General features: G+C 59.0%; 181 protein-coding genes, 1 tRNA gene and 3 pseudogenes (2 of these 185 cut by a window edge). 80 read left to right on the top strand and 105 right to left on the bottom strand.

The genetic code is table 11. The annotated features are described in order from the left end of the window. The 9 genes and pseudogenes from malQ to C2E19_RS29415 all read right to left on the bottom strand — a co-directional run. Positions 1 to 1,247: the 5' portion of a 4-alpha-glucanotransferase gene (gene malQ, locus C2E19_RS14550; RefSeq protein ID WP_129393497.1), read on the bottom strand. The gene continues 832 nt to the left of window position 1, outside the view; the window shows 1,247 of its 2,079 coding nt (coding positions 1-1,247); it begins with the start codon at positions 1,245 to 1,247; its stop codon lies off the left edge, out of view. After that, on the bottom strand, positions 1,244 to 3,046 hold the full coding sequence (treZ, locus tag C2E19_RS14555) for a malto-oligosyltrehalose trehalohydrolase (protein ID WP_129393500.1): 1,803 nt from the start codon (positions 3,044 to 3,046) through the stop codon (positions 1,244 to 1,246). The genes malQ and treZ overlap by 4 nt, the downstream gene beginning before the upstream one ends. A 14-nt stretch (positions 3,047 to 3,060) precedes the next feature. After that, complete coding sequence (glgA, locus tag C2E19_RS14560) at positions 3,061 to 4,647, bottom strand: glycogen synthase GlgA (RefSeq protein WP_129393503.1); 1,587 nt, start codon at positions 4,645 to 4,647, stop codon at positions 3,061 to 3,063. 637 nt (positions 4,648 to 5,284) lie between these two features. Beyond that, positions 5,285 to 6,238, bottom strand: coding sequence for a D-2-hydroxyacid dehydrogenase family protein (locus C2E19_RS14565; protein ID WP_129393506.1), 954 nt, complete (start codon positions 6,236 to 6,238; stop codon positions 5,285 to 5,287). A gap of 14 nt (positions 6,239 to 6,252) precedes the next feature. Then, positions 6,253 to 7,299 carry an alpha/beta fold hydrolase gene (locus C2E19_RS14570; RefSeq protein ID WP_129393509.1) on the bottom strand — a complete coding sequence of 349 codons (1,047 nt, stop codon included), beginning with the start codon at positions 7,297 to 7,299 and terminating at the stop codon, positions 6,253 to 6,255. Positions 7,300 to 7,385: 86 nt separating this feature from the next. After that, positions 7,386 to 7,820 (bottom strand): YqaA family protein, encoded by a 435-nt coding sequence (locus C2E19_RS14575; protein ID WP_129393512.1) that lies wholly within the window; start codon positions 7,818 to 7,820, stop codon positions 7,386 to 7,388. Beyond that, the gene (locus C2E19_RS14580; protein ID WP_129393516.1) at positions 7,820 to 8,266 is read right to left on the bottom strand and encodes a DUF411 domain-containing protein; all 447 of its coding nucleotides are present in this window, start codon (positions 8,264 to 8,266) and stop codon (positions 7,820 to 7,822) included. The genes C2E19_RS14575 and C2E19_RS14580 overlap by 1 nt, the downstream gene beginning before the upstream one ends. A gap of 240 nt (positions 8,267 to 8,506) precedes the next feature. After that, a pseudogene (locus C2E19_RS29410) lies at positions 8,507 to 9,034 on the bottom strand (methyl-accepting chemotaxis protein); the annotation flags it as partial. Between the two features lie 333 nt (positions 9,035 to 9,367). Beyond that, positions 9,368 to 10,498: pseudogene (locus C2E19_RS29415) on the bottom strand (cache and HAMP domain-containing protein); the annotation flags it as partial. 382 nt (positions 10,499 to 10,880) lie between these two features. Between C2E19_RS29415 and C2E19_RS14590 the strand changes: the two are divergent. Then, positions 10,881 to 11,408: a hypothetical protein gene (locus C2E19_RS14590; RefSeq protein WP_129393522.1), complete on the top strand. Its 528-nt coding sequence runs from the start codon at positions 10,881 to 10,883 to the stop codon at positions 11,406 to 11,408. Positions 11,409 to 11,459: 51 nt separating this feature from the next. Here C2E19_RS14590 and C2E19_RS14595 read toward each other — a convergent pair whose 3' ends face one another. The 5 genes from C2E19_RS14595 to C2E19_RS14615 are packed head-to-tail and all read right to left on the bottom strand — an operon-like array spanning position 11,460 to position 18,534. Further along, on the bottom strand, positions 11,460 to 12,398 hold the full coding sequence (locus tag C2E19_RS14595; protein ID WP_129393525.1) for a GNAT family N-acetyltransferase: 939 nt from the start codon (positions 12,396 to 12,398) through the stop codon (positions 11,460 to 11,462). Further along, positions 12,395 to 13,687 (bottom strand): phenylacetate--CoA ligase family protein, encoded by a 1,293-nt coding sequence (locus C2E19_RS14600; protein ID WP_129393529.1) that lies wholly within the window; start codon positions 13,685 to 13,687, stop codon positions 12,395 to 12,397. Before C2E19_RS14600 ends, C2E19_RS14595 begins: the two co-directional genes overlap by 4 nt. A 48-nt stretch (positions 13,688 to 13,735) precedes the next feature. Continuing rightward, complete coding sequence (locus C2E19_RS14605) at positions 13,736 to 16,138, bottom strand: aldehyde dehydrogenase family protein (RefSeq protein ID WP_129393532.1); 2,403 nt, start codon at positions 16,136 to 16,138, stop codon at positions 13,736 to 13,738. Between the two features lies 1 nt (position 16,139). Continuing rightward, positions 16,140 to 17,270: an acyl-protein synthase gene (locus C2E19_RS14610; protein ID WP_129396124.1), complete on the bottom strand. Its 1,131-nt coding sequence runs from the start codon at positions 17,268 to 17,270 to the stop codon at positions 16,140 to 16,142. Between the two features lie 43 nt (positions 17,271 to 17,313). After that, positions 17,314 to 18,534, bottom strand: a complete 1,221-nt coding sequence (locus C2E19_RS14615; protein ID WP_129393535.1) for an MFS transporter — start codon at positions 18,532 to 18,534, stop codon at positions 17,314 to 17,316. A gap of 536 nt (positions 18,535 to 19,070) precedes the next feature. Between C2E19_RS14615 and C2E19_RS14620 the strand changes: the two genes are divergently transcribed. Further along, positions 19,071 to 19,259: a hypothetical protein gene (locus C2E19_RS14620; protein WP_129393538.1), complete on the top strand. Its 189-nt coding sequence runs from the start codon at positions 19,071 to 19,073 to the stop codon at positions 19,257 to 19,259. A gap of 18 nt (positions 19,260 to 19,277) precedes the next feature. Here C2E19_RS14620 and C2E19_RS14625 read toward each other — a convergent pair whose 3' ends face one another. Next, complete coding sequence (locus C2E19_RS14625) at positions 19,278 to 19,655, bottom strand: fe2+ zn2+ uptake regulation protein (RefSeq protein WP_129393542.1); 378 nt, start codon at positions 19,653 to 19,655, stop codon at positions 19,278 to 19,280. Positions 19,656 to 19,957: 302 nt separating this feature from the next. On the opposite strand from C2E19_RS14625, the gene C2E19_RS14630 reads away from it, so the two are divergent. Next, positions 19,958 to 22,303, top strand: coding sequence for an acylase (locus tag C2E19_RS14630; protein ID WP_129393546.1), 2,346 nt, complete (start codon positions 19,958 to 19,960; stop codon positions 22,301 to 22,303). A 199-nt stretch (positions 22,304 to 22,502) separates the two neighbouring features. Here C2E19_RS14630 and C2E19_RS14635 read toward each other — a convergent pair whose 3' ends face one another. Beyond that, positions 22,503 to 23,504 (bottom strand): FecR family protein, encoded by a 1,002-nt coding sequence (locus C2E19_RS14635; RefSeq protein WP_129393549.1) that lies wholly within the window; start codon positions 23,502 to 23,504, stop codon positions 22,503 to 22,505. 152 nt (positions 23,505 to 23,656) lie between these two features. Here C2E19_RS14635 and C2E19_RS14640 point away from each other — a divergent pair, with 152 nt between their 5' ends. Beyond that, a complete protein-coding gene (locus C2E19_RS14640; RefSeq protein ID WP_122855145.1) occupies positions 23,657 to 23,926 on the top strand; it encodes a PepSY domain-containing protein in 270 nt (89 codons plus the stop codon). A gap of 58 nt (positions 23,927 to 23,984) precedes the next feature. Here C2E19_RS14640 and C2E19_RS14645 read toward each other — a convergent pair whose 3' ends face one another. Next, a complete protein-coding gene (locus C2E19_RS14645; protein ID WP_129393552.1) occupies positions 23,985 to 28,802 on the bottom strand; it encodes a dermonecrotic toxin domain-containing protein in 4,818 nt (1,605 codons plus the stop codon). 222 nt (positions 28,803 to 29,024) lie between these two features. On the opposite strand from C2E19_RS14645, the gene C2E19_RS14650 reads away from it, so the two are divergent. After that, complete coding sequence (locus C2E19_RS14650) at positions 29,025 to 30,065, top strand: Ldh family oxidoreductase (protein WP_129393556.1); 1,041 nt, start codon at positions 29,025 to 29,027, stop codon at positions 30,063 to 30,065. A gap of 72 nt (positions 30,066 to 30,137) precedes the next feature. Here C2E19_RS14650 and C2E19_RS14655 read toward each other — a convergent pair whose 3' ends face one another. Next, positions 30,138 to 30,455: a YqjD family protein gene (locus C2E19_RS14655; RefSeq protein WP_016982860.1), complete on the bottom strand. Its 318-nt coding sequence runs from the start codon at positions 30,453 to 30,455 to the stop codon at positions 30,138 to 30,140. 154 nt (positions 30,456 to 30,609) lie between these two features. Between C2E19_RS14655 and C2E19_RS14660 the strand changes: the two genes are divergently transcribed. Beyond that, positions 30,610 to 30,864, top strand: a complete 255-nt coding sequence (locus C2E19_RS14660; protein ID WP_007917411.1) for a hypothetical protein — start codon at positions 30,610 to 30,612, stop codon at positions 30,862 to 30,864. A 6-nt stretch (positions 30,865 to 30,870) separates the two neighbouring features. On the opposite strand, the gene C2E19_RS14665 is transcribed toward C2E19_RS14660, so the two are convergent. Then, positions 30,871 to 31,779, bottom strand: a complete 909-nt coding sequence (locus C2E19_RS14665) for a LysR family transcriptional regulator (RefSeq protein ID WP_129393559.1) — start codon at positions 31,777 to 31,779, stop codon at positions 30,871 to 30,873. Positions 31,780 to 31,863: 84 nt separating this feature from the next. Here C2E19_RS14665 and C2E19_RS14670 point away from each other — a divergent pair, with 84 nt between their 5' ends. Beyond that, complete coding sequence (locus C2E19_RS14670) at positions 31,864 to 32,787, top strand: carbon-nitrogen hydrolase family protein (RefSeq protein ID WP_129393563.1); 924 nt, start codon at positions 31,864 to 31,866, stop codon at positions 32,785 to 32,787. Positions 32,788 to 32,941: 154 nt separating this feature from the next. Here C2E19_RS14670 and C2E19_RS14675 read toward each other — a convergent pair whose 3' ends face one another. The 3 genes from C2E19_RS14675 to C2E19_RS14685 all read right to left on the bottom strand — a co-directional run bounded on the left by C2E19_RS14675 (position 32,942) and on the right by C2E19_RS14685 (position 36,063). Then, positions 32,942 to 33,415, bottom strand: coding sequence for an LEA type 2 family protein (locus C2E19_RS14675; protein WP_129393566.1), 474 nt, complete (start codon positions 33,413 to 33,415; stop codon positions 32,942 to 32,944). 68 nt (positions 33,416 to 33,483) lie between these two features. Continuing rightward, complete coding sequence (locus C2E19_RS14680) at positions 33,484 to 34,950, bottom strand: nucleobase:cation symporter-2 family protein (RefSeq protein ID WP_129393569.1); 1,467 nt, start codon at positions 34,948 to 34,950, stop codon at positions 33,484 to 33,486. 213 nt (positions 34,951 to 35,163) lie between these two features. Further along, positions 35,164 to 36,063: a LysR family transcriptional regulator gene (locus C2E19_RS14685; RefSeq protein WP_129393572.1), complete on the bottom strand. Its 900-nt coding sequence runs from the start codon at positions 36,061 to 36,063 to the stop codon at positions 35,164 to 35,166. A 99-nt stretch (positions 36,064 to 36,162) separates the two neighbouring features. Here C2E19_RS14685 and C2E19_RS14690 point away from each other — a divergent pair, with 99 nt between their 5' ends. The 5 genes and pseudogenes from C2E19_RS14690 (at position 36,163) to C2E19_RS14710 (ending at position 40,268) form a co-directional block, all read left to right on the top strand. Further along, the gene (locus C2E19_RS14690) at positions 36,163 to 37,254 is read left to right on the top strand and encodes a polyamine ABC transporter substrate-binding protein (RefSeq protein WP_129393574.1); all 1,092 of its coding nucleotides are present in this window, start codon (positions 36,163 to 36,165) and stop codon (positions 37,252 to 37,254) included. An 18-nt stretch (positions 37,255 to 37,272) separates the two neighbouring features. Beyond that, positions 37,273 to 38,232 (top strand): agmatinase, encoded by a 960-nt coding sequence (gene speB / locus C2E19_RS14695; protein ID WP_129393576.1) that lies wholly within the window; start codon positions 37,273 to 37,275, stop codon positions 38,230 to 38,232. Between the two features lie 178 nt (positions 38,233 to 38,410). Beyond that, positions 38,411 to 39,529, top strand: a complete 1,119-nt coding sequence (zapE, locus tag C2E19_RS14700; RefSeq protein ID WP_129393578.1) for a cell division protein ZapE — start codon at positions 38,411 to 38,413, stop codon at positions 39,527 to 39,529. 12 nt (positions 39,530 to 39,541) lie between these two features. Then, positions 39,542 to 39,625 (top strand): annotated as a pseudogene (locus C2E19_RS14705) (damage-inducible protein DinB); the annotation flags it as partial. Between the two features lie 145 nt (positions 39,626 to 39,770). Continuing rightward, on the top strand, positions 39,771 to 40,268 hold the full coding sequence (locus C2E19_RS14710; RefSeq protein ID WP_129393580.1) for a GNAT family N-acetyltransferase: 498 nt from the start codon (positions 39,771 to 39,773) through the stop codon (positions 40,266 to 40,268). Between the two features lie 83 nt (positions 40,269 to 40,351). On the opposite strand, the gene C2E19_RS14715 is transcribed toward C2E19_RS14710, so the two are convergent. The 4 genes from C2E19_RS14715 to C2E19_RS14730 all read right to left on the bottom strand — a co-directional run bounded on the left by C2E19_RS14715 (position 40,352) and on the right by C2E19_RS14730 (position 45,334). Beyond that, a complete protein-coding gene (locus tag C2E19_RS14715) occupies positions 40,352 to 40,561 on the bottom strand; it encodes a hypothetical protein (protein ID WP_129393582.1) in 210 nt (69 codons plus the stop codon). Positions 40,562 to 40,710: 149 nt separating this feature from the next. Next, on the bottom strand, positions 40,711 to 42,957 hold the full coding sequence (locus C2E19_RS14720; protein ID WP_129393584.1) for a TonB-dependent siderophore receptor: 2,247 nt from the start codon (positions 42,955 to 42,957) through the stop codon (positions 40,711 to 40,713). Between the two features lie 246 nt (positions 42,958 to 43,203). Next, entirely contained in the window at positions 43,204 to 44,952 is a 1,749-nt protein-coding gene (locus C2E19_RS14725) for a phosphoethanolamine transferase CptA (RefSeq protein WP_129393586.1), read from the bottom strand. Positions 44,953 to 45,151: 199 nt separating this feature from the next. Continuing rightward, complete coding sequence (locus tag C2E19_RS14730; protein WP_129393588.1) at positions 45,152 to 45,334, bottom strand: DUF6026 family protein; 183 nt, start codon at positions 45,332 to 45,334, stop codon at positions 45,152 to 45,154. Between the two features lie 274 nt (positions 45,335 to 45,608). On the opposite strand from C2E19_RS14730, the gene gnd reads away from it, so the two are divergent. The 3 genes from gnd to C2E19_RS14745 are packed head-to-tail and all read left to right on the top strand — an operon-like array spanning position 45,609 to position 48,924. Further along, positions 45,609 to 46,589, top strand: coding sequence for a phosphogluconate dehydrogenase (NAD(+)-dependent, decarboxylating) (gene gnd / locus C2E19_RS14735; RefSeq protein ID WP_129393590.1), 981 nt, complete (start codon positions 45,609 to 45,611; stop codon positions 46,587 to 46,589). Further along, the gene (gene zwf / locus C2E19_RS14740) at positions 46,586 to 48,109 is read left to right on the top strand and encodes a glucose-6-phosphate dehydrogenase (RefSeq protein WP_129393592.1); all 1,524 of its coding nucleotides are present in this window, start codon (positions 46,586 to 46,588) and stop codon (positions 48,107 to 48,109) included. Before gnd ends, zwf begins: the two co-directional genes overlap by 4 nt. Further along, positions 48,106 to 48,924 carry an HAD family hydrolase gene (locus C2E19_RS14745; RefSeq protein WP_129393594.1) on the top strand — a complete coding sequence of 273 codons (819 nt, stop codon included), beginning with the start codon at positions 48,106 to 48,108 and terminating at the stop codon, positions 48,922 to 48,924. The genes zwf and C2E19_RS14745 overlap by 4 nt, the downstream gene beginning before the upstream one ends. A gap of 109 nt (positions 48,925 to 49,033) precedes the next feature. On the opposite strand, the gene nhaB is transcribed toward C2E19_RS14745, so the two are convergent. The 3 genes from nhaB to C2E19_RS14760 form a co-directional block, all read right to left on the bottom strand. Next, positions 49,034 to 50,536, bottom strand: coding sequence for a sodium/proton antiporter NhaB (gene nhaB / locus C2E19_RS14750; protein ID WP_129393596.1), 1,503 nt, complete (start codon positions 50,534 to 50,536; stop codon positions 49,034 to 49,036). 75 nt (positions 50,537 to 50,611) lie between these two features. Beyond that, on the bottom strand, positions 50,612 to 51,901 hold the full coding sequence (locus C2E19_RS14755; RefSeq protein WP_129393598.1) for a hypothetical protein: 1,290 nt from the start codon (positions 51,899 to 51,901) through the stop codon (positions 50,612 to 50,614). Positions 51,902 to 52,183: 282 nt separating this feature from the next. Next, the gene (locus tag C2E19_RS14760) at positions 52,184 to 52,450 is read right to left on the bottom strand and encodes a hypothetical protein (protein ID WP_129393600.1); all 267 of its coding nucleotides are present in this window, start codon (positions 52,448 to 52,450) and stop codon (positions 52,184 to 52,186) included. Positions 52,451 to 52,795: 345 nt separating this feature from the next. On the opposite strand from C2E19_RS14760, the gene C2E19_RS14765 reads away from it, so the two are divergent. After that, on the top strand, positions 52,796 to 54,121 hold the full coding sequence (locus tag C2E19_RS14765) for a sigma-54 dependent transcriptional regulator (RefSeq protein WP_016983762.1): 1,326 nt from the start codon (positions 52,796 to 52,798) through the stop codon (positions 54,119 to 54,121). 83 nt (positions 54,122 to 54,204) lie between these two features. Here the strand turns inward: C2E19_RS14765 and C2E19_RS14770 are convergent, their stop codons facing one another. From C2E19_RS14770 to C2E19_RS14810, 9 genes are all read right to left on the bottom strand, one after another. Further along, positions 54,205 to 55,512, bottom strand: coding sequence for a hypothetical protein (locus tag C2E19_RS14770; RefSeq protein WP_129393602.1), 1,308 nt, complete (start codon positions 55,510 to 55,512; stop codon positions 54,205 to 54,207). Between the two features lie 45 nt (positions 55,513 to 55,557). Next, entirely contained in the window at positions 55,558 to 56,304 is a 747-nt protein-coding gene (locus C2E19_RS14775) for a hypothetical protein (RefSeq protein WP_129393604.1), read from the bottom strand. A gap of 44 nt (positions 56,305 to 56,348) precedes the next feature. Further along, positions 56,349 to 57,029, bottom strand: coding sequence for a C39 family peptidase (locus C2E19_RS14780; protein ID WP_129393606.1), 681 nt, complete (start codon positions 57,027 to 57,029; stop codon positions 56,349 to 56,351). A 63-nt stretch (positions 57,030 to 57,092) separates the two neighbouring features. Further along, entirely contained in the window at positions 57,093 to 58,097 is a 1,005-nt protein-coding gene (locus tag C2E19_RS14785) for a heme utilization protein (protein WP_129393608.1), read from the bottom strand. A 73-nt stretch (positions 58,098 to 58,170) separates the two neighbouring features. Further along, positions 58,171 to 58,746: an adhesin gene (locus tag C2E19_RS14790; protein ID WP_129393610.1), complete on the bottom strand. Its 576-nt coding sequence runs from the start codon at positions 58,744 to 58,746 to the stop codon at positions 58,171 to 58,173. A gap of 1 nt (position 58,747) precedes the next feature. Beyond that, complete coding sequence (locus C2E19_RS14795; RefSeq protein ID WP_129393612.1) at positions 58,748 to 59,197, bottom strand: hypothetical protein; 450 nt, start codon at positions 59,195 to 59,197, stop codon at positions 58,748 to 58,750. A gap of 357 nt (positions 59,198 to 59,554) precedes the next feature. After that, on the bottom strand, positions 59,555 to 60,079 hold the full coding sequence (locus C2E19_RS14800) for an AAA family ATPase (protein ID WP_129393614.1): 525 nt from the start codon (positions 60,077 to 60,079) through the stop codon (positions 59,555 to 59,557). Then, on the bottom strand, positions 60,076 to 60,639 hold the full coding sequence (pnuC, locus tag C2E19_RS14805) for a nicotinamide riboside transporter PnuC (RefSeq protein WP_129393616.1): 564 nt from the start codon (positions 60,637 to 60,639) through the stop codon (positions 60,076 to 60,078). Before pnuC ends, C2E19_RS14800 begins: the two co-directional genes overlap by 4 nt. 145 nt (positions 60,640 to 60,784) lie before the next feature. Further along, positions 60,785 to 62,419, bottom strand: coding sequence for a methyl-accepting chemotaxis protein (locus C2E19_RS14810; RefSeq protein WP_129393618.1), 1,635 nt, complete (start codon positions 62,417 to 62,419; stop codon positions 60,785 to 60,787). A 305-nt stretch (positions 62,420 to 62,724) separates the two neighbouring features. Here C2E19_RS14810 and C2E19_RS14815 point away from each other — a divergent pair, with 305 nt between their 5' ends. Both C2E19_RS14815 and C2E19_RS14820 read left to right on the top strand, forming a co-directional pair. Continuing rightward, complete coding sequence (locus tag C2E19_RS14815; RefSeq protein WP_129393620.1) at positions 62,725 to 63,555, top strand: undecaprenyl-diphosphate phosphatase; 831 nt, start codon at positions 62,725 to 62,727, stop codon at positions 63,553 to 63,555. Then, positions 63,552 to 63,980 carry a DUF1294 domain-containing protein gene (locus tag C2E19_RS14820; RefSeq protein WP_129393622.1) on the top strand — a complete coding sequence of 143 codons (429 nt, stop codon included), beginning with the start codon at positions 63,552 to 63,554 and terminating at the stop codon, positions 63,978 to 63,980. Before C2E19_RS14815 ends, C2E19_RS14820 begins: the two co-directional genes overlap by 4 nt. A gap of 102 nt (positions 63,981 to 64,082) precedes the next feature. Here the strand turns inward: C2E19_RS14820 and C2E19_RS14825 are convergent, their stop codons facing one another. Next, on the bottom strand, positions 64,083 to 64,442 hold the full coding sequence (locus C2E19_RS14825) for an MmcQ/YjbR family DNA-binding protein (protein ID WP_129393624.1): 360 nt from the start codon (positions 64,440 to 64,442) through the stop codon (positions 64,083 to 64,085). Then, on the bottom strand, positions 64,439 to 65,347 hold the full coding sequence (locus C2E19_RS14830) for a LysR substrate-binding domain-containing protein (RefSeq protein ID WP_129393626.1): 909 nt from the start codon (positions 65,345 to 65,347) through the stop codon (positions 64,439 to 64,441). Before C2E19_RS14830 ends, C2E19_RS14825 begins: the two co-directional genes overlap by 4 nt. Positions 65,348 to 65,474: 127 nt before the next feature. Here C2E19_RS14830 and C2E19_RS14835 point away from each other — a divergent pair, with 127 nt between their 5' ends. Both C2E19_RS14835 and C2E19_RS14840 read left to right on the top strand, forming a co-directional pair. Next, positions 65,475 to 66,086: an FMN-dependent NADH-azoreductase gene (locus tag C2E19_RS14835; protein WP_129393628.1), complete on the top strand. Its 612-nt coding sequence runs from the start codon at positions 65,475 to 65,477 to the stop codon at positions 66,084 to 66,086. A gap of 236 nt (positions 66,087 to 66,322) precedes the next feature. Continuing rightward, positions 66,323 to 67,360: a dienelactone hydrolase gene (locus C2E19_RS14840; protein WP_129393630.1), complete on the top strand. Its 1,038-nt coding sequence runs from the start codon at positions 66,323 to 66,325 to the stop codon at positions 67,358 to 67,360. Positions 67,361 to 67,428: 68 nt separating this feature from the next. On the opposite strand, the gene C2E19_RS14845 is transcribed toward C2E19_RS14840, so the two are convergent. Continuing rightward, entirely contained in the window at positions 67,429 to 68,616 is a 1,188-nt protein-coding gene (locus tag C2E19_RS14845; protein ID WP_129393631.1) for an MFS transporter, read from the bottom strand. Positions 68,617 to 68,893: 277 nt separating this feature from the next. Next, on the bottom strand, positions 68,894 to 70,480 hold the full coding sequence (locus tag C2E19_RS14850; RefSeq protein WP_129393633.1) for an ABC-F family ATPase: 1,587 nt from the start codon (positions 70,478 to 70,480) through the stop codon (positions 68,894 to 68,896). Positions 70,481 to 70,859: 379 nt separating this feature from the next. Between C2E19_RS14850 and lpxO the strand changes: the two genes are divergently transcribed. Next, entirely contained in the window at positions 70,860 to 71,759 is a 900-nt protein-coding gene (lpxO, locus tag C2E19_RS14855; protein ID WP_129393635.1) for a lipid A hydroxylase LpxO, read from the top strand. A 159-nt stretch (positions 71,760 to 71,918) separates the two neighbouring features. Here lpxO and C2E19_RS14860 read toward each other — a convergent pair whose 3' ends face one another. Then, positions 71,919 to 72,773: a Ku protein gene (locus tag C2E19_RS14860; RefSeq protein ID WP_122855156.1), complete on the bottom strand. Its 855-nt coding sequence runs from the start codon at positions 72,771 to 72,773 to the stop codon at positions 71,919 to 71,921. Positions 72,774 to 72,962: 189 nt separating this feature from the next. Between C2E19_RS14860 and C2E19_RS14865 the strand changes: the two genes are divergently transcribed. Both C2E19_RS14865 and C2E19_RS14870 read left to right on the top strand, forming a co-directional pair. Further along, positions 72,963 to 73,298 carry a hypothetical protein gene (locus C2E19_RS14865; RefSeq protein ID WP_129393637.1) on the top strand — a complete coding sequence of 112 codons (336 nt, stop codon included), beginning with the start codon at positions 72,963 to 72,965 and terminating at the stop codon, positions 73,296 to 73,298. A gap of 50 nt (positions 73,299 to 73,348) precedes the next feature. Next, positions 73,349 to 74,503, top strand: coding sequence for a PQQ-dependent sugar dehydrogenase (locus C2E19_RS14870; protein ID WP_129393639.1), 1,155 nt, complete (start codon positions 73,349 to 73,351; stop codon positions 74,501 to 74,503). Between the two features lie 122 nt (positions 74,504 to 74,625). Here the strand turns inward: C2E19_RS14870 and rimI are convergent, their stop codons facing one another. After that, complete coding sequence (rimI, locus tag C2E19_RS14875; protein ID WP_129393641.1) at positions 74,626 to 75,726, bottom strand: ribosomal protein S18-alanine N-acetyltransferase; 1,101 nt, start codon at positions 75,724 to 75,726, stop codon at positions 74,626 to 74,628. Positions 75,727 to 75,818: 92 nt separating this feature from the next. Between rimI and C2E19_RS14880 the strand changes: the two genes are divergently transcribed. Further along, positions 75,819 to 77,393 carry a RimK family protein gene (locus tag C2E19_RS14880; protein ID WP_129393643.1) on the top strand — a complete coding sequence of 525 codons (1,575 nt, stop codon included), beginning with the start codon at positions 75,819 to 75,821 and terminating at the stop codon, positions 77,391 to 77,393. A 7-nt stretch (positions 77,394 to 77,400) separates the two neighbouring features. Continuing rightward, positions 77,401 to 78,324, top strand: a complete 924-nt coding sequence (locus tag C2E19_RS14885) for a magnesium transporter CorA family protein (RefSeq protein ID WP_129393645.1) — start codon at positions 77,401 to 77,403, stop codon at positions 78,322 to 78,324. A 143-nt stretch (positions 78,325 to 78,467) separates the two neighbouring features. On the opposite strand, the gene C2E19_RS14890 is transcribed toward C2E19_RS14885, so the two are convergent. Beyond that, entirely contained in the window at positions 78,468 to 78,803 is a 336-nt protein-coding gene (locus tag C2E19_RS14890; protein ID WP_129393647.1) for a DUF2834 domain-containing protein, read from the bottom strand. Positions 78,804 to 79,104: 301 nt separating this feature from the next. Here C2E19_RS14890 and ilvA point away from each other — a divergent pair, with 301 nt between their 5' ends. Beyond that, the gene (gene ilvA / locus C2E19_RS14895) at positions 79,105 to 80,118 is read left to right on the top strand and encodes a threonine ammonia-lyase, biosynthetic (RefSeq protein ID WP_129393649.1); all 1,014 of its coding nucleotides are present in this window, start codon (positions 79,105 to 79,107) and stop codon (positions 80,116 to 80,118) included. 6 nt (positions 80,119 to 80,124) lie between these two features. Here ilvA and C2E19_RS14900 read toward each other — a convergent pair whose 3' ends face one another. Next, positions 80,125 to 80,430 (bottom strand): NIPSNAP family protein, encoded by a 306-nt coding sequence (locus C2E19_RS14900; protein ID WP_129393651.1) that lies wholly within the window; start codon positions 80,428 to 80,430, stop codon positions 80,125 to 80,127. A 21-nt stretch (positions 80,431 to 80,451) separates the two neighbouring features. After that, positions 80,452 to 80,937: a serine protease inhibitor ecotin gene (gene eco, locus C2E19_RS14905; RefSeq protein ID WP_129393653.1), complete on the bottom strand. Its 486-nt coding sequence runs from the start codon at positions 80,935 to 80,937 to the stop codon at positions 80,452 to 80,454. A 370-nt stretch (positions 80,938 to 81,307) separates the two neighbouring features. On the opposite strand from eco, the gene C2E19_RS14910 reads away from it, so the two are divergent. Beyond that, on the top strand, positions 81,308 to 81,577 hold the full coding sequence (locus C2E19_RS14910) for a DUF1652 domain-containing protein (protein ID WP_129396125.1): 270 nt from the start codon (positions 81,308 to 81,310) through the stop codon (positions 81,575 to 81,577). Here C2E19_RS14910 and C2E19_RS14915 read toward each other — a convergent pair. Further along, positions 81,574 to 81,972 (bottom strand): hypothetical protein, encoded by a 399-nt coding sequence (locus C2E19_RS14915; protein WP_129393655.1) that lies wholly within the window; start codon positions 81,970 to 81,972, stop codon positions 81,574 to 81,576. The two genes, C2E19_RS14910 and C2E19_RS14915, sit on opposite strands and share 4 nt — an antisense overlap. 90 nt (positions 81,973 to 82,062) lie before the next feature. Further along, entirely contained in the window at positions 82,063 to 82,332 is a 270-nt protein-coding gene (locus C2E19_RS14920) for a DUF2790 domain-containing protein (RefSeq protein ID WP_129393657.1), read from the bottom strand. A 495-nt stretch (positions 82,333 to 82,827) separates the two neighbouring features. Here C2E19_RS14920 and C2E19_RS14930 point away from each other — a divergent pair, with 495 nt between their 5' ends. Beyond that, the gene (locus C2E19_RS14930; protein ID WP_129393659.1) at positions 82,828 to 83,124 is read left to right on the top strand and encodes a hypothetical protein; all 297 of its coding nucleotides are present in this window, start codon (positions 82,828 to 82,830) and stop codon (positions 83,122 to 83,124) included. 108 nt (positions 83,125 to 83,232) lie between these two features. Here C2E19_RS14930 and C2E19_RS14935 read toward each other — a convergent pair whose 3' ends face one another. The 9 genes from C2E19_RS14935 to C2E19_RS14970 form a co-directional block, all read right to left on the bottom strand. Next, positions 83,233 to 84,201, bottom strand: a complete 969-nt coding sequence (locus C2E19_RS14935) for a tetratricopeptide repeat protein (protein ID WP_129393661.1) — start codon at positions 84,199 to 84,201, stop codon at positions 83,233 to 83,235. A 5-nt stretch (positions 84,202 to 84,206) separates the two neighbouring features. Then, entirely contained in the window at positions 84,207 to 84,599 is a 393-nt protein-coding gene (locus C2E19_RS29195) for a sel1 repeat family protein (RefSeq protein ID WP_256661199.1), read from the bottom strand. A gap of 343 nt (positions 84,600 to 84,942) precedes the next feature. After that, positions 84,943 to 85,170 carry a hypothetical protein gene (locus tag C2E19_RS29070; protein ID WP_129393663.1) on the bottom strand — a complete coding sequence of 76 codons (228 nt, stop codon included), beginning with the start codon at positions 85,168 to 85,170 and terminating at the stop codon, positions 84,943 to 84,945. Positions 85,171 to 85,297: 127 nt separating this feature from the next. After that, positions 85,298 to 85,903, bottom strand: coding sequence for a sel1 repeat family protein (locus C2E19_RS14950; protein WP_256661200.1), 606 nt, complete (start codon positions 85,901 to 85,903; stop codon positions 85,298 to 85,300). 12 nt (positions 85,904 to 85,915) lie between these two features. Continuing rightward, complete coding sequence (locus C2E19_RS29200) at positions 85,916 to 86,266, bottom strand: hypothetical protein (protein WP_256661201.1); 351 nt, start codon at positions 86,264 to 86,266, stop codon at positions 85,916 to 85,918. A 5-nt stretch (positions 86,267 to 86,271) separates the two neighbouring features. Beyond that, positions 86,272 to 87,258: a tetratricopeptide repeat protein gene (locus C2E19_RS14955; RefSeq protein WP_256661202.1), complete on the bottom strand. Its 987-nt coding sequence runs from the start codon at positions 87,256 to 87,258 to the stop codon at positions 86,272 to 86,274. Beyond that, complete coding sequence (locus C2E19_RS14960; protein WP_129393665.1) at positions 87,255 to 90,818, bottom strand: LysM domain-containing protein; 3,564 nt, start codon at positions 90,816 to 90,818, stop codon at positions 87,255 to 87,257. The genes C2E19_RS14955 and C2E19_RS14960 overlap by 4 nt, the downstream gene beginning before the upstream one ends. Before the next feature lie 28 nt (positions 90,819 to 90,846). Then, positions 90,847 to 91,704 carry a DUF4123 domain-containing protein gene (locus C2E19_RS14965; RefSeq protein WP_129393668.1) on the bottom strand — a complete coding sequence of 286 codons (858 nt, stop codon included), beginning with the start codon at positions 91,702 to 91,704 and terminating at the stop codon, positions 90,847 to 90,849. Continuing rightward, the gene (locus C2E19_RS14970) at positions 91,695 to 93,743 is read right to left on the bottom strand and encodes a type VI secretion system tip protein VgrG (protein ID WP_129393670.1); all 2,049 of its coding nucleotides are present in this window, start codon (positions 93,741 to 93,743) and stop codon (positions 91,695 to 91,697) included. Before C2E19_RS14970 ends, C2E19_RS14965 begins: the two co-directional genes overlap by 10 nt. Before the next feature lie 376 nt (positions 93,744 to 94,119). Between C2E19_RS14970 and C2E19_RS14975 the strand changes: the two genes are divergently transcribed. After that, entirely contained in the window at positions 94,120 to 95,421 is a 1,302-nt protein-coding gene (locus C2E19_RS14975) for an OprD family porin (protein ID WP_129393672.1), read from the top strand. 104 nt (positions 95,422 to 95,525) lie between these two features. Here the strand turns inward: C2E19_RS14975 and C2E19_RS14985 are convergent, their stop codons facing one another. From C2E19_RS14985 to C2E19_RS15045, 13 genes are all read right to left on the bottom strand, one after another. Continuing rightward, positions 95,526 to 96,146, bottom strand: coding sequence for a hypothetical protein (locus tag C2E19_RS14985; protein ID WP_129393674.1), 621 nt, complete (start codon positions 96,144 to 96,146; stop codon positions 95,526 to 95,528). Positions 96,147 to 96,191: 45 nt separating this feature from the next. Further along, the gene (locus C2E19_RS14990; RefSeq protein WP_129393676.1) at positions 96,192 to 97,130 is read right to left on the bottom strand and encodes a carbohydrate kinase; all 939 of its coding nucleotides are present in this window, start codon (positions 97,128 to 97,130) and stop codon (positions 96,192 to 96,194) included. Positions 97,131 to 97,143: 13 nt separating this feature from the next. After that, entirely contained in the window at positions 97,144 to 98,640 is a 1,497-nt protein-coding gene (xylB, locus tag C2E19_RS14995) for a xylulokinase (protein WP_129393678.1), read from the bottom strand. Positions 98,641 to 98,930: 290 nt separating this feature from the next. Then, positions 98,931 to 100,403 carry a mannitol dehydrogenase family protein gene (locus tag C2E19_RS15000; RefSeq protein WP_129393680.1) on the bottom strand — a complete coding sequence of 491 codons (1,473 nt, stop codon included), beginning with the start codon at positions 100,401 to 100,403 and terminating at the stop codon, positions 98,931 to 98,933. Between the two features lie 18 nt (positions 100,404 to 100,421). Beyond that, complete coding sequence (locus tag C2E19_RS15005) at positions 100,422 to 101,525, bottom strand: ABC transporter ATP-binding protein (protein WP_129393682.1); 1,104 nt, start codon at positions 101,523 to 101,525, stop codon at positions 100,422 to 100,424. A gap of 126 nt (positions 101,526 to 101,651) precedes the next feature. Then, a complete protein-coding gene (locus C2E19_RS15010) occupies positions 101,652 to 102,482 on the bottom strand; it encodes a carbohydrate ABC transporter permease (RefSeq protein WP_003225143.1) in 831 nt (276 codons plus the stop codon). Between the two features lie 8 nt (positions 102,483 to 102,490). After that, positions 102,491 to 103,417, bottom strand: coding sequence for a carbohydrate ABC transporter permease (locus C2E19_RS15015; RefSeq protein WP_129393684.1), 927 nt, complete (start codon positions 103,415 to 103,417; stop codon positions 102,491 to 102,493). A gap of 155 nt (positions 103,418 to 103,572) precedes the next feature. Continuing rightward, positions 103,573 to 104,883: a sugar ABC transporter substrate-binding protein gene (locus tag C2E19_RS15020; RefSeq protein WP_129393686.1), complete on the bottom strand. Its 1,311-nt coding sequence runs from the start codon at positions 104,881 to 104,883 to the stop codon at positions 103,573 to 103,575. 339 nt (positions 104,884 to 105,222) lie between these two features. After that, the gene (locus tag C2E19_RS15025) at positions 105,223 to 106,128 is read right to left on the bottom strand and encodes an AraC family transcriptional regulator (RefSeq protein ID WP_129393688.1); all 906 of its coding nucleotides are present in this window, start codon (positions 106,126 to 106,128) and stop codon (positions 105,223 to 105,225) included. 78 nt (positions 106,129 to 106,206) lie between these two features. Beyond that, a complete protein-coding gene (locus C2E19_RS15030; protein ID WP_129393691.1) occupies positions 106,207 to 107,085 on the bottom strand; it encodes a phosphatidylinositol-specific phospholipase C domain-containing protein in 879 nt (292 codons plus the stop codon). Positions 107,086 to 107,280: 195 nt separating this feature from the next. Continuing rightward, entirely contained in the window at positions 107,281 to 108,147 is an 867-nt protein-coding gene (locus tag C2E19_RS15035) for a phospholipase (protein ID WP_129393693.1), read from the bottom strand. A gap of 139 nt (positions 108,148 to 108,286) precedes the next feature. Further along, positions 108,287 to 109,591, bottom strand: coding sequence for a glycosyltransferase family 4 protein (locus C2E19_RS15040; RefSeq protein ID WP_129393695.1), 1,305 nt, complete (start codon positions 109,589 to 109,591; stop codon positions 108,287 to 108,289). A 125-nt stretch (positions 109,592 to 109,716) separates the two neighbouring features. Next, positions 109,717 to 110,079, bottom strand: coding sequence for a response regulator (locus tag C2E19_RS15045; RefSeq protein ID WP_129396127.1), 363 nt, complete (start codon positions 110,077 to 110,079; stop codon positions 109,717 to 109,719). A gap of 264 nt (positions 110,080 to 110,343) precedes the next feature. Between C2E19_RS15045 and C2E19_RS15050 the strand changes: the two genes are divergently transcribed. Genes C2E19_RS15050 through C2E19_RS15070 form a run of 5 tightly spaced genes read left to right on the top strand, consistent with a single transcriptional unit; the run spans position 110,344 to position 116,888 of the window. After that, positions 110,344 to 113,835 (top strand): response regulator, encoded by a 3,492-nt coding sequence (locus C2E19_RS15050; RefSeq protein WP_129393697.1) that lies wholly within the window; start codon positions 110,344 to 110,346, stop codon positions 113,833 to 113,835. After that, positions 113,835 to 114,668, top strand: coding sequence for a protein-glutamate O-methyltransferase CheR (locus C2E19_RS15055; RefSeq protein ID WP_129393699.1), 834 nt, complete (start codon positions 113,835 to 113,837; stop codon positions 114,666 to 114,668). Before C2E19_RS15050 ends, C2E19_RS15055 begins: the two co-directional genes overlap by 1 nt. After that, positions 114,665 to 115,258: a chemotaxis protein CheB gene (locus C2E19_RS15060; protein WP_129393701.1), complete on the top strand. Its 594-nt coding sequence runs from the start codon at positions 114,665 to 114,667 to the stop codon at positions 115,256 to 115,258. Before C2E19_RS15055 ends, C2E19_RS15060 begins: the two co-directional genes overlap by 4 nt. Next, a complete protein-coding gene (locus C2E19_RS15065) occupies positions 115,252 to 116,466 on the top strand; it encodes a hybrid sensor histidine kinase/response regulator (protein WP_129393703.1) in 1,215 nt (404 codons plus the stop codon). Before C2E19_RS15060 ends, C2E19_RS15065 begins: the two co-directional genes overlap by 7 nt. Before the next feature lie 44 nt (positions 116,467 to 116,510). Continuing rightward, positions 116,511 to 116,888: a response regulator gene (locus tag C2E19_RS15070; protein ID WP_129393706.1), complete on the top strand. Its 378-nt coding sequence runs from the start codon at positions 116,511 to 116,513 to the stop codon at positions 116,886 to 116,888. Positions 116,889 to 116,994: 106 nt separating this feature from the next. Here the strand turns inward: C2E19_RS15070 and C2E19_RS15080 are convergent, their stop codons facing one another. From C2E19_RS15080 to C2E19_RS15090, 3 genes are all read right to left on the bottom strand, one after another. After that, a complete protein-coding gene (locus tag C2E19_RS15080; protein WP_129393708.1) occupies positions 116,995 to 118,665 on the bottom strand; it encodes an ATP-binding protein in 1,671 nt (556 codons plus the stop codon). Continuing rightward, positions 118,662 to 120,164: an ATPase domain-containing protein gene (locus C2E19_RS15085; protein WP_129393710.1), complete on the bottom strand. Its 1,503-nt coding sequence runs from the start codon at positions 120,162 to 120,164 to the stop codon at positions 118,662 to 118,664. Before C2E19_RS15085 ends, C2E19_RS15080 begins: the two co-directional genes overlap by 4 nt. Positions 120,165 to 120,297: 133 nt before the next feature. Further along, the gene (locus C2E19_RS15090; RefSeq protein ID WP_129393712.1) at positions 120,298 to 121,353 is read right to left on the bottom strand and encodes a tetratricopeptide repeat protein; all 1,056 of its coding nucleotides are present in this window, start codon (positions 121,351 to 121,353) and stop codon (positions 120,298 to 120,300) included. A 160-nt stretch (positions 121,354 to 121,513) separates the two neighbouring features. Between C2E19_RS15090 and C2E19_RS15095 the strand changes: the two genes are divergently transcribed. From C2E19_RS15095 to C2E19_RS15105, 3 genes are read left to right on the top strand one after another with little or no spacing between them, the layout of a single operon-like run. Beyond that, positions 121,514 to 123,661, top strand: coding sequence for an FUSC family protein (locus tag C2E19_RS15095; RefSeq protein WP_256661203.1), 2,148 nt, complete (start codon positions 121,514 to 121,516; stop codon positions 123,659 to 123,661). Beyond that, positions 123,651 to 123,851: a DUF1656 domain-containing protein gene (locus C2E19_RS15100; RefSeq protein WP_129393714.1), complete on the top strand. Its 201-nt coding sequence runs from the start codon at positions 123,651 to 123,653 to the stop codon at positions 123,849 to 123,851. Before C2E19_RS15095 ends, C2E19_RS15100 begins: the two co-directional genes overlap by 11 nt. 4 nt (positions 123,852 to 123,855) lie before the next feature. Then, on the top strand, positions 123,856 to 124,800 hold the full coding sequence (locus C2E19_RS15105; RefSeq protein WP_129393715.1) for an HlyD family secretion protein: 945 nt from the start codon (positions 123,856 to 123,858) through the stop codon (positions 124,798 to 124,800). A gap of 255 nt (positions 124,801 to 125,055) precedes the next feature. Here C2E19_RS15105 and C2E19_RS15110 read toward each other — a convergent pair whose 3' ends face one another. From C2E19_RS15110 to C2E19_RS15135, 6 genes are all read right to left on the bottom strand, one after another. Then, on the bottom strand, positions 125,056 to 126,477 hold the full coding sequence (locus C2E19_RS15110; RefSeq protein WP_129393717.1) for an efflux transporter outer membrane subunit: 1,422 nt from the start codon (positions 126,475 to 126,477) through the stop codon (positions 125,056 to 125,058). After that, positions 126,474 to 129,653 carry an efflux RND transporter permease subunit gene (locus C2E19_RS15115; RefSeq protein WP_129393719.1) on the bottom strand — a complete coding sequence of 1,060 codons (3,180 nt, stop codon included), beginning with the start codon at positions 129,651 to 129,653 and terminating at the stop codon, positions 126,474 to 126,476. Before C2E19_RS15115 ends, C2E19_RS15110 begins: the two co-directional genes overlap by 4 nt. Before the next feature lie 15 nt (positions 129,654 to 129,668). Further along, positions 129,669 to 130,922, bottom strand: coding sequence for a multidrug efflux RND transporter periplasmic adaptor subunit MexE (gene mexE, locus C2E19_RS15120; RefSeq protein WP_129393721.1), 1,254 nt, complete (start codon positions 130,920 to 130,922; stop codon positions 129,669 to 129,671). A 267-nt stretch (positions 130,923 to 131,189) separates the two neighbouring features. Continuing rightward, positions 131,190 to 131,642 (bottom strand): DUF805 domain-containing protein, encoded by a 453-nt coding sequence (locus C2E19_RS15125; RefSeq protein ID WP_129393723.1) that lies wholly within the window; start codon positions 131,640 to 131,642, stop codon positions 131,190 to 131,192. 15 nt (positions 131,643 to 131,657) lie between these two features. Next, a complete protein-coding gene (locus C2E19_RS15130) occupies positions 131,658 to 132,005 on the bottom strand; it encodes a DUF4190 domain-containing protein (protein WP_105706228.1) in 348 nt (115 codons plus the stop codon). Between the two features lie 158 nt (positions 132,006 to 132,163). Beyond that, entirely contained in the window at positions 132,164 to 132,817 is a 654-nt protein-coding gene (locus C2E19_RS15135) for a hypothetical protein (protein ID WP_129393726.1), read from the bottom strand. Positions 132,818 to 133,376: 559 nt separating this feature from the next. On the opposite strand from C2E19_RS15135, the gene C2E19_RS15145 reads away from it, so the two are divergent. Both C2E19_RS15145 and C2E19_RS15150 read left to right on the top strand, forming a co-directional pair. Continuing rightward, positions 133,377 to 135,398 (top strand): McrB family protein, encoded by a 2,022-nt coding sequence (locus tag C2E19_RS15145; RefSeq protein ID WP_129393728.1) that lies wholly within the window; start codon positions 133,377 to 133,379, stop codon positions 135,396 to 135,398. Beyond that, positions 135,398 to 136,726, top strand: coding sequence for an McrC family protein (locus C2E19_RS15150; protein WP_129393730.1), 1,329 nt, complete (start codon positions 135,398 to 135,400; stop codon positions 136,724 to 136,726). The genes C2E19_RS15145 and C2E19_RS15150 overlap by 1 nt, the downstream gene beginning before the upstream one ends. A 718-nt stretch (positions 136,727 to 137,444) precedes the next feature. Here C2E19_RS15150 and C2E19_RS15160 read toward each other — a convergent pair. Further along, positions 137,445 to 138,359, bottom strand: a complete 915-nt coding sequence (locus tag C2E19_RS15160) for a LysR family transcriptional regulator (RefSeq protein WP_129393734.1) — start codon at positions 138,357 to 138,359, stop codon at positions 137,445 to 137,447. A 270-nt stretch (positions 138,360 to 138,629) separates the two neighbouring features. On the opposite strand from C2E19_RS15160, the gene C2E19_RS15165 reads away from it, so the two are divergent. The 4 genes from C2E19_RS15165 (at position 138,630) to pgm (ending at position 144,872) form a co-directional block, all read left to right on the top strand. Beyond that, a complete protein-coding gene (locus C2E19_RS15165; protein ID WP_129393736.1) occupies positions 138,630 to 139,652 on the top strand; it encodes a zinc-dependent alcohol dehydrogenase family protein in 1,023 nt (340 codons plus the stop codon). Positions 139,653 to 140,205: 553 nt separating this feature from the next. Next, complete coding sequence (locus tag C2E19_RS15170) at positions 140,206 to 141,669, top strand: hypothetical protein (RefSeq protein ID WP_129393738.1); 1,464 nt, start codon at positions 140,206 to 140,208, stop codon at positions 141,667 to 141,669. 28 nt (positions 141,670 to 141,697) lie between these two features. Continuing rightward, positions 141,698 to 143,119, top strand: a complete 1,422-nt coding sequence (locus tag C2E19_RS15175; RefSeq protein WP_129393740.1) for a PLP-dependent aminotransferase family protein — start codon at positions 141,698 to 141,700, stop codon at positions 143,117 to 143,119. Between the two features lie 106 nt (positions 143,120 to 143,225). Continuing rightward, positions 143,226 to 144,872 carry a phosphoglucomutase (alpha-D-glucose-1,6-bisphosphate-dependent) gene (gene pgm / locus C2E19_RS15180; protein ID WP_129393742.1) on the top strand — a complete coding sequence of 549 codons (1,647 nt, stop codon included), beginning with the start codon at positions 143,226 to 143,228 and terminating at the stop codon, positions 144,870 to 144,872. Positions 144,873 to 144,997: 125 nt separating this feature from the next. On the opposite strand, the gene C2E19_RS15185 is transcribed toward pgm, so the two are convergent. Next, on the bottom strand, positions 144,998 to 145,693 hold the full coding sequence (locus C2E19_RS15185) for a pirin family protein (protein ID WP_129393744.1): 696 nt from the start codon (positions 145,691 to 145,693) through the stop codon (positions 144,998 to 145,000). Between the two features lie 277 nt (positions 145,694 to 145,970). Between C2E19_RS15185 and C2E19_RS15190 the strand changes: the two genes are divergently transcribed. Further along, positions 145,971 to 148,445, top strand: coding sequence for a UvrD-helicase domain-containing protein (locus tag C2E19_RS15190; RefSeq protein WP_129393746.1), 2,475 nt, complete (start codon positions 145,971 to 145,973; stop codon positions 148,443 to 148,445). Between the two features lie 50 nt (positions 148,446 to 148,495). Here the strand turns inward: C2E19_RS15190 and C2E19_RS15195 are convergent, their stop codons facing one another. Next, the gene (locus C2E19_RS15195) at positions 148,496 to 148,768 is read right to left on the bottom strand and encodes a DUF1652 domain-containing protein (protein ID WP_129393749.1); all 273 of its coding nucleotides are present in this window, start codon (positions 148,766 to 148,768) and stop codon (positions 148,496 to 148,498) included. Between the two features lie 263 nt (positions 148,769 to 149,031). Between C2E19_RS15195 and C2E19_RS15200 the strand changes: the two genes are divergently transcribed. From C2E19_RS15200 to C2E19_RS15265, 14 genes are all read left to right on the top strand, one after another. Then, positions 149,032 to 149,847 (top strand): AraC family transcriptional regulator, encoded by an 816-nt coding sequence (locus C2E19_RS15200; RefSeq protein WP_129393751.1) that lies wholly within the window; start codon positions 149,032 to 149,034, stop codon positions 149,845 to 149,847. A gap of 52 nt (positions 149,848 to 149,899) precedes the next feature. Then, a complete protein-coding gene (locus tag C2E19_RS15205) occupies positions 149,900 to 151,306 on the top strand; it encodes an FAD-binding oxidoreductase (protein ID WP_129393753.1) in 1,407 nt (468 codons plus the stop codon). Between the two features lie 30 nt (positions 151,307 to 151,336). Then, entirely contained in the window at positions 151,337 to 151,681 is a 345-nt protein-coding gene (locus tag C2E19_RS15210; protein ID WP_129393755.1) for a cupin domain-containing protein, read from the top strand. 55 nt (positions 151,682 to 151,736) lie between these two features. After that, positions 151,737 to 152,822, top strand: coding sequence for a polyamine ABC transporter substrate-binding protein (locus C2E19_RS15215; protein ID WP_129393757.1), 1,086 nt, complete (start codon positions 151,737 to 151,739; stop codon positions 152,820 to 152,822). Between the two features lie 447 nt (positions 152,823 to 153,269). Further along, positions 153,270 to 154,736, top strand: a complete 1,467-nt coding sequence (locus C2E19_RS15220; protein WP_129393759.1) for a serralysin family metalloprotease — start codon at positions 153,270 to 153,272, stop codon at positions 154,734 to 154,736. A gap of 93 nt (positions 154,737 to 154,829) precedes the next feature. Beyond that, positions 154,830 to 155,252, top strand: coding sequence for an AprI/Inh family metalloprotease inhibitor (locus tag C2E19_RS15225; protein ID WP_164979431.1), 423 nt, complete (start codon positions 154,830 to 154,832; stop codon positions 155,250 to 155,252). A gap of 210 nt (positions 155,253 to 155,462) precedes the next feature. Beyond that, positions 155,463 to 157,238 carry a type I secretion system permease/ATPase gene (locus tag C2E19_RS15230; protein ID WP_129393763.1) on the top strand — a complete coding sequence of 592 codons (1,776 nt, stop codon included), beginning with the start codon at positions 155,463 to 155,465 and terminating at the stop codon, positions 157,236 to 157,238. Continuing rightward, positions 157,235 to 158,584: an HlyD family type I secretion periplasmic adaptor subunit gene (locus C2E19_RS15235; RefSeq protein WP_129393765.1), complete on the top strand. Its 1,350-nt coding sequence runs from the start codon at positions 157,235 to 157,237 to the stop codon at positions 158,582 to 158,584. Before C2E19_RS15230 ends, C2E19_RS15235 begins: the two co-directional genes overlap by 4 nt. Positions 158,585 to 158,586: 2 nt before the next feature. Continuing rightward, positions 158,587 to 159,954 carry a TolC family outer membrane protein gene (locus C2E19_RS15240; protein WP_129393767.1) on the top strand — a complete coding sequence of 456 codons (1,368 nt, stop codon included), beginning with the start codon at positions 158,587 to 158,589 and terminating at the stop codon, positions 159,952 to 159,954. Between the two features lie 305 nt (positions 159,955 to 160,259). Continuing rightward, the gene (locus tag C2E19_RS15245) at positions 160,260 to 163,214 is read left to right on the top strand and encodes an autotransporter serine protease (RefSeq protein WP_129393769.1); all 2,955 of its coding nucleotides are present in this window, start codon (positions 160,260 to 160,262) and stop codon (positions 163,212 to 163,214) included. 164 nt (positions 163,215 to 163,378) lie between these two features. Then, on the top strand, positions 163,379 to 166,456 hold the full coding sequence (locus C2E19_RS15250) for an autotransporter serine protease (protein WP_129393771.1): 3,078 nt from the start codon (positions 163,379 to 163,381) through the stop codon (positions 166,454 to 166,456). Between the two features lie 58 nt (positions 166,457 to 166,514). After that, on the top strand, positions 166,515 to 168,203 hold the full coding sequence (locus tag C2E19_RS15255; protein ID WP_129393773.1) for a polyurethanase: 1,689 nt from the start codon (positions 166,515 to 166,517) through the stop codon (positions 168,201 to 168,203). A gap of 335 nt (positions 168,204 to 168,538) precedes the next feature. Next, positions 168,539 to 170,392, top strand: coding sequence for a polyurethanase (locus tag C2E19_RS15260; protein ID WP_129393775.1), 1,854 nt, complete (start codon positions 168,539 to 168,541; stop codon positions 170,390 to 170,392). Between the two features lie 248 nt (positions 170,393 to 170,640). After that, positions 170,641 to 171,015, top strand: a complete 375-nt coding sequence (locus C2E19_RS15265; protein WP_129393777.1) for a hypothetical protein — start codon at positions 170,641 to 170,643, stop codon at positions 171,013 to 171,015. 90 nt (positions 171,016 to 171,105) lie between these two features. Here C2E19_RS15265 and C2E19_RS15270 read toward each other — a convergent pair whose 3' ends face one another. Further along, positions 171,106 to 171,330, bottom strand: a complete 225-nt coding sequence (locus tag C2E19_RS15270) for a YgdI/YgdR family lipoprotein (RefSeq protein WP_129393779.1) — start codon at positions 171,328 to 171,330, stop codon at positions 171,106 to 171,108. Between the two features lie 194 nt (positions 171,331 to 171,524). Between C2E19_RS15270 and C2E19_RS15275 the strand changes: the two genes are divergently transcribed. From C2E19_RS15275 to C2E19_RS15290, 4 genes are all read left to right on the top strand, one after another. Continuing rightward, on the top strand, positions 171,525 to 173,177 hold the full coding sequence (locus tag C2E19_RS15275) for a VRR-NUC domain-containing protein (protein WP_129393781.1): 1,653 nt from the start codon (positions 171,525 to 171,527) through the stop codon (positions 173,175 to 173,177). Then, a complete protein-coding gene (locus C2E19_RS15280; RefSeq protein WP_129393783.1) occupies positions 173,174 to 175,492 on the top strand; it encodes an ATP-dependent DNA helicase in 2,319 nt (772 codons plus the stop codon). Before C2E19_RS15275 ends, C2E19_RS15280 begins: the two co-directional genes overlap by 4 nt. Before the next feature lie 5 nt (positions 175,493 to 175,497). Further along, entirely contained in the window at positions 175,498 to 177,417 is a 1,920-nt protein-coding gene (locus C2E19_RS15285; RefSeq protein ID WP_129393785.1) for a PAS domain-containing sensor histidine kinase, read from the top strand. A 79-nt stretch (positions 177,418 to 177,496) separates the two neighbouring features. After that, entirely contained in the window at positions 177,497 to 178,033 is a 537-nt protein-coding gene (locus C2E19_RS15290; protein ID WP_129393787.1) for a hypothetical protein, read from the top strand. Positions 178,034 to 178,093: 60 nt separating this feature from the next. Here the strand turns inward: C2E19_RS15290 and C2E19_RS15295 are convergent, their stop codons facing one another. The 4 genes from C2E19_RS15295 to C2E19_RS15310 form a co-directional block, all read right to left on the bottom strand. Beyond that, positions 178,094 to 178,390 carry a hypothetical protein gene (locus tag C2E19_RS15295; protein ID WP_129393789.1) on the bottom strand — a complete coding sequence of 99 codons (297 nt, stop codon included), beginning with the start codon at positions 178,388 to 178,390 and terminating at the stop codon, positions 178,094 to 178,096. A gap of 185 nt (positions 178,391 to 178,575) precedes the next feature. Further along, entirely contained in the window at positions 178,576 to 179,919 is a 1,344-nt protein-coding gene (locus C2E19_RS15300; RefSeq protein WP_129393791.1) for a sodium:proton antiporter, read from the bottom strand. 160 nt (positions 179,920 to 180,079) lie between these two features. After that, a complete protein-coding gene (locus tag C2E19_RS15305) occupies positions 180,080 to 180,937 on the bottom strand; it encodes a glucose 1-dehydrogenase (protein ID WP_129393793.1) in 858 nt (285 codons plus the stop codon). A 216-nt stretch (positions 180,938 to 181,153) separates the two neighbouring features. Next, positions 181,154 to 182,308: a MalY/PatB family protein gene (locus C2E19_RS15310; RefSeq protein WP_129393794.1), complete on the bottom strand. Its 1,155-nt coding sequence runs from the start codon at positions 182,306 to 182,308 to the stop codon at positions 181,154 to 181,156. Between the two features lie 300 nt (positions 182,309 to 182,608). On the opposite strand from C2E19_RS15310, the gene fdnG reads away from it, so the two are divergent. From fdnG to C2E19_RS15350, 7 genes are all read left to right on the top strand, one after another. Further along, the gene (gene fdnG / locus C2E19_RS15320; protein ID WP_164979432.1) at positions 182,609 to 185,674 is read left to right on the top strand and encodes a formate dehydrogenase-N subunit alpha; all 3,066 of its coding nucleotides are present in this window, start codon (positions 182,609 to 182,611) and stop codon (positions 185,672 to 185,674) included. Then, positions 185,675 to 186,610, top strand: a complete 936-nt coding sequence (gene fdxH, locus C2E19_RS15325) for a formate dehydrogenase subunit beta (RefSeq protein WP_129393800.1) — start codon at positions 185,675 to 185,677, stop codon at positions 186,608 to 186,610. Further along, on the top strand, positions 186,607 to 187,272 hold the full coding sequence (locus tag C2E19_RS15330) for a formate dehydrogenase subunit gamma (RefSeq protein ID WP_129393802.1): 666 nt from the start codon (positions 186,607 to 186,609) through the stop codon (positions 187,270 to 187,272). The genes fdxH and C2E19_RS15330 overlap by 4 nt, the downstream gene beginning before the upstream one ends. 3 nt (positions 187,273 to 187,275) lie before the next feature. Continuing rightward, positions 187,276 to 188,202, top strand: coding sequence for a formate dehydrogenase accessory protein FdhE (gene fdhE / locus C2E19_RS15335; protein ID WP_129393804.1), 927 nt, complete (start codon positions 187,276 to 187,278; stop codon positions 188,200 to 188,202). Positions 188,203 to 188,500: 298 nt separating this feature from the next. Continuing rightward, positions 188,501 to 189,913, top strand: coding sequence for an L-seryl-tRNA(Sec) selenium transferase (gene selA, locus C2E19_RS15340; RefSeq protein WP_129393806.1), 1,413 nt, complete (start codon positions 188,501 to 188,503; stop codon positions 189,911 to 189,913). Then, positions 189,910 to 191,826, top strand: coding sequence for a selenocysteine-specific translation elongation factor (selB, locus tag C2E19_RS15345; RefSeq protein WP_129396129.1), 1,917 nt, complete (start codon positions 189,910 to 189,912; stop codon positions 191,824 to 191,826). The genes selA and selB overlap by 4 nt, the downstream gene beginning before the upstream one ends. 6 nt (positions 191,827 to 191,832) lie before the next feature. Beyond that, positions 191,833 to 191,928: transfer RNA gene (locus C2E19_RS15350), tRNA-Sec, on the top strand. 249 nt (positions 191,929 to 192,177) lie between these two features. Here the strand turns inward: C2E19_RS15350 and C2E19_RS29420 are convergent. The 6 genes from C2E19_RS29420 to C2E19_RS15375 form a co-directional block, all read right to left on the bottom strand. Continuing rightward, entirely contained in the window at positions 192,178 to 192,261 is an 84-nt protein-coding gene (locus tag C2E19_RS29420) for a hypothetical protein (protein WP_372238483.1), read from the bottom strand. Positions 192,262 to 192,290: 29 nt separating this feature from the next. After that, positions 192,291 to 192,467 (bottom strand): type II toxin-antitoxin system RelE/ParE family toxin, encoded by a 177-nt coding sequence (locus C2E19_RS29305; protein ID WP_305955833.1) that lies wholly within the window; start codon positions 192,465 to 192,467, stop codon positions 192,291 to 192,293. Next, positions 192,460 to 192,705 carry a type II toxin-antitoxin system ParD family antitoxin gene (locus C2E19_RS15360; protein WP_129393808.1) on the bottom strand — a complete coding sequence of 82 codons (246 nt, stop codon included), beginning with the start codon at positions 192,703 to 192,705 and terminating at the stop codon, positions 192,460 to 192,462. Before C2E19_RS15360 ends, C2E19_RS29305 begins: the two co-directional genes overlap by 8 nt. Before the next feature lie 122 nt (positions 192,706 to 192,827). After that, complete coding sequence (locus C2E19_RS15365; protein ID WP_129393810.1) at positions 192,828 to 193,187, bottom strand: DUF6124 family protein; 360 nt, start codon at positions 193,185 to 193,187, stop codon at positions 192,828 to 192,830. 402 nt (positions 193,188 to 193,589) lie between these two features. Beyond that, positions 193,590 to 194,885, bottom strand: coding sequence for an OprD family porin (locus tag C2E19_RS15370; RefSeq protein ID WP_129393812.1), 1,296 nt, complete (start codon positions 194,883 to 194,885; stop codon positions 193,590 to 193,592). Positions 194,886 to 195,259: 374 nt separating this feature from the next. Then, positions 195,260 to 196,642: an aspartate aminotransferase family protein gene (locus C2E19_RS15375; protein WP_129393814.1), complete on the bottom strand. Its 1,383-nt coding sequence runs from the start codon at positions 196,640 to 196,642 to the stop codon at positions 195,260 to 195,262. Positions 196,643 to 196,798: 156 nt separating this feature from the next. Here C2E19_RS15375 and C2E19_RS15380 point away from each other — a divergent pair, with 156 nt between their 5' ends. Continuing rightward, positions 196,799 to 197,428, top strand: coding sequence for a TetR/AcrR family transcriptional regulator (locus tag C2E19_RS15380; RefSeq protein ID WP_129393816.1), 630 nt, complete (start codon positions 196,799 to 196,801; stop codon positions 197,426 to 197,428). An 88-nt stretch (positions 197,429 to 197,516) separates the two neighbouring features. On the opposite strand, the gene C2E19_RS15385 is transcribed toward C2E19_RS15380, so the two are convergent. Both C2E19_RS15385 and C2E19_RS15390 read right to left on the bottom strand, forming a co-directional pair. Further along, positions 197,517 to 197,777 carry a hypothetical protein gene (locus C2E19_RS15385; protein ID WP_256661204.1) on the bottom strand — a complete coding sequence of 87 codons (261 nt, stop codon included), beginning with the start codon at positions 197,775 to 197,777 and terminating at the stop codon, positions 197,517 to 197,519. A gap of 37 nt (positions 197,778 to 197,814) precedes the next feature. Continuing rightward, positions 197,815 to 199,092, bottom strand: a complete 1,278-nt coding sequence (locus tag C2E19_RS15390; RefSeq protein ID WP_129393818.1) for an OmpP1/FadL family transporter — start codon at positions 199,090 to 199,092, stop codon at positions 197,815 to 197,817. Positions 199,093 to 199,301: 209 nt separating this feature from the next. On the opposite strand from C2E19_RS15390, the gene C2E19_RS15395 reads away from it, so the two are divergent. From C2E19_RS15395 to aspT, 3 genes are all read left to right on the top strand, one after another. After that, positions 199,302 to 200,417: an AI-2E family transporter gene (locus C2E19_RS15395; RefSeq protein ID WP_129393820.1), complete on the top strand. Its 1,116-nt coding sequence runs from the start codon at positions 199,302 to 199,304 to the stop codon at positions 200,415 to 200,417. A 76-nt stretch (positions 200,418 to 200,493) separates the two neighbouring features. Next, a complete protein-coding gene (locus C2E19_RS15400) occupies positions 200,494 to 202,107 on the top strand; it encodes a mechanosensitive ion channel family protein (protein WP_129393822.1) in 1,614 nt (537 codons plus the stop codon). 24 nt (positions 202,108 to 202,131) lie between these two features. Next, positions 202,132 to 203,823: an aspartate-alanine antiporter gene (aspT, locus tag C2E19_RS15405; RefSeq protein WP_129393824.1), complete on the top strand. Its 1,692-nt coding sequence runs from the start codon at positions 202,132 to 202,134 to the stop codon at positions 203,821 to 203,823. A gap of 82 nt (positions 203,824 to 203,905) precedes the next feature. On the opposite strand, the gene C2E19_RS15410 is transcribed toward aspT, so the two are convergent. The 5 genes from C2E19_RS15410 to C2E19_RS15430 are packed head-to-tail and all read right to left on the bottom strand — an operon-like array spanning position 203,906 to position 220,996. Beyond that, positions 203,906 to 206,002, bottom strand: coding sequence for an HlyD family efflux transporter periplasmic adaptor subunit (locus tag C2E19_RS15410; protein ID WP_129393826.1), 2,097 nt, complete (start codon positions 206,000 to 206,002; stop codon positions 203,906 to 203,908). After that, complete coding sequence (locus tag C2E19_RS15415; RefSeq protein WP_174823935.1) at positions 206,002 to 207,348, bottom strand: efflux RND transporter periplasmic adaptor subunit; 1,347 nt, start codon at positions 207,346 to 207,348, stop codon at positions 206,002 to 206,004. Before C2E19_RS15415 ends, C2E19_RS15410 begins: the two co-directional genes overlap by 1 nt. After that, positions 207,345 to 208,118 carry an efflux RND transporter periplasmic adaptor subunit gene (locus C2E19_RS15420; RefSeq protein WP_129393828.1) on the bottom strand — a complete coding sequence of 258 codons (774 nt, stop codon included), beginning with the start codon at positions 208,116 to 208,118 and terminating at the stop codon, positions 207,345 to 207,347. The genes C2E19_RS15415 and C2E19_RS15420 overlap by 4 nt, the downstream gene beginning before the upstream one ends. Then, positions 208,099 to 209,637 (bottom strand): TolC family protein, encoded by a 1,539-nt coding sequence (locus C2E19_RS15425; protein ID WP_129393830.1) that lies wholly within the window; start codon positions 209,635 to 209,637, stop codon positions 208,099 to 208,101. The genes C2E19_RS15420 and C2E19_RS15425 overlap by 20 nt, the downstream gene beginning before the upstream one ends. A 43-nt stretch (positions 209,638 to 209,680) precedes the next feature. Beyond that, on the bottom strand, positions 209,681 to 220,996 hold the full coding sequence (locus tag C2E19_RS15430) for a VCBS domain-containing protein (protein WP_129393832.1): 11,316 nt from the start codon (positions 220,994 to 220,996) through the stop codon (positions 209,681 to 209,683). A gap of 263 nt (positions 220,997 to 221,259) precedes the next feature. Between C2E19_RS15430 and C2E19_RS15435 the strand changes: the two genes are divergently transcribed. Both C2E19_RS15435 and C2E19_RS15440 read left to right on the top strand, forming a co-directional pair. Next, a complete protein-coding gene (locus C2E19_RS15435; RefSeq protein WP_129393834.1) occupies positions 221,260 to 222,057 on the top strand; it encodes a DUF2092 domain-containing protein in 798 nt (265 codons plus the stop codon). A gap of 1 nt (position 222,058) precedes the next feature. Beyond that, the gene (locus tag C2E19_RS15440) at positions 222,059 to 222,673 is read left to right on the top strand and encodes a hypothetical protein (protein WP_129393836.1); all 615 of its coding nucleotides are present in this window, start codon (positions 222,059 to 222,061) and stop codon (positions 222,671 to 222,673) included. Here the strand turns inward: C2E19_RS15440 and C2E19_RS15445 are convergent, their stop codons facing one another. The 3 genes from C2E19_RS15445 to C2E19_RS15455 form a co-directional block, all read right to left on the bottom strand. Further along, positions 222,674 to 223,267 (bottom strand): hypothetical protein, encoded by a 594-nt coding sequence (locus C2E19_RS15445; RefSeq protein ID WP_129393838.1) that lies wholly within the window; start codon positions 223,265 to 223,267, stop codon positions 222,674 to 222,676. It lies immediately after the preceding gene. 110 nt (positions 223,268 to 223,377) lie between these two features. Next, positions 223,378 to 224,880 (bottom strand): glycine betaine/L-proline transporter ProP, encoded by a 1,503-nt coding sequence (gene proP / locus C2E19_RS15450; RefSeq protein ID WP_129393840.1) that lies wholly within the window; start codon positions 224,878 to 224,880, stop codon positions 223,378 to 223,380. Between the two features lie 269 nt (positions 224,881 to 225,149). Next, positions 225,150 to 226,286 carry a GlxA family transcriptional regulator gene (locus C2E19_RS15455; RefSeq protein ID WP_256661205.1) on the bottom strand — a complete coding sequence of 379 codons (1,137 nt, stop codon included), beginning with the start codon at positions 226,284 to 226,286 and terminating at the stop codon, positions 225,150 to 225,152. A 33-nt stretch (positions 226,287 to 226,319) separates the two neighbouring features. Here C2E19_RS15455 and C2E19_RS29005 point away from each other — a divergent pair, with 33 nt between their 5' ends. Together C2E19_RS29005 and C2E19_RS15460 are read left to right on the top strand one after the other, a co-directional pair. Next, a complete protein-coding gene (locus tag C2E19_RS29005) occupies positions 226,320 to 226,475 on the top strand; it encodes a hypothetical protein (protein WP_164979433.1) in 156 nt (51 codons plus the stop codon). A 61-nt stretch (positions 226,476 to 226,536) separates the two neighbouring features. Continuing rightward, entirely contained in the window at positions 226,537 to 227,655 is a 1,119-nt protein-coding gene (locus C2E19_RS15460; RefSeq protein WP_129393842.1) for an aryl-sulfate sulfotransferase, read from the top strand. A 54-nt stretch (positions 227,656 to 227,709) separates the two neighbouring features. On the opposite strand, the gene C2E19_RS15465 is transcribed toward C2E19_RS15460, so the two are convergent. Then, positions 227,710 to 228,459 carry an SDR family oxidoreductase gene (locus C2E19_RS15465; protein WP_129393844.1) on the bottom strand — a complete coding sequence of 250 codons (750 nt, stop codon included), beginning with the start codon at positions 228,457 to 228,459 and terminating at the stop codon, positions 227,710 to 227,712. Positions 228,460 to 228,560: 101 nt separating this feature from the next. Between C2E19_RS15465 and C2E19_RS15470 the strand changes: the two genes are divergently transcribed. The 3 genes from C2E19_RS15470 to C2E19_RS15480 form a co-directional block, all read left to right on the top strand. After that, positions 228,561 to 228,926, top strand: a complete 366-nt coding sequence (locus tag C2E19_RS15470; protein WP_129393846.1) for a helix-turn-helix domain-containing protein — start codon at positions 228,561 to 228,563, stop codon at positions 228,924 to 228,926. Positions 228,927 to 229,022: 96 nt separating this feature from the next. Further along, positions 229,023 to 230,312: an FAD-binding oxidoreductase gene (locus tag C2E19_RS15475; protein WP_129393849.1), complete on the top strand. Its 1,290-nt coding sequence runs from the start codon at positions 229,023 to 229,025 to the stop codon at positions 230,310 to 230,312. A gap of 37 nt (positions 230,313 to 230,349) precedes the next feature. Next, positions 230,350 to 230,686, top strand: partial view of a helix-turn-helix domain-containing protein gene (locus tag C2E19_RS15480; RefSeq protein WP_129393851.1) — the 5' portion only. Its footprint extends 221 nt past the window's final position; 337 of the gene's 558 nt are visible here — the first part of the coding sequence; it begins with the start codon at positions 230,350 to 230,352; its stop codon lies beyond the right edge, outside the window.

Raw genomic sequence — 230,686 nt, forward strand, 5'->3', positions numbered from 1 at the left:
TGACCGGAACGGTTGAGGATATCCGGCGGAGCACCGACCGTGAGCGAGGCGAGCAACTCGTCCTGAAAACTCCAGGCCTGACTGCCGGCGCCATCGGCCCCGACCGCCAGATCCGCGATCAGGCCAATGCCCATGCCAGCGCTGCGGGCGGCGGTTTGCGCACGCTCCAGGCAGCGATGGATCAGCCATTGGCAAAAGGCAAAGTAGCCGATGCGTTCGGCATATTCTTCGGCGAAGGCTTCCAGCGCGGCGCCGCGCGGGTCATGCCAGTTTTCCGGCCATTGGCGCCAGTCGAGACTTTCGCCACGGGCGGCGCGCATTTCCTGAATCGCTTCGAAGCGGCAGTGGTTTTCCAGGGCTTCGCCACCGCTATGACGGAAACTGGCGAAGTCCGGATGCAAGGGGTGATCACCGGCAATAAAACCTTCATACAAGGCGTGCAGAAGTTGCTGTTTGGCCTCGGCAGCGCTGGGCCAGTCGATCAGTTTCAAATCTTCCAGTTGCGCGAGTGTTTCGGCCAAGCCGCTGGCGTCGATGGCATCGCGCAGGGCTCGCTCGCCAAGAATCGCCCCCGGGGCGGCGTAAAGTGAGTTGAGGAACAGGCGGCTGGACGGCGAGTAAGGGCTGTAACGGCCGGTGTCGGCGCTGAACATCGCATGCAACGGGCTGATCGCCAACGCTTCGGCACCGCGCTCACCGGCAACGCGGACGAGTTCTTCCAGCGTCTGGGTGTCACCGAAACCGCCGTCGCCGGGGCGGCGCAACGAATACAGTTGCACGCTCAGGCCCCAGGCGCGCGGGATCGGATTGTCGACCGCATCACCGACGCTGAAGCAGCGTTCCGGGGCCACAGCCAGCGTGAAATATTGATCGGCAATGTGCACTTGCTGATATCCGACCGGGATCAGGCCGGGCAAGACCGCTTCGCTGTCGAGTTTGAGGTTCAGCCGCGAACCGTCTTCGAGGTGGATTTCACAAGGTGTTTGCGGTGCGAAGTAACGCGCCAGATCAAGGCCGACGCCGACATCGCTGGTGAGCAGCGGCGGCAGATGGCGGTCTTGCTGCACGGCTTGCAGTTCGAGCAGGCTGGCGTCGATTTCCTGCGCCGTGCTGGCTGGGTGGCCGAGTCCGATAAGGACGTTGCGCAGTACCGCCGGGGCGACTTTTTGCGGGCGACCATTGGCGTCGATCCAGTCGACGGCAAGGCCGGCTCGGCTGGCGAGAATTTCCAGTTGCGCATCGCTCATAGGCGCTCTCCATCCAGAGGTTGCAAAGGGGTTGCGGCCGTGAGGCTGACAAGCGCGCAATACGCCGGCAGTTGGCCCGGCTCCGACAGCGCCGCAACGGGCGGCTGTTGAAACAGCCACACGGCGTCGGTCTGTGGAGGGTTGACCACTGGCGTGTCGCTGAGGTTCAGGTCAATTCGCAGCTCGCTGCCGTCGCCCAGGCGCCAGCGCGCACTGACCGCGCCATAACCGAGCATATGCGCGCCGAGCGCTTGCGTGCCGGACAGATGCGCAATGATGTATTGATGGCGAAATTGCAGGAGTTTTTGGTACAGCGCGAAGGTTTCCTGCTGTTTTGCGCTGCCAGTGCCGATCAACCTGGGCTGCGAGGCGTGGAAGGTCTGTTCGGCATTCGGGTCGGGAATCTGCTCGCGCTTGTGCGGATCGGTGAAGGCGCTGAACGCGGCGAATTCATTGCGTCGCCCCTCGCGCACCAGTTCGGCCAGTTCACCGTGGTGACTGGTGAAAAACAGGAACGGTTGCTCGGCGGCAAATTCATCGCCCATGAACATCAGCGGAATCATCGGTGACAGCAGCAACAGCACCGTCGCGGCCTGCACTGCGCGTGGGTCGGCCAATTGATGCAGGCGCTCGCCGAACGCGCGGTTGCCGATCTGATCGTGGTTTTGCAGGAACAGCACGAACGCCGTCGACGGCAGGTGCTCGCTCGGCTCGCCGCGCGGTTCGCCGTGGCGGGTGATGTGACCCTGGAATACAAATCCCTGGCTCAGGCAGCGCACCAGTTGTTCGGTCGGCTGCGCGGCGTAGTCGGCGTAATAGGCATCGGTTTCGCCGGTGAGCAAGACGTGCAGGGCGTTATGGCCGTCGTCGTTCCACTGCGCGTCGTAGTCGTATTCGAGCAGGCTCGACTGGTTCAGTTCGTTTTCCACGGTCAGCCAGACATGCCGGCTCGGGTCGATCTGCGCGCGGATACGCTGGGCCATCTCCGTGAGGAAATCCGGGTCTTCGATGGCATGCACGGCATCCAGACGCAGGCCGTCGAAGCGGTATTCGAGCAACCACATCAGGGCGTTTTCGATAAAGAATTCGCGCACTTCGTCGCGGCGAAAATCGATCGCTGCGCCCCACGGCGTATGTTTGTCCTCGCGAAAAAAGCCTTTGGCGTATCGGTGCAGGTAATTGCCGTCAGGGCCGAAGTGGTTGTAAACCACATCGAGAATGACCGCCAAGCCGTGGCCGTGAGCGCTGTCGATCAGGTGTTTGAGTTGTTCCGGGGTGCCGTAGGAGGCTTGCGGTGCGTAGGGCAGGACACCGTCGTAACCCCAGTTGCGCTCGCCGGGGAACTGCGCCAGCGGCATCAGTTCGATGGCGGTGATGCCAAGTCCCGCGAGGCGCGCCAGATGTTGTTCGACTTCGGCAAAACCGCCGAGCGCACCAACGTGCAACTCGTAGATCACCGCTTCGCTCCACGGCCGACCGTGCCAGGCACTGTGTCGCCATGCGTAGGCCAGCGGATCGACCACCACGCTGTGGCGGTCGAGGTCGCCGTCCTGCGCTCTGGAGGCCGGGTCGGGCACCTCCAGTTCGCCGTCGATGTTGTAGCGATAACGCGTACCCGCCGGACAGCGGGTCTTGATCACGAACCAGCCGTCTGCCTGCGGCAGCATCGGCAGCGACTGGCCATTGTCCAGCTCGACACTGACGTAAAACGCATCCGGCGCCCACAGCGCAAATTGCGTGTGTTCGGCGTCCAGCATGATCGCGCCGTGGGGCCAGTTTTCAGTAGACCGTAACGGCATCGTTGACCTCCCTGTTACTTGTGAATCGCTTTGCCCAAGGCCTTGGCCACCAGTTGTTCGTAGAGTTCGGCGTACGGTTCAACCGCTTTGCACCAGTTGAACGGCGCCGCCATCGCGCGGCAACGCATGGCATTGAGCAGCTCTGGGAAGGCGAAAACCTTGAACGCACGGCTCAGGGCTTCTTGGTAACTTTCAGCGGTGGATTCGTCGAAAAGGAACCCGGTGACACCGTTTTCGATGGTGTCGGCCAGCCCGCCGGTATTGCGCGCCACCGGCAACGAGCCGAAGCGCTGGGCGTACATCTGGCTCAGGCCACAAGGTTCATAACGCGATGGCATCAGCAGGAAATCGCTGCCGGCGAACATGCGTCGGGCGTCGGTTTCATTGAAGCCGATGCGCACACCGATCTGCCCGGGAAAGCGCAGTGCCAGTTCACGCATGGCCTGTTCTTCTTCCGGCTCGCCGCGACCGATGATCGCGATCTGGCCGCCGTTTTGTACGATGTACTCGGAAACGGCCTGGGTCAGGTCGAGGCCTTTCTGGTAGACCAAGCGTGACACCACAGCGAACAACGGGCCTTCGGAGTCATTCAGTTCAAACAGGTCGCGGACGTGGGCGGCGTTGACGGCTTTTCCTTCCCAGTCACCAATGGCGAACGGTGCGAACAGGTGTGGATCGGTGGCCGCGTCCCAGCTCTCATCGATGCCGTTGGGAATGCCGCTGAGCAAGCCTTGCTGGGTCTTGGCGGCCAGAAAGCCGTCGAGGCCACAGCCGAAATCCGGGGTGGTGATTTCCTGCGCATAAGTCGCGCTGACGGTGGTGATGTGGCTCGAATAGGCCATGCCGGCCTTGAGGAACGACATCTTGCCGTAGAACTCCATGCCTTCCTGTTGCAGGGCATGCGCGGGAATACCCAGCTCAGGGCACGAACCGAGGCTGGTCACACCTTGATAGGCGAGGTTGTGAATAGTGAACAGTGTTGGCGTGCGCTGCCCGCGCCAGTGCATATACGCCGGGGCCAGGCCGGCCGGCCAGTCATGGGCGTGCACCAGATCCGGGCACCAGTGGATTTGCGCAAGGTTGGCGGCGATGTCGGCGGCGGCCAGACCGAGGCGGGCGAAACGAATGTGGTTGTCCGGCCAGTCGCGACCGTTGTTGGCGCCGTAGGGCGAACCTTCACGCTCGTAGAGTTCCGGGCAGATCAGCACGTAGATCACCAGGCCGTCCGGCATGTCCATGCGGCCGATCTGGCACGGTGGCAGCGCGGCATGGCCGCCGAGTTCGCCGATGATGTGGATCGGGTTCTCGCTGTGCATCACTTGCGGGTAACCGGGGATCAACACGCGCACGTCATGCAGGTGGGCCATGGCGCGGGGCAGGGCGGCGGACACGTCACCCAGGCCGCCGGTCTTGACCAGATCGGCGATTTCCGAGGTCACGAACAACACTTTCTTCTTGTTGGGATTCTGACTCGCAACCGGAGTCAGCGTCTTGGTGCCGGGGACGTTGATCTGTCGGCTGCCGGGAACGCTGACGGTGCTCGCTTCGCCAACCGACTGTTGAGCACGCTCTCCCTGAATATCCAATGCCGCACTGATCATATGAATCTCCCGTGTTATTGATCTGATTCTTCTCTTTTCCCTGTAAGAGCTGCCGAAGGCTGCGATCTTTGGCTTTTTAAAGGATCAAAAGATCGCAGCCTGCGGCAGCTCCTACGTACCGCGAGCGCAATCACGCCCGGCATCGGTGAGCAAACGCTACCCAACACGCGCAAGCAGAATGGGTGATCGGGCCGTTGCAAGGATTGCACCAGTCGCTTTGGCCCTGCCTTTCAGATGACCTGCCGCTTCGTGCAAAAGTTTCGAGTTTTTTTCGGCAATGTGACCGGCAGGTCGAACCCCGAAAAAACCAGTCTAGGCCAGATCCTAGAGCGGGCCAGAGCAAATGGGTAAATTGTTCGACAATCGGTTTGCCGTTAACGGCAACTGTGCTCGGGAGGGGCAAACGCACCGACGAAGTGCAGGTTTTTTTAGCGGGAGGGGCCAAAACGGTGACTGAGCGGTCACGATTTTGTGCTAGCGGGAAGTGCGGTCGCACTGTTGTGGTGCGAACAGTTTGTTGATCGGCTGACCCCTGTAGGAGCTGCCGAAGGCTGCGATCTTTTGATCTTGATCTTAAAAACAACATCAAAAGATCGCAGCCTTCGGCAGCTCCTACACAGGGGTGAGGTCAGGCAAATTAATTCAACAGGCGCGTTGGTTTGTTGGCCGCCCAGGCTTGAATATCCTCGATCATCTGCGAAAAGAACTGTTGATAGTTCTGTCGGCTGACATACCCCACGTGCGGTGTCGCCAGTACGTTATCCAGTGTGCGAAAAGGGTGCAGCGCTGGCAGCGGCTCTTCAGCGAAAACATCCAGCGCCGCGCCGGCGATCTGCCGCTTCTGCAACGCCTTGATCAGCGCCGGTTCATCGACAATCGGCCCGCGCGCTGTGTTCACCAGCAATGCTGTGGCTTTCATCGAGGCCAGTGCCTGTGCATCGACCAGCCCGCGACTGCGCTCGCTGAGCACCAGATGCACCGAAAGCACATCAGCCTGTTCGAACAGTTGCTGCTTGCTGACATAGGTCACGCCAACCTGCTGCGCGCGTTCGGCGGTGAGGTTTTCGCTCCAGGCAATCACGCGCATGCCAAACACTTGGCCGAACTGCGCGACACGCTGGCCGATACTGCCCAAACCGAGAATGGCCAAAGTCTTGCCATGCAGGTCACCGCCCAGCCCTTGTTGCCATTGCCCGGCGCGCAGAGCGTTGGCTTCAGCGACCAGATTGCGCGTGGCCGCCATGATCAACGCCCAGGTCAGTTCCGGCGCCGCATGCTTGTAACTGTCGGTGCCGCAAACCTGGATGCCGAGTTTTGCTGCCGCCGGCATATCCAGTGCAGCATTGCGCATGCCACCGGTCACCAACAGCTTCAGATTAGGCAAACGCGCCAACAGATCGGCATCGAAGCGCGTGCGTTCGCGCATCACACAGATGACCTGGTATTTGCCCAGGCGCGTGGCCAGGGTGGCGTTGTCCGCCGGGTAGTCATGCTCGAACGTCACTTCACCGATGCTGTCGAGTAGCGACCAGTCGACCACGTCGCGGGCCACGTCCTGCCAGTCATCGATTACCGCAATCTGCACCGCCATTCAGCTTTACCTCATCAACGAACGGGATTGGTTGTGTTCAGCCAGCCAAGCAGCGCCTTGTGGAACTGCGCCGGTTCTTCCATTTGTGGCGCGTGGCCCATGCCGGGAAACTCCACCAGCGTCGACTGCGGGATCAGCTTGGCCACTTGTTTGCCGAGCACCTCGTAGTGACCGATTCTGGCTTTCACTTCAGGTGGCGCGAGATCCTTGCCGATGGCCGTGGTGTCGGAAGTGCCGATCAGCAACAGCGTCGGCATCTTCAGGTCCTTGAACTCGTAGTACACCGGCTGGGTGAAAATCATGTCGTAGATCAGCGCCGAGTTCCACGCGACCTGGGTCTTGCCCGGCCCCTTGCTGAGGCCGGCGAGCATGTCGACCCAGCGATCGAATTCGGGCTTCCAGCGACCATCGTAATAGGTGCTGCGCTCGTAATCACGGATGCCTTGAGCGCTGACTTTCAACTCGCGCTGATACCACTGATCGACGGTGCGATAAGGCACGCCGAGGGCTTTCCAGTCTTCCAGGCCAATAGGGTTGACCAGCGCCAGTTGATCGACTTGCTCGGGAAACAGCAACGCATAACGGGTGGCGAGCATGCCGCCGGTGGAATGGCCGAGCAGGGTAGCCTTCTGAATACCCAGCGCCTTGAGCAATTGCTGGGTGTTGGTCGCCAGTTGCTGAAAGCTGTATTGATAGCTGTCAGGTTTGCTGGAGGTGCAGAAACCGACCTGGTCCGGGGCAATCACCCGAAAACCGGCTTCACTCAAGGCCTTGATCGAACTGTCCCAGGTCGCCGCGCAAAAATTCTTGCCGTGCAGCAGCACCACGGTGCGACCGTTGGCCTTACCGTGGGCGGCGACATCCATGTAACCCATCTGCAACGATTTGCCCTGGGACTGGAAGGCGAAGTGTTTCAGCGTGTAGGGGTATTCAAAGCCTTGCAGCTCCGGCCCATAAGCCGGGCCTTCGGCAGGCGTTACCTCAGTGGCAGCATGGGCAAACAGCGGCAGCGCGGCACTGAGCAACAGACCGGGCAGCCAGCGGAAACGCGTGACGGACATAAGGGCAAACTCCATTGAAATCGGCCGATCCTGGAACGGCGGGATTAGGGCGACGTTAAACACAGGCAATCAGCACGTCTGATCGTTCAACCGAGCCAGCCGAGTGTCAGCATCGCCACCACGGCATAACGCGCGCCTTTGGCGAGGCTGACGATCAACAGGAACCGCCCGAGCGGCTCGCGCATCACCCCGGCGATCAATGTCAGCGGGTCGCCGATCACCGGCAGCCAGCTGAGCAGCAATGACCAATGGCCGTAGCGTTCATAGTGTTTGCGCGCCCGCGCCATGTGCCTGGGGCTGACCGGAAACCAGCGCCGCTGTTGAAACCGTTCGATGCCCCGGCCCAGCCACCAGTTGACCAGCGAGCCGAGCACGTTGCCCAGCGTCGCCACGGCAAGCAGACCCCACAGCCAATATCGCTCACTGGCAAGCAAGCCGACCAGCACCGCCTCGGACTGCAACGGCAACAATGTCGCCGCGCCGAATGCGGCAAAGAACAGCCCGGTATAGGCAGCTGCCATCAGTGCGCCGGGTAGTCCGCCACCACCACGTCAGCGCCGTTCTTCTTCAAGCCGATCACTTGATAGGCATCGCTCATGCCGTCCATTTCCATCCCAGGCGAGCCCATCGGCATGCCTGGTGCGGCGACACCGAGCAGGTCGTCGCGCTTGCTCAGGGCCAGCACTTGATCAGCCGGCACGTGGCCTTCGACGAATTTGCCGTTGATGAGTGCGGTGTGACACGACGCCAGGCGCGGTGGCACGCCGTGTTGTTGCTTGAAGCTGCTCATGTCGCTTTCGACGTGGTCTTCGACTTTGAAACCGTTGGCTTCGAGATGGCTGATCCATTTTTTGCAGCAACCGCAATTGGCGTCGCGATGCACTTCGATCGGGATCAGGTCGGCCGCCTGGGCCAGGGAAGAGAGAAACAGGGCGCTCAGGGCGACCAGACGCAGGTGGCTTCGCATGATGAGATCTCGACTCGGATGGCGGTCAAAAAAGAACGCATTTTGACCGGTTTTTTCTGCCTGGCATCAACGGAGTGTTTCCAGTTGCTACAAGACAAACCGGCAGAATCATCCTGGATCAAAAACTGCACCCCCTGTAGGAGCTGCCGCAGGCTGCGATCTTTTGACTTTGTCTATCTCCAGATCAAGATCAAAAGATCGCAGCTGCGGCAGCTCTTACAGAGATGTCATTGTGGCGGGTCAGCGGACCTTGAAGCGGCCCATGATCGCGCTCACGCGGCTGTTGGCTTCCAGCAGTTGCCGGGTGTTGAGTTCGCTGGCCTGGCCGCTCTGCACCAGTTCGTCGACCATATGGCGAATCTGCACCATGCTGCGGTTGATCTCTTCGGTCACCGCGCTTTGCTGTTCGGCGGCGGTGGCGATCTGGGTGCTGAGGCTGTTGATGTGGCTGACCGAACCGGCCATTTCATCCAGACCCGAGTTGACGCGCGCGGTGGCATCCGCTGCCGACTGGCAACTGGCCTGGGTGTTTTCCATGGCGCTGACCGAAGAACTGACGCCTTGGGTCAGACGGGTCAACATCTCGTTGATTTCCGACGTGCTGGCCTGGGTGCGGGCGGCGAGGGCGCGTACTTCGTCGGCCACCACCGCAAAGCCGCGACCTTGTTCACCGGCACGCGCCGCTTCAATCGCCGCGTTGAGTGCCAGCAGGTTGGTCTGGCCGGCAATCGCGCCGATCACCCCGAGAATCTCGGTGATGCGCTGGGCGTCCTGCTGCATGTTTTCAACTTTGTGTGTAGCGCTGGCTACTTCGTCGATCAGCGCGACCACGCTGCTGGTCGCTTCACCGACCACCACGCGCGAACGGTCGGCGTTTTCGTTGGCGCGCTGGGTGAATGCAGCGGTCTCGGCGGCGTTTTGTGCAACGCTTTCCGCCGTCGAACTCATTTCGGTGATGGCGGTGACGGTCTGATCGGTTTCCGAGGCGTGACGCAACAGGATCTGGCTGGTGTGCGCCGAGGTGCGTTGCAGGTTGTCGAGGCCCGACGCCATGGCGCCGGTGGCCTGGGTGACTTCGCCTATCATGCTTTGCAGGTAAGCAATAAACGTGTTGACCGAATGGCCGATCGCGCCCAGTTCATCCTCGGCGCGAATGGTGATCCGTCGCGTCAGGTCGGCGTCGCCGCTGGACAGCGAATCAATGTTGGCTTTCAAGGCTTTCAGGCGCGAGACCAACTGGCGGATCGCATAGACCTGCAACAGCACGAGCAGGATCACCAGCGGAATCTGCAGCAGGCTCAGGGTGCTGAGTACATCGTCACGCTGCGCGGTGAGCATTTTGGTCGGCAGGGCCGTGGCGAGGAACCACGGCGTGCCCTCGATCGGACGCATGAAGAAGGTGCTGGCTTCGCCGTTGTTGTCGAACTCGACGCGTTGCGCCTGATCGCGGTTTTGCAGGCCGGCCTTGACCTGGCTGGCGAAAGTCGAGGCGCCGGCCAGTTCGCTGATGTTCTTCAGCACGATCGGGCCGCTGATGCGCGAGCTGTTGCTGATGATCTTGCCGTCCGCTTCGACGATCAGCATTTGCGCGTTGAGGTCTTTCTCCTTGCTTGCGACCAGGTCGTTGAAGAAACCGAGGGTGACGTCGATGGTCGACACGCCGTAAGCGGCTCCATTCTTCTGAATGGCCATCGCGCAGTTGGTACGTGGCTCGGCGCTGGCGTCGTCTTTATAGGCTGCGGCCCAGGCGCACTGGCCGCGCGGCGTCGCCATGCCGCCCTTGTACCAGCTCTGGTCGTAATAGTTGGGTGCCGCGTCGCTGTTCCAGAAGGTGTTCACCGCCAATTTGCCCGAAGCATCGCGGTGCCAGAAGGTGCTGAACTTGTTGCGCCCGGCTTCACGCTGCCCCGGCAACGGCCAGATGCCGCCGCCAAAAACCTTCAGTTCGCCGTATTGATCCACCAACCCCGGCAACACCGTGTCGATCGCGGCACTGTCGAGCAGCGGGATGGTCTGGGTGATGCTGCGTTGCTGCGCCTGGACTTTGTTCAGTTCGCCCTGAATCTGCTCGGCGACTTCAGCGATGCGGTTGAGCACCACCTGTTCTTCGGTGTGACGCAACTTGGGCGCGACCAGTTGGCTGATGCCAACCACCGTGAGCACCGACAACAGCAGGATAAACAGAACCAGAAACAGCGTGTAGCGAGCCTGAATGGTACGGAATGCGGGCATGGGGATCCGGTCCTTGAACTGCGATTCTTGTTAGGGGGGTGGGAGTGAAACAGTGCGGGTATCCCAGCGTATCGTCGCGTTGGCAAGAAGCTTGAGGTACTGGCGTACTAAAAAAATTGCCGCCGATAACTGGTCAGTATCAGCTTTGATACATTCACGCGCACTGGCCTGCTTCTCAGCGCAAAGCGCCGATTTTTTGCCGACAGTCGCAGCCGCTCTGGCTCAATGTTTTTCGGCCTTCTGGGTGTTTGTATCGAGAATGTACAAGAATTGTAAAAAAGTGCAGAAAGAGGTTGGTGCCATCAGTTCGCCCGCTGATACTCGCGGCCATTAGAGGCGTTCAACACGGACATTTCATGGTCATTTCACAGGGAGTCTTCACATGACGATCGGTATTGTCGGCGGCTGGCAGGCCAAGGCAGGGGTTCTGGTACGCGACACCGGCGCTAAAAAACAAGTATCCCAGAGCGTCAAGGTGCAGCAGATGCTCACCATGGTCGGCAACAATCCTACGGCGCTGAATACTGCCGAAATGGATAAGCAGGGTTTGCGCAAGGCAATCAAGGGTTTCGATCCGGCGAATGTGTCGGTAAAACAATTGGGCAATCTGAGCGAACTGTTGCGCAGCCGCGGGCTGATCTCCGAGATCACTTCCTTTACGCTGAAGAACGCCGGCGACAAATTCGATCGTTTTGGCGTGACGAAAGATATCGATGCGAAATTCAACGCGCTGGAGTACTTCGCCACCCAACTCGATGCCATCCAGAGCAACGGCCTCAATGGCAACGCTTACGGCAAGAGTCTGATCCCCGAATTCAAAAAAGCGATTTACGTCCTGCAGAACCTGAAAACCTACGGTGAAGGCAACATGCCGAAACCTGTGGACAGCGGCGTCAAAGCCAAAGCGTAAGCCATGGAAAAAGGCCCGCACAATCTCTCGGCGGGCCTGTCAGTTCTTCGTTCAGCCAGCTTGCCGCGCGGTATTGCAGTTCTCACCGAAACCTTGTTGGATCTGATCCTGCAACTGTTGCATGCGCGCGCAGTGCAATTGCAACTGGCGCGGCAAGTAGTTGCGGTGAAACAGTGCCAGCCAGCCGTCGCTGCGATCATCGGGGACAATCCCGGTGAACGTGAACCCCGCCATCGACAGACTGTGCAACGCGCCGGCAAAGCCTTCTGCCAACCTGAGCCTGATCGAAACCATCCAGTGTGCCGGCAATTGCCGCAGTTGCTGGAGCACGGCACTGCTCAGTTGTTTGAGCAGCATGTCATAACGCCCTGAATGTTGGTCGAAATGCATCGCTGGCCCGACCCAGGGTGATGGGTTTTTGCGCGTGCCAAACTGGTTGCACATCTGCTGCATGAAGTCGGCGCAGCTGGCCGGCCAGTCGAGTGATGGCAGCGGCCGCTCGTAGTCGTCGATGGCTCTGAAACCCATGACGATCGACTCTGGCAATATCTCGCCAAATGGCGAAGGCGCGTAGTCGGGTAACAGTCCGGTGCTGTGAAACCCGAGCCTGTCGGCCATTTTTTGCGAGTAGGTGTGATGGGTCACTTGTTTGATCGTCACACCACGGCAGCCCAGCGCTTGCGCATGGATCAGCAACTGTTGCCCTAGCCGCGTGGCAATGTTTTGCCCGCGTATCGCCGGATGAACCACACTCAGCGCCAGTTCGGCGATCGGCGAGCCGGCATTTCTGAACAGCGTAGTGTGGCCGAGGATTTTTTTGCCGCTCACGGCCACCAGCGAATGCCATCGACCATCGTCGTGGTTCTGGCTGATCATGTAGGGCAGATAGACGTGGGGCTGAACGTAGTGGTCGCCATAGACTTCACGGAACAGGCGGCTGACGGCCACAGCATCGGTGCTGCGGTAGTTTCTCAGGGTCACGATGTTCATGTGTGCGGCTCCGGATAAGCATTGCCATAGAGGCGCAGGTCGACAACTTTCTGGTGTTTTCCCGAACGGGGATGACAGGCGAAATCCTCCCCGGCGCAGCTCGCCACTTGCAGGTTGAGTAATCCATCGGCAATCAGTTGCTCGATCAAAGGGTACTGATCGATCAGCGCCGCGCGCAGTTCTGCACTGACTTGCGTCGTGTCGAGGCGCTGCGCCGCGTGCCGCCACTTCAGGAGCAGGTCATCGCGGTTGTGCGAATGATCGAGCACCAGTTGCCATTCACCTCCGGCAGCGATGCATTGCACGATCTCGCCGATTTCGGCGGTCAGCAGGGTCATACTGCCGACCCGCACACGCTGGCTGTCCATGCTGCGCCCCATCAAGGCGAATTTACGCATGGGTGTGCCACAAGGTTCTTTCCAGCAGGCGAGGTCGCCCACCGGGTAGCGAATCAGCGGCATCAGGCGACGGGTGAAATTGGTGAGGACCAGGCGTCCCGTGCGCCCGCAATCCTCGATAACCTCACCGGTCTGTTCATCGAGGATTTCCACCACACTGTGGCGCTCGAGCATGCGGTGTTCGTCCAGGGCGCAGTCACGGCTACTGAAACCGATAAAACCGGCGTCGACACTGGCGTAACCGATCGAGGCGATCCGGGCGTTGGGAAAGACCCGGCGCAACAGCAGCAATTGCCCGCCGAACAGGCTTTCGCCGCCGTAGAGCAGGGTGTCGATACCTTCAAGCGTGCGCGACTGACGCGCAAGCCATGCAGCAAACGTCAACAACTGCGCCGGTACACCGGCTAAAACGTTGATCCGGTATTGAACAATCGAATCGGCCAACACTGCAGAATCGACGTTTCCGGTAAACGGAAATTCGGTGACGGCGCTTCCCGTATGCGCGAGGGCATCGTGGACGAACACGAAACTGGCATACAGGTCGCCGACGAAAAACAGATTGGCAATGCGGTCGCCGTCATTCAGTTGCGCGGTGAGCTGGACGCCAAAGTCGCTGACCAGTTTCTGCCATTCGTCACGGGTGAATACCGACAGTTTGCCGTTGCTGGTGGTGCCACCGGTCTTGAACACCAGCGCCTTGGCGAGGCTGCCTGTCAGTACTGACCAATGATCGAGATCGTGGCTCGATTGCCAGTAGGTGTGCGGATCAATCAGCGGCAATTCATCGAGGCTCGCTACACAGGGCGAGACGTTGCGCAAATGTTCGCGATAGTAATTCGAATGCGTTCGGGCAAAGCCGACCAACTGGTTCAGTTCGATTGCAGCTGTCATGGTGTTCTCTTTAACTAATGGCGCCAGGCCGGGTACGGTTACTGCACTTCAACGGCGCGCATCGATCAATAAAGGGGTTTTGCCGCTGTGCTTGTTGCGGTGGAATAACGCCGGTGGGCAAACCTCGACCTCCAGTTTCAGCAGTCCGCTGCGCACCAGGGTTGCCAGAATGGAATAGCCTTGCAGGCGTTCGAGCACATCTGCCGGTTCGCGGGGACTGCGAAACAGCAGGCTTTCAACGCCATCAGGCGCGTGCGCCATCAGCAATTGAAATTCGGTCTGCAGATGCTCGGCCAACGTGGTCAGGCAAATGAAATCGGTGCCGATACGCACCAGCCGACCGTGTCGCTGCAACAGCTCGAAACGCGGCGATGTCAGGCCGCAAGCACATTCGCCGGACAGCCAGCGGCCGCTGTCACCCACGTCATATCGCTGGATCGGCTGGCCTTCACGCGCCTTCGAGGTGAATAACAGTCGGCCAACTTCGTCGCCGGCAACCGGCACATCGTCATCGAACGCGACAATTTCCAGCGACTGGATATCGCTCAGCAGATGGAAAATGCCATCGCCCGTCGCGGCGCAGGCATGGCCAAGCGGGCCGGCATCGACGCTGCCATACACCGCCGAACGAATGCTTTTGACGCCGCAACTTTGCAGCAGCTCACGGCATGATTGACTGAGGTGTTCACCGCCAAGGAAGACTTTTTCGATCCCGTTGTAATCGCGCAACGTCTGCTGCTCGTTGAGGAACAAGCGGTGCAGGGTGCTCGGCATGCCAATCAACACGCTCACGCGTTGTTCGACGATCAGTTGCGCGATTTCGTTGTAATCGTCATCGGCCGGTGCACCCATTGGCAGGTGCGTGGCGCCGAGCAATTCCAGCACTTTGGCGAAACTGAAAAAACCGCCGTACAGCCCACCGCTGAAAAACAGGTTCATCACCCGGTCGCGGCGCGGATCAAGGCCTGCGGCAAACATGCCGTCGGCGGTCGCGCGCATTTGGCGCTGGAAGTCGCGATGGCTGAAGCCGGACAAGGTCGGCGTGCCGCTGCTGCCTCCCGAGCGGAAAAACAACTGCGCAGCCGCGTTGGCAGGCCGTTCGACAAAGGCTTGTTTATCCATGATCGGCAGGTCACTGACGTCTATCGCCTGAGGCTGCGGATCGAGCGTCGCGTGAGTCGGCAGCAGCGTTGCCGGCAAGCTGACCGAGACGCGGCGGCTCAAGCGTTGCAGCGCATAGACGCCGTCATGGGGCTCGCCGTCGTAACCGTCATGAATCAAATTGATCGGTGCGATGCGCGTAACGCCAGCCGCAATCAAGGTGCGCGACAGTTCGCCGGTCTGTGCCGCAGGACACACCAGCGCGCAACTCTGCAGCACGTTGCGCCAATCGAGCAGAACGTGTGCGAGGCGAGAGCGCGGCAGCGATTTGAGCAGCAGCGTGCGAAACAGTGGAGAGGGTGTCAGCACCTGATCGTGAGTCCAGATCACGCGCCAGCCGGGGGCACTCCAGACCTCGGCGGTCAATCCGGAAAAACTCTGCCCGAGTCGCGTCATCGCCACCCGGCTAGTAATTTCCGAGGCTTCCTGCAGCGTCGGCAGCAACGGCGGCCAGCGTTCGGCTCGACGACTGAATGCATCTGCCAGCGCCGCACCGATTTGCTTGAGAACGCCCGGCTCGTCACTGTCGACCAATAACCACTGGGGGCTCGAACACGCCTGCTGATCGAGGCGGCAGACTTCGTCGACGATGGCGTCCAGCGCCGCTTCGGTTGCCGAGTCGGGCGTCATGTAGACGAAACTTATGCGATGTCCCCAGTCGATCCAGCGGCACCCGGAAGGCAGGTGTTGGCGAATCGCCTGCAGCGCCGCAGCGCCACCCCACGCGGCAACACCGTTGGCCCGTTTGCACAGTTGCGCGATTTGCGTGGTAGCTACCGGCAACACGGCGAGGTAGTGACTGAGCTGACCGCTTGGATCGCATTGCACCAGAGCGTTGAGCAAGCGGGCAGTCAGGCCTTGATCGCTGCTGCTGGGCCGTAGCCAGTTGACGTTGCCGGCCAGCAGGCTCTCCACAACTGCACAGAACGCCAGCATGGGTGCATTCGCCGGGGTGATGTGCACAACCAGCCCGAGCGGGCTCCAGTTCTCGAAGCGTGACTGCGTGTAATCGAGGCGCCGCAGAGAGCCGGGTTGATCGCCGAGCTCGCGTTCAAGTTTGCTTTGCAGCGCCTGCGGCTGGCAAAACCCGATCAAAGCCTGGCGCTGTTCTTCATCCAGCACTACGTTGCTATCGCCGCTGCGCAATTGTTCGGCAAAACGCGCCGCCGCGTGAATCACCGTGCGGCTGTGCAGCGGGTTCGCCAGATGCTGCGGCAGCGCCTGATGCAATTGCTCCAGGGCGCTGTCGAAATCGTAATCGGCGTGCAGTTGTCCGTTGATCAAATACATATCAATGCTCTCCGAGCAATTCGGCCGCAGCCATTGCGCAACTTCTGCCGGCAGTGGTGCCGGCACGGCCATGCAGTTCGAACCAGTCGGCGCTCAATCCACACCCGCAACTGGCGCCGGCATGCAGGGTGGCAAGATCACTCATGACCACCGCATGGGCGGGGCTTGACGATATGTAGGGCGAGACGAATCCAAGCAGGCCGCGTCGGCCAAAGGGCAGGACGCTGAAGTCCACCGGATCGCGCACATAGGCCTTGGCATACACCGGCACATGGAAGTGGTGGTGACTGCATTCGATATACGGCACCGCATGTTCGACAGCGCCGTAGCCATCACGGCAATCCGTGGTGTCGATGCCCAATTGCTGGTGGATGCGTGCATACAACTGTGCCTTGGGGACTTCCTCGCAGGCACGGGTTTTCCAGCCGCCACCAAAAAATGCCAGTGAACCCGATGGCAATTGCAGGTCTTTCACGGTGGTTGCCTGCATGTGCTCGAGCGTCTGCCAGAGAAACGCGGGGAAACCGAAAATGCGTACCGGCAAACCCTCTTCGGCGAACGACTGCAAAGCGGCGATCACCCCGAACACGTCGAACTGATGACCATCGCCAGTGTTGCGCAAGGCATAGGCGACACGGTTGGCCTTGGCAAAGCGACACAGGAACTGGTCGGTGTACGAAGTTCCCAGGCTGATTTGCCCCTGCGGTTCATAGCTCAACAGCAGGTAGTTGCACAGCGTGTCCGGTGTGTTCCAGCCGTAATGCTGAAAAATTCGCTCAACCATGTATTGCGCACCGGCAATGCTCCTTTCGTCATAGCGCATGCGACTTTTCTGGCCGCTGGTGCCGGAGGACGTCAACTCCAGGGCGTTGTCTCCCGTTGAGCTGAGCAGCATTTGTTGCTTGAAGAAGTTGGCGAAGATCGCTGGTAAGCGCGACCAGTCTTCAAGACTGTCGAGGTCGCTTTCCTGTAAACCATTGGCCTTCAGCCAATGCCGATAGCCGGGGGTCTGCTGACAATGAAAGTGACTGATTTCGGCCATCGCCCGGTCAAACAGACCGGCCGGCACGGAATCGGCGCAATAGGGCTGCGGCAACGCACAAAGCGCATCGCCCAGGGGAAAGTGATTAATCATCAATATCCATCATCGAGAGGGGCAGAGGGAACGCACCCGGTCAGGTGCGCAGAACACGCTGCAACAGGGGCAGGCACAACAGGCCGCCAGAAGCGGCCCACAAGGCAAAGAGTTCGAGGCGGGTGCCACCTCCAAGCGTCGCAATCAGCCAGCCGCCAGCGCCCATGACGGCAATCGAGAGCATGCCGATCATGGCGGACACCAGACCTTTGCTGTCCTCGCTGGCAAACAGGGCGATTCGATACAGCACCGCATTGCTCATGCCCAGGCCGACCGCATATACCGCCAGCGCTGCGACCAGCACCGGCACCGATTCATCGGTCAGCATCGAGCCGAACAGGGCCAGGAGTCCCAGGCAGTAAGGCCAGAGCGCCAGACCAATCAAGCGCGGCAGTGCGTGGGTAGGCAGCAGTCGATCAAGGAGAAGGTTGCCGACAATTACGGCGGCAAATACCGGTATCTGCCACAGGCCATATTCCACGGCAGACAAGCCTTGCCATTGCATCAACAACAAGGGGGCAAGGCCGATCCAGGCGATCAGCGGCAAACTCATGAACCCCAGCGCAAGGCTTGCGCAAAGGAAGGTGCGGTTGCCCAGCAGCGCTGCGTAGCGTCGCAAGATCTGCCTGAAACACAGCGGCGTCGGCGGCAGATGTTTGCCGTCATTGCTCAGCACACCGATGGTTTCCGGCATGCACAGCAGCAATAGCAGCCAGGCCAGCGCTGCGGCAAACCCGAGGCCGAGAAACAGCTGTCGCCAACTCAGCCATTCCAGCAACAGGCTGCCCAACAGTGGCGCAAGCAACGGAGACAGCAATGCAACGTTGCCGAGCAGCGCCATGAGGCGCACGGCATCGGCCTCGCGGAAAACTTCCTGCAATGCCGGATAGCTGACGGCGACGACAAAGCCCAGGCCCATGCCTTGTATCAGGCGCAATACATTGAATGCTTCGATCGAGCGTGTCGCGATGGCTGACGAAATGGCGACCGCAAACAATGCGCAGCCGATCAACAACAAACGTCGTCGTCCATAGCGATCGGATAACGGCCCGATCAGCCATTGCAGACAGACCCCGCCGATCAGATAAAGATTGAATGCATTTGGCACATGACGTGCGTCTGCTTCGAACTCCTCAACCACGCTGAGCATCGCCGGCATGATCATGTCGCTGGCCATGTAGGTCAGAAGTTCGAAGAGGGTTATGGCCAGGCAAAATCCAATGATTTTTACCGGCTCAAGGGCGATGAGTGTTCTCTGCATGACATCCTGTCTCTTTTGTCAAAAACCTGTTGCATAGCCTATGGGGGCTTGGCTGGGCGTGCTAACGGTCTGCGGAGACAGGAAATTTCAAAAAGTAGCGGGTTGTTTCGGTGCACCCTGAGCGCTTGCTGGCGGGGCTTTGAGATATCTTGAGGCAAAAAAATACCCGCCAGAAGGCGGGCATTTTTTGCTGTTGAATCAACGGGATCAGCCATCATCCAGCGGGGCGAACAATCCTGTTCTATCGATGGTAGTAGCCGGGGCCACCGCCATAGTAGCGATGGTGGTCATCGTGCCACCCGCCGTGGGGAAATATGATGCAACCACTCAAGGTCAGCACGGCAAGCAGGGGAATCAGCCAGGCGATTCGACGGAACATTTCTACAATCCTCATGGTTACGCCGCCATGAAGCCAAAACTCTTCAGCGGCTGTAACATGAGACTCCGGCAATCGCCGCGCATCCCCGAAACAAGGTATGCGCCTGGCATGCAAACGGATACAAACCGGATACATTTCAACGCTTCAGGAACCTGCAATGACTCAGTCGCAACGCTTGAAATACTCGATTCTGATCGCCCTCATGGTGCTGGCAATCATGCTCGGCCTGTCCTGGCTGCAAAACACCGGGGCGATCAGTGAGAAAATGTTCCAGTACATCGCCATCAGTGTGGCGGTGGTCGTGGTAGTGATCAACGCTGTGATGCGCCGCAAGGTCAAACCCTGACGGCGACTGCTTGATGCATCACTCGTTGTCGAGAATTGCAGCAGCCTGCGGGTGCAGGCTGTAGCTCTTGTCGGCGTTGATGGTGATCACGCCTTCGGCGCACAAACGCTTCAATACTTCGCGCACGCTGAGAAACGACAGCGGAATGTCCAGATCGAGCAATTGGCTGTGCACGCCACGCACGCCAAGGCGACGATTGCCATGCGCAGCGCTCAACAGCGCGTCGATGACCTTCAGACGAATCAGGCTGGTGCGCAGGCCGAAACTCTTCAGCAGCAGGCGGATTCGTTCATTGCCGTGGCGCTCGATCCTTTGTCCGAAATCGCTGGCGCTCGGCCCCATGGAAGCTCCTTGTGGCGCCTGGCTACCTTCCGTTGGTAGTTGCGAGTTGTACATGCGGTGACTCCTTTTCAGGACCTGATCAGGAAAGGGTTTTTTGTGCTCTCTCTAAACAAGACGTTTCAGCACGACAAATCATGAAGGGCAATATGTAGAAAATTTGTCGCTGATTTGTCGTTTCCCCGTAATCACAGCTCCAGATAGCTGTCGACCTGGCTAAATTTTTTTTCGCCGATTCGTTTCCTGAACAGCTGCATTGCGCCCAGGCGCGTGCATGGATTTCAGATCGGACCCGGCGAAATGCGTGCTTTCCTACGTCTTGCGCGGGCCGATCCTTGCCTTATCGATCAGGAGCGAGTGTGATTATTTCCAGGCAGTTAACCGGGTTGGCCCTTGCCGGCATGTTTCTCGGGCTGAGTCTGTCAGCCCATGCGCTCAGTCCCGCCACCCAGGCCAGTGCCGATATTCGTCGCACCGCTTTTGGTGTGCCGCACATTCGCGCCGAAAACGAGCGCGGCCTGGGTTTCGGCATTGGCTACGCCTATGCGCAGGACAACCTGTGTTTGCTGGCCAACGAGATCGTTACGGTCAACGGCCAACGCTCGCGTTATTTCGGTCCGGATCAGTTCACCGTCGAGGAGCGTGAAAATCGTGTCAGCGATGTGTTCTTCACCTGGCTGAACACGCCCGAGGCAGTGCAGGCGTTCTGGCAGGCGCAGCCGACCGAGGTGCGCGACCTGATGCAGGGTTATGTCGCCGGCTATAACCGCTATCTTGGCGAGCGCCGTCAGCAAGGGCTGCCGCAGCAATGCCAAGGCGAGTGGGTACGCGATATCGCCGCCGAAGACCTGGTCAAACTGACCCGTCGGCTATTGGTTGAAGGCGGTGTCGGGCAGTTTGCCGAAGCCTTGGCCGGGGCCACTCCGCCGCAAGCCACCGCGCAAATCGAGCAGCCATCACACGCTTGGCAGCTGGCCGACACGCGTCAGCAACGCTTTGCCCTGGATCGCGGCAGCAACGCTGTGGCGGTGGGCAGTGAGCGGTCGTTCAATGGTCGTGGGATGTTGCTGGCCAACCCGCATTTTCCTTGGGTCGGCGGCATGCGTTTCTATCAGATGCACCTGACCATACCTGGCAAACTCGATGTCATGGGTGCGGCGTTGCCGGGGTTGCCGATGATCAATATCGGTTTCAACCAGCATCTGGCCTGGACCCACACGGTCGACTCTTCGAAGCACTTCACCCTGTATCGCCTGCAACTCGATCCAAAGGATTCGACGCGCTACTTGCTCGACGGCAAATCCCTGCCGCTGAGCAAGCAGACGGTGACCGTGCAGGTGAAACAGGCGGATGGTCAGGTCGTGCCGGTGTCGCGTGATATCTACAGCTCGCAGTTCGGGCCGATCGTGCAGTGGCCGGGCAAGCTCGACTGGGATCACCAATATGCGTTCAGCCTGCGCGATGCCAACCTCGAAAATGATCGCGTGCTCAAACAGTGGTACGCGATGAACCAGGCCACCAGTCTCAAGGATCTGCAGGATTCGGTGCACAAGATTCAGGGCATTCCGTGGGTCAATACTCTGGCCGTAGATGACAAGGGCCAGACGCTGTACATGAACCTGTCAGTGGTGCCGAACGTCAGCGCTGACAAGCTCGCCAAGTGCAGTGATCCGCGCGCCGGTTTGCAGATGATCGTCCTCGACGGTACCCGCAGTGGCTGCGCCTGGGATATCGATCCGCAAGCCGCGCAGCCGGGTATTTATGCCTCCAGCCAGTTACCGCAACTGCTGCGTAAAGACTTCGTCCAGCACTCTAACGATTCCGCGTGGCTGGCCAACCCGGCGCAACCGCTGACCGGTTTCTCGCCGCTGATCAGTCAGGACGGTCAACCGCTGGGTATGCGCTCGCGCTTCGCCCTGGATCGTCTCGCGTCGCTGGACAAGCAAGGCCCGTTGGCGGTGCAGGATCTGCAACAGATGGTGATGGACGACAACGTCTATCTGGCGAGCCAGGTATTACCGGACCTGCTGAAATTCTGCGCGAAGGATCTTGGCGCGGTCGCGAGCAAACTGAAACCGGTCTGCGCCAGCCTCAAGGCCTGGGATGGCCGTGCGAATCTGGATTCCGGCAGCGGTCTGGTGCATTTCCAGAACATCATGCAAACCCTGCAGGAATCGCCGCAGGTCTGGCGTGTCGCGTTCGACCCGAAGGCCGCGCAAAGCACGCCGCGCGGCCTCGCCATCGAACAGCCTGACGTCAGCAAAGCTGTGCGCGAAGCGATGCTCGCCTCGCTGGAACTGAGCAGCAAAATGGGCATCAAGCCTGATACCCGCTGGGGCGATATCCAAGTGGTCAGCAGTGGCGGTCAGCAAACCGCGATTCATGGCGGGCCAGGTACTCTCGGCATCTACAACGCCATTCAGAGCGTTCCGCGTGAAGACGGCAAACTCGAAGTGGTCAGCGGCACCAGCTATCTGCAAGTGGTGACCTTTGACGATAAAGGACCGCACGCTCAGGGGCTGCTGGCGTTCTCGCTGTCCAGCGATCCGGCGTCGAAATACTCGCGCGACCAGACCGAAGCGTTTTCGAAGAAGCAGTGGAGCGTCTTGCCCTTCACCGAGCAGCAGATCAAGGCTGATCCGCAGTATCAGGTGCAGAGCATCAGCGAAGCGGCGGATAAGGCGGCGAAGGTGGCTGCGCAATAGACGTCTGCGTCGCAATGAGAAAGCCGCTGTCCTCTGATTGAGGGCGGCGGTTTTTTTTCACCTGCAATCGCCTGTGGCGCCGGGACTTTTTGGCGTGCGGCACATTGTGTCGAGTTGGCGGAGGATATAGGGGGCAAGTCAGATGGAGAAGGGGCTACTGCGCAACCCAACGGGGATAAATCCCCTTGCCACTGGGTTGTCAGGACTTCGGTGCGTGCTTGGGGATCGAGTTGATCACTGGATTGCCTTCGGCATTGCGGGTCAGGTAGACCGGCAGCACTTTGGGCAGAGAGTTGACGAGGCCGTTGATCTCTTTGATGTTGTAGACGCCGCCCACGCGGATCGCGCCGGTGCTGGTGTCGGCGAGCATCAGCGGGTTGTTCAGGTAACGGTTGATCAGCGGCAACGCGTCGTTCAGTGCAAGGTTGTCGAGGATCAGTTTGCCGTTGCGCCACGCCAGTGAACTGTCATTGTCGTAGGTCTGGCTGATCTGTGGCGTGTAGTCGCCATGCCTGTACTGCGCCTGCATCGACGGGCCGAGGCGCAAACCGTCGCCAGGCAATGCCGTGTTGCTGGTGACCAGCACCGAGCCTTCGACCAGATTGACGCGTACCTGATCTTCATACATCCACACGTTGAAGCGAGTGCCGGTGACGCGGACGCGACCTTCGGCAGCCTTGACGATGAATGGGTGAGTGATGTCGTGACTGACGCTGAAAAACGCTTCACCCTTTTTCAGGGTGACCCGGCGTTCGTCCTTGTAGTTGCTGTACGTCAGCTCAGAGTTCAGGTTCAGCTCGACCTGGCTGCCATCGTTCAAAGTGACTTGGCGGACATTGTCGCTGGCTTCGAAATGCTGGTAACTGTTGGGTAGCCAGCCCATGTTCCACCCGGTGTAGGCGACTAGTGGCAGGCCCAGCGCGAAGATGCTGGCGGCGATTGCATATTGACGCCAGGCCGGGGCCGGATTGCTGGCCGGCAGCGCGACGACAGGATCCGGACGCGGCAGATGTTCGGCGACGTCCCAGATCTCCAGCATCGCTTCGTATTCGAAGGCATGGAGCGGATGCCCCTCACGCCATTGCTCGAATGCCACGCGCTCCTCGGCGGAGCAGTCGACTGCGTGCAGACGCATGCACCAATGCGCGGCGGCATCGGTGATCGCATCGTATTCGGCTTCCGAGAGGGTGTCTTCGGTCATTGACTCATCCTGGTTTGCTGCATTCTAACCTTCCGGGCCGCTGGTCGAGAACAACCGTCATGGCAATTACCCATCAAATTGGAACTTATTTTCCTCGGCAACACCCAAAAACAGGACGTCTGACGAACATCATCCATAAATGGAGTGAAAAAATGATCAAAAGAACCTTCGCAGCTTTCGTGGCAACCGCCGCCTTGTTGAGTGCCGGCGCGGCCATGGCCGACCGCCCGGGTGCGGGATGGATCACCATCGAGAAGGCAATCGAGATTATCAAGACCAAGGCCGGTTACGTCGAAGTGTATGAGATCGAGGCCGACAACGACGGCTACTGGAAGGGCGAGGGGCGCAAAGCCGATGGCGTGGTCTACGAGTTCCGCATCGACGGTGCCTCGGGCAACGTGTTGCGCGATCAGAAAGACTGACCTCACCGCGTAATCAAGCGATGCGCAGGCACCATGGCCTGCGCATTTTTTTTGCCGGTCAGCTCAGCGCTTCGTTGGGGCTGGTAACCGGGTCCAGTTGCCGACCCATTTCACAGATCAGAAAAGCGATCGAATCGGCATTGCGCAAAATCGTGTCGATGCGCGGATGTGGATTGGATGTGCTCAGAAATGCCGTTCGTGCATCCTCGACGGTTGGGCTCTGCGTGACTTTGAGAATTTCCTTGGCGACATGCTCGATACCTGGAATCTCATCGAAGCTGACCAATTTCTGCAACTCCCGGCTCCAGCGTGAGAACAGCTCCTCGCGCGGCGTTTCGAGTGACAGTGCTTCGCGCTGGAATCGGGTCTGGGTCGCTTTCATCGCCGCGCCGTAACCGGTAATGGTGGCGATCAGGTCAGTGAACGGCCGCCGGGCTTCGAGGGACGCGATGTCCACGGCCTTGTTGGCCTGATGGGCGAATTCATGGATCAGCGTGGATGCCTGGGCATGCCCCTCGACGTTGAACGGCTGGGTCAGGCCGTCCTTGTACCAGTCGAGCCCCTGATTGAAGAATTTTTCAGTGAAATGCACAATTTTTCGCGAGTCGTCATCAAGCACGAAGGCGATCAGCCCGCTGTTGCGGTATTTGTTCGAGCCGACGACAAAACGGTCGGTGTTCATCAGGTCTTCGGTGGGGTCGACCAAAGCATCACAGATCGGCACGATGGTTTTTTTGATCTTGGCGAGAATGTCGGCATCGATGCGTTGCACGCCGAAGAACGATTTGAGGAACGTGTCCAGCCGCGTCCCGGGGGCGTGGTTTTTCAATTGCGCCATGTTGTGCAAGCTGTTGAGCGCATAGTACCGGGCCATGTCAACAGCCTGCGTCAGCATCCGCGCCTTTTCCGGGTGCCTGGCGCGGATTTCGGCCATGCCCTGGGCTTCGATGTTCAACCACACTCTGGCTTCTCGCTCGTTGGCGTGGCGGTTGTACATTTTGGACAAGGCTTTGCCGAAATGCACGGTGTGCCTATCCGGATCGATCATGAGTTGGCGGGAAGCCGTGTGTTGCAGTACCGGGCCTGCCTGTTCTGTCCCTTTGATTTGCCAGACCGCTCCAGGCTGCTCCACCGGATAGACCTTGCCGGCGATTGGCGCGTAGAGAGTCTTCGTTGGCAGATCCTCGTAGGTACCATCGGTTGCTTTATGTGTCAGGTCTTTCAAAACAACCGTGGGTGTTTCGAACGTTTGCAGATGGGTGCGAGAGGCCGCAGTGGTACGGATTTGATGCCAGTGGGGAACACTCGGCGGTGTTGCTACAGCGGCCTGCGGAACCGATGCTTCTTGCTCAACCAGCGTCGACTCCAGTGAAAGCCGACCGAGGGTGATCATTTCTGCGGCGCCGGCAATAAACGTTTCCAGCGCACGCTTCCAGTGATGATCCTGCAGCGCCTCGGCGGAATCCATGAAGTCCTTGAAGGCTTGCCAGAGAAACTGCGCGTAGGCGAGTTTGCCCGGCAGCAGCCCGCGAATCAGTTTGATGCCGGAGCTGCACAGATTTTTCGCCACGTCCCAGTCCGCTTGTGCCGACGGTAATGAATGACTGTTCAACAAGCGTGGCAACAACGCAAGGTTGTCACTGAACAGTTGCATCAGCGCATTGCCGTCGACAGGTTTTGACGCGAGGGTGATTTCGCTGGTTTGTCCGGTACTGCTCTTGAACAGCGCGCCGAAGATCGATTGTTCGCTGTCGGGTAAACGTCGCACCAGCAAATTCTGTAATGCACCGGGAACGTTGAGTGCGGCGATGACGGCAGCATCATCGGCATATTCGCTGAACGCCTGTTCACCGTGGTACGGCGCATACAGCACTTGTGGCCCGGGCTTTCCGGTTGCCGGGCCGATCAGATACATGCCTAGAGCCTTGATTGCCTTCGCACCCGTGGTTTTGACCAGTTCCAATGGACGGATCAGCGCATTCGCCCCGGGAACCGTCGCGCGCGCCGTGGCATCTGGCATGTCGAGTATCTGAGTGATCAAGTCGAAGGCCGTTGCGCTCAGCCGTTGTTGCAGCTTGAGCTGATGAGCATGTTGCAGCAGTTGCCAGGGCAACTGACGGAGAAAGCGCTGTTGGCGCGCTTGTGCGTCGGTGTTTTTGCTTGACAGTGCGCCGGTGAGGCTATTGGCGAAGGTCGTGCCGATATCCAGTGACAACAGCAGGGTTCTGACTGCTTGCTGATCTAAGTTCTTCGGCAACGCGCTGGTCGTACTCGAAGTCACCGAAAAGCTGATTTGCTGGGCGACATGGCTTTGATTCAGGGCAAAATCGGTCAGGCTCATGGCCGGGCCGGCCAAGGCCAGCGCCGGGGTGATTGCGATCTGCTGTGGATCAAGGTCGGGTGCCTGGAAGCGACTGTTCAGCAACGCCTTCAGGGTTTTCTGAAGGTGGTCACGCAGAGTTGGCAAACCGTGCAGATAGTCTTTGTCATCCGTGACGCTGTTGCGCCATTGCTCGAGTATTTCCAGATGCAGTTGCTGATCGCCGAGCGCGGCCATGCCCAGCCATGCCGGTAGTGACTGTTGCTTGCCGAGGGCTTTGGCCAGTGCGCTGGCCTGATGCAGGTTGCTGTCGATTACCTGCTGGCTCAGGTTTTTGAGCGCGTTATTCTTGGCGAGTTTCGGCACATTCAGATCCCGCACGCGTTTGCAGCGCTGGAGAAACTGCTCGATGGCCGATTGCACGCGGTTCTCTGACACGCTTTCGCCGATCAGGTGGAACTCTGCCATCGTGTATTTCTGGTGAAAGCCATTGCTGAGCGGTGAAAGGTTCTCCAGCAACAACGGTCTTTTTTCCGAGTCGAGCAATCGCTGGTTCAGAACTGACCGCACCGCGTCGACGCAATCGAATACTTCAAGGCCCAAGGCAGGTGTCCACAATAGCGCGCGCCCTGAATGCTGATTATCGAGGCCTCCACGTTCGGTCAGCATGACGCAGTTCGCCAAGGGTGAAATTTCGCTCTGGCCGGTAGCCTGCAAGCTGAGCGAAAAGGCGTCGGGACGGAAGCCGTTGAGGCCCTTGCGCCGAGCGCGCTCAGGCTGTTCGGGGTTGAATACCGTATCGACAATCGCTTGTTCATCACGGCGCAATGTACCGTTGAGCACGCGAATTCTGGCTTCACCGGTCATGCCGACAAACAGCGCATGCGCCAGTTTGTTTTTCATGTTGTCCAGGTACAGGCTTTGCAACGCTGGCGTTGTGATCGGTTGCGCGACAAAGTCGCCGCTGATGGCGTCCAGCACACTGGCAAATTTCTTGGTTTCAGCCGCCGCCGCATCCGCGGTCAACAAGGACGGCAGAACGCTGCCACTGAGTGCCGGGCGGGTACTCCAGCGCCCTTCGGTGTCGAGCGTCAGCAGGCGATCGTGGAGCATCGAGCGGACATCCAGCGCTTTATCGAACAGGGCGCGGATGTCTATCGCACCATCGCTGTGACGAAATACCTGCAAGGCATATTCGATGTTCTGGCGTTGCTTGGTGATAATGCCGGACAGCAGCACGGCAAAGATGTCGCCAGCGATCATTTCACCCGAGACGTGGGGTTTGTCGAAGCCAAGAAACTGCTGGCGTTCCTCCAGGCTCAGCAAGCCATAGAGTTCCTCTTCGTGGCCAGCACTGCTGAACTTGCTCAGCAGTGTATTTTTCAGATCCTGGTAATCCTTGAGCACCTGCAACCCCTGAGAGGGGGTGTACAGGCAGGCGTCGGTGTGGCTGAACATCAGCGAACCTGCCAGCTCGACGAAGTTGGCCTGGTATTCCCACAAACGTACGGTTTCCAGTGTGGCAAAGCGCTGGGAAACGCTATCGGGTTCAATCCATGCCAGCAGGTCTGTGCATTTTTTTGCATCAATGATGCCCGCCTCGCGCTTGAGTACGAAGTCGGTGAGCGCCTGTTGGCGGATGGCCTGGGTGAAGAACGCGCGCCGTGTGCTGCCGTCGGCGCTTGCTCCGTTCCAGTAAACTTCCATCTGTTTGTAAAGCCGGGTCAGGAGGTTGGCGGAGGCGTTTTTGACCGCGCTTTCCCAGTGTTTTTGGTCGTCAGTCTGAGCCGGCCTGTGCGGATGGGAAAATACACGGGTCTGATCGGCAGGCCATCCGCCATGGCGGTAATAAAGCAGCACGGCATCAGTCAGTGTCATTGAATCGAGCCAGCGTCTCGGCCCCGTATCATCGGCAGTATCAGTGCCCGCGTGAAAACTCAGACGAGTCTGGGCCTGGTTCACACCCGGCATCGTAGAAGCCAGCAATTGGGCAAGGATGGTCTCAAGCAGGGCGCCGAGCGCGGGCAGGTGCAACGTCTCGTTGAGCAAAGCCTGGGCGTTGAGGCTCTGGCAGTGTTCGAGCGCGGTGCGCTGATCATCGAATATATCGCCGTCGATGAGTTGGCAGGTCACGGTTATACCGCGCTTTTCCAGCAGGTATTTGCGTTGCGACAGGGCGAGGAACGCCAGCAACCGGTCCTTTTCGTCAGCTTCGTTGAGGCGTTGTTCGAGGTGTCCGGTCAAGGCCTTGAGGTTGTCGAACTTCTTCAATCCTTCAAACGGCGTGTAAAGCAGGAAAGCGCCGTCTTCGGGAGTGCTACTGAGGATGAAACAGCCGGCCAGCGGCAGGGCGGGTGGATCCTCGGTATTGAGCAGCAAGCGATGAGCAAGCATGGGCGGCGTTTGCTGACTGCGCAGGGCCTGGGTAGCCAGTTGTACATGCTGCAGCCATTTGAAGTCCTGGGTGGACAGATTGTGTGCAATACCGAGCTCGGCCCATAGGCCAGGAGAGTCAAGAAAAGAGGGAAACAGCAGCGGTGGAACGGAAGCGGACATTGTCGGGTCTCGGTCAGGCGGCTTTCAGTGCGCCGGTAAATTGAGCTGCCAGACTAAAAGCCCTGCGGTCATAGAAGGTGGTACATAGTTACCGCACACAAGGGGTGCAGATGTGCATGGGCGCTTCTGAACGGTTGACAGCACCCGGGCCTGACGTGGTTAATCGCAGGGCAAGCCATTAGTACGCTGTTGTTCCCTCCAATAATTAGTCTGGAGCTTCAGATGTCTGCGCCACACGATGCTGTGTCTTCTGCTGTCTCGCCCGCGTTGTCGCTCGAAGCGCTGACGCAGTTGCTCGAAAAGGTTTTCCTGCGCCACGGAACGTCCGCACCTGTCGCACGTTCGCTGGCGGCCAACTGCGCCGGGGCTGAACGTGACGGCGCCCACAGTCATGGCGTATTTCGCATCCCCGGTTATGTTTCGACACTCAAGAGCGGTTGGGTCAACGGTCAGGCCGTGCCACTGGTCGAGGATGTGGCGTCCGGTTTCGTGCGGGTTGATGCCGGCAACGGCTTTGCGCAACCGGCGCTTGCGGCGGCCCGCCCGCTATTAGTGGAAAAGGCCCGCAACGCCGGGATCGCGGTGTTGGCGATTCGTAATTCCCATCACTTTGCCGCGCTGTGGCCGGACGTCGAACCTTTTGCCGAAGAAGGCCTGGTGGCGCTCAGCGTGGTCAACAGCATGACCTGCGTGGTGCCGCACGGCGCCGACCGGCCGCTGTTCGGCACCAATCCGATTGCATTCGCTGCCCCACGAGCCGGCGGCGCACCGATCGTCTTCGACCTGGCAACCAGCGCCATCGCCCATGGTGATGTACAGATCGCCGCGCGCAAGGGCGAGCGCTTGCCACCGGGCATGGGCGTGGACGGCCTCGGCCAGCCGAGCTGCGATCCGAAAGCCATTCTTGAGGGCGGGGCGTTGCTGCCGTTCGGCGGCCACAAGGGCTCGGCGCTGTCGATGATGGTGGAATTGCTCGCTGCGGCGTTGACCGGGGGCAATTTTTCCTTCGAGTTCGACTGGTCGAACCATCCGGGCGCACGGACGCCATGGACTGGTCAGTTGCTGATTGTCATCGATCCGAGCAAAGCCGCCGGTCAGGACTTCGCCACGCGCAGTCAGGAACTGGTGCGACAGATGCACGGCGTCGGTTTGAAGCGTTTGCCGGGCGACCGTCGCCATTGGCAGCGCGCGCGCTCGCTGGCCGAAGGCATTGTGCTGGATGAGCAAACCTTGGCGCAGCTGCGGGAACTGGCGGGGGATTGAGCGCATTGCAGGCATGAAAAAGGCGAGCCACAGGGCTCGCCTTTTTCTTGTCTGTTACATGCTCGCGATGTTTCAACGACGACCGAGCAACAACCCGACCACCAGGCCGAAGCCTGCGGAAATTGCCACGGTTTGCCATGGATGACCGCCAATGTAGCTCTCGGTTGCATCGACGGCCGGCTTGGTGCGATCGCGCACGCTGGAGACCGAATCCAGCGCTTGCTGCAGTTTCAGGGCGATTTGCCCGCGCAGGGTTTCCGCTTCTTCACCGACCAGCGATGCGCTGCTCTTGAGCAGTTTGTCCGACTCTTCGATCAGAGCCTGAAGTTCGCTGAAGGCCTGATCCTTGATTTGGTCTTCGGCGGCTTGAACGGCGGATTTCCGGGCCATTGGGTGACTCCTTGCAGGTGAATGGACAGTGATCAATGGAGTGTGGCGCTGCGTGAAAAGTTGCACTGAATTTAGGTCAGGAATAAAAACCTGCACGGGAGATTTCCGTCGAGCGTGTAAGATGTCGCCATTTTACGCAGCAGGATAATTCCCCATGAGTTTCAATCTGGCCGACAAATCCCTCGCAGAGCGCGCGGCGCTGGAAGACGAGAAATCCCGTCTGTTCGAACTCTGGCAGAACAATCTGGGCAAAGCCAAAGGTGAGGCCGCGCGGTTGTTCGGCGAGCGCGGCAAGCGTAAAGGCAAGTGGGCCGAGTGGGTGCGTGCAGAGCTGGACGGCATGTCGCCGCCGGAGTTTGCCAATATGGTGCGCAGTGAAGTCAACCGGCTGATGGCGGCGAACAAGTAAGGTTTTTTACCTGAAGCTGGCGGCAATCGCCTCACGCACTTTGACCACCACAGGATCGATCTGCGTACTGGTCCGCCAACCCAGTTCGATCGGGTAGCGCGGCAAATCCAGCGGGCAGGGCAGTAGTGTCAGACCGCTGAGCGCAGCGATACGCTCGGCGGCGTGCCTCGGGATCGTCGCCACAGCCTGACTGCCGATGAGCAGGTAGGGCAACGCCGCGAAATGCGTGGTCGAGGCGCATATCCGGCGGCTTAGGCCCAGCGCCGCGAGGCCTTCATCGGTGATGCCGATAAAGCCGCCGGAGGACACCAGCAGGTGCTCGCGCGCGACAAACTCCTCCAGCGTAATGTGCTGCTGGCCCGGCGCAAGGCTTGCCGGATCGACCAGACAGGCATAACCGCCTTCCCCCAAGACCTGCCGACTGAGCAGGCGTTCGGCAAAGCCGCCGGCGGTGATCGCCAGGTCAATACTGCGCTCCATCAGCGCCCGCGCGACGATCTGGCTGTGGGTCTGCCGGAAGATCAGCCGCAGTTTCGGCGCACTGCGCGCGATTTCTTCGATCAAGCGCCGGCCGTAGGCAATTTCAAAATCATCCGACAGACCGACCGTCACCGAGCGGCCTTCGTACTGAGTAGCCGCCGGGTCAACCATGGCCAAGCTTTGCCGGCATTTGTCCAGCGCTTCGCTGACCACCGGTTTCAGTTGATTGGCCTTGAGTGTCGGCGCCAGACCGCGCCCGGTACGCACGAACAACTGATCACCATAGACCTCACGCAATCGGCGCAACGCCGCGCTGACCGCCGATTGAGTCACGTTAAGGCGCAGCGCCGCGCGGCTCGCGCTCGATTCCTCGTACAGGGCTTCGAAGACTTTCAGCAGATTGAGGTCGACGTTGGCGATATTCATTTGGCTCATATCATTCAGCAGTGATCGGGGCTTTATTCATGATCCCTTGGCGCCGGAGAATCAGCAACCTCTGAACCTGATGGAGTGATCGCGATGCCCAAGTCAATTGTTGCTGCCCTGCAGATCGGCGCCTTGCCCGGCGGCAAAGGCGAAACCCTGGAACAGATTCTCGCTTGGGAAAACGCAATCATCGAAGCCGGCGCGGCGCTGGTGGTGATGCCGGAAGCCGTGCTCGGCGGTTATCCGAAAGGCGAAAGTTTCGGCACGCAATTGGGCTATCGACTGCCTGAGGGGCGTGAGGCCTATGCGCGTTACTTCGCCAATGCCATCGATGTGCCGGGCGCGGAAACCGCAGCGCTGGCCGGTTTGTCCGCACGCACTGGCGCCAATCTGGTGATCGGTGTCATCGAGCGCGCCGGCAGCACCTTGTATTGCACGGTGCTGTATTTCGACCCGCTAGCCGGATTGCTCGGCAAACACCGCAAATTGATGCCAACCGGCACCGAACGGCTGATCTGGGGCAAGGGCGATGGCTCGACTTTACCGGTGCTCGACAGCCAGGTCGGCAAGCTTGGCGCGGTGGTCTGCTGGGAAAACATGATGCCGCTGCTGCGCACGGCGATGTACGCCAAAGGTATTGAAGTGTGGTGCGCGCCGACTGTGGATGAGCGCGAGATGTGGCAAGTCAGCATGCGGCACATTGCACATGAAGGACGCTGTTTTGTGGTCAGTGCGTGCCAGGTGCAGGCGTCGCCGAACGAGTTGGGGCTGGAGATTGCCAATTGGCCGGCGGATCGGCCATTGATTGCTGGCGGCAGCGTGATCGTCGGGCCGATGGGCGATGTGCTGGCAGGACCGTTGCGCGGCGAGGCCGGACTGTTGACCGCCGAGATCGACACCGATGAACTGGTGCGGGCGCGCTATGACTACGACGTGGTGGGGCACTATGCGCGGCCGGACGTGTTCGAGTTAACTGTGGATGAGCGCGCGAAACCCGGCGTACGCTTCAACATCTGATCGCCAACCCGCAACACCCTGTAGGAGCTGCCGAAGGCTGCGATCTTTTGATCCTGTTTTTACAATCAAGATCAAAAGATCGCAGCCTTCGGCAGCTCCTACAGAGTGAGGGTTTAGCGGCGATGCAGCCATTCTTGGGGAGACTGCGGCATGTTTACCAGGTCGCGGCAGTCGCCTTGGGCAGGCTCAGAGTGCCGCTGTCGACAAAACGCATGGTGCCGAACACGCCACCGGCGAGTTTGCCGCGCAACACGTAAGGCAGGTTGTCGAGGGTTTGCGTCTGGCTCAGGCCGAGTGTCTGGCGCAGTACCGAGAAGGCCGAAACGCTGACCGGGACGCTGACGATGGTTTCCGAGAAACGCCCGATCGAGCCGCCCTGATCGCTGACACCGGATGCCAGTGAATGACCGTTGACCTCCAGATCCAGGGCAATGCCGGTGTAGTCGATCGCGGTTTCATTAGGGTTCTGCACACGAATCTTGATCGCGAAACGCACTTCCAGATCCTGGCTCGGCAGGGGTTCGAGCCCGACTACGTTGATGTTCACCGGATCACGATCGGGAAACAGCGCGCAGGCGCTGAGCGACAACAGCAGTACTGACAGAATGACGGCGTGGAGGCGGCGCATAAACGGTCTCTCAACTAAAAAGGGCTGAACCGTTGCCGGTGCAGCCCTTTCTATTAACAGGCCGGACGTTAACGGTTCAACTGTGCGACAGCCGCCGGCAGGGCAGGTTCAGCTTTGGCCGGCATCTCCGGGTTTTCCATGACCTGAAGAATAGAAGCTTCCGGATCGAAATCGTCTTCTTCCAGCTCGATGAATTCTTCCGGCAGGAAGATGTTCAGCACGATAGCGCACAACGCACCGACGGTGATCGGCGATTCGAAAATGTTGCGCAGCGCTTGCGGCAGCTCACGCAGGACTTCCGGTACCGCCGCGATGCCCAGGCCCATGCCCAGCGAAATGGCGACGATGAGCATGTTGCGTCGATGCAGACCAGCCTCGGCGAGGATCTTGATACCGGCGACGGCGACGGTGCCAAACATCACCAGTTCGGCGCCACCGAGCACCGGTTTTGGCATCAGTTGCAACACCGCGCCGATCATCGGGAACAAGCCCAGCAGCACCAACAGGCCGGCGATGAAGAAGGCGACGTAGCGGCTGGCCACACCGGTCAGCTGAATCACGCCGTTGTTCTGCGCGAAGGTCACCATCGGCATGCTGTTGAACACGGCCGCCATGGCCGAGTTGAGACCGTCGGCGAGCAGGCCGGATTTGATGCGGCGAATGTACAGCGGGCCTTTGACCGGTTGCCGCGAGATCATTGAGTTGGCCGTCAGGTCGCCCGCAGCCTCCAGCGGCGACACGAGGAAAATCACTGCAACCGGGACGAAGGCTACCCAGTCGAAATTGAAGCCGTATTTGAACGGCACCGGCACGCTGACCAGCGGCACCTCGGGCATCGAGGCGAAATCCACGGTGCCCATCATCCAGGCCACCACGTAGCCAAGGGTCAGGCCGATGACGATTGCGCCCAGGCGCAGGAACGGCACGTCGACGCGGTTCAGCACCACAATCGTGCCGATCACCAGCGCGGCGAGAAACAGATGACCGGATGCACCGAGATCCGCTGCGCCAAAACCGCCGGCAATGTCGGTCATCGCCACTTTGATCAGCGACAGGCCCATCAAGGTGATGATGGTGCCGGTCACCACCGGGGTGATCAGCATGCGCAGTTTGCCGATGAATTGGCTGAGCACCACTTCGATGAAGGCGGCGAAGAAGCACACACCGAAGATTGTCGAAAGAATCTCATCGGTACCGCCACCACGGGCCTTGACCATGAAGCCGGCGCTGAGAATCACGCTGATAAAGGAAAAACTGGTGCCTTGCAGGCACAGCAACCCCGATCCGACCGGGCCGAAACGTTTGGCCTGAACGAACGTGCCGAGGCCGGAAACGAACAGCGCCATGCTGATCAGGTAGGGGATTTCGCTGTGCAGGCCGAGGGCGCCGCCCATGATCAGGGTCGGGGTGATGATGCCGACGAAGCTGGCCAGTACGTGTTGCAGCGCGGCAAACACGGTGGCAGTCAGGTGCGGACGGTCGTTGAGGCCGTAGATCAGATCGTTGTTGCGCGGGACTTTTTCAGAGGCGGTCATGGTGATTTGCGCGCCGCGAGGCGGGGCCGGGTCAGAAAATGGAGGCGCAGAATGCCGGAAGAGGGCAGCGAGGGCAACGAGCAATAATTGCCTGAAAGGTCAGGTTTTATTGGGGTGAGGAGCTGAACCGATTCTGTAGGAGCTGCCGAAGGCTGCGATCTTTTGATTTTGTTTTTTGGATCAAGATCAAAAGATCGCAGCCTCCGGCAGCTCCTACACAGGTTTGAAGGCAGCCAATAAGTCCTGTTCAAAGGCTTTCTGCGCGTCACCCGGCACCTGCGCCCGATGCCGGGCCAGATGAAACGCCACCTCGAAACTCAACTCACCCTCACGCACCGGCCGCAGCAGACTTTTCGCCTGCCAGCTGCGCGCATAGTGATCAGGCAGGTAGCCGACGTGTTTGCCGGAGAGAATAAACGCCAGCGTGCCCTCGACCTGCTCCGAGCGCGCCGAACACAGCTTGCCCTGAAACGGCTCGTCGCTACGCAGGAAGCGATACGGATGATCAACCCGGTCGCACGCCTGCAACGCTTCATCACTGGGCGCTGCGTCGGTAAACAGTGGATGCCCCGGCGCGCAATACAAATGCTGGGTTTCACTGAACAACTGGCGATAGTCGAACGCGCTTTGCACCTGCGAAAAATAACCGATCGCCAGGTCGAGTCGCTGTTGCAGAAGCAGGCGCTCCATCTCGCCGGGCATCGCGCTGATTAACTCGATACGGACCGACTCGTCACGCTCGCGAAATCGCCGGATCGCCTCGGCGACGCGTTGCAGCACCGAGGGTTCGACCGCCTCGGAAATGCCCAGGCGCACTTCGCCGATCAGACGCCCGGCCACGCCGTTGGATTGATGGCGGAATATTTCGATCGATTCAAACAGGCTGCGCGCTGCCAGCAGCAACTGCTCGCCCTTCGGCGTGACGCTGAAACCACCCTTGCCACGGCTGCACAAACGATAGCCGAGACGGGTTTCGAGTTTGGCCATTTGCTGGCTGATGCTTGATTGGCTCAGGCCCAGATCACCCTGCGCCGCACTGAAACCACCGCACTCGACCACGCGGACAAACAGACGTAACAACTGCAGATCGACATCGTGGAGTTGACCGAGCATCACATTACTCCGGGGTAAAGTCAGGATAATTATTCAGCTATTTTTCTAATGTATGCGACGGCGCATTCTGCCACCACTTCCTCCGGTCAGGTGTTCATCATGGCTCCCGTGTTCAAGCTGTGTTTCCCCGCGCTGTTGTTGTCCGTGGTCATCAATGCTCAGGCCGAGGACAAAACCCTCAATCTCTATAGCTGGGCCGATTACGTGCCACCGCAAACCCTGCAGCGTTTCGAGCAGGAAACCGGCATTCACGTGCGTTACGACACCTTTGACACCTCCGAGGTTCTGGAAACCAAACTGCTCACTGGCGGCAGCGGTTACGACGTGGTGGTGCCGTCTTCCAGTGTGCTGGCGCGCGGTTTGGCGGCGGGGGCCTTGAAGGAAATCCCCCACGAGGGACTTAAGGGCTACGCCAATCTGGATCCGGACTTGCTGGAAAAACTCGCCGCCGTCGATCCCGGCAACCGTTATGGCGTGCCGTACACCTGGGGCACTTTGGGCCTGGGCATGAACGTTGAAGCAGTGAAGCAGCGTCTGCCCGATGTGCCGCTGAACAGCCTTGATCTGCTGTTCAAGCCCGAATACGCCAGCAAGCTTAAGGACTGCGGGATTGCGATTCTCGATTCGCCGCAAGAGGTCATTGGCCTCGCGCTGCACTACCTCGGCAAAGATCCCTATAGCACCGACAAAAACGATCTCGCCGCCGCCGAAGCCTTGTTGCAGAAACTCCAGCCGTCGGTGCTCTACGTCGCCACCGGCCGACAGATCAATGATCTGGCCAGCGGCAACGTGTGCCTGGCGCTGACCTACAACGGTGACGCGAGCATGGCCGCCGATCAGGCGCGCAAGGCCAACAAGCCGTTCGAAGTGGCGTATCGCATTCCAAGGGAAGGCACGCTGATCTGGCAGGACAATCTGGCGATTCCCAAGGACGCGCCACACCCCGAGGCCGCGCGGGCGTTCATCGAATTCATGTTGCGCGCCGATTCGGTGGCCGAGCTGACCAATACGCTGTTTTTTGCCACCGCCAACCAGGCCGCGATACCGCTGGTGGATGAGGCGGTGCGCAACGATCCGGACATCTACCCACCGGCCGAGGTGCGCGACCTGCTCTACGCGGATCGCAGCATGAGCCTCAAGGACATGCGTCAGCGCACCCGTCTGTGGACCACTTTCCGTAGCCATCAATAACCAAAGGAGCGCGCCGAGATGGACGTGCCAATGCAGAACGATCAGGCGATGACGCGCGACAGCCTCTACGGCACTGCCGCCGAAAGCACCTACGCCGGCATCACCAGTTTCATGCGCCGTCGCTACAGCCGCGATTTGCGCGGAGTCGACGTGGCCGTCAGCGGCGTGCCGTTCGACACCGCCACCAGCAATCGTCCGGGTGCACGCTTCGGGCCACGCGGGATTCGCGCGGCGTCCACCGGGATTGCCTGGGAGCGCCACTGGCCGTGGGCTTTCGATCCGTTCGATCATCTGGCGGTGGTCGATTACGGCGATTGCGACTTCGATTACGGTTCGCCGCAGACCATCCCTGAGAGCATCGAGGCGCATGCCGAGCGGATTCTTGAATCCGGTAGCGCCATGCTCACCTTTGGCGGCGACCATTTCATCAGCTACCCGCTGCTCAAGGCCCATGCGCGCAGACATGGCACGCTGTCACTGATCCATTTCGATGCGCACAGCGACACCTGGCCGGACGAGGAGGGCAAACGCGTCGATCACGGCACCATGTTCTGGCATGCCGCGCGGGAAGGGCTGGTTGATCCGGCGCGCTCGGTGCAGATCGGCCTGCGCACCACCAATGATGATCACATGGGCTTTCAGGTGCTCGATGCGCGACAAGTGCACCGGCGTGGCTGCGAGGCGATTGTCGAAGCGATTCGCGCGCGGGTCGGCGATAACCCGGTGTACCTGACGTTCGACATTGACTGCCTCGATCCGGCCTTTGCGCCTGGCACCGGTACGCCGGTATGCGGCGGCTTGAGCACGGTGCAGGCGCTGGAAATTCTCGGTGGCTTGCGTGGGATCAACCTGGTCGGCATGGACGTCGTCGAAGTCGCCCCGGCCTACGATCACGCCGACGTCACCTCGCTGGCCGCCGCCACCCTGGCGATGGAAATGCTTTGCCTCTACGCCGCCAAGCACAAAGTCGACCTCTAACACTCTGTAGGAACTGCCGCAGGCTGCGATCTTTTGATTTTGTTTTTAAAAGACAAGTCAAAAGATCGCAGCCTGCGGCAGCTCCTACGGGGACGATCGTTCCCATGCGCAGTGTTGGAATGATCAGGTACTGAGGCTTTGTGTTTATCCGCAAGATTGGCGTGGCATACTGCCGCGCATGACTTTCGACTCTCCCCTCAGCGCCTGGCAGCATGCCATCGAGCACAAGGGCTTCATCCAGGATGAAGCTCAGGAGCACGCCGTCTGGGCGTTGCAAAAATGCCACGAAGCCTTGCATGCCGGTGCCCGCTCGGTCAGCGGCGTGTATTTGTGGGGGCCGGTCGGGCGCGGCAAGACCTGGCTGATGGATCAGTTCTATCAGAGCCTGCGGGTGCCGGCGCGGCGTCAACACTTTCATCACTTCATGGGCTGGGTGCACCAACGCTCATTCCAGTTGACCGGCATCGCCGATCCATTGCGGGCGCTGGCCAAAGAGCTGGCGGCGGAAGTGCGAGTGCTGTGTTTCGATGAACTGTTCGTCAACGACATCGGCGACGCGATCATTCTTGGCCGGTTGTTTCAGGTGATGTTCGACGAAGGCGTGGTCGTGGTCTGCACCTCGAATCTGCCGCCGGACGAGCTGTACGCCGATGGTTTCAATCGCGACCGCTTTACCCCGGCAATCGCGGCAATCAAGGCGCATATGCAAGTTGTCCCGGTCAATGGTGCCGAGGACCATCGTTTGCATCCGGGCGCCGCCGAGCAACGCTTCTTTGTCGCCACGCCGGACTCGCCGAGCGCCCTGGACGAGGTGTTCCGGACGCTGACACAAGGGCAGGCCTCCAGCTGCGAACCAGTGCCGGTCGGCCATCGGACACTCAACGTGGTGCGGGCCAGTGAATCGGTGCTGTGGTGCCGCTACGCTGATCTGTGCGAACAACCCTTTGCCGCCATGGATTTCATCGCGCTGTGCGATACCTACCGGGCTATCCTGATGAGCGAGGTGCCTAATCTCAGCGCACAGAAACGCGAGGGGCGGATTGCTCGCGGCACTGAAGACGGTGCTGAGCGTGTGATCGCCGGGGATCGCGAGCTGCCGCAGTTGTCAGTGCACGACGATGGCGTGCGCCGGTTCATTGCGCTGGTCGATGAGTGCTACGACCGCAAGGTGCCGCTGTACATCGAGGCACAAGTGCCGATGCCTGCGCTGTATACCGAGGGTTATCTGGAATTCCCGTTCCGCCGCACCCTCAGTCGTTTGCAGGAGATGCAGTTGCAGCGCTTTGCCGAAGCTTGAGTGAAGAGGGCGTTCTTCTGCGCGGGGGAGGCTGGGTTGCGGGCTGGGGATTTTGCTGAATTGGGGTGGACGGAAGAGTTGGTCTGGGGGCATTGATAGATCAAGAGATCGCAGCCTTCGGCAGCTCCTGCATGGGAATTGCCCCTCCAGGGTTGTCGCCAGGGCTGGCGGCGCGCTAAGGTCGAGCTGCCTTTCAGTGCGCACTTTGCGCGCCGGGGTATTTGTGTGTTCGGGGATGGAAATGGATTCCGCAGAGATTCTTGTGCTTCAAGCCAGCTATAGCAATCCGGTGCACGCCGAGGCCATTGGTGTAGTGCTCAATCACTATGCCGAAGATCCCATGGGGGGCGGCCAGCCGATCGACCCCGAATTGCTGCGCCGGGTGCCCGAAGAACTGGCTCGCCGACCGTATGCCTTCAGTGTGCTGGCATTCGTGGGGGGTGAACCGGCGGGGCTGGTGAACTGCTTCGAAGGTTTTTCGACGTTTGCCTGCAAGCCGCTGGTCAACGTGCATGACGTGGCAGTGGTGAGCAAGTTTCGCGGGCTTGGGCTGAGCCAGAAGATGCTCCGTAAGGTCGAGGAGATTGCCCGTCAGCGCGGCTGCTGCAAGATCACCCTAGAAGTCCTCGAAGGTAACGACGTGGCACAGAACGCCTACCGCAAATTCGGCTTCGCCCCGGGCATGTTCAACCCGGATCACGGGCAGATGCTGTTCTGGATCAAGAATCTGCAGGCATAAAAAAAGGCGCCCGGACAGGGCGCCCAACTGTCTCTTCCGGGCCAGAGCGGAGCCACGGAAGGTGCATCGGTTGCTCGATAAACTCAGTTGCGATAAGACTCGGTCACTTGCGCCGTCTGGTCGGCGGGTACGCGGATTTCCTTCGCCTGAGCGTCACTCGTTTGCTCGCTCTGCGCGTGGTGAACCGGGAAGTTGTCGTAGTAATAACGCATGCGTTCGGCGCCGCCTTCAGCGAAAGCACTGGCGGAGCCGAGGGCAAGTAGTGCGGTAAGGATTGCGGTAGTGATTTTCATGGTGCCTCCTACTGAACAAGTCGGAGCCGTTCGTCCATGAAGCAGATCTCGGGGGAGATTTTCTCCCCGCGTAATTAACTCGGGGTTAAGTGCACCTTGTGGTGAGGGCGTTTGCCCCTCTCCACAGGGTTAGCGGTGTGTTGAAGGGATCAGAGCTTCCAGTCCAGGCTCAATGTCACCGTGCGTGGATCGCCCCAGTACACGCCGTTGTAGAAGCCGACGTTGTCGTAATATTTCTTGTCGAACAGGTTGTCGACGTTCAGCGACGCCGACAGGTGCTTGTCGAATTCATAGCGCGACATCAGGTTGACCACGGTGTAGGCGTCCTGATTGATTCGCGTACGTTCGGTGAGGATCCGACCATTGGCGCCGCGCCCGACCGGACGGTTGGCGGTGCCGTAGACATCGCTTTGCCAATTCACCGCACCACCCACGGTCAGGGCGTTCCAGTGGCCCGGCAAGCGATAGGCGGTCGACAACCGCAACATGTTCAGTGGCTGGTTGGTGTTGCTGCGTTGCTTTTCGCCATCGGCCGAGTGGGTGTAGGTGTAACCGGCGGTCATGTTCCAGCCATTGAGGATCTCGCCCGAGACCTCAGCTTCGAAGCCATTGACCTTGTTGCCCTTGCCGCCGCTCTTGTAGAACTCCTCGCCGGTAACCGGATCCGGGGCGACCGAATCGTCGACTTCGGCGACGTTGTCCTGTTTGCTCCAGAACAACGCTGTCGACAGATTCAGACGCTCCTCGAGCAAGCTGCCCTTGAGACCCAACTCGTAATTGCTGCCCACGACCGGATCGAGGTAGTTGCGACTGCTGTCGCGATTGCTCTGCGGTTTGAAAATATCGGTGTAGCTGACGTACGCGGTGTATTCCGGTGTCAGGTCGTAGAGCAGGCCGGCGTAAGGTGTCCATACGTCATTCTGGCTCTGGCTGGTGGCATCAACCTTGGTCAGTTGCAGCTGACTGTCGTAGTAGCTGTCGCGGCTGGATTCTTCCCAACTGCCGTAGCGGCTGCCGATCACGGCATGTAGTTGCTCGGTGAAATTCAGGCGTGTTGCGAGGTAACCAGCCTTTTGTCGGGTCTTGCCCTTGGAGCCGCTCAGGCCAGTGACGGTGTCAGGGAATTTGCCGATGTCGCCCATGTACTTCCAGTCACGGATGTTTTCGTAATCCGCTGCGCGCGGGCCGTCGTAGGCGTAGGGCGAATCGGCGCGGCGTTCGGCCTCGCCGTAGCCAAACATCAGTTCGTGTTCGCGACCGAGCAGCGAGTAGGGGCCGGAGATGTTGAAGTCATAGGCCTTCATGCTCTGTTCGCCGATCATGTGGCCCATGTAGGCGCTCATGCCGCTACGATCAGCTTCGGGGAAGCCGCCACCGCCGTAGTAAGTCTTGCCGTCGCTGTCACTGTTGCGATGGGTATACGCGGCTTTCAGATGCCAGCCCGCCGCCAATTGCTGGTCGAGCGTGGCGAAAGCGGTCTTGTCGCGCAGCGGCCAGGAACTCCATGAGGTCGCCATGTTGGTCGAGCGACCGAGCCCAGCCTTGCTGCCATCGGCATTCCAGTACGGCACGGTGCCCCAGGAACTGCCTTGCACGTGTTTGTCCTGATAGTCGTAACCGACGGCCAGCACGGTGGATTCGGTCAGGTCGGCTTCGAGAATGCCGTAGCCGACTTCGCGTTGCAGTGCGTACTTGTCGCGGATCGACTGGCTGTCGCGGTAAGCCAGCACCGTGCGCCCGCGCAGGCGGCCGTCGAAGGCCAGCGGGCCACCGACGTCGACGTAGCTGTAGTAATCGTCGTAGCTGCCGCCGCTGACCCCGGCCAGCGCCTGTAACTGGGCGGTTGGTCGTTTGCGCACCATGTTGATGGTCGCCGAGGGGTCACCTGCACCGGTGGTCAATCCCGTCGCGCCGCGAACCACTTCGATGCGGTCGTAGATGATGGTGTCGGAATCGGACTTCATCCGATCGAAGGTGTTGAGCATCCCGTCGATCTGGAAATTGTTGATCGAATAGCCGCGCGAGGAATAGTCGACCCGATCGGAATCGAGGTGTTGCACGACAATGCCGGTGGTCTGGCGCATGGCTTCGGACAATGTACCGAGTTTGAAATCATCCATCTGCTGGCGCGTGACCACCGACACCGATTGCGGGGTTTCCTTGATCGACAGGTTCATCCGTGTCGCGGTGCTCATCGCGCCGGTGGTGTAGGCCTCGGTGTTTTCAGTGGTGTTGCCCAGGCCTTGCGCGGTGACGCTGGTCGAAGCCAGTTCCAGCGCGGAGCTGGCGGGTTCGGGCGGTTGTTCAGCGGTGTTTTCAGCCAGCAGTTCGGCGCTGAAAGCAGCGCTGCACAGGCCAAGCGTGAGGGTCATGGAACGGGTGATGGGCGCGAACATCGCAGCCGACTCCTTGTCTTCGAGGGAAAAAATCCGTTTGTTCAAAGACGAAGCGAGAATCTGCGATTTAGTATCAAACGAGAAATATTATTATTTGAAGGTGTGTCCGAACCGGTAGGAGCTGCCGCAGGCTGCGATCTTTTGATCCTGTTTTTTCAGGGGCAAGATCAAAGGATCGCAGCCTGCGGCAGCTCCTACCGGTCGGCGGTGTGCAATAAAAAGGGGCCAGTGACTGGCCCCTTGGTTTTACTGCTCGGCGGTGGCTGCGACCGCCGGATCAGGTTTTTTCGGCTTCATCAGGCTGAAGTCGATCAATGCCCTTTGCTCACGCTCGTAAGGGTTGCCGATCATCAATGGACGCGGCTTGAAGCTGTCGCTGACCAGGCTCTTGCTGCGATCGAGTTCGTCGAAGCTGAGGCCGGCCATGTCGGCCCAGGTGTGGATCAGGTGCGAGCTGCTGTAAGGCCGCCCCAGGTCACCGGCGAAATTCCAATTGTGGTTTTCCTTCCACTTCGGCGATGCCCAGGCCATGAACGGGATGGTGTACATCGGCGCGGTCGGTTTGTTTTCGTTGCGCCCCAGGGTTTTGTGGCCAACCGAATCGAAGACGTCTTCGCCGTGATCCGAGAGGTACAGCAGGAAGCCGTTCGGATCAGACTTGGCGTAATCCTTGATCAGGCTCGACACCACGAAGTCGTTGTACAGCACGGCGTTGTCGTAGCTGTTGTAGGTTGGCACCTGATCATCGCGCAGGGCAGGCGGTACGCCTTCGCGGTCTTGGAACTTGTCGAAGCTCGGCGGATAACGGTACTGATAGCTCATGTGCGTGCCGAGCAGATGCACGACGATCAACTTGCGTGGCGCGGCATCGGCCAGGGCTTTGCTGAACGGCTCGATCACGTCGCCGTCGTACTGCGCGGCGTTCTGGTTGCGGTTGTTGTTCAGGTAGACCTGCTCGTCAGCCTGCTCGGAGAACGTCGTGAGCATGGTGTTGCGCTTGGTCATGGTCTGCTGGTTGGTGATCCAGAAGGTCTTGTAACCCGCCTGTTTCATCATGCTGACCAGCGACGGCGTCGACAGGTACAGATCCGGACTTTCTTCATCGGCAAAGGTCAGCACTTGCTGCAACGCTTCGATCGTATACGGGCGCGGGGTGATGACGTTGTCGAACACCGCCAGTTGATCCTTGAGCTTGTCGAGTTCCGGCGTGGTTTTGCGCGGATAACCGTAAAGGCTCATGCGTTGGCGGTTGGTCGATTCACCGATCACCAGCACCAAAGTCGCAGGCTGATTGGCGCCGGCATCCTTGAGATTGTGCAGCGGCGGGATCTTGCTCGCGCTGTGCAGCATGCCCTGCATTTCGGCGAGGGTGTCTAGGTAACGGTGATAGGCCACAGCCATCTGCCACGGCACGGCCGGTTCGATACGGGTTTCGAACTTCTCGAAGCCGCCGGCGAAACTGCCGGTGCGCATCGTTTGCTTGACCAGCGGATAACCGACCACCGCGATAACGATGGCCAGCGCTGCCACGAACGCGCGGCCACGGGGCATGTACACCGGACGCAGGCGAGTCCACAGGAAATACGAGAACAGCGTGTGTGCGAGGAACGCCGGCACCATCCACCAGGCAAAGTACTGGGTCATGTACTCGCCGGCTTCAGAGATGTTCGACTCGAACATGATGAAGATCACGCTCTGAGAGAATTCCTGCTGATAGATGAAGAAATAACCCAGGCTGGCCATGGAACAGGCCCACAACACCACGCCGATGATCGCCGCGAGCAGTTTGGTGCGCTTGGGAAACAGCAGCATCGGTGCCAGCCAGATCGCGCTCATCACGAACGCCTGGCGGAACCCGGTGAAACCGGAGGTCCCGGTCAGCTGGATCAGCAGTTGGGTAATACCCGAGAAGTACCAGAAAAAAGCGAACAGCCAGAGAACACCGGCCCAGTCGAAACCTGTCGCAGTCGTTTTGCTGCGTTTGAACAATGCCATTCAGCACTCCAGCTCGATCGTCACAACCACCGCCGGAACGCTTCCATGAAACCGACGAACGGAGGCCGAACGCGTACGCCCGGCCAGAATGAGCCGGAGTATCGCCAAGCGAATGTGAAAACTTTGTTAGTTACTGGTTACCGAAAGGGCAGGTTCATGTCGGGAACGACACCGGTCGCTCCCGAAACAGGCGGGGAAATCAGGCGTGCGGGTGGCGCTGGACAACCGGCAGAGGCTTGGGTTGAACGCCCTGATTCAACGCGCGCAATTGCGCCAGCTCCTGCTTGAGTTGGTCGCGCTCGTCTTTCAACTGGCGCAATTCATCGCGACGGATTGTCACGTACAGGGTTTGTGGCGGCATTGCTGTGTGTACTGTGCCCATTGCTCACCTCGCAAATGGCGTGCATCAACTGTAAATAGCCCGCGCTTTTGCGGTGCTGACTTACTATCGGCGCCAATTTTGATTTCTTTTGCCTGTGATTGGAACTTTTTTATTTTTCATGGTCGGTGTGTCTTCGGCAGGATTCGGGGCGTTATCAGTCTGGATCGGGCACAATGCCCGGAAACTTCATCGCAACGCTCTGGACTAACCTCCATCAGCAGCGTTGGGCTATAACCAATGACACACATTTATTTGTAGTAAGGAGCATCAGCACATGCAACTCGGGATTATTGGACTGGGCCGCATGGGCGGCAATATTGCGCGGCGTCTGATGCTCAACGGTCACACCACCGTTGTTTACGACCGCAATACCGCTTTCATCGACACCCTGGTCGCCGAGGGCTCCACTGGCGTCGCCGACTTGCCGGCACTGGTTGCCGGTCTGGCCAAACCGCGTGCGGTCTGGGTCATGCTGCCGGCCGGCGCGCCGACTGAAGACACCATCGCCACTTTGAGCAATCTGCTGGAGGCCGGCGATACCATCATCGACGGCGGCAACACCAACTATAAGGATGATATCCGTCGGGCCAAGAGCCTGGCCGAGAAAGGCCTGCACTACATAGACGTCGGCACCTCCGGCGGCGTCTGGGGCCTGGAGCGCGGCTATTGCATGATGATCGGTGGCGACGCCGAAACCGTGCAGCGCCTCGACCCGCTGTTCGCCGCACTGGCACCGGGCATGGGTGACATCCCGCGCACCAAGGATCGCAAGTCCGACGACCATCGCGCCGAGCACGGCTACATCCACGCCGGTCCTGCCGGTGCCGGGCACTTTGTGAAGATGATTCACAACGGTATCGAGTACGGCATGATGGCCGCGTTCGCCGAGGGCTTCGACATTCTCAAGACCAAATCCAGCGAGCGCCTGCCGGAAGATCAGCGTTTTGATCTGAATGTGGCTGACATCGCTGAAGTGTGGCGTCGTGGCAGCGTGGTGTCGTCGTGGTTGCTCGACTTGACCGCCGACGCACTGGCCAGCGATCCGAAGCTCGACGGCTTCTCCGGTTCCGTCGCCGACAGCGGTGAAGGTCAATGGACCATCGAAGCGGCCATGGAACAAGCGGTGCCGGTTCCGGTGCTGTCGAACTCGCTGTTCTCGCGCTACCGCTCGCGCGGCCAAGGCACCTTTGGCGACAAGATTCTTTCGGCCCAGCGCTTCGGCTTCGGCGGCCACGTGGAGACACCGAAGAAATGACCCATACGATCCGCAGGAAATCCAAGGCAGAACCCGCACCACCTACCACGCTGTTTCTGTTCGGTGCCCACGGCGACCTGGTCAAGCGCTTGCTGATGCCGGCGCTGTACAACCTCAGTCGCGACGGCTTGCTTGACGAAAACCTGCGGATCGTTGGCGTTGACCACAACGCCATCACCGATGAGGCCTTCGCGCAGAAGCTCGAAGACTTCATCCGTACCGAAGTCGCGGCGAAAGTCGGCAAGGGCGATCAGATGCTTGATCCGGCCTTGTGGGCCAAGCTCGCCAAAGGTATCAGCTACGTCCAAGGCGACTTTCTGGACGACAGCACCTATTCCGCGCTGGCGGCGAAAATCGCCGCCAGCGGCACCGGCAATGCGGTGTTCTACCTGGCCACCGCGCCGCGTTTCTTCAGTGAAGTGGTGCGCCGTCTCGGCAGCGCCGGTTTGCTCGAAGAAACCCCCGAAGCTTTCAGAAGGGTGGTGATCGAGAAGCCGTTCGGCTCCGATCTGCACACCGCTGAAGCGTTGAACGCCTGTCTGCTCAAGGTGATGTCCGAGAAGCAGATCTATCGGATCGACCATTACCTGGGCAAGGAAACCGTGCAGAACATTCTGGTCAGCCGGTTCTCCAACAGCCTGTTCGAAGCCTTCTGGAACAACCACTACATCGACCACGTGCAGATCACGGCGGCGGAAACCGTCGGCGTCGAAACCCGTGGCAGTTTTTACGAGCACACCGGCGCGCTGCGTGACATGGTGCCCAATCACCTGTTCCAGTTGCTGGCCATGGTTGCCATGGAACCGCCGGCGGCATTCGGCGCTGACGCGGTGCGGGGCGAGAAGGCCAAGGTGGTCGGCGCGATCCGTCCGTGGACTATCGAAGAGGCGCGGGCCAATTCGGTTCGCGGCCAGTACAGCGCTGGCGAGGTCGACGGCAAAGCGCTGAACGGCTATCGCCAGGAAGCCAACGTTGCCCCCGACAGCAGCACGGAAACCTACGTCGCGCTGAAAGTGATGATCGACAACTGGCGCTGGGTCGGCGTGCCGTTCTACCTGCGCACCGGCAAACGCATGAGCGTGCGCGACACCGAGATCGTCATCTGCTTCAAACCGGCGCCCTATGCGCAGTTCCGTGACACCGAAGTGGATGAGTTGCAGCCGACCTATCTGCGCATCCAGATCCAGCCGAACGAAGGCATGTGGTTCGACCTGCTGGCCAAGCGGCCGGGGCCGGCGCTGAACATGGCCAACATCGAGCTGGGTTTTGCCTACAAGGATTTCTTCGAGATGCAGCCGTCGACGGGGTACGAAACTCTAATCTACGACTGCCTGACCGGCGATCAGACGCTGTTCCAGCGCGCCGACAACATCGAGAATGGCTGGCGCGCCGTACAGCCATTCCTCGACGCCTGGCAGCAGGACGCGAGCGTGCAGACCTATGCCGCCGGCGACGACGGCCCGCAAGCCGCCGAAGATTTGCTGACTCGCGATGGTCGCGTCTGGCATGGCCTCGGATGAGTGAGCTGACGAAACAACCCATCCGTTTTCTGCTCAGCGACATGGACGGCACGCTGTTGCTGCCCGATCACTCGCTGAGCCAGCGCACCATTGATGCGGTTCGCGCCTTGCGTGAGGCGGGCGTGCTGTTCAGTCTCGCCACCGGGCGACCGCCTAAAGCCATGCTGCAGCAGATCGAAGCCTTGGGCGTCGACTTGCCGACTGCGGCGTTCAACGGCGGCACGATCGTCAATCCGGACGGCAGTCTGCTGGTGGCGCATTACCTGCCGGCCACCACCGCGCTGATTACGCTGGCCACCTTTGCCGATCAGCCGGATGTCGAAATCTGGGTGTTCAGCGGCGGCGACTGGCTGCTCAAGGATCCGCACGGGCCGATGGTGTCGCGCGAGCAGCATGGCCTCGGCTATCCGCCAGTGGTGGTCGAGAGTTTCGAGCCGTATCTGGAGCGCATCGACAAGATTGTCGCGACCAGCAACAACACTGAGCTGCTGATCGAACTGGAGGCGCGCCTGTTGCCGAAGGTCAACGGCATGGCGCAGGTTTCACGTTCACAACCGGTGTTTCTCGACGTGACGGCGCTGGAGGCCAACAAGGGCACTGCGCTGGCAACGCTGGCCGAACACTTGGGCATTGCGCTGGAACAGACTGCCGCGATCGGCGATGGCGGCAATGACCCGGCGATGTTTCATTGCGCGGGATTGTCGATCGCCATGGGCCAGGCTGAGGATGCGGTAAAGCGCCAGGCCGACGTAGTCACCGCCTCCAACACCGAAGACGGCGTCGCCGAGGCTATCGAAAAATACATCCTCCCGTAACACCTGTAGGAGCTGCCGCAGGCTGCGATCTTTTGATCTCGTTTTTATAAAGCAAGATCAAAAGATCGCAGCCTCGTTTCACTCGACAGCTCCTACAAAGTTTTGTGGGTTAGAGCCAGTAGCTCACGGCGTACCAGCCGAGCAGGCCCATCACCACGGTGTACGGCAATGCCATCCAGACCATCCGCCCGTACGACAATCGCACCAGCGGTGCAATCGCCGAGGTCAGCAGGAACAGAAACGCCGCCTGACCATTCGGTGTCGCCACGCTCGGCAGGTTGGTGCCGGTGTTGATCGCAATCGCCAGCGTCTCGAAATGCTCGCGGCTCATGTGCCCGGAGAGGAATGCCTGTTTCACTTCGGTGATGTAGATCGTCGCGACGAACACGTTGTCACTGATCGCCGAGAGCAAACCGTTGGCAATGAACAACATGCCCGGTTGCTGATCCGTCGGCAGTGTCAGCACCCACTGGATCAGCGGGGCGAACAGTTGCTGATCGTGAATCACCGCGACCACCGCAAAAAACACCACCAACAGCGCAGTGAACGGCATGGCGTCCTTGAATGCGCTGCCCAGACGATGCTCATCGGTGATGCCGGTAAACGCGGTGATCAACACAATCACCATCAGACCGATCAGGCCGACTTCCGCCACATGGAAGGCCAGGCAGCCAATCAGGATCAATGCGGCAGCGCCCTGCACCAGCAGCGCAGCGCGTTGGCGCGGCGTGCGTTCGGCGTCGTCTTCAGCGGCATAGTTGGCCAGCACGGCGCGCACGTTGTCCGGTAACAGCGTGCCATAACCGAACCAGCGCAGTTTCTCCAGCAGTACGCAGGTCACCAGACCCGCTGCCAGCACCGGCATCGACACCGGTGCGACTTTCTGGAAGAACTCGCCGAAGTGCCAGCCCATTTCATGGCCGATCAGCAGGTTCTGCGGCTCGCCGACCAGCGTGCAGACACCGCCCAGCGCCGTGCCGACCGCACCGTGCATCAGCAGGCTGCGCAGGAACGCGCGGAATTGTTCGAGATCGTCGTGATGCAGTCTGGGCAGGTTCTGATCGTCGCCAAACTCACTGTCCTGGCGCGGATCATTGCCCGAGGCCACCCGGTGGTACACCGAGTAGAAGCCGACAGCGGCGCTGATAATCACCGCCGTCACCGTCAGTGCATCGAGAAACGCCGAGAGGAATGCCGAGAGAAAACAGAACAGCAGCGCCAGGATCGCTTTCGAGCGCACGCCCAACAACAGGCGCGAGAACAGGTACAGCAGCAGATCCTTCATGAAGTAGATGCCGGCCACCATGAACATCAGCAGCAGGATCACCGGAAAGTTGTGCACCAGCTCGTCATAAAGCGCCTGCGGCGTGGTCATCTTCAGCAGCAGCGCTTCGATCAGCAACAGACCGCCGGGCATCAGCGGATAGCATTTGAGCGCCATGGCCAGGGTGAAGATGAATTCGATGACCAGCAGCCAGCCTGCGGCTACTGGGCCGACAGTCCATAACACCAATGCATTGAGGATCAGGAAGCCGACGATGGTCGCCTTGTACCAGCGTGGCGAGTGCCCGAGAAAATTTTGCGCGAACGCCTGAGCCATTGAACCGGACATCGGTTGCTCCTTGTCTTAAGAAGCGCGCAAGTTGCCGGATGTGTCGCGCAAGTTCAAGTTGTTAGTGGGTATTTGTCAGTCATTGAGATACCGCGCGACCATCGCCCGATAATTGCCATCCAGCGAAAACCCGCCAACCAGAATTCCACCGTCCGTTTGCAGGGCCAGTGAATTGGCCGTGTCCAGGCTTCGGCCCAAACGCGTGCGCAGCCAGCCGTGGCCATCACCGAACGTGTGATCGAGGTAGCCGTCAGGCAAATAGCGTGCGACGACGAAGTCCGCCTCGCAGCCGCCAATCGTCGCGCCGACAGCGATAATCCGCCCGTCTTGCAGGCGCTGGGCGGCGTTCCACTGGCAACCACTGGGGCCGATGTCCAGCAGTTGCGGCAAACCAGAGTTACAACGCAGTTCTGCACGGCCATTGTGATGCAGGTTGAGGGTCATGCAGCGCAGCGGATCACGGCTGCTGCCGAAGCAGTGCAAATGCTCCGCCGACTCGATCACCTGATTGACCAGCGCGCCGTGCCCGAGGGCGGTGAAGGCCATGAAGCCATCGATGGCGAAGGTTTCGTCGAGCCGGCCATCCGCCAGGTAGCGCGCCAGCAGACCTTCCTGAGGGAAGCTCATTGAGCCGCCGACCACAATCCGCCCGTCCTCTTGCAACGACAGACTGCTCAGCCATGTGTTGAGCAATAGATGGCGAACCATGACAAAACCACGGCCATTGAAGGTCTTGTCGAGCTGGCCATTGGCGGTAAGGCGAATCAGCATGCCCGCGTGGTCGGCGCATTCGAAGTGGTGATTGGCAATCAACAGGATATGGCCGTCGTCCTGCACCGCGATGTCGCAGGCTTCGGCGCCCGGAATGCCCGGTGGCAGCCAATCGTCGAGCGTGCCCATCGACAGGTCGCCGGGCAGGCGCACCACGAGGTGACCGTTGTCGCCGAACTCCGGGTCCGGGCGACCCTGCTCATCGAAGAGGGCGAGGCCGGGCAGGGTGCAGTGATCGGTTTCGTAGTGCAGGCCGGCGAGCAGGATTCTTCCGTCGGGCAGCACGCGAACGTTGCCGGCCATGCTGCCGAACCCGGACGAGAACTTGCCGATGACGCTACCCATATGACCGAAACTCAGATCGGCCGAACCGTCCGCCAGCAAACGCGCCAGGCCAAAACAACTGCCGTTGGGCATTTTGACTTTCGCTGCGACCAGCACGCGACCCTGTCGGTCAACCGCGACACCCTGGGTCATGCTGGAAAGACTGTCGGCAAAATACACTTGGGCGATGCCGTTACCGGCAAAAGCAGGGTCCAGTTGGCCGGTCTGGTTTATTCGCTCCAATCGGGCGCAAGAGCTCTGGGTAGACATGCACGCGTCTCCTTGCGAGTAGACCAATACCCTAAATTGGGCGGTTTACTGCATGAGCCGAACATTCAATCCCTGAACCGGGAGAAGTACAACTGTTAGAACTAACAGGCGGAGGGTCAGACTGTGCCAGAACAGTGTCTTTTTGAACCAATAGCAAGTGAGCCAAGCAGTTACGCCAAAAAGCGCACGCTGAAAGTTGTACAAAAGTACTGAAGGGTAAATAGATATGGCAACTAACAAGAAGCGGGCGGATGACATGAAGTCATCCGCATTGTCCCGCTATTAGTGCGGCATCGACCAGGATTGCAACCGGTGGCCTTCGTTGCTCAGCTCGGCGCGAGCCTGTTGCAGCAGTTGTTCCAGCTGTGCCGGATCGGAATAGGTACTGCTTGGAATCTGTTTGCGACCAATGTGCGAGTTTGTGCGGTCGACGACGGTCAGGCTCAGTTCGCCATTGCCGTCTTGTGGCGCCCAAGCCACGCATTGAAAAGGTTTGAAGGCGTGCTTGGCAATCAAAAGAGCTTCGTTGATACGGAGCGGGGCGGTCATGGGGTCTTCTCTCTATAGTGCCCAATCAAGTGATCTGCCGTCGGTTGGGCTTACCGTTCGGCTGGTTACTTGTACTGATGCACGCAACCCCGGGGCGGGTCACACTCGCAACAAAGAAATTTCAACTTTCTTTCATTGGCTCAGTGTTTCGACAGTTTCTGAAAGGTTATTGAAAGAAAGCCAGTCGATAGCTAACTAACAAAGAGCGCTCTTATAACTACTTAGCTTGTACACCTATAAGCAATCGATACAAGCTGCCGTCAAATTCTTGCTAATGTTACAGCCAGGTCTGCCAAATGACTGTTTTTACAACCTTTTCCTAAAATTTGGCGCCAAGGAACAGTCATGAGCGAAGCGCCTGCGTTGAGACGTTTATTGGTGGTCGATCCGTGTGACGACTGCCATCGCCTATTACCCGGATTACGCGCGGTAGGTTGGGATGTCGACAGTTGCACCCTGGAAAATGCCGCCGACCGCAGTTGTGATGTCGGCCTGCTGCGCCTGCAACCTTTTCACCTGGAACGACCCGAGGCCGTCAAGGAACTGATCAGCCGCAGCGGCACCGAATGGATTGCGGTACTCAATCAGGAAGTCCTGCGCTTGCAGAACGTCGGTGACTTTGTCTGCGAATGGTTTTTCGATTTCCATACCTTGCCGTTCGATGTGTCGCGCGTGCAGGTCACCCTCGGTCGCGCGTTCGGTATGGCGCGTCTGCGCGGGCAGGGCACGATCCATGTGGATCAGCCTGAACACGAATTGCTCGGTGACAGCAAACCGATCCGCGAGCTGCGCAAATTGCTCAGCAAACTGGCGCCTACCGAGTCGCCGGTACTGATTCGTGGTGAAAGCGGCACCGGTAAAGAGCTGGTCGCGCGCACGCTGCATCGGCAGTCGCAGCGTCACAGCAAGCCTTTCGTGGCGATCAACTGCGGGGCGATCCCCGAACACCTTATCCAGTCCGAGTTATTCGGTCACGAGAAAGGCGCCTTCACCGGCGCTCATCAACGCAAGGTCGGGCGCATTGAAGCGGCCAACGGTGGCACGTTGTTTCTCGATGAAATCGGCGATCTGCCGCTGGAGCTGCAAGCCAATCTGCTGCGCTTTCTCCAGGAAAAACACATTGAGCGGGTCGGCGGCAGTCAGCCGATTCCCGTCGATGTGCGGGTATTGGCGGCGACTCACGTTGATCTTGAAGCCGCCATCGAGAAAAAGCGTTTTCGCGAAGACTTGTACTACCGGCTCAACGTTTTGCAGGTGGTGACGGCACCGTTGCGTGAACGCCATGGCGATCTGTCGATGCTCGCCAACCATTTTTCGCACTTTTACAGCCATGAAACCGGCCGCCGCCCGCGCAGCTTCAGTGAAGATGCGCTGATAGCCATGGGCAAGCATGACTGGCCGGGCAATGTGCGCGAACTCGCCAACCGCGTGCGTCGCGGCCTGGTTCTGGCGGAAGGCCGGCAGATCGAGGCGCGTGATCTCGGGCTGATCAGCCAACACTCGATCGCCACGCCGATGGGCACGCTGGAAGATTACAAAACCCGCGCCGAGCGTCAGGCGTTGTGTGATGTGCTGAATCGGCACAGTGACAATCTGAGTGTTGCGGCCAAAGTCCTTGGGGTTTCACGGCCGACGTTTTACCGTTTGCTGCACAAGCATCAGATTCGCTAGAAGGTCAAAAGATCGCAGCCTGCGGCAGTTCCTACAGGATTACCCATGTAGGAGCTGCCGCAGGCTGCGATCTTTTGCTTTGCTTAGAAGTAGTACGGGAATTTCAGGCTGAAGGAAAAGTCCGGGGCATCGTCGGTCATGCCGATGGACAGGTTGGGCACGATGGTCAGGTTGTCGGTGGCCGCAATGGTCATGCCGACGTTGAAGTAACCGGCGTTGGCGTCACTGGACACCACCGATTCCCAATCACCGCCATCCTGTTTCAGCTTGCTCTTGCGTTGCACCAGGTCCGAGACGGAGAACGACATACTCATCTTCTCGTTCAGCGCAAAGGCGATACCGGCGCCGATCTGGAAGCTGTCGCCGATGCGTACCTTGCCCGGGGTTTTCTGGTTGACGGTCGAGCTGATGTCGTCGAACGACTCCTCGAGGTTGTGGGTGTAGGACAGGCTGCCGAACAGCACGGCCGGGTCAAACGTCTTGACCAGCGAGATACCTGGAGTGACCGACCAGACACCGTTGCCGGTTGGCAGCGTGTCAGGCACGAACAGGTTCGAGTTGGCATCGGTCTGACGCAACTTGATCCCGAACGGATCCTTGCCGGTAGGCGCCTTGACCCGCAAGGTGACCACGGCGTCCGGAGTGTTGACGGATTCGTCGAGGAATTTGTAGGCGATACCGAAGTTGACGTCGCCGATAGTTGGATCGCGCGAGACATCCTGTTCGGTAGTGACGTTGGAGGCGCCACCGTTGCCGCCGCCGGATTGATACGTCGAATCGCGGTACACCACGGGCACGTTCAGGTCGAACTGCCAACGGTTGTCGAAGTTGTAGCGGCCCGTCAGGTCGAGCGTCCAGGTGTCGGCCTTGATCCGGTCAAGGTTGATGTTGCCGAGGAAGATCGAGTCCAGCGCGAGAAAGCCGTTGAGGATCAACTGGCGCGTGTCATAACGCGAATAGGTAATGCCGGTTTCCAGACTGAACTTGCCCCCGCCGAAGAAGCCGCTGGCCTCGTCGTACAGGTTGGACACACTCTGCGCCGGTTGCGAGTCGTCGGCCAGCGATTGCCCGTAGGAAGCGCCACTGCCCCCGGCCGCGCCCCCCGACGCCGCTGCAGCCCCGGTACCGGTGGCCACTTTTGGATTGCCTTTCATATCGGCAGGCGACTTGGCCAGACGCTTGGGTTGCGGAGCCGCCGGTTGATCTTCGACCTGGCGGACCCGTTGCTCGAGTACCGCCAGCGCTTTTTGTTGTACTTCGTATCGTTGCTTAAGGTCCAGAAGCTCCTGTTTCAAGGCTTCTACGTCGGCGTCCGGTGCCGCTTGCAGCATGGCTGCCGGTAGAAGGGTACTCAAACAAATAGCCGCACGCAGTGATACTGATCGATACATGAATAAGCCGTCCCTTTAAGCCCAATGATCGAGACTCAGCGTAGTTCAATATCCAATATTGCGTAGTGCCCTGAGTTGAGTCAGGTTGCAGTCCAGTGCGCCGGCACTCATGCCGTTATTGTTCAGTACGACGTTGAGTTGAGTCATGTTATTGACCACGTTGGCGCTGCCGAGCAAACGGGTGTTCTGCAGCAAACCTCCTTGGGCGACCTGTTGCAGGGCTGTGCCCTGATTGCCGGAGGCCTGAATGGCCATTTGGACGCCGCCGTTGGTGGCTGAAACCGCCACGCTGCCGGCGGCATTGCTGCCACCGATGGTTTGCCCGGCCATTAGCGCCTGCCCTTGCGCGGGCACGATTGCCGGGGCGTGATTGGCTTCGGAAACGTTGATCGCAACGTTGTTGTAGGCGGAGTTGCTATCGCCGGCGGCGCGCACGCTTTGGGTCACGCCTTGGCTGCTATTGAGCCCTGCGCCCCCGGTGATGGTGCCGTTGCCTGTCTGCACAGGATTGCCGTGGCCGGTTTCCTTGATGGTTGAAACGTAGAATTCTGGTTTTACCGTTGCTGCCTGAAGTTGCATCGAGGTGGCTGCCCCGATCAAATCACCGCTGGCATTGCGCCAGGTGCTGCTCATGACAATGCCGAAGCTGATGATTCGCCCCGGCATTACATAACGACCACGTAGTTGGGACAGTTCCTGGTCCTGGATTTCTATAGGTTTGAATCCTGCATTGGCATAGCCTGACGCACTCGCTGCCAGGCAGGCGGCGGCCAGCCAGTATGAGGTTTTCATCTGCTGCTCCCGGGACATCCAGCCCCATTCTTTATAATCGGCGATTAAAAGAAGTCGCTCTGTATGAACCCGAAGTCCATCAATTCAGCATCTCTGACAGGGTTGAAGCCATCCAGCTTGTTCTTGGCGGTCAATGGCACCGGAGGGCTACGCAGGGCATTTGCCTTGTCGTATCCGGGGCCAACGATGGCGAAGACAATGCCGTTCCAACCTTTGACAAAATCATCGTGTTTGTAACGCTTATGGCCGAGAACCGGGTCTCCGATGTAAACCCAATCCTTGTCCGAACGCTGCAAGACCACGAAATGCTTGTAGCCGCGAATTTCCATCAGTACCACCACCGGAATCGTTACTGCGTCGAGCTTCTCCGGCGGAATCTTGTAACCCCTGGCGCGCATGCCGATGCTTTCTATGTAGCGCTTCATGTCGAGCATGGAAAACCCCTGAGTACGAACAAGGTCCTGGTCAGCGTTGACCAGCATGCCTTTGATGATGTGCTCTTCATCGACGTCGAGCCAATAGGCCTGGCGTAACACCGTGGCCAGTGCGGCAGCGCCGCAGCTGAAATCGGTTTTCTGTTCGACGATGTCGGCAAACTTGCGCTCACGAATACTTTGCACGTGCTTGTAGACGAGTACGCCGCCGGGAAGGGCAGCGACTGGCATCTGGGCAGCCTGAGTCAGGCCAGACAGGCAAAGCAGGGCGATGAAGGCAGTCTTACGCATGATCGATACGCCTTTGCGGACTGAGGAAAAGCCCCGTTTCCGGGGCTTTCGTTTCGATCGCGATTACATGCAGGCTTTGCAACCTGCAGCGATGGACAGCGAGTTGCTTTGTTGGTTGCCAACACCTGCGGCGTTGTTGAAGCCAGCGTTGCCGGAGAAGTTGTTGCCAACATTGCTGATGGCAGCGTTGTTGGTCACAGGGTTTTTCCAGCCGTCTGGAGTCATCACTTGTTGAGTGGTCACGCCAGCCAGACCGAAGACACCCACGGCTTCGAAGGTAGCTTTCTGATCTTTGCTACCGCCACTGCCGCCATGCCCTTTGTCGTTGTTGCCATAACCGCCACCGCCGTGACCGTGATCGTCATCTTTGATGGTAGCTTCTCCCACGGCGCCGAACACGCCGACGGCAGCAACAGTGCCAGTGAGGGTATTGGTTTTGTAGGTCTGAGTACCGTAGTTGCCTACGTTAAGACCGGTAGAACTTTGGTTGGCAGCTGCAGCAGCCTGGGCCACACGGCCACCGGATACGGCGATTGCCAGGTTGTTTTTCTGTTGGTTGAAGTTGCCGGCACTGTTGTTGACGCCAATGTTGCCGGAACCGCTGTTGCCGACATTGCTCATGCCAGCAGTGTTGGTGGTGGAGTAGTTGGCAACGGCGTTGCCGGAGTTCACCTGAGTAGCGCTGGAAGCAGAAACGGCTGAACCGAAGATGAAGCTTTCGTCAGCGGTTGCCAGAGCAGCAGCGTTATCTTGCTGGTTGCCGTCACCAGCGGTGTTGTTCATGCCCACGTTGCCGTTCGAGCCATTCGCCGAGTTTTCGATACCTGCACTATTTTTTGTGCCTTGGTTACCGACTACGTTGCCCTGGCTGTTTTGTACGTCGAGTACTGCGGCACCGGCACCTGCGCCGATTTGCAGCAACTCTTCAAGGGTTGGGCCTTGAGGAGGAGGAGGGTTATGGCCGTGACCGCCATTGTTACCATGATCATTGCCGCCTGCTTGAGCCGCCATTGCCATTACCGCTGCAAGTGCGAATACCAGTGGTTTGAGAGCCATTGTAGGTTTCATGGTGTTTCTCCATCGTGCTTATTAGTTGGTTAAGTGTTGGTACTTTCTAATTGCACTGCTCTTGTTGTTTGGGTCAGTCAGCGACCCGGATGCTCAGGGTGTTAGCCATACGGTTCCCCACCCCGGCACTCTGGTTCACCTGGATTACCCCGCGGCTGCCGGTGAAGGCCTGATCACTTGTCGTGACCTGGCGACTGCCGGGTGAGGTACCAGTTGCTCCTGAGCTCGGTAAAAACGCCACGTTCTGTTGCGAAAGGGCGCTGTCGTCAACGCTCTGCGGCCCAGCACTGATGCTGATACGCGTCACGTTGGCCATCTGGTTGTTGGCACCGGCGCCCTGGTTCACGCCCAGGATCCCGTTGCCATTACTGAAAGAGCTGCCGCCAATGGTTGCGCTGGCATTGGTTGCCGGATTGGCCGGCGTGTCGATGTGTTGCCGCACGCTTGTGGTGGCGCTGGCCGAGGTGCCAATGGCAATGGCCTTGGTGTTGGTCTGTTGCATCTGGTCGCCGGCGGCCTGGTTGACGTTGTAGTTGCCGTGGTACTGGATGCCGGTGTCTTGAATGTTCGCGTTGTTCACTGAGCTGGGATCAGCCGCCATGGCGCTGGCGCAACCGAAAAGGGCAAGCAGGAGCAGAGAGCGATTCATCTTATTGGCCTCCAGCCATGCGGGTCAGCGGGGCAAGGCCGGCGCCCATTGCGCGGTTGACGGTGTTGGAGATCGAACTGCCTCCGCCGCCGCCGTGACCGGAGCTCATGCCAGGCAGGCCGTTAGGGTTGGTCAGGACATTGGTCCCCGGCAGGCTGCCGGTCGTCGTCGACATGGTGCTGCGAATGGACGAGCCACTGGCGATCGCGGCAAAGTCACCGTCATCCAGCTCGGTGCTGGCCATCGCTTGGTTGATGCGCGCCGAAGGGTTGGCGTTGACGGTAGTCGGGTAGGGGTCTTTGCCGCCGCTGCGGCCGATAGGAATAGGTTGAACGTCGCGATTGAGGACGATCACACCGTTGCCTTCCGCCTGCACATTGAAACTGATGAATGTGCTGGCTGCTGATCCGATCAGCAGAAGGCAGGTCAAACCTTTTTTGATGTTCCCCACGGCTGCAATTCCTTCTTCAGTGGGCTGGCCCTTGTCAGCGTTGTGAAGGAGAGAGCGAAAGCTGTGCCGCTTTTGAGTTCTTTTGGAATTTCAATGGATTACAGGAAGCCAACGCGCAGGTGATACACAGGTTGTTTCAATCTTGAAACACGGGTGCTGCGGCTATCCTGTCTGTTGCCTGAACAATGCTCTGGAATGGGGGTTTGCGCTGGTGTGTTTCAGTGGCGTAACAGGTTCCATGGCAAAGCGCAGCAGAGCGCTTAAACGGCCACTCTGCACGCGGGCGGGTGTATCAGGATTGGACACTTTACCCCCAGAACAGGGGCAACCGATGGGGCAGGCGCCCCGAAAACCAGGTTAATCGAGCAGCAGTCGTTCAACCCGGTCGAATGCCTGGCGCTGGCGTTCGAGCCAGTTGCCCTGAATGATTTCGTACGGTTGTCCATGCGCTACCAGCCAGTCGCGGGTGGCGTGGAAAAACGCCAGGCGCTCAGCCAGATCCGGTTGGCAACGCTGGCCGTCATCGGTCCAGTCGATCTGCTCCGGTGACAGCAGCAGGTGCAGGTCGTAATGGCGCGCCAGCAACTCAGTTTCCAGCCATTGCGGGCAATCGCCGAAGAGCGTCTGGCTCCAGAGCATATTGCTCAGCAGGTGAGTATCGAGAATCAGCAGCGGCGGTTGTTGCGCGCGCGCCTGATCTTCCCAGTCCAGCTGGCCCCGGGCGATCTCGGGAATATCCGCCAGGCACGTATCACGCGGATTCAATTCGATGAACCGGCGCACGTATTCATCCACGCGCAAGCCACCAAAGCGCTGCTGCAGGCCCGCCGCCAGCCAGCTTTTGCCAGTCGATTCGGGGCCGGTAAGGACAACGACCTTCATGTCCGTAACGCCGGATCGGCGCGCCATTCGCGCCAGCCTTGCACCGCGAGCAGGGTGAACAGGCCGTACAAGGCCGCGGTGAGGTAAAGCCCCTTATAGATGAACAGGCCGACGAAAATCACATCGAGCACGAACCACAATGTCCAGCATTGCAGGCGTTTCTGCGCCATCCACAATTGTGCGACCAGACTGAAACCGGTGAGCGCGGCATCGAGCCAAGGTTGTGCGGCATCGGTCCAGTGAGCCATGGCCGCACCGAGCAGAAAACTGCCGACGGCACCCGCGCTCAGTCCCAGCAGAATCGAACGCTGGTCGAGCCGCGTGACCTCGCGGCCGTCGTGCATCGTTCCGGCCCGGGTCCATTGCCACCAGCCGTAGATCTGCAAAGCGGCGTAAATCACCTGCAACAACATGTCCGAATACAGCTTCACTTCAAAGAAGATCCAGCTGTAGAGCAGCACCATGACCAGACCGATCGGCCAGCACCATGGATTCTGTTTGACCGTCAGCCAGACGGCAATCACACCGAGAGCGGCGGCAAACAGTTCAAGCCCGGACATGTGGGTACCTGGAGGGAGTCGAAGAAGGGAGCGGATTGTACCCAAAAACCTGTAGGAGTGAGCCTGCTCGCGATAACGGTGTGTCAGCAACGCAAATGTTGGCTGACGGACGCTATCGCGAGCAGGCTCACTCCTATAGGGGGTGTCAGACGCGGAACTGGCGCAGCAGGCCGTTCAGTTGTTCGCTCAGTTGGCCGAGCTTCAGACTGGCCGCACTCGACTGTTCGGCAGCGATGGCGGTGCTGTGCGAAAGTCCGGCCGCCTGCGTGACGTTCTGATTGATGTCCTCGACCACATGTGCCTGCTGCAACGTCGCGCTGGCAATCGATGCATTCAATCCATTGAGATTACGCAGGGCCTGTCCGATGGCATTCAGGCTGGCACCGGCCAATCCCGCCTGTTCAATGGTCAGTTGCGAGGCCTTGCTGCTGTCGCCAATCACCCGCACAGCGGCTTCGGAATGATTTTGCAGGCGCTCGATCATCGACTGGATCTCCGCCGTCGACTTCTGTGTGCGCTGGGCAAGCAAACGCACTTCGTCTGCGACCACGGCAAAACCGCGCCCTTGTTCGCCAGCCCGCGCCGCTTCGATAGCCGCGTTGAGCGCGAGCAGATTGGTCTGCTCGGCAATCGAGCGAATCACTTCCAGTACGCTGCCGATCTGCGTGCTTTCCGCCGCCAGCGTGCGAATCACTTCGACGGCTTGATCAATGGTGCCCGAGAGCTTGTCGATCTGTTGCAGGCTGCCGTCGATATTGATCTGGCCCTGTTGCGCCTGCGCCTCGGCATCACGCATTTCGCTGGCGGCATGCTCGGCATTCTTCGCCACATCCTGCACGCCATAGGTCACTTCGTTGATCGCCGTGGCCACCAGCTCCATCTGTTGTGATTGCTGCTGGCTGCGTTGCTGGGCTTGCGTGGCATCGTTGCCCAATTCACTCGAAGACTGCCCGAGGGCGCTGGCGGAAACCTGCAGGTCGCCGATCACCCGGCGCAGTTTCGCCGTGAACGCGTTGAAGTGACGGGCAAGCTCGGTGACTTCGTCCTGGCCATGGGTATCCAGACTACGGGTCAGGTCGCTTTCGCCGCTGGCAATATTGGCCATGGCGTTGACGGTTTCCTGCAGCGGCCGGACGATGCTGCGGGCGATCAGGATCACCAGCAGCGCCATGATCAGCGCAATCACCAGGCCGATGGCTGAGGCCTTGATCACCTGGCCCTGAAACTCAGCCTGGACGTCGTCGATGTAGACGCCGGAGCCGATCACCCAGCCCCACGGTTCGAAGAGTTTCACATAGGACGTCTTCGCCACTGGCTCGCTGGCGCCGGGTTTCGGCCAGCGGTAGTCGACCATGCCGGCGCCTTTTGCTTTGGCAATCGCAACCATCTCGTTGAACACCGCAAAACCGTCCGGATCGCGGATCGCCGAGAGGTTCTGGCCTTCGAGTTTGGGGTTGGTCGGGTGCATGACCATCACGGGCGTGAGGTCGTTGATCCAGAAGTAGTCACTCTGGTCGTAACGCAGCCCGCGAATCGCCGTCAGCGCCTGTTTCTGTGCGACATCCTTGCTCAAGGTGCCGGCGGTTTCCAGGTCGTGGTAATAGCTGAGCAGGCCGCTGGCGGTCTGCACCACGTGCTGGGTTTTCTGTGCTTTGGCGCGATACAGATCATCGTGGATCTGCTTGAGCATCAACGCGCCCAAGGTCAACAACATGACCACCGCCACAATCAAGATGAGCCACAAGCGTCGGCTGATCGACACACTGCGCAAGCTGTTCATAACGCTGTCACTCCGGTTTCTTGTTCTTGTCATAAATCAACGCCAGCATCCAACCACATTCAGGTGATCGGGCATACGCGACCCAAGTCGTATAACGCGGCAGCGCTATTACGGCTTGTCTGATAGGATTTCGGCCCCGCGCCGGAAAACCTGAATCCAGGTTGATATTTCACGGAATTTTGACCGTTTTTTGTGGATCCTTGGCGCGCGGAATCGGTACAGCAATAAACGGCTACGCTGATCGCAGTGAACGTAAGAAAAATACTATCGGGGCATGCCGCCGCGCATCGCTCTCTGGGGGATTGATGGATCTTTGGACCGCCTTGCAGGCACTGATACTAGGAGTTGTAGAAGGGCTGACGGAGTTTTTGCCCATTTCAAGTACAGGACACCAAATCATCGTTGCCGACTTGCTCGACTTCGGTGGTGAGCGGGCCATGGCGTTCAACATCATTATCCAGCTCGGCGCGATCCTCGCGGTGGTCTGGGAGTTTCGCCGCAAGATTTTCGATGTAGTCATCGGTTTGCCGACCCAGCCAAGTGCACGGCGCTTTACCGCCAACTTGCTGATCGCCTTTATGCCGGCGCTGGTGTTGGGCGTGATCTTTGCCGATCTGATCCACGAATACCTGTTCAATCCGATTACCGTGGCAGCCGCGCTGGTGATTGGCGGCATCATCATGTTGTGGGCGGAAAAACGTCAGCATGAGGTGCATGCCGAGACCGTCGACGAGATCACCTGGAAGGACGCCTTGAAGGTCGGTTTCGCCCAGTGCCTGGCGATGATTCCGGGGACTTCACGTTCCGGCTCGACGATCATTGGCGGCTTGCTCTTTGGCCTGTCGCGCAAGACGGCTACCGAATTCTCGTTCTTCCTCGCCATGCCGACCATGGTCGGTGCGGCGGTGTATTCGGGCTTCAAGTACCGCCATCTGTTCGTGCCGGCCGACTTCCCGGTGTTCGCGATCGGTTTCGTCACCGCGTTCATCTTCGCCATGATTGCCGTGCGCGGCTTGCTCAAGTTCATCGCCAGCCACAGCTACGCGGCGTTCGCCTGGTACCGGATTGTGTTCGGTCTGCTGATTCTGGCCACCTGGCAGTTCGGTTGGGTCGACTGGGCGGCGGCCAGGCCATGAGTGATTCCCGCGCGCGCCGACCTGAATGGCGACCTTCAGGGGGCAGTATCCAGAATCTGAAGTTGAAGCTGGTGGTGCTGCTGATCGTCTGTGCGCTGCCGTTGTTCGGCTCACTGTCGATGTGCCTGCGCGGGATTTCGTCGGTGCCGCTGGCCGCTTACGCGATCGTCAGCGTGCTGGCGTTCTTTCTGTATTGGGCAGACAAACGCAAGGCGCGCGTCGATGCCTGGCGCACACCGGAGAACGTTCTGCATGCGGTGGAACTGGCCGGCGGCTGGCCGGGTGCGTTGATTGCCCAGCAGGTGTTCCGGCACAAGACGCGCAAGGTGTCGTTCCAGATTCTGTTCTGGGTTATCGTCGCGTTGCACCAGGTGTTCTGGATCGACCAGCTGTTCCTCGGCTCGAACGTGCTGTCACGATTCTAAACACCCCTGTAGGAGCTGCCGAAGGCTGCGATCTTTTGACTTTGATCTTTTAAAAAGCAAGATCAAAAGATCGCAGCCTTCGGCAGCTCCTACACGGGCGCGTTAAAGCAACAAGCCGATTTGGGTTTTCTTTGGCAGTTTGCTCACCACCAGTTGGTGCGAACGCTCCAACAACCCCTGCAACTCTTCAGCACCCAGCGGGTAAGGCGGGTGCATGATGATCCACTGCGCGCGCGCCAGATACGGTGCCGGGTGAATGCCCGGGCGGTCGCAATGACCGAGAAACAGATCCTTGTCGACCTTGAATGCCAGTGAATCGCCACGCAAACCCTGCAACGCGAACATCTTGTTGCCGGCAATCGAAAACACCCGCACGCCACCCCATTTGTAGTCTTCCCGCGCACCGGGCAATGCCAGGCAGAACGCGGCGACATCCGCTTCGCTCATTTTTCCCTTTTTCATAATAAGCGCTCCCCACAGGCATTGAACGATTCGACCAGGTGATCGATCCACGCGCGCACCGCCGGCATCACTCCACGCCGATGCGGATACACCGCTTGCAGCCAGCCGCCGGGCAGCGACCACTCCGGTAGCATCTGCACCAGCGTGCCGTTTTTCAATTCGCTTTCGCAATACATCATCGGCAGCATTGTGAAGCCCTGACCGGCCAGTACGCAGGCTTTGCGCACGACAAAGTCGTCGATGCCCAGCCGCGCTTCCATGCTCAGTTCGAAGCTTTTGCCCTTTTGATCAAGCAAGCGAACGTGAACCATGCGATCCGCTTCCAGCGCGCCCAGCGCCGGAAGATTCTTCAAGTCCTGCGGATGATTGATTTCTTTGCCTTGAAGAAACGCCGGGCTGGCGATCACCACCATTTGCGCCTGACGCAAGCGCCGGGTGACCAGCAAGGGATCTTCATCACCAAGCTCGCGCACACGCAGCGCAACATCGATGCCTTCGGTGACCAGATCGACCCGGCGATTGAGCAGGACGACTTCCAGCTGTACCTGCGGAAACTTGCCGAGAAAGTCGCTGATGACCATTGGCAGCATTTCGTGGGCCAGACCGGTCGGGCAGGACACGCGCAAGCGGCCGCGCGGCTCGCTGGACATGCTGGCCACGGCTTCGTCGGCCATTTCCGCTTCCAGCAACATCGCCTGACAGTGGCGTAAATAGCGTTCACCGACCGCCGTGAGATTGAGTTGGCGGGTGGTGCGTTGCAGCAAACGGGCACCGAGGCGCTCTTCGAGTTCGGCAATGCGCCGTGACAATCGCGACTTCGGAATGCCGAGCAAACGCCCGGCCGCTGCAAAGCCACCGGCCTCGACGACTTTGGCGAAATAGTAGAGATCGTTGAGATCTTGCATGAGTGAATCCAGATTGTTCTATCAATGGGACAAACTATCGCATTGCAGGCGGCTAATCATCCATTGGTTTCTTGCGTAGGATTGTCTCCATTCCGTCGCCACCGGCGATTCATTCCAGGAGATTCACATGAAACTGCTGCATATCGATTCGAGCATTCTGGGCGACAACTCGGCCTCCCGTCAGTTGAGCAGCCAAGTCGTCAAAGCCTGGCAAGCCGCTGAGCCGAGCGCTGTGGTGACCTACCGCGACCTCGCCGCTGACGCCATCAGCCACTTCTCGTCGACCACCCTGGTGGCCGCAGGCACCACCGCTGAACTGCGCAACGCAGCACAACAGCACGAAGCTGAACTGAGCGCTTCGACCCTGGCTGAGTTCATCGCTGCCGACGCCGTGGTCATCGCCGCGCCAATGTACAACTTCACCGTACCGACCCAACTCAAGGCCTGGATTGACCGCGTTGCCGTTGCTGGCCAGACGTTCCGTTACACCGAAGCCGGCCCTGAAGGCCTGTGCGGTGGCAAGAAAGTGGTCATCGTGTCGACGTCGGGCGGCATCCACGCAGGTCAGGCCAGCGGTATCGCTCACGAGGAATATCTCAAGCTGGTACTGGGCTTCCTCGGCATCACTGACATCGAAATCGTCCGCGCTGAAGGCCTGGCGTATGGCGACGAAGTGCGCAACAACGCCATGACTGCTGCTCAAGCGAAGATCAGCGAGCAATTGTTCGCCGCAGCGTAAGGCTTGCGTAAAGAACAGCTGAGGTTCAGGTAACACCCAAAAAACTCTGTATTCTGGTTCTGCAAGGGCCAAATGCGGAGTTTTTTGTTTCCGACTGTTACATAATCTGGCCCGGGTTATGCAGTCACACAATCAGCGTCTGAATGCATTGTCGTACCGAAACACCGAATCCCCGGCGTTTCAGGCCCGCAACGCAATGGATCTTTCGATTGAGTAACAACAGGGTGGGGCATCCCATGATGCGTCTTTGTGCAACGTTACTGATTTGCCTGCTCGGCAGCCTTAACACAGTGCATGCCGCGCCCGGCCGCCATCCCGTCTGGAGCGTCGGCTACCACGAGATGACGTTCCTCGATCCGCTGGATCTGCAACCGATGCGCGCCATCGCGTTCTATCCCTCGAGCGACCGCGAGCACATGAGCCTGCTCGAAGGTTATTCGGTCGAAGCCGGCGAAGACACGAAAGTCGCCATCGGCCGCTTCCCCATGTTGATGCTGTCCCACGGCAACACCGGCACACCGCTGGCCTTGCACGATCTCGCGACGTCGCTGGCGCGCAAAGGCTTTGTCGTGGTGGCGGTGATTCATCCTGGCGACAACTCCAAGGATCACAGTCGGCTCGGCACCTTGAGCAATCTGTACGGACGGCCGATCCAGATTTCCGAAGCGATTACCGCGACGCTGGGCGACCGTATGCTCGCACCCTTCGTCAATGCCGATCAGGTTGGCGTGATCGGATATTCGGCGGGCGGTGAGACGGCACTGATTCTGTCGGGGGCGCAGCCGGATCTCGATCGTCTGCGGCGCTATTGCCAGGAACGTCCGGACGACCGTGACGCCTGCAACACCCAAGGCGAGCTCATCGTTGACCGCGATGACCTGCAACCTGTCGCCGATCCGCGCGTGCACGCCTTGCTGTTGATGGCGCCGCTCAGCCTCAAATTCGGCCGTCATACGCTGGCCGACGTGCATGTGCCGGTGCTGCTGTATAGCGGCGATGGCGACAAACTCGTCGCGTTCGATAAAAACGCGGCGGCCCTGGCGCGCAAACTGCCGACCGCACCGGACTTCAAGTTACTGGCCGGGGCAGGGCACTTCGTGTTCATGGCGCCGTGCACCGAAGCACAGATTCTTGCCATGCCGGCGTTGTGTACCGATGCCGATGGCGTTGATCGCGAAGACATTCACCGCAACCTCATCTCCGAGGCAGGACGATTCTTCTCCCATGCGCTGGGCCAGCCGACCCGGGCGGGCATGCAAACCGCCGATCAATAATTCAAAAGATCGCAGCATCCGGCAGCGCATGGAGGAGCTGCCGAAGGCTGCGATCTTTTGATCCTGTTTCAAACCGCCGCGCGGCGCCTGAGCAGCAAAGTCAGCCCCAAACCGATCACCGACAACAACGCCGCACAGAAGAATATCCACGAATACCCCAGATTCAACGCCACCGCGCCCATCAATGGCCCGGCAATCGCCAGCGCCAGATCAAAGAACACCGCGTAAGCGCCCAAGCCTGAGCCGCGACTGGAACTCGGCACCTGCTTGATCGCCTCGACACCCAGCGCCGGATACACCAGCGATAAGCCAAATCCCGCCAATCCGGCGCCGACCAGGGCAAAAGCGGTAGTAGGCGCCAGCCACAGCATCACCAGCCCTACGGTTTCGATGGTCATGCAGGCGATGGCCGAGGTGAAGCCGCCGAAGCGACTGATCGCCGAGATAAACAGCAGCCGCGACAGGATGAAGCACACACCAAACACCGTCAGGCAGTACGCCGCGCCGGTCCAGCCGCGATTGAGGTAATAAAGGGTGATGAAGGTGGTCAGCGTGCCGTAGCCGATCGAGGCCAGCGTCAGACTGGCGCCAAACGGTGCAATCCGCCCGAACACGGCCCAAAACGGCAGCCGTTCGCCGCGAATCACCGGCACCGACGGTTTGTTGCGAATCAGCAGCAGCGCGCCGGCCGCCAGTACCACCAGGGCGATGCCGAGACTGGTGAAACCGTAATCGGCAACCATCACCACGCCCAGTGGCGCGCCGATGGCAATCGCACCGTAAGACGCAATGCCGTTCCAGCCAATCGATTTTGCCGTGTGTTCGACACCAACCTGGCCCATGCACCAACTGATGGTGCCGACGCCGATCAGCCCCTGAGCGATACCCAGCAGTAGGCGACCGACAATCAGGATCAACAGACTTGTGAGCGGAAAGCTTTGCAGCAACGTCGAAATCAGCGTCAGCACGCCACTCAGCACGATCCCCCACAAACCGTAAATGATCGCCCGTTTGGTGCCGATGGTGTCCGACATGCGCCCGGCCATCGGCCGGCTGAGCAGGGTGGCAAGGTACTGCGAGCCGATCACCAGCCCGGCGATGATCGCGCTGAAACCCAGTTGTTCATGGACGTAACCCGGCAACACCGCAATCGGCAGGCCGATGCAGAGGAAGGCGACAAACGTGTAGAAAACGATGGAGACGATCTGCAGGGTGATCGCCATGGAGGTTTGCGGGGGCTGTTGCTGCGCAGACATGAGGACTCGTTCGCGGGCGGCGGTGGGAGAGCTTGCATCATGGCGTGGGCGTGAAATAAAAGGAAGCAGGCTAACTATTTTCCTGAAGACTGATGTCGTCACTGATGGCCTCTTCGCGAGCAAGCCCGCTCCCACTTTGGAATGCATTCCCCTGTGGGAGCGGGCTTGCTCGCGAAGGAGTCAGACCAGCAAATCCCTCGCCTTGAATGCAAAAAGCCCTGTCACATGGACAGGGCTTTTTGACTTGCAGCTAGCAGCTCAACTCTTGAAGCTGCTCTTAAAACACCACACCCTGGCTACGCAGGTAGTCATCGTAGGTGCCGCTGAAGTCGGTCACGCCATCCGGAGTCAGCTCGATGATGCGCGTGGCCAGGGACGATACGAACTCACGGTCGTGGCTGACGAAGATCAGCGTGCCCGGGTAGTTTTCCAGCGCCAGGTTCAGCGCCTCGATCGACTCCATGTCCAAGTGGTTGGTCGGTTCGTCCATGATCAGCACGTTCGGCTTTTGCAGGATCAGCTTGCCGAACAGCATGCGACCTTGCTCACCACCGGAAATCACTTTGACCGACTTGAGGATCTCGTCGTTGGAGAACAGCATGCGGCCCAAAGTGCCGCGAATCATCTGTTCGCCCTGAGTCCATTGACCCATCCAGTCGAACAGGCTGACGTCGTCTTCGAAGTCGTGAGCGTGATCCTGGGCGTAGTAGCCCAGCTCGGCGGCGTCGGTCCACTTGATGCTACCCGCGTCCGGGGTCAGTTCATTGACCAGGGTGCGCAGCAGGGTGGTTTTGCCGATACCGTTCGGACCGATGATCGCTACGCGCTCGCCGGCTTCAACCTGGAAGCTGAAGTCCTTGAACAGCGGCTTGCCGTCGAAACCTTTGGCCATCTTCTCGACCATGACAGCCTGGCGGTGCAGCTTCTTGTTCTGATCGAAACGGATGAACGGGCTGACACGGCTCGAAGGCTTGACCTCGGCCAGCTGGATCTTGTCGATCGCTTTGGCGCGGGACGTGGCCTGCTTGGCTTTCGAGGCGTTGGCCGAGAAGCGGCTGACGAACGATTGCAGCTCGGTAATCTGCGCTTTCTTCTTGGCGTTGTCCGACAGCAGTTGCTCGCGGGACTGGGTCGCCACGGTCATGTACTCGTCGTAGTTGCCCGGGAACAGGCGCAGCTCGCCGTAATCCAGGTCAGCCATGTGCGTGCACACGCTGTTCAGGAAGTGACGGTCGTGAGAGATGATGATCATCAGGCTGCTACGCTGGGTCAGGATGTTCTCCAGCCAGCGAATGGTGTTGATGTCCAGGTGGTTGGTCGGTTCGTCGAGCAACAGCACTTCCGGATCGGAAAACAGTGCCTGCGCCAGCAATACACGCAGTTTCCAGCCTGGCGAAACTTCGCTCATCGGACCGAAGTGTTGCTCGATACCGATGCCCAGGCCCAGCAACAGTTCACCGGCACGGGATTCGGCGGTGTAACCGTCCATTTCAGCGAATTCGGTTTCCAGCTCGGCCACGGCCATGCCGTCTTCTTCAGACATTTCCGGCAGCGAGTAGATGCGGTCGCGCTCGGCCTTGACCTTCCACAGCTCTTCGTGACCCATGATCACGGTATCGATCACGGTGAATTCTTCGTAGGCGAACTGATCCTGGCGCAATTTACCCAGACGTACGTTCGGCTCGAGCATGACCTGGCCGCCGGTCGGATCAAGATCGCCACCGAGGATTTTCATGAAGGTCGACTTGCCGCAACCGTTGGCGCCGATCAGGCCGTAGCGGTTGCCCGCGCCGAATTTTACCGAAACGTTTTCGAAGAGCGGCTTGGCGCCGAACTGCATCGTGATGTTAGCTGTAGAGATCAAGTGTTTTTCCTGCGAAGCATTCGAGTAGCGAGGGTGCGGCTGGAGCGCTTGGCCCGAGTCAAAGTGCGCTGAAGCGGGAAAGACCCGTCATCAACCAAGGGGGGCGCGTAAAGTTTGGCGGCGATTGTACTGGTCTGGCTCTTTAAACGATAGGGCGATGACGTCACGATCGCCGATTGGCATGCTCGCGAGACAGATTTTCACAGATGAAGGCTCACCATCGGTTACAAAGTGTGGCTAAAATGCCATCCATTCACCCAGCGCCCCAGAATGGCGCGGGCTCATGGATGTGCCATTTGTAATCAGACCACTGCATCAGACGCTGGGCCTCAGGCCGCCAGGCGCGCAGTTTGTTCACTTCTGACGTGTGACGATTTCCGTGAAACTCATCATTGCTGCTATTTATGTCATTTCGATTGCATACGTTCATCTTCGTGGCCGTGTGCGTCACAAACTGGGTCGCCAACTCAGCGATCATTCGACGTTTCTCGCGCCGATCAACTGCTTCCTTTACCTGTTCTCGAAAAAGCCCAACAAGCCTTTCCTCGATCCGGCGGAATTTCCTGATCTAAGCCCGTTGCAGGCGCATTGGCAGGAGATTCGCGAAGAAGGCCAGAATTTGCTGCGCGCCGGCGAGATCAAGCGCTCGAACCAGTACGATGACGTCGGCTTCAACTCGTTCTTCAAAACCGGTTGGAAGCGTTTCTACCTGAAGTGGTACGGCGAAAGCCATCCGTCCGCCATGAAACTGTGCCCGCGCACCACTGAACTGGTGCAAAGCATCGGTTCGATCAAGGCGGCGATGTTTGCCGAGCTGCCACCGGGTTCAAAACTGGTGCGCCACCGTGATCCGTATGCCGGCTCCTACCGTTATCACCTGGGCCTGGAAACGCCGAACGATGCCGGTTGCTACATCAACGTCGACGGCGAGAACTATCACTGGCGCGACGGCGAAGCGGTGATGTTCGACGAGACCTTCATTCATTACGCGGAAAACACCACCGACCAAAACCGGATCATCCTTTTTTGTGACATCGAGCGTCCGCTGAAGTACCGCTGGGCGGCGGCGTTCAACAGCTGGTTCAGTCGCACCGTGATGTCGGCGGCGGGTGCGCCGAACGATGCCGGTGATCGCACCGGTGGTATCAATCGCCTGTTCACCAAAATCTACAAGATTCGTTTGCGTGGCAAAGAGCTGAAAAAGCGTAATCGCAAGCTGTACTACATGGAAAAGTGGGCGATCTTCGGCAGTTTGCTGGCGATCTTCATTCTGATCTGACGGATCATTTGATTTCTGTAGGAGCTGCCGAGTGCAACGAGGCTGCGATCTTTTGATCTTGCAGCAGAGAGATCAAAGTCAAAAGATCGCAGCGTGCCGCAGCTCCTGCATTGGGTCTGCGTCGCGTCGGAGTGCTACGACTCTCGCAAAAACAACCTGTCAGTTGCCTGACGCTTTCTTCGTTTTCTTCGCCGGCGCAGCCTTGGCTTTCGGCTTCGGCGCCGCTTTCCCGCCCAGACTGCGCTTGAGCAGTTCCGTCAAATCAATCACATCCGCAGACTTGCGCTCTTCCTCGCCACCCACAGTCTCGACATCTTCGATCTTGCCTTCATGGGCCTTTTTCTCGACGAGGGCCATGATCTTGTCTTCAAACTCGTCCTTGTAATCCTCGGGTTTCCAGTCTGCGCTCATGTCCTGCACCAGTCGCTTGGCCATGTCCAGCTCACCTTTTGCCAGTTGCGGCTTGGTCACCTCACTGCCCAGTGCCAGTTCATCGAGGCTGCGCACCTCCTGTGGCCAACGCAGCTTTACCAGCACCAGCGCCGATTCCAGCGGCATCAACGCCGCCAGATACTGGCGGGTATGTAAAACCACACGGGCGAGGGCAACCTTGTTGGTTTTGCTCAGCGTCTCACGCAGCAGCGCATACACCTTGCCGCCGCGCTTGTCGGGTGCCAAGTAATAAGGTGTGTCGATGTTTTGCAGGGGGATTTGCTCGGCATCGACAAAGGAAAAGATATCAATGGTTTGCGTTGAGACCGGGTGCGCTGAACGGATTTCTTCTTCGCTAAGCACCACATAGCGACCCTTTTCGTAGGCCACGCCTTTGACAATGTGCTCTTTGGTCACTTCTTTGCCGGTCACTTTGTTTACGCGTTTATAGCCCACCGGATCCATGCTGCGGCTGTCGAGCCAGTCGAAATCGACGCCTTGCGACGAGGTCGCCGAGACCAGCGCGACGGGGATGTGTACCAGTCCGAAACTGATCGCGCCTTTCCAGATTGCCCGAGCCATGGTGAGTTCTCCGAGTGATGATCAGGTGACCTGTTGCGGCGGGCGAAAGTTTCCAGTGATTGCGGCGGCTGCCGCTGACTTGGTCAAGCCGTGTTACATGTTGTTTAAAGGCTGTGACTTAACAAATCCGAACCCTGGGCGTAGCGTGGACTCGAAGGCACTATCCCTGGCGCATCGAGAGGCCGTCCCATGAACCGATTTTTGTTTGTCATCGCTTTCCTCAGCCTCGGTGCGGGCTGGGCTCATGCGGACGTGCCGTCCTCCACGCTGCTGCTGGCACAAAGTCCGACCGGCAACAGCAACAATCCCTACAACAGTCCGATCCGCCGGGCTAACCCCAACAGCATGCAGGGCACTCAACCCAGTGCACCGCCGATCCGTGGCCCCAACACCGTGCCGGCGCCGCGCCCGCCGACCCTCGAAAACCGTGGTATCGGCAATGGTCAGCCAATCCGCTCGGTGCCGAGTACACCGCCAACCTTCATCCCCAATCCACCTTCACGAAGCACCGGTACTACCCGTTAAACGACAGGACTGAAGCCTGTCAGCCTTGAGACGAACAAAAGGAATCGTGCATGTTGCGTAAAACCCTTCTAGCCAGCCTTTGCGTCGGCGCACTGATCAGTGCTCCAGCGTTTGCCGCAGCGCCCAAAGAATTGCAAAGCGAACAGGGCACTCTTGAAGTCACCACGATTACCCAAGGTCTTGAACATCCATGGGCCTTGGCGTTTCTGCCGGATCGCCAAGGCATGCTGGTGACTGAGCGCCCGGGCAACCTGCGGGTGGTGGGTGTCGATGGCAAGCTGTCAGCACCGATCAGCGGTGTGCCGCAAGTCTGGGCCAAGGGCCAGGGTGGTTTGCTCGACGTAGTGTTGTCGCCGGACTTCAGACAGGATCGCCTGGTGTACTTGTCTTACGCCGAGGGCGGCGGTGCTGGCGACAAGGCTGGCACGGCGGTAGGGCGTGGGCGACTGTCGGATGACCTGAAGTCGCTCAAGGATTTCAAAGTGATCTTCCGCCAGGAACCGAAACTTTCGGTAGGCAATCACTTTGGTTCGCGTCTGGTGTTCGACCGTGACGGCTATCTGTTCATCACCCTCGGCGAAAACAACGACCGGCCAACCGCGCAGGACCTCGACAAACTGCAAGGCAAGGTCGTGCGCATCTATCCCGACGGCAGAGTGCCAGACGACAACCCCTTTGTCGGTCAGTCTGGCGTGCGTCCGGAGATCTGGTCCTACGGCCACCGCAACCCGCAAGGCGCAGCACTGAATCCGTGGAACGGCACGCTTTGGGAAAATGAACACGGCCCGCGCGGTGGCGACGAGGTCAACATCATCGAGCGCGGCAAGAACTACGGCTGGCCGCTGGCGACCCATGGCATCAACTATTCCATGCAGCCGATCCCCGAGGCGCAAGGCAAGGCCGTCGAAGGCACGGTTGCGCCACATCATGTCTGGGAAAAGTCACCGGGTGTCAGCGGTATGGCGTTCTACGACGGTGACCGCTTCAAACCGTGGCAACACAATGCGTTTATCGGCGCGCTGGTGACGCAGGAGCTGATCCGCTTGCAGTTCGATGGCGACAAGGTTGTGCACGAGGAACGCTTGCTCGGCGAACTCAAGCAGCGCATCCGCGACGTACGCCAAGGCCCGGACGGCTACCTCTATGTCCTCACGGATGAGTCGAACGGCTCCCTCTACAAACTAGGCCTCAAACCCAGCCTTTGACCGCCATCCCCCCTGTAGGAGCTGTCGAGTGCAACGAGGCTGCGACCTTTTGATTTTAAAAAACAAGATCAAAAGATCGCAGCCTCGTTGCACTCGGCAGCTCCTACAGATACGGAAGGGGCTTATGTTTCGCGGGAGAACAGGACGACTGCTGCACGCAACTTGCCCCGGCCAAATCGGCACATTTTTTCGAACTCTTCATGACTGACAGGCACGTGCTGGCAGTCAATCGGCTGGCGATGCTGGCTGTGATCGACATCCGGATCATGCAGATAAACAAAGTCCTCATCACAGTCGGTGACCATCACCCAGTGCGGGGACTTGGAACGAGTCAGCCGATAGCTGCTGATCAACACCAGCGGCTGTCCCCCAGCGGCGAGTAACCGCGGGAGGTCCAGAGCAACACCGATCACCTGCTCGACGTCGCACTCCGCCAATTGCGCCATGAACTCCTCGTGCACCAAGCGCATGACGTCTTTTTTATGCCTATTGCGCACGCCATCGAGAAACAACGGCCCGGTCAGACTCAACTGCAGGCGTACCTTAAAACCCCGTCGCCAAGCGGCCAGCGCCAATCCTTGCGGGCTGCATCCGCCATGGCCGGAAGTCATGAACACCGTGGTCGCTTCACGCCAGATCTGCAGCTCCTCGCGACGTTCCATTAAACGCTGGGCCTGTAACGCGCCCATGGCCATCAGCAGGCAGGCCGGGCCGCAGGTGAATTCGGTGGTTTGCGGGTAGTAGGGCACTTTGATGCTGCGCGAGTCGCGATGCTCGAGGATGCGTTTTTCCAGGCGCAGTGCATCGGCATGGTCTTCGTAGTAATCGTGAATCACCGCGAAGCGCCGGTAGCCGTTGCGCTCGTACAGGGCAATCGCAGCCGGGTTGTCAGTGCGTACTTCCAGCCTCAGGTAGGCGCAATCATGCTCAAGGGCAACGGCCTCGATCCGTTGCAGCAGTTGTTTGCCCAATCCGCTGCCCCGTGCCTCGGCGGCAATAGCGATGGAGTACAGCCTCGCCAGTGACGTCCCGTGATGAAACAACACCAGTGCGTAACCCAGCAACTGGCCGCTGGATTCTGCCACCAGCAACTGCCCGTTAGCCCGGGTGATCATCCACTGGAAGCTGCGACTGGTGAGCCGATCGGTGGTGAAGCATTGCATTTCCAATGCCAGCAACGCCGGCAAATCTTCAACTACCGCCAAACGAAAAACAGCACTCATATGACCACCGTAAAAGTTGCGTAACGAAACGAGACTTTCGAAAAACTTCGTGCTTAATAGAAAAGGTCTTGTTCTCCAACGGATCAATCTCTATGTCAGCGGTACAGGGTCATTGGCGCGAAGTATCCGAGCAAAGTTTGCCGACGGCAACTTTTTTAAATTCAACGGTTAGAACTTCCAGTCAGGTGCTGATCATCGTCGAACGCAAGGAAGACTGGGCTTCGTACTTCCCCAGCGAAGACATCATCACGGCGCAGGAATACCTTGAGCAAACCCGTGAAGGCGAGGCGGGCAAACGGGTTCAGGTGATCAATCTGTGCCGCAGTTACAAGTATCTGGGCCACGGCTACTACTGCTCGCTGTTGGCTGAAGCCCGCGGCCACAAGGTTATTCCATCGGTACGTACGATCAGTGAACTGACTAAAAAATCGCTCTACGGCCTGGCCCTGGACGACCTGGATAAAACTCTGGAAAAAGCCCTGAGTCATCATCTCTATAGCGATACGGAAGGCTTCACGCTGACACTTTATTTTGGCCGGACACATATCGAACCCTTGCAGGATCTCGCCCGTCAGTTATTTGAAGTGTTTCCCTGTCCGATCCTGCTAGTTGAGTTTCGCCGAACCAATGGTTGGCACATAGAGGGCATAAAGTCCGGTGCCTTGCACAAGTTACGCGATGATCAGGAAGACCAGTTTGCCAATGCTCTGGACAGTTTCAGTCGTAAAGTCTGGCGTGTGCCGCGTTCACGGCAAGTGGCCCGATATGACCTGGCGATCCTGCATGATCCGCAAGAAGCATTACCCCCTTCGAACGGCAAGGCGCTGGAAAACTTCGTGCGGGTGGGCAAGGGCATGGGCATCGATGTCGAACTGATCGAACGCAAGGACTACGCGCGTCTGGCCGAGTACGATGGTTTACTGATCCGCGAAACCACCAGTGTCGACAACCACACCTACCGTTTTGCGAAAAAAGCTGAAAGCGAAGGGCTGGTGGTGATGGACGACCCGGCGTCGATCCTGCGCTGTACCAACAAGGTCTATCTGACCGACCTGCTCAACAGCCATCAGTTGGGCATGCCCGCCACCGAAATTCTCTACAAGGAGCGACCCGAGGATTTTGAGCGTGTCGGCGAACGTCTGGGCTTTCCGCTGGTACTGAAGATCCCCGACGGTTGTTTTTCGCGTGGCGTGATCAAGGTCGAAAGCCAGCAGGCACTGCTTGAAGCCACCGCTGAACTGTTCGAGCACTCGGTGCTGTTGCTGGCTCAAGAGTTTTTCTACACCGAGTACGACTGGCGTATCGGCGTCCTCAACCGCAAGCCGATCTTCGCCTGCCAATACTTCATGTCCAAGGGCCACTGGCAGATCTACAACCACAAAGCCAAGGGGCAGGACATCAACGGTGAATGTCGCACCTTGGCGGTTCATGAAGCGCCGCGCGCAGTGGTCGAACTCGCGGTAAAGACTGCCAATCTGATCGGCGATGGTCTCTACGGCGTCGACCTGAAACAGGCGGGCGACAAAGTGGTGGTGATCGAGGTCAACGACAATCCCAACCTCGACGCCGGCATCGAAGACGCTTACCTGCAGGACGATTTGTATTCACTGGTGCTCGAAGAGTTTGTGCGACGGCTGGAGCTGAAGCGTCGCGGCCAGGCCTGGTGATCCGCCGATGATCAACAGCTTTGCACTGAGCCACGGCGCGTTGCAGCGGGTCGAACGACTGGACGCCGGGGTGATGCTGTTCAGCAACCCCGATGCGGCCGAGCGTGATCTGCTTCACAGTCATTTCAAGGTCGACGAGCACGCATTGGCCTCGGCACTGGACCCGGACGAAGTGTCGCGGATCGAGTTTCACCCGGATCATCTGTTCCTGATCTGGAAACGTCCGGAAAATTATTCCGGGGGCGGCAGTCTGGCTTTCGAGGTTTCGTCTTGCGGGTTGTTGTTTTCGCCGGTGCAATTGCTGGTGATTGCCACCGATGACACGCCACTGCAGGGCCTCGGCACCCGTCAGCCGTTAAACACACCGCTGGATGTGTTGCTCGATCTGCTGTTCAACAACATTCATCACTACCTCGGCCATTTGAAGGTGATCAAACTGGTCGCCCGTGAGTTGCAGCAGAAATTCAATGCCTCGATGCAGAACCAGCATCTGGTGCAGATGTTCAACCTCAGCGAAAGCCTGATTTATTACATCAACGCCCTGCACAGCAACGGTGCCGTGCTGACACGCCTGCGCAATCATGCCGAGAAGCAACACTTCAGCAGCGAAGCGATCGGCCTGATCGACGATCTGATCATCGAGAACAACCAGTGCTACAAACAGGCGGAAATCTATTCGACGGTGTTTTCCGGGCTGATCGATGCGCGCGGCAATCTGATGAACAACAGCATGAACAACCTGTTGCGCAAGCTGACGTTGATCAACGTAGTGTTTTTGCCGTTGAACCTGATTGCGAGCATCGGCGGCATGTCGGAATTCAGCATGATGACGGCCGGGACGCCGTGGTGGGTGTCGTATCCGTTGTTTCTGACGGTGATGCTGCTAGGGGCGGGCGGGATGCTGTTTGGTCTGCGGCGGCTGGCCAGATGAATCGTATTGTTTGACCCATCGCCATCGCTGGCAAGCCAGCTCCCGCAGGTTCTCGGCAGTTCACATTACTGGCGAACAACCTGAATCCTTGTGGGAGCTGGCTTGCCAGCGATAGCTATCTCGCAATCACTACATAATGTTGATCAGCCCACTTGCGCCACATCCGCCCCTTTGCGCCGTTCCCGTATCCCGCGCACCACCAAATACAACAACGGCCCGATCGAGACAAAAACCGCCGTCAGCAACAAATAGGGCACCACCGACCAAACCGTCTGCCCGCGAGACCGTGCATCCTTGACCATCCATACCCCGGCCAACGTCGCCAGCAGGTACAAATCAATCACCACTTGCGCGGTATCCGGGCGCGACACCAGACTGATACCGAAGTCGATCAACGATTGTTCAGCCTGGAGCATCACCGAAACGGTGTAGCCGGTAAACGCAAGCAAAGCCGTGAGGGGCAGGGCGACAGACATCATGCATTCGTTCCTTGAACTGATGAGCGGAATCGCCAGCCTACAGACGTCAGGCAAAATTGACCATTGACTTGCCGGCGACGCTCAAGCTAATTTCTGCCCATGACTTCCACCGTATTGCGCTGCCAGCCAAGCATTATTACCGCCATTCCTCATCTGGCGGGCTAGCTCACGACTGCAGCACCCAACCCGCCCTAGAGGCGGGTTTTTACTTTCTGTCTCCAGGGTTTTCGAAACACCGCTTATGTAGGAGCCTCCGGCAGCTCCTACATAAGTGAATGAAATCGCTATCAAGGAGATGAACATGACATACACCGATGACCAGCAAGCGTTGCTTGAGCATTACGTGAAAAAGATCCTTGCTGCGCCGGTGTATGACATTGCCGTGCGTACGCTGCTGCAAGCGGCACCAGCGCTGTCCGAAGCGCTGGGTAACCGTATTCTGCTTAAGCGTGAAGACTTGCAACCGACGTTTTCCTTCAAGATCCGCGGCGCTTACAACAAACTCGTGCAGTTGAGTGAAGAGCAGAAAGCGCGCGGAGTGATCACCGCATCTGCCGGCAATCATGCGCAAGGTGTAGCGCTGGCAGCGCGCGAGCTGGGCATCGCCGCCACGATCGTCATGCCGTCCACGACTCCCGAGCTGAAAGTCATCGGCGTGCGCAGTCGCGGCGCCGAAGCGTTGCTGCATGGCGAAAGTTTTCCGTTTGCCCTGGACCATGCGTTGCAACTGGCCGAGCAAACCGGGCGCACCTTCGTGTCTCCTTTCGATGACCCGGATGTCATTGCCGGGCAGGGCACGGTGGCCATGGAAATCCTTCGTCAACACCAGGGCGCGCTGGACGGGATCTTTATCCCGGTAGGCGGTGGCGGCTTGATCGCCGGCATCGCGGCCTATATCAAATACCTGCGGCCGGAAGTCCGGATCATCGGCGTTGAATCCGAGCACTCGGCGTGCCTGAAGGCAGCCATGACGGCGGATCACCGTGTAGTGCTGCCCAACGTCGGCACCTTCGCCGATGGCGTGGCCGTGGCGCAGATCGGCGAGTACGGATTTCAAGTGTGCCGCTTCTGTGTGGACGAGGTGATCACGGTCAGCAACGATGACCTCTGTGCGGCGATCAAGAATATCTACGACGATACCCGCTCGATCACCGAACCTTCTGGCGCGTTGGCGGTTGCGGGAATCAAACAACACGTCGCACGAACCGGCGCTCGTGATCAGACATTCGTCGCCATCGACTCGGGTGCCAATATCAACTTCGACAGTCTGCGCCACGTCGCCGAGCGCGCCGCTGTCTACGGCGCTCCGGCGTAAAGCGGATCAGGGCAGCAATGGGCGCAGGAAACTGCGCTCGTAACTGACGATGAACTTCTTCTCGACCAGACCAGCGACCAGCGCTGTGCTTTCCGGATCTGTCAGCGCGATGTGTCGATAGCTTTCGTAATCTGCCAGCGAAGGAAAACTGAACAGGCAATAAGCAATGTTGCTGGCGCCTTCGGACGGCAGAAAGTAGCCGTGATGGGTGCCACCCAAGCGCTCGACAATGCCGAGCCAGGCCTTGGCGTAGGCCTCGAACTCGGTCAGTTGATAAGGATCGATGACGTATCTGACGTGGCAGGTAATCACGCGCTGCGCTCCTGGCTCAGGTTATTCAGCAAGGGCTGTACCGACTTTGTCCGACGCAGACCAGATGCGATAACGCACCTCAACATCCGCAGGGGCATACACCACGACCGGCAATTTGCTGTTGTAGCGCAGCTTGAAGCCATCACCGACGACGGGCACGAAGGCGCGTTTCTTCTGCGAGCCTGGCGGGCAGGCCATCATCGTGCTCATCGGACCGACGACTTTTTCCAGCCGATAGAACGGATATCCCCAGCCTTCGAGATTCTTCTCGTCGAGCACACCGCCCAGACGCTGGCGGTTGCAATCCACTTCAAGGGTTTTGCCGGCGAGAATTTCTACCTGGAAGTTCTCCTCCTGCTCCTGCTTGGGCAGGTGAATGACCTGACGGGTGAAACCGGCTTCAGCCTTCGGGTAAGGCGCGACGTCTTCAAGTTTGGCAGCGTGGGCGAAGGTGGAGAGGCTGGCGATGATCAGCCCGGTGGTCGCGTGAACGCGTAAAGAACCCATGGAAGCCTCCTTGCGGGTGTAGGGTGGATAACCAGCATTCTTACTGCCAAGGGCGCTGAATGCAAACCCGCAAGAGATTGCAAAATGCAACGCAGAGAAAGGCGTTTCTGGCATTTTGCAACTGGCCCAATACTGGCCAGCGGGCTAAGTCCATGATTTACAAGTAGGTCAGATTGACCCGATGAAAGGCACGCTTTATGCGTCTTTTCAGTGCGGCGCACAGGATTTGGGCGCCTACACTCCAATGGGCATTTCGCAGTACCACCGCTTGCCACACCCAAGGAAACAGCGGGGACACACCCGTGCAGGGGCAGCAAACGGTCAGCGTGAATACTTGATTGGCAATCTCACAGTAAGGAGAGGGTTCGCCATGTTTCTGTCTGCCTTGGAACTACGCAATATCATTGAAAGCAGTTTTCTGCCGAAACGCTGCCAGTGCACGCTGTCGCCGGATCTGTCGATGACCGTCAAGGTGTTTGGTGATCATCAAACCGATCAGGTCGATTTGCTGGTCAGCGGCATCGACGCCAGCCACCTCAATGGCTGTCGTGAAATAAACGAACTGATTGCAGGGCTGCGATCGGATCTGACCCGACAAACTACTCAGCATCACTACAGTCCGCGATCGCGGGCGATTTAACCGACTGTTTCACTCAGTTCGACCGTCACGCGCCGGGCCTGCACAAAACCAAGGCCCAGCGCGAACTCGACCAGCACCGCGAGCAGAATCCCGGGGCCGGCATGGCCATTCAGCCATTCGCCGAAACCCAGCACGGCCAAACCAAAACAACCGATGGTAAAACCGTTGCTCAGTGCACTTCGTGCCACTGACGGCGGCGCATTGCGCGCCAGATAAAACATCATCCCCAACGCTGCAAACAACACCGCGCCACGCCGCGCGACAAACCCGGCGCCTTCGGAATATTCAATACTCCAGATCGCCAGCAGTATGTCCGGGAACAGTCCCCAGGCCAGCGTCAGCACAAAACACAGTGATGAAGTAATGATCGACAACGTGCGAAACGACAACTGCATGGCGAATCCTTGCGGCAGTGAGGAGGGTTGCGAGCATACCTGCCGAAACCACCCCACGCCTACCGCCGACCCGCAAATCAGAGCTTTCCGTCAGTTCTGGAAGTTGCACGCGTCAGACAATTTTCGATAGCTGATTTCCTCAGGCTTACCGGCGTTGTCGATGTACTTCATGTCAGCCGTGACCACCTTGCAGGTTTGTGTTGGCGTCTCGGTCAACGACACCACTTTGGCCACATGCAACGGCATGCCGTACTCATACGGCACGGCTTTGGATGTGGCGGACGTGTCATTGGCCTGGGCCAGCCCGGCGAACGCGGTGCAGGCGAGGGCAGCGGTGAGCAATAAAGGGCGAATGTTCATGAAAGGACTCCCGTGTGGCGGTTCTAGAGTTCGGCGTGATTCACCCGAACCTGCCGCACTGGGCAACAGCCAGAATGGCTGAGGGCGTGCGGTTCAGTAGAGTTTTTGACCGCGGCGTTAAGGGATGGTTAACCAAGCTGAACGCCGGCTGTCAGGGAGTGGGACGATTTCTTTGGGATGTTTGGCCAATTCCTACAAAGGCTGGTGCCTTGTCTGCTTTCGGCGGCTGGAGCGGGGCGGTTATTGTCGGTTGCCGCTGCAAAATCAGTGGTTCGGGTTTGGTCACCTGAGAAAAGTTCGTTGCATTTGTGCCATCATTTGCCCCGCGCGGATCTTCTGGTCCGCGAAGTGCACTGCTGTGGCGGCTGTGTGCAGGACGCCTTCGGGCGAGCTGAGTTTTGAACTGTTCTCGGTTGACCAATCCTGTACACGGCCGCCTCCCACCGTTTGGTCACGGTTATGGCGGTTACTTTCTAATACAGTTGAGTAATCAAAATGCCAATAATTAAACCGCTACAAAGCCGCTATCTCTCCCTCAGCAGCAACGTCACCGAAACCCCGACGCTGCTCATCGACACCCAAGCCAACCCGAAAGACATCCTCGAAGCCGCCGTCCAGCGCATCCGCGCCGCCGCCGACCTGCTCGAAACCTTGCATTGCCTGTGTTTCAAGCACGCCGACGTGCAAGACATTCCACACATCACCCATGCGCTTTACCTGCTGACGCAGGATGGCAATGATTTGCTGCAGGTGGCACAGCAGCAGATGTTGAGTTGGAAGGCGCCGGTTTGATGGGGTAGTGAAAACGGCAGGAGTGAACAGCCGAATTTACGCGGGCTGATTCACTTGCTGCCGGTTAATAACGGTCGGTTGTTGTGCGATTAACAACCGAGACCACGGTCAGTTTCCCAGTTTGTCAGGGAAAAATGAGAGGGGTAGGTGTGATTTTTTCCACTGGGCTGCGAATTCGTCTGCTTCCTTTATCTGGCTCGGGGTCATTTTCGCTGCAATTTCTGGAAGCACTTCTTCAACATAGACTTGCACGTTGCCCCCTCCATCAAGATCCTTCAGTAATGAAGTGATTGCATACCCCTTCACCAAATCGAGTTCGAACCCGAATCGATCGGGAGCATGTGCTAAATAGGCGCCATAGCTGCTTACGCCACTTTCGTACCCTTTCTCCGCAGCCATTTTTATCCAATGGCGAGCTTCTTTGAGATCACCATCGTTTTCATGCAAATAGGCGGCGTACTCCATCATGGCTCGCGGGTTTCCACCTTCTGCTGATGCCCTGAACCATTTGCCTACGGATTCATTACGCTTCCAAAGAAGTAAAAAGCCTTCTCCTTGGCGGTCACCTATGGCCATCCAGTATTGCGCTTCAGCATTGCCAGCATTAGCGGATTTTTCTAGCCAGTCTCGGTTCAGCGTCACCTCGTACATGATGTACATGGCTTCTTCATCGCCTTGTTCTGCTTTGGGTTTGGCTAACGTTTCTACATTGCGTAGCCAGTCGGAAGGAGTTTGCTCGGTCTCGGGGCAGTTACTCATCGTTTTGCAGAGGTCATTTCCGCTTCGGCCAAGTCGAATCATCGCGTATATGGAGCCATTCATCGCAGCCGTTTCATACCAGCGCTGTGCTTCGGGCGTCATGTATCGGTTTCGCTTTCTTAACGCTTCGCCTAGGTAGTATTGCGATTCCGCATTTCCAGATTGCGCTTCTTTTTCTAATACGGGAAAGGCTGCATCAAGCTTTAACTGGTTGTATAAAGTAATGCCTGCAGAGATTTCGTGCGCTGATTGCGACGCAAAAGTAGATGTGGCACTTATTAAAAAAGTTGCGACAAAGAAATACCTGAATAGCCTCACTGGCGTTAATATCCTAGCTTGTCAGGGAAGAACGAGAGAGGCGGGTGGTTTGCCTTCCACGCTTTTGCGAGTTCTTTTGCTTTTTCTATGTGCTCTTTTGACATGTTTTTTTCTATGTCAGGTAATGTGTCATTGACGTCTCGTACTACATTGCCTCCACCATTAAGTTCTAGCAGGTTTGAAAGTAAAGCATATGATTTTATTGGGTCGAATGCGAAACCGTATTTTGAGTTTTCTTCGCCTATGTAGGATGCATATCCAAATACACCTTCTACGTAGCTCGAGTCAGCTGCTTTTTCGTTCCAGTTTCTGAACGAGGCTAAATCATTTTTTTCGATCATGATTGCGGCTAACCCCATCATTGCAAGTGGATAACCATTTTCAGCGGACGCCTTCATCCATCGTTCGATAGCTTGGTTGCGTCTCGAGGGTAGTAAAAATGAACCACTCCCTTCTTGGTACTTCGTCGCCAGACGGAACTGCGCTAATGCGAATCCGTTCTCTGCTGATTTCTCTAATCAGTCATCGTTGCCTGTCATTTCATATAACAGGTACATTGATTCGCTATCTCCCTGCGTTGCGCGTTGAATTGCAAGGCTTTTAGCTTTAATTACCCAGCTGCTAGGAGAGTCTTCACCTGTTGGACAGTTTTTCATAGTTGAACACAAGTCGTCTTCAATTCTCCCAAGGCGAATCATAGAGTAGATATTCCCCTTTTTTGCGGAGCTTTCGTATGCTTTTTTAGCTTCCGGAGTCATGTGGCGGTAATTTTTTTTTTAACGCTTCGCCCAGATAGTAGAGCGCCTCGTCATCTCCGCCGTCAGCGGCGGTTTTCAAAAAATCGATCGCAGAAATGGCTTTGTATTGATTGTAGAGTTCAATGCCCTGGATTTTTGCCTGAAACTGTTCGTGCGTAAGAGCAGATGATTCGGTTGCTATTATAGTTAACAACGTTAACGCCGCAGTCATTGTTTTATTGGTATCTTTGCTGAATTCATGGGTGGTTGTTTCTTCTCTGCGGAAGTAAGGGGGCGGTTAGTCTTCTATTAAAATTCGGCGGTCCGCGCCTCCCTAAAGAAATACCAAAAAATCGGAGTCAGTCGCTAAGTTTTTCGGGGAAAAAAGAAATCGGTGGATGGGTGGCTTTCCACTCTTGCGCAACGATTTTTGACTGTTCAATTTGTTCTGGTGTCATTTTTTCAGCAATCTTTTCAATTTTACGGTCAACATAATCTTGCACTCCACCGCTGTCGCCGAGCTCCTTTAACAAAGAAAAAATAGCGTAGCCTTTAACTAGGTCCAGTGGGTAGCCAACTTTGTCGGGAGTATGTGAAATGTACGCACCATAGTTGCTCAGAGCTGCTTGCTCGCCGGTTGCTGCGGCCACTTCAAGCCAGTGCCGAGTGCTCTCCATTTCTCCTTTTACATACAGTGTTTCTAGATATTCCATCATTGCTTTTGGGTTGCCACCCTCGGAAGAGAGAAGTGGCCACCTTCTTACTGACGCATCACGTCCTCCAGGAATGAAGAAGTAACCTTCACCTTGTCTTTCACTTACAGCCATCCAATATTGCGCGAGTGGATATCCTGCATTTGCAGATTTCTCTAGCCACTTATGATCCAAGGTGATTTCGTACATTAAATACAGAGATTCTGGATCGCCATCATTTGCCTTCGGCAAAGTAATTTTCTTGGCTTCCACGAACCACTCGGCTTAAGTTTTTTTAGACGGTGGGCAGTTTTCCATTATTGCGCAAAGATCGTTTTTTGCTCTGCCCAACTGAATCATAGCGTATATGGAGCCATTCATCGCCGCCGTTTCATACCAGTGCCGTGCTTCTGGCGTCATATATCGGTTGCGCTTTCTTAGCGCTTCGCCTAAGTAGTATTGCGACTCCACATTTCCAGATTGCGCTTCTTTTTCTAATGAGAGAAAGGCTGCGTCAAATTTTAACTGATTATATAACGCAATACCTGCAGAAACTCCGCTCGCTGATTTTGACGCAAAAGCAGGCGTGGTACTTATTAAAAATGTTGCGACAAAGAAATACCTGAATAGCCTCACTGGCGTTAATATCCTAGCTTGTCAGGGAAGAACGAAAGAGGCGGATGGTTGGCCTTCCACGTTTTTGCGAGTTCTTTTGCTTTCCCTATCTGCTCTTTTGACAGGTTTTTTTCCACTTCTGGCAAAACATCGTTAACATTGTTTATTACGTTTCCACCACCATCAAGCTCTAGTAGATTTGATAGTAGCGCATATGACGTCAATGGGTCTGAGGTGAATCCGTATTTTGGTTCAACTTCGCCTATATAAGAAGCATAACCAAAAACCGCTGATACGTAGCCTGAATCTGCAGCTTTTTCATTCCAAGTTCTAAACGATGAAAAGTCGGCTTTTTCAAGCCTGGCAGCGGCAAATCCCATCATAGCTGGAGGATAGCCATTCTCTGCAGACGCTTTCATCCACTTTTCGATTTCATCTGATCTTCTGGAGGGGAGTAGGAATACTCCGCCACCTTCTTGATATTTAGTCGCTAAACGAAATTGCGCCAAAGCGAAATCTTTTTCTGCAGATTTTTCTAACCATTCATCGTTCCCTGTTATTTCCCATAACAAGTACATAGACTCAGCATTTCCATGAGATGCCTGATCAGTTGCAAGCTTTTTAGCTTCATTCATCCAGCCTTCAGGCGATTGCTCAGAGGGGGAACAATTCTTCATGGTTACGCACAAGTCTTGGTCCGCTCCTCCGAGCCGGATCATAGAATAAATATTGCCTTTTTTTGCTGACTCCTCGTAAGCTTTTTGTGCTTCCTGAGTCATGTATCTGTTGTTTTTTCTTATTGATTCACCTAGGTAGTAGAGTGCTTCATCATCTCCACCCTCGGCAGCAATCTTTAAAAACTCGATTGCGGATATTGCTTTGTATTGATTGTAAAGCTCAATGCCTTTTTTCTTTGCTTCTTCTTGCTGTTTTGTGAGAGTTGCGTTCGCGGTGTTGCAGAGTAAAACAAAGCAGACGCAGAAGGTAGTTGCGAATAATTTTATATTTTTCAATTTAATTTTCTCGCTGGAGCTGAGAATTTCACAGAAGGCTTTGGTATGTAGCTGTTTTCATTCATGACAATTTTACAGGAGCCATCAAACGGTTCACCTAATAGTGAAGCGTTTTTCTTGTAACGAACCCTTGTTGTGTTTCCGAATGGCTCGGTTGCTGTAAGCACCGGTTCGCTCATGAAGTTGTCCAGCACGTAACGGTTTTCACAATATTTTTGACCGAGGTCAACCGGTTCCACTCCGAACTTATTCATGCATGCGCAGGCTAGCTGAAATTGTTTTTGAGCTTCTAGTAGACTTCCTTGCTCTTTGGCGTTGGTAGTGATGTGAGTTATTATTATTTCAATGGCTGTTTGTTGTGCTAAATATGCAGTATCTCTGGTGTATTTTTTCTTACCGTCTTTTGAGGTGCTTAGGCTAGTTTGCTTCGTTGTTGCTATGGAGAATTCTTCCGGATTAGACATTAGTGTCATCAAGATCGGCCCTAACGCTGCAGGGGTGGCCTCAATAACCCATTTTTTTAACTCGTCGGGATTTTGGTACTCAATAATCGCATGAGCGATTGGGCCGCCTTTTCCTCCGCTGGTCATTGCGTCATATAAGTCCATGACTAAACTCCAACCCATAAGATAAGACATTTCCACACTAAGCCCAGCTGCTCCTAATGCGTTCAGCGCGGATGCGAACTTACCTGCTTCAGGTTCCATCCACTCTACCTTTCTGCCTTTCGCTTTGTGCAGTTCCTTGCGATACAAGTTGATGAGGTCAACGACTGCCTCATAACCAACTTCAAACTTAAAGCTACCGTTAGCACCAGGACCCAGCACTACCGCCGCTTTCAAGTTCAAAATAAACCGCCCCTTATCCAGAGACACCTGCGCCGTTCCCTGAAAGCCCGCACCTAACGCGACTCCAACGGAGCCGCTCAGCTTGGCCATTGTCAGCCATGGATTCGCGCTTTTCGCGTCTTTAGCGCTGCCAACGCCCATCGTTGGCGCGGTGCGCAGGGCGACGAGTTCTTTGGGCGGTGCCCAGTTCATTACTCCAGTGAGTTCAATCGCGGCTTGCAAGCCTCCAAACACGTTGAAACTGGCTTTTGCACCGTTTTCGACTTGCACTTTGGCGAAGCGGCCGCCTCGCAGTTGATCTGTGCTTTTGGTATCGGCGTAGGTGCCGGATTTCGACTGGTGCTCAAGATCGGGAGTAGGGCTGTTGTCGCCGCTGTCGGCCTTGGCTTGTTTGGCGGCGGCGTGATCGGCACGTTCTTCTTTTGCGGAGGCATCTTCACGCTGTGCGCGTTTTACCGGGCTCAGTGACGCCCCGTACTTGACGTTGCCGAAGATCGGGCTCAGCTCGACGCTGCCGGCTAGCAGCAACGATGCTCCGGCGTAGCCCCATGCCTTCACACCAAAGTGGAAGGAGAAGCGGCCGAAATTCATTTTTTGCGGGCTGCCATCCAGGAAGTAATCAAGCGTGATCTCTGGAGCACTGGCTTTGGCAGGCATGTCGACTTTCATCAACTGAACTTCGCCACGGGCGAGGTCGAGGCTCAGTCCCATCTCGCCAGATATCTGGAAGCCCTCGGCGGCAGACATTTTGGGGCCTTCGAGCTTTACTTCGCCGTGAATGTTTGGCTGTGGAGGTGTCAGGCAACGGACCAATTGCGCCTGAGGGCTGGCATCAAAAAGTCTTACTTTGCCGCGCACACTTTTCTTGAACACCAGTTGCTGAAGGTGTTCGCCCCAGTTGGTCAGGGTCGCGTCGTCTTCCAGTTCAGTGACCTCATAGCCTTGCTTTTTCAAGTAAGCATAAAAGTCTTTGGCTTTGAACCAGCCTTTTCCATCGAAACAGTCTCCGACCTGATCGCTGAATTTTATTGCGCCCTGATCTAGAAGCCATTGGCGGAACGAGTTGATTTCGCTGTTTTTATCGGAGCCTTCGGTAGCGTCCGCGGGCAAACTTTCAGTTACCTTTTTTATTGAACCGACTGCTTTTTTTGAATCCTCTTTCAGGATCTTTTTTGCGTCTTTCAGGTTCGCCATGCTGAACCAGCCCAAGGGCGTACCCTTGGTATCTGAAAGACTGACTTCACGCAGCGGAAAGCCCGGTTTCACCATGCGGTCGACCGGTTTTGGCTGGAACTCTTCCGGGTCCCAAATCAGATAACGCGCAGGCTTGCTGTTGCTGACATTGCTTTGGGCTTTTGCTTGAAGGTCGTCTTTGGTCTTTTGCAGGCTATCCCATTTGGTACGTTCCACATCAACCAGGCCCGCCGGCGCTTGGGCGTTCTGGCCTGTTGCCTCGATCCAGCGTTTGTATTTCTCTTGAAGCTGCGCTGTAACTTCCGCCTGCTCTTTCTCGGTATCCAGATACAGTTTGAACTGCTCGATGCCGGAAGGAAGGCCGTCACTGATCAGCGCGAATTCTGGAAGTGCAATGCCGTATTCAGACGCTTTGATAATGGATTCAGTGTAAGCATGGTAATCAAGCGCATCGGCGTTTTTGTAGAGCGTCAAGACATACCCGACCAGATCGGCGGTGCAGTCATTCATGCCGCTACAGATGTTTTCGTAGCTTTTTTTCTTTTCCGCCAGGGCTTTCGCAACGTCTTCCAGCGGGACTTGCTTGAAGTCTTTGTTGCCGAGGAGTTTCTTGCGGGCTTCCAGATAGGCTTGCACCCGTGCGCGCGCCTCAATCGCCTCTTTGGAGTAGAGCGAGCCGCTTTCGTAGGTGTAGCCTTCCAGCTTCGCAGCCGCTACCGCTTCTTTTTTCAGCGCATGCCACTCAGCCCTCCGCTTGTAAAAATCGGCAAAGGCTTGGTGGACGTCCTGGTCAGTAGCCAGGTCTGCCGTTAGACGGTCCATGCGCGATTGCGCAGTGTCCTCTTGTGGAGACTGTGCAGGGGCCGCTACCGGTTTGTTTCCGTTAACTTCGTTTTGCCTCTTTTTGGCGGTGGCGGGATCGATTTCGATCTCATCCCCCATCGCTTCAAATTCTTCCATACGCGTACGCTTCGCGCCCGTGAGGAAGTTGCTCAACTTGGGCTCAAGGAAGTATTCCAGCAAACCCGATTCCTGCAGCCCGTTCAGGCGTGCATCACGTGGTTTGCTGGGGGCAATCATTTTATCCAGCGCGAACATCGATTCTTTGATGGCGGACTTTGCTCGCTCCGGGAGCAGCCAGAATTCTTGCTCTTCGGTGGCGTAAATCGCGCTGGCAAACTTTTTAGAACACGGAGGCGCGTGGGGTTTGAAGGTCTTTGAACTTTGATCTGGGGTGTCCTTGACCGGATCCAGTTCAACCAGGTCCTCAGCGGAGCACTGAGTGGGCGCTTCCGGGGCTGCCTGCGCAGGCGCTTGCGACGCGGCGGGCGGCTGAGCGGCAGGCGCGGCGGTCGCTTGAGCGCTTTTGGGCACGCTCAGGTTCCATCCGACTTTGACGTTATCCGCATTGGTGATGAAGGGGTTGAGCTGGCGAAGTTGCGCCACGGTGCTGTTGTAGCGCGAAGCGATCTGGCCCAGGGTTTCGCCGGGCATGACGGCGTGATTCGTGATTTCCATGGTGATTCCGTTCTGTTGTCGCGTCGCCCTAACGTTGGGCGACGGCGGCTGATTCCAGGAGCCGATCTACTTTGATAAACGACTCGTCCTTAGATTGCAGGATCGCCATGATCTCAGGCTGTGTTGCGAATAGCGGACCGTTCACGGCTTGGCCAAGCTTGAGCAGGTGATCACCGTCATAAATGTTGCTTTTGAGCAGCAGGTCGAGGTTGTCGGCGATGTCGTTCAAGCGCTCATCGTCTGGCTCTTCAAACGCTGCGTATTCCTCATCCACCCAATAAACCCATCCCAGGCGCGCTTGAACTTGCGCGGCAGCCTCAGGAAGATTGAATGCCGCTTTGTCACCAAGCCACGTCGATTCCTCGCTGGCTTTCCAGGCCAACCATGGACCCCGCTGCTGACCGAAATGGATCGGCGCAGGGCAGTAGACAGCGTTCCAGCAACCGAGCAACTGGTCGAAGGTTTTCCCCGCGGTAAACGCCAGCGCTGCCCACAGACTCGGTTTGTGGAAGCTCAACAAGCTTTGCCCACCGGAACCGTCGTTGGCTCTGAGCAGCCAGCGCGCGTGAGCCAATGCTTTTTCGGGATCGGGTGTTGAGATTGCAATTCCCGAAAAGCGTTCCTCACAAAGTTTTGCCGCTACGTTTGCCACTTTGCTGCCCTTGGGGGCCACCAGCCACAATGGGCCATCAGGAATCTCTGCGAAGTCAGTACCGAAAAACAACTCTTGGGAAACCACCGGTTCGCCTACTCGGTAGAGTTGACTCAAGGCTTTTGGCTGGAGCCCTTGGTCGATGATGAAACAGAGCGATTCGCTCGCAGCCGGCAGGTCCGAGAAGTTGTAGCGAGGCTCTGCCAGCAGAGCGTTCAGCGCTTTTACATGCATGTGCAATCCTTACGGCTGCAAGCGCCGTTACTCTGTTTTCCACACAACGGTGTGATACCTGACTCATTCAGACGGGCGGGGAGTGGTGCGTTACCAGCCTTATCCGCATCCGCGACCTTCATCGGCCCCGGCAGCAATGGTGCCGCAGGCGTCCCAACCCCTGGCGAGCCACCGGTATTGACCTTCACCTCAGCACCGCTGATGGTCACGCCCCCGGCATCCACCTTGACGAAACTTCCACCAGCCTTGGCCGTGAGCTCCGTCGCGCCTTCGATCACCACTTTCTGGCCTGCGTAGTAATGGATTTCCGTCCCAGCCTCAACAAACTGCGCAGTCCCGACCTTAAGGTGCTGGGTCACTGCAACCGTCAGGTGATCATTCGCACGCATCTCGCTCTTGCGATCCAGATGCGTAATCCGATGCTCTTCAACCTTAAATTCACTCAGCGTATTGGCTTCAACCGTGTCATGCCGCTCATTGCCGACGCGAATCTTCTGGTCGTGCTCAATGTTCTCGTCCCAATCGCGTTGGGCATGGATGTAGATCTGCTCGACGCCTTTCTTGTCTTCAATGCGAAACTCGTTGTAGCCCTTGCCACCGGGTGAACTCAGGGTCTTGAAGGTGCTGCGGGTCTTGTTCGCCGGCAGGTCGTAAGGGACGACGTTTTCCTTGTGGTACAGGCAACCGGTCACCAGCGGCTGGTCGGGATCGCCTTCGAGGAAGGTGACGAGGACTTCCATGCCGATGCGCGGGATGGCGATGCCGCCGTAGGCTGCGCCAGCCCAGCCGCTGGCGACGCGCATCCAGCAGGTGGTTTTGTCGTTGGACTGGCCTTCGCGGTCCCAGTGGAATTGCACCTTGATGCGGCCGTATTGGTCGCAGTGAATCTCTTCACCGGCCGGCCCGGTGACGACGGCCGTCTGGCTGCCGAGCACTTTCGGTTTCGGGTGTTCAAGGGCAGGGCGGTAGTGCGCGTCCCATGGCGTGGCGAGGAAGCTGTTGCGGTAGCCCTGGTGGAAATCGCTTTTGTGGTCGGTGACGTCGCTGGTGACGTTCTCGCCGAGCACTTGCGGCTGTTTGCCTTCGTGGAAGACTTCCAGCAGCAACCACAGGTCATTCCACTCGGCGCGCGGGTGTTCGGCGAGCGTGAGGAAATGGCCGCTGGTGAGGGTCGGTTCGTCACCTTTGCCTTCGGCGAGTTTGTAGTCGCTGCGATGGCGTTCGAGGGCGCGGGTGGAGAGGAATTTGCCGCGCTCGCGGGTGGTGAAGCGGCCGGGGTAGTCGTAGTCCTCCAGATCCGGGGCGAAGTCGGATTTGACTGCGCCTTCGGGGAGGATCTTCGGTTTTTCGAAGTCGTAATCGCGGCGAGAAACGCGTGTGGTGCGGGTTTCCAGGCGCAGGTTGAAGCGCTTGATCACCGGTTTGTCGGCGCTCATGCCGGAGTCTTGCTGGTAGCTCACGGCTTTGAGTTTGCGGAATACCGTCTGGTCGTCGCCAAACACCAGCTTGTGGCCGCTGCTGCTGTGCTGGAAGTGGAAGTGAATGCCTTCTTCTTCACACAGGCGCTGGATGAAATGCAGGTCGGACTCGTCGTACTGCACGCAGTAATCGCGCGGCGGGTACTCGGCGCTGAGCTGGAAATCGTAGGCGTCAGCGAGAATGCCGCGATCTTCGAGGACCTGGGCGATGATTTTCGGCACGCTCAATTGCTGGAAAATCTGCTGGTCGTGGTTGTGTCGCAGGTAGGCGAGTTGCGGCACCAGGCTGATGCTGTAGCGGGTCAGGGTCTTGCCGGAATCGCCTTGTTCGATGCGATACACCAAGCCATGAATCGTGCCTTCGCCGGTGGCGCCGAAGGTCAGCACGCCGGGCTTGTGCAGGAGTTCTTCGAGCTTCAGGTCGGGGCGGGCGCTGACCAGTTCGAGGTCGAAACGGAACGGTTCATTCAGGGCTTCGCGACCGGTGAAACTGAGGACTTGCAGGTCGGCGTTGGCGCCTTCGAGCGTGAGGGTAATGTGGGTTGCGTTGGCGTCCAGCATGCCTTGAATTCCGTCCTTTGAATAAGCAGGGGGCGGATGATGGAGGATTAAGCCGCCTCGTTCAAGGCGAAAAAGCCGTACGCATGGGCCACACGCGGTATAGGGAAAACCCTTAGAAAGCGCGTTTCGACCAATGAACACGGGCATTTGATAAAGCTTGCCGGGCGCCAGTGGCAACAATTCCTACGAGCAACGGTTGAAGAATCGCCAGTCAGTTTCAGACTAAAGTCGCCTTTGGCCCGTCAAAGCCATCTGCCATCATTGCCGTTCACCCCCGCGTGTTCTCTTCCTCCCGGCCCTTTGACGAGCTGGGACGGGAGCTATTTTTTCTGGCTTGTTGCGCCCTTGCGCAAACGCTGCACTGTTGGAGTTTTTAATGCGTCCCCCATTTCCTCTCATCACCCCGCGCCGGTCACTTGGCTTCGGAGCCTTTGTGCTATGCGCAGGTTTTACCGCGCAAGTTCAGGCCAGCGGTTTACTGGAAGACACCACGGCGAAAATCGAATCGCGCACGGTGTATTTCAACCGCGACTTCCGTGATGGGCACACCTCCAGCGATCAAGGCGCATCCAAGCGTGAAGAGTCGGCGCAGGGCTTTATTCTCAATCTGCAATCGGGCTACACCGACGGCACGGTCGGCTTCGGCATTGATGCGCTGGGCATGCTTGGCTTTCAGCTCGATTCAAGCCCTGACCGCAGCAACAGCGGCTTGCTGCCATCGAGTGGCGAGAATCCGCGCGGCTCGAAAGGCCAATACGCGAAAATGGGCCTGACCGCCAAAGTCAAAGTCTCGGACACCGTGCTGAAATACGGCGCGCTGCTTCCGGATCTGCCACTGCTCAAGTACAACGACGGCCGTCTGCTGCCGACCATGTTCAACGGTGCCATGCTGACCTCTAAAGAGCTCAAGGACCTGACCTTCATGGCCGCGCGCCTGGACAAATACACCGCGCGTGATTCCACCGATTCGCAAGACATCCGCGTGCATTGCAAGAACAAGCGTTACGCGTGCAACACCACCTCCGATCATTTCGACATGTACGGCTTCGAGTACAAGATCAACGATCGCCTGACCGGCCAGTACCACTACGCCGAACTGGAAGACGTTTACCGTCAGCACTTCGTTGGCCTGCTGGCCAATCAACCGTTGGCTGGCGGCGTGTTGAAAGCCGATCTGCGCCTGCTGAAAAGTGCCGACAGCGGTGACGCAAAAGCCGGTTCCATCGATAACCGCGCCTTGAGCGGCATGCTTTCATACGGCATCAGCGGCCACACTTTCAGCGCCGGCTGGCAGCGCATGAACGGTGATAATTCGATGCCGTATCTCGATGGCAGCAATCCGTATCTGGTCAACTACGTACAGGTCAACGATTTTGCCGCCGCGCAGGAACGTTCATGGCAGTTGCGTTATGACTATGACTTCAAAGCAATCGGTATCAACGGCTTGAGCTTCCTGACTCGTTATGTGAACGGTGATCACATCAAAGTGTTGGGCAGTGATCAGGACGGCAAAGAGTGGGAACGCGACAGTGAGTTGAAGTATGTGATTCAGACGGGGACGTTCAAGGATGTCAGTCTGCGTTTGCGTAATGCGACTTACCGGACCAACTACGAGAAGTTTGCCCGGGATGTCGATGAGACGCGGTTGATCGTCAGCTACAACTTCTCCGTCTTGTAACAGCCCCCATTGTAGGAGCTGCCGCAGGCTGCGATCTTTTGACGTTGATGGTTAAAAACCAGCTCAAAAGATCGCAGCCTGCGGCAGCTCCTACAGGGGATTTATTACAACCAGTGCCAGAACCGGCTCCAGAAGCCGCGATTCAAATCTTCCTTGCAGCCGGCATATTGCCGCGCATACACGTCCGAGCGATTCTGCACTTTGCGCGCCGTTGGCATCAGCCAGGCTTTGCTGGCGTAGGTCTTGTTGCGAAACCCGCCCCAGCCTTCGTGGTAGTTGAGGTACTGGTTGTAGGCGTCGTATTTGTAGACGCCGTTGATGGTGGTGGTCTTGTCCATGTACCAGCCAACGAAGTCGATGGCGTCGTCGAAATCTTCGCGGTCGGCGCCGTGTCTGCCGGTACTCTTCTGATAGTCGGACCAGACTTCATCTTTCGCCTGGGCGTAGCCCGACGCAGTGGTGACGCGGCCCCACGGGATCACCCAGAGCAAATATTTGCGCGGCGTCTTGGCGTCGTAGCGGTAGCCGGATTCCTGATACATGATCGCGAAGGGCACCTGAATCGGCACGCCCCAGCGCTTTTGCGTGACTTGCGCAGCGTCGTACCAGTCGCTTTTTTCGCGGAAGATTTCACAGATGTCTTCCGGCGAACGGGGCGGCGAGGTGCCGCACCCGCTCAGTAGCGTTGCCAGTGTCAGTAGTCCAAGCGTCTGCCTGTAATTCAAAAGCCGTTATCCCGTCGTGCGCAAAAAGGCCGACAGTCTACGCGCTCAGCTCAATTGGTGACGATAGGGCAGATCCGGGCCGGTCTTGCTGCAGGTCAGTGCCGCGGCTTGTACGGCGAACTTGAGCATGCCGTCGATCTGCTCACGAGCGAGTTGTTGCACGCCTTCCACCGAATCCAGACCGTGTTCGGTCAGCCAGGCGATCAGCGCGGCCTGAAAGGTATCGCCGGCGCCGACGGTGTCGGCGATCTTCACCGAGGCGGCCGGGATTGACCATGTGCCGTGTTGGCGGCTGAACACAGTAGCGCCGTCGCCACCACGGGTGAGGAAAACGATCTGGCAGCGATGCTCGAGCCAGCCTTCGATCACGCGTTGTGGATCCTGCTCGGGGTAGAGCAGGCTCAAGTCCTCGTCGCTGACCTTGATCAGATCTGCCAGCGGCACCAGCGTCGCGATGCGCTCGCGCCACAGCTGAATATTCGGCTCGGGGTTGAGGCGCACGTTGGGGTCGAGGGTGATCAGGCGCTTGCCGCTTTCACGTTGCACCAGGGCGAGCAAGGTGTCGCCGATCGGCTGCACCACCAGCGAAAACGAGCCGACGTGCAAGCCACGAACCTCAGGATCCAGCGTCGGCAAATGCGCCAGGCTCAACTGGCGATCTGCGCAACCTTCGCCGCGGAAACTGTAATGCGGTGAGCCATTGGCACCGACCGCAACCATCGCCAGCGTCGTCGGCGCGGCGAAGTCCTGCAGATAGTCCGGGCGCACGCCTTCTTCCCGCAACACTTGCTGCAAACGCCGGCCGAGGTAGTCGGTCGACAGTCCACCGAACAACGCCGATTCGACGCCCAAACGGCGTAAACCCACGGCGACGTTGAACGGCGAACCACCAGCAATCGCCTTGAAATTCACTTTCGAGGCCGGACCGCTGGCATCGTCTTCGCTGAAGAAATCAAACAGGGCTTCGCCACACACCAAATACATAATTGTTTGCTCTTTATAGGGTTGCGACATGCTGTTGATAGCGTTCATAAGCCTGCTGGAATGCCGCGACATTCGTGGCAACCGGCAGGGTTTCACTGCTCAGGTCGAGTTTGACGCAGCGTTGGCACAGATCGGCGAGGGTGTCTTCGTGGCCGTTCGACCATGATTTGCACCATGCCGCCTGAATCGCTGCGCCGAGTGCAGCGGCTTCGCTTTGTTCGGTGCAGATCACCGGGGTGTTCATGATGTCGGCGACGATCTGCCGCCACACCGCACTTTTCGAACCGCCGCCGATCAGGCAGATGCTGCGGCTTTGTAAACCATTCTGGCGCAGCAAATCCAGTCCGTAACGCAAACCGAAGGTGGTGCCCTCGACGGCAGCGCGGCACAGATTGGCCTCGGTCAGGTTGTCGAGGGTCAAGCCGTGCAGGCTGCCGGTCGCGTGGGGCAGGGCGGGGACGCGTTCACCATTGAAGAATGGCAGCATGCACACGCCCTCGGCGCCAATCGGCGCTTGCGCGATGAGTTCGTTGAACTGCTCCAGGTCGAGCTTGAACAGGTCACGAATTGCGCCAGTGGCGTTGGTCAGGTTCATCGTGCAGATCAACGGCAGCCAGCCGCCGCTGGAGGAGCAGAACGTGGCGACCGAGGCGTCCGGGCTGACTTTTGGCACTTCGGAATAGGCGTACACCGTGCCGGAGGAACCGAGGCTCATGGTGATTGCGCCGGGCTGAATATTGCCGGTGCCGATCGCGCCCATCATGTTGTCGCCGCCGCCGCTTGCCACCAATGCGCTGGGGTTGATGCCCAGTTGTTCGGCAATCGACGGCAGGATGGTGCCGACGGCTTCGTGGGCGTCGATCAGTTCCGGCAACGCGGCTTGCAGACGCCCGCTGGCGTCGATATCGCGCAGCAACTGCAAGTCCCACTGGCGGCTGCGCACGTTGAAGTAGCCGGTGCCGGAGGCGTCGCCGTACTCGCTGCAACTGCGTCCGGTCAGCCAGAAATTCAGGTAATCGTGGGGCAGGAGGGTTTTCGCGATGCGCGAGAAAACCTCCGGATGTTGCTCCTTGGTCCACAGCAGTTTCGACACGGTGTAGCCCGGCGCGATGACCACGCCGAGGCGTTCCAGCGAGCCTTTTTCGCCGCCCAGATGGTTGAGTAAACGGTCGTTTTCGGCGCTGGATTCGGTGTCGCACCAGAGCTTGGCCGGGCGCAGCACCTGACCTTGATCATCAAGCAATACCAGACCATGTTGCTGACCGGAGACGCCGATGCCGAGGATCGACTGGCCGTCGACATTCGCCGCCAGCAACGCGCGGCGGGTGGCGAGGGCGAAGGCTTCGAGCCATTGCTGAGTGTCTTGCTCGCGACGGCCATTGGCGCCGCTGATCATTGTGTGTGCGGCGGCGCCCTGGCCGAGGACTTGACCGCTGGCGGCGTCGAGGATGATGGCTTTGGTGCCTTGGGTGCCGCAGTCGATGCCCAGGAAGAGTTGTTGTGTTGTCATGTGTGGACCACTCGGGTGTGGTGAAGATCAAGAGCTTACCCCCTCACCCCAGCCCTCTCCCCCAAGGGGGGCGAGGGGGAAGGGAGCCGATCGGGGGCTGTTCAAAACCTGAGTTCGACTGCGGATATCTCAATCAGGGGCTGTTCAAAACTTGAGTTCGACTCCGGTTCTCTCAAACCGGGGCTATTCAATACCTGAGTTCGACTCCGGACGTTCAGGTCGATGTAACTTGCACAAACCACTCGATCAGTCCCCTCTCCCACTGGGAGAGGGCTAGGGTAAGGGGCTTTTCAATCCAGAATCCGCTGCAAAGTCCGCGTCACACCGTCCTCGCGCAAGCTATTGCAGCACCACTCAAACGCCGCCACAAACTCCGCCGAACGCGGTATCGCCGTGCCAAAAATCTCCTCAACCGCCAACAACCGCTCAGTCATCAAACCGTCATCCGCCACCAGCGCCTGAAAAAACGCTGCCCGTGGATCAGGAATCGAATACGTATCCCCATTCTCATCGACCCCCTTCAAATACAGCGCCCAGGCCGCCACCACCAGCGCCGCGCGCCTGGTTTCCTGGCCATCGGCAATCAACCGATTGATCGTCGGGATGGTGAATTTTGGAAATTTCGACGAACCATCGGAACACACCCGCTCAAGCTGATCGGCAATCGCCTGATTGGAGAAGCGCGCAACCAGCGTGTCTTTGTATTCGGTCAAATCGATCCCCGGCACCGGCGCCAGTTGCGGCGTGACATCGAGGTCCATATAGGCGCGCATGTAGCGCACGAACAGCGGGTCGTTCATGGTCTCGTGAACAAACCGATAACCCTTTAAAAAGCCCAGGTACGTCAGCGCCAGATGGCTACCGTTGAGCAGTTTGATTTTCATCTCTTCGTACGGCGAAACGTCGTCGGTGAACTGTACGCCGACCTTTTCCCAGGCGGGCCGACCGTTGACGAACTTGTCTTCCAGCACCCACTGCACAAACGGTTCGCACACCACCGGCCAGGCATCGTCGACGCCGTGTTTGTCGGCCAGTTGCAGGCGGTGCGCGGTGCTGGTCATCGGCGTGATGCGGTCGACCATGGCGTTGGGGAAACTGACGTTGGCGTCGATCCAGCTGCACAGATTGCTATTGCGCAAAGTGGCAAACGCCAGCAGCGCCTTGCGGGTCACCGCGCCGTTGTGCGGCAAGTTATCGCAAGACATCACGGTAAAGGCCGGGATGCCCGCCGCGCGGCGTTTTTCCAGGGCCGCACACAAAAAACCGAAGACGGTTTTCGGAGCCTGCGGGTTGGCCAGATCGTGCTGAATCTGCGGCAGGTGCGCCATGAATTCGCCGTTACTGTCGTCGATGCAGTAACCGCCTTCGGTGATGGTCAGCGAAACGATACGAATCTGCGGATCGGCGAGTTTATCGATCAGCGCCTGAGCACTGTCTTGCGCCAGCAGCATGTCGCGAATCGCGCCGATCACACGGACTTCGGTGTCATCGCTGTCACCAAGTTCGAACAGGGTGAACAGGTAATCCTGCTCCTTGAGATCGTCACGGGCGCGGCGGTCTTCGGCACGTAGGCCGACCCCGCAGATCGCCCAGTCGAGTGCTTCGCCGGTGTTCATCAGCGCATCGGTGTAATACGCCTGATGCGCGCGGTGAAAACCGCCGACGCCGATGTGCGCGATGCCCTGACGGGTGTCGCTGAGACGGTACGCCGGCAGTTTTACTTCAGCTGCGAGGCCATGCAGATTTTGCTGATTGAGTTTCATTGGGCAAGTCTCTTGAAATCAGGCCGCAGCGCGCAGTGGACGCGTCAGCGCCACGCCTTCGGCATCGAATAAATGGCAGTGGGCCGCGTCCAGATGCAGGCTCAGTTGTTCGCCGTAACGACTGGCCAGATCACCGCGCACGCGCATGGTCAGGGCTTCGCCGGCATTAGTGGTGACGTGGCAGAACGTGTCGCTGCCGAGGCGCTCGCTGACGTCGGCGGTGACTTGCAATGTGCAGTCGCCCGATTGCGCCAGTTCCAGGTGTTCCGGGCGAATGCCCAGGGTCACAGCGCTGCCGATGCTGAGGTTGGCTGCGTTGAACGGCAGGGTGACGCGGGTGCCGGCGTCCAGCGAGACTTCGCAGCTCTGGGCATCGACGCGGGCAATCTTGCCCTTGAGAAAACCCATTTTCGGTGTGCCGAGGAAGCCGGCGACGAACAGGTTCGCCGGTTGGTGATACAGATCCAGTGGCGAGCCGACCTGTTCGATCTTGCCGCCGTTGAGCACCACGACTTTGTCGGCCATGGTCATTGCTTCGACCTGATCGTGGGTCACGTAGATCATCGTCGCTTGCAGGTCTTTGTGCAGGCGCAGCAGTTCCAGACGCATTTGCACGCGCAGCGCGGCGTCGAGGTTAGAGAGCGGTTCGTCGAACAGGAAAATTTTTGGATTGCGCACGATCGCGCGGCCGATCGCCACGCGCTGACGCTGGCCACCGGAGAGCTGTTTTGGTTTGCGTTCAAGCATCGGCCCGAGTTCGAGAATGCGTGCGGCTTCGCCGACTTTCTTTTCGACCTCGGCTTTCGGTACGCCGGCCAGGTCGAGGGCGAACGACATGTTCTTTTTCACGGTCATGTGCGGGTACAGCGCGTAGGTCTGGAACACCATCGCCAGATCGCGCTTGGCCGGGCTGACCTCGGTGATGTCGCGACCGTCGAGTTCGATGGTGCCGCCACTGACTTCTTCGAGCCCGGCGATCAGCCGCAGCAGGGTGGATTTGCCGCAGCCCGACGGGCCGACGAAGACCACGAATTCCTTGTCGTTCACCTCAAGGTCGATGCCTTTGATGATGGAGAAGCCTTCGAAGCCTTTTTGCAGATTCTTGATTTTCAGGTTGGCCATGATGAATGGGCCTCCGCGTTGTTGTTTTTTTAAGATCAAAAGATCCCAGCCTGCGGCGCTCCTACAGGGGGACGGCATGCTTTATGTAGGAGCTGCCGAAGGCTGCGATCTTTTGCTTTTCAATATTCATTTCACGGCGCCGAACGAGAGACCGCGCACCAGTTGTTTCTGGCTGATCCAGCCGAAGATCAGGATCGGCGCACACGCCAGGGTCGAGACCGCCGACAACTTGGCCCAGAACAACCCTTCGGGACTTGAGTAGGAGGCGATCAACGCGGTCAGCGGCGCGGCTTTCGACGAGGTCAGGTTCAGCGACCAGAACGCCTCGTTCCAGCACAGGATCAGCGACAGCAGTACGGTCGAGGCGAGGCCACCCTTGGCGATCGGCAACAGCACGCGGACCATTTCCTGCCACAACGTGGCGCCGTCGAGACGGGCAGCTTCGAGGATGTCCTTGGGGATGTCCTTGAAGTAGGTGTAAATCATCCAGACCACGATCGGCAGGTTGATCAGCGTGTAGATCACGATCAGCGCGATACGCGTATCGAGCAGGCCGAAACTCTTCGCCAGCAGGTAGATCGGCATCAGCACGCCCACCGGTGGCAGCATTTTTGTCGAGAGCATCCACAGCAGCGTGCCTTTGGTGCGCTGGGTTTCGTAGAACGCCATGGAGTAGGCGGCCGGCACCGCAATCAGCAGGCACAGCGCGGTGGCGCTGAAGGAAATCACTACCGAGTTCCAGGCGAAACTGAAGTAGTCGCTGCGCTCGTTGATGTGCAGGTAGTTCTCCAGCGTCGGCGTGAAGATGAATTGCGGGGGTGTGGCGAACGCGTCGATTTCGGTCTTGAAACTGGTCATCACCATCCAGAAGATCGGGAAGAAAATCACGATCGCGATGGCCCAGGCCAAGGTGCCGAGCAGCAGGCTTTGCAGCCGGCGGGATTGTTGGAGAGTCATGGCAGGCCTCAGGCTTTGTCAGTCAGGTTTTTGCCGATCATCCGCACCAGAATGATCGCGGCGACGTTGGCGATGACCACGGCAATCAAGCCGCCCGCCGAGGCCATGCCGACGTCGAACTGCACCAGCGCCTGGTTGTAGATCAGGTAGGCGAGGTTGGTCGAGGCGTAGCCGGGGCCACCGTTGGTGGTGGTGAAAATCTCGGCGAACACCGACAGCAGGAAGATCGTTTCGATCATCACCACTACGGCAATCGGCCTGGCCAGATGGGGCAGGGTCAGGTGCCAGAAAATCGCGATCGGGCCGGCACCGTCGAGGCGTGCGGCTTCTTTTTGCTCCTGGTCCAGCGACTGCATGGCGGTCATCAGGATCAGAATCGCGAAGGGCAACCATTGCCACGAAACAATGATGATGATCGACAGCAACGGGTAGTGGGCGAGCCAGTCCACCGGTTGCGCGCCGAACAGTTTCCAGAGGTAGGCAAGGATTCCGGAGACCGGATGGAAAATCAGGTTCTTCCAGATCAGCGCGCCTACGGTCGGCATGATGAAGAACGGCGAGATCAGCATGACCCGCACGATGCCGCGACCGAGGAACTCGCTGGCCTCCAGCAACGCACTGATCAACACGCCGAATACCACGCTGATCAGCAACACGCTGCCGACCAGCAACAATGTATTGGTGGCGCCGGGCAGGAAGCCCGAGTCGGTCAGGAAGTAAGTGAAGTTCTCCAGCCCGACGAACTGGTTTTCGCCAGGGTAGAGCAGGTTGTAGCGGATCATCGAAAAGTAGATGGTCATGCCCAGCGGCACGATCATCCACAGCAGCAACAGGGCGACCGATGGGCTGACCAGAAACCAGCCGGGGTTGCGCACACGGCTTTTGCGCTGTGGCTGGGACAGGTCGAGGTGGGCTTTGGCAGTTGAAGTATTCATGGCGATCACAACCGAGTCATACAGACCTATGGAGATCCCATGTGGGAGCGGGCTTGCTCGCGAAAGCGCTGGATCAGTGCCATGTGTATTGGCTGGCACGAACCCTTCGCGAGCAGGCTCGCTCCCACAGGAGGCAGGAGCAAGTCGTTCAGCGGTTACTTGGGATAACCGGCGCGCTTCATCTCGCGTTCGGTGGTCTGCTGCGCGGCGGCCAGGGCTTGATCCACCGTGGTCTGGCCGATCAGCGCCGCCGAGAACAGCTTGCCAACCTGGGTGCCAACCGCCTGGAACTCAGGAATGGTCACCAATTGAATGCCAATGTACGGCACCGGTTTCAGCGTCGGTTTGCTCGGGTCAACGGCTTTCAGCGATTCCAGCGTGACCTTGGCGAACGGCGCCGCCTTCATGTACGCATCGCTGTAGGTCGACGCGCGAGTGCCCGGTGGCACGTTGGCGATGCCGTCGGTCTTGGCCACCAGTTCGCCGTATTCTTTGGACGTTGCCCAGGCACTGAACTCTTTGGCGGCGTCTTTGGCTTTGGAGCTGGTCGGAATCGCCAGCGCCCACGAATACAGCCAGGCCGAGCCTTTGTCGGTAACCTGATGCGGCGCGAAAGTGAAGCCGACGTGATCGGCAACCTTGCTTTGAGTCTTGTCGGTAACGAACGAGCCGGCGACGCTGGCGTCGACCCAGATCGCGCACTTGCCGCTGTTGAACAGCGCAAGGTTTTCGTTGAAACCGTTGCTCGATGCACCCGGCGGGCCGGATTTCTTCATGGTGTCGACGTAGAAGTTCAGCGCATTTTTCCACTCGGGGCCGTTGAATTCCGGCTGCCATTTTTCATCGAACCAGCGCGCGCCGTAGGCGTTGGCGACGGTACTGATCAGCGCCATGTTCTCGCCCCAGCCCGCCTTGCCACGCAGGCAGATGCCGTACTGTTCTTTGTCTTTGTTGGTAAGTTTCTCTGCGAACCCGGCGATTTCTTCCCAGGTCGGACGCTCCGGCATGCTCAGCCCGGCGTCCTTGAACAGGTCGGTGCGGTAGTAAGTGATCGAGCTTTCCGCGTAGAACGGCAGCGCATACAGCGAACCTTTCACCGACAGGCCTTCACGCACCGACGGAAACACGTCGTCGAGGGCGTAACTGGCCGGCAGATCCTTCATTGGTTCCAGCCAGCCCTTGGCGCCCCACAGTGCCGCTTCGTACATGCCGATGGTCAACACGTCGAACTGGCCGCCCTGAGTGGCGATGTCGGTGGTCAGGCGTTGGCGCAGGACGTTTTCTTCGAGCACCACCCAATTGAGCTTGATGTCCGGATGCTCGGTCTCGAAGGTTTTCGAGAGCTTTTGCATGCGAATCATGTCGCTGTTGTTGACGGTGGCGATGGTCAGGGTCTGGGCGCCAAGGCTGACGCTGCTGAGGGTCATGCAGGTGAGGGCGAGCAGAGCTTTTGCAGTGGGTTGCATCGTGCACTCCTTTTCTGCACCCAGTGAGAGGCAGAAGGACAGTTATTGTTTTTGTGTCTTCCTGTGCAGGAAGAATGTGCACTGATTACAGCCTTCAATCGCAGGACTGACAAATCATCCCTAGCACTTTTATCGATACTTTTTTGCACTGGGGTTTGGCGGGGTAAACGCAGGGAAGGGGTTTTCAGCGGTGCTGGGCGATCGGATGTGTACAGGTTTCAGATGTTGCAATGTACTTTGTGGGAGCGAGCCTGCTCGCGAAAGGGTGGGATCAGTTGACGAATCTGCCGCTGACACACCGCTTTCGCGAGCAGGCTCGCTCCCACAGGTTAGTCGGGGTCAGCCGTGGTTTTGCTCGGTCAGGCGCTGCACCGCCAGGCGACGATAGTGCGACGGCGTCATGCCTTTGAGCTGCTGAAAGCGCCGGTTGAAATTGGAAATATTGTTGAAGCCCGACTCGAAACACACGTCGGTCACCGGTTTGTCGCCATCGGCCAAAAGCTCGCAGGATTTGCTGATACGCAGGCGATTGACGAATTCGATGAAGTTACGCCCGGTGGCTTGCTTGAACACGCGACTGAAATAGGTCGGCGTCATGCCCAGGTGCTCGGCAACTTCCTCCAGCGATATGTCGCCGGCGTAATGGCTGAATATGTAATCGACCGCGCGGTTGGTCCGGTCGATGTTGTGCTCGTCGGCGAGCTGCGGAGTGGTCGCGCCGGACAGAAGCTGAAAATCATCGCTGGCCGCGAGCAGCTCCATCAGGATGAAAAAATGCCCGAGCCGGGTGATGCCTTTTGAGTCGGCAATACGCTGCATCAGCGTCATGGCCTGGCGAATGGTGTGTTTGCAGCGAAACTCGATGCCGTACTGCGCACGCTCCAGCAACGGTGCGAGGGACTTCAGCTCGGCGAAGACCTGATGGCCACCCTCGAACAGTTCATCGGTGAAATTGACCAGCATGTCGCGTTTCTCGACGACCTCATCCTCGGCAACCTGACTGATCCAGTTGTGCGGCAGATTGGGGCCGGTGAGAAACAGCGTTTCCGGATAGAAGTTGCCGATGTAGTCGCCAATGAACACTTTGCCCGAACTCGCGACGATCAGGTGCAGCTCGTACTCCTTATGGAAGTGCCAGCGCACCAGCGGGCACGGGAAACCGTGCTGGCGGTAGATGATGGATAACCCGTTATGGTCATCCATCAACTCGTAAGAGGGGTCGGTTACGCGGGCTGTTCGGCTCATGTCAGGACGCTTTTATTGTTATCGCCTGGTGATCATGCCCCTTTCTGCCCGCGCTGTGCCAGCGTTCGAGGAAGCGTTTCAGCTCGTTTGATACAAAGCGCGTCCATAAACCGCCTTCATGCTGTTGGCGACCCAGCAGTTGCGGACGATCTCGGATTCATCAAAAAAGTCGGTGCTGATGATGCTGCAACGTGTGACCCAGCCTCGGCTCGAGTGAAACCAGTCATTGATTTGTTTCTTGATGCCGCTGGGGCCTCCCAGCAGCGAATAGCAGGTGGCCGGCAACGACCAGATAAACGTTTCATGGGGTGTGCCCTCAAGCGATTTGCCGATATGCAGTTCGAGCGCTGCGGTGTCGGTAAAGACTCTTTTGTTCCACTTGTGCGGGATCTGCGACCAGAAATAGTTTCTGTCCTGCACTGGCGAGTAGGGCGCGGCCATGACGATGCGGCGCTTTTTACTGCTGCGTTTCAGCTGACCTATCGTACTCATCGAATCCATATGGGGAATCAGCCGCGAACCGAGGCGATTGAGCATAAAGTCACTCAGACGTTGCCGATCGAAAGGCTTGTTTCCATCACCCAATTGATGAAAGTCCAGCACGATGAATTCGTCGGGGTTTCGATCAAGGAAGTCGTCGACCGCCTCGACCAATTCCTCGAGGACGCGATGAGACTGGAAGCCATTGTGGTGAAAGTAATACAGCGGGCGCTCTGGCCCGGCGGTGCAGCCGAGGCGTATGTCGAATGCGCGGGCGCCGTTGTCCAGTTGCCAGGCGAATGAATCGTTTTGGCAAGTGGTCCAGTTGCCAACAATGACCTCGTAGTTGGGCGCCTTTTTATCCATGCCGCTGTTATGCGTGCCGGGCCAGACAATATCGGTCAGTTTCAGCTGATCGATATCCAGTACGTGGCTCATCCAGGTCTGCTTGTCGAGTGTTGCGGTGGCGCTGTTCATCGTGACAACTCCTTGTCGTCATTTATCGCCCCATCCTTGGGCGATGTTGAAATATCGGGTGCCGCGTGGGTAGCACCGTCCAGTTTCACCGATTGTCGGGAAATCTCGAATACAGCATACAAACACCGAGGAACATTACCAGTCGCCGCAATATCTGCTAAAAAATAGCCAATGAGTGGCACTCGACAGTAGCACTTAGCCACGTCGCGCTTTACTCAGGTTTGCGCTGATGCAGAACGCAACCAGTCGGGACTCTTCGAGGAAGTCGACGTTGACGACATTGCAGTTTTGTAGCCAGTCACTGTTGGCGGGGTCAAACCAGCGGTCGAGCTCGGTATGAATGTCGACCGGGCCACCCAACGCCGCGTAACTGGTCGCCGACAGCGACCATGGTGCATATCGGAAGGGCGGAGAAGACATTGTTTCGGCGATGAATTTATGCAGGTCGCTGGCACTCGGAGTTTGCGTTCCAATCCATTGATGGTGGAGCTTCGGGTTGAAGTATTTTCGGTCCAGTTCATTGTGCTGTGTTGCGTGAATCAGGATTCTTTGTGTGCGGCTTATGCTCTTTAATTGTTGCAGGTTCAGGCCGTCATTGCTGGTAGGGATGATCCTGTTGCCCAGCAGTTTAATGAACATGTCGTTGAACCATGCAAAGTCAAAGGGGCGGTCTCCGTCTTTCATTTCATGGAAGTCGAGAACAATGAACTCGTCGGGGTACTCTGAGAGGAAACGCTCAATATCGGTGATCAGCTGTACAAGCGAGCGCGAAGACAAGAAGCCATTGTGCTGGAAGCGAAATTTGTTAAGTCCCACACCGCTGTTTTGATAGGTGAGCCGCAAATCCAGGGCTCTGGCGCCATTAGTCAACTGATCATAAAACGACCTGTGCTGACACGCCACCCAGTGCGCTCCCGGAATCAGGGCATACGAAGCCTTCCAGTCGCAACCGGCGTTATGAGTGCCAGGCAGGGTCAGTTTATATAAAGGTAAAACATCAATGGCGGTGTTGGCACTCATCCAGTTAGTGAGTGAATAATTGCTGTTGGTCACGGTGCTCATGATAAACGTCCCTGTGATAATCATTAAATAAGTGGCTTGCGATCTAATTAGGCAAGTCACTTGTTTTTAATTGAAGTCAGGGGCGTTAATCAATGTATTAGTTGATGCTGGATATATGTATTCTGAAATTTCTTATTAGTCAGTCTTTATCCAGGGTGTTGCGATTCTTGGCTTCGATCCATTGCGCCATATACTGAGTACTTTTGTGATGGTGGTGGCGCAACATGCTTCCAGTGAAGTTTGATTTTCTTGACTGAGCCAGGTTTTCCAGACAGTCCCGCAACTTGTCGATCAGTGCCGGGCCGTGTACTGACTTGCGGTAACGCTCGCTCAACAACGACTGACCTGCCTGGCGGGCCTCTTCCCAGCGCTGTTCATCCCGATAAAGTTGCACGGCATTATTGGCGAAGTCCTCTGCGCTGCAGCTGATTGCGCCGGGCCACGGCAGGCCGCCGTGCATGGCTTCCGCACCGATCGGTGTGGTCACGGAGGGTGTTGCGCAGAGCATGGCATCGACAATCTTGCCCTTGATGCCGGCACCAAAGCGTAGCGGCGCCAGGCACACCCGCGCGGCGGACATGACTTGCAAGGCATCTTCGGCCCAGTTCATTACATGAAAACCTTGCGCCGGATTGTGCAGGGCGGTGGCCTTGGGCGGGGTGTAGGCGCCATAGATGTTCAACTGCGCTTGCGGCAGTTGCGCGCGGATCAACGGCCAGATCGTGGTTTTCATCCAGAGCACCGCATCCCAGTTAGGTGCGTGGCGGAAATTGCCGATGCTGAGGAAATGCGCGCGCTCGGCGAAAGTGCGCGGCTCGGCTGTCGGCAGGTCGATCATCAACGGGCACCAATGCAGCAAGGCGCCCGGCAGGCCGAACTCTTCGACCAGCAGTTGGATCTCGACCTGCGAAATCATCAGGTTGAGGTCGCAACGATACAGCGCGGCGATCTCGCGCTTGGCGAGGTCGCTGTCGGCCATCAATTCGAATTCCTCACGCAACGCCGGCGCGAACAATGCGGTGAAATCCTGGTTGTCGGGATCGTCCTTCAAGCGCTGCTTGAGGCGCTGCTGGCGAGCGAATCGCAGGCTTTGCAGATCGGAGGTTTCCAGCACGCGCAGGGCTTGCGGGCAGTGTTTCTCGACCCGCCAGCCAAACTGTTCTTCCATCATGAATTGATCGAACAGCACGATGTCCGGCGCCAGTTCACTGATAAAGGTGTCGAAACTGCTGTTGTTGAGTTCGATCGGCACTTCGCGAATGCCCAGAGCGCTGAGGTCCGCCTTGTGTTCGCCGGGACCTGCCGGGCTGCTGAAAGTGATGTCCCAGCCTTGTTCAAGGAACGTTTCGAGGATTTGCATGACGTGCCCACTGGCTGCCGAAGAGCGTGGTTCGGGCCAGACGTAGCCGATGACCAGGACTTTGGTGACAGGGGATGTGTTCATGAGCAGATGTTCCTTGAAAACGGGCAGGGCAAAACGGGCGCGCAATTAGACCACAAGCCGCAGATCGAACAGTCGATGCAGACTCGTGCAACGGTTAATTATCTGGAGATGTCTCGGTAAAAAAATCAGCTGGCGAGCATGCCTTTGACCTTGTCGCGCAGTTGATCGATGGAAAACGGTTTGCCAATGACTTGCATGTCCGCAGGCACATCAATGCTTTCGGCATAGCCGCTGGCGAACAGGACGGGCAGGGTAGCGCGCAGCTTTCGAGCCTCGGTGGCCAGTTCACGGCCATCCATGCCGGGCAGACCGACATCGGTCATCATCAGGTCGATTGTGTTGGTTTGATCCTTCAAAAACTCTAATGCCTGCTCGCTGCCATCAGCCTCCAGCACCTTGAACTCCAGCTCCTCAAGCACATCGACGATGAGCATGCGCACGATGTCGTCGTCTTCTACTACAAGGATGGTGAACGCTGGGGTGGACATATTGAAGGCTCTCAAGAAATTAACGCAGGGTTTCGGCCGGTCGAATGTGCCGGGCTCTTGCATGAGTAAGTAGCGCATGGCCACAAGTTCCCGAACTGACACAAAAAAGCTTAGCTGCAGTTGGGGCGGGCAAGGATAACTGTTGGCACGTACCGGGGTGCAGGCAAAAGTGGGAAAATCCTGCTAAATCTGTAGGAAAAATGGATCCATGCCGCCATTTTGGGGCAAACTCCCTGTTTTTCACCCGATCGACAAGGCTGCCCCATGTCCTCTTCGTCTTCAGTTGATGAACAGCGGTTTCGTAAACTCCTGAGTCGCAACATCAGTCTGCCCTTGGGCGTAGGCGTGCTCAGTGCCGTGTTCTTTGTGTCGCTGATTACCTATTTGCTGTCGGTGATCCAATGGGTCGAGCACACCGACCGGGTGATCAATAACGCCAATGAAGCAGTGAAACTCACGGTCGATCTGGAAACCGGCATGCGCGGTTTTCTGCTCAGCGGTGACGAGCACTTTCTCGACCCGTACGAAACCGCCAAGCCGCGCATTACCGTCGCGCTCAATACGTTGCTTGAGCTGACTGCCGACAACCCGGTGCAAACCGATCGTCTGCGCCGTCTGCAGGCATTGCAGACCGAGTGGGCGAACTACGCGCAGTCGATGATCGACCTGCAGCGCTCCAGCGGTGACTACAAGGCTGCCGTGAAGGCCGGGCGCGGCAAACGCCTGACGGATGAAATCCGCAAACAGTTCGAAGATGTCATCGAAACCGAGCAAGTGCTGCGCACCACGCGTAACGAAGATGTACGCCGCACGACGATCTGGAGCATCAGCCTGTACCTGCTGTTCATTGCCGGTATCAGCGGTTTGCTCGCCTATATTGGCCGGCGTGATCTGGTCAACCTGTCGCAAAGCTACGGCGCAACGCTCGCCGCCCAAGACGCCAGCGCCCTGCGTCTGGAGCAGCAGGCGTGGCTGCGCAATGGCCAGACGCAATTGGCCGAGCAAGTGCTGGGACAACTGACGCTGAACCTGTTGGGGCGCAACATTCTGCAGTTCTGCGCGCAATACCTCGGCACCGCCGTCGCGGCGTTGTACGTCCGTGAAGAACACGGTGGTCTGAAACGTGTGGCGACTTACGGGTTCTCCCGCGAGCAGGAAGAACAGGATCAGTCGATTTACAGCGGTGAAGGCATCGTCGGCCAGGTCGCGCAGCAGGCACGTCTGATTCGCCTCGATGCGGTTCCGGCGGATTATTTCAAAGTCAGCTCCGGTCTCGGCGAAGGTCTGCCGCACAGTGTGTTGGTGGTGCCGACCAGCGATGACGACCGGGTCAACGGTGTGATCGAACTGGGTTTCCTGCGCCCGCTCAGCGATCGTGATATCGAACTGCTGGAACTGATTGCCGGCAATATCGGCACGTCGATCGAAGCCGCGCGCTACCGCCAGCGGTTGCAGGAAGTGCTCGCTGAAACCCAGCAGCTCAACGAAGAGTTGCAGGTGCAGCAGGAAGAGCTGAAAACCGCCAACGAAGAACTCGAAGAACAGTCGCGGATTCTCAAGGAATCCCAGGCGCATCTGGAAACCCAGCAAGTCGAGCTGGAGCAGACCAACGAACAACTCGCCGAGCAGGCGCAAATCCTCGCCGAACAGCGCGACGCCATGGACGTGAAGAACACCGAACTGAATCAGGTTCAGGTGCAACTTGAGGAACGCGCTGAAGAGTTGCAGCGTTCGAGCAAGTACAAATCCGAATTCCTCGCCAACATGTCGCATGAGCTGCGCACGCCGCTGAACAGCTCGTTGATTCTTGCCAAGCTGCTCGCCGAGAACCCGCAGGACAACCTCAGCGCCGAGCAGGTCAAGTTTGCCGAGTCGATTTATTCCGCCGGTAATGATTTGCTCAACCTGATCAACGACATTCTCGATATCTCCAAGGTCGAGGCCGGCAAGCTTGAGGTGATCGCCGAGAACACCAGCGTGGCGCGTCTGGCCGATGGCTTGCGCGGCGTATTCGAACCGATGGCGGCGGACAAGCGCCTGACCTTCAGTGTCGATTTGCTGCCGGGCACGCCGGCGACGATGTTCACTGACCGCCAGCGCCTTGAGCAGGTGATCAAGAACCTGTTGTCCAACGCGGTCAAGTTCACCGAGCAAGGCACCGTCAGCCTGACCATCAGTGGCCAGCCGAACGACTGCGTGGCGTTCGTCGTGCGCGATTCCGGGATCGGTATTGCCGCCGATCAACAGGAAAGCATCTTCGAAGCCTTCCGTCAGGCCGATGGCACCACCAATCGCAAATACGGCGGAACGGGTCTGGGCCTGTCGATCTCGCGTGATCTGGCGACACTGCTGGGCGGCTCGATCAGCGTCACCAGCACGCCGGGGCAGGGCAGTGTGTTTACGTTGCTGATGCCGCAGCAGTACAACGAGTCCGGTGAGGTATCGACTGCGCCGTTGACGTTTACCCCGCCGCCACAGGCTGCGGCCGTTGTACCTGCGGCGATGGTTTCTCCGCTGGCCCCGGTACACATCCCGCGTTTCGCCGATGACCGCGACAAGGCCCCGTTCGCCACGCGTTGCATCCTCGTGGTGGAAGATGAGCCGAACTTTGCGCACATCCTCTACGATCTGGCGCACGAACTCGGCTATCAATGCCTGGTCGCCCATGGCGCGGACGAAGGTTATGACCTCGCGCGGGAATTCATTCCTGACGCGATCCTGCTCGACATGCGCCTGCCCGACCATTCCGGTCTCACTGTGTTGCAGCGCCTGAAAGAACATGCTGAAACCCGGCACATCCCGGTGCACGTGATTTCGGTCGAAGATCGGGTCGAAGCAGCCATGCACATGGGTGCTATCGGTTACGCGGTCAAACCGACGACGCGCGAGGAGCTCAAGGATGTGTTCGCCCGTCTCGAAGCCAAGCTGACACAGAAGGTCAAACGCATTCTGCTGGTCGAAGACGACGACTTGCAGCGCGAAAGCATCGCGCGTCTGATCGGCGACGAAGACATTGAAATTACCGCAGTCGGTCTCGCCCAGGATGCTCTGGACAAGCTGCGCACGACGATTTACGACTGCATGATCATCGACTTGAAACTGCCTGACATGCTCGGCAACGATCTGCTCAAGCGCATGTCTACCGAAGACATCTGCTCGTTCCCGCCGGTGATCGTTTACACCGGGCGCAACCTGACCCGCGATGAAGAGACCGATCTGCGCAAGTACTCGCGCTCGATCATCATCAAGGGCGCGCGTTCGCCAGAGCGTTTGCTGGACGAGGTCACACTCTTTCTGCACAAAGTCGAATCGCAGTTGTCCCATGAACGGCAGAAGATGCTCAAGACCGCGCGCAGCCGCGACAAGGTCTTCGAGGGTCGCAAAGTGCTGCTGGTTGACGACGATGTGCGCAACATCTTCGCTCTGACCAGTGCACTGGAGACCAAGGGCGCAGTCGTGGTGATCGGCCGGAACGGTCGTGAGGCGATTGAAAAACTCAATGAAGTCGAGGACATCGACCTGGTGCTGATGGACGTGATGATGCCGGAAATGGATGGTTTCGAAGCCACCATCGAAATCCGCAAGGATCCGCGCTGGCGCAAGCTGCCGATCATCGCGGTGACGGCCAAGGCCATGAAGGATGATCAGGAGCGCTGCTTGCAAGCGGGCGCCAACGATTACCTGGCCAAGCCCATCGACCTGGATCGCCTGTTCTCGCTGATTCGCGTGTGGTTACCGAAGATGGAACGCATTTAGTGGAACGCAGTAGTCCCGTTGAACGAAATACCGAAATCGAATTGCGCTTGCTGATCGAGGCTATCTACCTCAAGTACAGCTACGATTTTCGCGATTATTCCGGCGCCTCGATCAAGCGCCGGGTGCAGCATGCGCTGGGGCAGTTTGAGTGCGCGACGATTTCGGCATTGCAGGAGAAAGTCCTGCATGACCCGACCGCGTTCATGCAGCTTCTGCAATTGCTGACGATCCCGGTCAGCGAGATGTTTCGCGATCCGTCGCACTTCCTCGCGATTCGCCAGGAAGTGGTGCCGTTGCTGCGCACGTATCCATCGCTGAAGATCTGGATCGCTGGTTGCAGCACGGGTGAGGAGGTCTATTCGATGGCCATTCTGCTGCGCGAAGAAGGCCTGCTCGACCGCACGATCATCTACGCCACCGACATCAATCCGCGTTCGCTGGACAAGGCGAAACAGGGGATTTTCTCGATGGAGAATGTGCGGGCTTACACTGCCAACTATCAGCAGGCCGGTGGGCAGCGCTCGTTCGCCGACTATTACACGGCGGCTTACGGTTACGCGATTTTCGACAAGAGCCTGTGCGAGAACGTGACGTTCGCCGATCACAGTCTGGCGACCGACAGTGTATTCTCCGAAACAAATTTAATTTCATGTCGTAACGTATTGATTTACTTCAATAAAAAGCTTCAGGATCGCGCCTTCGGACTGTTTCATGAGTCGCTGTGTCATCGCGGCTTTCTGGTGCTTGGCAGCAAAGAGACGCTGGATTTTTCCAGCTATGCCAACCAGTTCGAACCGCTGGTGAAGCAGGAACGGATCTACCGCAAATTATGAACGAGACTGCGGAATTGCCTCGAATCGAGGCCATTGTGATGGGCGCCTCAGCCGGTGGCGTCGAGGCCTTGTTGGCGCTGCTGAGTCCGTTGCGCCAGGGCTTTGTGCTGCCGATCATTATCGTTCTGCATTTGCCGGATGATCGCCGCAGTCAGTTGGCCGAAGTGTTCGCGCGCAGGCTGGCATTGCCGGTGGCCGAAGCCTCGGATAAACAGGACATCGAAGCCGGCACCGTGTATTTCGCCACGCCCGGTTATCACCTGTCGGTAGAGCAGGATCGCAGCCTGTCGTTGAGCCTTGAAGACCGCGTGCATTATTCGCGGCCTTCAATCGATTTCCTGTTTGAGTCCGCTGCCCACGTTTACGGATCAGCGTTGGCGGCCATTTTGCTGACCGGTGCCAATCAGGATGGTGCGCGCGGTCTGGCAGAGGTCAAACACTTTGGCGGGTTGACCATAGTGCAGGATCCCGGCGACGCCCAGGTCGCCACCATGCCTCTGGCGGCGCTGAACGTTCAGCAGCCGGATCATGTCTTACCCATTCACGGCATCGGCCGTCTGCTAGTCGAGCTGGAACGAATCGCATGCTGAGTAATATTCAAGCCAAATTGCTGATCGTCGACGATCTGCCCGAGAACCTGCTGGCGCTCGAAGCGCTGATCAAACGCGAAGATCGCACCGTCTATAAGGCGTTGTCGGCGGACGAAGCCCTGTCGCTGCTGTTGCAGCACGAATTCGCCATGGCCATCCTCGACGTACAGATGCCGGGCATGAACGGCTTCGAACTCGCCGAGTTGATGCGTGGCACCGAGAAAACCAAGAACATCCCGATCATCTTCGTCAGCGCCGCCGGCCGTGAACTGAACTACGCGTTCAAGGGTTACGAAAGCGGCGCGGTGGATTTCCTGCACAAGCCGCTGGATATCCACGCGGTGAAGAGCAAGGTCAACGTCTTTGTCGATCTGTTCCGTCAGAGCAAGGCCATGAAGCAACAGGTCGAAGCACTGGAGCAGGCCCGACGCGAGCAGGAAGCGCTGCTGCAACAATTGCAGAGCACCCAGCTGGAGCTGGAGCAAGCGGTGCGTATGCGCGACGACTTCATGTCAATCGTCGCCCACGAAGTGCGCACGCCGCTCAACGGCCTGATACTCGAAACCCAATTGCGCAAGATGCACCTGGCGCGGGATAACGCCGCCGCGTTCACCCTCGACAAGATGCACGCCATGGTCGATCGCGATGAGCGTCAGATCAAAAGCCTGATCCGTCTGATCGAAGACATGCTCGACGTGTCCCGCATTCGCACCGGCAAGCTGTCGATCCGGCCGAGCCGCTTCGATCTGGTGCAACTGGTCAGCCATCTGCTGCAGAACTTTGCGCAACAGATCGAGGCGGCGGAAACCGAAGTTTCCTTTACCGCGACAGAGCCCGTGGAAGGTCATTGGGACGAATTCCGTATCGAACAAGTGATCTCCAACTTGCTGACCAATGCCTTGCGCTATGGCGGCCGGAGCCCGATCCAGGTACGGGTTTATCGCGAAGGCAACGAGGCGCGGGTCGAGGTGCAGGATCGTGGTATCGGCATCAGCGCCGAGAACCAGAAACGTATTTTCCAACAGTTCGAACGGGTTTCCGCCAAGACGGTAGTCGCCGGCCTCGGGCTGGGTCTGTTCATTTCCGAGCAGATCGTCGCCGCCCATGGCGGCTCCATCGTCGTCGAGAGTGAAATCAACGAAGGCGCCCTGTTTCGCGTTTGTCTGCCGATCCAGGAAAACGGCAAATCCGACGCAACCTCTGAGTGACCGCACGGTCGTATCAGCAGCTATTGACCGAACAAAGGCTTCCCATGAGCGTAGATGCGCAAGATGTAGTACTCGTCGTCGAGGACGAACCGGTTATCTTGATGGTCCTGAGCGATTATTTGTCAGGGCAGGGCTATCGTGTGTTGCAGGCGGAAAGCGGCGAGCAGGCTTTCGAAATTCTGGCGAGCAAGCCGCATCTGGACGTGTTGATCACCGACTTCCGCTTGCCTGGCGGCATCTCTGGCGTGCAGATCGCCGAACCTGCGGTGAAGTTGCGACCAGACCTCAAGGTGATTTTCATCAGCGGTTATCCGCAGGAAATCCGCGAGACCGGCAGCCCGATCACCCTCAAGGCGCCGATCCTCGAAAAGCCCTTTGATCTGGACGTGTTGCAGGAAAAAATCCAGGAACTGCTGGCCTGACCCCAACCTGTAGGGGCTGCCGCAGGCTGCGATCTTTTGACTTTTTTTTTAAAAGACAAGATCAAAAGATCGCAGCCTGCGGCAGCTCCTACAGGGTTGTCTGGGGTTAGCTTTTGATCATTTCGCGGACCTTCGCAGTGAGAAGGTCGAAAGTGAAGGGCTTGGTGATCATCTGCATGCCTGGGTCGAGAAAGCCGCCGCGTACCGCCGCATGCTCGGCGTAACCGGTGATGAATAACACCTTCAGACCAGGCCGGTACTGGCGCCCGACTTCAGCCAATTGCCGGCCGTTCATGCCGGGCAGACCGACATCACTGATCAGCAGATCAATCCGTTGCGTCGAGTTGAGAATCGGCACCGCGCCGTCGGCATCACTGGCTTCGACAAACGCATAGCCCAACTCACTGAGCACGCCGCTGACCAGCACGCGCACAGCAGGATCGTCTTCGACAATCAATACGGTTTCGCCATCCATTGCATACGGGGTTTGCCCGCTATCAGCGACCGGTTGCTCATCTTCTTCGCCGCGAAAACGCGGCAGATACAGTCTGACGGTGGTGCCCTGATCGATTTCGCTGTCGATCGACACATGCCCGCGCGACTGCTTGCTGAAACCGTAGATCATCGACAGGCCCAGCCCGGTGCCCTGGCCGATCGGCTTGGTGGTGAAAAATGGATCGAAGGCACGATTGATCACACTTTGCGGCATGCCGCTGCCGTTGTCGGTGACGCTGAGCATCACGTAATCGCCCGGTTCGAGGTTGCTGTAGGCTTCGGTGAATTCGCTTTGCAGCACCTGATTGCTGGTTTCCACCACCAGTTTGCCACCCTCGGGCATGGCGTCGCGGGCGTTGATCACGAGGTTGAGCAGGGCGCTTTCCAATTGATTGGGATCGGCCTCGGCGACCCATAATTTATCGTTCAGGCGCATGTCCAGATGGATGCTTTCATTGAGACTGCGTTCCAGCAGTTCGCCCATCGACAGCACCAGGGTATTCATCTGCACGGCTTTGGAATCGAGCGACTGCCGGCGGGAAAAAGCCAGTAGTCGGTGGGTCAGGCTGGCAGCGCGGTTGGCTGAGGTGACGCCAAGGTCGATCAGGCTATCGAGGTCATCCGTGCGCCCACGAGCCAGACGCCGGCGCAACAATTCCAGGCTGCCGATAATCCCGGTCAGCATGTTGTTGAAGTCGTGTGCGATGCCGCCCGTGAGCTGGCCGACCGCTTCCATTTTCTGCGACTGACGCAATGCTTCTTCGTTATGGCGCAATTGCGCGGTGCGTTCTTCGACTTGTTGCTCAAGGGTTTCCAGCGTCGATTGCAGACGTCGTTCGCTTTCGCTGAGGTCGATCAAACGGTCGCGGGCTTCGTATTGTCGTCGTCGCCCACGCAAGGCAGCGGAGACCAGACTGACCAGTGTCGCCGGGTGAAACGGGCGTTCAAGAAAGGTCACGTTGCCGAGCAGATTGCTCAGTTGCGAGGAGGGACCTTGTTCCTGTCCGCCGTGATGGGTGAGCAGCACGATCGGCAGATCCGACCATGCCGGCTGCTGGTCCAGATGCATAAATAGTGCTTCGAGTTCCGGACCGCGCAAGGCTTCGGCAGCGATCAGCAACAAGCCTGCGCCGAGTTCCAGCTCGGTGCACAACCTGTCCAGCCCTGGCGTGACGAGGCCGCCATAACCGGCCTCGTTGAGAATCATCAGCGCAATCTGGCTGTCGCGACCCACGGGCGCCAGAATCAGCGCCCGTTCGGCCAGCGGCACCGAAACCGTCACAAGGTTTTTTCCTGAAGCAACGGCTTGCTTGCGCCGAGGTAGGTCGGTACACCACGCAACACGCCTTGAAAGGCCTCCAATGGTTCACCGATGGTCATGCCTTGCGTCGAAATGCGGTATTCGCGAATCGTCGATTCGTGGCTGCCGGTGCGTTTCTTGATGATGGAAATGGCCCGGCGAACCTTGCCCAGTGCTTCGAAATAACGCAACAGAATCACCGTGTCAGCCAGATAAGTAATGTCGACCGGCGCCTGCATGTCGCCAACCAGACCATGCTGGGCGACGGTCATGAAAGTCGCCGCGCCTTTGCGGTTAAGGTACAGCAGCAGTTCGTGCATGTGCAGTACGAGGGCGTTTTCTTCCGGCATCGCTGCCTGATAACCGTTGATGCTGTCGATCACCACGGTTTTGATCTGGCCTTCATCGACGCAGCGGCGCACGCGATGCGAGAACTCGCCGGGCGAAAGCTCGGCGGCGTCGACCTGCTCGATCAGCAGATTGCCGGTGTCTTGCAGGGCCTTGAGGTCAATGCCGATGTTCTTCATGCGCTCGAACAGCAAGCCCAGTTCTTCATCGAAAATAAACAGTGCAGCCTTTTCGCCGCGTTGTACGGCGGCAGCGGCGAAGACCATCGAGATCAATGACTTGCCGGTACCAGCTGGGCCGAGAATCAGCGTGCTTGAACCGGTTTCGATGCCGCCGCCGAGCAGCGCATCCATTTCCGGGATGCCGCTGGTCAATTGCAGGCGCGCGTAGTCACCGCGATGTTCCGCCGCCACCAAACGTGGGAACACATGCACGCCGTCGCCCATGATGGTGAAGTCATGGAAACCGCCGCGGTACTTCTGGCCACGGTATTTCACGACCCGCACACGCCGACGTTCGGCGCCGTAGTTGGGCGTCAGTTCTTCGAGGCGGATCACCCCGTGAGCGACGCTGTGTACGGTCTTGTCGAGTGATTCGGTGGTGAGGTCGTCGAGCAGCAGAACCGTGGCGTTGTAGCGTACGAAGTAATGCTTGATCGCCAGAATCTGCCGGCGATAGCGCAGCGAGCTTTGCGCCAGCAGGCGAATCTCCGACAGGCTGTCGAGGACCACGCGGGTCGGTTTGACGCGTTCGACGGCCTCGAAAATCTGCTTGGTCGCTTCACCCAATTCCAGATCGGAAGAGTAGAGCAAGCTCTGCTGATGTTCGGCGTTGAGCAGGCTTTCCGGGGGCGTCAGCTCGAAAATCTCGATATTCTCGTCCAGCTCCCAACCATGCGATGCGGCGCCCTGGCGCAATTCACGCTCGGTTTCCGACAGCGTGATGTACAGGGTGCGTTCGCCGGCAACGGAGCCGGCCCGGAGGAAGTGCAAGGCGACAGTGGTTTTGCCTGTTCCGGGTTCACCCTCAAGCAAAAACACATGCCCGCGAGACAAGCCACCGGCCAGGATGTCGTCAAGACCTATGATGCCGGTGGCCGCTTTCGCACTGATAAACTCGTTGGATGTAGACAAAAAATGCCCTCTCATGACTACGGGAATCGAGGTCGCTGACAAAATTAGCGCGGCCTGAATTACTTGACCCGTTGCCGTGATGGCAGTTCCGCACTTTCTTGCGGAATGTGTCGGGAGAACAGTTGCTTGTGGTTCAGAGGCCTTGCTGCAACGCCGGGTCATCCGGATTCAGCTGTTCGAGCTGCGCCAGCAGAATCTGCACGTTTTGCAGTTGGCCGCTTTCCTTCCAGTAATTGATCAGCAACACCCGCGCCTTGCGGTCGGCCGGATGGCGCTGGACGATGTCCTGCAATTGCTTCTGCGCCGCTTCCAGTTCTTCGGCGCTGTGCAGTGTCGTGGCGAGGTCGTAGCGGTAGTCCTTGTTGTCGGGCTCGAGTTCGACCGCTTTGGACAAACCGAGCAAGGCGTATTCGCGCTGATTATGGTGCAGCAGCCACAGCCCCAAGGCATGTTGCAGATATGCCGAGTCAGGCTGGGCCTTGAGTTGTTGCGCGAGCAATTGCCGGGCGGCATCGCTCTGGCCCTGGCGGTCGAGCACATCAATCTGCATGACCAGCGCCGACAAGTTGCCCGGTTCGACACGCAAGGTGTTGTCCAGTGCTTCCTGCGCCTGCTTGAGTTCGGCGTTGTGTATGTAGAGGCGTGCCAGTTGCGCATAAGCGGCGGCGCTCGGCGGCTGATCCTTCAGCGCCTGTTCCCAGCCATCGATGGCCTGTTGCAACGGCGCAAAATACAAGCCGAGTTCATCTGGAGACAAGCCGAGCAGGGCGTTGATCGCGGCAAATCGCACGGTTTGGTCTTCATCATCGAGCAACGGCCCGAGCAACAGGCTGCGTTGCCCACCCGGCACCAGTCCAACCAGGCTTCTGATCGCCGCCAGGCGTACTTCGGGCGCTTCGTTCTGCAGGTCTGCGTCAGCCAGTTTCAACGCCTGCGGGCTTGGGTAGTTCGGCAGTTCGGCATGCAACCAGACGCGGCGTTTTACCGATAGATCCGGTCGGCCCAATTGCTGATACAACTGACGTGCGGCGCCCGGCTGGCCGGCACGGGCGGCGGCCAATGCTTCGCTATAGCCATGTTTGATCGCTTCGGGCACCACCGGTGCTGTGCTGCGCAGGGACAACCAGCCGACGAGGATGACGAGTACGAGGCCAAGGCCGATGAGCAGAAAGCGGCGGGACTGAGGCATGCAGGGTTCCGGAAGCGTGCGTACTTGAGCAGAGCGGCAAGCTTCGGTCAGCTCGGGCCGCGAGTCAAACTCCGTGCATGCGAATCGCCCTACAAGTCGCGTCGACTCAGTTACCCGTCAGGCTATCGATGCAGTGACTACGCTTGCAGGAGTCGCTTCGATGAGTGTGCCCATGCAAGCCCTGCTCAATTACTTCAAGGCTGTGATCCATCCCGGTCAAGCCGTATTGCTGTTTGCCCTGCGCACCATCGCGGCGGGGCTACTGACGCTGTATCTGGCGTTTCTGTTCGACCTCGACCAGCCCAAGTGGTCGATCATGGCCGTGGTCATCGTCAGCCAGCCTTTGGCGGGAATGGCCTTGGCGCGCAGCTTTGGCCAGATCATCGGCACTACGCTCGGCGCCGCCGTGGCGGTATTGCTCATGGCAATCTTTCCGCAGGCGCCATTGCCCTTCATCACCACGTTGGCGTTATGGCTGGCAGTGTGTACGGCGGGTGGCACGTTGTTGCGTTACACCAGTTCGCAGGCGTTCGTCCTCAGCGGTTATACCGCGGTGGTGGTGGCATTGTTGGCGATCCCGGATCAGGACGGCACGTTTCTGCTGGCCGTCACCCGGGTCACCGAAACCTTGCTCGCCGTGGCCTGCGTCTGCGTGGTGAGCCTGCTCACGGCCCGGCCGGAAGCGGTCGCCAAAGGCTATTTCGCCAAGGTCGATCAGGTGATCAAACTGGTCGCCAGCCACGCGGCGGCGGTCATTCGCACCGAAGAAAGCGAAGCGGATTTCCAGCGCCGGCAAATGCAATTGCTCGGTGAAATCAGCGCATTGGAGGGCTTGCGTCGGCATCTGTATTTCGACGCGCCGCGCCTGCGTAGCGCGAACAATCTGGTGCTGCTACTGGGTAATCAGTTGATGCTGCTGACCTCAAGATTGACAGCGCTGCGTCACCAACGGCAGTTGTTGACCGAGCGCTGGGAAGGGGATTTGCCACTGGATGTACAGCGTCTGCGCGCAGAGGAACTGGCACTGCTCGACCAGTTGGCGCAGCACGGGCGCGCATTGCCGGTCGAAGCACGGCACCAGTTCGTCACGTTGCAGCAGCAATTCGAACAGCTGGCATACAAGTCCGAACAATTGACCGAAGACATGAGCGCAACCCTGCGCTCGCTGGCGTGGGCGCTGCGCTGGGAACAGGCGCGGCTTTTGCGGCAACTCGAGCAGATCCTCGAATTGAGCGAGGCGATCCAGGAGGGACGCGAGGCCAGTTGCATGTATCGCGGTCAGGCCAGCCCGTTGCATCTGGATTTCACCCTGGCCTCGATGAACGCCATCCGGGCCTTTACCGCGCTGCTGGTGGCCGGGCTGATCTGGATCGAGACCGCATGGGACGGCGCTCGGGGCGGGATGATTCTGGTAGGGATTCTGTGTTCGCTGATGGCCACATTTCCGCGCCCGCTAATGGCCGCACAGAGTTATGCACGCGGGCTGGGGCTGGCGCTGCTGGTATCGGCGCTCTATCAGTTCGCGCTGGTACCGGCGGTCAGTGATTTCGAACCCCTGGCCTTGCTGCTCGCGCCGTTGTTGTATGTCATCGCTGTGGGGCTGGCGAGTCCTGCAACGGCGGGCATCGGCATGGGGCTGGGGCTCTCGAGTTTCCTGATGATCGGCCCGCAGAACATCGGTACCGGGCAGAACACCGCGATTCAATGGTTTGAGTTTGCCGGTGCCTATGTCTGCGCAGCGATGCTTGCCTTGATTGTCTACGCGTGGATTTTCCCGTTTCGCCCGGTGTTGCGCATTCGCCGCTTATATAACGAGGCGCGCGAGCAGGTGTATCAGTTGAGCAAGGCCCCCGCCACGGATGAACAACAGTTTGCCTTCGAGAGCCGTATGACTGATCGGCTGACCAGCATGCTTGGGCTGTTGCCAGCAGTGAATGACCGGGCGATGCAGCAACTGTATGAAATCAGTCTGGCCTGCGTCGCATTGGGGGTGGCCACCCACCAATTGCGGCAACAGGCACAAAACAATGCTTTGCTGACTGACGCCTTCAGCCAGCAGCTGTCCTCGGCATTGCGCAAGACCGGGAGGTTTGTCGCCGGGCGTGCGGACGTGCAACTGGCGCCGTTGCTGGGCACGCTGCACACCCTTGGCGAACAACTGGACGAGTTGCACGTGGCCAGTCATGAGCATTTATGGTCGGTGTTTCGCATGCGCGTGGCGTTGCTGATCGTCGAGGCGTTTCTTCAGCGTCATGGTGAACATTTGCAACGAAACGTCGAGGAAGGAGCACCGGCCCTTGCCCATTGATTTCGAGATTGGCGGCGTCTACTTGCCGCCCATTGCCCAGGCGTTGTTGCTGGCCATACCGATTTTCATGCTGCTTGACTGGTTCTTGCGGCGCATGGGCGTATTGCGGCGTGTCTGGCATGAAGCCCTGTTCGAAGGCGCCTTGTATGCCTGCGTCTGCGCCACGCTGATTCTGTTGATGGGAGCCTGATGCCTTGAAAGTGTTAGTTGCGCGGTTAACGACAGTGGCAGTGGTGATTCTGGCCATCGTGCTTGGCTGGTTTGCCTGGGAGCATTACACCCGCGCACCGTGGACGCGGGATGCACGGGTGAGGGCGGACGTGGTGACGTTGTCGGCAGATGTCTCGGGGCGCATTGTCCGCCTGGCGGTGCAGGACAACCAGCATGTCGACAAGGGCCAGTTACTGATGGAGATCGATCCTGCGCGCTACACCCTGGCGGTGGATCATGCACGGCGTTCGGTGGAAGTGGCGAAGGCCACGCTGGGGCAGTCGCAAGCGGCGATCATTTCCAGTGAAGCGTTGCTCAAACAGCGCCAGAGTGAAGAACGCCGCAGGCGTACGCTGAAGCAAGGTTTCGCCATCTCGGGCGAGGAGTGGGAGAAGTCCAGCACTGATGTGGCCGTGGCTCAGGCCGATCTGTTGCGTAATCAGGCCAATCTCGGCCTGGCTGAAGCCAATGTGCAGTTGGCAATTGCCGCGCAGACCCAGGCCGCGCTCGATCTGCAGCGCACTCGCGTCGAGTCACCGGTCAGCGGCTACATCACCAATCTGCTGACCCGCGAGGGTGATTACGCGGTGGCGGGCGGCGCGCTCCTGGCGCTAGTCGACAGCGACTCTTTCTACGTCAGCGGGTATTTCGAAGAAACCAAACTACCGCGGATCGAGGAGGGCGATCGGGTACGCATCCAGTTGATGAGCGGTGAAACCTTCGGCGGCACTGTGCAGAGCATCGCCTTTGCCATCGCCGACCGGGAAAACGCCCCGGGCAGCCGATTGCTGGCCAACATCAACCCGAGTTATACCTGGGTGAAACTGGCGCAACGGGTGCCGGTGCGCATCGCCATCGACGCCGATTACGCGGGAAAAAATCGCCTGCGCGCCGGCACCACCGCGACAGTCACTGTCCAACACCCCTGACAACGCAACCCACTGACACACCTGACACACCCACGACAACGCAGCCCCTTGGCATACCTGACACCACCCCCGTAGGAGCTGCCGCAGGCTGCGATCTTTTGATCTCGTTTTTTACAAAGATCGCAGCCTGCGGCAGCTCCTACAGGGAGAAAGTTCGAGTATTAGGCAGGCACAAAAAAGCCCCGCGACCGAATGATACGCGGGGCAAAGAATTTGGTTGGTTGCGGCCAACCAAAGGAGCTCTTTAACAATCGATTACTTGCTGGCGACCGTCTCCGGTTGCCAGCCGCCACCAAGGGCTTTGTAGATCGCGACAATGCCGCGATACAGATCGACTTCGGCCTGGGCCTGACTGTCTTCGGCGTTCAGACGTTCACGCTGCGCATCGAGCAGCACGAGGAAGTCTGTGGTGCCTTCGCGGTAGCGAATCTCGGCGAGGTCAGCAGCCTTGCGGCTCGATTCGCTCTGACGGATCAGCGAGATCAAGCGTTGCTGACGTTTGCCGTAATCACTGAAGGCGTTTTCCGATTCTTCCAATGCCAGCAGCACTTGTTGCTCGTAGGTCGCCAAGGCGCCTTCGGCATCGGCATCGGCGCCGCGCAAACGCGCTCGCACACTGCCAAGGTCGAATGCAGCCCAAGTGATGCTCGGGCCGAGTGCCCAGGCGTTGGCCGCCGAGGAACCGATCTGCGAGCCACGCCCGGCCGTCCAGCCGAGGAAGCCGCTAAGGCTGACCCGAGGGAACAGATCGGCTTTCGCCACACCGATGCGCGCGGTGGCCGAAGCCAGTTTGCGTTCAGCGCTGAGGATGTCCGGGCGACGCTGCAACAGTTCACCCGGATCACCGATCGGCAAGGCCTTGGCAATCGCCGGCAGGTCTTTCGGGCTGAGATCGACAGTCAGCTTGTCCGGACGCTCGCCCAGCAGGGTAGCGATACGGTTCTTCTGCCGAACCTGTTCCGCCTGCAATTGCGGCACGCTGGCTTCGACCGAGGCCAGGCGTGCATCGGCCCGTTCGACATCGAGCTGATCGCCAACACCGGCATCACGCAGGCTGATGGTGATCTTGCGCGATTCCACCTGGTTGTTCAGGTTGGCCACGGCGATCTTTTCGCGCAGCTGTGCGCCGCGCAATTGGCCGTACGCATCGACCAGCTCGGCAATCATGGTGACTTGCAGCTGGTACAGATCAGCTTCGACAGCTTGCTGTTCCGCATCGGCCGATTCCAGATTGCGCTGGATACGCCCGAACAGATCCAACTCCCAGGCCATGTCCAGACCGAGGTCATAGCGTTCGCTGTTGACCCGCTTGGTGGTCTGGCCAGGGATTTGACCCTTGGCCAGGTCACTGCTGGCGCGGCTGGTGATAGTTGGCATCGCGTCGTTGCTGACGTCGTCGCGGATCGCCCGGGCGGCTTTCCAGCGGGCGAATGCCACGCGCAGTTCACGGTTGCCTTGCAGCGATTGGGTCACCAACTGGTTGAGGGTCGGATCGTCGAACTGCTGCCACCAGATGCCTTCGAATTTCGAACGGTCGAAGTTCTTTTGCCCGGCGGCGCCATCGGTGACGGCCGTGATGTTGGCCGCCTCCGTGGCTGGGGTCTTGTAGTCGGGGCCGACGGCGCAGGCACTGAGGGCCAATACCAGCAGACTCGGCAGGAAGACTTTCAGACTCATTGTTGCGCCTCCAGTTTCAGGGCTTTGGCCGCTTTGCGGGCTTCGCCGCGTTCGACAAAGTTACGGATCAGCACGTAGAACACTGGTGTCAGCAACAGACCAAAGAAGGTCACCCCGAGCATCCCGGAGAACACCGCCACACCCATGGCATGACGCATCTCGGCACCGGCACCGCTGGAGAACACCAGTGGCACCACACCCATGATGAACGCGAAGGAGGTCATCAGGATCGGCCGCAGACGCAGTCGGCAAGCTTCCAGTACCGCAGCGAGCGGGTTGAGGCCTTCTTCCTGTTTATCCTTGGCGAATTCGACGATCAGAATCGCGTTCTTACAGGCAAGTCCCACCAGTACGATCAAACCGATCTGGGTGAAGATGTTGTTGTCACCTCCCGAGATGATCACGCCGGTGATGGCCGACAGCAGGGTCATCGGTACGATCAGGATCACTGCCAGTGGCAGGCTCCAGCTTTCGTATTGAGCCGCGAGCACCAGGAACGCCAGCAGTACGCAGAGCGGGAACACGAACAACGCGGTGTTGCCGGACAGAATCTGCTGATAGGTCAGGTCGGTCCATTCGTAGGTCATGCCGTTCGGAAGTTCATCCTTGAGCAGTTTCTCGATGGCTTTTTCGGCCTGGCCAGAGCTGTAGCCGGGAGCCGCAGCACCGTTGATTTCCGCGGTGATGAAGCCGTTGTAGTGCATCACGCGATCAGGGCCCGAGGTGTCGCTGACCTTGATGAAGGTCGCCAGCGGGATCATTTCGCCCTTGTTGTTACGTACTTTCAGCTGACCGATCTGATCGGATTCGAGGCGGAACTGTTGCTCGGCCTGAACGTTGACCTGATAGGTGCGCCCGAAGCGGTTGAAGTCGTTGGCATACAGCGAACCCAGGTAGATCTGCAGGGTGTCGAAGATGTCGCTGACAGCCACGCCGTGGGTCTTGGCTTTTTCACGGTCGATGGCGGCATCGACCTGCGGCACGTTCACGGTGTAACTGGTGAACAGGCCAGCCAGTTCCGGCACGCTGTGGCTCTTGTTGATGATGTTCATGGTTTCTTTGTACAGCTCGTCGTAGCCCAGGTTGCCCCGGTCTTCGATTTGCAGACGGAAACCACCAATGGTGCCCAGACCTTGTACTGGCGGTGGCGGGAAGATCGCCATGTACGCTTCCTGAATGTTGGCGAACTGGCCGTTCAAGGCACCGGCAATCGCACCGGCGGACATGCTCGGGTCTTTACGTTCGTCGAACGGTTTCAGGGTCACGAACACGATGCCGGCGTTCGGGCTGTTGGTGAAGCCGTTGATCGACAGGCCCGGGAACGCTACGGCGCTTTCCACGCCTGGCTGTTTCAGCGCGAGGTCGGACATGCGCTTGATCACGTCTTCGGTGCGATCCAGGCTCGAAGCGTCTGGCAATTGCGCGAAGGCCACCAGGTATTGCTTATCCTGGCCGGGTACGAAACCGGTCGGGGTGTGTGCGAAGCCGAAGAAGGTCAGCACCATCAGGCCTGCGTACAGTAGAAGGGCGATGCCGCTGCTGCGGATAACCCGGCCCACCGTGCCGACGTAGCCATGGCTGGCGCGGTCGAAGAAACGGTTGAACGGACGGAACAGCCAGCCACCGAAGATCTTGTCGAGCACCTTGGAGAAGCGGTCTTTCGGTGCGTCGTGGCTTTTCAGCAACACAGCGGCCAGCGCTGGCGACAGGGTCAGCGAGTTGAACGCCGAGATCACCGTCGAAATAGCGATGGTCAGTGCAAACTGCTTGTAGAACTGCCCGGTGAGGCCGGAGATGAAAGCGGCCGGGATGAACACCGCGCACAGCACCAGTGCCGTGGCAATGATCGGGCCGGTCACTTCACGCATCGCCCGCTTGGTCGCTTCGACCGGTGTCAATCCGAGTTCAATGTTGCGCTCGACGTTCTCCACCACCACGATGGCGTCGTCGACCACGATACCGATGGCCAGTACCAGACCGAACAGCGACAGCGCGTTGAGCGAGAAACCGAACAGGTGCATGACCGCAAATGTACCGATCAACGATACCGGCACCGCCACCAACGGAATGATCGAAGCGCGCCAGGTCTGCAGGAACAGGATCACCACCAGAACCACGAGAATCAGTGCTTCGAAGAGGGTGTGAACCACCGCCTCGATCGAGCCACGCACGAAGATCGTCGGGTCATAGACGATGCTGTAGTCCATGCCTTGCGGGAAGCCTTTCTTCAGCTCATCCATCTTCGCCCGGACTTCGTTCGAGATTTCGATGGCGTTGGAGCCTGGACGCTGGAAGATCGGGATCGCGACGGCCGGCTGGTTGTTCAGCAACGAACGCAGAGCGTATTGGCTGGAACCGAGTTCGACGCGGGCAATATCCTTGAGGCGAGTGATTTCACCGTTATCGCCTGCGCGAATGATGATGTTCTCGAACTCTTCCTCGGACACCAGACGGCCCTGAGTGTTGACCGACAACTGGAAGCTCTGCGCATTCGGAGCAGGCGGCGCACCGAGTTGACCGGCGGCGACCTGACGGTTCTGTTCACGAATCGCCGTGACCACATCGGTCGCGGTCAGATTGCGCGAAGCAGTCTTGTTCGGATCGAGCCAGACCCGCAGCGAGTAGTCGCCCATACCGAACAACTGCACGTCACCGACACCACCGAGACGAGCGAGCTCATCCTTGATGTTGAGGATTGCGTAGTTGGACAGGTACAGCATGTCGTAGCGCTTGTCCGGCGAGGTCAAGTGCACAACCATGGTCAGGTCGGGCGATGCCTTGTCGACAGTGATACCGATGCGCGTCACTTCCTCGGGAAGCTTCGGCTCGGTACGGGTCACCCGGTTTTGCACCTGCACCTGCGCGTTGTCCAGGTCAGTACCCAGGGCGAAGGTGATGGTCAGGGTGATCTTGCCGTCAGCGGTCGACTGCGAGGACATGTACAGCATGTTCTCAACGCCGGTGATGGCTTGCTCCAGCGGAGCCGCCACGGTTTCACCGATGACTTTAGGGTTGGCACCCGGGAAGTTGGCACGTACCACCACGGTCGGTGGCACGACTTCCGGGTATTCGCTGATCGGCAACTGGAACAGCGAAATCGCACCGGCGATCAGGATCAACAGCGACAGCACCGCTGCGAAGATCGGCCGTGAAATGAAGAATTGGGAAAAATTCATCGGAGTTGTCGTCCCTTAACCGCGTGGGGTCGCAGCCGCGAGCTTCACAACCGCACCAGACGCACCTTTGGCAGGGGCGACTTTGGGCAGGTTGCTGGCTTCCAGCGCTTGACGTTGTTGAGCGAGTGCCGCGATGGTCGTTTCGCTGGCCATCGGCACCACTTCAGGCGTGACCGGCGAGCCAGGACGAACCCGTTGCAGACCCTTGACGATGATCGTGTCGTCCTTGTTCAGGCCGGTACGGACGATGCGCAGGCCTTCGATTTTCGGACCCAGTTCGACGGCGCGGTAAGCGGTCTTGTTGTCGGCATCCATGACCAGCACGAACTTCTTGCCGAGGTCGGTACCGACGGCTTCATCGTTGATCAGCATGGCGTTGTAGGTGCCGCTGCCGACCAGTTTCAGTCGTGCATACAGGCCCGGCGTGTAGGTGCCATCACTGTTGTCGAACACTGCACGACCACGGATGGTGCCGGTTTTCGGGTTGACCTGGTTGTCGACGAAGTTCATCTGACCGAGGTGCGGGTTACCGTCTTCGTTCGACAAGCCCATGTACACCGGAGTGGTCGCGCCACGCTGACCGTTGCGGGCCAACTGGGTGTATTTGAGGAAGACACGTTCGTCAGCGTCGAAGTAGGCGTAAACGCGGTCAGTCGAAACCACGCTGGTCAGCGCGGTAGTGTCGGCAGTCACGAGGTTGCCGGCGGTGATCTCGGCCCGGCTGACGCGGCCACTGATCGGTGCGGTGACGCGAGTGAAGCTGAGGTTCAGTTTGGCCAGATCCAGCTGCGCTTGCAGGGCGCCGACAGCGGCGCGGGCTTCTTGAGCTGCACTGGTACGCGAGTCGGCCAGTTCTGCAGAAATCGCATTGCTGGCACGCAGACGTTCTCCACGACCGGCTTCGTTTTCACTGCGGGTGGCGTTGGCGCGGGACTGGGCTACCAGGGCTTCGAGGCGGCGGACCTCAGCCTGGAACGGACGCGGGTCGATCTGGAACAGCAGGTCGCCTTTCTTGACCAGTGCGCCTTCAGTGAAAGCGACCTCGTCGATCTGGCCGGAGACCCGTGGACGGATTTCAACGGTTTCCGGCGCCTCCAGGCGCCCGGTGAATTCGTCCCACTCGTTGACCGGTTGTTCGATCACCTTGGCCACGCTGACTTTAGCAGCAGGCGCGGTGGCGGCAGTCTCCGGAGTCTTGCCGCAGGCGCTCATCACCAGTACGGCCAACAAGGCCAACGGGAAGCGCAAATGTTTGAGTGACTGTTCCATGGATGCATCCGCCAATGTATTGAAGATGGGCGGATGATGCTCGGCGAGGTGTGATGGCACGAATCGAATGAAGCAAAGGTAACTATCATTCGGAATGATATAAGAACGATTCGAGCCCTCTAGTATGCACCTTTCGTTAGGGTGCTATCAATATCCGTGATGAAAGTTTCATGATGCGTTACGTAGCAAATCACGGTGCAAATCCGCAGGCCAGAAACAAAGAGACGGCCATGAAGGCCGTCTCGATCAGCTAGATGCCGATGTGTATCAGTTGATGCCTTTGCGGTTCGGACCGAAACGGTTCGGGCCCGGCTGGCTGTCTTGCGCCAGGAACACCAGGTTGACGATTGGCAGCAACAACCACCAGCCGCTGCGATCGGTGTCGTGCATACGACGTACACCAACGGCAATGCTCGGCACCAGCAGCGCCAGATTATAGAGAGCTTGCAGAACCCCGCCGGTTTTGAAAAAACCGTCAATGAAGCCCATAACGAACGCGACACCCATGCTGATCAGGAAGAACAACCAGTATTCACGGCGCGTAGCACGACCGTTGAATACCGCGTAATTCTTCAATGCTTCAAGGTAAGGATTGCCCGTCGAAATGGCGGGGCCCTGTGCGTAGGACTGTTGGGTTGCCTGAGGCGCCCCGCACTGTGGGCAAGCCACGGCCAAAGTGCTTATTTCCTTGGCGCAACCGCGGCAGAAAACCATGCTCATATTTTTTCCCTAAAATTATTCAATCGATAGACACAGCAAAACCAACGCGGTGAGGCCAGACAAAATGATGCCGGCGATCGCGAGGTTTCTTCCTGAGTGTTTTTGGTTGATGCAAATGATGCCGCAGGCGAGACCGGCGATGCTGATAAAACCAACACCGAGGATCGTTTCAGCGTCCCATTCGGAATCATCGAAGAGCGTGAGTGCGCAGATAATTCCGAGGATCATCGAAACGATGGCTAGCCAAGGTACTTCGGCTTGCGTTTGCGGCACGAAGGCCTGTTGGCTGGCCCCGCACTGGGGGCAAGAGAGCGCCGTTTCGTGAAGCTCCTTGGCGCAAGCACGACAATAGACCATTGCCATCGTTTTCCTTAACTGAGTGCGAAATCCCCGACCTTCCGTAGGCCGAGGCGGCGCTAAGTTAATCTTTATTACCAAATTTGTCATCAGGCACTGTGCCACTAATGGCATTTTTGCCCTTTAGAGTGCGTGACAGGTGGTTGAACGCTCGTTTGAAGGCCTCAAGACCGCGGAGCGTCATCCACCACACTGACTTGCAATCGCAACGTCAGGCCTTGAAGTTGTCTGTTTTTCAGGACGCCCAATTGTGGTCCTTTGCGTTCTTTGCCATTGGCATCCACCCCAAAGCACTGAAGATCATGCACGGTCGAGCCTTCACGCGGAGCGCCTTTCCAGTGACAGCGCACAGCAAGCACTTGTTCGTCGAGTCGAATCGCAGGCTCTTCGTCTTCTCTCAGGAAGGTTTCAACCTCCAACTCGACAGTGGACATGCCAAACTCTTTCGGGTTGGTGCCGTGCTGCCCCTGAATCAAGAAGCTGAAACCGCTGAGTGCGGCGAGGCAATCGGCGACGTTGTAACTCACCCTGACTTCGAATTCGGTGGTGAACGGTTGAGCATGAGCGGGGCTATAGAAGTCTTTCCTTTCAGGCTCGGGGTCGCCGGCGTAATCCTCGGGTAACAGACATACACCACCGAACAAGGGGCTGTAATGCGCGGTCGTAGAGACGCTGAACTGTGCAGGCATTTGCGTTTTCAGCGTGGTGTAATTCGACATCATTGCGCAACCGCTGCCGAGCATTGCCAGGCTGATCAGCAGCAAGGTGCGGAGGGCGCGCACTACGGGGATTGCGTAGACGTGTTGCGAAAAAAGCATTGAGTCCGTCCTTGTGACTTCCTATAAGACAATGGTTTGCTGCGGCGTATTTTAAGTTATTCCTGCGGCGCTATACGCATGATTATTCTGATGCAACGAAGCCCCTGGAGCGGGGCTTTGAAGAAAAAAACAGGGTTTTACGACATCGAATCAAGGCATAGAGGCTGAGGCTCGAACGCCATGGTGCTCGGCTGCTTACGCTCTTGAGATCCGCACTCAATGACTTGCCTGACGGCGTCTGCCTTGAATTTCGGCGTGAGTCGTTGGGTGCTCATGGACTTCCTCCTATGCTCAAAGCAAAGGCCGGAGATGTCTGCGGTGCCGAATTTAGTCGAAAAGAGCTTGCAAGGTGTTTAGAGAGCCCGAGGCGATTCACGGCCTGCAAACTTACTCTTGCGCCTACCGAGTCCGGATGATCTCGGAGCCTACTACTGTGGGCGATTGGTGTTCCCCTCGTTGAAGGGGCACGCACAAACGAAAGACTATTTCGAGTTGCTCTATCCGTCCCTTACAAGTGATGGCACCATGGAATCACTTTCAAAGGATGGGATGACAACACGTGGCGTCAGATTATTTTACCAGCGACCAATTCGATTGTTTAAGTGCATGGCACGACAAGGTCTTTGACAAAGACGACGCATCACATCGGCAAGCCTACAGCCAATTGCGCGAGGCCTATAACGTCACCAAGCAATGGGCGTACGCTTTGCAACGGCGTGTATTTCCGAACAGCATTGCTCCCCAAGTCATCCGCAGGCCCATCGGCCAGTGGAACAAGAAGTTTTTGGGCTACAACTGGGCACGAATCTATCCTCGTGCGGACGCTCCTCAAGGCTTGGCCTACACCGTCGGTATCGATGCCAATTGGGGCTTTGTCGTCAAACTTGACCTAGTCGATAAAAAGATCACGGATATCACGTTGCGGGAGCGCTATGACAAGTTGCGCGGCCCTTATCAATCCTCGCCTATTGTTGCGACCTTGCCCGCTGAAGAAGGATTGGCGCTCGGCTTTCAGGAGATTGTGGATTGGAGTGCCGCGGCCATTGAAAAATTTGAAATCGGATACGACGATATGGCTGAACAGTTTGGATTGAACACTTCGCCCGCCTTGTCCAAATTATTGGAACACTTCCAGATCAGCAAGGACTTCAGACTGCGGCAGCCAAAGTGGAGTCGCGAGATGACGGAGTTATTTGCCCGGTTCGCTGTTGCGATACACGAACTCGGTTTTGACTGGTGGTCAACGAAGTCTACTAATACTCAGTTGGTCTTCGGCAGGAAGCGCAAGGATGCGCTAAAGGGATCATCAACGGGCGTGTTGTTTGTCCAAGCGAATCGTGTTTCGGTCCGGTGGGCATCATTCGGTGGTCTGAAGACGATATCGGTAAACGAGGATCTGAGTGAGGCGCTTGTGGCATCGGTTGAAGAGCTGAAGGCGCAAAATACCAACATCCGGCTTGAACAAGATCAGCAATCCAGTCGCGCAGGTTTCTGGCCGGATGATTACGGCAGCGAAGAAGGTTCGAGTGAGGAGGAGGGGGGACGGCCGGATAGCATCAGAGCCACCGATGCGGCTGTCATTCCACGCAATGAAATCTATTTTGGCCCTCCAGGCACCGGCAAAACCCGCAGGCTGCAGGAGTTGCTTAGCGAGAGCTACACATCCGTCGAAGGGATAAAACGCTATGAATTTGTCACCTTTCACCAATCCTACGGCTACGAAGAGTTCGTCGAAGGTCTGCGTCCGGTGCTTGTGGATCTCGAATACCTGACTCCAGAAAAGGAACAAGCAGACTCTCCAAAGGATGTCCGTTACGAGATCAAAAGGGGTGCATTCCTGCGGCTGTGTGAAGAAGCGCTGAAAAATCCGGATCAGCAGTACGCGATGGTGATTGACGAAATCAATCGCGGCAATATCAGCAAGATTTTCGGCGAGTTGATCACGCTGATCGAAGTCGACAAACGTATGGGCGGCGAATATGAGGTAACCCTCACACTTCCCTACTCAGGCAAGCCATTCAGCGTTCCTTCAAATGTTGATTTGATCGGGACGATGAACACGGCCGACCGATCACTGGCATTGGTTGATACGGCGTTGCGTCGCCGTTTCGAATTCATCGAGTTGATGCCAGAACCGTCTGTGTTGGCCGAAATCGCGATTTCCGAAGGAGGGCATTCCATCTTTCTCGATCAACTGCTGAATGCACTCAACAGGCGTATCGAAGCGTTGTATGACCGTGAACACGCCATTGGGCACGCGTATTTCACGTCGTTGAAAAATCTCGCGTTTGAGGAGCGTTTCAAAGCGCTCGGCGGCATTTTCAAGACGCGCATTATTCCATTGCTGGAAGAGTATTTTTTCGAAGACTGGCAAAAAATTCGATTGGTACTGGGTGATAACCAGAAATCAGCGGACATGCTTCAGTTTGTCCAGGAGTTGAAAACCGACAGTCTCCCCAAGGACCTGTTCGGCGCCAATCACGGCCTGGATGAATACTCGCTGCGGCCTCAGTACCGTTTGAATGCGGGTGCGCTGCTTGAACCGAAAGCTTTTATCGAAATCTACGCGACGCTTGTTTAATGACGGCCATGCAGATTTTCGAGTTCGACACGGTGCTCCCCAAGGCTGAAGGTGTGAATGGTAACACCGTCCCCCCAAAGGTATTTGCCTGGCTTGAAGAACAATGCCTGACCCCTGACGTGCTGGCGCCGGTCTGGATGAAACTGACTAGTCGTCGGGGGCGGCGCGCCATTCAGTTCACCAACTATGTGGGCGTGGTCTGCGCTCCTTGTGGCTATCAAATAGAGATTCTGCCCAAAATTGGTCGCGATACGTCTGTGAAAACGGCACGTAATAATTTGATTGAAATGCTCAAGTGTCTGCGGAGCTTTCGTCATATCAAGACAGCCAATGCTGATCTTCAAAAGCAACAGATGCCATTGCTTGAGGTATTTCTCCAGCAGTTTCTAGCGTCAGCAAGGGATGTGGTAAAGCGAGGTATTCGAAGTGACTACAGCACTCGGCAGGCTAATCTGTCGAGCCTGCGTGGCAAGTTGTTGATAGCGCCTCATCTCTCGAAAAATGTGGTACGTCGTGACCGTTTTTTCAGCGAGTTCGACGAGTTTACTCAAGATCGGGCAGAAAACCGGCTCATTCATACCGCACTGCGAAAAACGCTTGGGATGTGCAAGGCACCGGGCAACCAGCGCTTGGCGCGCGAGTTGAGTTTCGTGTTTGCCGATGTGCCGATTTGCACCGATATTGCCCGGGATCTCAAACGTATCCGGCTGGATCGGGGAATGACCTATTACGAACCTGCGCTTGCTTGGGCACAGTTAATCCTGCAAGGCGACAGCCCGGTGACCGGTGCAGGCGAGCACAACGCACCTTCCATGTTGTTTCCCATGGAGGCTGTATTCGAAGCTTATGTCGCGAAGCACCTTGGGACTCAGGTCCGGCAGGGTTTCAATCTACGGACCCAGACCTGCAAGCACCATTTGGTGAGCCATAAGCAGCAAGACTGGTTCCGTCTCAAACCGGATTTGTTGATTGAGCACGGCACGCAAACTTGCATGGTGCTCGATACGAAATGGAAGCTTCTGGATAGCGCCAAGGGTAACAGTGGTGAGAAGTACCAACTCAGCCAAAGCGACTTCTACCAATTGCACGCGTACGCACACATCTATTTAAAAAGTCCGGGCAGCGTCGTGTTGATCTATCCGTGGACGGAGTCATTTACTCAACCTTTGCCTGTATTCGACTTCAGTAGTTCGAATGACTTGAAGCTCTGGGTTGTGCCGTTTTGCTTTGAAAGCCGCACGTTGTTACTGCCAGAGATATCACCTTTGGGTCTGTGTCTCTATGGCAGTAAAACGTGCGAAACCGTGGAGGGGGAAGCACTTGCTTAGAATGAGTTATTGGTCAGCAGTTGAAGCCAGACAACTTGAACAGTGGAACTGAAATGCGCAGTTAACAGATTGTCAGAACCCAAGCCGAACGACGATAAGGTGAGGTCGGCGGGCGGAATGCTTGCCGTTTTTACACAACCGGTGCAGAGAAGAACTGCCAAGTACATGACACTGCGGAATCTGTTCATTGGCCGAAAATACCGTTGATTGAATCAAAAATCAGATCACAGGCAGACTTCTCCCTTGCACAGGTTCGATAAACATCCAGTCCGCGGAAGCATGGTGCCTATCAATGGTTTTATTGATGGTCGGACCGGCTTCGATCATCCAGCGTTCCCCAAAGTCAGCGACACCGTCAGATTGGTCAGGTGAGCTTGCGTTGGCTCAGATGTTGATCCATGTTTCAGCAACAGGCGTTGGCTCAGAAAAATAGATGTCGGAACTCAGCCATACGAAAAATCCTGCACCTACCGGATCCAGTGTCACCAGAAAGTTTCAAGGGGTCAGGTCGGGCAGTTGTGATGGATAGCAATATCGTAGAGCTCCAAGGCTGTCCGAGGATCGGCAGCCTTAAGCGGTCGTAATTCAGAGCTGCCGACGCGGGTCTCTGATGAGCGTTTTGTTGTTCGTGCATTTACGTGGTGACAGTTGGCTTGAGATGAAAGGGGCTCCGGAGTACCTCTGCAGAAACGCGCCAAGGTCAGGCGCGTCAACTCTTTTAAAGACTATCCGGATCCCCAAAAAACATCTGAATCCGCGACCTCAACCATCTCTCCCCCGGATCATTATCCTGCGACCCACGCCAAGCCATATGCAGCTCAAACGTACGCGTCGGCAACGGCGGATCCTCCGCGCGCACACCGCCGGCCGCCGTCAGCGCATCAGCCGTGTAATCCGGCACGGTCGCGACAATGTCGGTGCCCGCCAGCAACGTACTCAATCCGTTGAACTGCGGCACGGCCAGCACCACATGTCGCTTGCGCCCCAACTTCTCCAGCTCTTCATCAATAAAGCCACTGAGATCACCGGCAAACGACACCAGCGCATGCGGACGCGCGCAATAGTCATCCAGGCTCAGCGGCCCTGGCACGGTATCGGCACGGAGCAATTTCGGCTGGCTGCGGCGCAGGACTTTACGCTTGGCGTTGGCCGGCAGGTCGGTGGTGTAGCTGACACCGATGGATATTTCGCCGGAAGCCAGCAGGCCAGGCATCAATATGTAGTTGACTCGCCGCACCACCAACACAATTCCCGGCGATTCCGCGCGCAGGCGTTTGAGCAGCATTGGCAGCAGGGCGAATTCGACGTCATCGGACAGTCCGATCCGAAATACCGATGTGCTGGTAGCCGGGTCGAACTCCGACGCACGGCTGACTGCCGTGGAAATCGAGTCGAGGGCCGGCGAGAGCAGGGCGAAGATTTCTACCGCGCGGGCAGACGGTTCCATGCTGCGCCCGGTGCGTACAAATAGCGGGTCATCGAACAGGCTACGCAGGCGCGAGAGCGCCGCACTGATCGCTGGCTGACCGAGAAACAGCTTTTCCGCTGCCCGGGTCACGCTGCGTTCGTGCATCAATGTTTCGAATACGATCAACAGGTTCAGGTCGACACGACGCAGGTCATTACGATTCATCTGGAGTCCTGGCAGAGTCATCAAGCTTGACGAGAGCGGCCATATGAGAACAATGACCGGCATGAATATTACGGGGAAAGGCTGGTACTCTGCACCGGAAAATTCAGCTTTACTGAAACGGTGACAGCAGATTTTCCATGGATTTTGCCAATGCCGCCCATACTGCGGAATCAATGACAGGCATGTCGACTATTAATAGCCACTGATAGTCTTGGGTCGAAAGCCCAGATAGAGTTCATGGCATTAGAGGTTACTTTGACGAGGTTTGCGATGTCCCGCACGATCCGTTTTCACAAGTTTGGTCCCGCCGAGGTGCTCAAATGCGAAGAGCATGCGGCCGCTCAGCCAGGTCCTGGCGAAGTGCAGGTGCGTGTCGAAGCGATCGGCATCAGCTGGTATGACACGCTTTGGCGTCAGAACCTGGCCTCGTCTCAGGCTCGTCTGCCTTCGGGCCTTGGCCATGAGATGGCCGGTGTCGTCACCGCAGTCGGTGCCGATGTCGAGGACTTGTCCGTAGGTGACAAGGTCGCCAGTTTTCCGGCTGAAAGCCCGAACGACTACCCGGTCTACGGCGAGCAGATCGTATTGCCACGCACCGCGCTGACCCGCTATCCGGACGTGCTCAGCCCGATCGAAGCCAGCGTGCACTACACGCCACTGCTGATCGCCTACTTTGCCTACGCCGATCTGGCACGGGTCAAGCCGGGACAGTTTGCTCTGGTCACTGACGCCAGCCATTGCGCCGGCCCGTCCTTTGTCCAGTTGGGCAAGGCCATGGGTGTACGAGTGATTGCCGCGACCAAGTCGGCCGAAGAGCGTGAATATCTGCTGTCCCTGGGTGCCGAGAAAGTCATCGTCACCGAGGAAGAAGATCTGCTGATGCGCGTCAACAAGATCACCGACAACCGTGGCGTTGATGTGGTGTTCGACGGTCTGGGTGGCCCGCAGATGTCGTTGCTTGGCGACGTCCTGGCACCGCGCGGCAGTCTTGTCCTGTATGGCCTGCAAGGTGGTAATCAGACGCCATTCCCGGCGTGTGCAGCGTTCCAGAAGAACATTCAGTTCTTCGTCCACTGCATCGGTAACTTCACCGGCAAGCCGGAGCTGGGCATCACTCAGGATCACGTCGCACTGCAACGCGCCCTGCGTGACATCAACCAGCTGACAGCCGATCGAGTGCTGGTGCCGTTGAAGACTCGGGTGTTTCCGTTCAACGAGTTCGTCGAAGCGCACCGCTACATGGACGAATGCCCATGCCGCGAACGGGTCGCACTGCAAGTCGAACCTGCGTAAAACCCTGCTGAACAGAGAGTCCGTGGCCCCACGGACTCTTTTGTGTTTATCCCCCTCCAAAAATGAAAGCTTTTCAGGCAGCGCCTGCGCGACCGTTCAGCAACTGAACTGGTTTTTGCTTTCTATCTGTATCTTCTAATCATCATATAAGCCCTGATAATTGAATGATTACTTTCATCTCAAGGAATGAGCCATGTCTGTGCGTTCTATTTGTCCTGTGCAATATCAAACGGCTACTTCTGTGTGCTCCGGCAATTTCTGTTTAATTGTTGTAGGGCGTTTCCGAGGCAGCGTCTTTTTTTCTTGTACTCAATTGTCGTGGGACGTTGTCGGAAGTTTCCTAGGGCGTTTTTCATCTGGAAAATATCCTTTTATAACAATGCGTTGAAAGCCTTGGCTGGGTGCTGGTCAGTCTTTAATTGCTCATGTGTTTCAAATAACTACGATTGCGTAAGTGTTAGCATTTGAGCGTCTATTACTTATTGATGAATTGTTGTGCCGCTGACACTCTCAGTGTGCGCGGCATGAAACTATTGATACCGGGTAAATACCGATGACTACGATCCATGATCAGGCAATGAATTACGTCTTCCAGCAAGTTCTGCAACGGTTGCTGAGTTTCTTCTCCCGTGCAGAGCGGACGGCTTTGCAGCTGTTGATCCAGCGCTTGCTGGTGGCGGCCGGCGGCATGGAGCACATCGGTAACTTCAAGGTGCTGGTGATCCAGTCAGGCTCAAGGGACAGTTGTTACACGCTGGCCTTGCTGCGAGCCGCACAACTGAGCCTGGCGGGTCGCGCGCCGGCGACCTTTCAATTGCGCGTTGCCTCCTTACGCTTGAATGGCACCAGCCATGGCGCGCTGCAAAACATGCACCGCAGCTACGGCGCGTTGTTTCTAAATGACGATCCACGGGTCGAGTTATTGATGGTGGATCATCGCCAGGTTGGCCCCTTCGATCTCCAGTCGGTGGTCAGCGAAGCCAGTCGCGAGGCGAATCGCATCAATCTGCTGATGTCGGGGCATCGCCGAACGTCGAATGAAACACTCGAATTGTGGGATGACGCCTACCTGGCGACAGCGGAGTTCTACAGCCAGATCGCCCGCTGGAACAACGGTGTCGACGCGATGATCGGCGCTGAGCCACCGCGTCGGCAGAAACTGTTTCTGGAAGGGCTCAATCGGGCCGCACTCAAAGCGGGGCTTGGTGGACTGCCAGCGAATCATGGCGGTTTCGAGATGTTGTTTCCGATGCTTGACGGGCTCGGCAGCGACTACTACCGGCACTTTTACACCGAGGGCGAGCAATTGCCGTGGCGTCCGGAAGAGCAGTTCGAGGCGTGTCGTCGTTCCAGTTTCATCGACATCAACGACATGATTGTCGGCAAGCTCGAAGAGCGCTGGCCATTGCTCAGTGACTTCCTCGGATTTCAGGCTGACGACTTGACGCTGTATCAAGGCGACTTTGAGTTCGTCGAGCCACTGGTGGCCGCGCACCTGCGTGGCTTGCAGGCGAGTGTCATCGAAAGCCAAACCTATGAAAAGGGTGTCGCTGACTACCTGCAAGAGAGCCTGGCAGCATTGCGCCGCAATCAAGTGCCCGAGCCGGTTTGTGAGCATTTGCTGGCAACCTTCGGCAACCTGCTCGATCTTGAACAGCGACGAATACACGCGGCCAATCATTTGCAGGAAACCTTCAATCTCAGTGAAAACCAGCTGACTTGCCTGCTGTTTGCGCCTTTTATCAACAGCGGTGCGGGGCTCGAAATGTTTCTGCGCAGATGTCATCCGGGCATGCTCGTGGCATTGCCGGATTTGCACCGGGCCATGCAAGGCTTGCATGCCCCGGAACAGGTGGTGAAGTGGATGACCGATGTCAGCGGGCTGCCGGTGAAATTGATTGCCCGTTTGTACGCCATGAGCGCAATCCAGATACCGGAATCGCTGGCGCAAGACCCGCAAAAAACCTCGGCTGCCGTAGCACCAACAGTTGCCAATGAGCGGTCGGCGGAAGGTTGAACGTGATTTTTGCCAGAGTCGCTGCGCAATGACTCGCGCAAACACACCCACGAAGCCTCAGCGGGAAAATGATTTCGCCTATCAGGCGGTTTATCGCTACCTGACCGTATTGATCAACGCCTCTGTCAGTGGCTGTGCAGTGCGTTTACCTTCATTGAGGCAACTGGCAGAGCGTTTGAATGTTTCGATCTCGACTATTCAGTACGCCTATTCGTTGCTGGAGAAAGAAGGGCGGGTCTATTCGGTCGCCAAGTCCGGCTATTACGCCCAGGCGTCCGCGCTCATGGTGCCATCCGGTAACGCCAGTGATGTGCTTGAGGCCGTATATGGCAACGCGCGACGACCAGGGATGTGTGTATTGAGTGCGGATGAGCCGGCTTCATTGCAGTCGCTGGACAGTCCCTTGCTGATGCTCGAACGCGAGCTGCTGCGCCAGTATCCACGGCAGCCGCAGTTATTGGCCCAGCCCTGTGGTGAGCTGGAGCTGCGCACGGTGCTGGCCGCGCGATATACCGTTTCGCCGGTTAACTGCTGGCATGCGGATGACGTTTATGTCGGCGCCGATCTGCGTTCGGTACTGGAAATTCTGATCGCCGTGCTGCAATTGCGCGGCGTGACGGTGCTGGTCGAATCACCCTGCGACTGGATGATCCTGCGACTGCTGGAAGCCGCGGAGGTACGCGTTATCGAATTGCCGTTGCAGGCCGATGGCCAACTCGATCCGCAGCAACTGCTGACGCTGCTTCAGTCCGAGCGGGTCGGATTGATCCTGCTGTCTTCGGCATTGAGTTTGCCCCACGGCAGTCTCGCACCCGACGCCAATCGGCAGTTGATTGCGCACCTGCTGGCCAACCATGGCACCTGGGTGCTGGAGAATGACTGCAGCAGCGAGTTGGCTGACGAGCCGTGCGTTCAGCGCCTGCGCGACTGGCTCGATCCTGATCGGCTGCTGGTATTTTCGGCTTTCGACAGACTCATCGGTGTTGAAGCGCCATACGGTTTCGTCCTGTCGCGGCAATGGCGCACCGAGCTGCAACGGCATTTTCTGCTGCGTTCATTTCGATTGTCGGCGACGCGCCAGAAAGCCCTCGCACGGTTGTTTACCAGTGGCCGCATCGACCAGCATTTGCAGGTATTGCGCCGTCTGCTCAAGGAGCGTCGAACGCAGTTGAATCATTTGCTGCGTGAGCGTCTGGGCGATGCGGTGGAGATTGTCGAGCCGCAAGGTGGCGCAACCCTCTGGTTACGTTCGGTTCGCCGGGTCGACATGAGTGAAGTGTTCCAGCACTTGCTCAGGCAACAGATCGTCATTGCTCCCGGCGAGCTGTTCAGCCTCAATGGCCATTATCCACATCACCTGCGCTTGAGCCCGATCAGTCACAGTGATCTCGATCTGCCTGATGTGGTCGGACGGGTGGCTGACGCGCTGCGACTTGCTCCCGGAGACTGACGTTAAAAAACATCTGAGTTGATCCGGATACATCCCATCGCACTGCGGTCAAACTGCCAGTAAACTGCGCTGTATTTCCTGAACCACTCGATCTCAGAGGTTTTGCATGACACTCAGTCCTTTTGCGGGCAAACCGGCACCGGCAGAATTGTTGGTCGATATCCCGCGACTGGTAACGGCCTATTACACGGGCCAGCCTGATGCATCGGTTTCTACTCAGCGAGTGGCGTTCGGCACTTCCGGACACCGCGGCAGTTCCTTCGACTTGAGTTTCAATGAATGGCACGTTCTGGCGATCAGCCAGGCCATCTGCCTGTACCGCGAAGCCCAGGGCATTACCGGCCCATTGTTCGTCGGCATCGACACCCACGCCTTGTCGACCCCGGCCGGCGCCAGTGCGCTGGAAGTGCTGGCGGCCAACGGTGTAACCGTGATGATCGCCGAGGGTGACGAGTACACCCCGACGCCGGCCATTTCCCACGCGATTCTTTGCTACAACCGTGGCCGTACTTCGGGCCTGGCCGACGGCATCGTCATCACCCCGTCGCACAACCCGCCGCAAAGCGGTGGCTACAAATACAACCCAACCAACGGTGGCCCGGCCGATACCCACATCACCAAGTGGATCGAAGCCAAGGCCAACGAACTGCTGGCCAACAAGCTGGCCGGGGTCAAGCGCATCAGCTACGAGCAGGCGCTCAAGGCCAGCACGACCCATCGTCACGATTACCTGAATACCTACGTTGCTGACCTGATCAACGTCATCGATTTCGATGCCATCCGTGACGCCAAATTGCGTCTGGGCGTTGATCCGCTGGGCGGAGCAGGGGTGCGCTACTGGTCGGCGATTGCCGAGCATTACCGTCTGGATCTGGACGTGGTCAACAAGGAGGTCGATTCGACTTTCCGTTTCATGACCGTCGATTGGGATGGGCAGATTCGCATGGACCCATCGTCCAGCCACGCCATGCAAGGCTTGATCGGCTTGAAAGAACGTTTCGACGTCGCGTTTGCCTGCGATCCGGATCACGACCGCCACGGTATCGTCACGCCATCCGGTGGTTTGCTGGCACCGAACAACTACCTGGCCGTGTCGATTGATTACCTGTTCCAGAATCGCCCGCAATGGCGTGCCGACGCTGCCGTGGGTAAAACCGTGGTCAGCAGCGGTCTGATCGATCGCGTAGCCAAGCGTCTGGGCCGTCGCTTGTACGAAGTGCCGGTTGGGTTCAAATGGTTTGCCGAGGGTTTGTTCGACGGCTCGCTGGGTTTTGGCGGGGAAGAGAGCGCCGGCGCTTCGTTCCTGCGCAAGGACGGTGGTGTCTGGAGCACTGACAAGGACGGTCTGATTCCGGCCTTGCTCGCGGCTGAAATGACCGCCCGCACTGGCCGTGACCCAAGCCAGGCTCATCGCGCGCTGACCGATGAACTGGGCGAACCGTTCTCGGTGCGTGTCGACGCCAAGGCCAACCCGGAGCAGAAAGCCCTGCTGAGCAAGCTGTCGCCGGCGCAGGTGACTTCGACTGAACTGGCAGGCGAGAAGATCCAGAGCATCCTCAGCCACGCACCGGGTAACGATCAGGCGATTGGTGGCTTGAAAGTGATGACCGAAAACGGCTGGTTCGCAGCGCGTCCATCCGGCACCGAAGACATCTACAAGATCTACGCCGAAAGCTTCGTCAGCGACGACCACCTCAAGCAACTGGTGGCCGAAGCGCAGACATTGGTGGATGGCGCTATTTCGACCAAATGATCCGAGCCCGCAGATAACCCAGTAGAGAGGGGATAAATCTCCCCAAAATACGAAGTTCGCAAAGCAAAGATAAAAAAGGGGCAACCGTCACGGTTGCCCCTTTTTTGTGGCTCGCGTTCAAGCGATCAAGCCAGATCCACCAAGACGATTTCACTGTCTTCAATCGCCGTGACGGTCAGCACCTGCTCATGCGCTACCGCGACACCGTCTCGAGCTTGTGCACGCAAGCCATTGACTTCAATCACACCGGTTGCAGGCACCAGATAGGCGCGACGCCCTTCATCGAGTCGATACTCTGCGGTTTCCCCAGCCTTGATATTCGCCGCGACCAAACGTGCATCGGCCCGAATGCGCAGGCTCTGGTCATCGCCGTCCTTGCCGCTGGCCAATGTCACGAAGCCTTCCCGCTCGCCCTTTGGAAACGGTTTTGCACCCCACGAAGGTGGCGCGCCGGTTTCGGTGGGCAAAATCCAGATCTGGAAAATCTTGGTGTCATGCGCTTCCAGGTTGTACTCGCTGTGCGCAATGCCGGTACCGGCACTCATTACCTGCACGTCGCCCGCTTCAGTACGGCCCTTGTTGCCAAGATTGTCCTGGTGAGTAATCGCGCCTTCACGGACGTAAGTGATGATTTCCATGTCGCGGTGCGGATGCTGCGGAAAACCGGTACCCGCGGCGATGATGTCGTCGTTCCACACGCGCAGGTTGCCCCAGCTCATGCGCTGCGGATCGTAATACTCGGCGAACGAAAAATGGTGATGGGCATCCAACCAGCCGTGATGGGCGCCGCCCAGCGAGTTGAAAGGTCTGAGTTCAAGCATGATCGTCTCCTCAAAAGGTTCGTCATGGGGCGCGATGCTTGCACCCGACGCGAGACCGTTGGTTTATGACGGCGATCATCTATCAGTTAACCATCGATAAAAAGCGTAAAAAGTGCGGCGTTATTATCTAAATGACTGATGAGAGCGGCGATCAAAATCGTCTTGTCCTACCTTCAATTGATCGTCTAAACCAATGACCTGTAAGCATTTCGCTAGAACTCAACGGCAAATACAGACACCATAGCCGCAACAGCCTCACACACTGGAGCCCGTCAGCGTGGCGCAACACACCCCCGATCTTCCTCCCGAACTTCGCCCCCTGGCCGAGATGCCATGGTTCAAACGTCTGGCCGCGCGCTTTTTCGGCCACGGCTTGACCCGATTGCGTGCGCAGCACCGTGCATCGTGGCTGCACGGTCAGGCGGATGGCTTTCGCAGCGGGCACACCGCTGGCGTCGAATATGGCTATAAAGAAGGCAAGCTCGAAGGTCTGGAAGAGGGCCGGCAAGTCCTGCTGATCCGCGACAGTCGCAACACCGAGCATCGTCCGCCCAGTGTCGACAATCACCTGTTCGACGATTGGCGCCTGCCGCTGACGGCCGAGCTGAAAAAACGCATGAAGGCCGATGTCGCGCGTTTGTTGCCGGAGCATGCGCAGCCGAGCGCAGCGCAATGGAAGATGATCTTCAGCGATACGCCGTCGACCTCCGTGGTCGCTGGCGCTGGCGCCGGCAAATCGACCACGCTGGTGTTGCGCATCCTGCTGCTGAGTCATTACCTCGGATTCGAGCTGGACTCGATGACCGTGGTGACCTTCACCCGCGAGTCGCGCAAGGATTTCATCAATAAGTTGATCGAACTGTTCGCACTCTGGGGTCAGGCACTCAGCCTGAAGCAGGCGCGCGAACTGGTGCGAACCTTTCATTCGCGGATCTTGCCGATGGTTCGCAGTCTGCCCGGGTTCGAGCGTTTGCAGGCATTTGAAAACCTCAGCCTGCGGCCGCAGGGCGGCGAAGAAGAGGTTGATAGCAATCCGTTCGACCTGCGTATCAACGATGCGCAACGCCAACAGTTGAACGCCTGCTATCACCGTTTGTTCAGCGAGGACGAGCGTTTCCGCCAGTTGATTCAACCGCTGTCGCGTGCCGGTTTGCAGCTCAAGGAGCTGGAGCGCGATCATCCTGACGTGCAAAAACGCATGGCAGTGACCGAGCTGGCAGCGAAGCGCGACGACGAGCTGTGCGACGCGATCGAAGATCTGTGGTTGCGCGCCGGTGCCTGGCCAATCAAAGGCATTGAGCCGAAGCGGCAGACCTTTGATATCAATGGCTCGACCTTCCATTGCCACGGCTATATTCCGAGTCTCGATGCCTGGGTAGTGCTTGGCTTCGACCCCCGTGAAAACCCTCAGGTTTGCCGACCCAACGCCAAGCTGTCGGTGCGGGCGGAGTGGGCAGTAAAGCGCACCCTGTTTCAAGCTTTCTGCCGTAAGCCATTGATATGGTTGGATAGTTACGAGTCTTCAAAGCGCGTTTTGGCGACCTTGGCGGGCGATGCCAGTGCGGGGCCAGGGTTCGACTACAAGGTCAAAGGCGAGTTGGCATCGGCGCCTTTACTCGATTGTTTTGTCGCCGCTGCAGGCTTTATCGAGAACCTTGGGCTGGATGTTCCGGACGCTGTCGGGCGCATGAGTTTTGCCAAGGACGACCCGGACCGGTTTTTCTTTGAGGCGCTGAGTCTGTTCTGGCGGGCGTTCGAAGATCATTTGCTCGACCAGAAACCGCCGGTGATGACTTACAACCGCATGTTCGCGCTGTTCAGCGAACAATCGCCAGAGAATCTCAAACTGTTGAGTGATGAGTTGCTACGGCCACTGTCGCACCTGATGATCGATGAATTTCAGGATGTATCGCCCCAGATAGTCTCGTGGATCCGCGCCAGCCTCACGGAAATCCGCAGCCGTGGCCCGGCCATGCACGTCGGTCGCGGAGCGCAGCGTTCGTCGTTGTTGTGCGTGGGTGATGACTGGCAGTCGATCTATGGATGGCGGGGCAGTTCGCCGACGTATTTCATGGAATTCAACAAGGAGTTCCCTTCGCCGAGTACCACACGCGTGATGCTCAGTGATAACTATCGCAGCCATCAACACATCATCGATGCGGCCGAGCATATTGTTCGCGCAGCACCGGCGATTCCCGGCAAGAAGGCCAAGGCCAGCGGCGAGCCGAAATCGTTGCAGCCGGTCAACATCCTGCAGCGTGATGATCAGGCCTTGGGGCAGCGCTTGGCCGAACACTATCGCCAAGGTCATTCAATCTTGATGCTCTATCGAAAAAGCAGCGATAAGCTATTGATTGAAGAGCATATTCAGACTGTAGTTAATGTTGATTCGAGCTTGCCGTATGGCGCTCGCCGCCTCAAGCAACTGACTTACCACAGCGCCAAGGGTCTGCAAGCTGATGCAGTGTTCCTGCTGGGCGATTGTCAGCATCTGACCAGTTCGCCTTACAAGAATCAGGTCTACCGCATGGCCGGGCTGGGCAAAAATGGCGACAACGAGCCCTACGATACCGCGCAGAAGGACGAAATCCTGCGCCTGGCCTATGTCGGTATCACCCGCGCCGTCAGTCACTGCTACTGGTACGTCGAGCCGCAGGAAACCCAAGCCGTGAACATGCCCCGGGCGTCCGACCGGGTGGCCAAAGGCAAAGCGTTCTTCGCCGACCATCGACCGGAAAAACACACCGCCTAGCCACAAAAAAGCCCGCATAAATGCGGGCTTTCTTATTGTAAATCAGTAGCTTATGCGTAACTCCTAAAAGACTCTGGAGGTACAAAGGCGTCCAATTCGTCCTCCACAGCCTCAATAATTCGCTCGACATCAGCGGCATTCATCACCGTGGCGCACGGTATGCCGGCGATGGCGATCATCGTTTCGCCACTGACTCGATCGAACAGGCGGGCAATCATGCTGCCCGGCGCATCCATCGTCGCCTCGAAACCCATGGGATGAAAATGCCAGCGCATCAGCTGGCAAGCGTTGGGGAACGTGACTTTGCTTGACCCTTTATTCATGTGTTGCCCGCCTTCTTCATCGAGCGCTTCCGTTTGCTCATGTTAGGTGGGAAGAGCCTTCATTGGCTCAACCGGTGCTTGCCATTAAAAGTAGCATCCCGGTGTGAAATTCCTGTGAGAATTTTCAGTTCATTTGGCGATTGCTTTGATTTTTTTGATGTAGGTCACGCTCGTTGGCGAGAGCGCCAGATGGCCACTATCGATTAGCCATTGCTGCCGGTGTCGAACTTGGGCAAGCTCGATTCTTTTGCACTGAGCCTTTTATGCACGCCGACGACGACGGCCCCGATCAGACCGAAGCCACGGCCGCCACGGTCATGCGCTACCACTTGAGCTGGAAGCATCGGGACCTGGACAGCGTGATGGCGCTGTATCACCGGGACATTCAGTACAACGATTTCTTCCAGAACCGTGTACTTGGCCTGGATGAGTTGCGCGAGTACGTGCGCGTCAGCATGCCGCGAGAATCCGACGAACTGCTCGAGCATTGCGACCGCATTCGCGTCGACGGCAACACCGCGTTCATTCAATACGAAGTCACGCTGCGGGGCGGGGATGGCCTGGTGTCGTTTCGTTCCAGCGAAGCGATTACGGTCAAGGACGGGCTGATCTGGCGCGTCAACGAATATGCTTCGCTGGTGCGCACGCAAAGCAGTGGCAGCACGGCGGCGAACCAACGCCCGGCAGTCAGTCGCCTGGGCTTGTCGCCACGCCAGTTAAGCTTCATGGCCGAAGATCTGCAGCAGTATTTCGAAAAACAGCAGCCTTACCTTGATCCCGAACTCGACCTGCAACGGGTGGCGAAGGAATGCGGTTACAGTCGCAATCAGATTTCCTACCTGCTCAATCAGGTGCTGGGGCAAAGCTTCTACCGTTACGTCAATCAGGCGCGCCTGCAGCATTTGCTGCGTTCTTTGGACCATGCCGCGCCGCCGTTGCGCATCGATGAGCTGGCGTTCGCCGCCGGATTCAATTCGCTATCAGCGTTCTACAGCTGTTTCCGTCAGCACACCGGCCAGTCACCGAAGGCTTACGCCAAACAAATTTCTTTGCGGACACGCGCGCAAGACATCGGCTGAACTCACGCACTAGGATCGACGCCATCGAAGGTTTTCAGTGGCGGAGTCTTGCATGCCGGCGTGGCGCACTATCAGTTTGTGGATGGATCAACTCGATGAGCCGTTGCTTGCGCGGCCTGAGCTTGAGCGGGACCTGGACGTCGACGTGGCGATCATCGGCGCCGGTTACACCGGGCTGTGGACGGCGTACTACCTGAAGAAACTGGCTCCTGGCCTGGATATCGCCATCGTCGAGGCGCAAACCGCCGGCTTCGGTGCTTCCGGCCGCAATGGCGGCTGGCTGATGGGCAATCTGCTCGGCGAGGATCGGCTGTTGGCCGGTCTGTCGCCGGAACGGCGTCGCGCCTCGTTCGACCTGCTGCACAGCATCCCCGATGAAGTCGAGGTGGTCCTTGAGCGCGAAGGCATTGACTGCGACTACCGCAAGGGCGGTGTTCTTTACTGTGCTGCGCGCTATCCGGAACAGGAAGCCACGCTGCGCGACTACCTGAGCAAACTGCACGCCCAAGGCCTGACCGACAACGATTACCGCTGGCTCAGCCCCGAGCAACTGGCGCAGCAGATCCGCGTGGCCAAGCCTTATGGCGGCATCTATGCGCCGCACGTGGCGACCATCCACCCGGCCAAACTGGTGCGTGGTCTGGCGCGGACCGTGCAGAACATGGGCGTGAAAATCTACGAAAACAGCCCGGTCACCCATTGGCAGGCGGGCAGCTTGCGCACCGCCAAGGCCAGCGTGCGCAGTCGCTGGATTGTGCCGGCGGTCGAAGGTTATTCGGTGACCTTGCCACCGCTGGGTCGCTATCAGTTGCCGGTGCAAAGCCTGATCGTCGCCACCGAGCCGTTATCTGCCGCCACCTGGGACGAGATCGGGCTGAATCGCGGGCAAGCGTTCAGCGAGTTCAGCCGCCAGGTCACCTATGGCCAGCGCAGCGCCGACAATCGCCTGATCTTCGGCGCCCGTGGCGGCTACCAGTTCGCCGGCAAGCTGCGCCACAACTTTGACCTGACCCGCGATGAAGTCGAACTGCGCCGTTATCTGTTTGGCGAGCTGTTCCCGCAACTGAAAACCGTGCAGATCACCCACGCCTGGGGCGGCAACCTCGGCATGTCCCGGCACTTCAAGCCGCACATGCTCTGCGATCGCGCTAACGGCATCGCGTTGTCCGGCGGTTATGGCGGCGAGGGCGTTGGCGCCAGCAATCTTGGCGGTCGCACCCTGGCGGATCTGATTCTGGAGCGCGACAGCGAACTGACTCAGCAGCCATGGGTGCTGCCCGACGGCGGGATTCATGCGCTGCGCGCGTGGGAGCCGGAGCCGTGCCGCTGGCTCGGTTACAACGCGATCATCAAAAGTTTTGTCCACGAAGACCAGACCCTGGCCAACCCGGCGACCGCGCCATGGCGGCGCAAGCTTGCCAGCCAGGTGGCGAGCTTCATGGAAGGTTTCATGCACTGAACGTCGTTTATTGAATAGACAGGTCCGACCATGAGCATTACGCAGTTCAAGAACACCGCGACATTAAAACTCGACGAATCCAATCCGGTGGCCGTGCCGCTGGGCGAACCGGTCGCGGTTGCCTCGACCACCAGCGTCGAGCGCGACGACGGCGTCGAAACCGGCGTCTGGGAATGCACGCCCGGACGCTGGCGCCGGCAGATCACCGCCCAGGAATTCTGCCATTTCATTTCCGGGCGCTGCACGTTCACCCCGGACGGTGGCGGCGAAACCCTGCACATACAAGGTGGCGACGCACTGATGTTGCCAGCCAACTCGCTCGGTATCTGGGATATCCAGGAGACCGTGCGCAAGACCTACGTGCTGATTTTCTGATTGCTTGATCCTTTGATTGCCTGCCAACAAAAAAAACCTCAACAGGAATCGCCCCATGATCCGCAAAACCTTTGCTCTGGCACCGCTGATGCTTGCCGTTTCCCTCGCCCAGGCGGCGGAAACGGTCAAGGTGTACAACTGGTCCGATTACATCGCGCCAGACACCACGAAGAATTTTCAGAAAGAAACCGGCGTCGGCGTCACGTATGACGTCTACGACAGCAACGAAACCCTCGACGGCAAGTTGATGACCGGCAAATCCGGCTACGACGTGGTCTTTCCGTCCAACCATTTCATGGCCCGGCAGATTCAGGGCGGGGCGCTGAAGAAACTCGACAAGAGCCAGTTGCCGAACTGGAAGAACCTCAACCCGGTGCTGCTCAAGGCCTTGCAGGTCAACGACCCGAACAACGAGCATGGTTTCCCGTATCTGTGGGGCAGCACCGGTATCGGCTATAACATCGCCAAAGTCAAAGCGGTGCTGGGCGACAACGCCCCGGTGGACTCTTGGGATTTGATCTTCAAGCCCGAGTACATGGAAAAGCTGCAGAAGTGCGGCGTGGCAATTCTCGACAATGGCCCGGAACTGCTTCCGGCGGCGCTCAACTATCTGGGCTTGCCGCCGCACAGCAAAAATCCTGAGGACTACAAGAAAGCTGAAGCGCTGCTGATGAAGGTGCGGCCATACGTCAGCTATTTCCATTCTTCGAAGTACACCAGCGACCTCGCCAACGGCGACATCTGTGTTGCTGTCGGTTTCTCCGGTGACATCCTGCAAGCGGAAAATCGCGCCAAGGAAGCCAAGAACGGCGTCGACATCGGTTACGCGATTCCCAAGGAGGGCGCCGCGATCTGGTTCGACATGGTGGCGATGCCGGCGGATGCGCCGGACGAGAAGGCCGGTTATGCGTTCATGAACTACCTGCTGCGCCCGGACGTGATGGCTGGGGTCAGCAACTACGTGCACTACGCCAACGGCAACGAGCAGGCCGACAGCCTGATCGACCCGGCAATCAAGAACGACACCAAGGTTTATCCGAGTCCGGAAATGATGGGCAAATTGTTCGCGCTGGAAGCAATGCCGCTGAACATCGACCGCATCCGCACCCGCGTCTGGAACAAAATCCGCACAGGTAGCTGACCCCCGGTAGGAGCTGCCGCAGGCTGCGATCTGTTGATCTGCCGTTAAATGCAAAATCAAAAGATCGCAGCCTCGTTGCACTCGTCAGCTCCTACAGTTTTGAGTGGGGTGGTGGCTGATATCAATACACTGGCATCGCACTATTAAAGTGCAGCAAAGTGAGACGCGCCTAACAAAAAACAACTTACCCATATTTAATAATTAAATAGAAAATCGTCAGACAATTAGGCAGTTCTCTACCGTTTAAAACATTCTTTCGTCGGCGCGCGCTTTGTTTACGGCAGTTCCATCAAACAGTTCAATTTGATCTCAAAAAAATGCTTTACGTCAGATTTCAAATTGTGTCAGGTTTCCGATGCCTTCATTGGGCGAGTGATAGGACTATCTCGCCAGAGATTGTCGCTATCGGACAAAAACTGTTCCATTGCTAAACAAGGAAGTGTGTTTATGTCGAAAGTTAAAGCTAATGCTATTGATACCGCCGAACAGGCTTTTTTGCTGTCCGCGGCGCCGCAACCTCTGGCCGCAGCCAGCTCGGCGTTTAACCAGATCGATAGCTTCAGCCACCAATACGATCGTGGCGGCAACCTCACGGTCAATGGCAAACCCTCCTTTTCCGTCGACCAGGCCGCAACCCAGTTGCTGCGCGACGGCGCTGCCTACCAGGACAAGGATGGCAGCGGCAAGATCGAACTCACCTACACGTTCCTGACCTCGGCATCGTCCAGCACGATGAACAAGCACGGGATCAGCGGGTTCAGTCAGTTCAACGCACAACAACAAGCCCAGGCCAAGCTCGCCATGCAATCCTGGGCCGATGTGGCCAACGTGACCTTCACCGAGAAAGCCTCGGGCGGTGACGGCCACATGACCTTCGGTAACTACAGCGGTGGCCAGGATGGCGCTGCAGCGTTCGCCTACCTGCCAGGCACAGGCGCCGGCTATGACGGCACTTCGTGGTACCTGACCAACAGCAGCTACACGCCGAACAAGACCCCGGATCTGAACAACTACGGTCGTCAGACCCTGACCCACGAAATCGGCCACACCCTGGGCCTTGCTCACCCTGGCGATTACAACGCCGGTAATGGCAACCCGACCTACAACGATGCGTCCTACGGCCAGGACACCCGCGGTTACAGCATCATGAGTTACTGGAGCGAGAGCAACACCAGCCAGAACTTCAGCAAGGGCGGGGTGGAAGCCTATTCGTCCGGCCCGCTGATGGACGATATCGCTGCCATCCAGAAGCTCTACGGCGCCAACATGAACACCCGTACCGGTGATACCACCTACGGCTTCAACTCCAACGCCGGGCGGGATTTCCTCAGTGCCTCGTCGTCGAGCGACAAGGTGGTGTTCTCGGTGTGGGATGCGGGCGGCAAGGATACTCTGGACTTCTCGGGTTTCACCCAGAACCAGAAGATCAACCTCAATGACGCCTCGTTCTCCGACGTTGGCGGCCTGGTGGGCAACGTGTCCATCGCCAAGGGCGCCATTATCGAGAACGCCATCGGTGGTTCTGGCAACGACCTGCTGATCGGCAACAGCGTGGCCAACGAGCTGAAGGGCGGTGCCGGCAACGACATCCTCTACGGCGCTGGTGGTGCTGACAAGCTGTGGGGCGGCGCGGGTTCGGACACGTTTGTGTTCGCGGCCAGCTCCGACTCCAAGCCGGGTGCGATCGATCAGATTCTCGATTTCGTCAGTGGTCTGGACAAAATCGACCTGACCGGCATCACCAAAGGCGCCGGCCTGCACTTCGTCAGCGCCTTCACCGGTGCGGCGGGCGATGCAGTGCTGACTTCGTCGGGCGGCAACAGCCTGCTGGCGGTGGACTTCTCCGGGCACGGCGCGGCTGATTTCCAGGTCAGCACCGTTGGCCAGGCGGCGACCAGCGACATCGTGGCGTGATGTAGAAGTAGAAAGCGGCGTGTAATGCGCCGCTTTCTTCACTTGCATCGGCTGATCCTCTAGGCAAGGCTACGCGCCGGAGCGAATATTCCCATGATCTGTAAAGCTTTTACCTACACGACAATGGCGTGGCTGACGGCGGCGCTCTTCACGATTTCAGGAGAAACCACTATGGCAAGCAGCCTCAGACTTGAAGAACCCACAGTATTTGCCGGCTCATGGCAGGCGACATTGTCCGGCCGTGATGACACGCCTGAAGCACAGGCGCTGCAGGACAAACCCTCGAATACCTGTGTCGTCGAGTTGCAGGTCAATCAGACCCTGGGCAAAGGCGCCGACTGCCTCGGCGCATGGCTTGAGCAGACGCCGATTGGCTGGTTTCCCGATCCGGATGGCTTGTCGATCACCGGCAAGGAAGGCTCAAGAATCCAGTTCTTCAGCCGACAACGTGATGGGTTTTATCTTGCGACTTTGCAGTCGGGCTTGAAGATTACCCTGGAGCGCACTGCGCAATAGTCGTAATGATCAAGTTGGCCGTAGAGTTTCAGTATAAGGCAGTAGCATGTGGTTATAAGTCGCCGAGGGAATGGCAACTGCACCGCAATAAACAATGCAAGTTGTTATGAAAGTGTAATCGGTCGTTCGCTAATTGCGTTGTGGCCAGGCACGAACAATTAATTGAAGTCTTGCCAAAGATTGGCGAGAGATATCTTTCAGGAATAATCAATGAAGATGGCGAAGGCCCCAGCCACCGCTCCCTTATTCAAGGCTTTGGGTGACTATAAAAGCATCCTGATCAGCGTCGGCTGTTTTACCGCACTGATTAACGTGCTGATGCTGGTGCCCTCCATCTACATGCTCCAGGTCTATGACCGGGTGCTGTCCTCGCAGAATGAAACCACCTTGGCGATGTTGTCGCTGATGGTCGTTGGTTTCTTCGCCTTCATTGGCCTGCTGGAGGTGATCCGCAGTTTTATCGTGATCCGCATTGGCAGCCAGTTGGAGCGTCGTTTCAATCTGCGCGTCTATCAGGCTGCATTCGAACGCAATCTGTTCAAGGGCGAGGGCAACGCCGGGCAGTCGCTGGGCGATCTCACCCACATCCGTCAATTCGTTACCGGGCCGGCGCTGTTCGCGTTCTTCGATGCGCCGTGGTTCCCGGTCTATCTGTTCGTCATTTATCTGTTCAACGTCTGGCTCGGCGTGCTCGCCACTGCGGGTGCGTTGCTGTTGATTGCACTGGCGTGCCTCAATGAGTACATGACCAAAAAGCCTCTGGGCGAAGCGGCCGGCTACTCGCAGAAATCCAGCCAGTTGGCCACCAGCCACCTGCACAACGCCGAAACCATTCAGGCGATGGGCATGCTCGGCGCTCTGCGCAAACGCTGGTTTGGCGTGCATTCGCGTTTCCTCGGCCTGCAAAACCAGGCTAGCGATACCGGGGCAGTGATCAGTTCGGTGAGTAAAACCCTGCGTCTGTGCCTGCAATCGCTGGTGCTGGGGCTTGGTGCGCTGCTGGTGATCAAGGGAGACATGACTGCCGGGATGATGATTGCCGGTTCGATTCTGATGGGCCGCGTACTGAGCCCGATCGATCAGTTGATTGCCGTGTGGAAGCAGTGGAGCGGGGCGAAGCTGGCTTACCGCCGTCTCGACGCCTTGTTGCAAGCGTTTCCGCCAAGCGACGACGCCATGGCGCTGCCGGCACCGAAAGGTCAGATCACTTTCGAACAAGTCAGCGCTGGCCCGCCGGGGCAGCGTGCGGCGACGCTGCATATGGTCAATTTCAATCTGGGGGCGGGCGAAGTGCTTGGCGTGCTTGGCGCTTCCGGCTCCGGCAAATCAACCCTGGCGCGGGTGCTGGTCGGTGTCTGGCAGGCGCTCGGCGGCACCGTACGTCTGGATGGCGCTGATATTCACCGCTGGAACCGCGATCAGCTCGGCCCATATGTCGGTTACCTGCCGCAGGACATCGAACTGTTCAGCGGCAGCATCGCCGAGAACATCGCCCGGTTCAGCGAAACCGATGCGCAGAAAGTCGTCGCCGCGGCGCAACAGGCCGGTGTTCACGAAATGATTCTGCGTTTGCCGCAAGGTTATGACACGCAACTGGGCGAGGACGGCAGCGGTTTGTCCGGTGGCCAGAAGCAGCGCGTGGCACTGGCGCGCGCCATGTATGGCAAGCCGAGCCTGGTGGTGCTGGATGAGCCGAACTCCAATCTCGATACCGTCGGCGAAGCTGCGCTGGCCAGTGCCATTGCGCAATTGAAAGCGCAAGGCACCACCGTGGTACTGGTAACGCACCGTTCTTCGGTACTGGCTCAGGCGGACAAGTTGCTGGTACTCAACGACGGCCGTTTGCAGGCGTTCGGCCCGAGTCAGGATGTGCTCAAGGCGCTTTCCGGCCAGCAGGAACAACAACGTGAAAAACCGGCGCAAGCACCGGGCGGGCTCAGCATGAGCCGGCAGTATCAGCCCACGACAAGGAATTCGGGTGTATGAGCAGCGCCAGCATGAACACTGAAAACGAAGCGAACATGGAACATGCTTACATCACCGAACGCCCGGAGCGCGATGCGAAGTTTTTCGCGCGCATGGGCTGGATCCTGGCCATCGTTGGCGCCGGCAGTTTCTTCACTTGGGCAGCATTGGCGCCACTCGATCAAGGCATCCCGGTGCAGGGCACCGTGGTGGTCTCGGGCAAACGCAAAGCCGTACAGTCGATGAGCAGCGGCGTGGTCAGCCGGATCCTCGTGCGTGAAGGCGAGATCGTCAAACAGGGCCAGCCTTTGTTTCGCCTCGATCAGACGCAAGTCGCCGCCGACGTGCAGTCGCTGCAAGCGCAGTACCGCATGGCCTGGGCCAGCCTCGCACGCTGGCAGGCCGAGCGCGACAACCTCAAGCAAGTGACGTTTCCGGCGGAGTTGAGTACCGACCCGGATCCGCGCCTGGCACTGGTTCTGGAAGGCCAGCGGCAGCTGTTCAGCAGCCGTCGCGAAGCGTTCTATCGGGAGCAATCGGCATTGCGCGCGAGCATCGAAGGCGCCACCGCGCAACTGTCGGGGATGCGCCGCGCACGTACCGATCTGAATGCCCAGGCCGACTCCCTGCAGCAGCAGTTGAGCAATCTGCAACCGCTGGCCGACAACGGCTACATCCCGCGCAACCGCCTGATGGAATACCAGCGCCAACTGTCGCAGGTGCAGCAGCAACTGGCGGAAAACACCGGTGAAAGCGGCCGCGTCGAGCAGGGTATCCTCGAATCGCGCTTGAAGCTGCAACAGCACGGCGAGGAGTATCAGAAAGAAGTCCGCACGCAACTGGCCGACGCGCAACTGAAAAGCGTCACCCTGTCCGAGCAACTGACCTCGGCCGGTTTCGACCTGCAACACAGCGAAATCATCGCCACCGCTGATGGCGTCGCGGTCAATCTTGGCGTGCACACCGAGGGCGCGGTGGTGCGGCAGGGCGAGACTCTGCTGGAGATCGTTCCGCAAGGTACGAGGCTGGAAGTGGAAGGGCACCTGCCGATCAACTTGATCGACAAGGTCGGCACGCATTTGCCGGTCGATATCCTGTTTACCGCGTTCAACCAAAGCAAAACCCCGCGTGTACCGGGCGAAGTCAGCCTGATTTCCGCCGACCAGATGGTCGATGAGAAAACCGGCGTGCCGTACTACGTGTTGCGCAGCAGCGTCAGCGATCAGGCCATGGAAAAACTCAACGGTCTGGTGATCAAGCCCGGCATGCCGGCAGAAATGTTCGTGCGCACCGGTGAACGTTCACTCCTCAACTATCTGTTCAAACCGCTGCTCGACCGGGCCGGCTCCGCGTTGACCGAGGAATAAGGATGTTCGGCTGTATGAATAAGCTTTCCATGCTTACGGCGGCGCTTGCGCTGCTGGCGGGCAACAGTGCACTGGCGGCCATGGGGCCGTTCGATATCTACGAACAAGCGTTGCGCAATGACCCGGTGTTCCTCGGGGCGATCAAGGAGCGTGACGCCGGCCTGGAAAACCGCGCGATTGGCCGCGCCGGGCTGTTGCCGAAAATCGGTTACAACTACAACAAGGGCCGTAACACGTCCAAAGCCACGTCTCTTGATGAGCGTGCACGCAATCGTACCGATGAACGTAACTACAGCAGTTACGGCTCGACCCTGACCGTGCAGCAACCGCTGCTCGACTACGAAGCCTACGCGGCGTATCGCAAGGGTGTGGCGCAGTCGCTGTTTGCCGACGCGAACTTCCGTGGCAAGAGCCAGGAGTTGTTGGTGCGCGTGCTGGACAACTACACCAAGGCCTTGTTTGCCCAGGACCAGATCGACATCGCCCAGGCGAAGAAGAAGGCCTACGAACAGCAGTTCCAGCAGAACGAACACATGTTCAAGCAGGGCGAGGGCACCCGCACCGACATTCTCGAAGCCGAGTCGCGCTATGAACTGGCGACCGCCGAGGAAATCGAGGCGCGCAACGAGCAAGACGCCGCATTGCGTGAACTGGGCGCGCTGGTCGGTGTGCCGGCGGTGGACATCACGGATCTGGCGCCGCTGGATCAGGATTTCCAGACGTTCACCCTGCAACCGGCCAATTACGACACCTGGCACGAACTGGCGATCAGCAACAACCCCAACCTCGCGTCGCAGCGTCAGGCTGTGGAAGTGGCGCGTTACGAGGTTGAGCGCAATCGAGCCGGGCACCTGCCGAAGGTCAATGCCTACGCGTCGGCGCGGCAGAACGAGTCGGAAAGCGGCAACACCTATAACCAGCGTTATGACACCAACACCATCGGCATTGAAATCAACGTGCCGCTGTATGCCGGTGGTGGGGTTTCGGCCTCGACGCGTCAGGCCAGCCGCACCATGGAGCAGGCCGAATACGAACTCGACGGCAAGACTCGCGAGACCTTGATCGAACTGCGTCGGCAGTTCAGTGCCTGCCTCTCGGGGGTCAATAAACTGCGCGCTTACCAAAAAGCGCTGACCTCGGCCGAAGCGCTGGTGGTGTCGACGAAGCAGAGCATTCTTGGCGGCGAGCGGACCAACCTCGATGCGCTGAACGCCGAACAACAGCTGTTCACTACCCGCCGCGATCTGGCGCAGGCGCGGTACGACTATTTGATGGCCTGGACGAAATTGCATTACTACGCCGGAACCTTGAGCGAACAGGACCTTGCCCGAGTGGACGAAGCGTTTGGCCAGGTGCCGAAAACCCAATGACAGCGACCTCCTGATGGCTGTGATCTGTGCAAAGCAAGATCAACGGATCGCAGCCTTCGGCAGCTCCTGCATGACGGTTTGACCATGAGGTTTGGTAGGAGCTGCCGCAGGCTGCGATCTTTTGACTTTGATTGTTCAAAACAGGATCAACGGATCGCAGCCTTCGGCAGCTCCTGCATGGCGGTTTCAACGATGAGGTTTGAGTAGCACAACACATCCCTGTAGGAGCTGCCGCAGGCTGCGATCTTTTGACGTTCGCGGCATGAGTCAGAACCTGCACAACAATAAGAAAGTGAGTGGTGAACATGGACGTACGCATCAAGCCGATTTCGGTCGGTACCCTGCTGCTTGTGATGTCGACAACCCAGGCCCAGGCGCAATACCTGGAAACCGGCAAACCCGGCGATCCGGGCAGTTGGCGCAACGCCGAATTCCTCCGTGACTGGGGCCTCGGTCGTATGCAGGCCGATCAGGCTTACGCGGCGGGCATCACCGGTAAAGGCGTGAAAATCGGCGCCCTCGACTCCGGTTTCGATGCCGCCCATCCAGAGTTCGCGGCCGACCGCTATCACCCGGTATTGGCCAAAGGCACTTACGTCGATGGTTCGCTGTTCAACGTCGACGGCACGCTCAACCCCAACAACGATTCGCACGGCACTCACGTGGTCGGCACCATGGGCGCATCGCGTGATGGCAGCGGCATGCACGGCGTCGCCTACAACGCGCAAATCTACGTCGGCAACACCAACAAGAACGACAGCTTCCTGTTCGGTCCCAACCCCGATCCGCGCTATTTCAAAGCGGTCTACAACGCCTTGGCCGATGCCGGTGTACGTGCGATCAACAACAGCTGGGGCAGCCAGCCGCCGGACGTCAGCTATCGAACCCTCGCCGATCTGCATGCCGCCTACGCGCAGCACTGGAACCAGGGCACCTGGCTCGATGCCGCAGCCGAGGTGTCCTCGCAGCGCGGCGTGATCAATGTGTTCAGCGCCGGCAACAGCGGTTACCCGAACGCCAGCGTGCGCTCGGCGCTGCCGTATTTTCAGCCGGATCTTGAAGGGCATTGGCTCGCGGTGTCCGGGCTCGATCAAAGCAATCAGCAGAAGTACAACCAGTGTGGCATCGCCAAATATTGGTGCATCACCACGCCGGGAGCGAAGATCGACAGCACCATCCCCGGCGGCGGTTACGCCATCAAGTCCGGCACCTCGATGTCGGCACCGCACGCGACCGGCGCCCTCGCACTGGTGATGGAACGCTACCCGTACATGAACAACCAGCAAGCGCTGGAAACCCTGCTGACCACCGCCACGCAACTGGATGGCTCGGTGACCGATGAGCCGAACGAGCAAGTCGGTTGGGGCGTGGCCAACCTCAATCGGGCGATGCGCGGGCCGGGGCAACTGCTCGGCGCGTTCGACGCCAATCTGCCGGCCGGGCAGAGCGATGTCTGGAGCAATGACATCTCCGACAAGGCGTTGATCCAGCGCCAGCGCGAAGACCTCGCCGAGCACAGCGCCTGGCAGCAAACCCTGCAGGCCAACGGTTGGCAAAACGGTATTCCGGCCGGCGCCAGCCAGCAGGATCAGACCGACTATGCGGTCGGCATGGCCCGTGATGCGGCAGCCGCCACACGGGTTTATCAAGGCAGCCTGATCAAGTCCGGTGACGGCCAATTGTTGCTGACCGGGGAGAACAGCTATCGCGGCCCGACCACGGTCAATGGTGGTCTACTGACGGTCAATGGTTCGCTGGCCTCGGCAGTGACCGTCAACGACAGCGGCACCCTCGGCGGCTCCGGGCGGATCAGCGCCTTGCTCGCCAACAGCGGCGCGCGCGTGGCGCCGGGTAATTCCATCGGCACTTTGAATGTGGCCGGCGACGTGACCTTCGCGCCAGGTTCGACCTACGCGGTGGAACTGTCGCCGACCAGCAGCGACCGTATTGTCGCCGGCGGCACAGCGACCATCAGTGGCGCCACCGTGAGCCTGTCGCTGGAAAACAGCCCGACGCTGCTGAGCACCGTCGAAGTGCAAAGTCTGCTCGGTCACCAATACGATATCCTGCAAGCAACCGGTGGTATTCAGGGCCGGTTCGGCGCCGTGCTGCCGAATTACCTGTTTATCGGCGGCAGCCTCGACTACGCCGCCAACGGCATTCAACTGAATATCGAGCGCAACACCAGGTCATTCGCCAGCGTTGGCCTGACGCCGAATCAACGCTCGGCAGGCGCGGCCGTCGAAAGCCTCGGTGCCGGCAATTCGGTCTATGAAAGCCTGTTGTTGTCGCCCTCAGCCACATCGGCACGACAAGCGTTCCAGCAACTGAGCGGTGAGATCTACCCGGCCATGGGGACGATGCTGATCAACGACAGTCGTCAGTTGCGTGATGCGGTCGGCGAGCGTCTGCACGATGCCAACACTGCGCAAAACAACGGCTGGATCAAAGCCCTCGGCGCGTGGGGCACTACCGATTCGGGCCATGACACGGCGGGTTACAGCACTTCGCTCGGTGGCTTGCTGGCCGGTGTCGACGGCGCGCTCGATGAGCAGACACGCATCGGTCTGGTCACGGGTTACAGCGACAGCTCGTTGAGCATGGGGTCGGGCACGCACTCCTCGGCCAAGGTCGACAGCTACCACCTCGGTGCCTACGCCGGTCACGAAATCGGTGCCTGGCGCTTGAGTACCGGCGCGGCCTACAGCTGGCATCGCGCGGATGTGAAACGCGATCTGCAATACGGCGAGGTCAATGCAAAACAGAAAGCCAAAGTAGACGCGGCAACCACGCAAGTCTTTGCCGAGGCGGCGTATCGGCTGCAACTGCAACCGCTGGCACTGGAACCGTTCGCCAATCTGGCCTATGTGCATGTCGACACAGAAGGGTTTACCGAGAAGGGCGACGCTGCCGCATTGAAAAGTTCTGGCGATCAACGCGACGCGGTGTTGAGCACCCTCGGCGTGCGCGCGGTCAAGACTTTCAATTTGTCGAACCGGCAGTCACTCGACGTCAGCGGCCACCTCGGCTGGCAGCACAGCTTGAGCGATATCGATGCCGAACAACACCTGCGCTTTGCCAGCGGCGGCACGCCGTACAGCGTCGAGAGTTCGGCACTGGTGCGCGACGCCGCGCTGGTTGGCGTACAGGCGAGCCTGGCCCTCAGCAAGGAGGTGCGGGTGAACCTCGATTACAACGGACAACTGGCCAATCGCGAGAAGCTGCATGGCGCAGGCTTGAGCCTGAACTGGCAGTTCTAACCCCTTACCCCCCCCCTGTAGGAGCTGCCGCAGGCTGCGATCTTTTGATCTGGCCCTTGATGGATCAAAGGCAAAAGATCGCAGCCTGCGGCAGCTCCTACAGGTTATGTGGGGATGAATTGGATACACGGATTTTTCGCAACATCACTAAGGAAGGTCGCTGGATGAATAACAACAATACCCCCGCGCAAACGGGTGGCCGTTTTGCCCTCAAAACCCTGACGTTCGCCGTACTGTGCGCTATCGGCACGGCACATGCCGCTGGCTACGTGGAAAACGGGCGCAACGGTGATCCTTCAAGTTGGCGCAGCAACGAGTTTCAGGCCGATTGGGGCCTGGGCGCCATCGGTGCCGATCACGCCTACGCCGCGGGCTACACCGGCAAGGGCGTGAAACTGGGCATCTTCGATCAGCCAGTGTATGCCGCGCACCCGGAATTTTCCGGCAGCAATAAAGTCATCACTCTGGTCACCAGCGGTATCCGCGAATACACCGACCCGTACATTCCGGTGAAGGCCGGCGACGCCTTCCGTTATGACGGTTCGCCCTCGGTCGGCTCCGACGGCAAACTCGGCGCCCACGGTACCCACGTTGGCGGCATCGCGGCCGGCAGTCGGGACGGCGGACCGATGCACGGCGTGGCATTCGGCGCGCAAATCATCAGCGCCGACAACGGCGACCCGGGCCCGGAAGACGGCATCGTGCGTGGCAACGACGGCGCGGTGTACAAGGCCGGTTGGGATGCGCTGATTGCCAGTGGCGCACGGATCATCAACAACAGCTGGGGCATCGGCATCACTGACCGCTTCGACCTCGGCGGCCGCGATCCGGCTTACCCGCATTTCACTGTCAACGACGCCCAATTGCAGTTCAACGAAATCCGCACTTTGCTCGGGACCAAACCCGGCGGCGCTTATGACGGCGCTATCGCCGCCGCTCGCAGCGGTATCGTGACAATCTTCGCCGCCGGCAACGACTACAACCTCAATAACCCGGATGCCATCGCCGGCCTCGGCTACTTTGTGCCTGAGATCGCGCCGAACTGGATCACCGTCGCCGCGTTGCAGAAGAACCCGGATCTGGCCAGCGCCAACCCGTACATCATGAGCACGTTCTCCTCGCGATGCGGTTACACCGCGAGCTTCTGCGTCTCGGCGCCGGGCACGAAAATCTTCAGCTCGATCATCGAAGGCACCAACGCCGATAACCTGACCACCGGCTACAAAAATTACAACGGCACCTCGATGGCCGCGCCACACGTCGCTGGCTCCATGGCGGTGTTGATGGAACGCTTCCCGTACATGACCGGCGATCAGGTCGCCACGGTGTTGCGTACCACCGCCACCGACCTCGGCGCACCGGGTATCGACGCCTTGTACGGCTGGGGCATGATCAACCTGCGCAAGGGCATCGATGGCCCGGCGATGTTTGTCACCGAGAAGGACATTCCCGAGGAATTTCGCATTCAGGGCGCCTACGGTTCCGGTCAGTTTGTTGCTGATTTGCCCGGCATCGGCGCGATCCTCGATCAAGGCAAACCGACCGAGCGCGTGTGCAATGACATCATCTGCGGCCTCGACACCTGGCGCAACGACATTTCCGGCCACGGCGGTTTGACCAAGCAAGGTATCGGCACGCTGGTGATGACCGGCAACAACAGCTACAGCGGCCCGACGCTGGTCAATCAGGGCCGCCTGGCAATCAACGGTTCGCTGACCTCGGCGGTCACGGTCAATGACAGCGGCATCCTCGGCGGTAATGGCCGCATCGGCGCGTTGTCGGTGAAAAGCGGCGGTACGGTTGCGCCGGGCAATTCCATCGGCACACTGAATGTTGCCGGGGACGTGACCTTCGAACCGGGTTCGACCTACGCGGTAGAAGTCTCGCCGACCGCCAGCGACAAGATTGTCGCCGGTGGCAAAGCGGTGATTGACGGTGCCACGGTCAGTCTGTCGCTGGAAAACAGCCCGACGCTGCTGACCACCAGCGAAGTGAAAAGCCTGCTCGGTACGCAGTTCAATATCCTGCAAGCGGCGGGCGGTATCGATGGCCAATTCGGTCAGGTGCTGCCCAATTACGCGTTTCTTGGCGGCACCCTGGCGTACTCGGCCAGTGGTGTGCAATTGGAGGTCGGGCGCAACGGTGCATCGTTCGCCAGTGTGGGTGTGACGCCTAACCAGCGTGCGGTCGGTGCGGCTGCCGAGCGCCTCGGCGCGGGCAATGCGTTGTTCGAAACCCTGCTGCTTTCGCCCAATGCGGCCGCGGCGCAACAAGCCTTCCAGCAGTTGTCCGGTGAGATTCATCCGGCGATCGGCACGCTGTTGATCAACGACAGCCGTTACCTGCGTGAGGCAGTCGGCGAACGTCTGCGCGAGCGTGATCTGTTCAATGCCGATGCACCCACTGACGATCGCAGCAATGCCTGGGTCAAGGTATTGGGTTCGTGGGGCACCAGCGATGGCGGCAATAAATACGCCGATTCGACCAGCTCCATCGGTGGTTTGCTGGCCGGTGTCGATGGCTTGATTGCTGAAGATACCCGGCTGGGTTTCGTTACTGGTTATAGCGACAGTTCGTTGAGCATGGGCAGCGGCACGCATTCGTCGGCCTCGGTTGATAGCTACCACTTGGGTGCGTATCTGGGACATCAGATCGATGCCCTGCGCCTGACCGTTGGCGGCGCTTATAGCTGGCACCGCATCGACGCGAAACGTGATCTGCAATTCGCCGACGTCAGCGGCAAGCAGAAGACCAAACGCGACGCGACCACCGCGCAATTGTTCACCGAAGCCGCTTACGATCTGGGCTTGCAACCGATGAACCTTGAGCCGTTCGCCAACCTGTCCTACGTGCACCTGAACACCGAGAGCTTTACCGAAAAAGGTGATGCCGCCGCGCTGAAAGGTGGCGAAGACAACCGCGATGTGTTGTTGTCGACACTCGGCGTACGCGCCAAGCGCAGCTTTGCCCTGTCGGACCAGCATCAACTGGAACTGGGTGCGAGCCTGGGCTGGCAGCACAACCTGAGCAGTGTCGACGCTGACAGTCATCTGGCGTTTGCCAATGGCAACAGCGCGTTCACCGTGCAGAGCGTGTCGATGGATCGCGACGCCGCCGTGGTCGGCGTGCGCGCAGGTCTGGCGCTCAACCGCGATGTGCGGGTCAACCTTGATTACAACGGGCTGATCGGCTCGAACGAGAAGGACCACGGTGTGGGCCTGACGCTCGACTGGCAGTTCTAGGCAGCGCCGGCAGTTCCCTACGGAACTGCCGTTTTTTAAAAGGAAGAGAGAGCACAACATGGGATTGTTCGATTATAAAAATGCCGACGGCAAAGCGTTGTACAGCGACGCCATCGCACTGACGCTGTATGCCTACACGCCAACCGGCCAACCTTTGCCGGCGACTGGCTGGGCACCGGTGGCCGCGACCGCGCTGGGTTATCAAGGCAAGGTCGGGCCGCAGGGCACGTTCTTCGGTGAGAAGGACGGCTTCACCAGCGCCGAAGCCGAGGTGCTCGGTAAATACGACGCTGCCGGCAAGTTGATTGGCATCGGCGTGGCCTTTCGTGGCACCGGTGGGCTGAGTTACAGCGATACCTTTGGCGACATGAAAAACAACTTGCTGGCGGCGATCGGGCCGTCGGATTACGCCAGTAACTACGCGAAAAACGCCTTCGACAATCTGCTCAAGGCCGTCGCCGCGTTTGCCATCGCCAACGGCATCGCCGCCAAGGACGTGTTGATCAGCGGCCACAGTCTCGGCGGGCTTGGGGTCAACAGCGTGGCCGAGCTGAGTGGCAGCAACTGGGGTGGTTTCTTCAAGGACGCCAACTACATCGCGTTCGCCTCGCCAACTCAGAGCAGCACCGGCAACAACGTGCTGAACATCGGTTACGAGAACGACCCGGTGTTTCGCGTGCTCGATGGCACCACGTTCAGCACCGCGTCGATGGGCAAGCACGACAAGCCGCATGATTCGACCACCGACAACATCGTCAACTTCAACGACAATTACGCGTCCACCGCACAGAACCTCGTGCCGTTCAGCATCGTCAATCCGCTGAGCTGGTCGGCGCACGGCTCGCTGGGCTATGCCGATGGCCTGAATCGGGTGATCGATTCGAAGTTCTACAACCTCACCGGCAAGGACTCGACGATCATCGTCTCCAACCTGGAAGCGTCGTCCCGTGGCAAGACTTGGGTCGAGGATCTCGGCCGCAGTGGCGAGCCGCACACCGGCAGCACCTTCATCATCGGCACCGACAGCAACGATTGGCTCAAGGGTGGCGCGGGCAACGACTTCCTTGAAGGTCGCGCGGGCGATGACCGTTTCCGCGATGACGGCGGTTTCAACATCCTCCTCGGTGGCCAGGGCCACAACACCTTCGAGCTGCAGAAGCCATTGCAGAACTTCAGTTTCGCCAATGACGGCGACGGCACGCTGTATGTGCGCGACGCCTACGGCGGCATCAGCATGACCCGCGACATCGGCGCGCTGGTAAGCAAGGAGTCGGGTTCGTGGTGGGGCAGCAAGGAAATCACCTGGGGTGTGACGGCCAAAGGGCTGACCAATGGCAATGAGCTGACGCAGTACAACCATTCGCTGAGCGGTGATGGCTACGGCAACGCGTTGCATGCGACGGCTGATGGCGACTGGCTGTTCGGTCTCGGTGGCGATGACAAGCTGATCAGCGACAAGGGCCACGTGACCTTCGTTGGCGGCGCCGGTAACGACGTGATGACGGCGATTGGTGGCAACAACACGTTCCTGTTCAGCGGCGCGTTTGGCTTCGATGCGATCAATGGCTATCAGGGCAGCGACAAGCTGGTGTTCATGGGCGTCGAAGGCGCGGGGCAGGGCTACGACTACAAGCAGCATGTGGCGCAGACCGGCGGCGATACCGTGCTGAAGATTGGCGACTTTGCCGTGACCCTGATCGGGGTGGGAGTGGCTAACCTGTCGGATTCATCGTTCGTTTTCGCCTAACCCCGATAGCCCCTGTAGGAGCTGCCGCAGGCTGCGATCTTTTGATGTGTTTTTAAAGATCACCAGATCGCAACCTCGTTGCACTCGGCAGCTCCTACAGGGGATTTGATTCGTCGTTTGTTTTCGCCTGACCCCGACAGCCCCTGTAGGAGCTGCCGCAGGCTGCGATCTTTTGATTGTGTTTTTAAAGATCACCAGATCGCAGCCTCGTTGCACTCGGCAGCTCCTACAGGGGATTTGCATGTGGTGTTTGAAATGCTCCGGAGCGCTCTGTGAGGGGCGCCCTGGCTGTGAGCTATCTCTGAACAATTCCAACAAAGAGAGAGGCAATAGCAATGGGTGTGTATGACTACAAGAACTTCGGTACGGCGGATTCCAAGGCGCTGTTCAGCGATGCCATGGCGATCACGCTGTATTCCTATCACAACCTCGATAACGGCTTTGCCGCCGGTTATCAGCACAACGGTTTCGGCATCGGCCTGCCAGCCACACTGGTCACCGCGCTGATTGGCGGCACCGATTCGCAAGGCGTGATTCCCGGCATTCCATGGAATCCCGATTCGGAAAAACTCGCTCTCGATGCGGTAAAAGCGGCCGGCTGGACGCCGATCACTGCCTCGCAACTGGGCTATGACGGCAAGACCGATGCGCGCGGAACCTTTTTCGGCGAGAAGGCCGGCTACACCAGCGCTCAGGTGGAAATCCTCGGCAAGTACGACGCCCAAGGCCATCTCACCGAACTCGGCATTGCCTTTCGCGGCACCAGCGGCCCACGAGAAATCCTCATTGGCGACTCGATCGGCGACGTGATCAACGATCTGCTCGCGGCCTTCGGTCCCAAGGACTACGCGAAAAACTACGTCGGCGAGGCGTTCGGCAATCTGCTCAATGACGTGATGGCCTTCGCCAAGGCCAATGGTCTCACCGGCAAGGACATCCTGGTCAGCGGCCACAGCCTCGGCGGCCTGGCCGTCAACAGCATGGCCGACCTGAGCGGCGGCAAGTGGGGCGGGTTCTTCACCGACGCCAACTACATCGCCTATGCCTCGCCAACCCAGAGCGGCACCGACAAAGTACTCAACGTCGGCTATGAAAACGATCCGGTGTTTCGTGCCCTCGACGGCTCGACCTTCACCGGCGCTTCGGTCGGCGTGCACGACGCGCCGCATGCCTCGACCACTGACAACATCGTCAGCTTCAACGATCACTACGCCTCGACCGCGTGGAATCTGCTGCCGTACTCGATCCTCAATATTCCGACGTGGATTTCACACCTGCCCACCGGTTATGGCGACGGCATGACCCGCGTGCTCGACTCGAAGTTCTACGACCTGACCAGCCGCGACTCGACGATCATCGTCGCCAACCTGTCCGATCCGGCGCGCGCCAATACCTGGGTGCAGGATCTCAACCGCAACGCCGAAACCCACAAGGGCAGCACGTTCATCATCGGCAGCGACGGCAACGATCTGATCCAGGGCGGCAGCGGCAACGACTATCTGGAAGGCCGCGCCGGCAACGACACCTTCCGTGACAGCGGCGGCTACAACATCATCCTTGGCGGGCAGGGCAGCAATACCCTCGACTTGCAGCAGGCGGTGAGCAAGTTCGACTTCGCCAACGACGGCGCTGGCAATCTGTACATCCGCGACGCCAACGGCGGGATCAGCATCACCCGCGACATCGGCAGCATCGTCACCAAGCAGCCGGGTTTCCTCTGGGGCCTGTTCAAGGACGACGTGACTCACAGCGTCACCGCCAGCGGCTTGAAGGTCGGCAACAACCTCACCGCTTACGAGTCCAGCGTCAAAGGCAGCAGCGGTGCCGACACGCTCAAGGCACACGCCGGCGGCGACTGGTTGTTTGGCCTCGACGGCAACGATCACCTGATTGGCGGCACCGGCAATGATGTGTTTGTCGGCGGTGCCGGCAATGACCTGATGGAATCGGGGGGCGGGGCGGATACGTTCCTGTTCAACGGCGCATTCGGCCAGGATCGGGTGGTCGGGTTCACGTCCAACGACAAACTGGTGTTCCTCGGTGTGCAGGGCGTGTTGCCGACCGACGACTTCCGCGCCCATGCCTCGACGGTAGGGCAGGACACGGTGCTGACGTTTGGCAATGATTCGGTGACGCTGGTCGGGGTTTCGCTCAATAGCCTGAGCGCCGACGGCATCGTCATCGCGTGATACAAAGGTAGGCATACAAAACCCTGTGGCGAGGGAGCTTGCTCCCGTTTGAGTGCGCAGCGCTCACAAAATCTTAGAGCCGCTGCGCGCCTCAGCGGGAGCAAGCTCCCTCGCCACAATCAGTATCAAAAGTGACTTGGCAGCCACTGACTGACTCAAACCCCTGCAAAAACAGGAAATGCGGCCTAAAGCGAGCGCGTGCACACACGTTCTACAGCTAGCCGCCATTGAGTACAGGAGATTCACACGTGAAAGGTTTCAAGGGGTATGTCGGTACGCTGGGGCTGGCACTGTTGTCAGCCAATGCCTGGGCCGATCTGCCTCAAAGCTCGATACTGAGCCGTTACGGCGTCACCAGCGAACAATTGCCGGCGCCAGCCAAAACCGAAGTGGTTGAACCGGTTGAAGAGAAAAGCCGCTTTCAGATCCAGCCCGAACAGCCCTTCGTGACCCTGCGTCTGGGCGATGGCAAGCAGCCGCAAACCACCGGCAACCTGAGCATCGACCGCATGGCCCAACAGGACCTTGAACGTTGCCAACGTCTACAGGGTGAAGTGGCTCGTCGTGGCGGCACCTACATGCGCTGCGACAACAGCCTGCCAGGCATGCCCGCCTTCGAATAACCTGTAGGAGCTGCCGAAGGCTGCGATCTTTTGATCTTGTGTTTTAAGATCAAAAGATCGCAGCCTTCGGCAGCTCCTACAGAAGCGGAGTCAGTCTTCTTTGCGCACGGTGGCCACTTCGTCGGAGCGGACTTTCACCTTGGCCCCGGAAATATCCTCGAACTCATAGAAGCCATCCTTGGTTTTGGTCTTCGGCATGTCCTTGGTCAAATACTGGGTGCCGTTCTGCAAGGTCACCACCGTCTGGGTCGAGCAACCGCCCAGCACCAGCAGCGCGGCGACTACCAAGGGAATGCCCAGTTTGTTGATATTCATACCCACCTCTAATTCCTCATGCGATGTGATCCCGAGCATTGTCGGTTCTCTAACGCGGTTGGTGCCACTCAGTCGGGAAAAGTTCGATTACCCGGTTAAAAAATGCCATTGATCCTTTTCCGTTTGCACCGGGCAGGGCTGAACTGGTATCTGTACGCATAACCAGTACTCGCTCGCCATGGCCCTGAATTCCCGTGACTGCCAATCCCCTCGACGATCCGTTCTATTACCTCAACAACTTTCGGCAAGTGCTTGATTGGCTTGAATTGCGCTATGCCGACGTGATGAGCGAAACCGAGCACGGCTTCATCCGCGACTTCAAGGCGTTGCCCAAGGCCTCGCAAGGTCTGCTGGTGCGCATGGTGATGCGCAAGGGCGTGCACTTTCGCGCCGGCAAGCTCAATTACCCTGAAATCGGCGACATCGCCCACGCCGCACAATCGTTGCTGGCTCACGGCTGGCTCGACGAATGCGCGCCGCTGGCAATGGCCGAACTGTTCGATGTATTGCTCAAGGCCGAAATCCTCCAGGCATTCAGCGAATTCATCGAGCAACCCAAGGGGCGCAAGGACGATTGGCTGCCGCTGCTCGCCGAACAGTTCAGCGACGCCCGCAGCCTGCGCGATTGGGCGCCGCAGTTGACCGAGCGACTGTTCAGCCTGACCATCATGGACCTGTGTGATCGCCTGCGCCTGATGTTCTTCGGCAACCTTTATCAGGATTGGTCGGAGTTCGTCCTCGCTGATCTGGGCATCTTTACCTACGAGAAAGTCGAGTTCTGCGCTGATTCGCGCGGCCTGCGCAGCCGTGAAGACGTCGACGCCTGCCTGTTCCTGCACAACTGCCAGTTGCGCTTCGAGGCCGGTGAACCGCTGGACAGCATCGTCGAGCAGGTCAGCGCCGTGCATTTCGATAACCCGTGGCTGCAACGCCGACGTGGCAAGGTGTTGTTCCAGATCGGCCAGTATTGCGAGCGCATCAGCGAGTTTGCGCCGGCCTTGAGCATCTACCGCGACTGCGCCTACCCCGGCGCGCGATTGCGCATGATTCGCGTGCTGGAACGCTGCGGCGAATACGCCCTTGGCCTGCAACTCGGTACGCTGGCCGAACAGGCGCCTGAAAGTGCCGCCGAACAGCAAGGCTTGCAGCGAATAATGCCGCGCTTGCGGCGCAAACTCGGTGGACCGCCACTCAAGCGCACAGTCGCGAAACCGGTCGAACGTCTCGATTTGCAGTTGCTGCGCAGCGATCCTGGGTTGTCGGTGGAGTTTTACGTGCAGGCGCATCTGCATGACGACGACGGCCCGGTGCATTACGTGGAAAACAGCCTGATCAACTCCTTGTTTGGCCTGTTGTGCTGGCCGGCGATCTTTGCGCCGTTGCCGGGGGCATTCTTTCACCCGTTCCAGCGCGGGCCGGTCGATTTGCTCAATGAAGATTTCCAGCCGCGCCGCGCTGCGCTGTTTCAGGCCTGCCTCGATGAACTCGACGATGACCGCTACGCCTCGACCATTCGCCAGCGGTTTGCCGAGAAATGGGGCATTCAGTCGCCATTCGTGTTTTGGGGCGCACTCAGTGAACCGCTGCTGGAGCAGGCGTTGGCCTGCCTGCCGGCTGAACACCTCAAGCACTGGTTCCAGCGTTTGTTGCTCGACATCAAGGCCAACCGCGCCGGCATGCCGGACCTGATCCAGTTCTGGCCGCAAGAAAAAACCTACCGGATGATTGAAGTCAAAGGCCCCGGTGACCGCTTGCAGGACAACCAATTGCGCTGGCTGGAGTTCTGCCACGAACACCAGATGCCGGTGGCTGTGTGTTACGTGCAATGGGCGGAGCAGAGCGCGTGAGCTACAGCATTGCGGTGCGGGCGCTGTGTGAGTTCACCGCCAAGACCGGCGACCTCGACCTGCGTTTCACCCCGTCGCCAACGGCACTCGAGGGCATCGCCGGCCACCGCACCGTGGCCTCACGGCGCAACGACAAATACCAAAGCGAGGTGGCCCTTGAGGGCGAGTTTCGCCAGTTGAAGATCAAGGGCAGGGCGGACGGCTACGATCCGGGGCAAAACTGTCTGGAAGAAGTCAAAACCTACCGCGGCGACCTGAGCAAGCAACCGGCCAATCACCGTCAGTTGCACTGGGCGCAAGCGAAAATCTACGGCTGGCTGATGTGCCGCAAACTCGATCTGCAGCAGATCAACCTGGCGCTGGTGTATTTCGACATCGTCAGCGAAAAGGAAACCTGTCTGGTCGAAGCGTTCAGCGCTGAGGCCCTGCAAGCGTTTTTCGAGCAACAGTGTGGCTTGTTCCTGCACTGGGCCGAAGAGGAAATGGCTCATCGCCAGGCGCGTAATCTCGCTGCGCAGCAACTGCGCTTTCCTCACGTAGAGTTTCGTCCGGGGCAACGACATCTGGCGGAATCGGTGTTCAAGGCGATCAGCACCGGGCGTTGCCTGATGGCTCAGGCGCCGACCGGCATCGGCAAAACCCTCGGCACCTTGTTTCCGATGCTCAAAGCGCTGGCGCCGCAGCAACTGGACAAAGTGTTCTTCCTGACTGCCAAGACGCCGGGGCGCAAACTGGCGCTGGATGCCAGTCAGGTACTGTTCGAGCAATCGGCAAATTTGCCTTTGCGGGTCTTGGAAATGGTCGCCCGGGACAAGGCCTGCGAACATCCGGACAAAGCGTGCCATGGCGAATCCTGCCCGTTGGCGCAAGGTTTCTACGATCGCTTGCCGGCTGCGCGTGAGGCGGCCAGCCGGATCAATCTGCTCGATCAGGCCGCCATGCGCGCCGTCGCCGCGCAGCATGCGGTGTGTCCGTATTACCTGAGCCAGGAAATGGCCCGTTGGGCTGACGTGGTGGTCGCCGACTACAACTATTACTTCGATTTCAGTGCGCTGCTGTTCGGTCTGGCGCAGCTCAATCAGTGGAAAGTCGCGGTGCTCGCCGATGAGGCGCACAACCTCGTCGAGCGCGGGCGTCAGATGTACAGCGCCAGTCTCGACCAGTTCGCCCTCGGTGCGGTGCGCAAAACCGCGCCGGAAGCGCTGAAGAAATCCCTGCAACGCCTCAACCGTGAATGGAACGCGCTGCATGCCCCGCAACTGGCTGCGTATCAGGCCTACGACAAGGCGCCGGAGAAACTGCTGCAAGCAATCTCGCTGTGTTGCGCGGCCATCGGCGATTACCTGAATGATCATCCGCAGGGGCTCGACAGCGCATTGCAGAGCCTCTATTTCGAGCTGCTGCAGTTTGCCCGGGTCGCGGAGTTGTTCGATGAGCATTACTTGTTCGATATCAGCAAACGCGACCTCGACCGCAAGCGGCCGCTGTCGCAACTGTGCCTGCGCAACGTCGTGCCTGCGGCGTTTATTGGCCCGCGCCTGAAGGCGGCGCGCAGCAGCGTGCTGTTTTCCGCGACGCTGAGCCCGCGCAACTATTACGCCGATTTGCTTGGCACTCCGGCCGATACGGTGTGGATCGACGTCGAATCGCCGTTCAGCGCGGCGCAGTTGCAGGTGCAGGTGATCAGCCGGATTTCGACGCGTTTCAATCACCGACAGGCGTCGCTGGAGCCGATAGTCGAGCTGATCGCCAGGCAGTTCGCCGAGCGTCCGGGCAATTACCTGGCGTTCTTCAGCAGCTTCGATTATCTGCAACAGGTCGCAACGTTGCTCGCCGAACGGCATCCGCACATCACCTTGTGGCAGCAATCGCGCGGCATGCTCGAAGGCCAGCGGCAGGCGTTTCTCGACCAGTTCACCGCGCAAAGTCAGGGCGTCGGGTTTGCCGTATTGGGCGGAGCGTTCGGCGAAGGCATCGACTTGCCTGGCGCACGGCTGATCGGCGCGTTCATTGCCACGCTGGGGCTGGCACAACTCAATCCGGTCAATGAACAGTTGAAACGGCGCATGGCGGCGATCTTCGGCGCCGGCTATGACTACACCTATCTGTATCCCGGCGTGCAGAAAGTGGTGCAGGCCGCCGGCCGGGTGATCCGCACGCGCGAAGATCGCGGCGTGGTGATGTTGATCGACGATCGCTTTGCCGAGAGTCGGATCCAGCAACTGTTGCCGCGCTGGTGGTCAATCAAAAACGAGGCGGACGCTTTTCAATTTGGCGGATTGACGCATACTCCAGCACATAACTGTGTGCGGTGAATGTGATGATTGAAAAGAACAAGGCCGCGGCGATCGAGGAAATGCGTTTCAGGCTGTTGATCGATGCGGTCGTCGACTATGCGATCTACATGATCGACCCTGACGGCATCATCACCAGCTGGAACTCGGGCGCCAAACGCTTCAAGGGTTACGAAGAAGCGGAAATTCTCGGCGAACATTTTTCACGCTTCTATACCGCTGACGATCGCGCCGCCGGGCTGCCGCAACGCGCGCTCGATACGGCGATCCGCGAAGGCCGTTTCGAAGGCGAAGGCTGGCGGGTACGCAAGGACGGTACGAACTTCTGGTCGCACGTGGTGATTGATCCGATCATCGACCCGAATGGCCAGCTGCTCGGTTTCGCCAAGATCACCCGTGATCTGACCGACCGCAAGATGGCCGAAGAAACCCTCAAGCAAAGCGAACAGCAGTTCCGCATGCTGGTGCAGGGCGTGACCGATTACGCGATCTACATGCTCAGCCCGGAAGGTCGGGTGAGTAACTGGAACCAGGGCGCACAACGCATCAAAGGTTATTTGCCGGAAGAAATCATCGGCCAGCACTTCTCGATTTTCTACACCCCCGAAGACCGCGAGATCGGTGAGCCGGCGCGCGCGCTGGAGATAGCCACCCGTGAGGGTCGCTTCGAAAACCGCAGTTGGCGGGTGCGCAAGGACGGCACACGCTTTCTCGCCCACGTGGTGGTCGATGCGATTCGCGGCGACACCGGCACGTTGCTCGGTTTCGCCAAGATCACCCGTGACGTGACCGAGGCCCATCAGGCACAAGAGGCGCTGGAGAAAACCCGCGAGGCGTTGTTCCAGGCGCAAAAGATGCAGGCCATCGGCCAGCTCAGCGGCGGCATCGCTCATGACTTCAACAATCTGCTGACGGTGATTCTGGGCAATCTGGAGATTCTGCAAAAGCGCACGGGCGACGATCCAAAGCTCGGCCGTCTGCTCGAAAACGCTACCCAAGGGGCGCTGCGTGGCGTGTCGCTGACCCAGCGCATGCTGGCGTTCGCGCGTCGCCAGGAACTCAAGACCGAATCGGTGAATATTGCGCAACTGGTGCAAGGCATCATGGGCCTTCTGCGCAGCTCGATGGGGCCGGGGATCCGGATCGAAACGCAATTTCCCGAGGATCTGGAAGCGGTGCTCGCCGATACCAATCAACTGGAACTGGCCATTCTCAATCTGGCGACCAACGCCCGCGATGCCATGCCCGACGGCGGCAGCGTATTGTTCACCGCGCAACCGCAAGTGGTACTCGAACAAAGCCAGGCAACGCTGACGGCCGGGCGCTATGTGTGCTTGAGCCTGATCGACAGTGGCGAGGGCATGGACGAGCACACGCTGGCGTCGGCCAGAGACCCGTTTTTCACCACCAAGGGCCTGGGCAAAGGCACCGGGCTGGGGTTGTCGATGGTGCACGGGTTCATCGAGCAACTCGGCGGACGTTTTGTTCTCAAGAGCGAAAAAGGCCGCGGCACCCACGCCGAACTCTGGCTGCCGGTGGCCGCGGCGGGCGCAACGGTGAAACCCTTATATCCCGCGATCGAGCCGATTTCGGTGCCCAGACTCAGCGTTTTGGTGGTGGATGACGACTCGCTGGTCTTGACCAGCACCAGCCTGCTGCTCGAAGACCTCGGCCATCGGGTCGTCAGCGCCACGTCTGGCGCACAGGCGCTGAAACTGCTCGAGCAGAACGAAATCATCGATTTGATGATCACCGACATGGCCATGCCGCAGATGAGCGGCGCGCAACTGGCGCATTCCGTGCGCCTGTTGAAACCCGATCTGCCGATCATCCTCGCCACCGGTTACGCCGAACGCCTGGAAGGCTTCGCTGCGCAGTTGCCACGATTGCCCAAACCCTTCACGCAATTGAATCTGGTGGAGATCATTGCCCAGTCGATGAAATGACAAAACGCGGCAAATCCGCCTGAACTAGTGTGCAACGGGGCGCTTCTAAACGATTTACCTGCCACGGAGCGTGCGTCTTTTGTCTCGCATACTGACCCAGCCGACCGCTGAAGAAAACCTCACCGAACACGACGCCAAGATGTTCGGTTCACCCAAGGAAAGGCTGGATTTCTACCGTCGGGAGATCCAGTACGAAACCAGCATTCTGGCCAATCGCACTGACGCTTACCTGGCGGCGCAATCGTTTCTGGTGATTGCCTTCGCCTCGTGCATGGCCAATCTCAACCCGGAATGGGGCAAGTTGTTCACCCTCGTGGTGCCACCTTTTCTGGCGCTGCTTGGGTTGCTCAGCTCGTTGAACGCCTGGCCGGGCATTCGCGCGGCGTACGACATCATCGATCACTGGCATTTCAAACAGAGTCATTTGCTGCACAGTGAGCCGCTCATGGGTTTGGCGTATGACGAGTCGCCGCTGTTCAGTGAGATGGAGTCGAGCCACAAGGGTTATCGCAAGTCGCTGCTGTTCTCAGTGCGTACCCCATGGATTTTTGCGGCGTTCTGGATGATGTTGGGCAGTTACTCAGTGTTCATCCAGGTGACTAACCCCGGAGGCTGATCGACAGGCAAAGAAAAAGCCCGGCCATACCAGCGCCGGGCTTTTTCTTTAGCTGAATCATTACGCCGTGGTTTCCAGCTCTCGACGCAACTGTACCGAGTTGTGCGAGGACATCGGGATCGGCGGGAAATCTTCGTTGAGCACACACAGATGGTCGATGGCATCTTCAAACATCAGATCGGCTCGTTTGCGCATGGCTCGATAACGCTCGAATTGCTCGAAGTCCAGATTGTCGGTTTCAAGCATTTCGTTGGCCGCACGGTTGAGGGCATGGGCGTTTTCGAACAATTGGCGATTGCGTTCCAGAGCCAGTGCTCTGCAGGCTTTGATTTGCGCAGGAGTCGAGCATTCTTTCATGACCGTAACCTTACTTTTCTGGATTCCTTTTCATAGGCATGAAGCCGCAGGGGAACCGAACCTGCCGGGCCCCACCGAATCGATCCAGCGGGGGTTATGCTTGTGACTGTCGGGAGTTACGCCGCGATCCATTTTTTTTCAAAAGAAAATTCGATGAATTCCTGCAGAAAATTTCGCGATAAAAATCAGTTTTTTCGCTGTTTGCCTTGTTCGTAGCGAGCGAGGATGGGCTGAGTGCTGATGCCATGCAGCAAAATGCTCAGCGCCACCACCGACAGCGTGAGGTCCGTGCACACCGTCGCCAGCGTGTCGCTCAAACCATGGTTCAAGGCGTAGAACAGATAGAACAGGCTGCCGATCCCGCGAATGCCGAACCAGCCGATCAACCCGCGTTGGCGGCGGTCGAGCAGGGTTCCCCACGGCATCAGCGCGATACACGCCGGGCGGATCAGACAGAACAACACACCGCCGACCAACAACGCGCGCCAATCCCAGTGCTCGATCAGTACCACGCCGAGCAGGGTCACCAGAAACACTTCCATGGCGCGTTCGACCAGACCGCCGAACGACAACATATCGCCCATCATGATGCCGGCCGCCACCTGACCGCTCTCCATCTGCTCGGTGTTGCCATGCACGGCATGCTGCGGTTCGACGTTCTGATGCCCGACCACCGGCTGCACCAGGTGTTCGGCGGGCGGTTGGCTGGCGCCGGTGGATTTCACTTCGACCTGGCGCAGGCCCAGGCCGGCGGCAAACACCGACAAAAAGCCGTAGCCACCGATCGCATCGGCGACGACATAAGCCAGGGCGATCAGCGATAACGCCAGATAATCATTCGGGCTCAGCGTGCTGTCGTCATTGAGGATGCGCAGCGACAGCGTCACCCGGCCGATGCCTCGGCCCATCCAGTAACCGGTCAGCAAGCCGGCAGGCACCGCCCAGAATAAACTGCGCAAAACCCAGCCCTGCCATTCGGCAGCACTGCCTTCGCCGTGAATCAGCAACAGCCCGAGGATGACGAACGGGAAGGCGATGCCATCGTTCAGCCCGGCCTCGCCGGACAGGCCAAAACGCACGCTGTCAACATCCCGAGCATCATTGACCTGGACCAGCGCCGCGAGTACCGGATCGGTCGGCGCCAACATCGCCCCGATCAACAGCGACGGCCCCCACGGCAACTGCAACGCCCAGTGCAGCAACAGGCAAACCCCGGCGATGGTCAGCACCATCACCGGCCCGGCCAGCCCGAAAGCGATCCGCCAGCGCTTGTCGCGCAAGGGCAGGCGCAACTTCAGTCCGCAGACAAACAGTGAAAACAGCACGGCGACTTCTGTCAGGTGCTCCATCCACAGCGAAGCGTCCTGCAAGGGCAATTCGAGCAAGTCGAGACCACTGGGACCGATGCCGATGCCCAGCAGCAGGCAGACTGCCGAGGTGGTCACGGGCATCCAGCGCAGGTACGAGGAGGTCAGTGCCAGGGTCAGCAGCACCGCGCCGAGGACCGCCACCCACACGATAAAGCTCATGATGTGCCGCCCTCAGTGATTAATGACGGCCGCCTGCAGAGACCCTTTCGCTTCTGACGCCGCCCCTGTAGGAGCTGCCGCAGGCTGCGATCCTTTGACCTTGTTTTTAGCATCCACATCAAAAGATCGCAGCCTGCGGCAGCTCCTACAGTTCGTTTACTCACAGCATCGGCTTACCGCCGGTCACGCCATAGCGCTGGCCGGTGATGTAACTGGCTTCATCCGAGGCCAGCAGCACGTAGATCGGCGCTACTTCCACTGGTTGTCCGGGGCGGCCGAGCGGGGTTTGTGCGCCGAAGTTCTGTACTTCTTCGTCGGGCATGGTCGAGACGATCAAAGGCGTCCAGATCGGCCCCGGCGCGACGCAGTTCACGCGAATCTCTCGCGGCCCGAGCATCTGCGCGAGGCCGCCGGTGAAGTTGGCGATGGCGCCTTTGGTGGTAGCGTAGGCGAGCAGGGACGGCTTGGGCATGTCCGAGTTGATCGAACTGGTGTTGATGATCGACGCACCGGCGCGCATGTGTTTGATCGCGGCCTGGCACAGCCGGAAAATCGCCGTGATGTTGACGTCGAAAGTCATCACCCACTCCTCGTCGGGGATTTCCTCGAAGGTCTCGTGGGTCATCTGGAACGCGGCGTTGTTGACCAGCACGTCGATGCGTCCGAAACGCTCGACCGTCTTGTCGACCAACGCCTGGCAATGGGCTTTCTGCGCGATGTCACCGGGCAGCAGTAAACACTGGCGACCGGCCTGTTCGACCCAGCGCGCGGTTTCCTTGGCGTCTTCGTGTTCATTCAGATAGGCGACGGCAACGTCGGCACCTTCACGGGCAAAAGCAATCGCCACGGCGCGGCCGATACCGCTGTCGGCGCCGGTGATCAGGGCAATCTTGCCGGCCAGCCGACCGGAGCCGACATAGCTTTGCTCGCCGCAATCGGGATAGGGCTCCATCTTGCGTTGCGAACCGGGCACGGCTTGGGCTTGAGTAGGGAAGGGCGGTTTTGGATAGTCGGTCATCGCGGGTCTCCGAGGTCTCAGGGCAGGTATGGGTGGTTGACCCGGATTTTTTGCCGTGAGTTCGATCGGATTTCCGCTGCATTTTCCGACTTGGAAATGCAAAAACCAATGTGGGAGCGGGCTTGCTCGCGAATGCGGTGTATCAGTCAGTACGTTTAATCACTGACAGACCGCTTTCGCGAGCAAGCCCGCTCCCACAGGGGATCTGCAGGCGCTTCAGGAATGACGATGTGCCAGAGCGCGCTCCATGCGGGCGATGCCTTCTTCGAGCAGCGAGCGCGGGCAGCCGAAGTTCAGGCGCACGAATTGCTGGTGCTGATCGCCGAAGTCGAGGCCGGCGCTGAGGCCGATCTTGCCCTGTTCGAGGAAGAACTGCTGCGGGTTGGCCAGCTCCAGCGCCGAGCAATCAAGCCACGCCAGGTACGTGCCCTGCGGCACATTGAGGGTAACGCCCGGCAAGCGGCTGCGCACGGCTTCAACCAGCCAGTCACGGTTGCCTTGCAGATAGGTTTTCAGCTCGGCCAGCCACGGCGCGCCTTCGCTGTAGGCCACGCGCGTCGCTTCCATGCCCAGCGGATTGACGCTATCGACCATGCCGCAACGGGTGTGGTTGACGCGTTCGCGCAGGGCGGCGTCCTGAATGATCATGAACGAGGTCTTCAGGCCGGCGATGTTGTAGGCCTTGCTCGCCGACATCAGGGTGATGGTACGTTGGGCGATTTCCGCGCTGAGCGAGGCGGTGGGAATATGCACGCGACCGTCGAAGCACAACTCGGCGTGGATCTCGTCGGAGATGATCCAGGCGTCCTGCGCCACACAGATCTCGGCCACGGCTTGCAGCTCATCACGGCCAAAGACCTTGCCGAGCGGGTTGTGCGGATTGCTCAGCAGCAGCGCGCCGCCACCGTTCAACGACGCACGCAGCGCGTCCAGCGGCGTCAGGTAAGTGCCATCCGCCTGCGCGTCGAATTCCAGCTCGACTTTGTTCAAGCCCCAATGCCCCGGTGCATGGCGCAGCGGCGGGTAATTCGGCACTTGCACCACGACGTTCTGTTGCGCCTGCACCAGTGCTTTCAAAGCCATGTTGAAACCGGACTCGACGCCCGGCAGGAAGATCAGCTCTTGCGGTTTGACCTGCCAGGCAAACTTGGCCCATAGGTCGGCGACGATGGCCTCGCGCAGGTTGTCCTGAGCGACGCTGTAACCCACCAGCGGGTGCAGCAGGCGCTGTTGCAACGCCTCGATGATCACCGGTGGCGCGGCGAAATCCATATCAGCGACCCACATCGGCAACACATCGGCCGAATAGCGGCTCCATTTGGTGCTGCCGGTGTCGTGGCGGTCGAATACCTGATCAAAATCGAAAGTCATGCGCGGTCTCGTGAAGGCGGGATTGGTCCTGCCGGCCATGATAAACCCATGACCCGTGTAGGAGCTGCCGAAGGCTGCGATCTTTTGATTTTGTTTTAAAGAGCAACATCAAAAGATCGCAGCCTTCGGCAGCTCCTACACAGATTTGTGTATTGCCCGACAACCGGCCGCCGGTCGGTTTTCACACGGATTGTGTGGTCATTGTCTACAGTGAAAAGGTCGGCAGACGTTTGCCGCAACCGTGTTTGTCCAGACAAAACCCGGCACAAGTACCGGGTTCCACCTGATCAGGAGTGCACGATGGATCTCAGCCGTCGTCAGTTCTTCAAGGTCGCCGGTATCGGCCTTGCAGGCTCGAGCCTGGGCGCGTTGGGCATGGCCCCAACGCTGGCCTTCGCCGAGCAGGTGCGCCACTTCAAGCTTGCCCACACCCATGAAACCCGCAACACCTGTCCGTATTGCTCGGTCGGCTGCGGGTTGATCATGTACAGCCAGGGCGATGGAGCGAAGAACGTAGCGCAGAGCATCATTCACATCGAGGGCGACGCCGACCATCCGGTCAACCGCGGCACCCTCTGCCCGAAAGGCGCCGGCTTGCTCGACTTCATTCACAGCCCCGGCCGTTTGCTCTACCCGCAAACGCGCAAACCGGGCAGCAGTGAATGGACGCGGATCAGTTGGGACGAAGCGCTCGATCGCATTGTCGACCTGATGAAAACCGACCGTGACGCCAACTTCATCGAACAGAATGCCAACGGGCAAACGGTGAATCGCTGGCTGAGCACCGGGTTCCTCGCCGCGTCGGCAGCGTCCAACGAAGCCGGTTACATCACCCAAAAGGTGATTCGCAGTCTCGGCATGCTGGGGTTCGATAACCAGGCGCGTGTCTGACACGGCCCGACGGTGGCAAGTCTTGCCCCGACGTACGGCCGTGGTGCCATGACCAATACCTGGACCGATATCGCCAACGCGAATCTGATCCTGGTGATGGGTGGCAACGCAGCAGAAGCGCATCCGTGCGGCTTCAAATGGGTGACCGAAGCCAAAGCGCATAACGCGGCGCGGCTGATTGTGGTCGATCCGCGTTTTACCCGTACCGCGTCCGTGGCTGACTACTACGCGCCGATCCGCACCGGTACCGACATCGCCTTCATGGGCGGGCTGATCAATTACCTGCTGACCGAGGACAAGATCCAGCACGAGTACGTGCGCAATTACACCGACGTGTCGTTTATCGTCAGAGAAGGCTATGGCTTTGAAGACGGCATCTTCAGCGGCTACGACGTCGCCAAGCGCAGCTACACCGACAAGTCCGGCTGGGGCTACGAAATGGGCGATGACGGTTTCGCCAAAGTCGACCCGACGCTGCAACACCCGCGCTGCGTCTATCAATTGATGAAGCAGCACTACAGCCGCTACAACATCGACCTCGCGAGCCAGATCTGCGGCATGCCGGTCGATGCCATGCAGAAAATCTGGGACGAAATCGCCACCTGCTCGATTCCGGGCAAGACCATGACGATTCTCTACGCCCTCGGCTGGACGCAGCACTCGATCGGTGCGCAGATCATTCGTAGCGCGGCGATGGTGCAACTGCTGCTGGGCAACGTCGGCATGCCGGGTGGCGGGGTCAATGCCTTGCGCGGACACTCCAATATTCAGGGGCTGACCGACCTTGGGTTGCTGTCCAATGCGCTGCCGGGATACCTGACACTGGCCAGCGACAGCGAGCAGGACTACGGTCAGTTCATCCATAAACGCACGCAAGTTCCGCTGCGCCCGGGGCAATTGTCCTACTGGCAGAACTACAGCAAATTCCACGTCAGCCTGATGAAGTCGTGGTACGGCGCCAACGCCACCGCCGAAAACAATTGGTGCTACGACCATTTGCCGAAGCTCGACATTCCCAACTACGACGTTTTGAAGATGTTCGACCTGATGAGCCAGGGCAAGGTCAACGGCTACTTCTGCCAAGGCTTCAACCCGATTGCCGCGTTGCCGGACAAAAACCGCGTGATGGGCGCATTGGCGAAGTTGAAGTGGCTGGTGGTGATGGATCCGCTGGCCACCGAAACCTCGGAGTTCTGGCACAACGTCGGGCCGTACAACGATGTGAAAAGCGACGAAATCCACACCGAAGTCATTCGCCTGCCCACCACTTGTTTCGCCGAAGAGGACGGCTCGCTGGTCAACAGCAGCCGCTGGCTGCAATGGCACTGGAAAGGCGCCGATGGCCCGGGCGAAGCGCAGACCGACATTCGCATCATGGCCGAACTGTTCCTGCGCCTGCGCAAGCGTTATCAGGCCGAGGGCGGAAAATTCCCCGATCCGCTGCTGAAACTGACCTGGCCGTACAAGATCCCCGACGAGCCTTCGCCGGAGGAATTGGCCAAGGAAATCAACGGTAGCGCCGTGGCGGATTTCACCGATGCCACCGGCGTCGCGGTCAAGGCTGGCTCGCAACTGGCAGGCTTTGGCTTGCTCAAGGATGACGGCAGCACCGCGTCGGGTTGCTGGATCTTTGCCGGTAGCTGGACCGAGGCTGGCAACCAGATGGCGCGCCGCGACAACAGCGATCCTTACGGCATGCACCAGCATTTGGGCTGGGCGTGGGCCTGGCCGGCCAACCGGCGGATTCTCTACAACCGTGCTTCGGCGGATGTCGCCGGCAAGCCGTGGGATCCGAAAAAACGTCTGGTCTGGTGGAACGGCAAGGCTTGGGGCGGCACCGACGTCCCGGACTACAAGGCCGACGTGCCACCGGAAGCCGGAATGAACCCGTTCATCATGAACCCCGAGGGCGTCGCGCGGTTCTTCGCCGTCGACAAGATGAACGAAGGGCCATTCCCCGAGCACTACGAGCCGTTCGAAACGCCGATCGGCATCAACCCGCTGCACCCGCAAAACAAGAAAGCCACCAGCAACCCGGCGGCGCGGATCTTCGATTCGGTCTGGGAAACCCTCGGCGAGGCCAAGGACTTCCCGTACGCCGGCACCAGTTACCGGCTGACCGAGCATTTCCACTTCTGGAGCAAGCACTGCAAGTTGAACGCGATTGCTCAACCCGAGCAGTTCGTGGAAATCGGCGAAGTGCTGGCGAAAGAGAAGGGTATAGCTGCCGGCGATCGCGTGCGGGTCAGTTGCAAGCGCGGCTTTATCGAAGCGGTGGCGGTAGTGACGAAAAGGATCCGACCGCTGCAGGTCAACGGCCAGGTCGTGCATCAGATCGGCATTCCGTTGCATTGGGGTTTTACCGGCCTGACGCGTCACGGTTACCTGACCAACACCCTCGTGCCGTTCCTCGGCGATGGCAATACACAGACCCCGGAATCCAAGTCATTCCTGGTCAACGTGGAGAAACTCTAAATGGCCAGCCAAGACATTATTGCCCGCTCGGCCACGACCACGGTGCCACCGTCGGTGAGGAATCAGGAAGAAGTGGCCAAGCTGATCGACACCACCAAGTGCATCGGCTGCAAGGCCTGCCAGGTCGCCTGCTCGGAATGGAACGAGCTGCGCGACGAGGTCGGCCACAACCACGGCACCTACGACAATCCGCAGGACTTGAGCGCTGAAACCTGGACGTTGATGCGCTTCACCGAGCACGAAACCGACGCCGGCAACCTCGAATGGCTGATCCGCAAGGACGGCTGCATGCACTGCGCCGAGCCGGGTTGTCTGGCGGCGTGCCCGAGCCCCGGCGCGATCATCAAGCATGCCAACGGCATCGTCGATTTCGATCAGGATCACTGCATCGGTTGCGGGTATTGCATCACCGGTTGTCCGTTCAACATTCCGCGCATTTCGCAGAAAGATCACAAGGCCTACAAATGCACCTTGTGTTCGGATCGCGTGGCGGTAGGCCTGGAGCCGGCCTGCGTGAAAACCTGTCCGACCGGCGCCATCGTCTTCGGCACCAAGGAAGACATGAAGGAACACGCTGCCGAACGCATCGTCGACCTGAAAAGCCGTGGTTTCGAGAATGCCGGTCTGTATGACCCGGCCGGTGTTGGCGGCACGCATGTGATGTATGTGCTGCACCATGCGGACACGCCGAAAATCTATGCGGGTTTACCGCAGGATCCAGCGATCAGCCCGTTGGTGGGTCTGTGGAAAGGCATCAGCAAACCTTTGGGCCTGTTGGCCATGGGCGCGGCGGTGCTGGCCGGGTTCTTCCATTACGTGCGCATCGGCCCGAATCGCGTCGAAGAAGATGAGCATCCAACGCCACCCGATACCTCGGTGCATGTCGTCGATCCGGCGGTGCACACCTTCGATCCACGCGGGGAGGAGCGGCCATGAGCAACAAAACGATCCTGCGTTACACCGCCAACCAGCGCACCAATCACTGGCTGGTGGCGATCCTGTTTTTCATGGCCGGGCTGTCCGGGCTGGCGTTGTTTCATCCGTCGCTGTTCTGGCTGAGCAACCTGTTCGGCGGCGGGCCGTGGACGCGGATTCTGCACCCGTTCATGGGTGTGGCGATGTTTGTGTTGTTCCTCGGCCTGGTGTTTCGTTTCTGGCGTGCGAATTTCTTTATCGACAATGACTGGAAATGGATGCGCCGCATCGATCGGGTGTTGGTCAACGATGAAGAAAGCGTGCCGCCGGTAGGCAAGTACAACGCCGGGCAGAAGATGCTGTTCTGGACTTTACTGCTGTGCATGCTCGGTTTGTTGTTTACCGGGCTGGTGATCTGGCGCGCCTATTTCAGTGCGTATTTCGGCATCAGCGTGATTCGCTGGGCGATGCTCCTGCATGCGCTGGCCGGGTTTGTGCTGGTGCTGAGCATCATCATTCACATCTACGCCGGGCTGTGGATCAAGGGCTCGGTGGAAGCGATGATGCACGGCTGGGTCAGCCGCGCCTGGGCGAAGAAACACCATGAACTGTGGTATCGCGAGATCACCCGCGATGAACGCAACCCGGACGTGCCGGAGCGACCGATCACCAAAAAGGGCTGACTTTTGCCAACCATTCTGGAACCTGGGGAAATCGAAGCGGCGGCGAGTTCGCCGCCGTTTCTGCATCTGCCGCCTTCGAACCTGTTTGCGCTGCGGGCTGATCGCCTGGAGCAACTGGCCGAAGGGCATGCACTGGCGGAATATTTGCGGCTGATTGCCGGATTGTGTCGGGTGCAGCAGCAGGTATTCGATGATCCGCCGCTGACGGCGCCCTTTGATCAGCAACGGATCGAGGCGTGTCAGCAGCATGGTTTGCCGCCGTTCGCCGCCGATACGCTGATCCGCGAAGACGCGTGGCAGGCGTATCTCGATGCGCTGTTGCAACGTTATGTCCCTGATGAGCAACCCGCCGTGGTTGATGCGCTGACGGCGTTGCGGGTCGCCAGTTCCGGACAGTTGCGTTCGTGGGGCGTGGCGTTGGTCAGTGGTCAATATTCGATGGTGCCGGCGCAACTGGTGCCGTTTCTCGGCGCGGCGCTGCAAACGGCGTGGAGCCATTGGTTGCTCAGCGCACCGAATCTGCAACTGAAACCCGGTGACAGTCTCAGCCAATGCCCGGCTTGCGGTTCACCGGCGATGGCGGGGGTGATCCGCCATCGCGGCAAGCACAACGGTTTGCGTTATCTGGTGTGTTCGCTGTGTGCCTGCGAATGGCATGTGGTGCGGGTCAAGTGCGTGTACTGCGAGTCGAGCAAAGGTCTGGATTATTTCAGCCTTGAGGATGATCGCCACGCCGCCAATCAGGCGCCGCTGCGGGCGGAGGTCTGTCCGGGCTGCAACAGTTATCTGAAGCTGGTTTATCTGGAAAACGATGCCGACGCCGAGGCGTTGTCGGCTGATTTGAGCAGCCTGCTGCTGGACATGCGTCTGGCGCAGGATGGTTATCAGCGTCTGGCACCGAATCTGTTGCTGGCACCGGGAGACGAGTGACGAGAGCAAACCTGTGGGAGGGAGCCTGCTCCCGAAGGGGCCATTTCAGCTACATCAGCTTTGACTGACTTACCGCCTTCGCGAGCAGGGATTGGTTGCGTGCACTCATTTTGCAGGCCGCCCCAAAACAATGTGGGAGCGAGCCTGCTCGCGAAGGCGTGAGGTCAGTCACAACCACCTAACGGGCACACCGCTTTCGCGAGCAGGCTCGCTCCCACAGTGCGTCTACACTTCTGAAACCCTTGTGGGAGGGAGCTTGTTCCCGAAGGGGCTGTTTCAGTGGAATCAGGAGTGGCTGATGTCTTCCAGCGTTGCCCTGCGGTTGCCGTCTATTGACGGGTTGTTGCGTCACCCGGCGTGTGCGCCGTTGGCCGAGCGTTACGGCCGGGATTCGTTACTGACGGGGCTGCGTCAGCTGCTCGACGAGCTGCGGCCCGGCGTGTTGAACGGGCAATTATCAGTCGTGGAAATCAGCCCCGAAGTGCTCGCCGGCCGCGTCGGCGAGCGTCTGGCCCAGCAGCAACGCAGCAACGTGCGTCGAGTGTTCAATCTCACCGGCACCGTTTTGCACACTAATCTGGGTCGTGCATTGTTGCCGGACGAAGCCATCGACGCCGTACAAATGGCCGCGCGTTATCCGCTCAACCTCGAATTCGATCTGGCCAGCGGCAAGCGCGGTGATCGTGATGACTTGATCGAAGGCCTGATCCGCGAACTGACCGGCGCCGAAGCCGTCACCGTGGTCAACAATAATGCCGCCGCCGTGCTGCTGACGCTCAACAGTCTCGGCGCGCGCAAGGAGGGCATTATCTCGCGCGGTGAGCTGATCGAAATCGGCGGCGCCTTTCGCATCCCCGACATCATGGCCCGTGCCGGCGTGCGGCTGCATGAGGTCGGCACGACCAATCGGACCCATGCTCGCGACTATGAAGCAGCGATCAGTCCACGTAGCGGATTGATCATGCGCGTGCATGCGAGCAACTACAGCATCGAAGGGTTTACCACGCGGGTGCCCACCGCCGAACTCGCCGAGTTGGCGCATCGGCATGGCTTGCCGCTGCTGGAGGATCTCGGTAGCGGCAGTCTGCTGGATTTGACGCGTTGGGGCCTGCCGGCGGAACCGACGGTGCGCCAGGCATTGCTGGATGGCGCGGACATCGTCACCTTCAGCGGTGACAAATTGCTCGGCGGACCGCAGGCGGGGTTGATCGTCGGGCGTAAAGAACTGATCGCGAAGATCAAGAAGAACCCGTTGAAGCGCGCGTTGCGCGTGGACAAACTGACTTTGGCGGCGCTGGAAGCGGTGCTCGGTCTGTACCGCGATCCGGATCGGCTGGCCGAACGTCTGCCGAGTTTGCGGTTGCTGACTCGCCCGCAGGCGGACATCTTCGCGCAGGCTTCACGGGTGCAGCCCTTGATGGCTGAGCTGTTGGGTGAAAGCTGGCAAGTCAGTGCAGTCGAGGCTTTGGGCATGATCGGCAGCGGCAGCCAACCAGTGGCGCGCTTGCCGAGTGCGGCATTGTGCATGCGCCCGCAAGTCTCCAAGCGTTTACGCGGTCGTTTTCTGCTTAATCTGGAAGCGGCGCTACGTGCATTACCGATCCCGGTGCTCGGTCGTATCGACGACGATGCGCTGTGGCTCGATCTGCGCCAACTCGATGATGAACCGGCATGGCTCGCGCAATTGCCGCAGTTGCAGGTCGATCAGTGATCGTCGGCACGGCGGGGCACATCGACCACGGCAAGACGTCGCTGCTGCAAGCGCTGACCGGGCAAACCGGCGACCGCCGCCCGCAGGAACGTGAACGCGGGATGACCATCGACCTCGGTTATCTCTATGCCGAACTTGAACCGGGGGCAGGCCTCACCGGGTTTATCGATGTGCCCGGCCACGAGAAATTCACCCACAACATGCTCGCCGGCGCGCAAGGCATCGATCTGGTGTTGTTGGTGGTCGCTGCGGATGACGGCGTGATGCCGCAGACCCGCGAGCATCTGGCGATTGTCGAATTGCTCGGGATTCCCCGCGCCTTGGTGGCGATCAGCAAATGCGACCGGGTCGAGACGGGCAGGGTGGAAGAGGTGCAACGTCAGGTGCTCGATCTGCTGGAGGCCGGGCCGTTTGCCGAGGCGCCGGTTGTGATTGTGTCGAGCGTGACCGGGCAGGGCGTTGATGAACTGCGTGAGACGTTGTTGCACACGCAGCGTGAAGTATTGGAGCGCAGTCGCGAAGGTGGTTTTCGCCTAGCCATTGATCGTGCGTTCAGCGTGGCCGGCGCGGGGATTGTGGTGACCGGCACCGCGCTGTCGGGCGAGGTTTCGGTGGGCGATAAACTCACGCTCGGGCCAATCGGGAAATCGGTGAAAGTGCGTGGATTGCACGCGCAGAATCAGGCTGCCGAGCAAGCCTTCGCTGGGCAACGGGTGGCGCTGAATTTGAGCGGCGAACGCCTTGAGCTGGCGCAGATCCATCGCGGGCAATGGCTGTTGTCGGAGTGGTTGCACGCCCCGACTCAACGCGTGGATATCGAATTTCGATTGCTGCCGGGCGAACGGACTTTCGAGCATTTTCATCCGGTGCATGTGCACCTCGGCACGCAGGACGTGATCGCGCGGGTGGCGCTGCTCGAAGGATCGCGGCTGACTGCTGGCGAGCGCATGTTCGCGCAACTGCTGATCAACGCGCCGGTGCATGCGGTGAGGGGCGATCGGCTGATCCTGCGTGATTCCAGCGCTCAGCGCACCCTTGGCGGTGGGCGCGTACTGGATCCGTTTGCCCCGACCCGACAGCGCCGCAGCCTTGAGCGGTTGGCGCAGTTGCAGGCGTTGGCTGACAGCGAAAGTTTTGAGCAGGCGTTGCCAGCGTTGCTTGATCACAGCGCTGGCGGCCTCGGCCCGCAACGGCTGGAGCGCCAATTCAATCGGCCGCGCGCAACCTGGTCACTGCCTGAGAATGTGCGCCTGATCAACACCCGCCAAGGGCCGGTGCTGTTCAACGTGCAACGCTGGGGGCAGCTGAAATTCACCTTGCTGGAACAACTGGCGAAGTTTCACGAACTGGAGCCCGATCAGATGGGCCCGGACCGCGATCGCTTGCGGCGCTTCAGTGGTCTGGCGCTGGAACGTTCGACGTTTGCCAGTTTGCTCGATGAGTTGCGTGAATCCGGTGCGATCACCGCCAGCGGCCCTTGGCTGCATCTGCCCGATCATCAGGTGCGCCTGAATACCGAAGACGAAACCCTGTGGAAGCAGATGCAACCGTTGTTTGCAAACGCTGGATTCGATCCGCCGTGGGTACGCGATGTGGCAAAAGCGCTCGCTCAGGACGATGCCGTGGTGCGCCTGCTGTTGCGCAAACTGGCGCGCCTGGGGTTGATGCATCAAGTGGTGCGCGACCTGTTCATCAGCGACACCGTGCTCAGGCAAATGGCAACCGTGCTGCTGCAACTGGCCGAGGAAAATCCGCAGATCCAGGTGACAACCTTCCGCGATGCGCTAGGCTTGGGACGCAAACGCAGTATTCAGTACCTCGAATACTTCGACCGCATCGGCCTGACCCGACGCCTCGGCGAATCCCGCCAGATCCGCCCCGACAACGCGCTGGCCAACGCTGATACACACTGAGTTCAAGGAAGGCAATCGCGCCCGGTGGCGCGGCCGGGCTTCAAACCCGGTTGGGGACGGCATCCGTTCCCGGGCAGGTTCGACTCCGGCTGCCTTCCGCCAGTTTCCGAAAAAGCAAAAGATCGCAGCCTTCGGCAGCTCCTACATCGAACTAAGGAGCTTGATCGTTCCCACGCTCCGCGTGGGAATGCCTCAACGGACGCTCCGCGTTCGGATTCGTAAGGGACGCGGAGCGTCCCGGGCTGCATTCCCACGCAGAGCGTGGGAGCGATCTGTAATCCCCTGCAGGCCTTCGCCTGCTCGCGATGGAGATTTTCAAACCCGATTTAGCAGGAGGTAAACCAGGACGAATCAGAGATTACGCTGCGCATCCATTTGATCATGCAGAACCCTGATGATCGCAATTCCGTACGCAGTGATTCGAAAATAAATCATATGCCTCTCCACCCGACAGCGGCGGTAGCCTATCGCGCATCGTCGCAGGCCGGCGTTGTTTTCGGGCGCTCTGCCAACTGTGCAAATGAAGAAATAAGGACGTCAATATAGCTATTGCCTTGATCCACGCCCCACCGGCGAACGGTGTAAATGCAGATTGCCTCAAGGTCAGCTTCGGCAGCGGGCGTCAGACGATATTCACTCATGCGTGATTAACATTCTCTGTTTGAATGCAACAGGATCGAATGGTCGCGGTTTTCCGCTGGACTCACCCTCACGAAGCGCTGCACGAATAGTTTCGATTTCAGCGTTGCGTTCCTGTTCACGGCGGATCAGATCGCGGATGTACTCGCTGTCGTTGATGTAATTACCGGCTTCGATCTGGGCTCTGATCCAGTGGCCTTGCTGGTCAGTCAAGGTGATGGTTTTTCGTACGGTTACCATGAGCAGGCCTCCGGAGGATGGTCGAATGTGCGCGAAAGCAAAAAGCGGAGAACGTGGTCTGGCCCTGTTTAGCTCTGTGGCGAGAGCGGTCGCTCCCTCGCCACAGGATCACCGGGTACAGATCAGCCCGGCAATTCCAGATTATCCATCACCCGATTCACCGCCAGCTCGCCGAGCATGATCAGTTGCGCGATACCCAACAGCGTTCTGCGTTGCGACGCGGGTATGAGGTGGGCGAAGTCATGGGCGATGGCTCTGGCGGAGGCGAGTGTTTCGCTGGCATCGGCCAGCAGCTCCTCATTTTTGAAGTCCGCGGTGACGGCGTACATCCGGCGGGTTTTACGTTGCGGTGGGGTCGAGCCGGGTGGGCAGAGGTAGTGATCGAGGGCGCGTTCGGCAGCGTCATTGAGCTTTTTTGAATCGAGGGATTCGTAGGGCGAGGCGAGATCGGTTTCGGGTGGGTTGGGTGTTGGTTTGATCATGTTTAAAGCTCCTTGATTGCTGGAGCCGCCACATTTCGCTGCGAAACGAAGGGAGGTGGCAGCTGTACGCAGGTTCGCAGACCGGGAATCAAGGTACCCGGCATACCCGAAGGTATCCCGCGCACAGCCGCCATGAAGCACCATTGCCATAAATCGTTGATGGCAACGAACTGGAGCGCTGTGCGCCTTGATTGATCCGGGCTGCGAAACCCGATCGCTGATTCGTCAGCGACCGACCCACAATAGAACCCGCCCCCAAGGCGCACAAGCCGGCGGATTCTGGCGTAGCTGTAGGCAATGGCGCAAGGATGTGTAGCCTGGAAGGCGTGTCTGGAGGTGTCTTTTAAACGCCTGCGTTTAAAAGGCTGGCAAGTGAGCTCCCACACCTGGATTGCGTTTCGGTCAGAATCTCAGCGGATACTGCACCACCACATAAACCCGGTCGATATCATCCCCAGCCTGCGCCTCATTGGCCCGGTGCGAAACGTGCGAGACCTGCACCGACAGATCCTTCGCCGCCCCCGACTGTACGACGTACTTCAGATCAATATCCCGCTCCCAATGTTTGCCGCCATCACCTTGCTGCGGCTGATACCCGCCGCTGTCCGCGTCAAACGGGTTATACGCGCCGCCCTTGGGCGCGTGGGTGCCGTCGATGTGGTTGCCGGTTACGTAGCGGCTCATGAAAGTCAGGCCCGGGATGCCGAAGGCGCCGAGGTCGAGGTCGTAGCGTGCTTGCCAGGAGCGTTCGCCGGCGCCGTTGAAGTCGGCGTATTTGATCGAGTTGGCCAGATAAATCGAATCGCCACCGACGAAATCGAACGGCGTGTCGCCATCGATCCGTTGCCAGCCGAGCATCACGCCGTGGGCACCGAAGGTGTATTTGCCGGACAGGCTGAACGCGGTGGTGTCGATGGCGCCGGCCAGCGCCCGGCCGGTGTCACGGGTGCGGTAGAGGTTAGCGTCGAGCAGCACACCGGATTGCTTGAAGTGCAGATTGGCGTAGTACTGCTGCCAGGTGTCGCTGAGTTCCGAGGCGTACAACGAGCCGCCGACGGGGCTGTCGTCGAACAGATCGGCGCCGAGGAAGCTGATCCCGCCTGCCTCGGTGTTGGCGCCATAGCCGTAAAAATCGCCGTGGCTGGATGAACTGTCCTGATTCTTGAAGGCGGTGAAGTGTCCCGCCGTGAGACTGACGTTGTCGATCTCGTGGCTGGTTAACAGAAAACCACTGGCGTATTCCGGTTGCAGGCGTTTGTCCGAGGTATCGAAAACCGGGGTTTCGACGGTCATTTCACCGAACGCGAACGTGGTCCGTGACAGCTTTAATTTGAATGCACCGCCCGCGTCGGAATAATCCGCTTCGCTGCGACCGTTGCTGTCGACCGGCAGTAAACCGGTGCCGGAATGGCCTTTGCCGCCATCCAGTTTCAAACCGAGAAAAGCATGGGCATCGACACCGAAACCGACACTGCCCGGCGTGAAGCCCGACGTAAATGTGCCGATGAATCCTTGCGTCCATTCCTGCTTGTAGTTTTTGCCGGTGGGCGAGGGCGATCGGTAGTCGTTGCTCAGAAAGAAGTTGCGGCTGAGTACGTCGGTTTTTGCATCGTCGAGCAAACCACTGGCGCTGGCGGTTGCCTGCAGACCGCAGAGCAAAGTGAGCAGGCTGAGACGCGAAGGGGCACGGTCGATCATGGTCAGTGGCCAGCAATTAAGTGGGCTGAATGATCGAGTGATATCCGCTAACAAGATTGAGCCGATGTGCTGAATTGCACTGGCGCCATCGCTGGCAGGCCAGCTCCCACAGGGTTTGGGTCGCTCACCCAATCCGGGGGCAGCCCAAATCATTGTGGGAGCTGGCCTGCCAGCGATAGCGGTGGGTCAGTTAGCGTCTTTGGTACAGGCAGTCCGCAGGGTTGGCTCCCACAGGGATTTGGGTCGCTCACACAATCCCGGGCAACCCAAATCCTTGTGGGAGCTGGCCTGCCAGCGATAGCGGTGGGTCTGCAACATCAATGTCGCAGAACTACTGCTATCGCGAGCAGGCTCACTCCTACATAAGTGACGGGTTACAGGATGCCGTATTCGCGGGCTGTGCGATCCACGGCGATACGGGTCTTGTCGATCAGTTCGTCCAGCTCGGCGCGCGTGGCGATCAACGCCGGGGCCATGATCATCCGGCCCAGCGTAGAACGAATGATCAAACCCTCTTCAAAACCGATCGTGCGGCAACGCCAGGCGATGTCGTTTTCGTTGGCGAAACGCTTGCGCGTTACCTTGTCTTCAGCGAACTGCAACGCGGCCACCAGCCCGATACCCTGAATCTCACCCACCAGCGGGTGGTTGCCAAACACCTCACGCAGGCAGTTTTGCAGATACGGGCCTGTGTCGGTTTTAACCTGCGCGACCACGCCTTCATCGCGCAACGCCTTGAGGTTGGCAATCGCCACAGCGGCAGCGACCGGGTGGCCGGAATAGGTGAGACCGTGCGCGAACACGCCACCTTTTTCCACCAATGCCTCAGCCATGCGCCGCGACAGGATAAGCCCGCCCATGGGGATGTAACCGGAGGTCAGGCCTTTGGCAATCGACAGCGTGTCGGGTTCGAAGCCGAGCGCCTGATGCGCAAACCATTCACCCGTACGGCCAAACCCGCCAATGACTTCGTCAGCGCACAGCAGCACGTCGTACTTGCGGCAGATGCGTTGAATTTCCGGCCAGTAAGTCGCCGGTGGAATGATCATGCCGCCTGCGCCCTGGAACGGTTCGGCAACAAACGCCGCGACCTTGTCGGCTCCCAGTTCGAGAATCTTCTCTTCCAGTTGTTGCGCGGCTTTCAGGCCAAACTCTTCCGGGCTGAGATTGCCTTCGTGGGCAAACCAGTACGGCTCATCAATGTGCGCGACGTCCGGAATGGTGCCGCCCATTTCGTGCATGAACTTCATCCCGCCCAGCGCCGTCGCCGCGAGGGTCGAACCGTGATAGCCGTTCCAGCGGCCGATCATGATTTTCTTCTCGGGCTGGCCCATCACCTGCCAGAACTTGCGCACGGTGCGGATCAGCACCTCGTTGGCTTCGGAACCGGAGTTGGTGTAGATCGCATGGCTGTAGTGCTTGGGCAACAGGCTGAAGAGCAGCTCGGACAGTTCGATCACCGCCGGGTGAGTGGTGTGGAAGAACATGTTGTAGTAGGGCAGTTGTTCCAGCTGTTTCGTCGCCGCGGCGGCGAGATCCTTGCGCCCATAACCGAGGTTGGTGCACCACAGACCCGACATGCCGTCCAGGTAACGATTGCCATCGTTGTCCCACAACGCCAGCCGATCGCCGCTGACCATCACTCGCGGGCCTTCTTCGTTGAGGGCTTTCTGATCGACGAACGCATGAATGTGATGGGCGGCGTCGGCGTCCTGATAATCGCGGGTGCTGCGGGTCGAATCGAATTCGGCGGACATGGCTGATCTCCAGGGAAATGGACAAGGGCGTGCGTTCATTCCAGCGGTGCACGGCTAATATTTGTCACTTAAAAATATTTTTGTAAAGAAAATATTTGTCGGTGCAAAAAGATATCCGTAGGCTGAAGCGCATTGGCAAGGATCATCAGAGGCAACATGAGCGGACTCAGAGAGCGGCAGAAGGAGCAGCGCCGGCAGGTCATTGCAGAGGCGGCGCTTGAACTGTTCAAAAGCAACGGATTCGCGGCTACGACCCTCGATCAGATCGCCGTACAGGCCGGCGTTTCTGCGCCTACGGTGGTGAACTACTTCGGCGGCAAGCAGGAGATTCTGCTGGCGTTGCTCAAACAACCGGATGAACAGGCGATGCGTGAGGCGCGCGCCAATCTTGACGATGACAGCGATCCGCTGGAGGCGTTGTGCGAATTCGAAGGGCTGATGACCCATTACCAACTGCAGGCGATGCCCGCATCGCTGTGGCGCGAGTTGGCGCCATTTCTGTTCACCGGCGAGCTGGCCCGGGCACTTGAGCCGTGGAACGGCGCAGTGATCGAAGAAACCAAAGCGCTGCTGGTGCACTTTCAGCGCAACGGTAAAATCCGCCAGTCAATCGATATCGACGTCGCGGCGACCCTGTTCAATCAATATGCCAATGTCGCTTTCATTCGCCTCGCGACCGAAGCCACACCGGATCGCGAAGCGCATGCCCGGCATATGCGCAGTGTGCTCAGCCTGATCTGCCACGGCATACTGGAGCTGCCCGTCACGACCGCTCCGATAACGTGACGGCGCTATAAATACGCTGTTCATCGAAGCAGGCTGCCGGTGAAACAGTTGATGGCCAGCGGTGCGAAACGCACGACTTCATCGAGGTTCATGCGGCACCTTCCGCGACGGTTTGATGATCGTTGTGCAAACGGTTTTCAGCACCGCGAACGGCCTTGGCGATCCGCCAGAAATAAATCCCGCCGATGGCAAACTCGAACACCGAACCGATGATCCAGCACGTCACCAGCGTCGACGGCGCATCACGGTTGTTCATAGCGAAGTAGTAGATCAACGGGATGCTCATGAACCACATCAGCACCAGCCGCACGATCAGCGAAAACCGCGCCATGCCGATGCTTTCGAGCACGGCCGCTCCCTGCCAGATCTACTCAAAGGCACCCGACTCAAAACCGCCACGTTACGCCGCCGCCAACGATGTGCAGGGCACTGTTGGGGTAGCTGCCCGACAGCGTCTGGCCATTACGCTTGCTCTGCTGCACGTCCATGTCGCCCAGCCAGACCAAGGTGTAATTGAGGTTGAGGTCGGTGTCTTCGGCGAGTTTGTAGCTGATGCCCGTCGCCAGCCGCCAGGTCTCGTTCATCGGATTGTCGACGGTACGGTCCTTGTCTTTGACGGCGGAGCTGTCATAGCCGATGCCCATGTTCCAGCGCAGCTTCGGGCTGATCTGGTTTTGTGCACCAATCGACAGGTGCCAGGTGTCCTGATACTTGCGATCCACCGAACGGGAGACGTCACCGGCTGCCGAATCCACCGACACCCCGATGTCGGCAAAATCGCTCCAGTCCTGCCAGTTCACCGAACTCAACAGCGTCCATTGCTCGTTCAATTGATGGGCGATGCTCAGGGTCGCGCTCTGGGGGATGTTCATGTCGATCTCCAGCTCGTCGACATCCAGCCGCGACAGCGCCAGATTGAGCAGCGGGTTGCGAATGCCGTGGGCCGAGGGTGAGTCCTTGAACTCGAGCTTGACCTTGCTGGTGTAGGCGAAACCGAGCGTAGTGCGCGGGTCCACCTGATAGCGCAGACCGAGGTTGATGCCCATGCCGGTGTCGGTGTCCTTGTATTGCACGTTGCCATCTTGCTGGAACGGCGTGCCCGGCAGGAACGCGTTATTGTCGACCGCCAGTTTCGTGTAGTAGTAGCCGTAGACCAGGCGCGGGCCGATGCCCATCGACAGGTCGTCAGTGATCTTGTAGGCGAACGTCGGCTGCATCGAGATGCCGATCAGTGTCGATTCCTGAGTGAAATAACGCCCGGCCCAATCGTCGTCGTATTTCACGCTCAGGCCGAAATTGCCGTACAGGCCGAAGCCGATGCTGGCGCGATCATTGACCTCATGGCTGATGAAGAAACTACTGCCTGGAAGAATCGGCAGCGGATTGCCGCCCTCGTTGCCGGAAAAGTCATTGTCGCTGTCACGATCGAAGCCCAAGCCACCGAGCACCGCTTGCCCGGTCAGGCTGATCTGCGTGCCCTTGAGCGCAGCAATACCGGCGGGGTTGCTCATCAATACGCTAGGGTCGGTGGCCAGCGCCGCCGAGCCGGCGTTGGCCAGTCCTGCGCCTTCCTGTCCGGCTTCATACAGTTGAATGCCGCCTGCCGACACTTGGCCGGCGCTGCCAGCCAAGGCAAGAATGATCAGCGAATGCGTGGATTTCATCCGTTACTTCCTTATAGATGGACCTGCATCAGTTTTAGACGTGCTTTGGCCAGTACACCAGTCAATGGTCGGTGTTTGTTGCGGACAGCTCTGCGAGTCCGGTTCTGACAACAGGGACAAAATGCCGCTGATACCGCAGATGTGTTCTAGGCTCAGCCAGTCGGTCAATCAACGGCATCGAGTGAACAGTCCTGGTCAGGAGAACCGCTATGGAAGAAAAACCGCTGCTCACCTTCAATAGCTCCAGAGCATTGCTGGACGTGCTGATTCGCGCCGGGTTGATCACCACGCTAGTGCTGTTCTGTTTCGACATCTTCCATCCGTTTCTCAACGTCATGCTGTGGGCGCTGATCCTGGCGATCACCTTGTATCCACTCAATCAGAAACTCGGCGCCAGGCTCGGCAATCGCTACGGTTGGGCCGCCATCGTTCTGGTGTTGCTGGGGCTGCTGATTCTGATGGTGCCGCTGAGCCTGCTCGGGGCGTCCGTTGCCGATTCGGTGAAAGTCGGCATGCACACCATGGAAGCGCAACAGTTCGAGATCCCGCCGCCACCGGCCAGCGTCGAGAACTGGCCGCTGATTGGCGCGCCACTGTTCGGTATCTGGCAACACGCCTCGCAAGACCTGAGCTGGGCGTTCAAGGAACTGGCGCCGCACCTGTCCAGTTGGGGCAAGGTGCTGCTGCATCACGCCGCCGGTGTCGGTGCCGGGATTGTGGTGTTCGTCATTGCCTTGATCGTTGCCGGGGTGATCATGACCCATGGTGAGCGCGGGCATCGCACTGCGGTGGCGATTACCACGCGGATTTCCGGTCCGGTGCGTGGCCCGCAGATCGCCGAACTGTGCACCTCGACCATTCGCGCCGTGGCGCAAGGCGTGGTGGGGATCGCGTTTATTCAGATGCTGCTGATCGGTGTCGCGCTGGTGATCATGGGCATTCCGGCCGCCGGCATTCTGGCCTTGATGGTGCTGCTGCTGGGCATCATGCAGCTGCCAGTTCTGCTGATCACCGTGCCCGTGGTGATCTATGTGTTCGCTCAGGACGGCGTCAGTGCCGGCACGATCATCTTCACCGTCTGGATCATCATTGCCGGGCTTTCCGACAACGTCCTCAAACCGATGCTGCTCGGGCGCGGTGTTGCGGTGCCGATGCCGGTGGTGTTGATCGGTGCGCTCGGTGGCATGGTCACCAGCGGGATCATCGGCTTGTTCACCGGCCCGGTGATTCTCGCCGTCGGTTACGAATTGTTCATCGGCTGGGTGTATCAGCCGGCGGAGGTCACACGGGTGCTGGACGACGGCAACGAAGAAACCCTGCCGTAATCTGACAACCGTTCATCGCTCAACTACGCTGGCTTACGTATCCCTCTCTGACACTTGGGCGTAAGGAACAAGGCGCATGCGAAGCAGGCTGCTGGCGGTTTGGATAGTGGTGTTTGCGGCGCTTTGGAGCGGGCTTGGCTGGGCGGCCGACGAAGCGCCAAAAACTGCGGATGAAGCAGTGGAATTGAAGGTCGCCAACCGCGGCATCATGCTGTTTCGCGCAAGCATTCTGGGCGAGGCGCCGGCGTCACGGGTCAAACGGGCGAAGATGGTCATCAGCGAGGCGCTGGATGAAGACGCCTCGCTGGCGATCACCACGGATGCGATCCAGAACAGCTACATGGTGCTGATCGGCGACAAGCGCGCGTTCATCGTTGCGCCGCAGGATGTCGATGCCCTGGCGTACTCGTCGGTGCAACAGGCCGCCGAGGGCGCGGCGGAAAAACTGCGTCAGGTGGTCACTGAAACCCGTGAAGCGCGCAACCTGCAAATGATCGTGCGCTCGCTGGCGCTGGCGGCCGTGGCCACGCTGATCTATCTGAGCTTGCTCTGGTGCCTGGCGTATCTGCGGCGCAAGTTGCTGGCCAAACTGCCGGCGCTGATGGATCGCCACACCCAGGCGCTGAAAGTCGGGCGCGTGCAACTGATCGATTCGAATTTTCTCTATCCGCTGGTCAGCCGTTTTCTGTTGTTGCTGCGCTGGCTGGTGATCCTGCTGCTGACCTATGAATGGCTCGGCTTCGTCCTGTCGCGATTTCCCTACACGCGGCCATGGGGTGAAAGCCTCAATAACTATCTGTTCGAACTCGCCGGCTACCTGCTGCAGGGCATTGTCGGGGCGATTCCCGGGCTGGGCGTGGCGCTGGCGATATTCTTCATTGCCCGTGGCGTCACGGCGTTTACCCGGCGGATTTTGCGGCGCATGGCGATGCCGGGCACATTCAGTTGGCTGAACCACGAAACCCTGCAACCGACGCAACGCCTGACGGCGCTGGCTATCTGGCTGTTTGCCCTGGCGATGGCTTATCCGTATCTGCCGGGGGCGGGCACCGATGCGTTCAAGGGCCTGTCGGTGCTGATCGGCCTGATGATTTCTCTCGGGGCGACCAGTGTGGTGGGGCAGGCCGCCGCCGGTTTGATCCTGACTTACACGCGTACTTTGCGCCCCGGCGAGTTCGTCAAGATTGGCGAATACGAGGGCACCGTGACTGAGCTAGGCATGTTCACCACGCGCATTCGCACCGGGTTGGGCGAAGTGCTGACGCTGCCCAATTCGATGATCACCGGCACCGTCACCAAAAACTATTCGCGCACCGTGCAAGGCCCGGGTTACGTGGTCGATACGGTGGTGACCATCGGTTACGACACGCCGTGGCGCCAGGTTGAGGCGATGTTGCTGGAGGCGGCGCACCGCACGCCGGGGGTTCTCGAAGATCCGCCGGCGCAGGTGTTCCAGACGGCGTTATCGGATTTCTATCCCGAATACCGCTTGGTGGCGCAGGCGGTTCCGAGCCAGCCGCGACCGCGTGCAGTGCTGTTGAGCATGCTCCACGCCAATATTCAGGACGTGTTCAACGAGTACGGCGTGCAGATCATGTCGCCGCATTACCTGGGCGATCCGCAGCAAGAGAAGTGGGTGCCGAAAGACAAGTGGTACACCGCCCCCGCGCAACCGCCGAAAGACCAGTGACCGCCGCCGCAAGGAGTCCGCGACATGCTCGATTTCATTCTGCACGCGCTACGCACTGACCCGGAAATCGCGGTGTTCCTGGCGATCGCACTGGGCGTCTTCATCGGGCGCATTCATATCGGCAGCTTTCATCTGGGCTCGGTGGCCGGCGCGTTATTGATGGGGCTGCTGATCGGCCAGATCGGCCTGGAAGTCCCGGCGGGATTGAAGTCGGTGTTTTTCGTGATGTTCATCTATGCCGTCGGCTTCAAGAGCGGGCCGGAGTTTTTCGGCAGCCTGAATCGCGGCACGCTGAAACTGGTGCTGCTCTCGGTGGTGCTCTGTGGCACCGCGTTGGGAGCGATTCTGCTGATGTATTCGGTGTTCGATTTCGACGCCGGGTTTACCGCAGGGCTAGGCGCCGGCGCGCTGACCGACACGGCGATCATGGGCACCGCGACCAGTGCAATCAATCAATTGAGCCTCGACGCGGCAGCCAAGGCGCAACTCAACAGCCACATGGCGATCGCCTATGCGATTACTTACCTGTTCGGCACCATCGGCCTGATCGTGTTTGTCGGCAGCATCGCGCCAAAACTGCTCGGGGTGAACCTGCGTGAATCGGCCCGCGAGCTGGAGCTGGAATTGGGTATCGCCAAGGAAGAAGAGGCGATCACCGTGCCCTATACGCGCATTGTCGTCAGGGCGCATCAGGTGGCAAGCAATGGTCAGGCGGATGGCCAACGCATCGTCGATTTTGAAAAGCTGCATGACTCGTTGACGGTCGAACGCGTGGTTCGCGCCGGGCAAGTCATCGAGCGCGATGAAAACTTCGTGCTGATGGCCGGCGATGTCGTCGGTGTGTATGCCTTGCGCGATGCGGTCGGCACGTTGAGCCATTGGGTCGGACCGGAAATCGATCATCCGGAATCCTTGTCCTTTCCGACGCGTGAGGTGGACATCGTGCTGACCTCGGCGGAGTTTGCCGGCAAAACCATTCACCAGGCCAAGACCCGACTGGCGAGCGACGGGCGCCTGGGATGTTTCGTCAATACCATTTCGCGGCAGGGTTACGAGCTGCCGTTGCTGCCCAACACGGTGCTGCGTCGCGGTGATGTGTTGACATTGACCGGGCGTACCGCGAGCGTTGAAGCGGTGGCCAAACGTCTGGGGCGCATCCGTAAAAACAACTACAAGAGTGATATCGCCATGCACACGTTGGGCATGGTTTTCGGGTCGCTGCTGGGATTATTGTCGACGCACATCGGCATGATACCGGTGGAACTAGGCATTGGCGGCGGGGTGTTGGTCGCGGCGCTGGTAATCGGCTGGTACAACTCGCGCCACCCGGAAATCGGCGCGCTGCCACCGGCCGCGCAATGGGCGTTTTCCGAATTTGGTTTGACGGCATTCGGCGCGGTGGTCGGTTTGCTGGCGGGACCGGCAGCATTTGCCGCTATGAAGGAGGAGGGCCTGGCGCTGTTGGTGTCCGGCGCAGTGGTGACGATCTTGCCGCCGTTGGTGGCGTTGTACTTCGGCCGCTACGTGCTGCGCCTGCACCCGATGATTCTGTTTGGCGCGCTGGCCGGGGCACAGACTGAAGCAGCGTCGATGAACAAGATCATCGAACAATCGGGGAGTAACACCCCGGTAATCGGTTTCACCGTGTGCTATGCGATTTCCAACGTCCTGCTGGCCGTGTGCGGGCCGATCATCATCTTCGTCGTCGCCGGCTGAGGTATCGAAAATACAACAACCTCTGTGGCACAGGTTCTCCACTGGCACAGGTTCTTCAGGGTTTCAGGTGCATACCTTTGCGTCAAAAACCGCTTTCGCGCATCAGTACGGCGAGGACGTGTGTTGCGCCATCGCCAAGCAGGCTGCGGCGTTCACCTTCGATCTTCAAATGCCCACGTGTCTCGCACAGGCTCGGCAGTGGCTCGTCCAGTTGAATCAACACCTGAAACAACGCACTGCTCGGAATCAGCGAATGCTCAGCGTTGGTTGTCGGTACCGGCCCACCAAAACGTGACGACAGCATGCGATGCGACAACTGACTGGCGCGGGTGCTGCCGATCTGTAAAACCCGGCCGGACCGCGGTGTGGTCTGGCCGTCGGGATAAAAACGCACGCGATCACCGGCAGCCATACGATGCACTTGATCCTGCGCGACATACGCATCGACTTGCCAACTGCGCGGATCGATCAGCATGCCCAGCGATTCCTGGCGACCGACCCATTGCCCGGGTTTCCAGTCCGGATTGACGTCCAGCCAGATCCCCGCGAATGGCGTTTGCAGGTTCAACCGGGCGATTTCCGAACGAGCGGCGCGGGCTTCTTCGAATTGCACGTTGAGGCGCTGGCGAGTCACCGCATCTTCAGCCAGGCCGCCCGGATCGGCGATCAACCCCGACAGCCGTGCTTCGTAGCTGCGCGCGCTGGCTTCGCTGGTGTGCAGGCGCGACGCGATGTCCGGTTCGTCGAGGGTGATCAACGTCTCGCCGGCCTTGACCGGGCCATCCGGGTGAATCGATTGCAGGCGCGCCGGGTAGGGCGCATACACCCGCAATTGGTGCTCGGCGCGGGCCACGCCGACCGCATCGATCTGCGTGCGCCACGGGATCGCCAGAGCGACGAGGATCGCCAGCAATACAGCGTAGAACGCGACTTTGCGGCGGCTTGCAATGGCCGCGCGGTTTTTCCACCAGTGGCCTAGCTCACGCATCACGGGCAGGGCGATAAACCACGACAGTTCGACCATGAACAGGAAGATCCCCAAGACCTTGAAGAAGAACAGATAGACCGCCAGCGCGATCCCCAGAAACAGCACCAAGCGGTAAACCCAGGTGATGATTGCGAAAGTCACCAGCAAACGCCGTTGTCCGGTCGGGAACGTCTCCGGCCAGTCTTCGCGCAAACCCAACAGATTGCGCCGCAACGTCACCCGCGCCAGCGCCGAGGCGCGCTCGTGCAGGTTAGGGAAATCCAGCAGGTCGGACAGAATGAAATAACCGTCGAAACGCATGAACGGGCTGGCATTCAGGGCCAGCGAGAGCAGCCAGCTGGTGGTCGCCAGATACAGCAGCGCGTTGCGCAACGCACCCGGATCGCAAACCGCCCAGCCCAATGTCGACAGCCCGGCCAGCGACAACTCGGTGACGATGCCTGCCGAGGCAATCGCCAAGCGTTGCCGCGAACGACTGAGCTTCCAGCTCTCGCCGGTGTCGGTGTAGAGCATCGGCCACATCACCACAAAGGCAATGCCCATGTGCCCGACGCGCAAACCCAGGCGGGTGGCGACCAAGGCGTGCCCGAGTTCATGCAGGGTTTTCGCGACGATCAGCGCCAGGGCAAAACTGAACAGGCCTTCGGTGGAAAACGACTCGACCACCGCGCTGGTGAACACGTCCCACTGTTGCAACACCAGAATGATCCCGAGCAGGCTCAGGCTCAGCACGATAATCCCGGTCAGCGGATGAAACAGCCAACTCAGCGCCCGCGCCAGATACTGCAAAGGTTGTTGTGGGCGCAGCAGTGGAATGCGGAAAAACAGGTAGTGGTGCAGCCACCAGCGCCAGGTCAGCCAACTGCCTTCCTCGCTTTTGCTCTTGAGTCGCTCAAGTGCTGCGGGGCCTGCGCGCAGCAACTGATGCTGCTCGAGAAACTGACGAAAATCGAGGACCTGCTCGACGTCCGGTTTCAGCGCGGTGCCCTCGGCAATCTGCTCGCTGATGGTGCGCGGCGATTGCCCCCAGCGCAGCAGGCATTCGAATTCCAGCCAGCCGATGCGGTAGAAACGGTTGATTACCGTGTCCTGAATCACCCATGCCGGCTCACCGTCGCTACCATGCGCCGCTTCGCTCAGGCGCAGGTCTTCACGCAGTGGCGGTACGGGCAGATCGGCCGGGTCGAGCATCACCAACCGCTCCACGCCCGCAGCGTCGCCAATGGCCGGCGCAGCAGGTAATAACCGAGCATCACCCGCCCGCCGTAAATCTTCGCCGTGCCGTGCAGGCCAAGACGCGCATGTTCCGGCACACCGTCGATACTGGCGAGCAAGCGATAGGCGACCACACCTTCATCGCTCGGCCGCGCCTGATAACTGGTTTCGAGGATCTTGCCCTTCAGCGGTGCCAGCGGATACGCAGTGAGGAACAGGGTGACTTCGGCGCCCGTTTCCAGCGCGATGGCATCGGCCACCGCCAGTTGAATCAGCATGGCCGGTTGCGTCGGATCGGCCACTTGCATGATGCGTTCACCCGTCACCACTGGTTTGCCCAGCCAATCGTTGGGGTCGCTGAACACCGCAACGCCGCCGCGCGGGGACAACACTTGCGTACGCTTGAGCTGCGCCTGCACCGCCGCCAGTTCCGCGCGACGTTGTTGTGAACGGCCGGCGAGCAAGGTCAGCTCGCTCTTGCTCTGCGGGTTGTCGAAGGCGCGCTGGCTGGCCGCTTGCAGTTCGGCATCGGCCACCGCGACTTCCTTGCCGAGCACTTCGGCGCGGCTGCGCAGGCTGGTTTCGTCCAGCGAGAACAGCGGTGTGCCGGCGTCCACCGGCTGATTGGGACGAACCTGGATCTTTTCGATCACACCATCGATGGGCGAACTGATGATCTGCGCCTGCCGCGAGACGATCTCGGTCGGTGCCAGCGCGGTTTGCCGCACGGGCAACAACAGCAGGGCAGCGATCACGAGCGCCACGAGCAGCAGTTGTTTGCGATTCGGCCGCCAACGACTGAAGCGCTTGCGCCGGGTCAACGCCGACCAGCAATACGCCCACGTGCCGACCAGCCCTTTCAGGTGCGGCCACAACACGGCGGGCGGTTCCTGCTCAAGCAAGATGATCAGCACGCCGAGGCGTTGATTGTCACGGTCCTGCACCGGCACGCACCACAGCCCTGACGGCCACCATTCGTTCCAGCCTTCGGTGATGTCTGCCGGCGGCTCGGCGCTGTCCTGCGCCAACCATACGGGCTCGTCGCCGGGCACCTGCGCCGCGACCCAACGACTGGCCCGGCGCAGCCACACCAGATAGGGCGAGTCTTCGCTGGGCCGCGACAGGCCCGAGACATTCAACAGCTCCAGCGAATTTTCACGCTGGGCAAACACCAGTGCCTGATGAAACTGCAGCAGCGGGTACAAGTCGTTGGCCATGCTGAACGCCAGGGCATTCAGCGAGTCGGCGGCCAGGGCTTTATCGCGCAGCGCGTCAAGTTCCAGCAGCAGGTGCGGGTGGGGCAATTGCTCGTTCATGGTCATGGGCGCGCGTCTTGATCGAACTGCGCCGTGCCGCTCATGCCCGCCATCAGGTCGGGGTATTTGTTGTCGAGACGGGCTTCCAGTTCAACGGTTTGCGCCACCGCATCGACCCGCGAGTTGATGCCGCTGACATGGGCCGGATAGGTCTTGCCGGTTTCATGGATGCTGACTTGCAGCGGCAGCCCCGGCTTGAGGTCCTTGAGCAGGTTGGACGGCACGTTCAAACGTACTTTCAGCGCGCCGTCGCTGACCAGATCGAACAGCGGCGTACCGGCGGTCACGGTTTGATAAGGCTTGACGTAAACCTTGGCCACCCGCCCGGAAAACGGCGCGAGAACCTGGCAATAACTGCTCTGCGCCGCGCCCATCGCCCGTGCGCCATCAGCCTTTTGCACTTCGGTGTTGGCCATCGACACTTCGATATCACCGACCGCATTGAGCTGACGCAGCTGCTGTTTGGCTTGCAGGTTCTGTTTGGCCATGGCCAGTTCCGCCGCCGCGACTTTCGAGCGTGCTTCGGCTTCGTTGCAGTTGAAGCGAGCGAGCAGTTCGGACTTGCCGACCTGTTCGCCGAACCCGGCTTTCAGTTCACCGAGGGTGCCGGCCATCTGGCTGGAGAGCGTGGTTTCCAGTTCGGCGGCGAGCAGTACACGAATCGCACTGGCACTTTCCAGTGCGGGGGCTTGCGGGTTGTCTTCAGCGTGGACGGACAGGATCAGACTGGCCAACAGCAGAGCCGCGAAACCGGGCTCAAGGGCGATTTTGCGCATTCGGCGTTCCTTGCGAAGTGGCGGCGAGCAGACGTTGTTGTTCTTGTTCGTTCAAGGTGCGCTGGATTTCCCGGGCCAGGGTCTTGATGTCGTGTTGCGAGATTTCCTTGGGCAGCACGTCGAGGCCCACCGAGTTGTACATCCGCCCCCACGCGGCCTGAGCACTGGAGAACGCCGCCTCGCGCTGATAACGCGAGAGCAGATAGCGGCCTTCGGAGCGGATCACTTCCAGTTCCGAGCCTAACGCGCCGGTCTTCGCCGCCTGGGCATAGTCGAGCAGACTGCGATCGACGCGCAGGCTGTCCTCGGCGAATTCCACCTCCTGACGCGCCAATTGATAGCGCAGGGTGCCGACTCGCACTTGCGTGAGAATCGCCATCGACAGCGCCACGCGACGGGTGTCGTCGGTTTCGCTCTGGGATTTTTCCGCCGCGTTCAACGACGGCAATTGCAGCAGACGAATGAGGTTCATCGACACTTGCAGGCCGGTGCTCATCCAGTCGTTGTTGTAGAGGTATTTGTTGGAGTCGTATTTGTAGCCGAAATCGACGCTGACGTTCGGCCACAGCTGCGCCTTGGCGATCTCCAGATCCTTTTGATTGACGCGTTTGCGGTACCACTCTTCCATGATTTCCGGGCGGTTCTCCAGCGACAGCTGTTCCAGCCGCGCCATGCTTTGGCGCACTTCCGGCAGTGCCGGGTCGGGCGCGTCGGCGAGGATCATTTTCGAGCCGGGCGGCAGTGACATCAGCGCCGACAGTTCGGCCTGGGCGAACTCCAGATCCTGACGGCGCACGGTCAACAGGTAGATCGAGTCGAGGAGGGCGCGCTGATAGGCAAGGATCTCCTGACGCGGCAGCAGGCCACGGGTTTCCGCCTCGCGGGCTGAGGTCAGGGCGGTGTGGGTGCGCATCAGCAACTTGTCGACTTCCGGCATCAGACGCTGCGCGCCGAGTGCCCGCCAGTAGGCATTGCGCACGTCCTGCAAGACGTTCTGCGCGACTTTGCGCCGACGCTCTTCGGCCATCAGGATCTGGTCGGATTTTTGCTGGGTGCGGTAATAGGCCACGCCGAAATCCAGCAGGCTCCAGCTCAGACCCAGGCCATAGACTTCACGATAACGCTCTTCGGACGTCGATGGGCGCAAGCTGACCTGACGGTCTTCGATGCCGATCGAGGTGCCGCCGGAATCGTTGTCGCGCCCGGCGTAACCGGCCGAGGCCACCAGGCGCGGGAGCATTTCATGGCTGGAGACGTCGCGCAGGTCCGAGGCCAGCGCGCTTTCCATCAGTTTGAGGCGGTAGTCGAGGTTGTACTTCAGCGCCCGCGCGGCGGCTTCGTAAAAGGTGATCGGCGCGGTGACCGGCTCCTGGCCGGAATACATGCGTGACTGATCAGCGATGATGCGTTGGCGGTTTTCTTCGTCGGTCGAAGGTTTCGGTTCCGTTGACGAGCAAGCACTGAGCAACAGTGCAGAAGCGATGGCGGTACTGAGAAGCCGGGTCGCATGTATACGCATGTTCATTCCTTTGTATTCTTGGAATTGGTTCTGTTCGAGCGCTTTATCGCGGCGCGCGCCGTTGCGCTGCATCGCGCAATTGCGCGCTGAAACCCTTGGCTCGCGGTTTTTCCTGTTGTTTTTCAACATGGGCCGGACTGTGCGTCAGGTCGGCCGGGTCGAGGACGAACAACGATGGATCGCTCAACAGCCCGTCGGCACTCAAGGCGGTACGGCCCTGCCGCCCCTGAACCCACAACTGATCCAGTTCACTTTCCAGACGGCTGCTGCGCACGGCTTGTGAGACGAATTGCCCTGGCACCAGACCCAGACCATTGCCCACCGATTCACTGGTGAACTCACCGACGGCTGCCAGGCGCAGATTGCTGCCATCGACGCCCCACGCCGACAGCTCGGAGATTTCGGCCGCACGCTCGACCACTGGCGTGACGAAGATCGCCGGTTGCGGATCGGGGATGAGGAAGTTGCGATTGAGGGTGTTCGGGTCACGCTCGAAATTGTCGCCGCCCGGCGCCGGAATAAACGGTGTGGCGATGTCGAGAGTGATAGCCAGTTCGGCCTGATCGCTGGCACCGTTACGGTCATTGATTGTGTAGGTGAACACGTCGCGCAGAATTTGCCCCAGGCCCGCGGCGGCAAGGACTGCCGGGTTGTTCTGGTCGATGGTGTAGGTGTAGCTGCCGTCGGCGTTCAGCACCAGCGTGCCGTACAGACCGATGATCGGCTGGCCGATGACACCGGACGTACCGCTATTCGCCTCGGCGCCGGTGCGAATACCGACCACGACGAGGCCGTCGTTGTTATCGACATCGCCATCGTTGGGCAGCACGTTGCCGGTGGTTTGCGGGGCAGGGGACTGGTCGCTGGCGAACCCGCTGTCGTTCTGCGCGACCGGGGCGTCGTTGGCGCCCTGAATCACCACGGTCAGGCGCGCATCCGCAGTCGCGCCGGCAGTATCGACCATGCGGTAGGTAAAGGTTTCGCTAAGGGTTTCACCGGCAGTGCGCAAGGCCTGCACCACGGGATTGTTGTTGTCGATGACGTAGGTGTAGCTGCCATCGGCGTTGAGGGTCAGTTGCCCATAGAGCCCGATCAGCACTTGCCCGGCGCCGGTGGACTGGCCGGCCTGATTGCTCACGCTTTGCACCTGTTTGCTTTCGCCATTGGCCACGCTGTCGACGTCAGTGTCGTTGTCCAGCACATTGCCCGTGGCGTTGCTGCCCGGCGTGCCGTTGTTGACGCCACCGGCCTCGACTGCCGTGGCGCTGTCATCGACGGCAACCGGCGTATCGTTGCGGCCATCGACGGTGATGCGCAGCTCGGCAGTGCTGGTGTCGCCCCAGCGGTCGACGATGGTGTAGGTGAACACTTCGTTGAGCGTCTGGCCGCTCTGGCGCAAGGCCTGGACGGCAGCGAGATTGTTATCGACGGTGTAGCTGTAGCTGCCGTCGGCGTTGATCAGCAGGTCACCATACAACCCGCGCAGTGAAGTGCCTACGCTGCCCACCGTGCCGATGTCAGTGACGGTGCCGGTGTGAATGCCGATCACCGACAGCGGGTCGCTTTCGGCATCGGTGTCGTTGCTCAGGACATTGCCGCCGGGGTTGATGCCGGGTTGATTGTTGTTGCTGCCGCCAGCCTCAACCGCTGTCGCGGTATCGGTATTGGCCACCGGTGCCGAGTTGCGCCCGCGAATGATGATGTGGATCTCCGCCAGATCGGTCTGGCCGCCACGGTCGCTGACCTGGTAGGTGAAAGGCTCGTTGAGAAATTGCAGCGGCCCCAACGCCAGTACCGCCGGATTGTTCGAGTCGAGGTTGTAGGTGTAGCTGCCGTCAGCGCCGATGATCAATTGCCCGTAGAGGCCGTTGATCAGCGCGCCGTTGCTGTTGTCGGTGCCGGCGGTAACGCCGTTGAGGCCGCCGCCAGCGTCTTCGGTGCCAAAGCGGATGCCGGTGACGGTTTTGCTGTCGCCCTGATCGACGTCGGTGTCATTGGGCAACACGTTACCGCTCGGGTTGACGCCATTGCCTTTGCCGTTATCGGCCACGGCCACGGCGGTATCGTTGGCGGCCACCGGGGCATCCCAGGCGCCGTCGATGCGAATGCTCAACTGCGCGGTGTCGGTGGCACCGGCAATGTCGCGCATGCGGTAGGTGAAGGTTTCCACCAGTGAGTCGCCAACTTTCAAGGCCTGCACGGCGGCCAGATTGTTATTGATCACGTAGCTGTAAGTGCCGTCGGCATTGATTGTCAGTGTGCCGTACAAACCGTTGAAGGTTTGCGCGACGCCAACGTTGGTGAAGGTGCCGCCCGCCGCTTCACTGCCGGTGCGGATGCCGGTGAGCACTTTGGCGTCGTTGGCATCGACATCGTTGTCGTTGCTCAGCACATTGCCGCCGGGATTCACCCCAGGCGTACCGTTGAACGTGCCGCCAGCCTCGACGGCCACGGCACTGTCATCACTCGCCAGCGGATTGTCGTTGGCCCCGCGAATGGTCAGGGTCAGCGTTGCGGTACTGGTAGCGCCGGCCAGGTCGCGGATCTGATAAGTGAAGGTTTCCGTCAGGGTGTCGGCATTGGTGCGCAAGGCCTGGACCTGCGGGTTGAGGTTATCGACCAGATAGCTGTAGCTGCCATCGGCGTTCAGGGTCAACCGACCGTAAGTGCCATTGAAGGCGCTGCCGATCAGGCCGACCGAAGAGCCTTGATTGACGCCGATCACACTCAGCACTTCACCGTTGCCATCGACATCGCTGTCATTGCTCAGCACATTGCCGCTCGGATTGCTGCCCGGCGTGGCGTTGTTCAGGCCACCGGCCTCGACAGCGGTGTTGCTGTCGTTCTGCGCGATTGGCGTGTCGTTGCGCCCCTGAATACTGATGTTCAGCGTCGCGCGATCAGTGGCGCCGGCCGCGTCGATGACCTCGTAGCTGAACGCATCGAGTAGCGTGTTACCAACGCGCAATGCCTGCACCGCCGCCATGCTGTTGTCGAGGCGATAGCTGTAGCTGCCGTCGGCGTTCAGGGTCAGCCAGCCATAAGTGCCGCGCAGTTCCGTGCCCAATGTGCCGGCCGTGCCGCTGGCCGCCTCTGGGCCGGTGCGCACCGAGGACACGGCGCGGATTTCGCCATAGTCGTAATTGGGCAGATCGCCGGGGACTTCGCCGCCATCGACATCAGTGTCGTTATCCAGCACGTTGCCGCTCGGGTCTTGTCCGGGCTGGCTGTTGTTGAGGCCACCGGCCTCGATGGCCACACCGGCATCATCATTGGCAATCGGGTTATCGTTCTGCCCGCGAATCAACACGATGATTTCCGCCGTGTCGGTTTGCGGGGTCGCGCCAACGCCATCGCTGACGGTGTAGGTGAAACGTTCCGAGAGCAGATCGGCGCTACGGCGCAGGGCCTGCACGTCGGGGTTGCTGTTGTCGACTTCGTAGACGTAGCTGCCATCGGGGAAAATCGTCAGCGTGCCGTACAGCCCGGCAATCACCGTACCGCCGAGATTGACCGCGATGGGTGTGCCTGGATCCGCGGCCGCGCCGGACTTGATCAGCGTCACCGTCAGTGGGTCGCCATCGGGATCGGTGTCGTTGACCGTGACGTCGCCCGAAGGGTTGACGCCCGGCGTCAGGTTGTTGATCCCGCCCGCTTCGGTAGCGACGGCGATGACGTTTTGCGCCACGGGTGGATCGTTGACGCCGTGGACGGTAATCACCAGTTGCGCGGTGTCGGTCAGGCCTGTGGTGTCGGTCACGCGGTAGGTGAAGAACTCGGTCAATGTCTGCCCTGGCGCCAAGGCCTGGACCGCCGCATTGGTACTGTCGACGTCATAGAAGAACGAGCCATCGGCGCCGATGCGCAAGGTGCCGTAAAGGCCTGCAACCAAGGTTCCATTGGCTGAGGTGGTGCCGGTGGCGACGCCGCTGAGCACGTCGACGGCCGGGTTGTAGGTGGCTTCGCTTTTGTTGATCACGCCATTGACCAGCAACTGGCTGCTCGGTTGGTCATTGGCATCGACATCCTGATCGACGCCATTGCCACCCGGTTGAGTGATCGGCCCCGGACGGCTGGGGAACTGAATCACGTTGCCACTCGGATTGCTTTCTGAAGCCGTGCCGTTGGTTGACGCGGCTTGCGCAGAGGCGGCGTCATCGCTGGCCACCGGGTTGTCGTTGGCGCCCTGGATGACGATACGCAATTGCGCGACATCGTCCAGCCCGCCGGTATCGGTCAGCCGATAGCTGAAGAACTCGACCAGTTGTTGCCCGGCACTCAGGCGCTGAACCGTGGCGTTGCTGTTGTTGACCACGTAGCTGTAAGTGCCGTCGGGGTTGATGGTCAAGGTGCCATAGAGCCCGGCAATCGCCGTGGCGCCACTGACGGCGGTGAAATTGCCGGAGCCAGCCTCGGCTACCGGGCGGATGCCGGTCACCGTGCGGGTTTCGCCGTTGGCCGCGCTGTCGACGTCCAGATCATTGCTCAACACGTTGCCCCTGGCGTCACTGCCCGGTGTGCCGTTGTTGACGCCGCCGGCCTCGATGGCCACGCCGTCGTCGTCGATGCCTTGCGGCGTGTCGTTGGCGCCCTGAATGGTCACGCTCAATGTAGCGGTCGAGGTTTCACCGGCGAGGTCAGCGAGCACGTAATTGAAGTCGTCGCGCAAGGTCTGGCCTAACAGGCGCAGGGCCTGCACGGCGGCGTTGTTGTTATCGACGACATATTGGTAGGAACCGTTGCTGCCAATCACCAATTGGCCGTAAAGACCATTGATTACCGTCACGCCGAGCACCGGCGTCTGAATGCCGGCACCCGGGCCGACCGACACCACGTGCAGTTGATCGGCGTTGGTGGCGATGTCGACGTCGGTGTCGTTGCTCAGCACATTGCCGCGCGGGTCGATACCGGCCGAGCCATTGTTGTTGCCACCGGCTTCAACGGCCGTGGCGCTGTCGTTGACCCCGACCGGGTTGTCATTAACGGCGGCGAGGATGATTTGCAGGGTGTCGGTGTCGGTCAGCGCATCGGCTGCGGTGCCGGGAATCCCATCGCCGTCGGCATCGCCGTAGTTGCCCCGGTCATTGCTGAGCACGGTGAGGGTGTCGGTGCCGTTGAAGTTGGCATTGCCCAGATATTGCAGGCTGGCCAGCGCGGTGTTGATGTCGGCGAGGTTGCCGGTCAGGGTCATGCTCGCGGTGTTGGCGCCGCTGACGGTGACGCCGGGCACGGTCGCGCCGAGGAACAGTGTGCCGTGGGTGACCGTGAGAATTACGCTGATCGCCCGGTCGTTGACGTTCGGATCGCGGTCGGCATCGATATCGGTAACGCTGATTCCGCCGATATTCAGCACCACGTCTTCGAGGCCGTTTTGCGTGCCGGGGAGGGTGTTGACCGGGGCGTCGTTCTGCTCGACATAACCGGCGTTGGCGCTTTGCGTGTCGGCATCGCCCAAGGTGATGGTGATCTGGCCGAGGGTGCCGGCATCGCTGTCGACGCGCACGCGCAAATCACCCAGTGGTTGCGGATAGCTGACCAGCCCGGCCGGCACATCGATGCGGAACACGCCGAGCGGCAACACGCCAAAATGGTACTGGCCGTTGGCGTCGGTGACGGTAGTGAATTGCAGGTTATCCGCTGCGGTTTCCAGCAGGCCGTCGGCACCGGCCCAGGTCAGAGTCACGGTTTGTCCGCCCAGGCCCGCGCCGTCCGGAGTGGTGCTGGCGGTCGGGCTGGCGGTGTCGTTCCACAAGGTGCCGGTGATCACACCGAGGCCGGCGTTGTCGCGCAAAATATACTGGTTGGGGCCGACGGCGCTGCCATCGCGTTCGCCGGTGGTGGTGCCATCGACGCCGACGCTGTTGCCGCCCCAACTGGTGAAGTCTTCCGGCAGGCTGCTCCAGGTCAGTGTCGCGTTGCTGCTGGCGACAATGCTCGAGTTGGGCAGGTCGACCGAGTAGCGCACCTGAATCTGCGCGCCGACATCCAGTTGATCGAAATTGACGCTCAAACCGCCGCTGCTGCTGAAACTGATGCCCGCGGGCAGATTGCCCGGGCCGTAACTCACGCCGTTGATGCTGACGCTGAGAAACGTGTAATTACTGCCGCCAGCAAAGCCGTCGCTGACGCGCGCATCGAACGCCGGCAAACCGCCGTTCTGGGTGAAACTCAGCTGCACTGTGGCATTGCCGGTGCTGCCGCTCGGGTTCGGATTGAACGTGACAATTTGCTTGTCGAGGCCGCTGAAGCTTGGCTCGACCACGCGTTCGAACACCGTGTCACTGACGGCGCGCCCGGCACCGTTGACGATTTCCCGTGCTGTCACGGCCAATTGCGCGCCGGCGATGTTGGCGGCGATGTTGGTGACGCGCACATTGAATTCGATGGAGATGCCTTCGAGGTCATCGTCGTTGCCATTGCCGTTAACCACGTTACCGAGGTTGAACGTCACCACCTGGCTGCCGTCGGGATTGGTGACGATGGTCAAACGGCTCGGATCGAACACGCCTTGTGGCGCCAGACCGGATAGATCGGCGGTGATCGGCAGCGCTTCCGGGCTGTTTTCGTTGCCGTCGATATTCAAGGTGCCGCCGACGATCAGGTTGGCGTCGCTGGTCAGTCCGCCATTGGAAATGAACGCGATGCGCAAGGCATTGATCAGCGCATCCGGCGAGATGAACTGCAAGCCGTTGGCGAGGGTGATTTGCACCTGATAGTTGGGGTTGTTGCCTTCGGGCACCAGCACTACCACGCGATAGCGGATCACTTCCCCGACCGTCACTTGCTCGACGACGGCGTTCGTCGGGTTCGGCGCCGCGGTGTCCGGCAAACCGCCGACGCGGGAAATTTCGATCGCCTGGGCCACCGGAATCAGCAAGGTCGAGAGGTTGCGGTAGTCGTTGAGCGTGCCGCCATTGAGCGTGCCGTCGACACCTGTTCGCTCACCGGCATTGCCGCCGTCGAGGCTGGTCCATTGCACGCTGGCGACGTTGGCGATGTTTGATAGTGCGGCGGCGCTGGCGTTGACGATGCCACTCAGTTGCAAAACGATGCTGCCGCCCTTGGCGATGTCGATGTTGGCCCCCGTGGCCGTGCGCAACTGCCCGCCGACGATTTCGAAGGCAACGCCGCCATTGTTGGTGGCACCGTTCTGATACAGCACGCCGACCAGCGTGACGTTGCTGAGTTGGGTCGGCAGGGTGTCGAGGAAACTGATGTCGAACGCACTGAAATCGGTGCTGCCATTGCCGTTAGTGATGGTGATATTGAAAGTCACCGTGTCGCCCTGGTCATAGCCGCCCAGGCCCGAGGTGGACGTGATCACCTGATTGACCTGCAGGGTCGGTTCGCGCACGGTCACGGTCGGCTGGCCACCCGAAAGGGTGACGGTGCGATCCACGGCGACGGCGCCGTTCGGTGTGTCACTGTCCGGATCGCTGAAAATCAGTTGCGCATTGTTTTGCAGTGAAACGTTGGCCTGGTTGCCGATGACGTTGTTGGCCACCAGTTGCAGGCGAATCACGAAGGTATTGTTGCCGGTCTGGTTGTCCGCCGACACGCTGGAAACGCTGAACGTCCAGCGCCCGTCCACGCCATCGCCGCCCAACGCGCCGCCAATCCCGGCGAAACCACTGACCAGTACGCTGCCGGCGAAATCGGCGCCGAGTGCGCCACTGCCGGCGCGGGTGGTGATGATCTGGTAACCGAGGCCACCGTTGAAACTGGTGTCCAGGCGCATGCCCGGTGGAATCAGGTCTTCGATACGCAGGTTTTGCGTGGTGCCTTCGGGCAGGGTGATGACGATGTCGTAGCGCATGCTTTCGCCGATCACCAGATCGCTGCCGGTGGTGTGCGCGGCACTGGAGTCGCCGGCGTCGAGCGTGCCGTCGGCGAAGACTTTGCTGATCACCGGGGCGGCAATTTGCTGGTTAGCCAAATCGGTGAGGTCGGTCGGGGTGAAGTCGGTGCCGCCATTGACGCTGGCGTAGTTGCTCAGAGTCGCGGTGGATTGCAGGCTGCGGCTGGCCTCGATGGTGGCGCTGACGACCACGTCATAGCTGATCACCACGACGTTGGCGCCGCTGGTATCGGCCGCCGTGCCGCTGCGCCCGGCCAACAGACTGGCCTGGCCACCGGCGTCGAGAAAGTTGATCTGATTGCCGCTGACGCTGTAGTCGGTGCCCAACACCAGCAAGGTGCCGTCGCCGCGATAAATCTGCAGATTGGCCGCCGCCAGACTGCCGCCGACAAAACTCAAACCCGAGGGCAGCGTGATGCTGGTGCTGACGTCAAACGCGCCGCCGCCACCGCTGTTTTCGATCGCCGTGACCAGGCGCAAGCGGTCGGCACCGTCGATGTTGCTGATGTTGCCATCGACCGCAGACAAATCGGTGACGCTGCCGTTGAACGGCACGCCGGTGCTGCCCGGTGGGTTCCAGCTACCGCTGGTGCCGGTGACCGTGCCGTTCGAGCCGGAGACCACGCCATGTTTGATGTTGAGTACCGGCTCGGCGACGGAAACGATCGCGACCACGTCGGAAGAAATCAATGTGCGGTCGGTGAGGGTGGTCTGCTGGCTCGATTGCGCGAGCACGTCCAGCGAGCGCTGATCGGCAAACGGCTGATCGCCGACTTTGACGGTGAAGCGAATGACGATGCGACTGCCGGTGGTGGTATTGGTGGCAAAACTGCCGAAGTCGAATACCACCGAGTTGCCGTTGGCGCTGATCACACTGACCACACCGCCGGCGTTGGTATTGCCCGGGCCAAGTTCCCACTGGCCGATGTCACTGCCCGAACCCCAGGTAATCCCGGTGACATTGAACAGCGGCAACGGCAGATAAGCCGTCAGTTTGAATTGCTCGTAGTCGCCGGTGACCAGGTCGTAACTCAGTTCGAAGGTCACTTCATCGCCGGGGCGCAGTTCGCCGTTGCCTGGTGGCGCGCCATTATTGACCTCGACCAGACTGATATCGACGTTGCTGGTGGGGATCACACTGGTGGTCGCGGAACCGTCGGTTTCACTCTCGCCGGTGAGGTTGAACTGATCGACCAGCAGCGTGCCGTCTACCGTCGCGGTGTTGCCCAGTTCGTCGCCTTCGTTGATGTCCGGTTGCGGATTGCCTGATGGTGGTTTGTAGGTCTGGCCAACGATGGCTGAGTAACTGAGAACCGCGACCACCGCGCCTTGCAAGGTGTCGTCAAAGGCCAGATCGCCGTTGAGCCAGCCACGAATATTGCCGAACGCGTTACGCAGCGACTGCGCAATGTCGAACACCATTGAGGTCGTGCCGTCGGCGTTGTTAACCACACTGGTGACCAGGGTGATGGTCTGCGCAACACCGTTGATGGTCACGGTGAGCGTCGGTGTGCCGCTCAATGTCTGGCCGTCGCTGAGCTGATCGCGAATCACCAGCTGGCCTTCGTTGAAGAAATCCTTACCGAAGGCAAAGTAATCGGAAATCGCCAGATTGAGCGTGTACTGCAACGTGTCGCCGGGGCTGATACCGGTGTGGCCGATGTCGTTCTGCATCGTCGCGGTTTTCAGCAGGGTGATGGACTTGGCGATGAACTGAGTGCCTTGCCCGGTGCCGCTGAAATCGATGGTGGTGTTCGGTGCGGTAAGGTCACGTGGATCAAGCGGCACCCACTGTCCCGAAGCCGTTGGCGGGCCGAGGGTGACGGTGACGGCATCGCCGGTCACCGGGTTGATTACCGGCTGACCATTGGCGTCGGCTTCCGGCACGTAGAAGGCGACCACGGTATCGGTCTTGCCGGTGAGACTGTCGTAGGTGACGGTGAACGAATTGATGTAGACGTCGTTGGCCGCAATCAACACGGCGATTTGTGCGGCATTGGTGACCACGGTGCCGTCGTGCAGAGTGATCGAGGTGACCCGGCCGCCGGGACCGGGGGTGATTGCGTTGACCTGGATGTTGTCGGGCAGCGGCTGGGTGATGACCACGTTGGTCAGCGTCTGCCCAGGTGCCGGTGTCGCCGACAAGGTCAGCGTGCGTACATAGTTGGGGCCGGTAGCGGTTTCTCCCTCGGGGGTATTGATGGTTTCGCTGACCGTAATCACCGTCGGGTGCACGACAAACGCTGCGGTGCCGGCCTGAATCAGGCTTGGGTCGTTGGTCGGGTTGTCCAGCGCATCATTGCCGAATTCGAAGCCGCCACTGGCGCGAATGGTCAGGTCAGGCGTGCCATTGGAGAACGCCGTATCGGCCAGGTTGCTCAGGCTGGCGGTGATCTGCACGCCAATCACCGGTTGCTGATTGGTGACGCTGGCGAAGGGCAACTCGATGACCACCAGTTTGTCGCCAGCGCGCATGCCGTAGGTGGCGGCGTTGATGATCAGGAAGTTGCCGTTGGCGTCTTTCGCCAGCGGGTGCGTAGCGTCGCCGTTGGCATCGAACGTCACCACGTGGCTGATCAGGTTTTGCCCCAGGTAGGTGGCGGAAATGAAATTGACGCCGTCATCGCCATCCTTGCCGGTCGCCGGCATCGCCAGGTTGATGAACGGCGCATAACCCACCTGGGTCGAGGTGTTGCTGAAATTCACGGTAAAGGTGAAGCGGTCGCCGAGCAGCACATCGCTGCCGCCGGTGGCCACCGTGGCTGTCGGCGCCGCGTCGGCGAGCAGGCCGTCGAAATGCGCCATGGCAAGGCCGCTGATGGCGATGTTTTTATCGATGTCGCCGACGCGGGTTTCCAGCGTCCAGTCGCCGCCGGCCTTGCTGCTGCCGGTGTCATTACTCGAAGCGCCGACATCGGCGCCGGTCCAGCGCGCGAGTTCGCTGACCAGGGTTTGCCCGGCCGCACCGGCACCGACATCGCAGCCATACAGCTGGATATCTGCGCCTTGGGTGAGATTGCTGCGCCATTGTTCGAGGGTTTTGCCCAGCGAGTCGATGTTGTCCGAGCTGACCGTGCGATTGCCCAGGGTGAATTGCCCGGCGGCGCCGTGGGACATGATCTGAATCGAATCGACCTTGCCCAGTTGCGCGAGCGCCGCAGAGATCGCCGCGAGGCCATCTTCGCCGACATTCACCACAATCGCAGTGACATTGCCCGGCAACTGCGCGACGAGTTGATCGCGGTTTTCGATGCGACTGTCGATCACCAGCAGGCTGCGCGCGGCCGACGGCGCTTGCTCGGTGGCGGCGCGGCCTTCGGTTGGTGTCGCGTGAGGGACTTGTGCCTCGACCGCAGCAGGCGGCGCGGCGGGGTCACTGTGATGCTGCTCGACAGTCGCCGAAGCGGCGGCGCCGTCGAACAGAATTCTGGGTTCCAGTGACAGTGACTGACGCTGCGGGCGCAAATGTGCCGCAGAAAAACCACCTCGTGAACCTTGCATGATCGGCCCTCGTACTGCGCGCAGAATCCTTCCGGTGAGTGCCGACGCCAGGCGACGGACAAATTCAGCGTAGGAGGTTTCTTACGGTTTGCCACCGAATGGGCCGCAGTTTCAGATGCTTGGAGACGCGCGGCGCCGCAGCCTTTGGCTATCACTGTGACGGGGGATTTGTACGAATTGGCGCACAGCAACACTGGCGTCTAGGCTGGTCAGTCAGTCGCCCGTCCGGGCGCAACGCCCACGCAGGGACAGGAGCGCAACCGATGAAAGCCCCAGTCAGTGTTTTCTGCCTGATGTTCACGTTGGTTCTCGCGCCGGGAGCCTACGCCGAAGACCCACCCGCAGCGGCTGCGCAGCCCACGACCAGCGCGGCGGACGACACGCCGCTGGTCAATCCGCAAGTGATCGACAAACTCATCGATATGGGCAATTACCTGCGCAGCCTGGCGAAATTCCAGGTCGATGCCGAAGTGTCGCGCGACACGGTTCTGGAGTCTGGTCAGAAGATCAAGACCGAGTCGTTCAATACGTTGAAAGTGGTTGGCCACGATCGCCTGTATGCGAAAAGTGAAGGCGATGTGCGCACCCGCGAATTTTTCTACAACGGCAAGAAGCTCACTCAGTACTCGCCATACCTGAAGTACTACACCACCGTCGATGCGCCGGCCAATGTCGCGGAAACCCTGCATATGGTCGAGAACTTCTACGGTGTGCAAGTACCGATGGAGGATCTGTTTCTGTTTGGCAGCGATCAGGCGCAGATTGATGCCTTGAAGGCTGCGCTCTATGTCGGACCGTCAATTATCAAGGGCCAGCTCTGCGACCATTTGGCGTTTCGCCAGGAGGGCATCGACTGGCAATTGTGGCTGACCCGTTCGGACAAGCCCTTGCCGTGCAAACTGGTGATCACCACCACCGACGAAAAGAGTTCTCCCGAGTACAGCGCGGTGTATCAGTGGAACCTCAAGCCAACCATCCCGGACACGCTCTTCACCTTCAAACCGGCCAAGGGCGATGTCGCGATTGCGTTGAAAAAAGCCAGTGGTCAGGGAGGGCAGTGACATGAACAAGTCGATGTCGTGGAGTCTGCTGTTATCGCTGGCCACCGCCACCTTCCTGACTGCCGGGCTGATCGCCGAAGCCGACGCCAGGCCGCAGCGCGCGCAGGGCCATGCCCGCGCCAACGTCAACCGCGCACCCGCGCCCAACGCGCAGCGGGCACAACGCATCAATGCGCCGCAACGGACCAGTCACGTCAACGCCGGAAACCGTGCCAATGCGGGAAATCGGGTAAACGCCGGCAATCAGTTCAATTCCGGCAACCGCGTAAATGCCGGCAACAATGTCGGTAACCGCACCTACGTCAACAACAGCAATCGCAACGTCAACCGCAACGTCAATATCGATAACCATCGCGACGTCGACATCGATGTCGACGGGCATGGTCGCTATGGTTACGACGATCACTATCACCCGATAGCGACTGCGGCGGCGGTGACGGCAACGGTGGCGGTTACCGCAGCTGTCGTCGGTTCGATCATGACCCCGGCGCAAATGCCCAGCAGCTGTGTGCAGGTAATCCGCTACAACGTCGCCTACATGCAATGCGGCTCGACCTGGTACCAGCCGCAGTATCAGGGCAGCGATGTGACGTATGTGGTGGTCAACGCGCCTTGATCAGGCTTTCGGCACCCAGGGTTGCATCAGCGCGAGCATGCCACGGCCGCCACGGCGCAACCCGGTGGCCAGGGTCAGCCACGACAGATCGGTGACGATGACATGGGCGGCCGGCACCAGCCGCACTTCACCGGCGGTGCCGCCGGCGGGCCCACCGTCGGGCATGAAAATCGTCAGCCAGTCATCCACGCTTTCGACGATCAGGCACAGGCGAAAGCCTTCGCCCTCGGCGATCATGCCGACCTTCGAACCATCCTCGTTTTCCAACCCGGCAAACCGCGCGGTGGTGTCCTTGAACAACTGATAACCGGGCAGGTTGCTCAGCAGCTTGTTTTCGGTGGCTTCCAGCGCCCGTGCTGCCGCCGAGGTGCGCGCGAGCAATCCGGCGAGAAAACACAGGACGATCAGGCCCAGCAAGGTGGCAACCGTCACCAGCGTGACGCCGGCGACATCGAAGCCCTTGAACATTGGCAAGAGCTTCTCGACCGGCCCGCGCAGCAGGTGGAGGGCTTTTTCGATCAGCACCACAATCAGCATCAGCGGCAGGATAAACAACAGCCCGCCGATGACGGTGGTCTTGATGAACTTGAACATGACGGCTCCTTGAGTGACGGGCGATCCGCACTCAAGGCTAGCTGAAAAAAAAGTCGAGCCGCACGACTGGCTGCCGATGGCCGCTGTACAGAGGCCACCGGTACCGGGTTTCAGTTGATCCGCGGATGCTGCTGCACCAACTCCTTGCGCTTGGCTTCGAGCGCGGCGATCTCGGCGTCGATGTCTTCGATTTTCTGTTCGATGTTGTCGTGGTGTTCTTGCAGCAGTTCCTTGGCTTCTTCCAGATCGGAAGCTGCCGGGGCGGCGCCACGCAGCGGTTTGTTGGCGGTTTCCTTCATGGTCACGCCGGTGACCAGGCCGACCACGGCGATGACCATCAGGTAATACGCCGGCATGTAGAGATCGTTGGTGCTTTCGACCAGCCAGGCGACGATGGTCGGGGTCAGGCCAGCGATCAATACCGAAACGTTGAAAGCCGCCGCCAGCGCGCTGTAGCGGATGTGCGTGGGGAACATTGCCGGCAGGGTCGACGCCATGACGCCGATGAAGAAGTTCAGCAACACCGCCAGCATCAGCAGACCGGCGAAGATCAAGCCGATCTTGCCACTGTTAATCAGCATGAACGCCGGAATCGCCAAAATGAACAAGCCGATGCTGCCGACGACGATGAAAGGTTTGCGGCCGATCTTGTCGCTGATGAAACCGATCGCTGGCTGCACGAACAGCATGCCGACCATGATCGCGATGATGATAAGCACGCCACGGTTTTCACTGTAATGCAGGTTGTGCGACAGGTAGCTCGGCATGTACGTCAGCAGCATGTAGTAGGTGACGTTGGTCACCGCCACCACGCCGATGCAGGTCATCAGGCTTCGCCAGTGTTTGGTCGCGACCTCCTTGAACGACACTTTCGGGCCACGCGCGAGGCCTTCGCGGTCACCCTCCTCGAGCTTTTCAACGTGCTGCTGGAAAGCGGGAGTTTCTTCGAGGGCGTGACGCAGGTAGAGGCCGATCATGCCAAGGGGCAGGGCGAGGAAGAACGGCAGGCGCCAGCCCCATTCTTCGAACTTGGCTTCGCCCAGCGTCGTCGAGATCAGCACCACGACCCCGGCACCGAGGACGAAGCCGGCGATCGAGCCGAAGTCCAGCCAACTGCCGAGGAAACCACGTTTGCGATCCGGCGCATATTCGGCGACGAAGATCGACGCACCGGTGTACTCACCGCCCACCGAGAAACCCTGGGCCATTTTTGCCAGCAACAACAGGATCGGCGCCCAGATGCCAATCGAGGCATAAGACGGAATCAGGCCGATGGCGAAGGTGCTCAGCGACATGATGACGATGGTTGCAGCGAGGACTTTCTGCCGTCCGTACTTGTCGCCCAGGGCGCCGAAGAACAAGCCGCCCAAAGGCCGGATCAGGAAGGGCACCGAGAACGTCGCGAGCGCGGCGATCATCTGGGTGCCGGGATCGGCGCCGGGGAAGAACACTTTGCCGAGTACATAGGCGACGAAGCCGTAAACACCAAAGTCGAACCATTCCATGGCGTTGCCCAGAGCGGCGGCGGTGATCGCCTTGCGCATCTTGGCATCGTCGACAATGGTGATGTCGTTCAGGCCGATTGGCTTGACGGTTTTCTTGCGTGATTTCATCCGGGTCTTCTCTTTGCTGATCCATCTTGCCGCGTAGATGCCATCGATTTGATGGCGCGTGCTCTTTGGCTCAGATACATGAGGACACGAAATAATTCACTACCTAGCGCATTTTTCCCCAATCACCCCAAAATCTCCCCGTAGGAGCTGCCGCAGGCTGCGATCTTTTGATCTTGGGACGCGGAGCGTCCCGGGCTGCATTCCCACGCAGAGCGTGGGAACGATCAACGCAGAGCGTGGGAGCGATCAACGTCGTCTGTGCGCGGGCTTTACTGCGCCAACCACTCCAACGCAATCCCGACTCTGGACGTCTGCCGGCGATCCGTCGGCTGAACTGCAGTCTGGCCATCCATCTGCCGACGATAACCATTCGGGCTGACCCCCAGATGCTTTTGAAACGCCCGACGCATGCGCTCTTCGCGGCCAAAACCAACGGTTTCGGCAATGCGCTTGATCGGCTCATGGGTGCTTTTCAGCAGTCGACCCGCCGCCTCCAGCCGCACGTGCTCGACCGCTTGCGCGGGTGTCTGCCCAGTGGCAGCAACATACGCACGGGCGAAGTGGCGCGGGCTCATGCCGAATTGCTCGGCCAGCCGTTCGACGCGCAAATCACCCTTCAGGTTAGCGGCAATCCATGCATGCAGACGGGCCAGACGTACGTCTGGGTCGGTGCGCAAGGCGTTGGATTGCGCGTTGAGTGAAGCGCTCAGTTGCGGATGTTCCGCGCCACGCCACAAAAATACGGTGAAATACCGCGCCAATGTCAGCGCTGCTTGCGCGCCGAGGTCCTGTTCCACCAAGCCAAGAGCGAGGTCGATGCCCGCGGTGGCGCCGCCGCACGTCCACAGATTGTCGTCGTGCAGGTACAACGCATCGGTCTGACAGCGCACCGCCGGGTAGCGCGCCTGTAGTTCAGCGGCGAATTTCCAGTGCGTCACCACTTGCCGACCATCGAGCAACCCGGCGGCGGCCAGGGCGAACGTGCCGGTGCCGATCGAGCACAGCCGGCGGATCTGCGCCGAGCGAACGCGCAGCCAGTCACAGGCCTGTTGATCGGCCTCCAGCGCGGCCATGCCCGGACCGCCCGCAACGATCAGGGTGTCGATCACCGGGGCGAGCTGGTCGATCTGCTCAAGCGAGCACGTCGACACCGTAATCCCCGAGATCGACATGACCGCGCCACCCTGCGGCGACGCCATCAGCAACCGATAGGGCGGCTGGCTGCTGAAGTGGCCGCCCAACACGCGCGGTATCGCCGCGAAGACTTCCAGCGGCCCGGCCGCATTGAGTAACAACAGGTCATCGAAGGCCAACACCACGACGGTGCGCAACGGTTGCGGCGCGATGTCCGCCATGGCAGCAAAGGAGGGGTGTTTGGCATGGAGCGGCACGGCGGGCCTCGACATACTGAATTCACTGCAAAAAACGAGGGCACGACAATGCCGGTAAAACCTCTAGCTGCCAAGTATTCGCTGACCCGCCACGTCGCCCTGTACCTGAACGCGCTGGCTGCTACCGCTGAGACCACGCTGACGTTACAGGTCGAGCAAATCTTCGACGACCGCTTCAACAAGCTGCTGCCGAACAACCCGTAACCCACTCAGTTCACCTTGCCGCGTTGCAGGCGGCGGGGATTTTCACGCCTGGAGAAAAGTCATGCCTAATCTCGAAACCACCACCCTCAAGCGGCGCAAAACCGGTCTGATCGCTGTCGATCATGCCCGCAGTGCCGGCGGTTACACGCTATTCGCCCCGCAAACGGCGGACGGCAATGTGTTCCTGATCGACCTCGACGGCGAAGTCGTGCACCGCTGGAAACTGCCGCAACGTCCCGGTCGTGACGCGGTGATTCTGGCCAACGGCAACCTAGGCTACAACGGCAACCATCCCGATTCGCCGGACCTGTTCCCGGGCTGGTCGGTGTGGCACGGCGGTGCTTTCAGCGAAGTTACCCCCGAGGGCGAAGTGGTCTGGCAGCACACCGATCTGCTCCATCACCACGATGCGCAGTGGCTGGATAACGGACATCTGCTCTACACCACGGCCGAGCCGTTGAGCGCAGAGCTGGCCAAACGCGTGGTCGGCGGGATTCCCGGCAGCGAGGCGCCAGGCGGGGTGATTTATGCCGACGTGGTCAAGGAGATAGATCGTCAAGGCAATGTGGTCTGGCAGTGGCGCAGCTGGGAGCACCTGCGACCTGAAGACTATCCGCTGCACTCGGCCTTCGAACGGCATCACTGGCCAATGACCAATGCGGTCACGCCGGGCCGCGACGGCAAGGTGATCCTCAGCCTGCGCAGCGTGTCTTCGGTGATTGCCGTGCAACGTGGCAGCGGTGAAGTGTTGTGGCGTCTGGGCCACGATCTGGTGGCCCAGCAACATTGCCCAAGCGAACTGGAAAACGGCAACGTGCTGGTCTTCGACAACGGCATCTTCCGTCCGCACGTGAGCATGCCGCACTCGCGCATCGTCGAAATCAACCCGCACACGCAACGCATCGAATGGCAATACGCTGACACCCCTGGCTATGCGTTTTTCACCCCGTTCATGGGCGGTGCACAGCGTTTGCACAACGGCAACACGCTGATCACCGAAGCCAATTTCGGTCGACTGTTCGAAGTGACGCCTGCCGGCGAGGTGGTGTGGGAATACGTCAATCCGCACTTCGCGACCTATCCCGATGCCGCCTCCCGACGTTATCTGCCGGGCGAGAACAACGCGATCTTCCGTGCCCACCGTTATCAGCGCGCAGACCTTGCATGGCTGCGTGACTGACGACGCCGCGAACGCTGGGCATGACCGCGCGCTACGATTTTTGAGCGGGCGACGCTATAAGTTGCCGACGCCACCGTCGACCAACAGCTCGCTGCCCACCACGTACGTCGATTCGTCCGAGGCCAGGTAAACCGCAGCTTTCGCCAGTTCCCACGGGGTGCCCATCCGGCCGATGGGCACCAATTGGCGGATTCGTTCACGCAACGCATCCTGCTCGGCGGCGGGCAAGCCAAGCTTGTCCAGCGCCGCCGTTTCAGTAGGGCCGGGGCTGAGTCCGTTGACGCGGATGCCGCGCCCGATCAGCTCGCCGGAAAGCGTCCGCGCCAAGGACAACAGACCCGCCTTGCTCGCGGCATAGGCGTTGCTCTGGGCGAGTCCGATTCTGGCGGCGACCGAACCACAGAGAATCACCGACGATGGATTCGCCAGCAACGGCAGCAGTGCCTTGATCAGGAAGAACGGGCCTTTGAGATTGGTCTGCATGAGCTGATCCCAGCTCGCTTCGTCCCAGTCCTCGATCGAGCGGTGCGTGACGTCACCGGCGTTGATGAACAACACGTCCAGCCGCGACCACTGTTCGCCAATCTGTCGGGCCAATGCCAACTGGCCTGCGACATCACCGGCATCGCTGCGAATGGCGAGGATACGTTCGCCGAATTCTTCCCTGACGGCCGCCAGGGCTTCTTCGCTGCGTCCGGTGACCGCAACGGTTGCACCTTCCTCGAGGAACTGGCGCGCGGTTTCCAGGCCAATGCCCGCCGTGCCGCCGGTGATCAACGCGAATTTGTTTTTCAGTCTCGACATGTGCTGCATCCCTGTAATGAGCTGGAGAGGCCATTCTCAGAGCGTTAGTATCCTTTGACCAGTAGGCACCTTTTGCATACCAAGGCACGGATGTGATCCTCATGAACAAACAATCAGCACTGCAAACTGCGATACCGAGCTGTCCGATGGTGGACTTCGTCAGCCTGATCTCCGGCAAGTGGGCGATTCCGATTCTTTATCGGTTGATCGTGCTCGATTGCCCGGTGCGTTTCAGTGAATTGCAGCGCGCCGTCGCGCCGATTACCCAGAAAGAACTGACCCGGCAACTGCGCCTGTTCGAACAGCGCGGGCTGGTGACGCGCACGGTGTACGCCCAGGTGCCACCGCGCGTGGAGTACCGGATCACGGCGCTGGGCCAGACACTGCGCGAGACATTGGACTCCTTGGCGCAGTGGATGCGCGTGAATGCCGATCAACTGCGAGATCCCGTGGTTCGCAGCGTCTGAGGCTTTTTCATATGCACGGTCAGGTGGGTTGCTCGCGTGAAATTTATTCTGTAGATTTTCATGAAATTATAAAAAGATAATTTCACGAGGTCGCGAATGTTTCAGCAATCCACGCAGCACGTCGACAGCTATTACGCCCACAGTTGCGCCGATATCCTGTGCACCCGACCTGCGCTGGAAGGCGAACAACAGACTGACGTTGTGATCATCGGCGCAGGCTTCAGTGGCCTGCACACAGCGTTGCGCCTGGCGCTGGCCGGTAAACGCGTGACCTTGTTGGAGGCCAGTCGGGTGGCGTGGGCTGCCTCGGGGCGCAATGGCGGGCAGGCGATTCTCGGCTGGTCGTGCGACATGCCGCCGCTGGAAGCTGCACTGGGTCATGAACGGGCCAGGCGCCTGTGGGATGGCATGCGCTGGGCTGCCGAGGAATTGCGGGCGTTGCCGGCGCGCCATGATTTCGATTGTGATTATCGTCCCGGCCATTTGTGGACGTCGGTCATGCCGCGTCGGGTCAGCCTGCTGCGCGAATGGCAACACGAGGCCAGCCACAAATGGGGCCACGACGCCTTGCAGTTCATCCCTCGTGAAGAGCTGCCGGCGTGGGTCGCCAGTGATCGTTATCAGGCCGGGCTGTACGACCCGGAAGGTGCGCACCTTAATCCTTTGAAACTGGCCCTCGGCCTCACCGCCGCCATCGAGCGTGCCGGCGGCCAGATTCATGAACAAAGCAAAGCGCTCAATTATCAGGAGGAGGGCAGTGGTTTTCGGGTCAACACCGAGCGTGGTTCGGTTCGCGCCGATGTGCTGATCCTCGCCTGCAACGCTTATCTGGATGAACTCGATCCGCAACTGTCCAGCTGCATCTTGCCGGTGGGCACTTATCAAGTCGCCACGGCGCCACTGACAGCCGAACAAGCCTGCACATTGCTGCCGAGTAACGTCTGCGTGACCGACAACCAGTTCGTCCTCGATTACTTCCGGCGTACCCCCGATCACCGTCTGTTGTTCGGCGGCGGCTGCACCTATCTCGGCGGTATGCCCAAGGATATCGCGGCGGCGACCCGGCCATTTCTGCAACGCGTTTTCCCGCAACTGAAAGGCGTCGACGTTGAATTCGCCTGGGGCGGGCACATCGATCTGACCCTCAAACGCACGCCTGATGTCGGACGCGAGGGCAACCGGTACTGGCTGCAAGGTTATTCCGGCCACGGCGTGTTGCCGACGCTGGCCGCCGCCCGCGCGGTATCTGATGCGATTCTCGGCGACGCCGACGAGTTGGCGTTGTACCAAGGCCTGAGCAACGGCCGTTTCCCCGGCGGCAAACACTTCGCGGCGCCGCTGGAAGCCATCGGCAAAGCCTGGTATCGACTGCGCGACAGCGTCTGATGAGACATTTTGCGGAGCCTTTTCTGGAACCCCGACCATGAACAAGCAAGAAGAAATTGCCGCGCTGGCGATCCTCATCCACGACCTGCGCAAACACAAGAAGTGCACCCTTAAGGAACTGGCCGACAGGATCGGGCGCTCGGTGGGTTTTCTCTCGCAAGTCGAGCGCGGCCTGTCACGGCCAACCGTCGCCGACCTGACCGCGATCAGCGAAACCTTTGGCGTGCCGACCACCTACTTCTACAGCCTGCCCAAGCCCAAAGAGTTGCCGTGGGTGACGCGCCCGGACGAGCGCCGCACGTTGTATTACGCCAACGGCATTACCGACATTCTGGTGTCGCCACAGATGCGCGCCTCGTTCTCGATGCTCGAAA

The sequence above is a fragment of the Pseudomonas sp. DTU12.3 genome (genome assembly GCF_004124275.1).
GTDB classification, from domain to species: Bacteria; Pseudomonadota; Gammaproteobacteria; order Pseudomonadales; family Pseudomonadaceae; genus Aquipseudomonas; species Aquipseudomonas helmanticensis.

What these genes read in the sequence shown, in the direction of transcription:
- treZ (WP_129393500.1), bottom strand. Translation starts at nt 3,046, where the DNA reads ATGCCGTTACGGTCTACTGAAAACTGGCCCCACGGCGCGATCATGCTG.
- glgA (WP_129393503.1), bottom strand. Translation starts at nt 4,647, where the DNA reads ATGATCAGTGCGGCATTGGATATTCAGGGAGAGCGTGCTCAACAGTCG.
- C2E19_RS14565 (WP_129393506.1), bottom strand. Translation starts at nt 6,238, where the DNA reads ATGGCGGTGCAGATTGCGGTAATCGATGACTGGCAGGACGTGGCCCGC.
- C2E19_RS14570 (WP_129393509.1), bottom strand. Translation starts at nt 7,299, where the DNA reads ATGTCCGTCACGCGTTTCCGCTGGCTGCCCGGTCTGTTGCTCAGTGCC.
- C2E19_RS14575 (WP_129393512.1), bottom strand. Translation starts at nt 7,820, where the DNA reads ATGGCAGCTGCCTATACCGGGCTGTTCTTTGCCGCATTCGGCGCGGCG.
- C2E19_RS14580 (WP_129393516.1), bottom strand. Translation starts at nt 8,266, where the DNA reads ATGCGAAGCCACCTGCGTCTGGTCGCCCTGAGCGCCCTGTTTCTCTCT.
- C2E19_RS14590 (WP_129393522.1), top strand. Translation starts at nt 10,881, where the DNA reads ATGACGATCGGTATTGTCGGCGGCTGGCAGGCCAAGGCAGGGGTTCTG.
- C2E19_RS14595 (WP_129393525.1), bottom strand. Translation starts at nt 12,398, where the DNA reads ATGAACATCGTGACCCTGAGAAACTACCGCAGCACCGATGCTGTGGCC.
- C2E19_RS14600 (WP_129393529.1), bottom strand. Translation starts at nt 13,687, where the DNA reads ATGACAGCTGCAATCGAACTGAACCAGTTGGTCGGCTTTGCCCGAACG.
- C2E19_RS14605 (WP_129393532.1), bottom strand. Translation starts at nt 16,138, where the DNA reads ATGTATTTGATCAACGGACAACTGCACGCCGATTACGATTTCGACAGC.
- C2E19_RS14615 (WP_129393535.1), bottom strand. Translation starts at nt 18,534, where the DNA reads ATGCAGAGAACACTCATCGCCCTTGAGCCGGTAAAAATCATTGGATTT.
- C2E19_RS14620 (WP_129393538.1), top strand. Translation starts at nt 19,071, where the DNA reads ATGACTCAGTCGCAACGCTTGAAATACTCGATTCTGATCGCCCTCATG.
- C2E19_RS14625 (WP_129393542.1), bottom strand. Translation starts at nt 19,655, where the DNA reads ATGTACAACTCGCAACTACCAACGGAAGGTAGCCAGGCGCCACAAGGA.
- C2E19_RS14635 (WP_129393549.1), bottom strand. Translation starts at nt 23,504, where the DNA reads ATGACCGAAGACACCCTCTCGGAAGCCGAATACGATGCGATCACCGAT.
- C2E19_RS14640 (WP_122855145.1), top strand. Translation starts at nt 23,657, where the DNA reads ATGATCAAAAGAACCTTCGCAGCTTTCGTGGCAACCGCCGCCTTGTTG.
- C2E19_RS14645 (WP_129393552.1), bottom strand. Translation starts at nt 28,802, where the DNA reads ATGTCCGCTTCCGTTCCACCGCTGCTGTTTCCCTCTTTTCTTGACTCT.
- C2E19_RS14650 (WP_129393556.1), top strand. Translation starts at nt 29,025, where the DNA reads ATGTCTGCGCCACACGATGCTGTGTCTTCTGCTGTCTCGCCCGCGTTG.
- C2E19_RS14655 (WP_016982860.1), bottom strand. Translation starts at nt 30,455, where the DNA reads ATGGCCCGGAAATCCGCCGTTCAAGCCGCCGAAGACCAAATCAAGGAT.
- C2E19_RS14660 (WP_007917411.1), top strand. Translation starts at nt 30,610, where the DNA reads ATGAGTTTCAATCTGGCCGACAAATCCCTCGCAGAGCGCGCGGCGCTG.
- C2E19_RS14665 (WP_129393559.1), bottom strand. Translation starts at nt 31,779, where the DNA reads ATGAGCCAAATGAATATCGCCAACGTCGACCTCAATCTGCTGAAAGTC.
- C2E19_RS14670 (WP_129393563.1), top strand. Translation starts at nt 31,864, where the DNA reads ATGCCCAAGTCAATTGTTGCTGCCCTGCAGATCGGCGCCTTGCCCGGC.
- C2E19_RS14675 (WP_129393566.1), bottom strand. Translation starts at nt 33,415, where the DNA reads ATGCGCCGCCTCCACGCCGTCATTCTGTCAGTACTGCTGTTGTCGCTC.
- C2E19_RS14680 (WP_129393569.1), bottom strand. Translation starts at nt 34,950, where the DNA reads ATGACCGCCTCTGAAAAAGTCCCGCGCAACAACGATCTGATCTACGGC.
- C2E19_RS14685 (WP_129393572.1), bottom strand. Translation starts at nt 36,063, where the DNA reads ATGCTCGGTCAACTCCACGATGTCGATCTGCAGTTGTTACGTCTGTTT.
- C2E19_RS14690 (WP_129393574.1), top strand. Translation starts at nt 36,163, where the DNA reads ATGGCTCCCGTGTTCAAGCTGTGTTTCCCCGCGCTGTTGTTGTCCGTG.
- speB (WP_129393576.1), top strand. Translation starts at nt 37,273, where the DNA reads ATGGACGTGCCAATGCAGAACGATCAGGCGATGACGCGCGACAGCCTC.
- zapE (WP_129393578.1), top strand. Translation starts at nt 38,411, where the DNA reads ATGACTTTCGACTCTCCCCTCAGCGCCTGGCAGCATGCCATCGAGCAC.
- C2E19_RS14710 (WP_129393580.1), top strand. Translation starts at nt 39,771, where the DNA reads ATGGATTCCGCAGAGATTCTTGTGCTTCAAGCCAGCTATAGCAATCCG.
- C2E19_RS14715 (WP_129393582.1), bottom strand. Translation starts at nt 40,561, where the DNA reads ATGAAAATCACTACCGCAATCCTTACCGCACTACTTGCCCTCGGCTCC.
- C2E19_RS14720 (WP_129393584.1), bottom strand. Translation starts at nt 42,957, where the DNA reads ATGTTCGCGCCCATCACCCGTTCCATGACCCTCACGCTTGGCCTGTGC.
- C2E19_RS14725 (WP_129393586.1), bottom strand. Translation starts at nt 44,952, where the DNA reads ATGGCATTGTTCAAACGCAGCAAAACGACTGCGACAGGTTTCGACTGG.
- C2E19_RS14730 (WP_129393588.1), bottom strand. Translation starts at nt 45,334, where the DNA reads ATGGGCACAGTACACACAGCAATGCCGCCACAAACCCTGTACGTGACA.
- gnd (WP_129393590.1), top strand. Translation starts at nt 45,609, where the DNA reads ATGCAACTCGGGATTATTGGACTGGGCCGCATGGGCGGCAATATTGCG.
- zwf (WP_129393592.1), top strand. Translation starts at nt 46,586, where the DNA reads ATGACCCATACGATCCGCAGGAAATCCAAGGCAGAACCCGCACCACCT.
- C2E19_RS14745 (WP_129393594.1), top strand. Translation starts at nt 48,106, where the DNA reads ATGAGTGAGCTGACGAAACAACCCATCCGTTTTCTGCTCAGCGACATG.
- nhaB (WP_129393596.1), bottom strand. Translation starts at nt 50,536, where the DNA reads ATGTCCGGTTCAATGGCTCAGGCGTTCGCGCAAAATTTTCTCGGGCAC.
- C2E19_RS14755 (WP_129393598.1), bottom strand. Translation starts at nt 51,901, where the DNA reads ATGTCTACCCAGAGCTCTTGCGCCCGATTGGAGCGAATAAACCAGACC.
- C2E19_RS14760 (WP_129393600.1), bottom strand. Translation starts at nt 52,450, where the DNA reads ATGACCGCCCCGCTCCGTATCAACGAAGCTCTTTTGATTGCCAAGCAC.
- C2E19_RS14765 (WP_016983762.1), top strand. Translation starts at nt 52,796, where the DNA reads ATGAGCGAAGCGCCTGCGTTGAGACGTTTATTGGTGGTCGATCCGTGT.
- C2E19_RS14770 (WP_129393602.1), bottom strand. Translation starts at nt 55,512, where the DNA reads ATGTATCGATCAGTATCACTGCGTGCGGCTATTTGTTTGAGTACCCTT.
- C2E19_RS14775 (WP_129393604.1), bottom strand. Translation starts at nt 56,304, where the DNA reads ATGAAAACCTCATACTGGCTGGCCGCCGCCTGCCTGGCAGCGAGTGCG.
- C2E19_RS14780 (WP_129393606.1), bottom strand. Translation starts at nt 57,029, where the DNA reads ATGCGTAAGACTGCCTTCATCGCCCTGCTTTGCCTGTCTGGCCTGACT.
- C2E19_RS14785 (WP_129393608.1), bottom strand. Translation starts at nt 58,097, where the DNA reads ATGAAACCTACAATGGCTCTCAAACCACTGGTATTCGCACTTGCAGCG.
- C2E19_RS14790 (WP_129393610.1), bottom strand. Translation starts at nt 58,746, where the DNA reads ATGAATCGCTCTCTGCTCCTGCTTGCCCTTTTCGGTTGCGCCAGCGCC.
- C2E19_RS14800 (WP_129393614.1), bottom strand. Translation starts at nt 60,079, where the DNA reads ATGAAGGTCGTTGTCCTTACCGGCCCCGAATCGACTGGCAAAAGCTGG.
- pnuC (WP_129393616.1), bottom strand. Translation starts at nt 60,639, where the DNA reads ATGTCCGGGCTTGAACTGTTTGCCGCCGCTCTCGGTGTGATTGCCGTC.
- C2E19_RS14810 (WP_129393618.1), bottom strand. Translation starts at nt 62,419, where the DNA reads ATGAACAGCTTGCGCAGTGTGTCGATCAGCCGACGCTTGTGGCTCATC.
- C2E19_RS14815 (WP_129393620.1), top strand. Translation starts at nt 62,725, where the DNA reads ATGGATCTTTGGACCGCCTTGCAGGCACTGATACTAGGAGTTGTAGAA.
- C2E19_RS14820 (WP_129393622.1), top strand. Translation starts at nt 63,552, where the DNA reads ATGAGTGATTCCCGCGCGCGCCGACCTGAATGGCGACCTTCAGGGGGC.
- C2E19_RS14825 (WP_129393624.1), bottom strand. Translation starts at nt 64,442, where the DNA reads ATGAAAAAGGGAAAAATGAGCGAAGCGGATGTCGCCGCGTTCTGCCTG.
- C2E19_RS14830 (WP_129393626.1), bottom strand. Translation starts at nt 65,347, where the DNA reads ATGCAAGATCTCAACGATCTCTACTATTTCGCCAAAGTCGTCGAGGCC.
- C2E19_RS14835 (WP_129393628.1), top strand. Translation starts at nt 65,475, where the DNA reads ATGAAACTGCTGCATATCGATTCGAGCATTCTGGGCGACAACTCGGCC.
- C2E19_RS14840 (WP_129393630.1), top strand. Translation starts at nt 66,323, where the DNA reads ATGATGCGTCTTTGTGCAACGTTACTGATTTGCCTGCTCGGCAGCCTT.
- C2E19_RS14845 (WP_129393631.1), bottom strand. Translation starts at nt 68,616, where the DNA reads ATGTCTGCGCAGCAACAGCCCCCGCAAACCTCCATGGCGATCACCCTG.
- C2E19_RS14860 (WP_122855156.1), bottom strand. Translation starts at nt 72,773, where the DNA reads ATGGCTCGGGCAATCTGGAAAGGCGCGATCAGTTTCGGACTGGTACAC.
- C2E19_RS14865 (WP_129393637.1), top strand. Translation starts at nt 72,963, where the DNA reads ATGAACCGATTTTTGTTTGTCATCGCTTTCCTCAGCCTCGGTGCGGGC.
- C2E19_RS14870 (WP_129393639.1), top strand. Translation starts at nt 73,349, where the DNA reads ATGTTGCGTAAAACCCTTCTAGCCAGCCTTTGCGTCGGCGCACTGATC.
- rimI (WP_129393641.1), bottom strand. Translation starts at nt 75,726, where the DNA reads ATGAGTGCTGTTTTTCGTTTGGCGGTAGTTGAAGATTTGCCGGCGTTG.
- C2E19_RS14880 (WP_129393643.1), top strand. Translation starts at nt 75,819, where the DNA reads ATGTCAGCGGTACAGGGTCATTGGCGCGAAGTATCCGAGCAAAGTTTG.
- C2E19_RS14885 (WP_129393645.1), top strand. Translation starts at nt 77,401, where the DNA reads ATGATCAACAGCTTTGCACTGAGCCACGGCGCGTTGCAGCGGGTCGAA.
- C2E19_RS14890 (WP_129393647.1), bottom strand. Translation starts at nt 78,803, where the DNA reads ATGATGTCTGTCGCCCTGCCCCTCACGGCTTTGCTTGCGTTTACCGGC.
- ilvA (WP_129393649.1), top strand. Translation starts at nt 79,105, where the DNA reads ATGACATACACCGATGACCAGCAAGCGTTGCTTGAGCATTACGTGAAA.
- eco (WP_129393653.1), bottom strand. Translation starts at nt 80,937, where the DNA reads ATGGGTTCTTTACGCGTTCACGCGACCACCGGGCTGATCATCGCCAGC.
- C2E19_RS14910 (WP_129396125.1), top strand. Translation starts at nt 81,308, where the DNA reads ATGTTTCTGTCTGCCTTGGAACTACGCAATATCATTGAAAGCAGTTTT.
- C2E19_RS14915 (WP_129393655.1), bottom strand. Translation starts at nt 81,972, where the DNA reads ATGCAGTTGTCGTTTCGCACGTTGTCGATCATTACTTCATCACTGTGT.
- C2E19_RS14920 (WP_129393657.1), bottom strand. Translation starts at nt 82,332, where the DNA reads ATGAACATTCGCCCTTTATTGCTCACCGCTGCCCTCGCCTGCACCGCG.
- C2E19_RS14930 (WP_129393659.1), top strand. Translation starts at nt 82,828, where the DNA reads ATGCCAATAATTAAACCGCTACAAAGCCGCTATCTCTCCCTCAGCAGC.
- C2E19_RS29195 (WP_256661199.1), bottom strand. Translation starts at nt 84,599, where the DNA reads ATGAAGGCGTCCGCTGAAAATGGTTATCCACTTGCAATGATGGGGTTA.
- C2E19_RS29070 (WP_129393663.1), bottom strand. Translation starts at nt 85,170, where the DNA reads ATGACTGCGGCGTTAACGTTGTTAACTATAATAGCAACCGAATCATCT.
- C2E19_RS14960 (WP_129393665.1), bottom strand. Translation starts at nt 90,818, where the DNA reads ATGGAAATCACGAATCACGCCGTCATGCCCGGCGAAACCCTGGGCCAG.
- C2E19_RS14965 (WP_129393668.1), bottom strand. Translation starts at nt 91,704, where the DNA reads ATGCATGTAAAAGCGCTGAACGCTCTGCTGGCAGAGCCTCGCTACAAC.
- C2E19_RS14970 (WP_129393670.1), bottom strand. Translation starts at nt 93,743, where the DNA reads ATGCTGGACGCCAACGCAACCCACATTACCCTCACGCTCGAAGGCGCC.
- C2E19_RS14975 (WP_129393672.1), top strand. Translation starts at nt 94,120, where the DNA reads ATGCGTCCCCCATTTCCTCTCATCACCCCGCGCCGGTCACTTGGCTTC.
- C2E19_RS14990 (WP_129393676.1), bottom strand. Translation starts at nt 97,130, where the DNA reads ATGTATTTGGTGTGTGGCGAAGCCCTGTTTGATTTCTTCAGCGAAGAC.
- xylB (WP_129393678.1), bottom strand. Translation starts at nt 98,640, where the DNA reads ATGACAACACAACAACTCTTCCTGGGCATCGACTGCGGCACCCAAGGC.
- C2E19_RS15000 (WP_129393680.1), bottom strand. Translation starts at nt 100,403, where the DNA reads ATGAAACTCAATCAGCAAAATCTGCATGGCCTCGCAGCTGAAGTAAAA.
- C2E19_RS15005 (WP_129393682.1), bottom strand. Translation starts at nt 101,525, where the DNA reads ATGGCCAACCTGAAAATCAAGAATCTGCAAAAAGGCTTCGAAGGCTTC.
- C2E19_RS15010 (WP_003225143.1), bottom strand. Translation starts at nt 102,482, where the DNA reads ATGACTCTCCAACAATCCCGCCGGCTGCAAAGCCTGCTGCTCGGCACC.
- C2E19_RS15015 (WP_129393684.1), bottom strand. Translation starts at nt 103,417, where the DNA reads ATGAATACTTCAACTGCCAAAGCCCACCTCGACCTGTCCCAGCCACAG.
- C2E19_RS15020 (WP_129393686.1), bottom strand. Translation starts at nt 104,883, where the DNA reads ATGCAACCCACTGCAAAAGCTCTGCTCGCCCTCACCTGCATGACCCTC.
- C2E19_RS15025 (WP_129393688.1), bottom strand. Translation starts at nt 106,128, where the DNA reads ATGAGCCGAACAGCCCGCGTAACCGACCCCTCTTACGAGTTGATGGAT.
- C2E19_RS15030 (WP_129393691.1), bottom strand. Translation starts at nt 107,085, where the DNA reads ATGAACAGCGCCACCGCAACACTCGACAAGCAGACCTGGATGAGCCAC.
- C2E19_RS15035 (WP_129393693.1), bottom strand. Translation starts at nt 108,147, where the DNA reads ATGAGCACCGTGACCAACAGCAATTATTCACTCACTAACTGGATGAGT.
- C2E19_RS15040 (WP_129393695.1), bottom strand. Translation starts at nt 109,591, where the DNA reads ATGAACACATCCCCTGTCACCAAAGTCCTGGTCATCGGCTACGTCTGG.
- C2E19_RS15045 (WP_129396127.1), bottom strand. Translation starts at nt 110,079, where the DNA reads ATGTCCACCCCAGCGTTCACCATCCTTGTAGTAGAAGACGACGACATC.
- C2E19_RS15050 (WP_129393697.1), top strand. Translation starts at nt 110,344, where the DNA reads ATGTCCTCTTCGTCTTCAGTTGATGAACAGCGGTTTCGTAAACTCCTG.
- C2E19_RS15060 (WP_129393701.1), top strand. Translation starts at nt 114,665, where the DNA reads ATGAACGAGACTGCGGAATTGCCTCGAATCGAGGCCATTGTGATGGGC.
- C2E19_RS15065 (WP_129393703.1), top strand. Translation starts at nt 115,252, where the DNA reads ATGCTGAGTAATATTCAAGCCAAATTGCTGATCGTCGACGATCTGCCC.
- C2E19_RS15070 (WP_129393706.1), top strand. Translation starts at nt 116,511, where the DNA reads ATGAGCGTAGATGCGCAAGATGTAGTACTCGTCGTCGAGGACGAACCG.
- C2E19_RS15090 (WP_129393712.1), bottom strand. Translation starts at nt 121,353, where the DNA reads ATGCCTCAGTCCCGCCGCTTTCTGCTCATCGGCCTTGGCCTCGTACTC.
- C2E19_RS15095 (WP_256661203.1), top strand. Translation starts at nt 121,514, where the DNA reads ATGAGTGTGCCCATGCAAGCCCTGCTCAATTACTTCAAGGCTGTGATC.
- C2E19_RS15110 (WP_129393717.1), bottom strand. Translation starts at nt 126,477, where the DNA reads ATGAGTCTGAAAGTCTTCCTGCCGAGTCTGCTGGTATTGGCCCTCAGT.
- C2E19_RS15115 (WP_129393719.1), bottom strand. Translation starts at nt 129,653, where the DNA reads ATGAATTTTTCCCAATTCTTCATTTCACGGCCGATCTTCGCAGCGGTG.
- mexE (WP_129393721.1), bottom strand. Translation starts at nt 130,922, where the DNA reads ATGGAACAGTCACTCAAACATTTGCGCTTCCCGTTGGCCTTGTTGGCC.
- C2E19_RS15125 (WP_129393723.1), bottom strand. Translation starts at nt 131,642, where the DNA reads ATGAGCATGGTTTTCTGCCGCGGTTGCGCCAAGGAAATAAGCACTTTG.
- C2E19_RS15130 (WP_105706228.1), bottom strand. Translation starts at nt 132,005, where the DNA reads ATGGCAATGGTCTATTGTCGTGCTTGCGCCAAGGAGCTTCACGAAACG.
- C2E19_RS15135 (WP_129393726.1), bottom strand. Translation starts at nt 132,817, where the DNA reads ATGCTTTTTTCGCAACACGTCTACGCAATCCCCGTAGTGCGCGCCCTC.
- C2E19_RS15150 (WP_129393730.1), top strand. Translation starts at nt 135,398, where the DNA reads ATGACGGCCATGCAGATTTTCGAGTTCGACACGGTGCTCCCCAAGGCT.
- C2E19_RS15160 (WP_129393734.1), bottom strand. Translation starts at nt 138,359, where the DNA reads ATGAATCGTAATGACCTGCGTCGTGTCGACCTGAACCTGTTGATCGTA.
- C2E19_RS15165 (WP_129393736.1), top strand. Translation starts at nt 138,630, where the DNA reads ATGTCCCGCACGATCCGTTTTCACAAGTTTGGTCCCGCCGAGGTGCTC.
- C2E19_RS15170 (WP_129393738.1), top strand. Translation starts at nt 140,206, where the DNA reads ATGACTACGATCCATGATCAGGCAATGAATTACGTCTTCCAGCAAGTT.
- C2E19_RS15175 (WP_129393740.1), top strand. Translation starts at nt 141,698, where the DNA reads ATGACTCGCGCAAACACACCCACGAAGCCTCAGCGGGAAAATGATTTC.
- pgm (WP_129393742.1), top strand. Translation starts at nt 143,226, where the DNA reads ATGACACTCAGTCCTTTTGCGGGCAAACCGGCACCGGCAGAATTGTTG.
- C2E19_RS15185 (WP_129393744.1), bottom strand. Translation starts at nt 145,693, where the DNA reads ATGCTTGAACTCAGACCTTTCAACTCGCTGGGCGGCGCCCATCACGGC.
- C2E19_RS15195 (WP_129393749.1), bottom strand. Translation starts at nt 148,768, where the DNA reads ATGAATAAAGGGTCAAGCAAAGTCACGTTCCCCAACGCTTGCCAGCTG.
- C2E19_RS15200 (WP_129393751.1), top strand. Translation starts at nt 149,032, where the DNA reads ATGCACGCCGACGACGACGGCCCCGATCAGACCGAAGCCACGGCCGCC.
- C2E19_RS15205 (WP_129393753.1), top strand. Translation starts at nt 149,900, where the DNA reads ATGCCGGCGTGGCGCACTATCAGTTTGTGGATGGATCAACTCGATGAG.
- C2E19_RS15210 (WP_129393755.1), top strand. Translation starts at nt 151,337, where the DNA reads ATGAGCATTACGCAGTTCAAGAACACCGCGACATTAAAACTCGACGAA.
- C2E19_RS15215 (WP_129393757.1), top strand. Translation starts at nt 151,737, where the DNA reads ATGATCCGCAAAACCTTTGCTCTGGCACCGCTGATGCTTGCCGTTTCC.
- C2E19_RS15220 (WP_129393759.1), top strand. Translation starts at nt 153,270, where the DNA reads ATGTCGAAAGTTAAAGCTAATGCTATTGATACCGCCGAACAGGCTTTT.
- C2E19_RS15225 (WP_164979431.1), top strand. Translation starts at nt 154,830, where the DNA reads ATGATCTGTAAAGCTTTTACCTACACGACAATGGCGTGGCTGACGGCG.
- C2E19_RS15230 (WP_129393763.1), top strand. Translation starts at nt 155,463, where the DNA reads ATGAAGATGGCGAAGGCCCCAGCCACCGCTCCCTTATTCAAGGCTTTG.
- C2E19_RS15235 (WP_129393765.1), top strand. Translation starts at nt 157,235, where the DNA reads ATGAGCAGCGCCAGCATGAACACTGAAAACGAAGCGAACATGGAACAT.
- C2E19_RS15240 (WP_129393767.1), top strand. Translation starts at nt 158,587, where the DNA reads ATGTTCGGCTGTATGAATAAGCTTTCCATGCTTACGGCGGCGCTTGCG.
- C2E19_RS15245 (WP_129393769.1), top strand. Translation starts at nt 160,260, where the DNA reads ATGGACGTACGCATCAAGCCGATTTCGGTCGGTACCCTGCTGCTTGTG.
- C2E19_RS15250 (WP_129393771.1), top strand. Translation starts at nt 163,379, where the DNA reads ATGAATAACAACAATACCCCCGCGCAAACGGGTGGCCGTTTTGCCCTC.
- C2E19_RS15255 (WP_129393773.1), top strand. Translation starts at nt 166,515, where the DNA reads ATGGGATTGTTCGATTATAAAAATGCCGACGGCAAAGCGTTGTACAGC.
- C2E19_RS15260 (WP_129393775.1), top strand. Translation starts at nt 168,539, where the DNA reads ATGGGTGTGTATGACTACAAGAACTTCGGTACGGCGGATTCCAAGGCG.
- C2E19_RS15270 (WP_129393779.1), bottom strand. Translation starts at nt 171,330, where the DNA reads ATGAATATCAACAAACTGGGCATTCCCTTGGTAGTCGCCGCGCTGCTG.
- C2E19_RS15285 (WP_129393785.1), top strand. Translation starts at nt 175,498, where the DNA reads ATGATTGAAAAGAACAAGGCCGCGGCGATCGAGGAAATGCGTTTCAGG.
- C2E19_RS15295 (WP_129393789.1), bottom strand. Translation starts at nt 178,390, where the DNA reads ATGAAAGAATGCTCGACTCCTGCGCAAATCAAAGCCTGCAGAGCACTG.
- C2E19_RS15300 (WP_129393791.1), bottom strand. Translation starts at nt 179,919, where the DNA reads ATGAGCTTTATCGTGTGGGTGGCGGTCCTCGGCGCGGTGCTGCTGACC.
- C2E19_RS15305 (WP_129393793.1), bottom strand. Translation starts at nt 180,937, where the DNA reads ATGACCGACTATCCAAAACCGCCCTTCCCTACTCAAGCCCAAGCCGTG.
- C2E19_RS15310 (WP_129393794.1), bottom strand. Translation starts at nt 182,308, where the DNA reads ATGACTTTCGATTTTGATCAGGTATTCGACCGCCACGACACCGGCAGC.
- fdxH (WP_129393800.1), top strand. Translation starts at nt 185,675, where the DNA reads ATGGCCAGCCAAGACATTATTGCCCGCTCGGCCACGACCACGGTGCCA.
- C2E19_RS15330 (WP_129393802.1), top strand. Translation starts at nt 186,607, where the DNA reads ATGAGCAACAAAACGATCCTGCGTTACACCGCCAACCAGCGCACCAAT.
- selA (WP_129393806.1), top strand. Translation starts at nt 188,501, where the DNA reads ATGTCTTCCAGCGTTGCCCTGCGGTTGCCGTCTATTGACGGGTTGTTG.
- C2E19_RS29420 (WP_372238483.1), bottom strand. Translation starts at nt 192,261, where the DNA reads ATGATTTATTTTCGAATCACTGCGTACGGAATTGCGATCATCAGGGTT.
- C2E19_RS29305 (WP_305955833.1), bottom strand. Translation starts at nt 192,467, where the DNA reads ATGAGTGAATATCGTCTGACGCCCGCTGCCGAAGCTGACCTTGAGGCA.
- C2E19_RS15360 (WP_129393808.1), bottom strand. Translation starts at nt 192,705, where the DNA reads ATGGTAACCGTACGAAAAACCATCACCTTGACTGACCAGCAAGGCCAC.
- C2E19_RS15365 (WP_129393810.1), bottom strand. Translation starts at nt 193,187, where the DNA reads ATGATCAAACCAACACCCAACCCACCCGAAACCGATCTCGCCTCGCCC.
- C2E19_RS15370 (WP_129393812.1), bottom strand. Translation starts at nt 194,885, where the DNA reads ATGATCGACCGTGCCCCTTCGCGTCTCAGCCTGCTCACTTTGCTCTGC.
- C2E19_RS15375 (WP_129393814.1), bottom strand. Translation starts at nt 196,642, where the DNA reads ATGTCCGCCGAATTCGATTCGACCCGCAGCACCCGCGATTATCAGGAC.
- C2E19_RS15380 (WP_129393816.1), top strand. Translation starts at nt 196,799, where the DNA reads ATGAGCGGACTCAGAGAGCGGCAGAAGGAGCAGCGCCGGCAGGTCATT.
- C2E19_RS15390 (WP_129393818.1), bottom strand. Translation starts at nt 199,092, where the DNA reads ATGAAATCCACGCATTCGCTGATCATTCTTGCCTTGGCTGGCAGCGCC.
- C2E19_RS15395 (WP_129393820.1), top strand. Translation starts at nt 199,302, where the DNA reads ATGGAAGAAAAACCGCTGCTCACCTTCAATAGCTCCAGAGCATTGCTG.
- C2E19_RS15400 (WP_129393822.1), top strand. Translation starts at nt 200,494, where the DNA reads ATGCGAAGCAGGCTGCTGGCGGTTTGGATAGTGGTGTTTGCGGCGCTT.
- aspT (WP_129393824.1), top strand. Translation starts at nt 202,132, where the DNA reads ATGCTCGATTTCATTCTGCACGCGCTACGCACTGACCCGGAAATCGCG.
- C2E19_RS15410 (WP_129393826.1), bottom strand. Translation starts at nt 206,002, where the DNA reads ATGCTCGACCCGGCCGATCTGCCCGTACCGCCACTGCGTGAAGACCTG.
- C2E19_RS15415 (WP_174823935.1), bottom strand. Translation starts at nt 207,348, where the DNA reads ATGACCATGAACGAGCAATTGCCCCACCCGCACCTGCTGCTGGAACTT.
- C2E19_RS15420 (WP_129393828.1), bottom strand. Translation starts at nt 208,118, where the DNA reads ATGCGCAAAATCGCCCTTGAGCCCGGTTTCGCGGCTCTGCTGTTGGCC.
- C2E19_RS15425 (WP_129393830.1), bottom strand. Translation starts at nt 209,637, where the DNA reads ATGCGTATACATGCGACCCGGCTTCTCAGTACCGCCATCGCTTCTGCA.
- C2E19_RS15430 (WP_129393832.1), bottom strand. Translation starts at nt 220,996, where the DNA reads ATGCAAGGTTCACGAGGTGGTTTTTCTGCGGCACATTTGCGCCCGCAG.
- C2E19_RS15435 (WP_129393834.1), top strand. Translation starts at nt 221,260, where the DNA reads ATGAAAGCCCCAGTCAGTGTTTTCTGCCTGATGTTCACGTTGGTTCTC.
- C2E19_RS15440 (WP_129393836.1), top strand. Translation starts at nt 222,059, where the DNA reads ATGAACAAGTCGATGTCGTGGAGTCTGCTGTTATCGCTGGCCACCGCC.
- C2E19_RS15445 (WP_129393838.1), bottom strand. Translation starts at nt 223,267, where the DNA reads ATGTTCAAGTTCATCAAGACCACCGTCATCGGCGGGCTGTTGTTTATC.
- proP (WP_129393840.1), bottom strand. Translation starts at nt 224,880, where the DNA reads ATGAAATCACGCAAGAAAACCGTCAAGCCAATCGGCCTGAACGACATC.
- C2E19_RS15455 (WP_256661205.1), bottom strand. Translation starts at nt 226,286, where the DNA reads ATGTCGAGGCCCGCCGTGCCGCTCCATGCCAAACACCCCTCCTTTGCT.
- C2E19_RS29005 (WP_164979433.1), top strand. Translation starts at nt 226,320, where the DNA reads ATGCCGGTAAAACCTCTAGCTGCCAAGTATTCGCTGACCCGCCACGTC.
- C2E19_RS15460 (WP_129393842.1), top strand. Translation starts at nt 226,537, where the DNA reads ATGCCTAATCTCGAAACCACCACCCTCAAGCGGCGCAAAACCGGTCTG.
- C2E19_RS15465 (WP_129393844.1), bottom strand. Translation starts at nt 228,459, where the DNA reads ATGTCGAGACTGAAAAACAAATTCGCGTTGATCACCGGCGGCACGGCG.
- C2E19_RS15470 (WP_129393846.1), top strand. Translation starts at nt 228,561, where the DNA reads ATGAACAAACAATCAGCACTGCAAACTGCGATACCGAGCTGTCCGATG.
- C2E19_RS15475 (WP_129393849.1), top strand. Translation starts at nt 229,023, where the DNA reads ATGTTTCAGCAATCCACGCAGCACGTCGACAGCTATTACGCCCACAGT.